The sequence below is a fragment of the Nocardioides sp. DN36 genome (assembly GCF_055380375.1).
This window is the reverse complement of record NZ_AP043823.1, coordinates 2,590,024-2,817,322: the sequence shown is the minus strand read 5'-3', so window position 1 is coordinate 2,817,322 and position 227,299 is coordinate 2,590,024. Positions and strand designations below refer to the sequence as shown.

General features: G+C 72.0%; 216 protein-coding genes (2 of these 216 running past the window's edge). 121 read left to right on the top strand and 95 right to left on the bottom strand.

Annotated elements, in window-relative coordinates; all coding sequences use genetic code 11:
- A protein-coding gene (locus ACZ43H_RS14400) for an exodeoxyribonuclease III (protein WP_464583878.1) crosses the window boundary here: on the bottom strand, positions 1–357 show its 5' portion. Its footprint begins 435 nt before the window's first position; only the first 357 of its 792 coding nucleotides appear in the window; the start codon lies at positions 355–357; its stop codon lies off the left edge, out of view.
- Between the two features lie 69 nt (positions 358–426).
- On the opposite strand from ACZ43H_RS14400, the gene ACZ43H_RS14395 reads away from it, so the two are divergent.
- Positions 427–1,335, top strand: coding sequence for a glutaminase (locus ACZ43H_RS14395; protein WP_464583876.1), 909 nt, complete (start codon positions 427–429; stop codon positions 1,333–1,335).
- Positions 1,336–1,354: 19 nt separating this feature from the next.
- On the opposite strand, the gene ACZ43H_RS14390 is transcribed toward ACZ43H_RS14395, so the two are convergent.
- Positions 1,355–2,539: a cysteine desulfurase-like protein gene (locus ACZ43H_RS14390; protein WP_464583874.1), complete on the bottom strand. Its 1,185-nt coding sequence runs from the start codon at positions 2,537–2,539 to the stop codon at positions 1,355–1,357.
- A gap of 295 nt (positions 2,540–2,834) precedes the next feature.
- Here ACZ43H_RS14390 and ACZ43H_RS14385 point away from each other — a divergent pair, with 295 nt between their 5' ends.
- The 4 genes from ACZ43H_RS14385 (at position 2,835) to ACZ43H_RS14370 (ending at position 6,737) form a co-directional block, all read left to right on the top strand.
- Positions 2,835–3,161 (top strand): TraR/DksA family transcriptional regulator, encoded by a 327-nt coding sequence (locus ACZ43H_RS14385; RefSeq protein ID WP_464583872.1) that lies wholly within the window; start codon positions 2,835–2,837, stop codon positions 3,159–3,161.
- Between the two features lie 222 nt (positions 3,162–3,383).
- A complete protein-coding gene (ychF, locus tag ACZ43H_RS14380) occupies positions 3,384–4,460 on the top strand; it encodes a redox-regulated ATPase YchF (RefSeq protein ID WP_464583870.1) in 1,077 nt (358 codons plus the stop codon).
- A gap of 401 nt (positions 4,461–4,861) precedes the next feature.
- Positions 4,862–5,875 (top strand): DUF4238 domain-containing protein, encoded by a 1,014-nt coding sequence (locus tag ACZ43H_RS14375; RefSeq protein ID WP_464583868.1) that lies wholly within the window; start codon positions 4,862–4,864, stop codon positions 5,873–5,875.
- A 196-nt stretch (positions 5,876–6,071) separates the two neighbouring features.
- Positions 6,072–6,737, top strand: coding sequence for a hypothetical protein (locus tag ACZ43H_RS14370; RefSeq protein WP_464583866.1), 666 nt, complete (start codon positions 6,072–6,074; stop codon positions 6,735–6,737).
- A 13-nt stretch (positions 6,738–6,750) separates the two neighbouring features.
- Here ACZ43H_RS14370 and ACZ43H_RS14365 read toward each other — a convergent pair whose 3' ends face one another.
- The 10 genes from ACZ43H_RS14365 to ACZ43H_RS14320 all read right to left on the bottom strand — a co-directional run bounded on the left by ACZ43H_RS14365 (position 6,751) and on the right by ACZ43H_RS14320 (position 21,605).
- Positions 6,751–7,248 carry a hypothetical protein gene (locus ACZ43H_RS14365; protein WP_464583864.1) on the bottom strand — a complete coding sequence of 166 codons (498 nt, stop codon included), beginning with the start codon at positions 7,246–7,248 and terminating at the stop codon, positions 6,751–6,753.
- A 56-nt stretch (positions 7,249–7,304) separates the two neighbouring features.
- Positions 7,305–8,651, bottom strand: a complete 1,347-nt coding sequence (locus ACZ43H_RS14360) for an AlbA family DNA-binding domain-containing protein (RefSeq protein ID WP_464583862.1) — start codon at positions 8,649–8,651, stop codon at positions 7,305–7,307.
- A gap of 121 nt (positions 8,652–8,772) precedes the next feature.
- Positions 8,773–9,891: a tyrosine-type recombinase/integrase gene (locus tag ACZ43H_RS14355; protein WP_464583860.1), complete on the bottom strand. Its 1,119-nt coding sequence runs from the start codon at positions 9,889–9,891 to the stop codon at positions 8,773–8,775.
- Positions 9,892–9,950: 59 nt separating this feature from the next.
- Complete coding sequence (locus ACZ43H_RS14350; protein ID WP_464583858.1) at positions 9,951–10,181, bottom strand: helix-turn-helix domain-containing protein; 231 nt, start codon at positions 10,179–10,181, stop codon at positions 9,951–9,953.
- A 511-nt stretch (positions 10,182–10,692) separates the two neighbouring features.
- Entirely contained in the window at positions 10,693–13,347 is a 2,655-nt protein-coding gene (gene mobF, locus ACZ43H_RS14345; RefSeq protein WP_464583856.1) for a MobF family relaxase, read from the bottom strand.
- Positions 13,348–13,546: 199 nt separating this feature from the next.
- Positions 13,547–15,028 (bottom strand): type I restriction-modification system subunit M, encoded by a 1,482-nt coding sequence (locus tag ACZ43H_RS14340; protein ID WP_464590828.1) that lies wholly within the window; start codon positions 15,026–15,028, stop codon positions 13,547–13,549.
- Between the two features lie 8 nt (positions 15,029–15,036).
- Positions 15,037–15,348 carry a hypothetical protein gene (locus tag ACZ43H_RS14335; protein WP_464583854.1) on the bottom strand — a complete coding sequence of 104 codons (312 nt, stop codon included), beginning with the start codon at positions 15,346–15,348 and terminating at the stop codon, positions 15,037–15,039.
- Positions 15,326–17,593 (bottom strand): GmrSD restriction endonuclease domain-containing protein, encoded by a 2,268-nt coding sequence (locus ACZ43H_RS14330; RefSeq protein ID WP_464583852.1) that lies wholly within the window; start codon positions 17,591–17,593, stop codon positions 15,326–15,328. Before ACZ43H_RS14330 ends, ACZ43H_RS14335 begins: the two co-directional genes overlap by 23 nt.
- Positions 17,590–18,852 (bottom strand): restriction endonuclease subunit S, encoded by a 1,263-nt coding sequence (locus ACZ43H_RS14325; RefSeq protein WP_464583850.1) that lies wholly within the window; start codon positions 18,850–18,852, stop codon positions 17,590–17,592. Before ACZ43H_RS14325 ends, ACZ43H_RS14330 begins: the two co-directional genes overlap by 4 nt.
- Entirely contained in the window at positions 18,849–21,605 is a 2,757-nt protein-coding gene (locus ACZ43H_RS14320) for a type I restriction endonuclease subunit R (protein WP_464583848.1), read from the bottom strand. Before ACZ43H_RS14320 ends, ACZ43H_RS14325 begins: the two co-directional genes overlap by 4 nt.
- Before the next feature lie 134 nt (positions 21,606–21,739).
- Between ACZ43H_RS14320 and ACZ43H_RS14315 the strand changes: the two genes are divergently transcribed.
- The 4 genes from ACZ43H_RS14315 to ACZ43H_RS14300 all read left to right on the top strand — a co-directional run bounded on the left by ACZ43H_RS14315 (position 21,740) and on the right by ACZ43H_RS14300 (position 24,457).
- Positions 21,740–21,916 (top strand): hypothetical protein, encoded by a 177-nt coding sequence (locus tag ACZ43H_RS14315; protein WP_464583846.1) that lies wholly within the window; start codon positions 21,740–21,742, stop codon positions 21,914–21,916.
- A 296-nt stretch (positions 21,917–22,212) separates the two neighbouring features.
- Complete coding sequence (locus ACZ43H_RS14310) at positions 22,213–23,499, top strand: helix-turn-helix domain-containing protein (RefSeq protein ID WP_464583844.1); 1,287 nt, start codon at positions 22,213–22,215, stop codon at positions 23,497–23,499.
- A gap of 11 nt (positions 23,500–23,510) precedes the next feature.
- Positions 23,511–23,642, top strand: a complete 132-nt coding sequence (locus tag ACZ43H_RS14305) for a hypothetical protein (RefSeq protein WP_464583842.1) — start codon at positions 23,511–23,513, stop codon at positions 23,640–23,642.
- Between the two features lie 35 nt (positions 23,643–23,677).
- The gene (locus tag ACZ43H_RS14300; protein ID WP_464583840.1) at positions 23,678–24,457 is read left to right on the top strand and encodes a hypothetical protein; all 780 of its coding nucleotides are present in this window, start codon (positions 23,678–23,680) and stop codon (positions 24,455–24,457) included.
- A 783-nt stretch (positions 24,458–25,240) separates the two neighbouring features.
- Here ACZ43H_RS14300 and ACZ43H_RS14295 read toward each other — a convergent pair.
- From ACZ43H_RS14295 to ACZ43H_RS14275, 5 genes are all read right to left on the bottom strand, one after another.
- A complete protein-coding gene (locus tag ACZ43H_RS14295) occupies positions 25,241–25,378 on the bottom strand; it encodes a hypothetical protein (protein ID WP_464583838.1) in 138 nt (45 codons plus the stop codon).
- A 57-nt stretch (positions 25,379–25,435) separates the two neighbouring features.
- Positions 25,436–25,570, bottom strand: coding sequence for a hypothetical protein (locus tag ACZ43H_RS14290; protein WP_464583836.1), 135 nt, complete (start codon positions 25,568–25,570; stop codon positions 25,436–25,438).
- Positions 25,571–25,734: 164 nt separating this feature from the next.
- Positions 25,735–27,963 carry a SpoIIE family protein phosphatase gene (locus tag ACZ43H_RS14285; protein WP_464583834.1) on the bottom strand — a complete coding sequence of 743 codons (2,229 nt, stop codon included), beginning with the start codon at positions 27,961–27,963 and terminating at the stop codon, positions 25,735–25,737.
- Positions 27,964–28,095: 132 nt separating this feature from the next.
- A complete protein-coding gene (locus tag ACZ43H_RS14280) occupies positions 28,096–29,148 on the bottom strand; it encodes a zinc-binding dehydrogenase (RefSeq protein WP_464583832.1) in 1,053 nt (350 codons plus the stop codon).
- A 153-nt stretch (positions 29,149–29,301) separates the two neighbouring features.
- Positions 29,302–30,084: a helix-turn-helix transcriptional regulator gene (locus ACZ43H_RS14275; protein ID WP_464583830.1), complete on the bottom strand. Its 783-nt coding sequence runs from the start codon at positions 30,082–30,084 to the stop codon at positions 29,302–29,304.
- Positions 30,085–30,220: 136 nt separating this feature from the next.
- Between ACZ43H_RS14275 and ACZ43H_RS14270 the strand changes: the two genes are divergently transcribed.
- Positions 30,221–30,673, top strand: a complete 453-nt coding sequence (locus tag ACZ43H_RS14270; RefSeq protein WP_464583828.1) for a group II truncated hemoglobin — start codon at positions 30,221–30,223, stop codon at positions 30,671–30,673.
- Here ACZ43H_RS14270 and ACZ43H_RS14265 read toward each other — a convergent pair.
- The 3 genes from ACZ43H_RS14265 to ACZ43H_RS14255 are packed head-to-tail and all read right to left on the bottom strand — an operon-like array spanning position 30,598 to position 32,143.
- On the bottom strand, positions 30,598–31,086 hold the full coding sequence (locus ACZ43H_RS14265; RefSeq protein WP_464583826.1) for an ester cyclase: 489 nt from the start codon (positions 31,084–31,086) through the stop codon (positions 30,598–30,600). The genes ACZ43H_RS14270 and ACZ43H_RS14265 overlap by 76 nt on opposite strands.
- A gap of 2 nt (positions 31,087–31,088) precedes the next feature.
- On the bottom strand, positions 31,089–31,412 hold the full coding sequence (locus tag ACZ43H_RS14260) for an AzlD domain-containing protein (protein WP_464583824.1): 324 nt from the start codon (positions 31,410–31,412) through the stop codon (positions 31,089–31,091).
- The gene (locus tag ACZ43H_RS14255) at positions 31,409–32,143 is read right to left on the bottom strand and encodes an AzlC family ABC transporter permease (RefSeq protein ID WP_464583822.1); all 735 of its coding nucleotides are present in this window, start codon (positions 32,141–32,143) and stop codon (positions 31,409–31,411) included. Before ACZ43H_RS14255 ends, ACZ43H_RS14260 begins: the two co-directional genes overlap by 4 nt.
- Positions 32,144–32,245: 102 nt before the next feature.
- Here ACZ43H_RS14255 and ACZ43H_RS14250 point away from each other — a divergent pair, with 102 nt between their 5' ends.
- Positions 32,246–33,829, top strand: coding sequence for an alpha/beta hydrolase (locus ACZ43H_RS14250; protein ID WP_464583820.1), 1,584 nt, complete (start codon positions 32,246–32,248; stop codon positions 33,827–33,829).
- 53 nt (positions 33,830–33,882) lie between these two features.
- On the opposite strand, the gene ACZ43H_RS14245 is transcribed toward ACZ43H_RS14250, so the two are convergent.
- The 7 genes from ACZ43H_RS14245 to ACZ43H_RS14215 all read right to left on the bottom strand — a co-directional run bounded on the left by ACZ43H_RS14245 (position 33,883) and on the right by ACZ43H_RS14215 (position 40,091).
- Positions 33,883–35,091 carry a cation:proton antiporter gene (locus tag ACZ43H_RS14245; RefSeq protein ID WP_464583818.1) on the bottom strand — a complete coding sequence of 403 codons (1,209 nt, stop codon included), beginning with the start codon at positions 35,089–35,091 and terminating at the stop codon, positions 33,883–33,885.
- An 8-nt stretch (positions 35,092–35,099) separates the two neighbouring features.
- The gene (locus ACZ43H_RS14240; RefSeq protein ID WP_464583816.1) at positions 35,100–35,582 is read right to left on the bottom strand and encodes a cation:proton antiporter regulatory subunit; all 483 of its coding nucleotides are present in this window, start codon (positions 35,580–35,582) and stop codon (positions 35,100–35,102) included.
- A 92-nt stretch (positions 35,583–35,674) separates the two neighbouring features.
- Positions 35,675–35,821: a hypothetical protein gene (locus tag ACZ43H_RS14235; RefSeq protein ID WP_464583814.1), complete on the bottom strand. Its 147-nt coding sequence runs from the start codon at positions 35,819–35,821 to the stop codon at positions 35,675–35,677.
- Between the two features lie 241 nt (positions 35,822–36,062).
- Positions 36,063–37,019, bottom strand: coding sequence for an acyl-ACP desaturase (locus tag ACZ43H_RS14230; RefSeq protein WP_464583812.1), 957 nt, complete (start codon positions 37,017–37,019; stop codon positions 36,063–36,065).
- A 100-nt stretch (positions 37,020–37,119) separates the two neighbouring features.
- On the bottom strand, positions 37,120–37,272 hold the full coding sequence (locus tag ACZ43H_RS14225; RefSeq protein ID WP_464583810.1) for a hypothetical protein: 153 nt from the start codon (positions 37,270–37,272) through the stop codon (positions 37,120–37,122).
- Positions 37,269–38,714: a hypothetical protein gene (locus ACZ43H_RS14220; protein ID WP_464583808.1), complete on the bottom strand. Its 1,446-nt coding sequence runs from the start codon at positions 38,712–38,714 to the stop codon at positions 37,269–37,271. Before ACZ43H_RS14220 ends, ACZ43H_RS14225 begins: the two co-directional genes overlap by 4 nt.
- A gap of 15 nt (positions 38,715–38,729) precedes the next feature.
- On the bottom strand, positions 38,730–40,091 hold the full coding sequence (locus ACZ43H_RS14215; protein WP_464583806.1) for an MmgE/PrpD family protein: 1,362 nt from the start codon (positions 40,089–40,091) through the stop codon (positions 38,730–38,732).
- Positions 40,092–40,300: 209 nt separating this feature from the next.
- On the opposite strand from ACZ43H_RS14215, the gene ACZ43H_RS14210 reads away from it, so the two are divergent.
- Genes ACZ43H_RS14210 through ACZ43H_RS14195 form a run of 4 tightly spaced genes read left to right on the top strand, consistent with a single transcriptional unit; the run spans position 40,301 to position 45,266 of the window.
- Positions 40,301–41,500 carry a CaiB/BaiF CoA transferase family protein gene (locus ACZ43H_RS14210; protein WP_464583804.1) on the top strand — a complete coding sequence of 400 codons (1,200 nt, stop codon included), beginning with the start codon at positions 40,301–40,303 and terminating at the stop codon, positions 41,498–41,500.
- Positions 41,497–42,309: a cyclase family protein gene (locus ACZ43H_RS14205; protein ID WP_464583802.1), complete on the top strand. Its 813-nt coding sequence runs from the start codon at positions 41,497–41,499 to the stop codon at positions 42,307–42,309. Before ACZ43H_RS14210 ends, ACZ43H_RS14205 begins: the two co-directional genes overlap by 4 nt.
- Positions 42,306–43,790 (top strand): MmgE/PrpD family protein, encoded by a 1,485-nt coding sequence (locus ACZ43H_RS14200; RefSeq protein WP_464583800.1) that lies wholly within the window; start codon positions 42,306–42,308, stop codon positions 43,788–43,790. Before ACZ43H_RS14205 ends, ACZ43H_RS14200 begins: the two co-directional genes overlap by 4 nt.
- Positions 43,791–43,796: 6 nt before the next feature.
- Positions 43,797–45,266, top strand: coding sequence for a dihydroorotase (locus ACZ43H_RS14195; RefSeq protein WP_464583798.1), 1,470 nt, complete (start codon positions 43,797–43,799; stop codon positions 45,264–45,266).
- Positions 45,267–45,348: 82 nt separating this feature from the next.
- Here ACZ43H_RS14195 and ACZ43H_RS14190 read toward each other — a convergent pair whose 3' ends face one another.
- Together ACZ43H_RS14190 and ACZ43H_RS14185 are read right to left on the bottom strand one after the other, a co-directional pair.
- A complete protein-coding gene (locus ACZ43H_RS14190; protein ID WP_464583796.1) occupies positions 45,349–46,197 on the bottom strand; it encodes an HpcH/HpaI aldolase/citrate lyase family protein in 849 nt (282 codons plus the stop codon).
- 8 nt (positions 46,198–46,205) lie between these two features.
- The gene (locus tag ACZ43H_RS14185) at positions 46,206–46,985 is read right to left on the bottom strand and encodes an IclR family transcriptional regulator (RefSeq protein WP_464583794.1); all 780 of its coding nucleotides are present in this window, start codon (positions 46,983–46,985) and stop codon (positions 46,206–46,208) included.
- 222 nt (positions 46,986–47,207) lie between these two features.
- Between ACZ43H_RS14185 and ACZ43H_RS14180 the strand changes: the two genes are divergently transcribed.
- The 14 genes from ACZ43H_RS14180 (at position 47,208) to ACZ43H_RS14115 (ending at position 60,514) form a co-directional block, all read left to right on the top strand.
- Positions 47,208–48,425: an ABC transporter substrate-binding protein gene (locus ACZ43H_RS14180; RefSeq protein WP_464583793.1), complete on the top strand. Its 1,218-nt coding sequence runs from the start codon at positions 47,208–47,210 to the stop codon at positions 48,423–48,425.
- A 41-nt stretch (positions 48,426–48,466) separates the two neighbouring features.
- The gene (locus ACZ43H_RS14175; RefSeq protein WP_464583791.1) at positions 48,467–49,480 is read left to right on the top strand and encodes a branched-chain amino acid ABC transporter permease; all 1,014 of its coding nucleotides are present in this window, start codon (positions 48,467–48,469) and stop codon (positions 49,478–49,480) included.
- Positions 49,477–50,526, top strand: a complete 1,050-nt coding sequence (locus ACZ43H_RS14170) for a branched-chain amino acid ABC transporter permease (protein ID WP_464583789.1) — start codon at positions 49,477–49,479, stop codon at positions 50,524–50,526. Before ACZ43H_RS14175 ends, ACZ43H_RS14170 begins: the two co-directional genes overlap by 4 nt.
- The gene (locus tag ACZ43H_RS14165) at positions 50,523–51,242 is read left to right on the top strand and encodes an ABC transporter ATP-binding protein (RefSeq protein ID WP_464583787.1); all 720 of its coding nucleotides are present in this window, start codon (positions 50,523–50,525) and stop codon (positions 51,240–51,242) included. Before ACZ43H_RS14170 ends, ACZ43H_RS14165 begins: the two co-directional genes overlap by 4 nt.
- Positions 51,239–51,943 (top strand): ABC transporter ATP-binding protein, encoded by a 705-nt coding sequence (locus ACZ43H_RS14160; protein ID WP_464583785.1) that lies wholly within the window; start codon positions 51,239–51,241, stop codon positions 51,941–51,943. The genes ACZ43H_RS14165 and ACZ43H_RS14160 overlap by 4 nt, the downstream gene beginning before the upstream one ends.
- Positions 51,943–52,272, top strand: a complete 330-nt coding sequence (locus ACZ43H_RS14155) for a muconolactone Delta-isomerase (protein WP_464583783.1) — start codon at positions 51,943–51,945, stop codon at positions 52,270–52,272. Before ACZ43H_RS14160 ends, ACZ43H_RS14155 begins: the two co-directional genes overlap by 1 nt.
- Positions 52,273–52,274: 2 nt before the next feature.
- On the top strand, positions 52,275–52,919 hold the full coding sequence (locus ACZ43H_RS14150) for a hypothetical protein (RefSeq protein ID WP_464583781.1): 645 nt from the start codon (positions 52,275–52,277) through the stop codon (positions 52,917–52,919).
- Positions 52,916–54,283, top strand: coding sequence for an FAD-dependent oxidoreductase (locus ACZ43H_RS14145; RefSeq protein ID WP_464583779.1), 1,368 nt, complete (start codon positions 52,916–52,918; stop codon positions 54,281–54,283). Before ACZ43H_RS14150 ends, ACZ43H_RS14145 begins: the two co-directional genes overlap by 4 nt.
- A gap of 109 nt (positions 54,284–54,392) precedes the next feature.
- Positions 54,393–57,056 carry a bifunctional acetaldehyde-CoA/alcohol dehydrogenase gene (gene adhE / locus ACZ43H_RS14140; RefSeq protein ID WP_464583777.1) on the top strand — a complete coding sequence of 888 codons (2,664 nt, stop codon included), beginning with the start codon at positions 54,393–54,395 and terminating at the stop codon, positions 57,054–57,056.
- Positions 57,046–57,498, top strand: coding sequence for an SRPBCC family protein (locus ACZ43H_RS14135; RefSeq protein ID WP_464583775.1), 453 nt, complete (start codon positions 57,046–57,048; stop codon positions 57,496–57,498). Before adhE ends, ACZ43H_RS14135 begins: the two co-directional genes overlap by 11 nt.
- 79 nt (positions 57,499–57,577) lie before the next feature.
- On the top strand, positions 57,578–58,723 hold the full coding sequence (locus ACZ43H_RS14130; protein WP_464583773.1) for an endonuclease/exonuclease/phosphatase family protein: 1,146 nt from the start codon (positions 57,578–57,580) through the stop codon (positions 58,721–58,723).
- Positions 58,724–58,816: 93 nt separating this feature from the next.
- Positions 58,817–59,062 carry a hypothetical protein gene (locus ACZ43H_RS14125; RefSeq protein ID WP_464583771.1) on the top strand — a complete coding sequence of 82 codons (246 nt, stop codon included), beginning with the start codon at positions 58,817–58,819 and terminating at the stop codon, positions 59,060–59,062.
- 126 nt (positions 59,063–59,188) lie between these two features.
- Positions 59,189–59,686, top strand: a complete 498-nt coding sequence (locus tag ACZ43H_RS14120; RefSeq protein ID WP_464583769.1) for a hypothetical protein — start codon at positions 59,189–59,191, stop codon at positions 59,684–59,686.
- A 102-nt stretch (positions 59,687–59,788) separates the two neighbouring features.
- Positions 59,789–60,514, top strand: coding sequence for a class I SAM-dependent methyltransferase (locus ACZ43H_RS14115; protein ID WP_464583767.1), 726 nt, complete (start codon positions 59,789–59,791; stop codon positions 60,512–60,514).
- Between the two features lie 23 nt (positions 60,515–60,537).
- Here the strand turns inward: ACZ43H_RS14115 and ACZ43H_RS14110 are convergent, their stop codons facing one another.
- From ACZ43H_RS14110 to ACZ43H_RS14085, 6 genes are all read right to left on the bottom strand, one after another.
- Entirely contained in the window at positions 60,538–61,275 is a 738-nt protein-coding gene (locus tag ACZ43H_RS14110; RefSeq protein WP_464583766.1) for a FliA/WhiG family RNA polymerase sigma factor, read from the bottom strand.
- Between the two features lie 67 nt (positions 61,276–61,342).
- Positions 61,343–63,364, bottom strand: a complete 2,022-nt coding sequence (locus ACZ43H_RS14105) for a peptidoglycan DD-metalloendopeptidase family protein (protein ID WP_464583764.1) — start codon at positions 63,362–63,364, stop codon at positions 61,343–61,345.
- Between the two features lie 38 nt (positions 63,365–63,402).
- Complete coding sequence (locus ACZ43H_RS14100; RefSeq protein ID WP_464583762.1) at positions 63,403–64,038, bottom strand: hypothetical protein; 636 nt, start codon at positions 64,036–64,038, stop codon at positions 63,403–63,405.
- Complete coding sequence (locus tag ACZ43H_RS14095; protein ID WP_464583760.1) at positions 64,035–64,469, bottom strand: hypothetical protein; 435 nt, start codon at positions 64,467–64,469, stop codon at positions 64,035–64,037. The genes ACZ43H_RS14100 and ACZ43H_RS14095 overlap by 4 nt, the downstream gene beginning before the upstream one ends.
- A 131-nt stretch (positions 64,470–64,600) precedes the next feature.
- Complete coding sequence (locus ACZ43H_RS14090) at positions 64,601–65,002, bottom strand: prepilin-type N-terminal cleavage/methylation domain-containing protein (RefSeq protein WP_464583758.1); 402 nt, start codon at positions 65,000–65,002, stop codon at positions 64,601–64,603.
- A 573-nt stretch (positions 65,003–65,575) separates the two neighbouring features.
- The gene (locus tag ACZ43H_RS14085) at positions 65,576–66,064 is read right to left on the bottom strand and encodes a prepilin-type N-terminal cleavage/methylation domain-containing protein (RefSeq protein ID WP_464583756.1); all 489 of its coding nucleotides are present in this window, start codon (positions 66,062–66,064) and stop codon (positions 65,576–65,578) included.
- A 263-nt stretch (positions 66,065–66,327) separates the two neighbouring features.
- On the opposite strand from ACZ43H_RS14085, the gene ACZ43H_RS14080 reads away from it, so the two are divergent.
- The 4 genes from ACZ43H_RS14080 to ACZ43H_RS14065 all read left to right on the top strand — a co-directional run bounded on the left by ACZ43H_RS14080 (position 66,328) and on the right by ACZ43H_RS14065 (position 70,635).
- On the top strand, positions 66,328–66,810 hold the full coding sequence (locus ACZ43H_RS14080) for a GspH/FimT family pseudopilin (protein ID WP_464583754.1): 483 nt from the start codon (positions 66,328–66,330) through the stop codon (positions 66,808–66,810).
- Positions 66,794–68,539, top strand: a complete 1,746-nt coding sequence (locus ACZ43H_RS14075; RefSeq protein ID WP_464583752.1) for a type II secretion system protein — start codon at positions 66,794–66,796, stop codon at positions 68,537–68,539. The genes ACZ43H_RS14080 and ACZ43H_RS14075 overlap by 17 nt, the downstream gene beginning before the upstream one ends.
- A complete protein-coding gene (locus ACZ43H_RS14070; protein WP_464583750.1) occupies positions 68,536–69,240 on the top strand; it encodes a PilW family protein in 705 nt (234 codons plus the stop codon). The genes ACZ43H_RS14075 and ACZ43H_RS14070 overlap by 4 nt, the downstream gene beginning before the upstream one ends.
- A 72-nt stretch (positions 69,241–69,312) precedes the next feature.
- Complete coding sequence (locus tag ACZ43H_RS14065) at positions 69,313–70,635, top strand: hypothetical protein (protein ID WP_464583748.1); 1,323 nt, start codon at positions 69,313–69,315, stop codon at positions 70,633–70,635.
- A gap of 220 nt (positions 70,636–70,855) precedes the next feature.
- Here the strand turns inward: ACZ43H_RS14065 and ACZ43H_RS14060 are convergent, their stop codons facing one another.
- The 6 genes from ACZ43H_RS14060 to ACZ43H_RS14035 all read right to left on the bottom strand — a co-directional run bounded on the left by ACZ43H_RS14060 (position 70,856) and on the right by ACZ43H_RS14035 (position 77,373).
- Complete coding sequence (locus ACZ43H_RS14060) at positions 70,856–72,079, bottom strand: type II secretion system F family protein (protein ID WP_464583746.1); 1,224 nt, start codon at positions 72,077–72,079, stop codon at positions 70,856–70,858.
- Between the two features lie 37 nt (positions 72,080–72,116).
- A complete protein-coding gene (locus ACZ43H_RS14055) occupies positions 72,117–73,436 on the bottom strand; it encodes a type IV pilus twitching motility protein PilT (RefSeq protein ID WP_464583744.1) in 1,320 nt (439 codons plus the stop codon).
- 97 nt (positions 73,437–73,533) lie between these two features.
- Positions 73,534–74,010, bottom strand: a complete 477-nt coding sequence (locus ACZ43H_RS14050) for a hypothetical protein (RefSeq protein ID WP_464583742.1) — start codon at positions 74,008–74,010, stop codon at positions 73,534–73,536.
- 53 nt (positions 74,011–74,063) lie between these two features.
- Complete coding sequence (locus ACZ43H_RS14045; protein WP_464583740.1) at positions 74,064–75,749, bottom strand: GspE/PulE family protein; 1,686 nt, start codon at positions 75,747–75,749, stop codon at positions 74,064–74,066.
- A gap of 2 nt (positions 75,750–75,751) precedes the next feature.
- Positions 75,752–76,267: an RsiG family protein gene (locus tag ACZ43H_RS14040; protein ID WP_464583738.1), complete on the bottom strand. Its 516-nt coding sequence runs from the start codon at positions 76,265–76,267 to the stop codon at positions 75,752–75,754.
- Positions 76,268–76,272: 5 nt separating this feature from the next.
- On the bottom strand, positions 76,273–77,373 hold the full coding sequence (locus tag ACZ43H_RS14035) for a type IV pilus twitching motility protein PilT (RefSeq protein WP_464583736.1): 1,101 nt from the start codon (positions 77,371–77,373) through the stop codon (positions 76,273–76,275).
- 196 nt (positions 77,374–77,569) lie between these two features.
- On the opposite strand from ACZ43H_RS14035, the gene pilM reads away from it, so the two are divergent.
- From pilM to ACZ43H_RS14000, 7 genes are read left to right on the top strand one after another with little or no spacing between them, the layout of a single operon-like run.
- On the top strand, positions 77,570–78,697 hold the full coding sequence (gene pilM, locus ACZ43H_RS14030) for a type IV pilus assembly protein PilM (protein ID WP_464583734.1): 1,128 nt from the start codon (positions 77,570–77,572) through the stop codon (positions 78,695–78,697).
- The gene (locus ACZ43H_RS14025) at positions 78,694–79,476 is read left to right on the top strand and encodes a hypothetical protein (RefSeq protein WP_464583732.1); all 783 of its coding nucleotides are present in this window, start codon (positions 78,694–78,696) and stop codon (positions 79,474–79,476) included. The genes pilM and ACZ43H_RS14025 overlap by 4 nt, the downstream gene beginning before the upstream one ends.
- Positions 79,476–80,114: a hypothetical protein gene (locus ACZ43H_RS14020; protein ID WP_464583730.1), complete on the top strand. Its 639-nt coding sequence runs from the start codon at positions 79,476–79,478 to the stop codon at positions 80,112–80,114. The genes ACZ43H_RS14025 and ACZ43H_RS14020 overlap by 1 nt, the downstream gene beginning before the upstream one ends.
- A 16-nt stretch (positions 80,115–80,130) precedes the next feature.
- Positions 80,131–81,315: a hypothetical protein gene (locus tag ACZ43H_RS14015; RefSeq protein ID WP_464583728.1), complete on the top strand. Its 1,185-nt coding sequence runs from the start codon at positions 80,131–80,133 to the stop codon at positions 81,313–81,315.
- Between the two features lie 22 nt (positions 81,316–81,337).
- The gene (locus ACZ43H_RS14010; protein WP_464583726.1) at positions 81,338–82,135 is read left to right on the top strand and encodes a hypothetical protein; all 798 of its coding nucleotides are present in this window, start codon (positions 81,338–81,340) and stop codon (positions 82,133–82,135) included.
- Positions 82,132–82,947 carry a prepilin peptidase gene (locus ACZ43H_RS14005; protein ID WP_464583724.1) on the top strand — a complete coding sequence of 272 codons (816 nt, stop codon included), beginning with the start codon at positions 82,132–82,134 and terminating at the stop codon, positions 82,945–82,947. Before ACZ43H_RS14010 ends, ACZ43H_RS14005 begins: the two co-directional genes overlap by 4 nt.
- A gap of 16 nt (positions 82,948–82,963) precedes the next feature.
- A complete protein-coding gene (locus ACZ43H_RS14000) occupies positions 82,964–84,406 on the top strand; it encodes a diguanylate cyclase domain-containing protein (protein WP_464583722.1) in 1,443 nt (480 codons plus the stop codon).
- A gap of 10 nt (positions 84,407–84,416) precedes the next feature.
- Here ACZ43H_RS14000 and ACZ43H_RS13995 read toward each other — a convergent pair whose 3' ends face one another.
- Entirely contained in the window at positions 84,417–86,963 is a 2,547-nt protein-coding gene (locus ACZ43H_RS13995; protein ID WP_464583720.1) for a sensor domain-containing protein, read from the bottom strand.
- Between the two features lie 226 nt (positions 86,964–87,189).
- Here ACZ43H_RS13995 and ACZ43H_RS13990 point away from each other — a divergent pair, with 226 nt between their 5' ends.
- On the top strand, positions 87,190–89,205 hold the full coding sequence (locus ACZ43H_RS13990; protein ID WP_464583718.1) for a sensor domain-containing protein: 2,016 nt from the start codon (positions 87,190–87,192) through the stop codon (positions 89,203–89,205).
- On the opposite strand, the gene ACZ43H_RS13985 is transcribed toward ACZ43H_RS13990, so the two are convergent.
- The gene (locus tag ACZ43H_RS13985) at positions 89,186–91,663 is read right to left on the bottom strand and encodes a sensor domain-containing protein (RefSeq protein ID WP_464583716.1); all 2,478 of its coding nucleotides are present in this window, start codon (positions 91,661–91,663) and stop codon (positions 89,186–89,188) included. The genes ACZ43H_RS13990 and ACZ43H_RS13985 overlap by 20 nt on opposite strands.
- A 165-nt stretch (positions 91,664–91,828) precedes the next feature.
- Between ACZ43H_RS13985 and ACZ43H_RS13980 the strand changes: the two genes are divergently transcribed.
- Entirely contained in the window at positions 91,829–92,611 is a 783-nt protein-coding gene (locus ACZ43H_RS13980; protein WP_464583714.1) for a GGDEF domain-containing protein, read from the top strand.
- Here ACZ43H_RS13980 and ACZ43H_RS13975 read toward each other — a convergent pair.
- The 4 genes from ACZ43H_RS13975 to ACZ43H_RS13960 form a co-directional block, all read right to left on the bottom strand.
- Positions 92,608–93,054 carry a nuclear transport factor 2 family protein gene (locus ACZ43H_RS13975; RefSeq protein ID WP_464583712.1) on the bottom strand — a complete coding sequence of 149 codons (447 nt, stop codon included), beginning with the start codon at positions 93,052–93,054 and terminating at the stop codon, positions 92,608–92,610. The two genes, ACZ43H_RS13980 and ACZ43H_RS13975, sit on opposite strands and share 4 nt — an antisense overlap.
- Positions 93,051–95,210, bottom strand: coding sequence for a putative bifunctional diguanylate cyclase/phosphodiesterase (locus tag ACZ43H_RS13970; RefSeq protein WP_464583710.1), 2,160 nt, complete (start codon positions 95,208–95,210; stop codon positions 93,051–93,053). The genes ACZ43H_RS13975 and ACZ43H_RS13970 overlap by 4 nt, the downstream gene beginning before the upstream one ends.
- A 149-nt stretch (positions 95,211–95,359) precedes the next feature.
- Positions 95,360–97,924: a hybrid sensor histidine kinase/response regulator gene (locus ACZ43H_RS13965; RefSeq protein WP_464583708.1), complete on the bottom strand. Its 2,565-nt coding sequence runs from the start codon at positions 97,922–97,924 to the stop codon at positions 95,360–95,362.
- A gap of 86 nt (positions 97,925–98,010) precedes the next feature.
- Complete coding sequence (locus tag ACZ43H_RS13960; RefSeq protein WP_464583706.1) at positions 98,011–99,129, bottom strand: RsbRD N-terminal domain-containing protein; 1,119 nt, start codon at positions 99,127–99,129, stop codon at positions 98,011–98,013.
- Between the two features lie 88 nt (positions 99,130–99,217).
- Between ACZ43H_RS13960 and ACZ43H_RS13955 the strand changes: the two genes are divergently transcribed.
- Entirely contained in the window at positions 99,218–100,888 is a 1,671-nt protein-coding gene (locus tag ACZ43H_RS13955; protein ID WP_464583704.1) for an FAD-binding dehydrogenase, read from the top strand.
- 212 nt (positions 100,889–101,100) lie between these two features.
- Here ACZ43H_RS13955 and ACZ43H_RS13950 read toward each other — a convergent pair whose 3' ends face one another.
- Entirely contained in the window at positions 101,101–101,436 is a 336-nt protein-coding gene (locus ACZ43H_RS13950; RefSeq protein WP_464583702.1) for a DMT family transporter, read from the bottom strand.
- A 67-nt stretch (positions 101,437–101,503) separates the two neighbouring features.
- On the opposite strand from ACZ43H_RS13950, the gene ACZ43H_RS13945 reads away from it, so the two are divergent.
- Positions 101,504–102,052: a TetR/AcrR family transcriptional regulator gene (locus ACZ43H_RS13945; protein ID WP_464583700.1), complete on the top strand. Its 549-nt coding sequence runs from the start codon at positions 101,504–101,506 to the stop codon at positions 102,050–102,052.
- Between the two features lie 57 nt (positions 102,053–102,109).
- Here ACZ43H_RS13945 and ACZ43H_RS13940 read toward each other — a convergent pair whose 3' ends face one another.
- From ACZ43H_RS13940 to ACZ43H_RS13925, 4 genes are read right to left on the bottom strand one after another with little or no spacing between them, the layout of a single operon-like run.
- Positions 102,110–102,454 (bottom strand): amino acid kinase family protein, encoded by a 345-nt coding sequence (locus tag ACZ43H_RS13940; RefSeq protein ID WP_464583698.1) that lies wholly within the window; start codon positions 102,452–102,454, stop codon positions 102,110–102,112.
- Positions 102,439–103,062: an amino acid kinase family protein gene (locus ACZ43H_RS13935; protein WP_464583696.1), complete on the bottom strand. Its 624-nt coding sequence runs from the start codon at positions 103,060–103,062 to the stop codon at positions 102,439–102,441. Before ACZ43H_RS13935 ends, ACZ43H_RS13940 begins: the two co-directional genes overlap by 16 nt.
- Before the next feature lies 1 nt (position 103,063).
- A complete protein-coding gene (gene argF / locus ACZ43H_RS13930; protein WP_464583694.1) occupies positions 103,064–104,065 on the bottom strand; it encodes an ornithine carbamoyltransferase in 1,002 nt (333 codons plus the stop codon).
- Between the two features lies 1 nt (position 104,066).
- Positions 104,067–105,290 (bottom strand): arginine deiminase, encoded by a 1,224-nt coding sequence (locus ACZ43H_RS13925; protein ID WP_464583692.1) that lies wholly within the window; start codon positions 105,288–105,290, stop codon positions 104,067–104,069.
- Positions 105,291–105,470: 180 nt separating this feature from the next.
- Between ACZ43H_RS13925 and ACZ43H_RS13920 the strand changes: the two genes are divergently transcribed.
- Together ACZ43H_RS13920 and ACZ43H_RS13915 are read left to right on the top strand one after the other, a co-directional pair.
- Positions 105,471–107,000, top strand: a complete 1,530-nt coding sequence (locus ACZ43H_RS13920) for a YfcC family protein (protein ID WP_464583690.1) — start codon at positions 105,471–105,473, stop codon at positions 106,998–107,000.
- Positions 107,001–107,100: 100 nt separating this feature from the next.
- Positions 107,101–107,262, top strand: a complete 162-nt coding sequence (locus ACZ43H_RS13915; RefSeq protein ID WP_379181586.1) for a hypothetical protein — start codon at positions 107,101–107,103, stop codon at positions 107,260–107,262.
- Positions 107,263–107,283: 21 nt separating this feature from the next.
- Here ACZ43H_RS13915 and ACZ43H_RS13910 read toward each other — a convergent pair whose 3' ends face one another.
- Both ACZ43H_RS13910 and ACZ43H_RS13905 read right to left on the bottom strand, forming a co-directional pair.
- Positions 107,284–107,826 carry a GrpB family protein gene (locus ACZ43H_RS13910; protein WP_464583688.1) on the bottom strand — a complete coding sequence of 181 codons (543 nt, stop codon included), beginning with the start codon at positions 107,824–107,826 and terminating at the stop codon, positions 107,284–107,286.
- A gap of 7 nt (positions 107,827–107,833) precedes the next feature.
- A complete protein-coding gene (locus tag ACZ43H_RS13905; RefSeq protein WP_464583687.1) occupies positions 107,834–108,652 on the bottom strand; it encodes a Type 1 glutamine amidotransferase-like domain-containing protein in 819 nt (272 codons plus the stop codon).
- A gap of 19 nt (positions 108,653–108,671) precedes the next feature.
- Here ACZ43H_RS13905 and ACZ43H_RS13900 point away from each other — a divergent pair, with 19 nt between their 5' ends.
- Positions 108,672–109,016: a hypothetical protein gene (locus tag ACZ43H_RS13900; protein WP_464583685.1), complete on the top strand. Its 345-nt coding sequence runs from the start codon at positions 108,672–108,674 to the stop codon at positions 109,014–109,016.
- Here the strand turns inward: ACZ43H_RS13900 and ACZ43H_RS13895 are convergent.
- Positions 109,008–109,523: a GNAT family N-acetyltransferase gene (locus tag ACZ43H_RS13895; RefSeq protein ID WP_464583683.1), complete on the bottom strand. Its 516-nt coding sequence runs from the start codon at positions 109,521–109,523 to the stop codon at positions 109,008–109,010. The two genes, ACZ43H_RS13900 and ACZ43H_RS13895, sit on opposite strands and share 9 nt — an antisense overlap.
- Positions 109,524–109,655: 132 nt before the next feature.
- Between ACZ43H_RS13895 and ACZ43H_RS13890 the strand changes: the two genes are divergently transcribed.
- On the top strand, positions 109,656–110,210 hold the full coding sequence (locus ACZ43H_RS13890) for a GNAT family N-acetyltransferase (protein WP_464583682.1): 555 nt from the start codon (positions 109,656–109,658) through the stop codon (positions 110,208–110,210).
- Here the strand turns inward: ACZ43H_RS13890 and ACZ43H_RS13885 are convergent.
- Positions 110,197–110,562 carry a YidH family protein gene (locus tag ACZ43H_RS13885; RefSeq protein WP_464583680.1) on the bottom strand — a complete coding sequence of 122 codons (366 nt, stop codon included), beginning with the start codon at positions 110,560–110,562 and terminating at the stop codon, positions 110,197–110,199. The genes ACZ43H_RS13890 and ACZ43H_RS13885 overlap by 14 nt on opposite strands.
- Positions 110,563–110,662: 100 nt before the next feature.
- On the opposite strand from ACZ43H_RS13885, the gene ACZ43H_RS13880 reads away from it, so the two are divergent.
- Positions 110,663–111,415 carry a DUF4118 domain-containing protein gene (locus tag ACZ43H_RS13880; protein ID WP_464583678.1) on the top strand — a complete coding sequence of 251 codons (753 nt, stop codon included), beginning with the start codon at positions 110,663–110,665 and terminating at the stop codon, positions 111,413–111,415.
- 19 nt (positions 111,416–111,434) lie between these two features.
- Here the strand turns inward: ACZ43H_RS13880 and ACZ43H_RS13875 are convergent, their stop codons facing one another.
- The gene (locus tag ACZ43H_RS13875; protein ID WP_464583676.1) at positions 111,435–111,980 is read right to left on the bottom strand and encodes a hypothetical protein; all 546 of its coding nucleotides are present in this window, start codon (positions 111,978–111,980) and stop codon (positions 111,435–111,437) included.
- A 56-nt stretch (positions 111,981–112,036) separates the two neighbouring features.
- Between ACZ43H_RS13875 and ACZ43H_RS13870 the strand changes: the two genes are divergently transcribed.
- Positions 112,037–112,852 (top strand): thioesterase family protein, encoded by an 816-nt coding sequence (locus ACZ43H_RS13870; RefSeq protein ID WP_464583674.1) that lies wholly within the window; start codon positions 112,037–112,039, stop codon positions 112,850–112,852.
- A 256-nt stretch (positions 112,853–113,108) separates the two neighbouring features.
- Here ACZ43H_RS13870 and ACZ43H_RS13865 read toward each other — a convergent pair whose 3' ends face one another.
- Positions 113,109–114,467, bottom strand: a complete 1,359-nt coding sequence (locus ACZ43H_RS13865; RefSeq protein ID WP_464583672.1) for a hypothetical protein — start codon at positions 114,465–114,467, stop codon at positions 113,109–113,111.
- A gap of 122 nt (positions 114,468–114,589) precedes the next feature.
- A complete protein-coding gene (locus tag ACZ43H_RS13860; RefSeq protein WP_464583670.1) occupies positions 114,590–115,858 on the bottom strand; it encodes a hypothetical protein in 1,269 nt (422 codons plus the stop codon).
- A gap of 587 nt (positions 115,859–116,445) precedes the next feature.
- Here ACZ43H_RS13860 and ACZ43H_RS13855 point away from each other — a divergent pair.
- Positions 116,446–118,968: a hypothetical protein gene (locus ACZ43H_RS13855; RefSeq protein WP_464583668.1), complete on the top strand. Its 2,523-nt coding sequence runs from the start codon at positions 116,446–116,448 to the stop codon at positions 118,966–118,968.
- Between the two features lie 266 nt (positions 118,969–119,234).
- On the opposite strand, the gene ACZ43H_RS13850 is transcribed toward ACZ43H_RS13855, so the two are convergent.
- The gene (locus tag ACZ43H_RS13850; protein WP_464583666.1) at positions 119,235–120,329 is read right to left on the bottom strand and encodes a hypothetical protein; all 1,095 of its coding nucleotides are present in this window, start codon (positions 120,327–120,329) and stop codon (positions 119,235–119,237) included.
- A gap of 39 nt (positions 120,330–120,368) precedes the next feature.
- Complete coding sequence (locus ACZ43H_RS13845; protein WP_464583665.1) at positions 120,369–122,027, bottom strand: hypothetical protein; 1,659 nt, start codon at positions 122,025–122,027, stop codon at positions 120,369–120,371.
- Between the two features lie 139 nt (positions 122,028–122,166).
- Between ACZ43H_RS13845 and ACZ43H_RS13840 the strand changes: the two genes are divergently transcribed.
- From ACZ43H_RS13840 to ACZ43H_RS13805, 8 genes are all read left to right on the top strand, one after another.
- Positions 122,167–122,526 carry a (deoxy)nucleoside triphosphate pyrophosphohydrolase gene (locus ACZ43H_RS13840; protein ID WP_464583663.1) on the top strand — a complete coding sequence of 120 codons (360 nt, stop codon included), beginning with the start codon at positions 122,167–122,169 and terminating at the stop codon, positions 122,524–122,526.
- Between the two features lie 324 nt (positions 122,527–122,850).
- The gene (locus tag ACZ43H_RS13835; protein WP_464583661.1) at positions 122,851–124,146 is read left to right on the top strand and encodes an HNH endonuclease signature motif containing protein; all 1,296 of its coding nucleotides are present in this window, start codon (positions 122,851–122,853) and stop codon (positions 124,144–124,146) included.
- A gap of 118 nt (positions 124,147–124,264) precedes the next feature.
- Complete coding sequence (locus ACZ43H_RS13830) at positions 124,265–124,438, top strand: hypothetical protein (protein ID WP_464583659.1); 174 nt, start codon at positions 124,265–124,267, stop codon at positions 124,436–124,438.
- An 86-nt stretch (positions 124,439–124,524) separates the two neighbouring features.
- Positions 124,525–125,280, top strand: coding sequence for an aminoglycoside adenylyltransferase domain-containing protein (locus ACZ43H_RS13825; RefSeq protein ID WP_464583657.1), 756 nt, complete (start codon positions 124,525–124,527; stop codon positions 125,278–125,280).
- Positions 125,281–125,309: 29 nt separating this feature from the next.
- Entirely contained in the window at positions 125,310–125,615 is a 306-nt protein-coding gene (locus ACZ43H_RS13820; protein WP_464583655.1) for a hypothetical protein, read from the top strand.
- A 9-nt stretch (positions 125,616–125,624) separates the two neighbouring features.
- The gene (gene mshB / locus ACZ43H_RS13815; protein ID WP_464583653.1) at positions 125,625–126,539 is read left to right on the top strand and encodes an N-acetyl-1-D-myo-inositol-2-amino-2-deoxy-alpha-D-glucopyranoside deacetylase; all 915 of its coding nucleotides are present in this window, start codon (positions 125,625–125,627) and stop codon (positions 126,537–126,539) included.
- A complete protein-coding gene (locus ACZ43H_RS13810; protein ID WP_464583651.1) occupies positions 126,539–126,934 on the top strand; it encodes a hypothetical protein in 396 nt (131 codons plus the stop codon). The genes mshB and ACZ43H_RS13810 overlap by 1 nt, the downstream gene beginning before the upstream one ends.
- Entirely contained in the window at positions 126,931–128,634 is a 1,704-nt protein-coding gene (locus ACZ43H_RS13805; protein ID WP_464583649.1) for a VanW family protein, read from the top strand. The genes ACZ43H_RS13810 and ACZ43H_RS13805 overlap by 4 nt, the downstream gene beginning before the upstream one ends.
- Position 128,635: 1 nt before the next feature.
- On the opposite strand, the gene ACZ43H_RS13800 is transcribed toward ACZ43H_RS13805, so the two are convergent.
- Entirely contained in the window at positions 128,636–129,778 is a 1,143-nt protein-coding gene (locus tag ACZ43H_RS13800; RefSeq protein ID WP_464583647.1) for a sulfite oxidase, read from the bottom strand.
- Positions 129,779–129,920: 142 nt separating this feature from the next.
- A complete protein-coding gene (gene aspS / locus ACZ43H_RS13795) occupies positions 129,921–131,216 on the bottom strand; it encodes an aspartate--tRNA(Asn) ligase (protein WP_464583645.1) in 1,296 nt (431 codons plus the stop codon).
- 248 nt (positions 131,217–131,464) lie between these two features.
- Here aspS and ACZ43H_RS13790 point away from each other — a divergent pair, with 248 nt between their 5' ends.
- The gene (locus ACZ43H_RS13790) at positions 131,465–132,466 is read left to right on the top strand and encodes a DUF389 domain-containing protein (RefSeq protein ID WP_464583644.1); all 1,002 of its coding nucleotides are present in this window, start codon (positions 131,465–131,467) and stop codon (positions 132,464–132,466) included.
- On the opposite strand, the gene ACZ43H_RS13785 is transcribed toward ACZ43H_RS13790, so the two are convergent.
- Complete coding sequence (locus ACZ43H_RS13785) at positions 132,448–133,362, bottom strand: GNAT family N-acetyltransferase (protein ID WP_464583642.1); 915 nt, start codon at positions 133,360–133,362, stop codon at positions 132,448–132,450. The genes ACZ43H_RS13790 and ACZ43H_RS13785 overlap by 19 nt on opposite strands.
- Before the next feature lie 66 nt (positions 133,363–133,428).
- Between ACZ43H_RS13785 and fdxA the strand changes: the two genes are divergently transcribed.
- Both fdxA and dapC read left to right on the top strand, forming a co-directional pair.
- Complete coding sequence (fdxA, locus tag ACZ43H_RS13780; protein WP_379181548.1) at positions 133,429–133,755, top strand: ferredoxin; 327 nt, start codon at positions 133,429–133,431, stop codon at positions 133,753–133,755.
- The gene (gene dapC / locus ACZ43H_RS13775; protein ID WP_464590826.1) at positions 133,752–134,927 is read left to right on the top strand and encodes a succinyldiaminopimelate transaminase; all 1,176 of its coding nucleotides are present in this window, start codon (positions 133,752–133,754) and stop codon (positions 134,925–134,927) included. Before fdxA ends, dapC begins: the two co-directional genes overlap by 4 nt.
- Before the next feature lie 46 nt (positions 134,928–134,973).
- Here the strand turns inward: dapC and ACZ43H_RS13770 are convergent, their stop codons facing one another.
- The 5 genes from ACZ43H_RS13770 to ACZ43H_RS13750 form a co-directional block, all read right to left on the bottom strand.
- Positions 134,974–136,206: a calcium-binding protein gene (locus ACZ43H_RS13770; protein WP_464583640.1), complete on the bottom strand. Its 1,233-nt coding sequence runs from the start codon at positions 136,204–136,206 to the stop codon at positions 134,974–134,976.
- A gap of 178 nt (positions 136,207–136,384) precedes the next feature.
- On the bottom strand, positions 136,385–137,887 hold the full coding sequence (locus tag ACZ43H_RS13765; RefSeq protein ID WP_464583638.1) for a hypothetical protein: 1,503 nt from the start codon (positions 137,885–137,887) through the stop codon (positions 136,385–136,387).
- Between the two features lie 31 nt (positions 137,888–137,918).
- Positions 137,919–138,881 carry a hypothetical protein gene (locus ACZ43H_RS13760; protein WP_464583636.1) on the bottom strand — a complete coding sequence of 321 codons (963 nt, stop codon included), beginning with the start codon at positions 138,879–138,881 and terminating at the stop codon, positions 137,919–137,921.
- 3 nt (positions 138,882–138,884) lie between these two features.
- On the bottom strand, positions 138,885–139,835 hold the full coding sequence (dapD, locus tag ACZ43H_RS13755; RefSeq protein WP_464583634.1) for a 2,3,4,5-tetrahydropyridine-2,6-dicarboxylate N-succinyltransferase: 951 nt from the start codon (positions 139,833–139,835) through the stop codon (positions 138,885–138,887).
- 34 nt (positions 139,836–139,869) lie between these two features.
- The gene (locus tag ACZ43H_RS13750; RefSeq protein ID WP_464583632.1) at positions 139,870–140,445 is read right to left on the bottom strand and encodes a DinB family protein; all 576 of its coding nucleotides are present in this window, start codon (positions 140,443–140,445) and stop codon (positions 139,870–139,872) included.
- Positions 140,446–140,788: 343 nt separating this feature from the next.
- Between ACZ43H_RS13750 and ileS the strand changes: the two genes are divergently transcribed.
- Positions 140,789–144,055: an isoleucine--tRNA ligase gene (gene ileS / locus ACZ43H_RS13745; RefSeq protein ID WP_464583630.1), complete on the top strand. Its 3,267-nt coding sequence runs from the start codon at positions 140,789–140,791 to the stop codon at positions 144,053–144,055.
- A 108-nt stretch (positions 144,056–144,163) separates the two neighbouring features.
- Here ileS and ACZ43H_RS13740 read toward each other — a convergent pair whose 3' ends face one another.
- On the bottom strand, positions 144,164–144,634 hold the full coding sequence (locus tag ACZ43H_RS13740) for a hypothetical protein (protein ID WP_464583628.1): 471 nt from the start codon (positions 144,632–144,634) through the stop codon (positions 144,164–144,166).
- A gap of 232 nt (positions 144,635–144,866) precedes the next feature.
- Here ACZ43H_RS13740 and dapE point away from each other — a divergent pair, with 232 nt between their 5' ends.
- Genes dapE through ACZ43H_RS13715 form a run of 5 tightly spaced genes read left to right on the top strand, consistent with a single transcriptional unit; the run spans position 144,867 to position 148,244 of the window.
- A complete protein-coding gene (gene dapE, locus ACZ43H_RS13735) occupies positions 144,867–145,946 on the top strand; it encodes a succinyl-diaminopimelate desuccinylase (protein WP_464583626.1) in 1,080 nt (359 codons plus the stop codon).
- Positions 145,943–146,677: an LOG family protein gene (locus ACZ43H_RS13730; RefSeq protein ID WP_464583624.1), complete on the top strand. Its 735-nt coding sequence runs from the start codon at positions 145,943–145,945 to the stop codon at positions 146,675–146,677. The genes dapE and ACZ43H_RS13730 overlap by 4 nt, the downstream gene beginning before the upstream one ends.
- Positions 146,678–146,709: 32 nt before the next feature.
- Positions 146,710–147,006, top strand: a complete 297-nt coding sequence (locus ACZ43H_RS13725) for a DivIVA domain-containing protein (protein ID WP_464590824.1) — start codon at positions 146,710–146,712, stop codon at positions 147,004–147,006.
- Between the two features lie 15 nt (positions 147,007–147,021).
- Entirely contained in the window at positions 147,022–147,447 is a 426-nt protein-coding gene (locus ACZ43H_RS13720; RefSeq protein WP_464583622.1) for a hypothetical protein, read from the top strand.
- A gap of 26 nt (positions 147,448–147,473) precedes the next feature.
- The gene (locus ACZ43H_RS13715; protein WP_464583620.1) at positions 147,474–148,244 is read left to right on the top strand and encodes a M14 family zinc carboxypeptidase; all 771 of its coding nucleotides are present in this window, start codon (positions 147,474–147,476) and stop codon (positions 148,242–148,244) included.
- A 24-nt stretch (positions 148,245–148,268) separates the two neighbouring features.
- Here ACZ43H_RS13715 and ACZ43H_RS13710 read toward each other — a convergent pair whose 3' ends face one another.
- Entirely contained in the window at positions 148,269–149,078 is an 810-nt protein-coding gene (locus tag ACZ43H_RS13710; RefSeq protein WP_464583618.1) for an enoyl-CoA hydratase/isomerase family protein, read from the bottom strand.
- A 134-nt stretch (positions 149,079–149,212) separates the two neighbouring features.
- On the opposite strand from ACZ43H_RS13710, the gene ACZ43H_RS13705 reads away from it, so the two are divergent.
- The 3 genes from ACZ43H_RS13705 to ACZ43H_RS13695 are packed head-to-tail and all read left to right on the top strand — an operon-like array spanning position 149,213 to position 151,290.
- Positions 149,213–149,380: a DUF3117 domain-containing protein gene (locus ACZ43H_RS13705; protein ID WP_082574674.1), complete on the top strand. Its 168-nt coding sequence runs from the start codon at positions 149,213–149,215 to the stop codon at positions 149,378–149,380.
- Between the two features lie 15 nt (positions 149,381–149,395).
- Positions 149,396–150,955, top strand: a complete 1,560-nt coding sequence (locus ACZ43H_RS13700) for a leucyl aminopeptidase family protein (RefSeq protein WP_464583616.1) — start codon at positions 149,396–149,398, stop codon at positions 150,953–150,955.
- The gene (locus ACZ43H_RS13695) at positions 150,952–151,290 is read left to right on the top strand and encodes a hypothetical protein (RefSeq protein WP_464583614.1); all 339 of its coding nucleotides are present in this window, start codon (positions 150,952–150,954) and stop codon (positions 151,288–151,290) included. Before ACZ43H_RS13700 ends, ACZ43H_RS13695 begins: the two co-directional genes overlap by 4 nt.
- A 142-nt stretch (positions 151,291–151,432) precedes the next feature.
- Here ACZ43H_RS13695 and ACZ43H_RS13690 read toward each other — a convergent pair whose 3' ends face one another.
- Complete coding sequence (locus tag ACZ43H_RS13690; RefSeq protein WP_379181722.1) at positions 151,433–152,071, bottom strand: O-methyltransferase; 639 nt, start codon at positions 152,069–152,071, stop codon at positions 151,433–151,435.
- 289 nt (positions 152,072–152,360) lie between these two features.
- On the opposite strand from ACZ43H_RS13690, the gene sigE reads away from it, so the two are divergent.
- Genes sigE through ACZ43H_RS13675 form a run of 3 tightly spaced genes read left to right on the top strand, consistent with a single transcriptional unit; the run spans position 152,361 to position 154,933 of the window.
- Positions 152,361–152,969: an RNA polymerase sigma factor SigE gene (sigE, locus tag ACZ43H_RS13685; protein WP_464583612.1), complete on the top strand. Its 609-nt coding sequence runs from the start codon at positions 152,361–152,363 to the stop codon at positions 152,967–152,969.
- Positions 152,966–153,508 (top strand): anti-sigma factor family protein, encoded by a 543-nt coding sequence (locus tag ACZ43H_RS13680; protein WP_464583610.1) that lies wholly within the window; start codon positions 152,966–152,968, stop codon positions 153,506–153,508. Before sigE ends, ACZ43H_RS13680 begins: the two co-directional genes overlap by 4 nt.
- Before the next feature lie 36 nt (positions 153,509–153,544).
- Positions 153,545–154,933 carry a S1C family serine protease gene (locus ACZ43H_RS13675; RefSeq protein WP_464583608.1) on the top strand — a complete coding sequence of 463 codons (1,389 nt, stop codon included), beginning with the start codon at positions 153,545–153,547 and terminating at the stop codon, positions 154,931–154,933.
- Between the two features lie 9 nt (positions 154,934–154,942).
- On the opposite strand, the gene ACZ43H_RS13670 is transcribed toward ACZ43H_RS13675, so the two are convergent.
- Positions 154,943–155,182: a helix-turn-helix domain-containing protein gene (locus ACZ43H_RS13670; RefSeq protein WP_379181510.1), complete on the bottom strand. Its 240-nt coding sequence runs from the start codon at positions 155,180–155,182 to the stop codon at positions 154,943–154,945.
- 101 nt (positions 155,183–155,283) lie between these two features.
- Here ACZ43H_RS13670 and ACZ43H_RS13665 point away from each other — a divergent pair, with 101 nt between their 5' ends.
- Entirely contained in the window at positions 155,284–155,952 is a 669-nt protein-coding gene (locus ACZ43H_RS13665) for a hypothetical protein (RefSeq protein ID WP_464583606.1), read from the top strand.
- Between the two features lie 2 nt (positions 155,953–155,954).
- Complete coding sequence (locus tag ACZ43H_RS13660; RefSeq protein ID WP_464583604.1) at positions 155,955–157,229, top strand: AAA family ATPase; 1,275 nt, start codon at positions 155,955–155,957, stop codon at positions 157,227–157,229.
- Here ACZ43H_RS13660 and ACZ43H_RS13655 read toward each other — a convergent pair.
- Positions 157,192–158,520, bottom strand: coding sequence for a hypothetical protein (locus ACZ43H_RS13655; protein WP_464583602.1), 1,329 nt, complete (start codon positions 158,518–158,520; stop codon positions 157,192–157,194). The two genes, ACZ43H_RS13660 and ACZ43H_RS13655, sit on opposite strands and share 38 nt — an antisense overlap.
- Position 158,521: 1 nt before the next feature.
- Positions 158,522–158,887: a hypothetical protein gene (locus ACZ43H_RS13650; RefSeq protein ID WP_464583600.1), complete on the bottom strand. Its 366-nt coding sequence runs from the start codon at positions 158,885–158,887 to the stop codon at positions 158,522–158,524.
- Between the two features lie 132 nt (positions 158,888–159,019).
- On the opposite strand from ACZ43H_RS13650, the gene ACZ43H_RS13645 reads away from it, so the two are divergent.
- The 4 genes from ACZ43H_RS13645 to ACZ43H_RS13630 all read left to right on the top strand — a co-directional run bounded on the left by ACZ43H_RS13645 (position 159,020) and on the right by ACZ43H_RS13630 (position 163,952).
- Positions 159,020–160,498: a WS/DGAT/MGAT family O-acyltransferase gene (locus ACZ43H_RS13645; protein WP_464583599.1), complete on the top strand. Its 1,479-nt coding sequence runs from the start codon at positions 159,020–159,022 to the stop codon at positions 160,496–160,498.
- Entirely contained in the window at positions 160,495–160,899 is a 405-nt protein-coding gene (locus tag ACZ43H_RS13640; protein WP_464583597.1) for a DUF6912 family protein, read from the top strand. The genes ACZ43H_RS13645 and ACZ43H_RS13640 overlap by 4 nt, the downstream gene beginning before the upstream one ends.
- Positions 160,900–160,999: 100 nt before the next feature.
- The gene (pruA, locus tag ACZ43H_RS13635) at positions 161,000–162,628 is read left to right on the top strand and encodes an L-glutamate gamma-semialdehyde dehydrogenase (RefSeq protein WP_464583595.1); all 1,629 of its coding nucleotides are present in this window, start codon (positions 161,000–161,002) and stop codon (positions 162,626–162,628) included.
- Positions 162,629–162,725: 97 nt separating this feature from the next.
- Positions 162,726–163,952, top strand: coding sequence for an IS30 family transposase (locus tag ACZ43H_RS13630; RefSeq protein WP_464590821.1), 1,227 nt, complete (start codon positions 162,726–162,728; stop codon positions 163,950–163,952).
- Positions 163,953–164,085: 133 nt separating this feature from the next.
- Here ACZ43H_RS13630 and ACZ43H_RS13625 read toward each other — a convergent pair whose 3' ends face one another.
- Entirely contained in the window at positions 164,086–165,159 is a 1,074-nt protein-coding gene (locus ACZ43H_RS13625; protein WP_464583593.1) for an alkene reductase, read from the bottom strand.
- Between the two features lie 120 nt (positions 165,160–165,279).
- Between ACZ43H_RS13625 and ACZ43H_RS13620 the strand changes: the two genes are divergently transcribed.
- Positions 165,280–165,495 (top strand): hypothetical protein, encoded by a 216-nt coding sequence (locus ACZ43H_RS13620; protein WP_464583592.1) that lies wholly within the window; start codon positions 165,280–165,282, stop codon positions 165,493–165,495.
- Here the strand turns inward: ACZ43H_RS13620 and ACZ43H_RS13615 are convergent.
- Together ACZ43H_RS13615 and ACZ43H_RS13610 are read right to left on the bottom strand one after the other, a co-directional pair.
- Entirely contained in the window at positions 165,480–165,962 is a 483-nt protein-coding gene (locus tag ACZ43H_RS13615; RefSeq protein ID WP_464583591.1) for a DUF2505 domain-containing protein, read from the bottom strand. The genes ACZ43H_RS13620 and ACZ43H_RS13615 overlap by 16 nt on opposite strands.
- Before the next feature lies 1 nt (position 165,963).
- Positions 165,964–166,446, bottom strand: coding sequence for a DUF2505 domain-containing protein (locus ACZ43H_RS13610; RefSeq protein WP_464583589.1), 483 nt, complete (start codon positions 166,444–166,446; stop codon positions 165,964–165,966).
- A 43-nt stretch (positions 166,447–166,489) separates the two neighbouring features.
- On the opposite strand from ACZ43H_RS13610, the gene ACZ43H_RS13605 reads away from it, so the two are divergent.
- The 11 genes from ACZ43H_RS13605 (at position 166,490) to ACZ43H_RS13555 (ending at position 181,305) form a co-directional block, all read left to right on the top strand.
- Positions 166,490–167,293, top strand: coding sequence for a tryptophan 2,3-dioxygenase family protein (locus ACZ43H_RS13605; RefSeq protein WP_464583587.1), 804 nt, complete (start codon positions 166,490–166,492; stop codon positions 167,291–167,293).
- A 124-nt stretch (positions 167,294–167,417) separates the two neighbouring features.
- The gene (locus ACZ43H_RS13600) at positions 167,418–172,310 is read left to right on the top strand and encodes an NAD-glutamate dehydrogenase (RefSeq protein WP_464583585.1); all 4,893 of its coding nucleotides are present in this window, start codon (positions 167,418–167,420) and stop codon (positions 172,308–172,310) included.
- Between the two features lie 83 nt (positions 172,311–172,393).
- Positions 172,394–172,954, top strand: coding sequence for a SigE family RNA polymerase sigma factor (locus ACZ43H_RS13595; protein ID WP_464583583.1), 561 nt, complete (start codon positions 172,394–172,396; stop codon positions 172,952–172,954).
- Positions 172,951–174,021: a hypothetical protein gene (locus ACZ43H_RS13590; protein ID WP_464583581.1), complete on the top strand. Its 1,071-nt coding sequence runs from the start codon at positions 172,951–172,953 to the stop codon at positions 174,019–174,021. Before ACZ43H_RS13595 ends, ACZ43H_RS13590 begins: the two co-directional genes overlap by 4 nt.
- A gap of 96 nt (positions 174,022–174,117) precedes the next feature.
- Positions 174,118–175,587 carry an amidase gene (locus tag ACZ43H_RS13585; RefSeq protein ID WP_464583579.1) on the top strand — a complete coding sequence of 490 codons (1,470 nt, stop codon included), beginning with the start codon at positions 174,118–174,120 and terminating at the stop codon, positions 175,585–175,587.
- Positions 175,588–175,597: 10 nt separating this feature from the next.
- Positions 175,598–176,497, top strand: a complete 900-nt coding sequence (locus ACZ43H_RS13580) for an ABC transporter ATP-binding protein (protein WP_464583577.1) — start codon at positions 175,598–175,600, stop codon at positions 176,495–176,497.
- Positions 176,494–177,573 (top strand): ABC transporter permease, encoded by a 1,080-nt coding sequence (locus tag ACZ43H_RS13575; protein ID WP_464583575.1) that lies wholly within the window; start codon positions 176,494–176,496, stop codon positions 177,571–177,573. Before ACZ43H_RS13580 ends, ACZ43H_RS13575 begins: the two co-directional genes overlap by 4 nt.
- Complete coding sequence (locus tag ACZ43H_RS13570; RefSeq protein WP_464583573.1) at positions 177,558–178,448, top strand: SDR family NAD(P)-dependent oxidoreductase; 891 nt, start codon at positions 177,558–177,560, stop codon at positions 178,446–178,448. Before ACZ43H_RS13575 ends, ACZ43H_RS13570 begins: the two co-directional genes overlap by 16 nt.
- Positions 178,449–178,613: 165 nt before the next feature.
- On the top strand, positions 178,614–179,378 hold the full coding sequence (locus ACZ43H_RS13565; protein ID WP_464583571.1) for a VOC family protein: 765 nt from the start codon (positions 178,614–178,616) through the stop codon (positions 179,376–179,378).
- 124 nt (positions 179,379–179,502) lie between these two features.
- A complete protein-coding gene (locus ACZ43H_RS13560; RefSeq protein WP_464583569.1) occupies positions 179,503–180,699 on the top strand; it encodes an FAD-dependent oxidoreductase in 1,197 nt (398 codons plus the stop codon).
- A 33-nt stretch (positions 180,700–180,732) separates the two neighbouring features.
- Positions 180,733–181,305 carry an OsmC family protein gene (locus ACZ43H_RS13555; RefSeq protein ID WP_464583567.1) on the top strand — a complete coding sequence of 191 codons (573 nt, stop codon included), beginning with the start codon at positions 180,733–180,735 and terminating at the stop codon, positions 181,303–181,305.
- A 96-nt stretch (positions 181,306–181,401) separates the two neighbouring features.
- Here the strand turns inward: ACZ43H_RS13555 and ku are convergent, their stop codons facing one another.
- Positions 181,402–182,319, bottom strand: coding sequence for a non-homologous end joining protein Ku (gene ku, locus ACZ43H_RS13550; RefSeq protein ID WP_464583565.1), 918 nt, complete (start codon positions 182,317–182,319; stop codon positions 181,402–181,404).
- 74 nt (positions 182,320–182,393) lie between these two features.
- On the opposite strand from ku, the gene ligD (ACZ43H_RS13545) reads away from it, so the two are divergent.
- Complete coding sequence (gene ligD, locus ACZ43H_RS13545; protein ID WP_464583563.1) at positions 182,394–183,323, top strand: non-homologous end-joining DNA ligase; 930 nt, start codon at positions 182,394–182,396, stop codon at positions 183,321–183,323.
- A gap of 5 nt (positions 183,324–183,328) precedes the next feature.
- Positions 183,329–184,036 (top strand): L,D-transpeptidase family protein, encoded by a 708-nt coding sequence (locus ACZ43H_RS13540; protein WP_464583561.1) that lies wholly within the window; start codon positions 183,329–183,331, stop codon positions 184,034–184,036.
- A gap of 36 nt (positions 184,037–184,072) precedes the next feature.
- Here the strand turns inward: ACZ43H_RS13540 and ACZ43H_RS13535 are convergent, their stop codons facing one another.
- From ACZ43H_RS13535 to ACZ43H_RS13520, 4 genes are read right to left on the bottom strand one after another with little or no spacing between them, the layout of a single operon-like run.
- A complete protein-coding gene (locus ACZ43H_RS13535; protein ID WP_464583560.1) occupies positions 184,073–187,207 on the bottom strand; it encodes an ATP-binding protein in 3,135 nt (1,044 codons plus the stop codon).
- A 45-nt stretch (positions 187,208–187,252) separates the two neighbouring features.
- On the bottom strand, positions 187,253–188,476 hold the full coding sequence (locus tag ACZ43H_RS13530; RefSeq protein WP_464583559.1) for an NAD(P)/FAD-dependent oxidoreductase: 1,224 nt from the start codon (positions 188,474–188,476) through the stop codon (positions 187,253–187,255).
- Complete coding sequence (locus ACZ43H_RS13525) at positions 188,473–189,738, bottom strand: flavin-containing monooxygenase (protein ID WP_464583557.1); 1,266 nt, start codon at positions 189,736–189,738, stop codon at positions 188,473–188,475. Before ACZ43H_RS13525 ends, ACZ43H_RS13530 begins: the two co-directional genes overlap by 4 nt.
- A gap of 57 nt (positions 189,739–189,795) precedes the next feature.
- A complete protein-coding gene (locus tag ACZ43H_RS13520) occupies positions 189,796–190,365 on the bottom strand; it encodes an OsmC family protein (protein ID WP_464583555.1) in 570 nt (189 codons plus the stop codon).
- A 129-nt stretch (positions 190,366–190,494) separates the two neighbouring features.
- On the opposite strand from ACZ43H_RS13520, the gene ligD (ACZ43H_RS13515) reads away from it, so the two are divergent.
- From ligD (ACZ43H_RS13515) to ACZ43H_RS13500, 4 genes are all read left to right on the top strand, one after another.
- On the top strand, positions 190,495–191,412 hold the full coding sequence (ligD, locus tag ACZ43H_RS13515; protein ID WP_464583553.1) for a non-homologous end-joining DNA ligase: 918 nt from the start codon (positions 190,495–190,497) through the stop codon (positions 191,410–191,412).
- Positions 191,413–191,768: 356 nt separating this feature from the next.
- Entirely contained in the window at positions 191,769–192,296 is a 528-nt protein-coding gene (locus tag ACZ43H_RS13510; protein ID WP_464583551.1) for a S26 family signal peptidase, read from the top strand.
- 56 nt (positions 192,297–192,352) lie between these two features.
- The gene (locus ACZ43H_RS13505; RefSeq protein ID WP_464583549.1) at positions 192,353–193,054 is read left to right on the top strand and encodes a response regulator transcription factor; all 702 of its coding nucleotides are present in this window, start codon (positions 192,353–192,355) and stop codon (positions 193,052–193,054) included.
- Positions 193,047–194,258 carry a histidine kinase dimerization/phospho-acceptor domain-containing protein gene (locus ACZ43H_RS13500; protein WP_464583547.1) on the top strand — a complete coding sequence of 404 codons (1,212 nt, stop codon included), beginning with the start codon at positions 193,047–193,049 and terminating at the stop codon, positions 194,256–194,258. Before ACZ43H_RS13505 ends, ACZ43H_RS13500 begins: the two co-directional genes overlap by 8 nt.
- Positions 194,259–194,307: 49 nt before the next feature.
- On the opposite strand, the gene ACZ43H_RS13495 is transcribed toward ACZ43H_RS13500, so the two are convergent.
- Both ACZ43H_RS13495 and ACZ43H_RS13490 read right to left on the bottom strand, forming a co-directional pair.
- Positions 194,308–194,991: a response regulator transcription factor gene (locus ACZ43H_RS13495; RefSeq protein ID WP_379181448.1), complete on the bottom strand. Its 684-nt coding sequence runs from the start codon at positions 194,989–194,991 to the stop codon at positions 194,308–194,310.
- The gene (locus ACZ43H_RS13490) at positions 194,988–196,460 is read right to left on the bottom strand and encodes a sensor histidine kinase (RefSeq protein WP_464583545.1); all 1,473 of its coding nucleotides are present in this window, start codon (positions 196,458–196,460) and stop codon (positions 194,988–194,990) included. Before ACZ43H_RS13490 ends, ACZ43H_RS13495 begins: the two co-directional genes overlap by 4 nt.
- A gap of 554 nt (positions 196,461–197,014) precedes the next feature.
- Here ACZ43H_RS13490 and ACZ43H_RS13485 point away from each other — a divergent pair.
- Together ACZ43H_RS13485 and ACZ43H_RS13480 are read left to right on the top strand one after the other, a co-directional pair.
- A complete protein-coding gene (locus ACZ43H_RS13485; protein ID WP_464583543.1) occupies positions 197,015–197,728 on the top strand; it encodes a helix-turn-helix transcriptional regulator in 714 nt (237 codons plus the stop codon).
- Positions 197,729–197,772: 44 nt separating this feature from the next.
- Positions 197,773–198,573, top strand: coding sequence for an HAD-IIA family hydrolase (locus ACZ43H_RS13480; protein WP_464583541.1), 801 nt, complete (start codon positions 197,773–197,775; stop codon positions 198,571–198,573).
- Here ACZ43H_RS13480 and ACZ43H_RS13475 read toward each other — a convergent pair.
- Positions 198,570–199,091: a 2'-5' RNA ligase family protein gene (locus ACZ43H_RS13475; protein WP_464583539.1), complete on the bottom strand. Its 522-nt coding sequence runs from the start codon at positions 199,089–199,091 to the stop codon at positions 198,570–198,572. The two genes, ACZ43H_RS13480 and ACZ43H_RS13475, sit on opposite strands and share 4 nt — an antisense overlap.
- 157 nt (positions 199,092–199,248) lie before the next feature.
- On the opposite strand from ACZ43H_RS13475, the gene ACZ43H_RS13470 reads away from it, so the two are divergent.
- From ACZ43H_RS13470 to ACZ43H_RS13455, 4 genes are all read left to right on the top strand, one after another.
- Positions 199,249–201,453, top strand: coding sequence for an MMPL family transporter (locus ACZ43H_RS13470; RefSeq protein WP_464583537.1), 2,205 nt, complete (start codon positions 199,249–199,251; stop codon positions 201,451–201,453).
- Complete coding sequence (locus ACZ43H_RS13465; RefSeq protein ID WP_464583535.1) at positions 201,450–202,592, top strand: DUF4185 domain-containing protein; 1,143 nt, start codon at positions 201,450–201,452, stop codon at positions 202,590–202,592. The genes ACZ43H_RS13470 and ACZ43H_RS13465 overlap by 4 nt, the downstream gene beginning before the upstream one ends.
- A 204-nt stretch (positions 202,593–202,796) precedes the next feature.
- The gene (locus ACZ43H_RS13460; protein WP_464583533.1) at positions 202,797–203,294 is read left to right on the top strand and encodes a hypothetical protein; all 498 of its coding nucleotides are present in this window, start codon (positions 202,797–202,799) and stop codon (positions 203,292–203,294) included.
- Between the two features lie 110 nt (positions 203,295–203,404).
- Positions 203,405–205,402 carry a YncE family protein gene (locus ACZ43H_RS13455; protein ID WP_464583531.1) on the top strand — a complete coding sequence of 666 codons (1,998 nt, stop codon included), beginning with the start codon at positions 203,405–203,407 and terminating at the stop codon, positions 205,400–205,402.
- A 12-nt stretch (positions 205,403–205,414) separates the two neighbouring features.
- Here the strand turns inward: ACZ43H_RS13455 and ACZ43H_RS13450 are convergent, their stop codons facing one another.
- The 5 genes from ACZ43H_RS13450 to ACZ43H_RS13430 all read right to left on the bottom strand — a co-directional run bounded on the left by ACZ43H_RS13450 (position 205,415) and on the right by ACZ43H_RS13430 (position 210,385).
- A complete protein-coding gene (locus ACZ43H_RS13450) occupies positions 205,415–206,131 on the bottom strand; it encodes a LamG domain-containing protein (protein WP_464583529.1) in 717 nt (238 codons plus the stop codon).
- Between the two features lie 184 nt (positions 206,132–206,315).
- Entirely contained in the window at positions 206,316–207,266 is a 951-nt protein-coding gene (locus ACZ43H_RS13445) for a hypothetical protein (protein ID WP_464583527.1), read from the bottom strand.
- 145 nt (positions 207,267–207,411) lie between these two features.
- Positions 207,412–208,482: an IS110 family RNA-guided transposase gene (locus tag ACZ43H_RS13440; RefSeq protein WP_464583525.1), complete on the bottom strand. Its 1,071-nt coding sequence runs from the start codon at positions 208,480–208,482 to the stop codon at positions 207,412–207,414.
- A 298-nt stretch (positions 208,483–208,780) separates the two neighbouring features.
- Positions 208,781–209,272, bottom strand: a complete 492-nt coding sequence (locus tag ACZ43H_RS13435; RefSeq protein ID WP_464583523.1) for a MaoC family dehydratase — start codon at positions 209,270–209,272, stop codon at positions 208,781–208,783.
- Between the two features lie 135 nt (positions 209,273–209,407).
- Positions 209,408–210,385, bottom strand: a complete 978-nt coding sequence (locus ACZ43H_RS13430; RefSeq protein WP_464583521.1) for a zinc-binding dehydrogenase — start codon at positions 210,383–210,385, stop codon at positions 209,408–209,410.
- 146 nt (positions 210,386–210,531) lie between these two features.
- Between ACZ43H_RS13430 and ACZ43H_RS13425 the strand changes: the two genes are divergently transcribed.
- From ACZ43H_RS13425 to ACZ43H_RS13380, 10 genes are all read left to right on the top strand, one after another.
- Positions 210,532–211,134: a TetR/AcrR family transcriptional regulator gene (locus ACZ43H_RS13425; RefSeq protein ID WP_464583519.1), complete on the top strand. Its 603-nt coding sequence runs from the start codon at positions 210,532–210,534 to the stop codon at positions 211,132–211,134.
- A gap of 121 nt (positions 211,135–211,255) precedes the next feature.
- Positions 211,256–212,509 carry a CpaF family protein gene (locus ACZ43H_RS13420; protein ID WP_464583517.1) on the top strand — a complete coding sequence of 418 codons (1,254 nt, stop codon included), beginning with the start codon at positions 211,256–211,258 and terminating at the stop codon, positions 212,507–212,509.
- Positions 212,509–213,363 (top strand): type II secretion system F family protein, encoded by an 855-nt coding sequence (locus ACZ43H_RS13415; protein WP_464583515.1) that lies wholly within the window; start codon positions 212,509–212,511, stop codon positions 213,361–213,363. Before ACZ43H_RS13420 ends, ACZ43H_RS13415 begins: the two co-directional genes overlap by 1 nt.
- Positions 213,360–214,301, top strand: a complete 942-nt coding sequence (locus ACZ43H_RS13410; RefSeq protein ID WP_464583513.1) for a type II secretion system F family protein — start codon at positions 213,360–213,362, stop codon at positions 214,299–214,301. Before ACZ43H_RS13415 ends, ACZ43H_RS13410 begins: the two co-directional genes overlap by 4 nt.
- A gap of 29 nt (positions 214,302–214,330) precedes the next feature.
- Positions 214,331–214,528, top strand: coding sequence for a hypothetical protein (locus ACZ43H_RS13405; protein ID WP_464583511.1), 198 nt, complete (start codon positions 214,331–214,333; stop codon positions 214,526–214,528).
- A 6-nt stretch (positions 214,529–214,534) separates the two neighbouring features.
- On the top strand, positions 214,535–214,933 hold the full coding sequence (locus ACZ43H_RS13400; RefSeq protein ID WP_464583509.1) for a TadE/TadG family type IV pilus assembly protein: 399 nt from the start codon (positions 214,535–214,537) through the stop codon (positions 214,931–214,933).
- Positions 214,930–215,367 (top strand): hypothetical protein, encoded by a 438-nt coding sequence (locus ACZ43H_RS13395; protein ID WP_464583507.1) that lies wholly within the window; start codon positions 214,930–214,932, stop codon positions 215,365–215,367. Before ACZ43H_RS13400 ends, ACZ43H_RS13395 begins: the two co-directional genes overlap by 4 nt.
- A complete protein-coding gene (locus tag ACZ43H_RS13390) occupies positions 215,364–215,813 on the top strand; it encodes a pilus assembly protein TadG-related protein (protein WP_464583505.1) in 450 nt (149 codons plus the stop codon). The genes ACZ43H_RS13395 and ACZ43H_RS13390 overlap by 4 nt, the downstream gene beginning before the upstream one ends.
- A gap of 32 nt (positions 215,814–215,845) precedes the next feature.
- Positions 215,846–216,082 (top strand): hypothetical protein, encoded by a 237-nt coding sequence (locus ACZ43H_RS13385; protein WP_464583503.1) that lies wholly within the window; start codon positions 215,846–215,848, stop codon positions 216,080–216,082.
- 10 nt (positions 216,083–216,092) lie between these two features.
- A complete protein-coding gene (locus ACZ43H_RS13380) occupies positions 216,093–216,476 on the top strand; it encodes a hypothetical protein (RefSeq protein ID WP_464583501.1) in 384 nt (127 codons plus the stop codon).
- A 134-nt stretch (positions 216,477–216,610) separates the two neighbouring features.
- On the opposite strand, the gene ACZ43H_RS13375 is transcribed toward ACZ43H_RS13380, so the two are convergent.
- Positions 216,611–217,228 (bottom strand): TolB family protein, encoded by a 618-nt coding sequence (locus ACZ43H_RS13375; protein ID WP_464583499.1) that lies wholly within the window; start codon positions 217,226–217,228, stop codon positions 216,611–216,613.
- A gap of 1,042 nt (positions 217,229–218,270) precedes the next feature.
- On the opposite strand from ACZ43H_RS13375, the gene ACZ43H_RS13370 reads away from it, so the two are divergent.
- The 3 genes from ACZ43H_RS13370 to prfB all read left to right on the top strand — a co-directional run bounded on the left by ACZ43H_RS13370 (position 218,271) and on the right by prfB (position 220,304).
- Positions 218,271–218,468 carry an RNA polymerase sigma factor gene (locus ACZ43H_RS13370; RefSeq protein WP_464583497.1) on the top strand — a complete coding sequence of 66 codons (198 nt, stop codon included), beginning with the start codon at positions 218,271–218,273 and terminating at the stop codon, positions 218,466–218,468.
- 155 nt (positions 218,469–218,623) lie between these two features.
- On the top strand, positions 218,624–219,079 hold the full coding sequence (locus ACZ43H_RS13365; protein WP_464583495.1) for a CAP domain-containing protein: 456 nt from the start codon (positions 218,624–218,626) through the stop codon (positions 219,077–219,079).
- A gap of 106 nt (positions 219,080–219,185) precedes the next feature.
- A complete protein-coding gene (gene prfB / locus ACZ43H_RS13360) occupies positions 219,186–220,304 on the top strand; it encodes a peptide chain release factor 2 (RefSeq protein WP_464583493.1) in 1,119 nt (372 codons plus the stop codon).
- A 74-nt stretch (positions 220,305–220,378) separates the two neighbouring features.
- Here prfB and ACZ43H_RS13355 read toward each other — a convergent pair whose 3' ends face one another.
- From ACZ43H_RS13355 to ACZ43H_RS13345, 3 genes are all read right to left on the bottom strand, one after another.
- Positions 220,379–220,555: a hypothetical protein gene (locus tag ACZ43H_RS13355; protein ID WP_464583491.1), complete on the bottom strand. Its 177-nt coding sequence runs from the start codon at positions 220,553–220,555 to the stop codon at positions 220,379–220,381.
- 88 nt (positions 220,556–220,643) lie between these two features.
- Positions 220,644–221,705: a calcium-binding protein gene (locus ACZ43H_RS13350; RefSeq protein ID WP_464583489.1), complete on the bottom strand. Its 1,062-nt coding sequence runs from the start codon at positions 221,703–221,705 to the stop codon at positions 220,644–220,646.
- Positions 221,706–221,740: 35 nt separating this feature from the next.
- A complete protein-coding gene (locus ACZ43H_RS13345; RefSeq protein WP_464583487.1) occupies positions 221,741–222,370 on the bottom strand; it encodes a hypothetical protein in 630 nt (209 codons plus the stop codon).
- Positions 222,371–222,411: 41 nt separating this feature from the next.
- Here ACZ43H_RS13345 and ACZ43H_RS13340 point away from each other — a divergent pair, with 41 nt between their 5' ends.
- From ACZ43H_RS13340 to ACZ43H_RS13325, 4 genes are all read left to right on the top strand, one after another.
- Entirely contained in the window at positions 222,412–224,316 is a 1,905-nt protein-coding gene (locus ACZ43H_RS13340) for an alpha-amylase family protein (RefSeq protein WP_464583485.1), read from the top strand.
- A gap of 75 nt (positions 224,317–224,391) precedes the next feature.
- A complete protein-coding gene (ftsE, locus tag ACZ43H_RS13335) occupies positions 224,392–225,081 on the top strand; it encodes a cell division ATP-binding protein FtsE (RefSeq protein ID WP_379181350.1) in 690 nt (229 codons plus the stop codon).
- Positions 225,082–225,135: 54 nt separating this feature from the next.
- Positions 225,136–226,047: a permease-like cell division protein FtsX gene (gene ftsX, locus ACZ43H_RS13330; RefSeq protein ID WP_464583483.1), complete on the top strand. Its 912-nt coding sequence runs from the start codon at positions 225,136–225,138 to the stop codon at positions 226,045–226,047.
- A gap of 54 nt (positions 226,048–226,101) precedes the next feature.
- Positions 226,102–227,299: the 5' portion of a M23 family metallopeptidase gene (locus ACZ43H_RS13325; protein ID WP_464583481.1), read on the top strand. It continues 56 nt past the right edge of the window; only the first 1,198 of its 1,254 coding nucleotides appear in the window; its start codon is at positions 226,102–226,104; the stop codon falls past the right edge of the window.

Below are 227,299 nucleotides of genomic sequence, written 5' to 3'. Positions count from 1 at the left end.
GCGCCCGTTCGGCACGTAGAGCGACCAGATCCGGACACCGCCGCAGACCGCCCCGATCGCGCGGGCCTCGGCGGTGACGGGGCTCTCCGCGTCCTTGGCGAAGCCGGGCATCCCCTCGAAGCCGACCTGCACGTCCTCGAGCCCGACCCGGCTGAGGATCGCCACCCCGTTCCACTGGCTGGTGCCCGCGGCGGCGACGTCGTACCCCAGCGACTGCAGGCCCATCAGCGGCAGCTGGTCCTCGCGGGCCTTGGTCTCCTGCAGGGCCAGCACGTCGACGTCGTGGCGCTGCAGGAACGCCTCGACCCGGTCGATGCGGGAGCGGAGGGAGTTGACGTTCCAGGTGGCGATGCGCACGCGTGCAACCTAACGGGCCGTCCGTGGGCCGGCGCCCCCGGCCGGGGCGGGGGCGGCACAATCGCCGCCATGGACATCGCTGGCGTGCTGGACGAGATCCGCGACGAGGTGGCGCCGCACGTCGGCGCGGGAGCCGTCGCCGACTACATCCCCGGCCTGGCGTCGGTCGACCCGGACCAGTTCGGGATGGCGGTGGCGATGAACGACGGCACCGTGCACGCGACCGGTGCCGGGGACGCGCCCTTCTCCGTGCAGAGCATCTCCAAGGTGTTCAGCCTCGCGCTGGTGATGGAGCGCGACGACCGGATCTGGGAGCGGGTGTGGCGCGAGCCCTCGGGCAACCCGTTCAACTCGCTGCTCCAGCTCGACCAGGAGCAGGGCCGGCCGCGCAACCCCTTCATCAACGCGGGCGCGCTGGTGGTCACCGACCGGCTGCACGGGCTGACCGGTGACGCGCGGGCGGCGACCGGTGCGCTGGTGCGCACCGAGAGCGGCAACGCGGAGATCGACGCAGATCCCGACGTGGCCCGCTCGGAGAGCGAGCGGGGCCACCGGATCGCGGCGATGGCGCACCTGCTGGCGAGCTACGACAACCTCGAGACGAGCGTCGAGGAGGTCCTCGAGCAGTACTTCTGGCAGTGCGCGCTGTCGATGACCTGCCGCGAGGTGGCGCTCGCCGCGTCCCTGCTGGCCCGCAACGGGGTCCGTGCCGACGGCACCCGGATGCTCACCCTCAGCCAGACCAAGCGGATCAACGCGGTGATGCTGACCTGTGGGACCTACGACGCGGCGGGGGAGTTCGCCTACCGCGTGGGGCTGCCGGCCAAGAGCGGCGTCGGCGGCGGCATCCTCGCGGTCGTCCCCGACCGCTGCACGATCTGCGTGTGGAGCCCGGCGCTGAGCCCGTCCGGGAACTCAGCCGCCGGGCTGGCCGCGCTCGACCTCTTCACGACCCGCACCGGCTGGTCGGTGTTCTGACCCTGCCCGCACTCCGGGGTCAGCCCAGCTCGGCGACGCCCGCCACCAGCCGGTCGACCTCGTCCTGCGTCGTGTACGGCGCGATGCCGGCGCGGACCGCCCCGTCGTCGCCCAGGCCGGCGTGCCGGGACGCCTCGATCGCGTAGAAGTGGCTGGCCGGCGCGTTCACGCCCAGCTTGGCCAGGTGCTCGTGGACCTCGCGCCCGGTGCGGCCGGCCACGGAGAACAGCACGGTCGGCGTACGCCGGGCCGGTCGCCCGTGGAGCGTCACGCCGTCGAGGGCGCCGAGCCCGTCGAGAAGCCGCGCGAGGAGCTGGTCCTCGTGCTCCTCCACCGAGGCCATCGACTCCAGGACGCGGGTGCGCCGGTCGGCCGCCCCGCTGTCGAGGCAGGCGATGAAGTCGACCGCTGCGGTCACGCCGGCGAGCAGCTCGTAGGGGAGGGTGCCGAGCTCGAATCGCTCCGGCACGGCGTTCGACGACGGCAGCAGCTTGTCCGGGTGCAGCGTCTCGAGCAGCGCCGGGGACGCGGCGAGGACGCCGTTGTGCGGGCCGAAGAACTTGTACGGCGAGCAGGCGATGACGTCGGCACCCAGGGCTGCCATGTCGACGGGTGCATGGGCGGCCAGGTGCACGGCGTCGACGTACACCAGCGCGCCGGCGTCGTGGGCCGCGCGGGCGATCGCGGGCACGTCGGGGCGGGTCCCGAACAGGTTCGACGCCGCGGTGACCGCGACCAGCCGGGTCCGGTCCGACAGCAGGGGCGTGACGTCGTCGAGCTCGGCGGTCTCCGGGTCGAAGCCGAGCCAGCGGACCGTCGCGCCGGCCCGCTCCGCGGCGATGACCCAGGGCCGGATGTTGGCGTCGTGGTCGAGCCGGGTGACGACGACCTCGTCGCCGGGACCCCAGCCCTGCGCGAGGGTCCGGGCCATGTCGAAGGTCAGCTGCGTCATCGACCGGCCGAACACGACGCCACCCGGGTCGGCGCCGAGCAGGTCCGCCATCGCCGCGCGGGCGGCCACGGTGACGTCCTCGGCCCGCCGCTCGGCATCGGTGACGGACCCCCGGTTGGCGAGCCCGGCGGTCAGCGTGGCCGCGACCGCCTGCGCGACCGGCGTCGGGGTCTGCGAGCCGCCGGGGCCGTCGAAGTGGGCGACCCCGTGCGCGAGGGCGGGGAACTGGGCGCGAATGCGTGCGGTGTCCACGCCCTGATCGTTGCATCCTCGCCCTGGGGCGTCCGGTCCTGCGTCCTGACCCGTGGTGGGCGGTGAGCCAGCCACCTTCTTGGTGGTGGGTTCGGTGGCCTGCTCACCGCCGGGGGGTGGGTCGGCTGGTGGGCGGTGGGTCAGCCACGGTTTGGGTGGTGGGTTCGGTGGTCTGCTCACCGCCGGGGGGTGGGTCGGCGGGTGGGCGGTGGGTCAGCCACGGTTTGGGTGGCCGGTTCGGTGGCTGGCTCACCGCCGGGGGACTGGCCTTGCAGGCGCGAGCGATGCTGGGCGGATGGACACGGTGCGCACGACGCTGCTCGAGAAGCTGGCCGAGCTGGACGAGCAGATGGCCCGGCTCGAGGAGCCGCCGGGTGAGCGCGGCGAGATCTCGTTCGGCAAGCGCGTCGGTGAGGGCACCGCGATGGCGGTCGACCGTCTCTCCCAGGTCGCGGTGCACGACAAGCTCCAGGTGACGAAGGCCGACGTGGAGCGGGCGCTGGCCAAGCTGGACGAGGGCAGCTACGGCACCTGTGACGCGTGTGGTGGCCCGATCGCCGAGGGGCGCCTGGAGGCGCTGCCGTGGGCCACCCTGTGCGTGGAGGACGCCGCCCGCCGCTGAGGCCGGCCCCGCAGACCCGCTGATTCGGGCGACCGCCGTACACCCTTCACGGGGCGACCTCACGACTCCACCCCGCTGCGCCCCGCCCATCACGCACGCTGGCCGCGTTGTCGTCGGTCGCCGGGACTCCGTCCCGCCTCTCTCCTCCGCCTTGCCAGCGCACGCGCTGGACGACGCTCGCGATGTCCGGAGTCGTGAGGTCGCCCCGTAGACTCGCCGCCCGTGGCACTCACCATCGGCATCGTCGGTCTCCCCAACGCGGGCAAGTCGACCCTCTTCAACGCCCTGACCAAGAACGACGTCCTCGCGGCGAACTACCCGTTCGCGACGATCGAGCCGAACGTCGGGGTCGTGGGCGTCCCGGACGACCGGCTGGCGAAGCTGGCGGAGGTCTTCGGGAGCGCGAAGGTGCTGCCCGCGACCGTCGAGTTCGTCGACATCGCCGGCATCGTGCGCGGCGCTTCGGAGGGTGAGGGCCTGGGCAACAAGTTCCTCTCCCACATCCGCGAGTCGGCCGCGATCTGCCAGGTGACGCGGGTGTTCCGCGACGAGGACGTCACCCACGTCGACGGCGAGGTCAACCCCGGCAACGACATCTCCACGATCCAGACCGAGCTGATCCTCGCCGACCTGCAGACGGTCGAGAAGGCGGTCCCGCGGCTGGAGAAGGAGGCCAAGGGCAAGAAGGAGCTGGCCCCGGTGGTCGCGGCGGCGAAGGAGGCCCTCGGCCACCTCGAGGCCGGTACGCCGATCATCGCCACGTCCGTGGACCGCTCGCTGATCCGCGAGCTCTCGCTGCTCACCGCGAAGCCGTTCATCTACGTCTTCAACTGCGACGCCGACGAGCTCGGCGACGAGGAGCTCAAGCAGAAGATGCGCGACCTGGTCGCGCCGTCGGAGGCGATCTTCCTCGACGCGAAGTTCGAGGCCGAGCTGGTCGAGCTCGGTGACGACGACGAGGCCCGCGAGATGCTCGCCGAGATGGGCGTCGAGGAGCCCGGCCTCGAGGTGCTGGCCCGGGTCGGCTTCGACACCCTGGGCCTGCAGACCTACCTCACCGCCGGTCCCAAGGAGACCCGCGCCTGGACCATCCCCAAGGGTGCGACCGCGCCCGAGGCCGCGGGCGTGATCCACACCGACTTCCAGCGCGGCTTCATCAAGGCCGAGATCGTGTCCTTCGACGACCTGATGGCCGCGGGCTCGATGCAGAAGGCCAAGGAGGCCGGCAAGGTCCGCATGGAGGGCAAGGACTACGTCATGGCCGACGGTGACGTGGTGGAGTTCCGCTTCAACGTGTGAATCGACGTAAAACCGCAGGTCAGAGGGGGTGTGACCCCTCCCAGTCCGCACAGAGTCCGCAAGAAATTTTGCGTCATGGGCTCGATCTGGCCGTTCGAAGGGCCCATACCCGGATCCCGGTGCCGCCAGTTGACCCGCCGTGACATGACTCCTTGGCGGAAGACTCATGGCGGCCGATCCGGACGTGCGAGCGCCAGCGTTGACGTTCACACGCCGTCCTCGAGGAGGACCTGGTCGAAAGGAGCCCAGCAGAAGGAACAGTGCGATCTCGGGCTTGGCCGCGAGCTGAGGCGTGCCGGGGCCGAAAGCCGCGCGGCAGCTACTGGCAAGAGCAGGGCGGGTGCGATTACCCATTTTGTCAGCCGCGCTGGCGCGCTGGACACTGGAAGGGAGGAGAACTGATGGCGACGACCAAGCTGAAGAAGCACCAGCATGTTGTGCCACGCGCCTACCTGCGCGGCTGGGCCGACACGGAGGACCATGTCGCGGTGCTCGATCGTGGGAGCGCGGGCCCGCAGCGGTTCTCGGTGTCGAACAGTGCGGTCCGGAACCGGTTCTACAACTTCGCCGGCGCCGACGGGGCGGAGACCGATGCGGTCGAGAACTGGCTCGACAAGCACATCGAGGCGCCGGTCGGCGAGACCTTGAAGGCTCTGCGGGCGGGCGCCGGCATCGGGGACGTAAACAAGGCGACTGTCATCAACTTCACCGTGGCGCAGCTGGTCCGCACCCCGACGGTCTTCGCGTTCATGGAGCACTTCGACGAGCACCTGGGCGCGATGTTGGTGTTGATGGAGGCGGCCAAGTCCGGCAGGTTCGATCTGCTCGCTCTTTCCGACGCCGATCGTGACCGCTATCTCGCCTTCGCCCGGCGAGCGTGGGCCGCGCGGCAGGACGAACGCGACACGCGGGCCTCGAAGCTGCGGACGATGGTCCGCAAGCTCGACGAGGTCTCAACTCAGGTGACGCCGTGGCACTGGAGCGTCCTGGCCTCGCCCGAACCGGTCCTCATCTCAGGCGACTCGCCGGTGGTGACGCTCAACCCGACCGGATACGACTGGTCGGGCCTCATCCCGGATGGTTCGCCGTTGTGGATGCCGTTGAGCCCGACCTTGCTCCTCGTCGCGGAACCGGTGAAGCCACTGCGGGCGCAATCGGGGTTGAACGGCGACCTGGCTGAGTTCGTGGCCCGTGCGCTGGCGCGGCAGGCGGATCGGGCTCTGTTCAACGTCCCAGGTCGGGCTTGGCCGCCGGAGTTAGTGTTCCCGGCTCAGAAGCCGACGCTGCCTGAGCCCACGGTCACCTGGAGCAGGTCGGACGGAACGACGACGTTCCCTGCAGCGTATCCGCCGGTGGCGTCAGCGGCGGTTGAGGCGCTGCTGAACGAGCTCGGTGCCGTCAACACCGTCGACTAACGGGCGCAAGCACGACTGGCGGGAACATGAGTCTCGGGCCGAACGTTGGTCGGACGTGACTGGTCCTCTCCGGCCGACGAACCCGCGGTCTCACGAGCGCCGCGGTCCGTGCGCGCTGTGCGGCACGGCGGCGAAGCTGACGGACACGCACGTGCCGCCGAAGGCGGCGTTCAACACGGGCGACGCGACTCGGTCGATGTACGACGCAGAGGGCAACTTGGTGATGTCGCGGCCGCGGATCGGCGGCATCCGGAGTTGGGGCCACTGTGAAGCGTGTCGTCGCATTTCCTCGCCGTGGGACGACGAGTACATCGGGTGGGCGCACATGTTGGCTGGCGGTCTCCTCGACTCCCCGCGAGCCGGCGCCCGCCCCGGAATCGCGGGCAAGCTGCCGAGGGCGCGTCCGGGCCGGTTCGCGCGAGCAGCGGTTGCGGGCCTGACGACCGGCGCCGAGGGCTTGTACTCAACGCACCACGGGTTCGTGGAGGACATCCTTGAGGGACGTCCGCTGACCTCTGACCCGGATCTGCGGTTCCTGGTGGGGGTGACGCCGGCGGTGGAGCAGACCTACGTCGGCGGTGGTCACCGCGGCATGGCCGCCACGATCTCGGTGGAGCCGTCGGGTGCGGCCGAGGTGGCTGAGACGAAGCCGACCCTGTCGGCTCTTATTCATTTCCCGCCGTTCAGTCTGCTCTTGGTCGACCCGGTCACCGCGCCGGAGTATCCGCACGTGGACTGCACAGCGTGGCTGGGGCTGGGCGTCGATGAGGCAGTCGCTGACTTCGAGTTCGCATTTCCAGGGGTGAAGATCGCGTCGTCGATGGTGGCGACCGCGGAGAGTTTCGAGGCGACGGTGGTCTGACGGGCTCGCGCGCCTACTTGTCGCCGTACGCGGTGGTGAGCTTGGAGAGCTTGTCGAGGAGGTCGTGTGCGTTCTGGTGATCCTCGTTGGCGGCGTCGCGTAGTCGGCCCTCGCGCAGCGGATCGCGGAGCATCCAGCCGGCGCTGTGGCCGGCGTTGTACAGCTCGGTCGCGAACTCCTTGGCGGTGTGTCGGACGGTGGCGTCCGGGTGGCCGGAGGCCATGACGTTGACCGCGGCGAGGTGCTGGTCCCGCTGGCCGAGGAGCTTCTCGTAGAGCGCCTGCGCGTCTTGGTCATTGACCGGGGCGTTGATGGCGAGCCGTTCGGGATTGATGGTGATCTCGAGGTACTCCCGGATCGGGCCGAGGGTCTCAGCGTCGCGGCGGAGCTGTTCGCGACGGTGGGTCTTGTCCTGGGTGCGAAAGTTGAAGAACGTGGTCACGCTGGCGCCAAGGAACCCACCGGCGCCGCCAGCAAGGGCGACGACGACCGCGGTGGTTGTTTCGTTCACGTATCTATTCTGCCCGGCCCCCTCGGCAACCCGCCGTCAGCGGCCGTCAGGGTCGGTCAGCCGGCGCGGCTGGACTTGTCGAGGGTGCTGTCCTGCCACTCCATGAGGGTCTTGTCGGGGACGTCGAGCCCGAACTTCCGAAAGATCTGCTGGGCCAGGTCGACGCCAATAGCCCGTGGCGTCGCAAGCAGCGCCGGCGCGGGGTGCACGACTCGCGCGGTGAGGACTTCGGCATGGGTGATGTACCGCCCGTGAAGTTCGCGGTCCCAGCTGCCGGAAATGAGTTCGCGTCCGGCGATGTTCTCCAGGCTTACGTCGATAGTCACGGTCTCCGCGCCGAGCGCGGTGGCGTACCGCGCCCCGAGCTCCGCGACCTCGACTAGGTAGAGGAGAATGTCCCACACGGCGACGGCACCGGTCGCTTCCGGCGCCTCGGCCTTGAGTTCGGCGGCGTCGCGAAGGTCGGTCGCGATGACGCGGCGCTGCACGAACTGGCCGCTGGTGAACAGTCGCCACGCTTCCAGGTGGGGAACGATTTCTGCCTGGAGGTCTTGGGCGATCCAATTCCCGTGGTGCGCTACGGGGTCGCGGTTGCTCAGCATCGGCACTGGCCATCCGCGCAGTCGTACGGCGTGGGTGCCGGCGAAGTCCTCGAGCTGGCTGGGGCTGATGCGGCCGGCGTCGTAGGGCGCGGGCCGTACGGTGACGTTGGTGAAGGCCGGCGTCACGATGCCAGGCGCGAGTACGTCGCCGACGGGGTTGTCGATCGAGGACGGTGCAGCCCACGCCTCAGCAGCCTCGGCGTCGAACGCGGCAGTGTCCTGCTGTTCGGGGGAGAGCGGTGTGGACACGGTGAATGGCACGCCCGCGTACTCGGAGCGGCGGAAGTACTCGCGGACGCCCTTGTCGATGGCCAGATTGTGCAAGTCGCGCATGTCCACCAGCGACGGCACCTGACTCGACTGGGGTTTGCCGCGGGGCCGGACGTACGTCTGCCCCGCTTGCAGGACACCCGGGTAGTCCTTCTTGCAAATGTGCAGATCGATGTCGAACTCCTCGACGTCGAGGACGACGACCTCGGCGTCGGAACTGAGCTTGAAATGGTGGAGGTGGAACGAGACCGGCGGGTCGCAGTACCGGGCGAGCTGGTCGCTGACGTTGTCGTAGTCAGTCCACTCGGCGACCTGGGCGGGGGACAGGCCGGGCTTCATGGTGGCCATCTGGTCGTCGTCGATTCCGAGGCAGACCTGACCCCCGTCGCGGAGGTTCCCCATCGCCATGACGGCCCGGACAACTCGTGCGACGTATTGCTTGTCGGTGATGCTCCCGGCCCCCTTGACCTCGAACGACCGAGATTCTCGGCCCAGGCGGAGGCTGTCCTCGACGTCCAGCTGGGTCACCACGACACGGAGTCTATGTTCGATCCCGGACCGAAGAGCGAGCGCGACGCGTCGTCTTGGGCTGCTGTGACGCGCCACCGCTCACGCCTCGAAAGTGCGTCTGCGACGCGAGGCAACGGCTCACTCAGCGGGGCTCACCCCCAACTTTGATCAGGTCCGCGGTTGGCTCGCCGAGCGACGCGGCCATGATCAACTCCGCAGCCTTACGTGTGCGGTCCTCAGCGGTCGGCCACAGGTGGGCGTAGGTGTTGAGGGTCGTCGTCGCTTTCGCGTGGCCGAGCGAGCGCTGCACGGTCACGACGTCGCACCCGGCCGCGATGAGCCCGGAGGCGTAGAAGTGCCGGAGGTCGTGGAGCTTGATGCCAGAAAGGCTGGCGTCGCGCAGCGTCTTGCGCCACCAGTATCCAATGGTGTTCTGGTGCGGTGGGTCGTCGCCCTCCCCGGCGAAGAGCCACCGACTCTTGCCGGTGGTGCCGTGAGCGGTGACGTGTTCGGCGAGCACGTTGATGAGACTGTCAGCGAGGTAGACGACGCGCTCCGAGCCGTACTTCGGCGCGCGTACGTCAATCGCCCCACCGTTGACGCGTTGCACCTGCCGGCAGACCTTGAGCGTCTTGCGGAGGAAGTCGACGTCGCCGAGCTGTACCCCGGCGGCCTCGCCGAGTCGCAGGCCGGCGAAGGCGCAGAGGGCGATGAACGGCTGGAACCGCTCGTCAGCCACAGCCATGAGCTGCCCAACCTCCTCGGGGGTGGGGATCGACATGGCCACGTCAGCGCGACGGCCGCGGGGGAGGCGGACGCCGTCGGTCGGGTCGGAGCCGATCACCCGGTCCTTTACCGCGGCGCGGAACACCGACCTGACGTTGACGTACCGCGTCTTGATCGTGCCGGGGGCGAGTCCGGCGGCGTTCATCTGCTTGATCCAAGTCTCGACGTCCGAGCGCCGAACCTGCTTCATGGGCTTCCCCGCAAACGGCACGGATCTGGCCGCCAGCGACATCGCGAGGACGGTGCCGGGTGCCCAGACCTGGCGGGCCGACCACTCGCCGAAGAACGCCGCGAACGTGATCCGTCCAGCCTTGGGATCGGCGTACGTGCCGGTGACCACCGCGGAGGTGACCTGGTCCAGCCACTGCTGGGCGTCGATCTTGCGGTCGAAGTGCCGCGAGTGCTCCTTGCCGGCCTCGTCGCGGTACCGCGCCCGCCACCGGCCGTTGGCTCGCTTGGCGATGTTTCCCGCCATGGTGATGCTCCTTCCAGGATCGCTCCATCGTCTCTCTGAGATCCGACGGTGGGGCAGGGTCAGCTGCGGTTCTGGGGACGGTTCGTCTGCTCGGTGAGCCAGAGGATGAGGTCGGCGCGCCAGTAGCGGACGTGGCGGCCGACCTTGAAGCTGCGGGGTCCGGTGCCGAGGTGGCGCCAGTAGCGCAGCGTCCCCTCCGGCACGCGGAGGTAGCGACACGCTTCCTGGAGGGTGAGCATGTCGTCGCCGGGGTTCTGGCGGGGTCGTGGGGCGTTGGGTTGTGCGGTCATGGCGGCCTCCTTGTGGCTGGGTTCCCGGCGTCGTTCGTCGCCGGTCGTGATGGGTGGGTGTCTGTCGTCGAGAGGTACGCGCCCTACGGTGCGCGCTGGGGGGCACCAATTCGCGCCCGTCCTGGCCCCGCCCGTCCTCGGGACGGGCGCCCCCGTCAGGTGGCGTTTTCGCAGGTCAGGCGGCGCCCGTCCGAAAGTTCAAGAACTCATCGGGTGCTCCTCGCTGGTTGTCGTCGCGAACGACTTGTACGTGTTGATCAGCATGGGGCGGCAGGTTCCCCGAAATCGGGGGAACCTGAGGGGGATACCTGCCAGGGGACCTGTGTTTCCGCAGGTCAACAGGTATCCCTAAGTCGTTTCCCCGCGGACTTGTGAAGGTCTTGATTCACGCCGATCAGCGTGGGCGAGGGGCGTTACCGGAAAGCGGTAACAACGGGGAGGGGAACGCGAGGGGGAACGCTGCGTTTGCGCAGGTCAACGGCTTCCCTAAGCCGTTGGTTGCCCCCGCTTGTCACAGGCCGATTCCGGAGGGCTGTGAGATGAGCGGCCGGTACTCCGGGGCGGGGACTCGTGGCGCTGGAGGCCGTACGGCGGCCGGGCCGTACCGGTCGATCGCGTCGATCGCGAGTTGTCGGGCGTGCGTGGGGCCGAGGTCCGCGCGGTCGCGGCTGAAGACATCGACCCACTGCCGGCGGGCGTCCTCGAGGGACTCGGCGACGAGGTGGGCGGTGTTGCTGTGGCGGCCGCGGGTCATGGCGACGTACGCCGCCGCGGCGCCGGTGGTCTCGCACAGGGCGACCTGGGCGGCCTCGACGGTCTCGCCCTGGGCTCCGTGGACTGTGGTGGCGTATGCGAGCTCGACGAACCCGGTGGCGTACTCCGCCGGGACCGCACGGTCGCGCCCGTGGCCGCGCAGGATCAGGCTGTCGTCCTTGCGGATGTCGGTGACGGTCCAGGTCTGGCGATTCGCGACCCCGAGATCGGGGTCGTTACGACGCGTCGCAACCCGGTCCCCGAGCCCGATCCGTTCGCCTCGAGCGGTCACGATCGAATCGGCCGAGTCGCCCGTGGCAAGGTCGGCCCGACGCTGGTCGCGAATCGCGGAGTTGAGGTTGGCCACGTGCTCGTGGGTGTCGGCGACGACCAGGTCGCCGGCCGCTCCGGCCTCGGCGAGGGCGGCGGTGCGCTCGCTGTCGCTGGGGTGGATGACGATCGACCCGCGGCGATGCAGCGCGTCGAAGACGGCGCCGGGGTCGTCGCCGGTGCGCATGCGCAGGGAGAGTGCGGCGTAGTCGGGGTCGGTGAATCTGTGCACCTTCTCCAACGACACGACTGCGGTCGGGTGCGCCCAGCCGAGGGCGTGGTCCAGGACGCCGCCGCGTCCGACCGCCGGGAGCTGGTGTCGGTCGCCGACGAGGGCGACCCGCGCCCCGGCCTCGTCGGCGACCGTCAGGAGCGCGCGGGCGGTGTCCTGGTCGAGCATGCCCGCCTCGTCGACCAGCAGCAGGTCCCCGGGTCGCAGCCGGGCAGCCGGGTGGGGCGTGGCGTCGGGGCGCCGCGCCCAGTGCCCCTCGTCGTCCCAGCGCCAGCCGTGCTGGTGGATCAGCCAGGCCGCCGAGTGCCCGTCGGCACCGGTCTCCGCGGCCGCAACCTCGGCCGCCTTCAACGTCGGCGTCACCACCACCAACCGGTGTCCCTGCCGTGCCAGCACGGTTTGTGCCGAGCGCAACGCGGTGGTCTTGCCTGCACCGGCCGCGCCCTCCACGACCACCAGCTGGCCGTCACCGGCCAAGGCGCCGACGACGGCGGCTTGAGTGGGGTCGACCCGCGTCAGCCCTCGCCCGTGCAGCCGGACCCGTCTGGCTGGCTGCTCCGCACGGCCGGCGAGGCGGCCGATGAGGTCCGCCTCGACCTCCATCACCTGCTGGGAGGTCAGTGAGCGGACGTGCTCAGGCACGTCGGGTGAGGCGAGCAGCCGGACACAGCGTGCGGCGGCGCGGGCCGTCACGTCCTCGGCGAGCTCGATGCGCGCGGCGCGCTCGGCGACCAGGTCGGTCTGTGCCAGCAGGACCTCGACCTGGCCCCGGATGTCGGCGGCGTTCCACGCCGACCGCTTCGCCCCGAGCTGGGAGATCACCCAGTCCGCCGCCCCGTCCCGGTCGATCCATCCCACCTGGGTCGCCTCGAGCGCGGCTGGAGCGGCGGGGTTGCGGAAGCCGAGGTCGCGGAACTCGGCGTTCCACCGCGCCACCAGGTCAGCGCCGTCGGTGGGGACGACCTTGTCCGGCCGCGCATCGGCCCACGCCCGCCGATCCCAGATCTCACGCAGCCGCGGCCCTGGCTCCTGGCCGGGATGCTCGCGCCGCCACTCGGCTTCGTACCGGTCGATGTTGCGGTGGATCTGACTGGTGCGAGCGCTGAACGCCCCGACGTACGGCGCGAGCTGCTCGATCTCCCCAGTCTCGGGGTCCAGGGTGAGACCGCGTGGGGCCAGGGCCGCCCGGAACTCCGGGTCGGTGGCGACCGCGGCGTGCCCGATCCCGTTGATCGCCTCGATCATGTCGCGCACACCCACCGAGTGCAGACCCCGCCAGGCGCCGGCGGCGAACACCCGGGCGTTGACCTGGAGGTGTAGATGCCGGTGAGGGTCGCCGGCCCGCGACGTGTAGTGCCGGATCACCGCGGCCTCGATCCGCTCCACCGGCACCTGCACCTGCCTGCCCCTCGGCCCGACGCGGGTGGTGGCGTGTTGGGCGACCCAGCCGACGATCTCGGCGGCGGCTTTGTCCTGAGCCCCGTCCAACGCGGCCGAGATCTCCGGATGCAGGGCAGCCGCCAGCGACCAGGTCTTCGGGCCGTTGACGGTGACCTCGACGAACCGCAGTGCGTTCGCGTCCGCGCGGACCCGACCCTTCTTGCACCCGGTGTCGACATCGAGCCCGGCGACCCACTGCTCGTAGGTCTCGCCGTTCATCGAGCCCGCGTGCTCCACACCGTCCGGGGTCGCTGTGAGCCGTGCCGCGACCCCGCTGCCCTCGCCGAGGTAGTAGTCATCCGCCCGCGAACGGTCGCGCTCGACGTAGATGCGCGCGGCCTTCGCCGCGCCGTTGTAGAACTTCACGCCTCCGTGCACGCCGATCACCGCCTCAACGACGTCCGTCGACAACCAACGGACCCCTAGAAATGCCGCGTGGGCCGCCCGATCACGGGCGACCCATCTACGAACCTTCGTAGCATGCGTGCCGCTGTGAATGAAGGTGGTGTGGCAGGCAGGTGAGCGGTGTCGTTGAGAGGATTCTGGGGACCGCGAAGAGCCAACGGTTGTAGATGAAGGCGAAGGTGGGAGGGTCGGGAAGAGCTAGAAATCAGGAGTCGGCGGAAGAGGCTTCGAGTGCGGCGGCGACGGCCTCGAACTCGACGAGCGCCGCGGTCAGATCCTCGACAATCTCGCGGGCGATGACCTCGGGTGCCGGCAGGTTGTCGGCGTCCTCGAGCGACTCGTCCCGCAGCCAGGTGATGTCGAGGTTGGCCTTGTCGCGCGCAACGAGCTCGTCGTACGCGAAGGCCTTCCACCGCTCGGACTCCACCCGCTCCGCGCGATCCTTGCCGGACAGGTACGACGTCACGAAGTCATCGAGGTCTGCCCGGCGCAGCGGGTTCTGCTTGAGCGTGAAGTGCATGTTGGTCCGGAAGTCGTAGACCCACAGCTTCTGGGTCCAAGGCTGCTCGGCCGCCGGCTTCTTGTCGAAGAAGAGCACGTTGGCCTTCACTCCGGGTGCGTACCAGATGCCGGTGGGGAGTCGGATCATCGTGTGCAGATCGAAGTCTGCGAGGAGCTTGCGACGCAGCGTCTCGCCGGCACCGCCTTCGAACAGCACGTTGTCGGGCAGGACGACGGCGGCGCGGCCGTTGATGTCGAGGATCGTCATGATGTGCTGCAGGAAGTTGAGCTGCTTGTTGGACGTCGTCACGACGAAGTCCTGACGCTCGATGTCGCGGTCTTCGCGCACGGCCCGTCCGTCCGCGCCGACCATGGTGAGAGATGACTTGCGGCCGAACGGCGGGTTCGTGAGCACCACGGACCAGCGCTGGCCGGGGTCGGCGATCAGGGAGTCGCGTACGTCGATAAGGGAGTCGCCGTTCGGTGTCCCGATGCCGTGCAGCAGCAGGTTCATCGCGGCCAGCCGTGCGGTGCCGTCGACCAGCTCGTAGCCGGAGACGAACTCGTCGCGAAGGTGCTCGCGCTCGGTCGGCGTGAGGCTGGCGGCGTCGCGGGCGGCGTGCTCGTGGGCGACAAGGAGGAAGCCACCGGTGCCGCAGGCGGGGTCGACGACCGTGTCAGTGGGCTTGGGGTCGACGACGTCGACGATCGCCCGGATCAACTCGCGGGGTGTGAAGTACTGACCGGCGCCGGAGCCCTTGTCAGAAGCGCCCTTCGACAGCAGCTCCTCGTAAGCGTCCCCCTTGAGGTCAGTGCCGGAGGCTGACCAGTTCTCCTGGTCGATGAGGTCGACGATGAGGCGCTTGAGCTTGGCTGGATCCTGGATCCGGTTCTGGGCCTTCCGGAAGATCGTGCCGAGCGTGCCCGGCTGCTGCGAGAGACCGACGAGGATCTGGGTGTAGGTGACCTCCAACTCGGTGCCTTCGGCATCGAGGAGCTTCTGCCACGAGTACTCGGGCGGCACGATCTGCTGCGGGTTCAGCCTCCGGGTAGCCCGCTCGTGCGCCATCTTGAGGAACAGCAGGTACGTCAGTTGCTCGGTGTACTCGATGACGCCCACGCCGTCGTCGCGCAGGACGTTGCAGTAGGACCAGAGCTTGTCGACGAGGCGGCGAGAGTCTGACATCGTCACGGTCACATCTTTCGGTGGAGCTCGTAGCGGGCCGAATGCCCGGGGTCCTTGGTCGCCCAGCCCAGAGCGGCCATTCGGATCTCCGCCTCTTTGCGGATGCGGTTGTTCACGGGATGCATCGTGTCGCGCACCGGGACATCGAAGAGGTCATGGAGAAGGCGCTTCACTGCGCGCACATCGTTGCTGTTGCCGTGGAAGACACGGATGCCACCCTCAACTACAGATTGCGCGTACATCGCTCGATAGAGCTCATCCAGGTCGATCGTGTACCCCTCCATGGCGAACGTCGTGTCATCCATCAGCTTCTCCGTCATCCTCTGCTCCGTCCCGCAGCGAGTCGCGCAGCATCTCTCGAAGCTCGGCGAGGGTCTTCCCGGTGGGGACATGCGTCCAATCAGTCCAGCCATTGCGCGAGCTGCCGACAAGCTTGGTCAGCGCAGATGACGGGGCACGGAAGTGGCCCGCCGAGGTGTCCAGACCGCCAGAGCCGGTCACTGTGGCATGGAACTCCGCGCCGGATCGCACCTTCTTATGGCGCAGCCGGTCTCCGGGGACCACGAGCCCGCGCACGATCAGCGGCATCAGATCGCCGTGCACAGGGTTTTCCGTTCGTGTACGTGTCCTGGCGACCCGGAGTGATTCCGCTACCTTGCTGGCCTCAGCGACCTTGCTGGCTTCCGCCACCTGGAAGACTTCCAAGTCGACGAAGTCGGCATCGGGCTCACTCGGCCGGGGCCAAGCAGCGAGCGCGCACCTGATCAGAGCCAACTCCCGGAGACCGATCCGGTCCTCGTCCCACGCCGAGACCCATTCGTCCTGGGTGAAGTTGCCGACACCTTCAGGGAAGGTCAGAATCGATCCGGTCGTCAAACGGGCAAGGCTGTGGGTCTGGAGCGTGTGCCGCTTCTTGCTCCAGGCCTGGTTGCTCAGCGATGAGTTGAGGCTCTGCGTGGCCAGGGTCAGGTTGCCGAGGCGGTGGATCGAGTTGTTGCGTCGCTCGATCGCCGACCCTGGCACGCCCTCCGGCAACGACCAGTTCTCTTCCCACTTCACCGGCATGACGTGCTCGATCGTGAGGGCCTTGCTCGCTGCTCGGTGAGGCAGGGTGGGTTCGGCCCGGCTCGTGATCAGGTGGTTCTCGAGTCCCACCAGCAGGGTGCGCAGACGGGCGCGCACGAGATCGTTGTAGAGGTCGCTGTTCATCAGCCCGCTGATGAACGCTGAGTCGTCCGGCCAGATCCGGCTCTCGGCTGTCTGGCTTGCCAGACCCGTGACGAGCAGGTCGCCAGACCGGGTGACATCGCCGGCCTTGATCGCGCCCAGGAGGGTGCCGAACAACCGGTTGTAGTCCTTGGTGGTCATGCGACAGATCGCCCGGCGCATGAGGAAGGAGTCGATCGCGAGCGTGCCGATGACGGCCTGATCCTCGGGGACCTCTGAGGAGGCGTGAAGGAACAGGATCAGCGGCCACGGCGTGGTGGTCTTTGTGGCGTCCAACCGGTCGAGAGCCTGTGCGACTGGGGAACTCATCGGAAGCCGCTGCAACCGGTCCATCGTGTCGGCGTAGACGCGGATATCCCGGATCACGTCAGCGGCTCTCGCGTGTGATGCACGCATCCAGCGCTTGAAGTCCTCGAAGAGGTGCTCGGCCGAGGATTCCTCGCCACGCTGCGCGCTCAGCCAGTAGGCCAGGAGGATGTCGACCCGCACTCGCTTGATGCGGCCCGTGGTCACCTCCTCGCGCCAATGCCCGCTATCGAGCACGCACCAGTGGTCGTTGAGCAGTTCATGCTCAAGGTGGTGGTCACCTTGGCGTTCGAGCATCTGGAAGAGCAGGTTCTTGACGAGGTCGGCAGCGTCCAGTCGTACGCCACGGTGGTTGAGGGCTTCGAAGATGACCTGCGGGTCGTCTCTCGCGTCGAGGAAGATGCTGACCACCTTGATGCGGTTCTCGACGGCGAAGTGGAGGAAGTCGAGCCGGTCGCTGGCCGAGGAAGATTCCTTGACCCAGTCGCGGACGGCGTCTTCGAACCAGAGAGATGCCCGAACGAGCTTGTGGCCAACGTTCGGGGGCGAAGAGACGTCGTCGGGCTCGCGTACGGCCCATTCGAAGCCGCGCAAGTCATGCGTGAGGGGTGCGACCTTGAGCCGGTCCTCTGGATGGTCGCTGTCGACGCTCACCCGGTTACGCACTAGGGCCGCGAAGCTGTCGGCGGCATGCAGTGCTCCGAACTCCAAGGCCACACGTCGAGCGGCGGCCAGGAACACCTGGAAGGTCGTCATCCGCTGCTGTCCGTCGATCACCATGGAGGTGGGCGTGCGCCGCGGGATCGGGCTGCGATGCTGGGTCACGAGGGCGCCAAGGAAGTACTCCTGAGCGTCCTCGTCGTCTCCCTCCTCCGACTGTGTCTCCGCGGACTCGGCGGCCTTGCGGATGTCGTCCCACAGGGGAATCCAGTTCTCCTCCTCGTCCCATACGTAAGGTCGCTGGAAGATCGGGATCACATAGCGGTGGTCCTTGTTGAAGACTGCTCCAAGCAGCTCGTCTCCGGCTCTCATGCGGTGATCATCTCCTCGGCCTGCGAGGGCTCTGACGCAGCGCCGGTGAGGCGCCCCGAGAATGCGGCTTCGAGTAATGCCCGGCGGAGAGCTCGCGAACGGCTCTGTGCCGATGCCAACTCGGCTCGCAGCACCGTCAGTGCTTCCGCCGCTTCTTCGATAATCGCCAGCATCTGCTGCTGTACGTCGACGGGCGGGAGCGGGATCGTAGTGTCCGCGATCGCGGCCTGATCGATTTTGGGCATAGACCCCGCAAGGCCCTTGGCCTTGCGCCGAAGTTGGTCGTGGCCGGGCTTGGACTGCAGCGCCGCTGCGAGGAATCTGCCGTCAATTTGGTCCTCGTCAGCGCGTAGTCGGATCAAGAGATCGGGGAAGATCGCCCATTCGCGCGGGCCGTCGTATCGGGCAGTGGTTCCAACCAGCGCAGGGGTGTTGGACCGCTGGACGAACACGTCTCCGGGCTCGAGCCACAGGTCACGCGCCCGGTCCGGAGCCGTGACAGTGACCTTCGTGTTCGCCTCTGTAAACGCGTTCTTGGTGACTGCAGTGAGCGTCAGTGACCTAACGCCAGCTTCGCCGCCGGTTGCAGCGCGATCCGACCGCCCATTCCGCATCGGCTCGCGCAGCAAGTTCCCGATCCGCGCGAGCGGGTAGTCGGCTGACCAGAGCGTGTTTGCGAGGAGTTGCTGATGCCATACCTGCGCCCGGCGGAGCCCAGACTTCAGGTAGCTCTCGGCGGCATCCAGGCGGGAGAGATGGTCTTCGAGCAGGTCGACGATGCGGCACTGCTCATCGAGCGGCGGAAGGGGGAGCATGATTCGCTTGAGCTTGGTGACGCTCAGTGTGTGGAGGCCACTCGTCGAGCTGGCGACTCGCGAGAGCTCGTCCCGAATCGTTGGGGAGTTCCAGAGCAGGCCGAGGTAGCGCTCATCGAGGTCGGGCGCTGGCCGTACACGGATGAGGTGGTTCTGGTGGACCGCATCCTTGATCGAGCCGTCCCAGACTGCGGCGCGGCCTATCTGACTCGCCGACCCATTGCCCTCGACGACCAGGAGATCGCCTCGCTGGAGGCGAAAGCGGTCGAGTTCACCGTCGAAGAGTTCCACCTCATGAACGTCCTCTAGGTCTAGGCCGGACGCCGTCACGTTCGCAACCCGAAGGAATGGAAAAGCGTTGTCCCGGGGTGCACGCTTGGGTTGCTTCTGGATACCGCCCTGGATCTCGGCTACGGCGTCCAGCGGAACTTCTGACCACGTCATGCCGTGAGTTCCGAGTTCAGTTCGTCGATGAGCTCGGCCGCGCGGTCGCCGAGGTCCCGGAGGGCGCCGTCGGTGCCGCCGCGCTCGGTGAAGGGGGCGTCGTCGAGGTCTTCGGTGCGGATGCCAGCTGAGTTGGCGATCACCTTGACCATGTTGTCGAGCCACCACCGCTCTGCGTCCGTGAACGTCACGCCGGCTTGCTCTTGCTGGGCCAGCCAAGCGGCGTATCGCTCCTTTACGCGTTCGACGTAGGGGATGAGCTTGTCGTCGACACCGACGGTGAATCGGACAAGCGAGACGAGGTCGGTCAACGTGCGGTGGTCGGACTTAGTGGCGAACTGTGGGTCGAGGGCGACGTAAGCGTTCCAGATGATGTCGGGCGTCCAGTTGTAGGGCGGGCGGGCGATGCGGTCGGCTAGCTCTTTGATGTCGCTGAAGGAGATCCGGCGTTCCTTGGCTTCGGTGAGGAGCTGGATCGCGGTGATCTCGGCGCGGTGCTCGTCGAGGTAGGCGCGCCAGGACTCGACGACGGATGTTGCCTGGCTGGGGTCGACCACGCCGTACGCGTCGAGCAGTACGTCGGCGGAGACCTCGTCGACCACTCGGTCGTGGGTGCGGCGGAGCTCGAGGATGCGGGCGCGCAGGTCAGGGTTGGATGCGAGTGGCTTCACGGCGTCGATGATCAGCTGCTGACGGACTGCGTCCGGGTCCTCGACACCCTCGATTGCTTCGGCCTGCCGGTCGGGGTCGACGGCATCGACGAGGTGCCGGACCACCTTCCGCACAGACCCTCCGGCAACCGAGTCGAGCTCGGTGCGCTCCTCGGGAGTCAGCTGGTGCTCGAGGGCGGCGAGTCGTGATGCGAGGGTTGCCGCCTCGTCCTCGGTGATGGTCAGGTTGGCTGCCTTCTCCAGCAGCTTCTGGAGGCTGACAGACTTCTCGCGGTTGAGCGGCGGCTCGACGAAGTCGTGCTCGGTGACCCCGATGGCGTCGATGAGCACGAAGCGGGTCTTCTGCTTGGCGTCGGGGGTGACTGCCTGGAAGTCGGCTGACGGGATGGTGCGGGCGCCACGGCCCTTCATCTGCTCGAAGTACTGCGGCGAGCGCACGTCGCGCATGAAGAACACGCACTCCAGCGGCTTCACGTCAGTTCCGGTGGCGATCATGTCGACGGTGACCGCGATCCGGAGTGCCGGGCTGGTGCGGAACGCGGCGAGCTGCTGATCGGCATTGCGGGCGGTGTAGGTGATCTTGGCGGCGAAGTCATTGCCCTTGCCGAACACTTCGCGTACCTGGGTGACGATCTCCTCGGCGTGGGCGTCGTCCTTGGCGAAGATGAGGGTCTTCGGCACGGTCGACCGTCCCGGGAAGATCTCGGTGAAGAGCTTGTCCCGGAAGGTCTCCAGCACGGTGCGGATCTGGTCGGTCGCGGTCACCGCACGGTCGAGCTGGCCACTGGTGTACTCGAGGTCCTCGTCCAACGCCTCGTAGCGCTGGGCGCGGGTGCGCCGGTCGACCTTCGGGACGACCGTCCCGGCCTCGATCGTCGAACCCTGGTCGCTGATCTGGGTCTTGATCCGGTAGATGTCGAAGTCGACGTTGACGTTGTCGGCCACCGACTGGGGATAGGTGTACTCCGAGACGAGGTTCTGCTTGAAGAACCCGAAGGTCTGCTTGCCGGGGGTCGCCGTGAGGCCGACGACATGGGCGTCGAAGTACTCCAGGACGCCGCGCCACTGGCCGTAGATCGAACGATGGGCCTCGTCGACGACGATCAGGTCGAACGTCTCCGGTGGGATGTCGGAGTTGTAGGCGACCGTGACCGGAGTGTCGGGCACCCAGCCGTCCAGCTCGGGGTCGTCGCTCTCACCGACCTCCTCGTTGCGCAGCGCCTTGAATACCTGCTGGATGGTGGAGATAGCGAGGGCCGTCGACTCCGGCATCGGGCCGCGGTTGAGACGGTTTACGTTGTAGAGCTCAGTGAAGCGGCGGCCGTCGTCGGGGGTGCGGTAGTTCTCGAACTCGGCCATCGTCTGCTTGGCCAGGTTGTTGCGGTCGACCAGGAACAGGATGCGGTCGAAGCCGCCGAACTTCAGCAGCCGGTAGGACAGCGTCACGGCCGCGTAGGTCTTGCCGGCGCCGGTCGCCATCTGAACGAGGCTCCGGTCGTAGCGCTGCTCGCGCAGGCTCTGCTCGACGCCGTTGATGGCCTCGATCTGTGCCGGCCGTAGGGGGATGGTGTCCAGCGGTGGCATCGCGGTGACCTTGCCCCGCCAGGTCGGGTGTTCCTCGTCCTTCGCTCGCAGGGTCTTGGCGAGGGTGGCTGCCTTGGGGAAGTTGAAGATTCGGCGAGCCCGCGGCTCGGGGTCGAAGCCGTTGGTGAAGTGGGTCTCGGTGCCACTGGCCTCGAAGACGAACGGGAGCCGGCCGTCCTTGGTCTGGGCCGCCAACCTGACGTCCGCCGGGAGCCCTTCCGCGTACATCGCGGACTGCCACTCGACACCACTCAGGGGAGTGCCTTCGGGCTTGGCCTCGATCACCCCGACGACCCTCTGGTCGACGTAGAGCAGGTAGTCGGCTCGACCGTGCCCGGTCGCCATGGTCGCCTCGCGCCGCGCGACGCCCTGCGCCGCGAACAGGTTGAGCGACCTGCTGTCCTGCACCGACCAGCCCGCGTCGGTGAGCTGTCGGTCGATGAGCACGCGGGCACGCGCCTCCGCGGCAAGGCGGTTGGCGTCATCCCCGAGGTTCATGATGCCTCGTAGGTTATCCGTGTGGTGTGCCTCGCAGAGGTGGAACGACTACTCGCGGCCGTGTACCCAAGCCCCCTCAAAGTCTCCTGCCGGTGGATGCTGGTTCTTTGTCCCCGACCAGGCTGGAAGGTGTGATGGCGCTTCCCGAGACTGATCTGATGCGTTGTGGTTGGTGGCGGACGTTGCCCGGACTTCGTCGCACCGACGTCGAAGTGGTCGCGCTCAGCGACCTCGACGGGCAGCCGGTCGTCGACGTGAGCTGGATGACCGCCGACGTGGCCACCGTGGCGCTGCGCGGCGATATGGGATAGCTGTGCCGCGCGCCCGTCGCTGGCAGCCTGGTGGCAGCACGAGGTCGGTAGGACCCTGCGCGCTGCGATGGCCGCTGAGTGGGCCGTCGACGTCGACGTCACCGGCAGGTACCGGTCTTACCGCTCCCGCAGCCGATGCGCGCAACGTGTACCCAATGGCCGTCGCTGCCTGAACATGCACCTCGTGGGTATGCCACACTCAAGGGGCACGCTGCCGCAGATCCCTGCAGATGTCTCTCTGACCTGCCAATATAAACAAATGTCAGAGAGGGTGACTTTTGCTTATATCGAGTGATGTGTGGATCGCGGCGCTGATCAGCGCAGGCGTCGCCGTGCGCCAACTCGGCCCGAACCAGGTCGAGCTCACCACGCACCCCGACGAGTCCACCGACGGTCCCATTGTCGGCGAGTCAGGGTCAGCCGATCTGAGGCCGGACCTTTCCGTGAGTCTGCCGTCGGGGGAGACGTGGACAGTGGAAGTCAAGGCATGGGATCGCACCCTGACGCCGAACATCATTCGCAAGGCCGCGCCGAGCCTCCGCTCGCGTCGGGTGCTCGCGATCGCGCCGAGCATCAGCGAGCAGGCGCGCGCGGTGGCGCGCGAGCATGGCTGGTCGGTCATCGCCACAAACCCCAACCGGGCCGACGGGCCGACCGGCGCGCTTGCCCTGCCCGACGGCCGCTGGCTGCTCCTCGGGGAGCCGGACGAACCTGAGCGCTCCCATGCCTCCGAACCGCCGGACCAGCCGCTGGGTTCGGGGGGATTGCATCTGGGAACCCGGCCGGCTGGGACGGGGAAGCGCAAGACCAGCAGAAAGGGACGCCCGGCGTACGGGGTCGGGCAGGTGATCCGCGCCCTGCTCACCGGGCAGCAGTTCACCCAGGCCGAGCTCGCCCAGTCGACCGGCCTCAGCCAGCCGCGGATCTCCCAGACGTTGCGGAAACTAAGATGGGAAGGTCTGGTCCGTCACCGCGGTGTGCAGCCCTATCGGTGGGAGGCGGCCGGCTGGGGTGACCTTCTCGACCACTGGCTGACCACGTACCGCGGTCCGGGCGGCACTCGCACCTACTGGTACGGCCTCGAGCAGGCCGCGCAGACCGCCGACCGGGTTCTCGATCTCCTCGACGCCACCGCCACCGCCGCTAGCGCCGCCGCCGCCGGTTCCAGTCAGCTGATGGCGAACCGGACCGCCCCGGCGCTGTCCGGGCTAGTTGCTGCGGACCGAATCGCGCCGTGGGCACGCGCGAACGTGGCAATTGTCTATACCCCGGTCGGTGCGGACCTCCAGCAGGTCGGCCTGACACCAGCCTCGCCGGAAGAGGCCACCATCCAACTCGTCGTCCCCGCAGACCCAGGCGTGTGGCTCGTGCCCCGAATGTGGCGGGCGCTGGACGGGCGGCGTCTGGCCGACCCTTTCCAGATCCTGTGGGACCTCACCCACCCGATCGGCGCCGCTGTCACTGATGCCGACCAGGCTGCACATCACCTGCGGAAGTACCTGCTTGACGAGGCCCTCGCCCAGCTCGGCCACGGTGACCGGGAGAGCGGTCAGGGTGACCGAGGGAGCGGTGGGCCCCTGTGACGAGGTGGAACATGGTCGAGAACCTGCGCGCGAACCGGTTCGTGAACAAGATGACGAGCATGATCGCGAGCAACACCACGAGCAGCAGCACCGTGAACAGGAGCACCAGCGCGAGCAGCAGCACGCGGTGGGGGATCTGGTGACGTCGCAACCCCCGGCGGACTGCGAGGAAGCAGACGTGATCCATCTCGACCTGCTGTCGACGTCCCGGTCAACCGATGCGGCGTACCTTGCGGCCGCCGACATCGCCTCCGTGACAGCCGAGCTCGACGTGCCGTACCGCCTCGTCGGCGGGAACTGCGTGACGCTGCTCGTCGCGGCGTACCAGGTCACCGGCATCCCGCCCCGAGACACCGCCGACGCCGACCTCGGGGTCGGGTACGAGGTCGTCGCCGACCCGCGATTGCCCGCAGCGCTCGAGGGCCGTGGATATCAGCGCACCCACGGGAACCGATTCGAGCGGCCCCTGCCCGACGAGCGCGGAACGCTGCAGTTGGTGGTCGACGTTCTCGCGCCCGCGTACGACGCAAAGATGCTAACCAACCAGGAGCACGGCGACCTTGTCGTCGACGAAGTGCCGGGTCTGGGGATCGCTCTGGCCCGCGAGCCGGTCGTCGTCGACATTGACGTGCAGTTGACGTCCGGTACGACGGTCACCGCTCAGCTGGCGCTTCCCGACCCCATCTCCGCGTTGTGCATGAAAGCCGCAGCGTGGGCGGGACGGTTCGCGGCCCGGGACGCCGTCGACATCTGGCGGCTCCTGGAGGTCGCTTACGCCGCCGGAGTGAAGGCCGAGAAATGGCCTCTGGGCGGGTCCGGTCTCGACGCATCCCGTGTCCTACACCGCAGCTTCGCCACCCCGGCCCGCAACCCGTACCGTGATGCTCAGGTGCCCAAGAACGTTGCAGCGAGAGTCCGGGCGCTCGTGGCGGAGGTAGTCGCGCGACCCGCACGTTGACGCCCGGTCACCACCGCCTCAACCCGCCCCGCACCGGTCCTGCCCGGCTGCCGAAGCACGGGTTGTTGCGGTCGGCGGCTGGAGGCAGTACAACGACCCACCAGCGGTGGAAGTTGGTGGCCGTAAGGACGGCTTCCGGGAAGGGAGCCGGCACATCATGCGGAGGTGGGAGCCCGCCCGCAGCAGACGGTCCGCGGCCGCCGGGTCCACTCGACCGATCAGGGTCGGTGAGCACGGAGGCAAACGTCTCGTTGTGGTCGGAGACGACCACGTGAGCCACCTCGCAGGTGCGGCGCCCGCGAGACTGGCGTAGGTGGCCGCTTTGCGGAAGCGGTCCGTACAGCCATCGACGCTGCCGTCGATGACCCCGCGGCGTGGGCGACGTGGCGTGGCTGGGAGCGCGAGCCGGTCGTGCGCTCGAAGGGCGTGACCGGCTTCCCCTATAGGGTCGTCTACTTCGTTGACCATGACGGCTGACCATCGTGGCCGTGGCTCACGCCAAGCGTCGACCCGTCTACTGGCGAGATCGAGCCCGCCTTGACGCGCCCCCAGCGTCCTCATTGGTCCGCAAATAGTCCGCAAGAAGTCCGGCCGAGACCGATTCTCGCCAACGACGTCCAACGGTCCCGCGAGCACGTTTCCGCAGGTCAGACCGCGTTTCCCAGTCTCAACCAACGGTGACCTTCAACACCCGACACCAGGGGTTGTCGTTCCGCTTCAACGTGTAGGTCGAACATCACCGCAGGTCCCGGGCAGCTCCGCTGGTCTGGTCCGCAGGGAGTGCTACGTCGTGGCCTTGAGGAAGCGGAACGTCAGGCCGACGGCGATGAGAGCCAGGACGATGAGAACGGCCATGACCGGATGCCGCCGTACCCAGTGACTCAGGGCGTCGTGCTCCGTGGACGTCTTGCTGCGACTCATGGGCCCAGACACTAGAGGCCACTCGCTCGCTGGTCAGGTCTCTGTGTCGGGAAGGCGTCACGCCTTGTCGAACAGGGCCGGGATGGGTGGGTGGGGCCGGAACAGGTGTGGGACCTCGCGCAGCAACGCGTGGGTGTCACGGTCGTGGACGGTGGCCGCCCAGTGCTGGGTGACGGGGGCATCGGGTGGCACGCGGAGGCGACACGACCACGACGTGCTCGTCGACGAGGTGTACGTCGGTCACGGCCACCTGGGCGACGCGAACCTCTGCGAGGTGGCGCGACGGTTCGCGTCCTGACGGGGGTGGCGGTTGGCGGCCGCTCGCGGCAGGCCAGCCTGTTTCGTCTCGTGCCCGCTCACCGGTCCCGGCGCAGCACCAGCACGGTGGCGTCGTCGTCCTGCTTCGGGTCCCGACACTCCTCGATCAGGCGGGTGCACAGCTGCGTGGCACCGAGCTGGCCACCGGACAGCGCGACCAGCCGCGCCAGGCCGCGGTCGACGTCCTCGTCACGGCGCTCGATCAGTCCGTCGGAGTACACCACCAGCATGCCCCCGGGCTCCACCAGCGTCATCGTCTCCTCGATCGCGTCGCCCGGGACGACCCCCAGGGGGGCGGACTGGCGGGTCGGCACCAGCCGGGCCTCGCCGGTGGGGGAGACCAGGCAGGCCGGCGGGTGCCCCGCGGAGGCGATGGACGCCAGACCTGTCTCCGGGTCGAGCAGCACGACCGTCGCGGTGGCGAGCACCTCCGGGAGCAGCTCGTCGGCCAGTCGCCCGAGCCGCTCCAGGACGCTGCCCGGGCTTCCCTGCTCCACGGCGTAGGCGCGCAGGGCGTTGCGCAGCTGCCCCATGCTGCCTGCTGCGGCGACGCCGTGCCCGGCCACGTCGCCGAGCGCGCACAGGACCTGGCCGGACGCCAGCACCAGGACGTCGTACCAGTCGCCGCCCACGTCGTCCCCGACCGACGGTCGGTAGTCGACCGCGAGGCTCCAGCCGGGCACCGGGGGCAGCTGCGCCGGCAGGAGGCTCCGCTGCAGGGTCGTGGCGGTCGACGCCAGCCGCCGGGAGCGGGCGTACAGGGCGTCGATCAGGTCGTGCCTGAGCTCGGCGGCCAGGGAGACGTCGACCGGCGCCCAGGGCTCGCTGCGACCGCGCACCTTCTCCTGCCAGACCTCGAAGGACTTGCGGGGGCTGAGCCGGACCTCGTCACCCTCGTTCCGGGCGATGGCCACGTTGGCCGGGTCGCCGCCCCACGAGACGGTCTGCACCAGCTCGGGCCGGAACCAGACGACGTACTGCATCTCCGAGGGTCGCATCACCAGCGCACCACACGCGACGGCCCGGTGCGCGGCCAGGTCCGGGAGGACCTCCGGAACCCGGTCCAGCGCGAGGACCTCGTGGCCACCCTCGGCGGCGAGGTCGACCAGGGCCCGGGTCGCGGACCGTGGCGGGGTGAGCCCGACCGTGGACTCCAGGCCGTCCACGAGGAGCGCACAACCCGTCGCCCTGGTGAGGTCCAGCAGGTCGTGAGGACGTCGGGTCAGGCATGTGAGCGCCGGCCGGCTCTCGTCGAGCGCTGCCGACATCAGGGACGCGAGGATCGTGTGAGCGCGGAAGGTCCGACGCTCCTCCTCCTGCTCGGCCGCCTGGGCCAGCCGGAGGGACAGCGTCTGGCCGAGGAGCTCGGCCGCAGCGCGGACCTCGAGGGGAGGACGGTGCGGACCCGAGTAGTGGTGGCAGGCGATGAGCCCCCACAGCCGGCCCCGATCGAGCAGGGAGACCGACATGGAGGCGGTCACGCCCATGTTGCGCAGGTACTCGACATGGATGGGGGAGACGCTGCGCAGGGTGGAGTCGCTGAGGTCGACCGGCTCACCGTCGACGGGGCTGATCGGCGGCACCAGCGGCACCGGTTCGTAGTCGACGTCCGCGATCAGCCGGAGCCAGTGCGTGCGGTAGAGCTCCCGGGCCTGAGCGGGGATGTCCGAGGCGGGGTACCTCAGCCCGAGGAAGCTGTTGAGCCCCTCGGCCCGGTCCTCGGCGACCACGTCACCGTTCCAGTCGTCGTCGAAGCGGTAGACCATCACCCGGTCGAACCCGGTGAGCCGACGCATCTCCTCGACCGCGACCCCGTAGAGCTCCTTGAGCCCTACGGCACGGTTGATGCGTGCCACTGCTGCCCGGGTGACCCGGTAGGACCGGTGCAGGGCGATGGGTCCGGGTGCAGGCTCGATCTCCACCAGGAGCAGGCCGTTCGAATGGTGGAACTCGGCGTCGACCGGGATGGCGTCCCCGTCCACCACCAGGGTCGTGAGCACGGGGTAGCGCTCGGACAGGTCCTCCGGTGGCGTGGACCGGATCAGGTCCTCGCGCACCAGGTCCCCGCGGATGACGTGGTCGATGCGGCGGCCGAGGACCTCCTCGGGCTCGCGCCCCACCAGGGACCTGCAGTTCGCCGACACGACGCGTACGACGAAGTCCGGTTGGGACAGGCCGAGCAGGACCCCGTGCGGCTGGATGGCGCCGGGGATGTGGATCGGCTCTCGATCGCAGCTGGACAGGTCCACGTCCGGGATGTCGGGCATGAGCACTCCTCATGCACGCCTGGCTGGCGTGCCGTCCCCCCGAGCATGGGTCGGGGCACGGCCCGGCGTACCGGGCCGGAGGTCCCGAGATTCCGCCTCCGGCGGCCGGTGCGGGGTCGGCGTGACCGGCTGCTACGGCAGCCGCGGGTCCAGGATCGTGATCCCGACGGGCGACGCGGTGTCGAGTGCCGGCAGCCTGGCCGCGGCCTCCTCCAGCCCGATGGTCCGCTCGAGGAGCCGCTGCGGCTGCAGGGAGCCCCGCTCGACGAGCTCGAGCAGCTGCGGGTAGTCGGTGCTCGCCATGCCGTGGCTCCCGAGCAGGTCGAGCTCCCAGCCGATCACCCGGTCCATGGGCACCGCGGGGTGGCCCTCGACGCCCGGCAGCAGGCCGACCTGGACGTGCCGTCCGCGCCGGCGCAGGCTCAGGACGGCGTCGGCACTGGTGGCCGGCGAGCCGACCGCGTCGAGCGCGACGTGGCTGCCGCCCCCCGTCAGGTCGTGGACCCGGGCGGGTACGTCGGACCCGTCGGCCAGCACGACGTGGTCGGCGCCGAGGCTCCTGGCCGCCTCGAGGGCCGCCGGAGTGCGGTCGACGGCGACCACCCGGGCGCCCGCGGCCACCGCGATCATCACGGCGCTCAGCCCGACCCCGCCGGCGCCGACCACGGTGACCCACTCGTCCGCGACGACGCGGGCCCGGGCCGTGAGGGCGCGGTAGGCGGTCGCGAACCGGCAACCGAGGCTGGCGGCCGCCGCGTCGCTGACCTGGTCGGGCACGGCGACGAGGTTGGTGTCGGCGGCGTGCAGCACGACCAGCTCGGCCCAGGAGCCCCAGTGCGTGAACCCCGGCTGGGTCTGGTCCGGGCAGACCTGGGCGTCGCCGCTGCGGCACCACGCGCACACGCCGCACCCGCACACGAACGGCACGGTGACGCGGTCGCCCACCGACCAGCGGCGCACGCCCTCGCCGACGGCGGCGACGGTGCCGGCGAGCTCGTGGCCGGGCACGTGGGGGAGGGGTACGTCGGGGTCGTGGCCGGCCCACCCGTGCCAGTCGCTGCGGCACAGCCCGGTGGCGTGGACGCGCACGACCACGCCACCGGCGGGAGGGACGGGGTCCGGCACGTCATGCACCGAGACGGCACCGCGGAACTGGTCGAAGACGACGGCACGCATGGCGGTCATGCTCGCACCCCGGTCGGGGAGACCGGCGCGAGCGACCCACGGACGCAGGCGCGCCGGTCGGCTCCCCCACGGTCGACCGACGCGCCGGCGGACATCAGACAGGGGGAGGGGGTCGGCTGTCACGCGGGTTGCAGGGTCCTGCAAGCCGCCGGGTCAGTCCTCCTGCGACAGCCACAGCTGCAGCCGGGCGCCGGCCGCGAACCGGGAGCGCACACCGAGCTTGGCGAGCAGGGCAGCGACGTCGGCGCGGACCGTGCGGACGCTCACCGCCAGGGTCTCCGCGATGGCCTCGTCGCCCACGCCGTTCATCATCAGGGCCACCACCTGCCGCTGCCGGGGCGTGAGCTCGCCGAGCGTGCCCACCCCCTCGATGGCGGGGAACGACGAGTCGAGGGAGGCGTGCCAGTAGCGCCAGGCGGCGTCGAGGCACGGCCCCGAGCTGACCGCCATCACGCTGGACTCACCGTCGACGACCGGCCCCTGGAGCAGCACGTAGCGACGGTCCACGATCTTCATCTGCACCGGAGCGACGCTGAACCGGTAGTCCCCGAGCGCCTCGTTGGCCAGCAGCAGGCGGGCGTCGAGCTCGAGCCCGTCGGCGTCGAAGATGCTGGTCATCCGGAGGCCGCCCTCCACCCTGGCCCGGTTGTTGGGCAGGCTGAGGCGCAGCTGGGTGGCCGTGGCCGCAGGACGCACCGAGAGCAGCTCGCGCCAGCCGCCGGAGGCATCGATCATCCAGCGGTTGACGTCCTCGGGGTTGCTCCCGACGAGCGAGACGCCGGGGACCGGTCCACGGCTCACCAGGGCGGCGGTCTCGCTGCGACGCACCTGGAGCATCGCCGCGGAGTCGAGGACCGATTGCCGGGCGGCTTCCGGGATGCGGTTGCGGGGGCCGAGGCCGACACCGATCCGCGGACCCGAGGCCCTGCTCCCCACGTGTGACACCTTCTCCCCGCGACATCAGAAGGGGGCCAGTGTCCGTCGGTCCCGGGCCGGCTGCAACTCCGACGCGCGGCAGCCTCCACGGGACCGACCCGTTGTGGTCGCCGGCGGCGTGGACGACCATCGAGGGATGAAGCGGACGATCTACGAGGCAGCAGGCGGGTACGACGCGCTGCTCCGGCTGGCGCACGCCTGGCACGAGCGCTGCCTGGCCGACCCGGTCGCGAGCCACCCGTTCGGGCACCCGGGCCAGCACCCGCAGCACCTCGAGCGGCTGGCGGCGTACTGGGCGGAGGCGCTCGGCGGGCCGCGCGACTACACCGCCACGATGGGCGACGAGAGCCACGTGCTGCGGCTGCACGCGGGCAACGGTGAGCACCGCGAGCTGGACGAGCTCGCGATCGGCTGCTTCGAGGCCGCGCTCGTCGACGCGGGGCTGGCCGACGACGAGCGGCTCAGGACGGCGCTGGCGGACTACTTCCGCTGGGGGACGGCGCGGATGGCGGCCTACCCGGACTCCCCGGACGACGTGCCGGCGGGGGAGACGCTGCCGCACTGGTCCTGGGACGGTCCGGTCGTCTGACCGCGTAGCGCGGGGAGGGCCCCGACCTGGGTCACCAGCCCGAGCTCGTCGACCACGACCGTGATGTCGCTGATCCGGCCGTCGGTGAACGTGAGCACGTCCATGCCGCGGACGGCCACCGCGCGGCCCGTGGCGGGGACCTCGCCGAGCGGGGTGGCCAGCCGGCCGCGGTGGAGCCCGTGGAGCACGAAGGCGAAGACGACCTTGTCACCCTGCTCGACGTGCTCGACGATCTCGTGCCGCATGTCGGCGAGGCCGCGTTGGAGGGCCTGGGCCCGCGCGACCAGGTCGGTGACGCGCACGGGTGTGCCGTTCACGCGCACCGGGTCGGCGTACCACCGGGCGAAGCCGGCGTGCATCGACTCCTCGCTGGCCGGCTCGGCCCACAGCCGCAGCAGTGCGGGCAGGTTCACGTTCACGAGAGCACCACCAGGTCGAGGAGGAGTACGGACACCGAGGCCAGCCCGATCGCCAGCGCGAGGCTGCCGGTCAGCCGGACCGCGACCGCCACGGCCGCGGCGACGAGGAGGACCAGCACCGACGTGCCGGCGTCGGAGCTTGACGTCATGCCCGTCAGCTCGACCGCCACGAGGGCGGCCATGACAGCGGGAGCGAGGTGGGTCAGCGCGTCCCTGACCCGCTGCGGGAGGCGCCCGGCCGGGACGAGGGCGATGAAGAGGATGCGGAAGACCCAGCACACCGCGCCGAGCACGACCATCGCGAGCATCGGTGTGCTCATGACCGGCTCCGACCACTGGCGAGCGTCGCGGCCACGACGCCGGCGGCGGTCCCGACCAGGATGCCCGCCTCGGGCAGCGCCCGGGCCGCCGCGATCGCGGTCAGGGCCGACACCGCAGCGCCGACGACCGCGGGCGTGCCCACCAGCCGCGGGACGAGCATGGCGATGAAGAGCGCGGTTCCGACCAGGGCCAGGTGCGGGAGCGGGGGCAACGCCGGGGCCACGAGCAGGCCGACGGCGACCGAGCCGGTCCACACGACCAGCAACGAGCCGCCCAGCCAGCCCCAGTACCGCCGGAACTCGGCGGGGGTCAGGCCCGGACGGCCGGTCGCCGACAGGTAGGTCTGGTCCTGGATGAACGCCGGGGCGAGCATCCGGAACCACCGTGGCTGGCCGCGAAAGCTGGGCTCGAGCGCGGCTCCGTAGAGCAGGATGCGGGCGTTCACGACGGCCCCGGACAGGACGGCGGCGAGGAGGCCCGCGCCGAGGTGCAGGACGGTGATCGTGGTCAGCTGGGCGCTGCCCCCGAACACCCACGCCGCACCGAACAGGGCCGCCGGCGAGCCGGTGCCGGTGCTGATGACGGTGATGCCCAGCATCAGGCCGAAGGGGACGACCCCCGGCGAGAGGGCTGCGATGTCGCGGACGGCGGCCGTCCGCAGCTGCGCGGCCCGCGACGGGGGCCGCGCGCGGTCGCGGCCGGCGACCCGGGTCAGTGAGGTGGTGGTCATGTCACCACCGTGGCCGGGCGGCTCGGGGAGTCCTTGGTGGTGGCCTGACGAGATCGTGAAGAGGCCGTGGAGAAGCGGATCGCCGCGTGTCACGATGGCCGGGTGTCCCTGCTGCTGGGTGGCGAGTTCGAGCTCGACACGACCCTGTTCGAGCTGCGCCGCCACGGGCACGCCGTACCCCTCGAGCCGCAGGCCTTCGACGTGCTGGTCCACCTCGTCGCGCACCGGGACCGGGTGGTGCCGAAGGAGGAGCTGATGGACACGGTCTGGGGCGGCCGGTTCGTCAGCGAGACGGCGGTGACCAGCCGCATCAAGCAGGTACGCCGGGCCCTGGGTGACGACGGTCAGGCCCAGCGCTTCGTGCGGACCCTGCACGGGCGCGGCTACCGCTTCGTCGCCGAGGTCACCGAGCCGACGGCAGAGTCCTCGACGAGCCCACCCCCTCCGGGATCGGCGGAGCCCCGGAAGGCGCGTCCGCCGGTGCACCACACGGTCAGCGACGGGCTGCACATCGCCTACCAGGTGACCGGCGGCGGTGACATCGACATCGTGCTGATCCCCGGCTTCATCTCCCACCTCGAGCTGGACTGGGACGATCCGCGGCACGCCCACTTCCTCGACAGCCTCGGCGAGATGGGCCGGCTGATCCGCTTCGACAAGCGCGGCACGGGCATGTCCGACCGGCCGGCCGGGGTGCCGGACCTCGAGACCCGCATGCACGACGTGCTGGCGGTGATGGACGCGGTGGGCTCCGAGCGGGCCGTGGTGATCGGCTACTCCGAGGGTGGCCCGATGGCCGTCCTGTTCTCGGCGATGCACCCGCAGCGGGTCTCCTCGCTGGTGCTCTACGCCAGCTACGCCCGACGGGCCTGGGCGCCGGACTACCCGTGGGGCCGGACCCCGGAGGAGCGCGAGCGGTACGTCGAGCGGCTGGTCACCGGGTGGGACTGGGAGACGGACATGCTCATGCGGGCACCGTCGGCCGACCGCGCGATGCAGGAGTGGTGGGGCCGGCGGATGCGGGCGGCAGCGACACCGGGCACGGTGCGCGCCCTGATCAACATGAACGACCTCGTCGACGTGCGCGAGGTGCTGCCCACCGTGCGGGTGCCCACCCTGGTCCTGCACCGCAGGGACGACGCGCTGGTCTCCTCCGAGGAGTCGGAGTACATCGCCCAGCGGATCCCCGGCGCCGCGGTCGAGGTCCTGGAGGGGGCCGACCACTTCGTGTCCGGCGACCCGCAGCAGCTGATCGACGCGATCGGCCCGTTCGTGGCCTCGCAGCGGGCCGGCGCCCACCACCGGGTGCTGGCCGCCGTCGCGGTCCCGCACGGCCCCGACGCAGCCCTGGTCCTCGAGGCCTTGGTGCGCGCCGGAGGGCGGTGCCGCACCGGACCGGGCGGCGAGGACGTCGTGCTTTTCGACGGTCCGGCCACGGCCGTCCGCGCGGCGAAGGCCGGTCTGGTCGACGGCGTCCGCGCCGCCGTCGGGGTGTCCGTCGCCGAGGTCTCGGCCGGGGGGATGGCGGCCACCGGGCCTGGGGTGGACCTGGCGGTCGAGGTCGCCCGGACGGCACCCACCGGCCGGGTGGTGGCCAGTGCCACCGTGGGGCTGCTGCTGCCGGGCTCGGGCATCGTGCTCGAGCCGCTGCCCGACGCGTCGACCTTCCTGGTGACCTCGGCCTGACCCCGGCCTGACCCCGGCCCGACCTCGGGCCGCCCGCTGCGGCGTCGGAGCGGTCAGGAGGCGAGGTCGGTGTCGGCCGTCCGCCGTCGCTCCGCCTCGCGCGCGGCCGCCCGCCGGCCGAGCCGTCGGGCGAGCGGGTCAGCCGCACGCGGCGCGAGCGGGCCGACCACGGCCATGATCAGGACGTACGCCGCGACGGTGGGCGCGAACGACGGCGCGACCGAGCTCCCGACCAGCCCGGCGATGATGATCGAGAACTCGCCGCGCGGGATCAGTGCCGCGCCGGCCCGCACCCGCCCGGAGGGACCGATGCCCGCACGCTTCGCGGCGAACCAGCCGGTGGCCACCTTGGTGGCGGTGCCCAGGACCGCCAGCACGATCGCGGGCACCAGTGCGGAGCCCAGCTCACCGGGGTCGGTGGAGAGGCCGAAGAACACGAAGAAGACCGCGGCGAAGATGTCGCGCAGCGGGCCCAGCAGCTCGACGATCCGCTCCGCGATCCGGCCCGACAGGGCTATGCCCAGCAGGAACGCGCCGATCGCCGCGGACACGTGCACCGCCTCGGCCGCGCCCGCGACCAGCAGAGCCAGCCCGAGGACCTTGAGCAGCAGCACCTCGTTGGACCGCGACATCACGACGCGGTTGACCAGCGCGCCGTGCCGCAGCGCGAGGGTCAGCACGACGGCGAGCGTGACCAGGGCGATCGTCACCGAGGTGACCATCGTGCCGACGGTCGACGCCGCGACGATCGAGGTCAGTACCGGCAGGTAGACGGCCATCGCGAGGTCCTCGATCACCAGGATGCCCAGGATCGTCGGGGTCTCGCGGTTGCCGAGCCGGCCGAGGTCGGTGAGGACCTTGGAGATGATCCCCGAGGAGCTGATCGCGGTGACGCCGAACATCGCGAACGCCGCCGTCGGCCCCCAGCCCAGGACCAGCGCCACCGCCAGGCCGGGCAGGCCGTTGAGCAGGAGGTCGAGCACCCCCACCGGCGCCTGCTGGCGCAGGCTGACGACGAGCTCGTCGGCGGTGTACTCCAGGCCGAGCATCAGGAGCAGCAGGACGACGCCGATCTCCGCGCCCGTGGTGAAGAACGCCGACGGCGCCTCGAGGGGGAGGATGCCACCGACGCCGAACGCCAGGCCGGCCAGCAGGTAGAGGGGGATCGGTGACATCCCGATCCGGCCGGCGAGCCGACCCACCACGCCCAGGCCGAACAGGACGGCGCCGAGCTCCAGCAGCAGGCGGGCTGTGTGGTCCAAACCGCGCCTCAGCCGGCGGTCAGCAGGGCCTCGACCGCGCTGACCCCGTCCTCGGTCCCGACGACGATGACCCGGTCACCGGCCCGGAAGACGAACGACGGGGTCGGCGACGGGGTGACGTCGTCGCCGCGGACCACGGCCACGACCGACGCCCCGGTCCGGGTCCGGATGGCGGCGTCGCCGAGGGTGCGGCCGTCGTACGGCGACTCGTCGCGGATCGGCAGCCCCGCGGTGGCCAGTCCCTCGACCTGCTCGCGCAGCCGAGCCAGCCGCTCCACGACCTTGGGGGCGCCCAGGAACTCGGCCAGCACCTGGCTCTCGTCGGGGGACAGCTCGATCTCGGCCGCCACCGAGTCGGGGTCGTGCGCGTCGTAGAGCGCCAGGTGACGTGCCCCGGTGCGCAACGACACGACGCCCACCCGACGGCCCTGCTCGGTCACGAAGTCGTGCCGCAGGCCGATCCCCGGCAGGCGCGTCTCCTCGACATCCACGGTTGCCTCTCCAGCCGCGCGGCGGTCGCCCGGCGTCGCGTGCAGGCTATCGGCGGCCCGGGACGCAACGGGTGTGCGGGTCGAGGGACCCGTCAGTCGGGGAGGTCGACGGCGACGCAGGTGTCGTAGACGTACTTCTTGAAGGCCTCGAAGTCGTCCCGGTCGCCTCCGTCCAGCTTCTCCTCCGACCCCGGCTGGGTGGGGCTGAGGAACTCGCCGTCGTCGGCGTGGTCGAGCACGACCTCGAGGCCGTTGCGCTCATCGTCGGAGGCGTCGTCGGGCGTCCCACGTCCGCCAGCCCGTCGTACTGCTTCTCCGCGTCGTCGGGGAAGCGCTGCAGGTTCCCGACAGCGGTGCAGAAGTCGTCGACCGAGGCGTCTTGCGTGCGGTGGGCGACATGCGGGGGCCCTACCCGTGGCGCGGTGCGGCGAAACGGCGGCGCGGCCGCCTGGCCGCGCGACCGGCAACGGGGTGCTGCCGTCAGGAGGCGATGTCGCTGTCGGGGGCGCCACCGTTGCGGGCGGCCTGGCGGGCGCGGTTCTCGGCGCGACGGTCGACGAACTTCGTGGCCTGTGCGTCCAGCGCCTCGAGGAACGACGCCAGCTCCTCACGGGCCTGCTCGCCCTCGGGGCCCAGCCCGGTCCGGTCGAAGAACTGCCAGTGCCGCAGCACCGGCATGATCACGTCGTCGTGGTGCAGGCGCAGGTCGTAGATGCCGGCCTTCGCGATGATCATCGAGCTGCGCCGGAAGCCCGCCATCGTGGCGCCGGGCATCTCGAAGCCGATGACCTCGTCGGCGATCGCCCGCATGGTCGCGTCGGGCGCGATCTCCAGGGCCGCGGCGACGATGTTGCGGTAGAAGACCATGTGGAGGTTCTCGTCCTTCGAGATCCTGGCGAGCAACCTGTCGGCGACCGGGTCGCCGGTCACCTTGCCGGTGTTGCGGTGCGAGACCCGGGTGGCCAGCTCCTGGAAGGACACGTAGGCCACCGCCTCCAGCGCGGTCTTGTCGCCGGAGTCGTAGCCGGAGGTCATGTAGTCCATCCGGGCCCGCTCGAGCTCGACGGGGTCCACCCCGCGGGTGACGACGAGGTAGTCGCGCATGGCGATGCCGTGCCGGTTCTCCTCCGCCGTCCAGCGCCCGACCCAGGTGCCCCACGCGCCGTCGCGGCCGAAGCGGGTCGCGATCTCGCGGTGGTAGGACGGCAGGTTGTCCTCGGTGAGCAGGTTGGTGAACATCGCGGCCTTGGCCGTCTCGGAGAGCTGGGACTGCTCGGGCGACCAGTCCTCACCGCCGAGGAACGCGAAGTCCCTGCCCTGGCTCCACGGGACGTAGTCGTGGGGGTGCCACTCCTGCGCCATCGACAGGTGCCGGTCGAGGTTCTCGGCCACGACCGGCTCCAGCTCTTCCAGCAGGTTGTGCGGTGCACTCGTCATGGGGGCTCCCTCGGTGTGGGCTCTTCGAGGAGCGTACGCCGAGCCGGCGACGAGGGGCTGCGACGAGGGGCTGCGACGCGGGGCTGCGACGCGGGGCCGGTCAGGCCGACCAGCACACCGCGTGCCGGAGCAGGTCGGCCATCCCGCTGACGCCCTCGAGGTCGGCGCGCCGACCGAGCAGCTCGTCGAGCTCCCGCTGGAGTCGGGCGACGTGGTCGTCCCGGTGCGTGCTCTCCAGGGTCTCCGCGGTCATGACGCCGGCACCATCGTGAGCCCGGCGACGTCACCCTGCAGCAGGCTGCCGTCCGGGAGGATCGTGCCGACCATCTGCAGCGTGTCGGCCTGCGGCCCGCTGCCCAGCGGCGTGGAGCTGAGGACGGCACCGGTGCGGGGCGAGATCCTGGCGAGCCGGTAGGTCGGCCCCGGATCGGTCCGGGTGACCGTGTAGAGCACGCCGGCCCGCGCCTCACCCCGGGCGAGGCGGGGGACCGCGGCCGAGCGGGTGCGGTTCCGCCAGACCGTGTGGCAGCCCTTGGGACCCACGTGCACCTTCTGCAGGCCGCCCACGAAGTCCGCGGTGGCCGGATCTGCCGGACCGGCGCCGTCCGGCGTGGCGGGGTAGGGATAGCCGTAGGTGCTGGCCACGTAGACGCTGCGGCGCCATCCGACCGGGGAGTTCTCCGTCCCGCTGTTGCGGCGTCCGAAGATCGGCAGCGAGCACACGCGGTCGCCGCTGCCGGACCGGTAGACGAGCAGGTGCTCGCGGGGCCGGGCGTTGTCGGTGACCGCGACGTACTCGAAGCCCGTCCGTGGCCCGAAGAACGTGGGGCTCGCCCCGCTGCCGTGGCTCAGCTGCCCGGGCTTGCGGGCCCGGCCGCGGTCGTAGGGACGGCGCCAGTCGAGACGGATCGCACCCTCGGTGTCCGCGCGCACCCGGTAGGTCGCGTGGTCGGTCACGACCGAGACCCCGTTCGGCGCCGTGGAGATGGAGTTCGCGACGATCTCGTGACGGCCGAGGAGACGGATCCGCACGCGGCCGGTCCCGGGGTCGGCGTAGCCCACGCGCCCGGCGGCGGTCGCGAACCACACCCGACCGTCGAAGCCGGGCGCGACCGTGCTGACGGCGTCGCAGCCCGGGCTCCCGCACGCCCGCGTGAACGCCGGGCCCAGCGGGACGCGGTCCTGCACGTCGAGGTGCCACCCGGTCGCGTCCTGGTGGTGGGCGATGAAGAGCAGGTCGCCGGAGCCGTCGGCCGTCACCATCCGCCCGCGGCGGTCGACGTAGGCGTACACGCCGCCCAGCAGGCTGCCCTTCTGCAGCGCCAGGTGCGCCAGCGGCAGTCCGGTCGCGGAGTCGAGCAGGTAGAGGGTCGGTGCCCGGTCCGCGTACCCGGTGCACAACGCCTGGGGCATCGCGTCGGCCCCAGCGAGGATCGTGGGGCAGACGGCGCCGAGCGGGACGTCGACGGGTGTCGAGGGGCCCGCGCCGGGGCCGGCGTACGGCGTGGTGTCGGACGAGTAGCTGTCGCCGTGCATCGAGGCGGTGCCGTCCGGGCCGGCGTACCGGTTGTGGGGCGGGACGCCGCGGCCGTCGCCCGCGGGAGAACCGGTCGCGACGCCGACACCGACGCTCATCAGCGTGAGCGCGGTCGACAGGGCCAGCCAGCCGGACCGACGGCGGAAGGAGAGACGCATGCAAAGACTATAAGATCACTCAACTTTGGTGGGAAGCGGAGGTGATGCGGGCCACCCGGCCGGCAGGGCGAGCGCCTCGATCGCGCCGACGACGTCGTCCGCGTGCTCGAGGTCGCGGACCGCGGTGAGGAGGTCGCCGCCCACCGACGGGCCGAGCAGCGCATCGAGCTTCGCGACCGCCTCGGCCTCCGAGAGTGGGAAGTGCGCGCTGTCACCGATCGGGTTGGGCTGGGCCAGCGCGAGGCTCTCACCGTCGACGAACGTCACCGTCACCTCGGTGATCCTGCGGTCGGGCAGGTGGGCGTCGAGCTCGCGCCTGATCTCGACCTCGACGCGCGAGGACAGTGCCTGCGCCCGCTCGAACGCCGCGGTCCCCGGCTCCATCGTCGCCGGGCTGACCTCGGCGCCGGTGGCGGCGAGGGCCACCACGAACGGCAGGGAGAACATGCCCGCGAGGCGGGAGGTGGGGTCCCTGCGCAGCAGCGGCTCGGCCAGCGAGTGCGTCGCCACGTGCACGTGCGCGACCTCGCCGGCCGACCAGGCCCGCTGGGTGCGCAGCGATTGCACGATGTCGACCGCGGCGTGGGTGTAGGAGCAGGCGGCGTGCCGCTTCAGGTAGCCCTCGGCGCACAGCCAGCGCCGCCCCAGCCCGCGCACGAGGACGCCGGGGTCGAGCTCGCCGAGCATCGCGAGCGAGGTGGCGGCGCCGCCCCGGTTGACGGCCAGGCCGGCAAGGGCGAGGCGTGCCGCGTTGAGCCCCGCGAGGTTGGCCTGCCCCATCCAGAGGTTCCGGGTGAAGTCACCCGCGAGCACCGTCTCCCAGGGCGTGACCGTCATCAGCCCGGTGGACGCGTCGATGGCGGCCGCCACCTGGGCGGGCGTCGCGCCGAGGACCATGGCCGCCGCGCACGCAGCGCCGGTCGCACCCCAGCTGCCGTGCGGGTGCCACCGGGAGTCCCGGCGCAGCGCCTGACCGAAGCGGGCGGCGACCTCGTAGCCCGCGGCCACGGCGGTCAGGAGCTCGCGACCGCTCACCGCCCGGCCCGAGAGCTGGGCCGCCGCCACGGCCGCGAAGACCACGTGGGCGGCCGGGTGGCCCGCGGCGTACTTGTTGCCCTCGTCGAGCTCCTGCGAGCAGGCGGCCACGGCGGCGAGCATCGCGGCCGTCTCGGCGGTGGTGCGCACGCCCGTGCCGAGCAGGGGACGAGGTCCCGGCTCCGGTCGCCAGGTGGTCACGAGTCGCCGCAGCTCCGGCGTCGCCATGCCGGCCGCGGTCACCCCCAGCAGGTCGGTGAGCACCAGGGGCAGTCGCTCGCGCACCGGCGGCGGCAGGTCGTCGTACGACAGTGCGCCTAGGGCGCGCCCGAGCTTCGTCACGGCATTCCGAGTGTGTTCCGATGAGCGAAACGATATGGGCAGGACCACGTCCAGCAAGGTAGGCAGTCCGGCGGTGCTGGTCAACCCGGCTTTTCGCCTGATCATTGTGTTCCGCAGGGTGTTTCCCGGTCACCCCTTCAATTGTGGCCGCCCGTCGCGTTACAGTGAGGTCACGGATTGATGTTTCTCCAAGCGGAACGGACGGTGCAGTGGCTCAGGACTCTCCACCCCTGGACGGCCTCCGGGTGCTCGACGTCTCCACGATCCTGGCCGGCCCCCTGTGCTGCCAGATCCTCGGCGACTACGGCGCCGACGTCGTGAAGATCGAGCACCCCAGGCACGGCGACAACATGCGCGGCCACGGCCGCAGCAAGGACGGTGTGCCGCTGTGGTGGAAGGAGATCAGCCGCAACAAGCGCGCCGTCGCCCTCGACCTCAAGGCGGAGAGCGGCGCCGAGGTCTTCCGCAGGCTGGCGGCCACCGCCGACGTCGTCGTCGAGAACTTCCGCCCCGGGACGCTGGAGCGGTGGGGCATCGGCCCCGACGTGCTGCTGGCCGAGAACCCCGGGCTCGTGCTCGTCCGCCTCACCGGCTTCGGCCAGACGGGCCCCTACTCCGCGCGCGCCGGCTTCGGCACCCTCGCCGAGGCGATGAGCGGGTTCGCCGCCTCGACCGGTGAGCCCGACGGTCCGCCGACGCTCCCGGCCTTCGGGCTCGCCGACAGCATCTGCGGCATCGCCGCCTCGTCCGCGGTGCTGATGGCCCTGCGGCACCGCGACCGGACCGGCCGCGGCCAGGTCGTGGACCTGAGCATCCTCGAGCCGATCATGACCGCGGTCGGGCCCGGCCCCACGATCTACCAGCAGCTCGGGGAGGTGCCCCAGCGGCACGGCAACCGCTCGGTCAACAACGCGCCGCGCAACACCTACGAGACCGCCGACGGGAAGTGGGTGGCGATCTCGACCAGCGCGCAGCGGATCGCCGAGCGGGTGCTCGAGCTGGTCGGCCACCCCGAGGTCATCGACGAGCCTTGGTTCCGGACCGGCGCCGGCCGCGCCGAGCACGTCGACCTGCTGGACACCTACGTCGGGGACTGGATCCGCAAGCGCGACCGGGAGGCCGTGCTGACGGCCTTCACCGAGGCCGGCGCGGCGATCGCCGCCGTCTACGACGCCCGCGACATCGTCGAGGACCCCCACATCCGGGAGACCGGGATGCTCGTCGAGGTCGACGACCCGGACCTGGGCCCGCTGCTGCAGCACAACGTGATGTGGCGGATGAGCGAGAGCCCCGGACGCATCCGCTTCACCGGTCGGGCCCTCGGGTCCGACACCGACCAGGTGCTCGAGGAGCTCGGCTACGACGCCGAGGAGATCGCCAAGCTCAAGGAAGACGAGGTCGTCCGATGACAGACTCGATGCTCGCGGCCGTGCAGTCCGGCCTGGACGTGGTCGACCTCGGTCGCCAGCTCCGGGTGGGCATGCCGCAGTCCCCGAACCACCCGCAGTTCTGGCACACCCTGCCGCGCCGGCACGGCGACATGGTCCGCGAGGACGGCAGCAGCGCCGCGAACGACATGATCACCACCGGCACCCACGTCGGCACCCACATCGACGCCCTGGCCCACGTGTCCTTCCAGGGACGGATGTACGGCGGCATCGACGCGGCGGACGCGGGCGTCGGCGGCAAGTACGACCAGCTGGGCGTGCACACGATCACCCCGATGCTGCGCCGCGGGGTCCTGCTCGACGTGGCCGGCCACCTCGGCGTCGACTGCTGCGAGGGCGGCTACGAGATCACCGTCGACGACCTCGAGGGCACCGCCAAGCGCCAGGACGTGAGCGTCGGCGAGGGTGACGTCGTGCTGATCCGCAGCGGCTGGGGGTCCAGGTTCGTCGAGGGCGCGCCGTACGTCGGCGGCGCCAGCGGCGTGCCCGGCATCGGCGAGGCCGGCGCCGAGTGGCTCGCGGAGCGCGCGGTGCACGCGGCCGGCGCCGACACGATCGCCTTCGAGCGGCTGGCCCCCGGTGGCGGCCACGCCCTGCTGCCGGCGCACCGGGTGCTGCTGGTCGAGCACGGGATCTACATCATCGAGGCGCTCGACCTGGAGGGCCTCGCGGAGGCCGGCTGGTCCGAGTTCACCTTCGTGCTGGTGCCGCTGAACATCTACGGCGCCACCGGCTCGCCGGTCCGCCCCCTCGCGGTGAGGTCCGCATGAGCGCCGAGCAGACCCTGGCCCAGGCCATCGGCCGCTTCGCCGCCACCACGTCGTACGACGACCTCCCGCAGGACGTCGTCGACAGCGTCCGCAAGCGGGTCCTCGACACCCTCGGCATCGCGGTGGCCGCGGCGCCCCTGGAGACCAGCCGGTCCGCGCGGGCCTGGGCGCGGTCGCAGGGCGGTGCGCCCACCGCCTCGGCGGTCGGCGTCGAGGAGCGGCTGCCGGCGAGCCTCGCGGCGTTCGTCAACGGGGTGCTGGCCCACTCGCTCGACTACGACGACACCCACCTGCCCTCGGTGCTGCACCCCAGCGCCACCGTCGTGCCGGCGGCGCTGGCCGCGGCCGAGCGCAGCGGCGCGGACGGCCGCGAGCTGGTGCGCGCGATCGCGCTGGGGCTCGAGACGTGCGTCCGGCTCGGGATGGCCGGCTACGACGAGGACGCGAAGAACTCCACGTTCTTCGAGCACGGCCAGCACGCGACCTCCATCTGCGGGGCCATGGGCGGCGCGGTCGCCGCGACCGTGCTCGCCGGCGGTGACGAGGAGGCAGTCGTGCACGCGCTCGGCGTCGCCGCGTCCATGGCGTCCGGGATCATCGAGGCGAACCGCACCGGCGGTACCGTCAAGCGCATCCACTGCGGCTGGGCCGCCCACGCAGCGGTCTCGGCCGCGGAGCTGGTGTCCTTCGGGCTCACCGGTCCGCCCACGGTGCTGGAGGGGCGCTTCGGCTTCTTCCAGGCCTGGCTGCACGGCCGGTTCGACCCAGACGCCGTGACCGACGGCCTCGGCACGAAGTGGTCGGTGCCCGACATCTTCTTCAAGCCCTACCCGGCCAACCACTTCACCCACGCCGCCGTGGACGCGGCCGCGCGGCTCCGCGAGGCCGGGGTCACGCCCGACCGCGTCGAGCGGCTCACGCTCGGCGTGCCCGCCCCGAACCTGCGGACCATCGGCGAGCCGATCGAGGTCAAGCGCACTCCCACCACCGGCTACATGGCGCAGTTCAGCGGGCCGTACGCCGTCGCCGTCGGCCTGCTGGGCGGCTCCGGCCTCGGCGCCGGGGTGGACGACTACACCGACGAGCTCGCGCAGGACCCCCAGCGCCGTGCCGTGATGGCCAAGGTCGACGTGGTCGCCGACGACCGCTGCACCGAGATCTTCCCGCGGCAGTTCCCGGCGGTGCTGACCGCGCGCCTCGACGACGGCCGCGAGATCGTGGAGGAGGTCCTCACCACCCGGGGCGGACCCGAGCGGCCGCTGTCCTTCGACGAGCTCGCCGCGAAGTTCCACGCCAACGCGGCGCGCACCCTGTCGGCCGAGCAGGCCGACGCGCTGGCGCGCGCGTGCGCGGAGCTCGAGAGCTGCGCCGACCTCGGGGCCGTGCTCGCGCCGCTGACCACCGTCGACACCGACCGACCCGCCGAACCGACCGACCAACCGCAGACGTCCACCGCCGGTGCGACGACGACCGAAGGGTGAAACACCATGGCTGACTACGACCTCGTGATCCAGAACGCCCGGGTGGTCCGACCCGGCCGGGACGCCCCGGAGCGGCTCGACGTCGCCGTCAAGGACGGCACCTTCGCGGCCTTCGAGGAGTCGATCGACGCATCCCGGGCAACCACGGTCGTCGACGCGGCCGGCAAGCACCTCTTCCCGGGCGTCGTCGACGTCCACCAGCACTGGGGCATCTACAACGAGCTCGGCGAGGACGCCGAGTCCGAGAGCAAGGCGTCCGCCCAGGGCGGCGTCACCTCGGGCATCACCTACATGCGCACCGGCGCCTACTACATGAACCGCACCGGCCCCTACCGCGAGGTGTTCCCCGACGTGCTCGCCGCCACCGAGGGACGGGCGTTCGTCGACTACGCCTTCCACGTGGCGCCGATCCTCGCCGAGCACATCGACGAGATCCCGATGATGATCGAGGAGTACGGCGTGCCGTCCTTCAAGATCTTCATGTTCTACGGCAGCCACGGCCTGCACGGGCGCTCCGCCGACCAGGGCTCGTTCCTGATGATCCCCGAGGACCAGTCCTACGACCTCGCGCACTTCGAGTTCATCATGCGCGGCATCCAGAAGGCCCGCGAGGACGAGCGGTTCGCCGCCGACCGCGACCACATCTCGCTGTCGCTGCACTGCGAGACCGCCGAGATCATGCGGGCCTACACCAAGCTGGTCGAGCAGGAGGGCAAGCTGACCGGCCTGGAGGCCTACAGCGCCTCGCGGCCGCCGCACTCGGAGGGGCTGGCGATCACGATCGCCTCCTACCTCGCGCACGAGACCGACCTGCCCAACATCAACCTGCTGCACCTGTCCTCGCGCAAGGCGATCGAGGCCGCGATGATGATGCAGCAGACCTTCCCCCACATCGACTTCCGTCGTGAGGTGACCGTCGGCCACCTGGTCGCCAACTACAACACCGCCAACCTCGGCGGGAAGGTGAACCCGCCGCTGCGCTCCCCGGAGGACGTCGACGCGCTGTGGGAGCACGTGCTCGCCGGCAACTTCTCGTGGGTGACCTCCGACCACGCCTGCTGCCGTGAGGAGACCAAGTTCGGCGAGCCGCGCGACGACGTCTTCCTCGCCAAGTCCGGCTTCGGCGGCACGGAGTACCTCCTGTCCGGCATGGTGACCGAGGGCCGCAAGCGGGGGCTGTCGTACAACCGGATCGCCGAGCTCGTCTCGCTCAACCCGGCCCGCCGGTTCGGCCTCGACCGCAAGGGCGACCTCGCGGTCGGCCTCGACGCCGACTTCTGCCTGCTCGACGACGACGTCGAGTACGCCGTGCACGCCGGCGACTCGCTCTCCACTCAGGAGTACACGCCGTTCGAGGGCTTCGAGCTGACCGCCCAGGTCACCGACACCTTCCTGCGCGGCGAGGCCGTGCTGGAGGACGGCAAGGTCGTGGGCGAGCCCCGCGGGCAGTTCGTGCGGCGCTCGGGCAAGCGGTGACCTACTGACGCGTCTGACGCGGCAACCCCTGACGGAGAAGGCCCTCCCGGAGCTGCACCGGGAGGGCCTTCTCGCGCGCCGGTCAGGACCGCCGGCGCTGCAGCGTCTCCCGGGCCTCGCGCACCACCGCCGCGTCGATCAGCCGCCCGGCCGCGTCGGTCGTGACGCCCCCGCCGGCGGCGTCGAAGCGCGCGAGCACGTCCTGCGCCGCGTCCACCTGCTCGGTGGAGGGCCGGAGTGCGTCGTGGATGACCGGCACCTGCGCGGGGTGGATCGCCGTGCGCGAGCGGAAGCCGAGGTCCAGCAGCGCACGGGTGCTCCCCGCGAAGGCGGCCAGGTCCCGGAAGTCGGTCGAGGTGGGCGCGACGGGCGGCTCGAGGCCGGCGGCCGCGCAGTGCACGACGACCTGGGTCCGCAGCTGCGCCACGGCGGTGTCGGTGTGGGGGGAGCGGGTCACCCGCAGGTCGCCGAGCAGGTCGACCTCGCCGATGCCGAACGTCGTGAGCCGGGGGTGGGCGGCCATCTCGCCGAGGGCGACCAGGCCCGCCGCGCTCTCGACCAGGCCGACCACGCGCACCGACCCCGGCGGCAGCCCGCGGTCGGCCTCGAGGCCGGAGACGACGCCGTCGAGCTCGGCGAGCGCCGCGGGGGTGCAGGTGGCGAGCAGGACCCCGTCCAGACCGGGATGGACCACGGCCTCCAGGTCGGTGCGGATGTTGTGGGCGTCGACGCGGACCCATTGCTCGGCACGACCCCGGGCGGCAGGGTCGTCGGTGAGCCACTGTCCGACGTCGGCCCGCGCCCGCTCCTTCTCGTGGAGGGGCACGGCGTCCTCGAGGTCCAGGACGACGGCGTCGGCGGGTCCCGCGGTGGCCTTGGCGAAGAGCGGCGGCCGGTTGCCGGGGACGTAGAGGAAGGAGCGGGGGAGCACGGCTCTCCTCAGCCGCGCAGGCGCGCGGTGATGGCGTGGGCGGCCTCCACGACCAGGCGGGCCTGCTGCTCGTCGGCCTCCTCGGCGTACCGGAAGACCGGCCCCGAGGAGCTCACCGAGCCCAGGACATTGCCGGCGGCGTCGAAGAACGGCGCGGCGATGGAGGCCGCGCCGGTGTTCCTCTCGTTGAGGGACACCGCGTACCCCCGGCTCCGGACCTGCTCGAGCGCCGCGAGGTAGGCGTCGACGTCGAGGTCGGGCTTCAGCGCGGAGAGCTGGCGGACGGCCTCGTCGATGAACGGCTGGGGGAGGTGGGCCAGGATCGCGCGGCTCGAGGCGCCCGAGTGCAGCGGGAAGCGGGGGCCGATCTCGACGACCATCTTCACCTCCTGCGGGCTCTCGTACTGGTCGAGGTAGATCCGCTGGTTGCCGACCAGCACCGACAGGGTGGTGGTCTCGCGGGTGCTGTCGCGCAGCCGGCGCAGGACGGGGGAGGCCACCGACCGCACGTCGAGCTGGCTCCACGCCCGCGCGGCGAGGCCCGCGGCCGCCGGGCCGAGGACGTACGTCGAGTCGCCGGGGACCAGCTGCACCAGGGAGCGCGAGGCGAGCGACTGCAGGATCCGGTGGACCACCGCCTTGCTCAGCGAGAGCGAGCGGGCGATCTTCGAGACGCCCAGCGCGTCGTCGGAGCGCGCGAACAGCAGGAGCACGTCCGCCACCCGGTCCGCGGCCTCCGTCCCGCCCGGCGTCTCGCGGGAGGCGCCCTCCCCGGTCATCGTGCTCATAGGACCCTCACTCTCGCAGCGACGTTTCGCTTAGCGGAACTATAACCCAGCAAATTCTGGAAGCCGAGCCTAGAAATGCCGCGGAAAGCCATGTAATACTCCCAAAAGTAGCCCTCGCAGGGTGGTTCACCCGCTCCGCTGAGCGGAACGGCTCATATCGACCACTGTTCCCGCTAGGGGAACACACACTGTGCCGCAGGCACGGAAGGTAGGTCCAGCACCATGAAGAAGCTCTCCCTCGCCGCGGCCCTGACCGCGGCCACGATGGGTCTGGCGGCGTGTGGCGGATCGGGTGCGTCGGGAGGGACGGGCGACGAGATCATGATCGGTTCCGTGCACCCGCTGACCGGGGCGCTCGCCGGAGTCGGCGCACTGATGAACGACGGCGCGAAGATGGCCGTGGACGACGTCAACGCCGACGGCGGCATCAAGTCGCTGGACGGTCGCAAGCTCACCCTCGGCGAGGGGGACAGCAAGGGCGCTGCCGACACCGGTCAGAGCGAGGCGCAGCGGCTGGTCAGCGACGGCGCGGTGGCGCTGGTCGGCACCTACCAGAGCGACGTCACCGCGAACGTCTCCGCGGTGGCCGAGCGCTCGCGGGTCCCGCTGGTCATCGACGTCGCCGTCGACGACTCGATCCTCGAGCAGGGCTACAAGAACACCTTCCGCATCCAGCCGAACGCGACCAGCATGGGCACCGACGGCGCGGACGACCTGATCGACCTCTCCGAGGCCAACGGCAAGCCGGTCAAGTCGGTGTCCTACATCCACATCGAGGGCGCCTTCGGCCAGAGCGTGTTCGACGCCTTCAAGAAGGAGGCGGAGAGCAAGGGCGTGAAGGTGCTCAAGGAGGTCACCTACCCGGCGACCAACTTCACCGACGCCACCACGCAGGTCAAGGAGGCCGCCTCGGCCGACCCCGACGTCATCGTGGCCACCGGCTACTACCCCGACGAGCTGCTGGTCGCGCAGGCCGTGCAGGCGCTGGACCCCGACATCGACGCGCTCTACGGCGTGGCCAACGGCGCCTTCGACGACGGCTCCTTCCCCGGTGACGCGGGCGCGGCCGGGGAGAACGTGCTCTCGGCCAACTACCACTACGCGGCCACCAACCCCGACGTCGCCGACATCCGCAAGCGGTTCGAGCAGAAGTACGGCAAGCCGATGGAGACCGCCTCGGTGCTCTCCTACCAGGCCGTCATGGTGATCGCCCAGGCGCTGGAGGAGGCCGGCTCCGACGACCCGGAGGACGTCCGCAACGCCATCGCCGACATCGAGGTCGACAAGCCGCTGCTGGCCTTCGACGGCCCGATCAAGTTCGACGAGACCGGTCAGAACGAGAACGCCACGGTCATCGTGATGCAGACCCAGGGCGGCAAGGTCGAGCAGGTCTTCCCCGACCAGTTCGCCACCAGCAAGCCGTCCTACCCGGTCAAGTGACCGGGGCGCACCAGCCGCACCCCGCCACGGAACGGACACCCATGACCGACACCACCACCTCCCCACCGGTGCTCCAGCCGGAGCACGAGAAGGAGCCTCGCGCGCGCCGCGACGTACCCCTGCTGCCGCTCGGCATCGCGGCCGCGGTCGTGGTCGGGCTGGTGCTCGTCTACACGCTGGGCGGCAAGGAGTCCGGGCTGGTCACGCAGTCGATCGCCACCGGCCTGCTGCTCGGCGGTGTCTACGCGCTGGTCTCCGTGGGGCTCACCCTGATCTTCGGGGTGCTGGGCATCGTCAACTTCGCCCAGGGCGCCATGCTCACCCTGTCCATGTACCTCGTCTACGAGCTGGTCACCGGCGCCGGGATCCCGGTGTACGTCGCCACGCTGCTGGCGATCCCGGTGATGTTCCTCTTCGGTGTGGTCGTCCAGGCCGCGCTGCTGAACAAGCTGACGATGGCCGGCAACGAGGAGGGGCCGCTGCTGGTGACCCTGGGCCTCGCGCTGCTGATCGTCAACGTGCTGCTGATGGTCTTCGGCGGCCGGCCCAAGCGGGTGCCGAGCTCGGTCGACGGGTCCTTCCACGTCCTCGACGCGATCGTCTCTTGGGAGCGTCTGATCGCCTTCGTGGGTGCGTTGCTGGTCGCCGGCGCGCTGACCCTGATCCTGCGCGGCACGTCCTTCGGCCTCTCGATCCGGGCGGTCTCGGCCAACACCCAGGGCGCGTCCCTGGTCGGCATCGACGTGCGCCGGATCTACGCGATGACCTTCGGCATCGGCTCGGCCTGCGTGGCCGTGGCCGGCGGGCTCATGGTGCCCTTCCTGAGCCTGACCCCGACGGTCGGTGAGCAGTTCACGATCCTCGCGTTCGTGATCGTCGTGCTCGGCGGTCTCGGCAGCGTCACCGGCGCCGTGGTCGGCGGCCTGGTGATCGGGCTGGTGCAGACCGTGGGCGCGCTCTACCTGCCGGGGACCGGCTCGCTGATCCTGGTCTTCGCGGTCTTCGTGCTCGTCCTGTTCCTCCGCCCGCAAGGCATGTTCGGAGTCAAGCAATGACCGCACTCACCACCGAGCGCCCCCAGCCGGTCCGCACCGACGACCCGCGGCTCGAGGACCGGTCCACGGCGCGCACGTACCTGGCGCTGGTCGTGCTGCTCGCCGTTGCGGCCGTGCTGCCGCTCGTGATCGACGAGCAGACCGAGACGGTCGCGGTCCGGACCCTGATCTTCGCGATCATGGCCGTGGGCTGGAACCTGATGAGCGGCTACGGCGGCATGTTCAGCTTCGGCCACGCCGCGTTCTTCGGCATCGGTGCCTACACCGACGCCTACCTGCTGGTCGAGCACGGCACCTCGCCGTGGATCGCGATGCTGGTCGGCGCGGCCATCTCCGCGGCGGCCGGCACGATCATCGCGTTCCTCTGCCTGCGGTACCGGCTCGCGGGCGCCTACTTCGCGCTCGCGACCTTCGCCTTCGCCGAGGTGTTCCTGCTGGCCGTGCAGAACCTCGACTTCCTGCGGCGCACCGAGGGGTTCAACGTCCCGCTGCTCACCGAGAACTCCTGGTGGATGATGCAGTTCGAGCAGGGCAGCCACAACTACTACTGGATCCCGCTGGCGATCCTGGCCGTCGGCCTGTTCGGCACCGTCGCGTTCGTCTCGTCCCGCACCGGGCAGTACGTCCAGGCCGTCCGCGACGACGAGGTCGCCGCCGCCTCGCTGGGCATCAAGGTGATGCAGGTGCGGCTGGTCACGGTCGCGCTCAGCTGTGCGTTCACCTCGCTGGCCGGCTCCTTCTACACGCAGTACTACTTCTTCGTCGGCCCTGAGCAGGCCTTCGGCTCCGCGGTCTCGGTGAACGCGATCGTGCCGGCGGTGATCGGCGGCATCGGCACAGTCTTCGGGCCGGTCGTCGGCGCGCTGGTGGTCGGCCCGCTCTCGGAGTGGATCGCCAACGTGCTGCGCGAGCCCCCGGCGTTCCTGTCCTTCCTGCAGGGCGTGACCGGGCTCGACGTCGCGGTGTACGCCGTCCTGCTCATCCTCATCGTGCTGTTCATGCCGAAGGGCATCTACGGCACCCTGCGTGATCGGTTCCGCCCATGAGCCTGCTCCAGGTCGAAGACCTCACCAAGTCCTTCGCCGGCCTGACGGCCGTGAGCTCCGTCGACGTCGACGTGCCGGAGCACGAGTTCCTCGGGATCATCGGGCCCAACGGCGCCGGCAAGACCACGCTGTTCTCGCTGCTGGCCGGACAGCTCCCGCCCACCCGCGGCCGGGTCGTGCTCGACGGCAAGGACATCACCGGCTGGTCGCCGGCGAGGATCGCCGACGCCGGGCTGGTGCGCACCTTCCAGCTCATGCGGCCCTTCGAGTCGATGAGCGTGCTGGACAACGTCGCCATCGCGGCGCACCACCGGCGCCGCTCCCGCAAGGCCGCGCGCCGGCACGCGCTGGAGGTCATCGACCGGGTCCAGCTCGACCGCTACGTGCACGCCCCCTCCGGCAGCCTGCCGACCGCGGGGCTCAAGCGGCTCGAGCTGGCCCGCGCGCTGGCGCTGGAGCCGCGGCTGCTGCTGCTCGACGAGGTGCTGGCCGGCCTGGTCCCGGCCGAGCGGGCGCCGATCATCGAGCTGCTGCGCGAGATCCACGCCGACGGCGTGACCGTCATGTTCGTCGAGCACATCATGGCCGCGGTCATGGCGCTGTCCCAGCGACTGCTGGTGATGGCGGAGGGACGCGAGCTCGCGCTCGGCGACCCGCGCGAGGTCGTCGCCGACCCGCGCGTGGTCGAGGCCTACCTCGGAGAGGACTACGCATGATCCTCGAGCTGCAGGACCTGCACGCCGGCTACCGCCGGCTCGAGATCCTCCACGGGCTCTCCCTGCACGTGGACAAGGGCGAGATCGTCTCGCTGATCGGTGCCAACGGTGCCGGCAAGACCACGACGCTGCGCGCGATCCACGGCCTGGTCAGCACCACCGGCGGGCGGATCGTCTTCGACGGCAAGGACGTCCACCGGATGCGGGCCCACCAGATCGTGCGCTCCGGGCTGGTCCACGTCGCCCAGGACCGGGCGCTCTTCGGCGACCTGCAGGTCTCGGAGAACCTCGAGATGGGCGCCTACACCCAGCCCCGGTCCACGGTCCGCGCCTCCCTCGACGAGGTCTTCGACCTGTTCCCGATCCTGGCCACCCGACGCACCCAGCGCGCCAACACGATGTCCGGCGGCCAGCAGCAGATGCTGGCGATCGGCCGGGCGCTGATGGCGCGACCCACGTGCCTGACCCTGGACGAACCGTCGATCGGGCTGGCGCCCAACCTCGTCTCCCAGGTGCTCGAGGCCATCACCCGGATCCGCGACACCGGCGTGACCGTGCTGATCGTGGAGCAGAACGCCTCGCAGGCGCTGGCGATCTCCGACCGTGCCTACGTCGTCGAGAGCGGGTCGATCGTGCTCGAGGGGACCGGCGCCGAGCTCGCCGACGACCCCCGGGTGCGCGAGGCCTACCTGGGGGTCTGATGGCGGAGTTCCTGGTCCACATCGAGATCGTGTGGCCGCCCGAGGCACCCGAGGAGCAGCGCGCGGAGGTCTTCGCCCGCGAGCTCGAGCAGGGGCAACGGCTCGCGCACGCCGGTCAGCTGCGCCGGCTCTGGCGGATCCCGGGACGGTGGGCCAACTGGAGCCTGTACGACGTCGCCGACGCGACCGAGCTGCACGCCGCGCTGAGCTCGTTGCCGCTGTACCCGTGGATGGACATCGAGGTGCACGCCATGGCCGAGCACCCGAACGACCCCCGCGCCCTGGGCAATGAGCCGGGGGCGGGACCGACGACTGGAGGGGACGAGTGACCATGCGCCTGCTGGCGATCACGCCGATCTCGGTGAGCGAGGAGGAGCTCGCCCGACGGCAGCGCCGCTACGACGACCTGTCCCCGGCCGGGGTCACCGTCGTGCTGGAGAACCTCGGGCCGGCGGCCGGCGTCCCGACCGCCCTCGAGACCGACCACGACATCCGTGTCAGCGAGGAGGCGCTCCTCGCGCGCTACCGCGAGGTCGACCCCGCCGGGTGGGACGGCTACCTCCCCGACTGCGTGCTCGACCCGGTCAGCGGGCTCGACCACGGGCTGCCGCGGCCGGTCTTCGGGCTGGGGCGGCTGGCCTCGGCGTTCGTCGCCGGGCAGGGCGCGCGGCTCGGCGCGGTGGCCCGCAACAAGGCCATCGCGGCCGAGCTCGACCGCAAGCTGGGGGAGTACGCCGTGCCGCAGGTCGCCCCGACCGCGGTGCTCGACCTCACGGTCGACGACATCGCCGACGACGCCACCTGGGCCGCCGCCGTCGAGGAGCACGTGCGCGACCTCGAGTGCGACTTCGTGCTCAACGCCTGCTCGGCGGTGGAGGTCGCCGACCAGCACCACGCGCCGTACCTCCTGGACCCGACGCGGACCGCCCTGGCCCTGCTCGGGCTGCGCGGTGAGGCGACGGGAGCGTCGCGGTGAGCGCCGAGTCGGAGGGTCCGGACCTGGTCGTCGCCGGTGCCGGCGGCGGACTGGTGGGGGCGCTGCGGGCGGCCTCGTTGGGGCTCTCGGTGCTGGTCGTGGAGCGCAACGAGCACTTCGCCCGCGGCAACAACACCGCCATGTCGACCGCGATGGTGCCGGGTGCCGGCACGCGGTGGCAGCGCGAGGCCGGGATCGAGGACTCACCCGAGACCTTCGTCGCCGACATCCGCGCCAAGACCCACGGGGAGGTCGACGAGCGGCTGGCCGCGGCGCTCGCCGGGGTGAGCGCCCGTCTGGTCGAGTGGCTTGCCGACGACGTCGGCCTGCCGCTGTCGCTGGTCACCGACTTCCCCTACCCCGGGCACTCGCGCTTCCGGTGCCACACCGTCCCCGGCCGGGCGGGGGAGGCGATGCTGCGCGACATCGTGCGGGCGGTGCGCGAGAGCGACCTGGTCGACCTGATGGTGCCGGCCCGGCTGACCGACGTCGTCGTCGGCGAGGGCGGCGTCGAGGAGGTCGTCGTCGAGTCCCCCCACGGGGAGGAGCGGATCCCCACCCGGGCGGTGGTGCTGGCGACCAACGGCTTCGGCGCCGACACCGATCTCGTGGCGCAGCACCTGCCCGAGATCGCCGGTGCGACGTACCACGGCAGCGAGGGGTCGACCGGCGACGCGCTCGCGATCGGGGCACGGCTGGGGGCGGGGACTGCCTTCCTCGACGCCTACCAGGGTCACGCCGCCCTCACCCCGGCGGCGACGCTCGCGGGCTGGGCCACGGTGATGCACGGCGGCTTCCTGGTGGACCGGGACGGCCGCCGCTTCGGTGACGAGACCACCGGCTACTCCGAGTACGCCGCGCGGCTGGCCGCCCAGCCCGGCGGCAAGGGCTGGATCGTCCTCGACGAGCGCGTCCACGAGGCGTGCCTGGCCTTCGAGGACTACCGGGCCACGGTCGACTCGGGCGTCGTGCGCACCGCCGGGACCGTCGAGGACCTGGCCGCGGCGACGGGAGTCGACGCCGGTGAGCTCGGACGCACCGTCGAGCACGCGCGGGACTGCGCCGAGGGGCGGGCCTCCGACCCCTTCGGCCGGACCGCGTGGGAGGCGCCGCTGCGGGCGCCGTACCGCGCGATCCCGGTGGCCCCCGCCCTGTTCCACACCCAGGGCGGGCTGGTCGTCGACGAGCACGCCCGCGTGATGACCGGGGGCGGGGAGCCGGTGCCGGGCCTCTACGCCTCGGGCGGGGCGGCCGCCGGCATCTCCGGGCACGGCGCCAGCGGCTACCTCGCCGGCAACGGCCTGCTGCCGGCCCTGGGGCTGGCGTTCCTCGCCGCCGAGCACGTGGCGGCCGGGCAGCGGTGACGGAGAAGCGGTGAGCGAGGGGTGATGGACCCGGGCGGCTGGTGACCATCGTCCCTGTCACCGGCCGGTCCCGGTGCACAGGGTGGAGGTGACCCCCGGGAGAGCCTCCATGACCCAGACCGACGTGCCCGCCACGACGTCCGCCACCACCACGTCCGCCACCGCGACGGCCCCTCATCCGCCGCCGCCCGATGACGCCCGCCTCTCCGAGGTGGACGCGCTGGTGGCCACCGCCGAGCACGCGGCCGAGCTGTTCCGCGAGCTCGACCAGGAGCAGGTCGACGCGATCGTCGACGCGATGGTCCGCGCCGGCGTGCGCGCCGCCGCCGAGCTGGCGCAGGTGGCCATCGAGGAGACCGGGTTCGGGGTCTTCGAGGACAAGGTCGTCAAGAACTACGTGGCCACCGAGTTCCTCTCCGACTACCTGCGCGACAAGCGGTCGGTGGGGGTGATCGACGAGGACGTCGAGCGCAACATCGTCCGGGTCGCGGAGCCGATCGGGGTGGTGCTGGCGATCACGCCGGTGACCAACCCGACCTCGACCGTGCTCTACAAGGCGATCGTCGCCGCCAAGACCCGCAACGCGATCGTGTTCCGGCCCTCGCCGTACGCGATCCGCTGCTGCGAGCGGGCGGTCGAGATCCTGCGCGAGGCAGCCGAGGCGGCGGGCCTGCCGCCGGGCGCGCTCCAGGTCATCCCGGACGCCGCGCACGAGGTCACCCACCACCTCTTCAAACACCCGGGCATCGACTTCATCTGGGTGACCGGCGGCCCGAAGATCGTGGCGCTGGCCAACGCCGCGGGGAAGCCGGCGCTCAGCGTCGGCCCCGGCAACGCCCCGATCTACCTGCACCGCACCGCCGACGTCCGCGGCGCGGTCGTCGACATCCTGATCTCCAAGACGTTCGACGCCTCGGTGATCTGCCCGGCCGAGCAGACCTGCATCGTCGACGAGGCGGTGTACGACGACGTGCTGGCCGAGTTCCGCCGGATGGGCGCGCACCTGCTCACCGACGCCGAGGCGGACGCGCTGGTGCAGTTCGCGTTCGGCTGCGAGACCGGCATCGGCGACAAGGTCAACATGGCCGCGCTCGGCCAGCTCGCCCCGTCCCTCGCGGCCCGCGCCGGCCTGCACGTGCCCCCCGAGACCAAGATCCTGCTGGCGCCGCTGCCCTCCGACCTCGAGCAGCTCGCCGCGCACCCGCTGGTGCAGGAGAAGCTGATGCCGGTGCTCGGCCTGGTCAGCTCCCCGAGCGTCGAGCACGGCATCGCGGCCGCGGTGCTGGTCACCGAGCACGGCGGCCTCGGCCACACCTCCGCGGTCTACGCCAACGACGAGTCGGTCGTGGACGCCTACGCGAAGGCCGTGCGCACGGGCCGGATCCTGGTCAACGCCCCGACGGCGGTGGGAGCGCTGGGCGGGGTCTACAACAACCTGACCCCGACGTTCTCCCTCGGCTGCGGCACCTGGGGCGGCTCGACGACGACCGAGAACGTCAACTACCTCCAGCTGCTCAACATCAAGACCGTCTCCCACCGGCGCACGCCGCCGCAGTGGTTCCGGGTCCCCGCCAACACCTACTTCAACGCCGGTGCGCTGGAGAACCTGCGCGACCTCGAGTGCGAGACGGCGGTCATCGTCACCGACGCGGACAGCGAGCGCCGCGGCGTGGTGGACCTGCTGCGCGGCAAGCTGCGCACCCAGCACGTGCAGGTGTTCAGCGAGGTCGAGCCCGAGCCCACCGAGGCGATCATCCGGGCCGGCGTCGCCCTGCTCGACCGGGCCCGGCCCGACCTCCTGGTCGCGGTCGGCGGCGGCTCGGTGATGGACGCGGCGAAGGCGATGCGGCTGTTCTATGAGCACCCCGAGAAGACGCTGGACGACCTCACCCTGCCCTTCCTCGACCCGCGCAAGCGGGTGGCCGACTACCCGCGCGACGCGCACACGGTGCAGCTGGTGGCGATCCCCACCACGTCCGGCACCGGCTCGGAGGTCTCACCGGCCGCGGTGATCACGGTGGGGGAGCACAAGGAGACGCTCGTCGACTACTGCCTGGTGCCGGACATCGCGATCGTCGACCCGCTGCTCACCCTGAGCATGCCGATGTCGGTCACGGTCGACAGCGGCATCGACGCGCTCACCCACGCCCTCGAGGCGGCGGTCTCGATCTTCGCCTCGCCGTACACCGACGCCTTCTGCGTGCAGGCCGCCCGGCTGATCTTCGACGCCCTGCCCCGGGTGCACGACGACCCGAGTGACCTCGCGGCCCGCACCGACATGGCGAACGCGGCGACCCTGGCGGGGCTGGCGTTCTCCAACGCGTTCGTCGGCACCAACCACGCCCTCGCGCACGCGGTCGGGGCGCGATTCGGGATCGCGCACGGCCGCGCCAACGGGCTCTTCCTGCCGCACGTGCTGCGCTACAACGCCGGCCTGCCCAGCAAGTTCATGCCCGCCCCGGGCTACTCGGCGTACGTCGCCCCGGAGAAGTACGCCCAGCTCGGCCGGGTGGTCTTCGGCGGGCGGGAGCCCGAGGAGAGCAGGCGGCGGCTCTTCCAGGGGGTGGAGGACCTGCTGGAGGAGCTCGAGATGCCGCGCTCGATGCGGGCGCTCGGGATCCCCGAGGACGAGTTCGAGGCCGCGCTGCCGGACCTGGTGATGACCGCCTTCTCCGACCTGAGCAACCGCACCAACCCGCGGATGCCGCTGCTGGAGGAGCTGACCACACTGCTGCGGCTCGGGTACGACGGCGGTGAGCGTCGTGCCGACTGACTCCGCCACCCGGTCGGTGGTGGTGAAGGCGCCGTTCGCGGAGGTGCTCGCCACGATCCGCGACGTCGAGTCGCAGGCCGACTGGATCCCCGAGATCCTGGAGGCCGATCTGCTCGAGGTCTACGAGGACGACGAGCTGCCGGCGACGGCCCGGTTCAAGGCGTCGGCCACGGTCGGCACCGACGAGTACACGCTGAGCTACGAGCACACCGACACCACGATGAGCTGGACGATGGTCGAGGGGAAGATGCAGACGGGGCAGGAGGGCTGCTACACCCTCGACGAGCTCGACACCGGCCGCACCTCGGTGACCTACGAGCTGACGATCCACCACAACCTGCCGCTGCCCGGCTTCCTGCGTCGCCGTGTCATCAACGGGCTGGTGGAGAGCACCCTCGGCGGGCTGCAGCGCTACCTCGAGGCGACCCCGCACGGGTCCTGACTCCCCGAAAGGGGCGATGTGCCCGCCCCGGAGATCTGCACAGGGTGGAGACGCCCCCCCCGACCCAGGAGATGAAGCCATGACCTTCCGCTACCGGGCGCGCCTGGCGGTCGCCACGCTGCTCACGCTCGTCGTCGCCGGCGCCGGCCTCGGCTCCGCCGGGAGCGCCGGGGCCCAGCCGGCGCACCACCGCCACCACCACCGCCAGCTCACGGTCATGACCCAGAACCTCTACCTCGGCTCGCCGCTCGACCCGGCGCTGACCGCGACCACGCCGACGGAGTTCGTGACCGCCGTGGCGCAGATCTACGGCACCGCGGTCGCCACGAACTTCCCGAAGCGGGCGCAGGCGATCGCCGACACCGTGGCCACCGAGGAGCCCGACCTGGTCGGGCTGCAGGAGGTCACCAAGTGGATCGCGCAGCCGCTGGTCGCCGGGGCGAACCCGCCGAGCTACGACTTCCTGAAGATCCTGCGCGCGGCGCTGGCCGAGCGGGGCCTGCACTACCGCGTCGCCGCGGTGACGAAGAACGCCGACATCGGGCCGGCGCCGCTGGTGTCCCCGACCTTCGGGTGCGGCGTGCCGACCTCGCCGACCACCCCGCAGTGCGTGGTGACGCTGCAGGACCGCGACCTGATCCTGGTGAACCGGGACACCCGGCACCTGTACGTGCGGCACTCGCGCAGCGGTGACTACAAGACGCAGCAGGAGTTCACCCCGCCGGAGTCGGTGCCGGTGTCCTTCGCGCGCGGGTGGGCCGCGATCGACGCGTCGTACTTCGGCACCCGCTTCCGGTTCCTCACCACGCACCTGGAGATCGAGCAGTTCGCCCCCGTGCAGGAGGCGCAGGCCAGGGAGTTCCTGCGGGGGCCGGCGCACGTGTGGCGCCCGGTCATCGCCGTCGGCGACTTCAACTCGGCGGCCGACCCGGCCACGACCAGCACGCCGACCGCGACGTACTCGCTGCTGACCAAGCGGTGGTTCCACGACGCCTGGAACGTCAACGGCGACGACCCGGGGCTGACCTGCTGCCAGAACGGCACGCTGAGCAACCCCACGTCCCAGCTGAAGACGCGGATCGACCTGGTGCTCGCCCACGGGTGGGTGCGGTCGCTGTCCGCACACGTCGTGGACGACGAGGCGATCGACACGACGCCGCCGCTGTGGCCCTCCGACCACGCGGGCGTGGTGGCCACGCTGCGGCTCCCGCGGCCGCACCACTGACTTGATGCTGGTCACACAGCGCGCAACATCGGATCAATCCCGAGGAAACATGTGTTGGGGAGAGTGGAAGCCCCCACTCTCCCGAGGAGACACATGACCCGCCTGATCGATGACCTGAACACCCTGCACGCCTCGTACGTCGACGCGATCAACGCCGCCGTCGCCGAGAACGACCTGACCCGCGCCGACGAGCTCGCGGCCGGCTACGACACCGACGCCATCCGGATGATCGCCGAGCGCGAGGGTCGCACCGACCTGCTGCCGATCCGTCGCCCGGAGCGCCCGGACACCCCGCTGCGCCGCCTGGTGGCGAAGCTGGGTGCGCTGCGCGCCGCCTGAGGCCGCTTCGCACTGTTACCTGAAACACGTGCTGCGGGCTAGGGCCGTGTCCGCAAAACGCCTCGTGGCCTCTGGCGCCGCCCCTAGGGTCTGGCTGGCAATCAGCCATCCGAGACAAGGGAACGCGTGTTCAAGAACACCCTGCCCGCATTCGCTGCGGGCGCCGTCTTCGCCGTCGCCGTGGCCGGTGGCGGCGCAGTCGCCTTCGCCACGAACCACGACGACACCGCGGCCCGCAGCGGCAGCACACCCCGGACCGGCGCGTACGACGCCACCGGGACCGCGCTCGACATGGACGGGAACGGCCTGACCGACGCCATCGCCGTCATGCTCAAGTGCCCGAAGGGCACCCAGATGACCGGTGGTGGTGGCGGTGACCTCACCAGCACGGGCTACCAGCTGATCAACGCGCCCGACAAGGGCGAGAAGTGGATCTACGCCGTCGGTGTCTCCGAGGACGTCGACGAGGACCCCGACAACGTCTTCGGGTCGATCGTCTGCTTCAGCAAGGACGGCACGCACCTCGGCGGCTCGTACCGCACGTCCACGACCGTGCCCAGCCAGGCGGTCACCGGCGAGACCCTGGCGCTGCTGCGCGAGGCCGTCGCCCGCAACGCTCGCTGACGCACGGCGTCGAACATGATCGTGGAGGCCTTGGCGCACCGGGTGCGCCAAGGCCTCCACGATCTTCGGCCCCGGTCGACGGGAGGGGCTACGGTCACGCCCGTGCCCGACCCGATCTTCAGCGACCGCCGCCTGGCGGAGGTCTACGACCCGTTGGACCCCGACCGCAGCGACCTCGAGGTGTACGCCGCGATCGCCGACGAGCTCGGTGCCGAGCGGGTCCTCGACGTCGGCTGCGGGACCGGCACGTTCGCGTGCCTGCTCGCGGGGCGCGGTCTCGAGGTGACCGGCGTCGACCCGGCCGGCGCCTCGCTCGAGGTGGCCCGCCGCAAGCCGCACGCGGAGCGGGTCACCTGGCTCCACGGCGACGCCACCATCCTCCCGTCGCTGCAGGTCGACCTGGCGACCATGACCGCCAACGTCGCACAGGTGTTCCTGACCGACGACGACCTCGCGGCCACCCTCGCCGGCGTACGCACCGCGCTCCGGCCCGGCGGTCACCTGGTCCTGGAGACCCGCGTGCCCGAGCGCCGAGCCTGGGAGGAGTGGACGCCCGAGCTGACCCGGTCCCGCGCCGACGTCCCGGGCGTGGGTGGCGTCGAGACCTGGTGCGAGGTCACCGACGTGAGCGGCGACCTGGTGTCGTTCCGCTGGACCACCGTGTTCGACTCCGACGGCGCCGTCCTGACCTCGGACTCGACGCTACGCTTCCGCAGCCGGGACGAGATGGCGGACGCCTTGCGCGGCGCCGGGTTCGCGGTCGTCGACGTGCGCGACGCCCCGGACCGGCCGGGACGCGAGCTGGTGTTCGTCGCCCGCCGGGACTGACCCGCCGGGACTGGCCCTTGCCGTCAGTGCGCGGCTTCGAGCAGCTTGCGTCGCAGCGTCATCGTGGCGCGGCTGTGCAGCTGGCTGACCCGGGACTCCGTCACCCCGAGCACCTGCCCGATCTCGGCGAGGGTCAGCCGGTCCCAGTAGTAGAGCGCCACCACGATCTGGTCGCGCTGCGGCAGCTCGCGCACGGCCGCGAGGAAGCCGGGCGGGATGTCGTCGTCGGCGCCGGGCAGGTCGACCGCGGCGGCGCGGGGTGTGTCCTCGTCGTCGAGCGTGGCGGCCTCGTAGCTCACGACGCTGGTGTTGGCGGTCTGGGCGTACATCGCCCGCAGCTCGGCGACCGTGATGTCGAGCTCGGCGGCCACCTCGGGGTCCTTGGGGGCGCGGCCGAGCCGGCGCTCCAGCCGGGCCTGGGCCGCGTCGATGTCGCGGATCTTCTCGCGCACCGAGCGGGGGACCCAGTCGCCGGCGCGGAGCCCGTCGACGATCGCGCCGCGGATGCGGGAGACGGCGTACGTCTGGAACTGCAGGCCGCGGGCCGGGTCGAACTTGTCGATCGCGTCCATCAGCCCGATGACCCCGTCGGAGACCAGGTCGTTCTGGTCGACCGAGGAGGGCAGGCCCGAGCGGACGCGACCGGCGACGTACTTCACCAGGGGGGAGTACTGCAGGACCAGGCGGTCGCGCGCGTCCTTGTCTCCGGAGTCCTTGAAGCGCTGCCAGAGCAGGTCGACCGAGTTGTCCGCGGTGTCCACGTCGTCCTCCCCCGAGGGTCGCGACCGCCGGTCGGCCGGTTGCCCCGGGGTCAGGCTAACCGAACGATCAGCCCTCGTACTCGAAGTGCCACGGCTCCGGCCGGCTGCCGCCCGGCTCGGCCCAGGACGGGTGGCGCCACCCGAAGGCCGGCCCGTGCGCCAGCATCCACGCGTGCTCGGCGCTGTCGAAGCTCTCGATGCCGCCGCACAGGTCGACCGCGAGACCCCAGCCGTGCACCGACGTGCCGGGGGTGGCGGTGAGGTTCGGCTTGAGCACGTGCACGCGTTCCTGGCCGTCGCGGGAGCGGTAGGAGTCGGTGATGCACAGGTCCGCGCCGTTGTCCTCCGCGAACGCCGCACCCATCAGCCGGAAGGCGACCGCCGCGTCGCAGCGCAGCAGCTGGCCGCCGTCGGAGGTCGCGGCGCACAGCGCGCTGTCGGGGACCTCGCCGTTGGGGTACGTCGCTCGCGGCGCCTCGGGCAGCTCGAGCACCTGGGCCGGGTCGACCGCGATGCCGTCGAGGCGGACCTCGAGGTGCAGGTGCGGGCCGGTGGTGTTGCCCAGCGAGCCCACGAGGCCGACCGGATCGCCGGCGTGCAGGGTCTGGCCGTCGGTCACGTCGACGCGGGACAGGTGGGCGTAGAGCGTCTCGACGCCGCCGCCGTGGTCGATGCGGACCAGGTTGCCTGCCCAGTCCGGGTGCTCGATCGTCACCGTGCCGGAGCCGGCGGCGACGACCGGGGTGCCGGTGGGCGCCGCGAAGTCCTGGCCGGTGTGCTCACCCGACGACCACAGCCCGCCGGCGTCGCCGAACCCTGCGGAGAGCCGGTAGGAACCGGCGGTCATCGGGATCCGCAGCGGGCCGGAGCCGTCGACCGCGGGGGAGGGGGCGGCCGGCCCGCACACCCCGCCGGAGGGCGGTGCCGGGTTGTCGCCGGACTGGTGGAGGGTGGCGCGGCGCACGCCGAGCACGCGCGCCGGCAGCGGCTGGACCGCGGCGGTGCCGGTAGCGGGGTCGGCGACGATCATGCGGCCGGTGCCCACGTAGACACCGGTCTGCTCCAGCCCGTCCTGCCGGCCGCCGAGGACGACCACGTCGCCCACCTGGATCGAGGCGCGCGGGACCGCGCGCAGGTCCTGCCACTGGCCGGTGACGTCGGCGGGCAGGGTGACCGAGGTGCCCCAGGCGTTGGCGAGCAGGCCGCCGCACGCGTACGTCATGGCGTCGACGCCGTCGGGCACGGTCGGCAGCCCGACGCGGTGGAAGGCCTCCGACACCGCCCGGACGGTCTCGGCGGGCACGACCGTGACCGGGCGACCGTCAGGCGTGCGCGCCTGCGCGATCCCCGGGACGGGGTGGTGGCTGGTGACCCGGACCGGCTCGAGCGGGGCGGCCAGGTGCCCGGCGTCGGCCAGCTCGTCGGCCGGGGGCGGGACCACCGCGGCGGAGCCGACGCTGCGCAAGTAGCGCTCCCACGTCCTGAGGGCGAGCCGGTTGCGCCGGTCCTGCGCGCGGTCGGTGACGTCGTACGTCGCCTGGAACTGCGAGCGACGGATCGCGGCGTCCACCACCTGGCGGGCCGACCACGTCGCCTCGATGCGCTCCTGTCGGCGCTGGGCCTTCTCCCAGGCCAGCCGGTCCTGCTCAGCCGTGGTGATCGCGTCGTCGAGCGCTCCCTGCACCATCTCGGCCAGCTGGCGGGCCGACTCTGCGTCGGCCGCGGCCTCGGTGGCGCGGTCCACGTCGGACTCGCCGGGGTCGATCAGGTTGCCCACTGCGTGCAGCACGCCGCCCTGCTCGTTGGCGACCTTCGCGCGCAGCTCGGTCGCGACGGCGGCGGCCTGCTCGGCGTTCGCGGAGAGCCGCTCGGCCTGGGCGCTGAGCGCGGAGACCCGCTCGCGGGCCGCGGCGTACGCGGCGTAGGTGTCCTGCACCTTCTGCTGGACCTCGACGGTGCGCGCGGGTGCGGACACCTCGGAGGCGCTTCCCGTGGCTGCGTTCGAGGGGGAGGGAAGGAGCGCCAGGGCCAGGGCGGCGAGCAGCGTCGACCGGTGCGAGAGCGGTGCGCGGGCGCGGCCGAGGGCCATGGTGTCCTTCCTTGGGGTGGTGCGGTGGGTGGTGCCGGTCAGTCGTCGAGGAACGCGATCTCCTGCAGCAGCGCGTTGCGTCGCTCGTGGGAGAGGGCGGTGACATCGGGGGCGGTGGGGTCCACCGCGAGCGGCGTCGGCGCGATGGTCGCGGGCTCGACGACGAGCGGCGCGGCGACCGCCACGGCCTGCGCCTCCGCGGGCACCTCGGGCAGCGGGATGCTCGGGACGGCCAGGCCGGCCACGGGGATCGTGCCGGCCGGCACGCCGGCGACGGGTACCTCGGGCACAGGGGCCTCGGCGACCGGGGCGTGCGGGACCGGGGCTTGCGGGACCGGGAGGCCGGTGACCGGCAGACCTTCCACCGGGATGCGCGCAGCGGGGATTCCGGTCATCGGGACCTCGACCACCGGGACCTCGGCCACGGGGGCGGAGGTGGGCGGCACCGGGACGCTCGGGACGGGGACCTGGTGCGGCTCCGCCGGCACGGCCGCAACGGGGGCGGCGGGGGCGGCGTCGAGCTCGGGGGCGGCCGCGGCCGCCGCAGCGGCCTGGCGGGACGCCTGGAGGCCGACGCCGAAGACGGTGCGGATCACCGCGGCCATCTCGCGCAGGGTGTCCTGGGCGGCGTCCGGGGCGAGGACCTGAGTGGGGCGTTCGGCGGCGATCGTCATGCGGACCAGCTCCTCGAGAAAGCGGTGGGGGTGTGCAGGGAGTAGGGGAGCGGCTCCACCGTCACGGTGGTCTTCACCTCGGCGAAGTCGCTGAGGAACGAGAGTCGGTGGAGCAGGAAGGTGCGTGCCGTCTTGGTGCCGGTCAGGGTGACCCGGCCGTCGGGATAGATCGTGAACGTCTGGCCGGACACGGTGATCCCGTGGACGGTGGCGTCCTGCCGGGCCGCCGCGAGCGCAGTCACCGCGGTCTCGCGGGTGGTCGGTCCCTTCGCGGCGACGGCCGCCGCGGCGTAGCCGGCGGTGCGTACGTCGTCGGGCTCCGAGACCTTCGTCAGGAACACCGAACCCGCGTCGACCGCGAGCACGCCTACAACGAGTGCGACCAGGAATGCCAGGCCGCGAAAGCTGAAGAGCTGCAGTGGTCCACGCATGATCTCGTTCCTTGGCGTGAAGATCTTCTGATGAAGCGGGGCGGCACTCGGTTGAGTGCCGCCCCGCCGGCTCGTGAGCTGACGATCGAGCCTGCCTAGAAGCACCGTCGGCTCACGTCAGTTCACTCGGATCAGGAGCAGGCCGCGCCCTTCGTGGACTGCAGGCCGCCGCTTCCCTCCATGTACTTCCACTCGGTGCCAGAAGCATTGGCGCTGGCTGCCGTGTTGTAGCCAGAGATGCAGAAGTTTCCTGCTGCGGGAGTGCCCTTGATGGTGAAGGTCGTAGCGCTGTCGTGCTTCCAGCCTGCGGTCTCGAGGGCAGTCTGGTCGTAGACGGTCGTGCTGGTGGGGTTGTCGGTGGCGATGGTGGCAGCCACCGTGGCAGCGTTCTTGAGGTCGGACTTGATCGACGCGTCTACGCCCTTCTGACGCTGGTTCAGGAACACTGGAATGGCGATGGCGGCGAGGATGCCGATGATGATGATGACAACGAGGAGCTCGATCAGGGTGAAGCCCTGGTCCTTCTCCTTCATGGACTTCTGAAGTCGAGCGAGCATCGTGTTCTCCTGAAGACAGGTTCCGAGGGGTGTCGCGGCGAGCCCCCCGGGGGTGGAGAGCTCGACGCTCTTGTCGAAGTGATCGTCGGTCGTGAGACGAATGGGCTTTAGGCTCGCTGAGAGAAATCTGCTGTCGCGACGGGGGAGCGCTAGTCCACAAAGCGGGTCGCGGTCCGAGCACCACCGGCTCAGCCAGTGGCTCGGCCTGGATTGTCAACCAGGAACATTTTCAATCCCGCACTTGCATGGCTCGTGCCAACTCCGGTTGACGCAATGGGATGGCCGTACGTAGCCGAACATTCCGGAATGTCTAGCCCTTGAGGCTGCGCGTCGATGAACGGAAGGAGCCGACCAAGCGCACTCAGCTCGCATCCGGCTTCTCCCGCTGTGCCCGCGGGAGCCTGACGCTCGATGCCGGAGCCGACCTGGAGATGGCGCACCAGGTCGGCTCCGGCTTCGTTGTTGTGACGAGTCGCGGTGAGGCGGTCTGGCAAGAGACGTGCCCCGACAGTGGACTCGCGTTGGTTTCCTAGCGGACCCAGGGATCGATCAGTTGATCTGTGTCCACGTAGGGCTCGAGAGTGCACAGGTTCCACTTGCCGAGAACCCGGACTGAACGCCGCCAGCGCTGCTGTCGTACGAGAGGTACTTGTCCTTATCGCTCGAACCGGCATTCTTCGCGCGCACACAGAAGCCGCCCGCAGGGCCGCCAGCGACCTCGACGGTGTTGCCCGAGGAGGGCTTGAAGCCAGCTGCGACGAGGTTCGTCTTGGTGGCCCCGATGGTCTCAGGCGTGGATGCGGCGGTGTTGAAGAATCCGGCCATGGTCGGGTAGTCCGTGGCGTACGTCTCGGCGGCCGTCGCGGCGTTGCGAAGGTCCGACTTCATTGACGCGTCGACGCCCTTCTTGCGCTGGTTGAGGAAGACGGGGATCGCGATGGCGGCGAGGATGCCGATGATGATGATGACGACCAGGAGCTCGATCAGGGTGAAGCCCTGGTCCTTCTCCTTCATCGACTTCTGCAGTCGAGCAAGCATGTTTCTCCCCCTGGAAGACAGGTAAGGACTGGTTGCGCGGTTCCGCACCGGCCTGCCGGGGGTCCTGACGCTTCTGACGGACTGAACTTCGGTCGCCCGCCGACCCCGCTTTAGGGCCCGGCCGAAGAATCTCCGCGGACCTCTTCGGAGGTTAGAGCGCACGATCGCCGCGAGCCTCAAGTCCACCCCCACCGGTGCCGATGACAACCGAGTAAGGGACCTGCCCGATCGGGCGTCCGGCATCGACGATTCGGAGGGGACCGATGTCGCAGCCTCCTCGGGACAGCGGCTTCACGCTGCTCGAGCTCATGGTCGTGATCGGTCTCGTGGGCCTGCTCGCTGCGCTCGGCGTCGGCGCCTGGAAGAGCTGGACGGTGGCCGAGGCGCAGAAGGGCGCCGCGACGGACCTGCAGACGCTCATGCGCCAGACCCAGGTCCGCGCCGTCACCGAGGGCCAGAACTTCTGCGTCAAGTTCGACACCACCGCCAACACCTACACGGTCTACCGCTACGCCTGCGCCCCGACCGGAAACGTGAAGGTCAACGGTCCGTTCGACCTCGGCGACTCGCGGCTGCAGCTGACCGCGGTGAGCTTCACCGCGGTGGCGCCGGCGACCAGCACCGAAGTCACCTTCAAGGCTTCCGGCACGGCGACCCCCGGGGGGCTGAAGATCACCAGGACCGGCTCCAGCAAGTCCTACACCCTCGACGTGGAAGGGTTGACCGGCCGTGTCTCCGTCTCCTGAGCCTGAAGCGCGCGACTCGCGCGCCGATGGCTTCACGCTCGTGGAGGTGATCGTCGCCCTCGGCATCTTCATGGTCCTGGCGGCGGCTGTCGCGCCGCTGCTCGTCGGCGGGCTCCGCAGCACCGCGGTGGCCCGTGACATCAGCCAGTCCAAGGGTGTCGCGCAGGCGCAGCTCGAGAAGATGCGCGACATGCCGTTCTACGTCGGACGTGCGGCCGGCGACTACAAGGACGTCCTGGACACCTACTACCGCGACCGTTGTCCCCCGGGGGTGACCGCGCCCTGCGCTGCGGGTGCGACCGCGACCGTCATCCCCAGCTGCGCCACGACCACGCTCACCGCGTTGCCGCCGACCAACTGGACGGGGTACGTCGGGGCCTCCGGGACCCACTGCGTCTGGGAGCCCGCCGGCCAGCTCTACCGCGTCGTCATCAACCCCGTCGTCGCGCCGGGCCTGGGCGTCTTCTCGACGGTGATCTCGACCCAGTTCCTCTCAGCCGGCGACTCGCCGACGGCGGTGGCGCCCGCCAGCGACTACACCTCGCAGACCGCGGTGAAGGACACCCCGCCCTCGACACAGATCGGTGTCACGGTTGCCGTGTTCTACAAGTCGGCGTCCGGGGTCCACTACACGGTGACCTACAGTCAGGTCGAGCAGGCGAACCCGATCGCCCCGCTGCTCACGTCCGAGGCCAGGAGCAGCACGGTGCGGGTCTCCTCCGCGCTCGACGCCGACACGACCCTGCTCGAGCAGCTCGGTGTGGTCAACCTGTCGGGGGAGCTCTACACCGGCTCGCGCGTGGTGACCACCGCCTCGGCGGCCACGGCGGGGAACTCCCTCGGTCAGCAGATCAACGGCGCCCAGGTGAACTTCGTGGCGCCCGTCGACCAGGCGGCGGCATCCGCGAACGCCGGAAACGTCAGCTTCCCCACCAGCGGCTGCAACTACCAGTGCTTCGGCGACACCTCGGTCGACCAGGCCTCGGCCCTGGCCTCCAACGGCTTGCCCCGCGCGGGGACGGCCGCGGCGCCCGTGCGGGCGATGATCCCGACCGGCGCCAACAGCGACGGCTTCCGCTTCTCGAACGCAACCACGACGATTCCGGCACTCAAGCTCGACGCGTCGAAGCCCATGGTCTCCCTCGACACGACCACCCCCGGGAGCATGCTGCCGATCAGCAACTGCGCGACCACGGCCGGCTCCGTCCCGGCGTACCTGACCGGCACCGGCTTCCTCGACGCCACCTCGTCTGCGGTGTCCGCCTGTGCCACGGCACAGTCCAACGCGGTGCGGCTGTTCCCGACGACGTTCGCCCCCAAGGGGGTCGTCCGGATCACCCTCGACAATGCCCGGGCGTCCTGCTCGGTCACCAAGCCCGGACCAGGCATCGCCGATGCGGCCTACACCGCCTCGATCTCGTACTGGAACGGGTCCTCCTACACGACGCTGACGCCTGCCCTGAGCAGCAGCAACACTGTCGACCCGCTCGCGGGACTTCCCCTCGGCACGAGTGTCGACGCCTCGGGACTCACGCTCGGTGACTACATCTCCTCGTGGCGGTCGCTGACCCTCAGCGGGGTGCGGAAGACAACCGGCACCACAACGGCCCAGGCGACCCTCCCGGGCGCCATTTCGATCACCACCCGGCCGACCCGGGACTCGGACCCCACCTCGACGATCTCGATCGACGTGGGCACGGTCTCCTGCGACGTGGGGGACAGCCGATGACCAGCGCCACGGACGACGAGCCCACGCCCGACGCCGGCTTCACGCTGGTCGAGCTCCTGGTGGCAATGGGCCTCTTCTTCCTGCTCATGAGCATGGTCATGCTGATGGTCACCTCGGTCAGTCGTGCCGCCAAGGACACCCGCCAGTTCACGAACATCAACGAGCAGGCACGGATCGCCACCGAGCGCCTCACCCGGGAGCTTCGGCAGGCCAAGGAGCTGCGCGCGGTGAGCCTGCCGGCAGCGGCGGGCGGGGACGTGACCTTCACCTTCGGCGTCGACTTCAGCGGCAACGGGACGGTCGACGACGTCGCGGCAGACCCCGAGGTGCTGACCTACCGCTACGACTCGACCAACCAGAAGCTGACCCTGACAGCCAACGACGAGAGCGGCGTCGCCGTCACCCGGCCGATCCTCTCGGAGGAGGTCAGCGCCTTCCAACTCGACTTCCGCTCGTCCCTGTGGAAGTACGACGGCTGCAAGACCACCGACGCGGCGGGTGCACCCACGGGCACGCCCGACGGGATCACCTCCTGGACCGAGCTGGACACGGTCTGCGGGGGCGGCAACCACAACAGCGTCCTCGACTCGGGCGAGATCGACCGGATCGACCTGGTCGCCGTCACGCTCAGCGTCCTCGAGGGCGCCCACAAGCAGACCTACCAGACGCAGGTCAGCCTGCGGAACCTTGCCCTGAGCTGAGCTGAGGTGACCGTGAACCGCCTTCTCCACCGACTCCGTCCTCGTCAGCGCGACGAGCGAGGCGTCGCCCTGATGACCGTCATGCTGGTGATGGCGCTGGTGAGTGCGCTCACCCTCACCATCTGCGTGATCGCCACCAACAACCTGGTCTCGGCCCGGCTCGCCCAGCAGGCCGGTGCGGCGGTGAACGCCTCGGATGCGGGTGTCGCCCAGGCCGTGACCTACCTGCGACGCAAGGGCGTGAGCAAGATCAACGCCTGCTGGAACTCCGACGGCACCCAAGCGGCCGCGTGCGCCACGAGCTGGGGGAAGTCGGCCAGCCCGACGACGGTCACGATCGGCGGCAAGGCGGCCCAGTCGTACAACGTCTGGATCAAGCCGATCGCACCCTTCCCGGCCAACAAGCCGGGCGTCTACCGGGTCACCGCGACCGGCGTGGCCGGCGGGCCGGCAGGCCGCACCGTGACGACGGACGTGTACGTGAACCCGTTGCCGTTTGTCTTCGGCATCGTGGCCGCCTCGGTCGACGGAGGCGGAAACGCGGGAGTCCACCACGAGTCGATCTTCTCCACCGGCTGCGTGACCGGGCGCTCCAAGATCGCCTTCGACGGGCTCGACGTCGCCTACGGCATCCCCGCCGCGGTGCACACCTCCGGTCTGATCTCGACCAAGAACGGCAACGGCTCCTGCTCGGGCCAGCTCATCCACGACTCGGATCCCTGCAACACGACCTACCCCTACGACCAGGACAGCCTCGGGGCGACGTTGCCCACCACCTCGACCTGCTACAACAAGGCTCGCTCCGTCTACGGCAACCTCGCTCAGTTCAACGACACCAACAGCGTCGCCTACAACTACCCGAGGACGTCGTACATCGACGAGGCCACGATGGCCTCGAAGTTCATGGCCAAGCGTCGACCGTTCACCGACGCCCAGCTCGCCCAGCTGAAGGCGACGGCGCAGAGCGACGGCACCTACTACACGTCCACCACCTTCACGGTGCCTTCCGGTCCGGACGCGTTGCTGTACTTCGACCTGACCTCGACGAACCCCGGGGGGACGGTCGACCTCAACGACCTCGCGGTCTCCCCGTGGAACCGTGACCACGACCCGGCGACCTGCCCCTCGCAGTCGCTGATGGTCATCATCGAGGGCGGCAACGCCAGGATGAACTCCAACAGCAAGCTGTCCGCAGCCGTGTTCCTGGTCTCCGGCGACCCGTACGGCAACGTCTCCAAGGCCAACGGCACTGCGACGTTCACCGGGACCCTCTACGCCAACAACGTCGACCTCACCGGCACGGCGGACATGTGGATGGACCAGTGCTTCATGAACAACATCCCTCCGGCGCTCACGTCGATGGAGACTCGCAACTACCGCGAGGTCGATCGCTGATCCGTCGGGGACGACGGACCGGCCAGCAGCAGAGGCGAGTAGTCAGAGCGGCGTCAGTCACAGGTGTCTCGACGACGCCCGCCTGCGCTCGCTGCTCGACCTGCGGGACCGGGAATGCCGCCTCCGTGAGTGGTCTCGACGACGCTCGCTGCTCGACCACCGGAGCGTGGGGCATGCCCGACCACCGGAGGGGGCCGCCCTTGCGTGACGAGCAGGAAGCTCAGCCGATCATGTCGAAGACCTTGAAGATCGGCATGTAGAGCGCCACGATCATCGACCCGACGACACCGCCCAGGAAGGCGATCATCAGCGGCTCGATGAGGGCGGTGAGGGACTCGGTCATCGCCTCGACCTCCTCGTCGTAGAACTCCGCGATCTTGTTGAGCATCTGGTCGATGGCGCCGGCCTCTTCGCCGGAGGCGATCATCTGGACGACCATCGGCGGGAAGACCTCGTGCTCGGCCAGCGGGCCGGCGACGCTCTCGCCGCGGCGTACGGACTCCTGGACCTGCTTGAGTGCCCGCGAGATGACGATCGAGCCGGTGGTCTCCGAGACGATGTCGATCGACTGCAGGATCGGGACTCCCGAGGAGAGCAGGGTGCCGAGGTTGCGGGAGAAGCGGGTGAGCGCGAGCTTCTGGAAGAGCTTGCCGAAGACCGGCAGCCGCAGCTTCAGGGGGTCGACGACGTTGCGCACCCGCTCGCTGCGGCCGAACTTGCGCCACCAGGCCACCAACGCGATGAACGAGACCACACCGATCGGCAGCAGGAACTTCATCGCCCCCGACAACATCACCAGGATCTTGGTCGGCAGCGGGAGCTCGCCGCCGAGGTCCTCGAACATCTTCGAGAAGACGGGGACCACGAAGATCAGCATCGCGATGCACATCAGGATCGCGAGGATGAAGACCACGACCGGGTAGGTGAGCGCGGCCTTGATCTTGCCGCGCAGCTTGACCTCGGCCTCGAAGTTGTCGGCGATCTGGCGCATCGCGCCGTCCAGGAAGCCGCCGGCCTCGCCGGCCTTGGTCATGTTGATCATCAGCGGCGGGAAGGACTCGGGGAACTTCGCGAACGACGCCGACAGGCTCAGACCGGCCTCGACGTCCTGCTTGACCGCGCGCAGGATGCGGCGCAGCTCGGGGTTGTCCGACTGGTCGGCCATGATCGTCAGCGCCCGGATCATCGTCAGGCCGGCGTTGATCATCGTCGAGAACTGCCGCGAGAAGACCGCGAGATCCTTGGTCTTGACCCGCTTCTTGCGTCCGAGGCTGATCTCGCGCTGCATGCCGACGTTCGCCGGCTTCACCTCGAGCGGGACGTAGCCCATCGCCCGGAGCTTGTCGGCGACCGCCGCCTCGGAGGCGGCCTCGACCTTGCCCTCGGCGAACTTCCCCGAGGCGTCGCGGACCTTGTAGGCGTACTGCGTCGCGGTCGTGCTCACGGGTGTCTCCTGGGGCGGTGGTCGAGCGAGCGGGCGGTCACTGCCAGCTCGGGGTGGCGCGCTGGGCGGTCGAGCCGGCCAGGGTCTCGAAGTCGGCGCGGTTCGTGCAGGCCTCGAGGCCCGCGGCGTGGGTGATCCGGCCCGCGCGCACCAGCGCCGCGAGGTGGGCGTTCAGCGTCTGCATCCCGTCCTTGGCGCCGGCCTGCAGCGCGCCCTGGATCTGCTGCAGCTTGTCGTCGCGGATCATCGCCCGGATGCCGGTGTTGCAGACCATCACCTCGACGGCGGCGGCCCGGCCCAGGCCGTCCGCGGTCTTCACCAGGGTCTGGCAGACGACGCCCTGCAGCGTCGCGGCCAGCTGGGTGCGGACCTGCTGCTGCTGGTCGGAGGGGAACACGTCGACCACGCGGGTGATGGTGTCCTGGGCCGACTGCGTGTGCAGCGTCGCCAGGACGAGGTGGCCGGTCTCGGCCGCGGTCAGGGCGACCGAGATCGTCTCGAGGTCGCGGAGCTCGCCGACGAGGATCACGTCGGGGTCCTGGCGCAGCGCGTGCTTGAGGGCCGCGCGGAACCCGTGGGTGTCGCCGCCGACCTCGCGCTGGTTGACCAGGCAGCCGCGGTGCTCGTGGAGGAACTCGATCGGGTCCTCGATGGTCATGATGTGGCCGCGACGGGAGCGGTTGATCTTGTCGATGATGGCCGCGAGGGTCGTCGACTTGCCCGAGCCGGTGGGGCCGGTGACCAGGACCAGGCCGCGGGGGAGACCGGCGAAGGTGCCGAGGACCTCGGGCATGCCCAGGTCCTCCAGCGGCACGATCTCCCACGGGATCACGCGCATCACCGCACCGAGCGCCTCGCGCTGCTGGAAGACGTTCACGCGGAAGCGCGCGTGGCCCGGCACGGCGTACGCGAAGTCGAGCTCGAGCTCCTCCTCGAACACCTTGCGCTGGCGCTCGGTCATCACGCCGTACATCACGCTGCGCAGCTGCTCGGCGTCGAGCGCGGGGAAGCCGGGGATCGGCTCCATCTCGCCGCGCACGCGCACGGTCGGCGGCGCGTTCGAGGTCAGGTGCAGGTCGGAGCCCTTCATGCGCAGCACCTGGATCAGCAGCTCGTCGAGCACCAGGCCGCGCTGGCCGAGACCGCCGTCCGGGGAAGGGTGCGTCGGTTGGGCGGTCGGCGCCGGGGGTGCGTACGCCGGCTGCGAGGGCTGGACCGGCTGCGGCGCGGTCTGTACCGGCGCAGCGACCGGCGCCGCCACGGGGGGTGCGGCCGGTGTGGCAGGGGCAGCCGGGGCGGTCGGCGCGGACGTGCCGGCGAACGAGAGGCCGAAGCCGTTCTTGAGTACTTCGTTCACGGGGGTGCTCCTCCGAGCGGGCGCAGGTCGAGGGTGTGGCCACCCTGTTCATCGGCTGCGCGGCGCCCGGACTTGAGCCAGGGCCCGTGGGTCGCGGTCAGGAGCCGACGAACTCGACGAAGTCGTCCGCCGTCGTCTCCGCACACCACCCGGCGACCTCGCCGGGATCGCGCAGCCCGCCGCCGTCCGAGGAGAAGATGAAACCCTTCTCGGGGGTGTCCACCTCCCCGACCCGCGACCAGGCCCGGATGCAGTAGCGTTCCCCGGCCCCGTCGACGGACACCGCCAGCTCGGTCGCCTTGGCGAACCGCAGCTGGCCGCTTCCCGCCAGGGCGGCACCGTCGTCGGTGTAGCTCAGGTGGTCGACGTAGTAGGTCTCCTCGAGCGTCGCCATGTTCTTCGCGGCGGACTTCAGCTCGGCGTTGATCTTCAGCTGCCGGTGTGAGGTCGGAGCCTGCTTCGCGTGCTCGGCGCCGTCGTCGCTGCCGCAGGCGGTCAGGGTCGCCGCCGCCGCGAGCACGGCGGCAGCCGCGGACAGGCGACGAACCCGGGGTCGGGCAGGGTGAAGGGGCATCGGTACAGGCACCTCGTGTGGTGGGGCGGCAGTGGAAGGGGGATCGGGTGGAGCTAGGCGACGACGCGCAGGACTTCCTCGATGGAGGTCCGCCCCTGGGCGACCTTCAGCCAGCCGTCGTGCTTGAGCTCCGACATGCCCTGCGCCATGGCGGCCCGGGTGATGTCGTCGGTGGACGCACGGGCGACGGTGAGCCGGGAGATCTCCTCGGTCACGCTCATCACCTCGTGCAGGGCCAGCCGCCCGCGGTAGCCGGTCTTCGAGCACGCGGAGCATCCGACGGGCCGGTGCAGCGTCGGCAGCGGCTCGCCCTCCTGCCACGGGTAGCCGACCCGGAGCAGGTCGGCCGGCTCCGGGGTGTAGGCGACCTTGCACCGGCTGCACAGCGACCGGCACAGGCGCTGGGCGAGCACCACGTCGAGCGCGGAGCCGACGAGGAACGGCTCGATCCCCATCTCCACGAGCCGGGTGACCGCCGAGGGTGCGTCGTTGGTGTGCAGGGTCGAGAGCACGAGGTGGCCGGTGAGCGCGGCCTCCACGGCGATCTGGGCGGTCTCGTGGTCGCGGATCTCACCGATCAGCACGATGTCGGGGTCGGACCGCAGGATCGAGCGCAGCGCCGAGGCGAAGGTCAGGCCGGCCTTGGTGTTGGTCTGCACCTGGTTGATGCCGGCGAGGCGGTACTCCACCGGGTCCTCGACGGTGATCACGTTGACGTCGGGCCGGTTCAGCTGGTTCAGCGTCGCGTAGAGAGTGGTCGACTTGCCCGACCCGGTCGGGCCGGTGGCCAGGATCATCCCGTAGGGCTTGGAGTAGGACTCCGAGAAGCGCCGGAAGTTGTCCTCGCTGAAGCCGAGGTCCTGCAGCGCGAGCTGGGTGTTGGTGTTGTCGAGGATTCGCGCGACGACCTTCTCGCCCCACACGGTCGGCAGCGTCGCGACGCGCAGGTCGATGCGGCGACCCTGGTGGTTGACGGACATGCGGCCGTCCTGGGGGACCCGCCGCTCGGCGATGTTCATGTCCGCCATGATCTTGAGCCGCGAGATCACGCCGTTCTGGATGTTCTTCGGCGACCGGTGGGCGTCCTTGAGCACGCCGTCGATCCGGTAGCGCACCCGCAGGTCCCGCTCGGTCGGCTCGATGTGGATGTCGGAGGCCCGGTCGGAGATCGCCTGGGTGATGAGCAGGTTCACGAACCGGACGACGGGTGCCTCGTCGGACACCTCGGTGAAGTTCGCGAGGTCCTCGGTCTCCTCGTCGGCGGTCAGGTCGGAGGTGAGGTCGTGCAGCTCGCCCTCGGCCCGGTAGACCTGGTTGATCTTGGTCTCGATCTCCGCGCGGTTGGCGATGGCGAAGCGCACCCGGCGCCCGGTGACCCGGCCGAGGTCGTCCTTGAGCTCGATGTTGCCCGCCTGCCGCAGGCCCACGGCCACGACCAGCTCGCCGTGCTCCATCCGCAGCGGCAGCACGCTGGCCCGGCGCGCGAACTCACCGGGCAGCAGCGCCGCCGCGCCCATGTCCACGGTGTACTCGGTGAGCTCGACGTACTCCAGCCCCGCCTTGGCCGCTGCCGTGCGCACCACGTCGGTGCGGTCGACGGTGCCGTCCTCGAGCAGCACCTCGAGGACGCTGCGGGCGCGCTGCGGCGCCACGAGGGCGGCCGCGTCGACCTGCTCGGTGGTGAGGAGCCCCGCGTCGAGCAGGGCGTTGACGGTCTCGCGGGAGGCTTGGGCTTGCACGGTCACTCCTGGGGGATCACGGACAGCGCGGCGACCGGGTTGTCGCGGTAGCGCAGGATGAGCTCCCGAGTGGCCTCGTCGATGCGTTCGTGGAGGGCGCGGCGGTACGCCGTGAGCTGCTGCTCGGCGGTGCGCAGCCGCTGCTGGGCGTCCGCGACCTGGTCCTCGTCGTGCGGGTCGACCTCGGTCACCCACATCTCGCTGAGCACCGGCAGGTCCGGCAGCGGGTCGGCCGCGCGGAAGCTGACGAGGGCGCGCCGGGTCTGCCCCGACCCGGTGTCGCCGAGCACCCGCACCAGGTCGTCCACGCTGAGCGGGACGGCGGTCCCGGACTCCGCGTCCAGGACATCGATGCGGGCGTGCACCAGGCGGCGCCAGTAGGACACCTTCTCCTCCTCGGCCTCGAGCCGGTGCCGGTAGCCCCGGAGCTGCTCGAGATCGAGCGAGGCGAGCTCGGCGGAGGGCACCGTGGAGGTGACCGAGCGGCGACGGCCGTCGCCCGAGATCTGCGGACTCATCTTCATCACACCCGTTCGTCGACGAGCAGGGGGTCGACCCCTGCACGCTTCAGCATGACGGAGATGTCGTGGGTGTTGGAGCTCACGAGCTTCGCGTCGCGCACCGAAACGGTCCCGTCGAGCACCAGCCGGACCAGGTGCTGGTCGAAGGTCTGGGTCCCGGAGTAGCCGCCGGCGGCGATGATGTCGTCGATCGTGTCGGTCTTGTCCGGCTCGGCGATCGCCTCGGCCAGCCGCGGACCGTTGACCGCGATCTCCATCGCGACCGCCCGGCCGACGCCGTCGGCGCGGGGGACCAGCCGCTGGCAGACGATGCCGCGCAGCGACGTCGCCAGCCCGAGGCGTACCTGCTTCTGCTCGTGCGGCGGGAAGAAGTCGATCACCCGGTTGACCGTCTCCTTGGCGTCGGTGGTGTGCAGCGTCGACATCACGAAGTGACCGGTCTCCGCGGCCGACAGGGCCGCCTTGACGGTGTCGACGTCGCGCATCTCGCCGATGAGGATGACGTCGGGGTCCTGACGCATCGCGGCCCGCATGGCCACCGACCAGTCGGCGGTGTCCGTGCCGAGCTCGCGCTGGGTGACGCTGGCGAGCTTGTCGCTGTGCACCACCTCGATCGGGTCCTCGATGGTGAGGATGTGCACGGCCCGGGACTCGTTGATCTCGTCGACCATCGCCGAGAGGGTCGTGGTCTTGCCCGAGCCGGTGGGGCCGGTCACCAGGACCAGTCCGCGCGGCTCGAGGGCCAGCTGGCGGATCACGTCGGGGAGCTCGAGCTCGGCGAGCGACATGGGGTTGTGGCGCACCAGCCGGAGCACGCAGCCGGCGGTGCCGCGCGAGCGGAAGGCGTTGACGCGGAAGCGTCCGATCCCCGGCACGGACAGCGCGTAGTCGGCCTCGTTGGTCGCGGCGAACTGCGCGGCCACGTCCGGGGGCATGGTCTCGCGGATCAGTGCCTCGGCGCTGTCGGCGGTCAGGGGGTCGGCCTGCAGAGGGACCAGGGTGCCGGAGATCCGAACGCGCGGCGGCCCGCCCACCTTGATGTGCAGGTCCGAGCCGTGGTTGACCACGACGGCCTGCAGGAACGGAGCGATCTGGAGCGTCAACGGGGGGCCTCTCGGTCGGCGGTCGACGGTGCGGCGGGGGATCTCGGTCCTCCTCTGTATCGGTCGGGGAGGCCCCCTTCTGTAGACCGCGGCCCGAGAACCTCGTGACGGGAAATCCGGGGCCGCCCGTCAAGTGACGGGCCCCGGTCGCCGATGACCAGTTCGACCCGTCCACCACCACCACTCCGAGGATTCGATGGCACGCACCCTGGTCGGACTGGACATCGGCAGCACCGGTGTCCGCGCAGCCGAGCTCGTCCCCGGACGACGCCGGTCGACCCTGCGCCGCTTCGCCTCGGTCCCGCTGGCTCCCGGCGTCGTGCGCTCGGGCATCGTCGTCGACGGCGAGGCCCTGACCGCGGCGCTCAAGGAGCTGTGGTCCAAGGGCCGGTTCGGCTCCAAGGAGGTGAGCCTGGCGATCGCCAACTCCGGGGTGATGGTCCGGCAGATGGTGCTGGACTGGATGCCGCCCGCGGACTTCCGGCAGGCGCTGCGCTACCAGGTGCAGGACGCGCTGCCGATGCCGGTCGACGACGCCAACCTCGACTACCACCTGCTCGACGAGCTGGAGCTGGCCGAGGGCAACGAGGACCCGCGTCGCGTGGCCCGGATCCTGCTGGTCGCCGCGGCCCGCGAGGTCGTGGACCCCTTCGTGGACGCGGTCCGCGGGGCGGGCCTGCGCACCCGGGGCGTCGACCTGCTGCCCTTCGCGCTGGTCCGGGCCCGGACGCCCGGTGGCCTCGACCCGGCCGGCGAGGCCGAGGCGATCGTCGACATCGGCTCCGACGTGGTCTCGGTCGTCGTGCACGCCGGCGGCGTGCCGCGCTACGTGCGCATCATCCCGGGCGTGGGGGGCGACTCGATCACCCAGGCGGTGGCCCAGCGCTACCAGTGGACCTGGGACGACGCCGAGCGCACCAAGGTCTTCGTCGGCCTCCCCGGCCACGCCCGTCTCGACGAGTCCCAGCGCGCCACGGTCGCGCCCCGCCACGACGGCCTCGACCACCCCGCCCAGCAGGTCGTGGTCCGGGCCGCGACCGACCTGGTCGGCGAGATCGGCACCACGCTCGACTTCTACCGCGCCTCGGCCATCGAGGCCGCCGGCGAGGCCGCCGCGCCGACCGAGGTGGCCCGGGTGGTGCTGGCCGGGTCCGGCGCCCGCCTGGCCGGCCTCCGCGAGCTGCTCGAGGAGAAGGTCGGTGTTCCTGTGGAGCGCTACGACGTGATGGCCCACGTGAAGGCGGCGCACGGCGCGCGCTTCGACGCCGACGACGAGGGCGCCCTGGCCGTGGCGGCCGGGCTCTGCGCGGGAGCGGCGCGATGAAGCTGCGCGGCGCGGCCCACCACCCCGCACCGGGGCTGCCGCGGGTCAACCTGCTGTCCCAGTCGGAGTTCGACCGGATGGCGGTGCGTCGGATGCGCCGGCGCTTCGTCGCCGGAGGCGTCGTCATGGTGCTGCTCGCCGGGGCGGCCTGGTTCCTCCAGCACCAGCGGGTCGCCGAGGCCGAGAAGCTGGTCGCGGTCGAGCAGGCCGAGACCAACCGGCTCAGCTCGCAGACCCAGACCCTGACCACCATCCGCACCTTCGTCACCGGCGTCGCCGCGCAGAAGCAGACCGTCGCCACGACCATGGCGCGGGAGATCTACTTCTCCAAGGTGCTCGCCGGGATCCGGGAGGCCAGCCCGTCCGGCACGACGCTCCAGTCGATCGCCGTGACGCTCGCGGCTGCGGCGGGCACGGCCCCCGCACCCGCCGCCGGTACGACGCCCGTCGGCTCCTCGGTATGCCCGGGACCCGACCCGTTCAAGACCGAGACGATCATCGGCTGCGTGACGCTGTCCGGCACCGCCGTCAGCCGCGCCGAGGTGGGGGAGCTGGTGACCAACCTGGGCAGCATGGGCCTGTTCGTGGAGCCCTTCATCTCGACCACGACCGCCGGGGACACCTCGACCGTGACCTTCAGCGGCTCGGTGGGGCTGTCCGAGAAGCTCTTCAGCAACCGCTACGCGCCGGCCGACACCACCGCTTCGACCGACCCGGCCGCCCCTGCCGATCCGGCTGCCCCGGCCGCCCCCGCGACGACGGACGGGGGTGCGTCCTGATGGACCTCAGCACCCCCAACGCGACCAAGGCTGTCGGCGCCCTCGCGCTCCTGGCGCTCGGTGCGGTCAGCTGGGTCGCGGTCATCGGCCCCGAGACCAGCACGCTCGCCGACACCCGCCTCCAGGTCGACTCGGCGCGCCAGCAGAACGCCGTGCTGACCCAGCAGCTGTCCCAGCTGGAACAGCAGCGGGGCGAGGTCGCCGCGACGCGGCGTACCGCCCGCGCGCTGGCCACGAAGTTCCCGCCCACCGCTGACCAGCCGGGCCTGTTCCGGGAGGTCACGGCCGCGGCCGTGGACGCCGGCATCGGCCCCAACGGCGTGACCACCCTGGCGCCCACCCCGCCGGTGATCGGTGCGGGCGCCGGCGCCGGCGTCACCGCCACGCCGACCCCGGGATCCGGGCAGCTGGCCAGCCAGACCGTCTCGGTCTCGGTCACCGGCAGCTACGACCAGACGCTGCAGCTGCTGGAGAACCTCGAACAGATGCCACGCGCCTACCTGATCGACTCGGTCAGCCTCTCCGGGGGCGGGACCGACGGTGGGTTCACCACCACCATCGCGGGCCAGATGTTCGTCATGCCGCCGGTCGTCGACCCCGGCAAGACGATCAACATGAACGCGACGACCCAGAACTGACCGGGGGAAACACATCATGGAGCCGACCACCCAAGCACTCATCGTCTCGCCTCTGCTCGTCCTGCTCGTCCTCCTCCTCGTGGTCTCGTCGCGACGCCGGCGCCGCGAGGCAGCCGCGGCGACCCCGGCCCAGCCGGTCCAGACGCAGCCGGTCCCGACGCCTGAGGTGCACGCCGCTGCCGCGCCCGAGCCGGAGGCCCCTGAGTCGGCGCTGGACACCGACACCACGGTCGAGAAGGACACCCTGACCCAGGCGGACGCCCTGGTCGAGACGGACACCGCGCCCGGGGTGGACGCCCTGACCGAGGCGGAGACCGTGGTCGACGCGGAGGAGGGCGCCGCCCCGCGCGGCCGGAGCCGGCGCCGGTGGCGCGGCCGGCGCGGCCGGCGCGACCAGGTGGACACGACCGACCCGGCCGACGGCGAGCCGCAGGCGGACGCGGACCTGCCGCTCCAGGACACCGACGACTGGGTCGAGTTCGACGCGGCCGAGGCGTCCTCGGCTCTCGAGGCCGCCCTGCGCGAGCAGCTGCCCGAGGCCGGCGTGCTGGCCCCCGTGGAGGGTGCCACCGCCGAGCAGGCCGCCGCCTACCTCCGCCAGGTGTCCCTCGTCGTCCGGGGCCTGGCCGAGCACACCAGCGAGGACGAGCACCCGCACCGCACCCTGGCCCGGGTGGCCGCGGCCGTCGAGCGCCTCGGGGCTCCGGAGGGCATCGCCCGACCGCACCTGCCGCTGCCCAGCGACCCGCTGCCCGGCGCGCTGGGTCGCGGCCCGCGCCGCCCCAGCCACCTGCGCGAGCTCGCCGAGCCGGCCCCGGCCGCGACCGTGCACGACACCTCGTTCCTGACGCTGTCCGCGCCGGACGCGGACCCGTTGCCCGACGCGATGCCCGATTCGATGCCCGACTCGGTGCCTGACGCTGCCGCGCCGACCGCGCAGCTGCCGGTGGTCGAGATGCGTGACGAGTCCCCGGTCCACGAGCCGCTCCTGGCCGAGGCCCCGGCGTACGAGCCGCAGGCGTACGAGCCGCAGGCGTTCGAGGCGCCAGCCTTCGAGGGGCCAGCCTTCGAGACGCAGGTCTTCGAGGCACCGCTCGACCCGCAGCCGACCGCCCCGGCGCACGACGACGAGGTCGTGCTGCCCGTTCCCCCGCCCGCGTCGAGCGCACCCCCGGCCCGCCGTCGCCGGTGGGGTCGCTAGTCATCCCGCAAGGAGCAGGACCATGACGATCGTCTTCGAGGATGAGGAGCCCGCCGCCCCCCAGCGGCTCTCCGTCCCCGACCAGCTGGCGCGCCTGGCGACCAGGTACGCCGCAGGCGGGGACCTGCGCCGCGCCCAGCTGGCGTCGTGGGCGGCCGACGTGCACCTCCTCGAGGAGCTGCTGTGGGAGAACGGCCTCGCCGAGGCCGACGACCCCGTCGCGCAGCTGGCCGCGGTGGGGGAGGCCGTCGCCTCCGCGCTGGAGGCAGCGGCCGACGCCGCCACCGGCGAGCTCACCGCCCGCCAGGTGGTGGAGGCGGCCCGTCAGGCCATGGTCTCGACGTTCGACGAGTCCGTGCACGAGGTGCTGATGGAGCAGTTCGGGCAGCTGGACCATCTCGACGCGTGCGACCCCCTGGAGCGCGCGCCGGAGGAGGACGGCCCGGCGGCCCGACGTCTCGAGGGCCGCTCGCCCGAGGAGCTCGTCGCCGAGCTGCGCGCCGCCGCCTTCGACTGCCTCGCCGTCGCCGAGGTGATGGACCGGGAGGGCGAGCAGGACGCGGCGTACCGCTTCGTCCACCAGGCCGACGTCGCGGCCTTCGAGGCCTACCTGGTCGCGGCCGCCGTGCACGCGGGCGACCACCAGCTCGCCACGGTCGACCTGCGCTGGGACCTCGCCGGCGACCTCGACCCGGTCGCCTGGGCATCCCGGACGGACGACGCCTTCGCGACCCTGCGGCGCGAGCTGATCTCGCTGGTCGGCTCCGCCGAGATGGAGGCGCTGTGGCGGACCATCGAGACCAGCGGGGAGCCGTCATGACCACCGCGACCCTGGCCGGCCCGCTCCCGGCGGCGCTGCTGCCCACCGCCCTGGGGGTGCTCGGCCTGCTCATCGGCTCGTTCCTCAACGTCGTCATCCACCGGGTGCCGGCCGGCATCTCCCTGGTGTCACCCGGCTCGGCCTGCCCGGCCTGCGCGCACCCGGTGCGGCCCCGCGACAACGTGCCGGTCGTCTCGTGGCTGGTGCTGCGTGGCCGGTGCCGGGACTGCCGGACGCCGATCTCGGCGCGCTACCCGATGGTCGAGCTCGCCACCGGGCTGCTCTTCGCCATGACCGGCTGGCGGTTCGGCCCGTCGCCGTACACCGCGGCCGCGCTGGTGGTCATGGCGGCCGGCGTCGCGCTCTTCCTCATCGACCTCGACCACCGTCGGCTGCCCTTCGCCGTCACCGGCGCCGCGGCGACCGGCACGGTCCTGGCCCTCGCGATCGACGTCGTGGTCCGCGGCCCGGAGACGCTGCCGACGGCGCTGCTCTCCACCGCGCTGTGGCTCGCGGTGTACGGCGGGATCTGGCTGCTGACACTGGGCCGCGGCATGGGCCTCGGCGACGTCGCGCTCGCGCCGGTCCTCGGGCTGGCCCTGGGCTGGCTCGGCTGGGGGACCAGCATCGTCGGCCTCGCCCTCGGCTTCGCGATCGGTGCCGTGGTGGGCGTGCTGCTGATCGCGACGGGCCGCAGCCGGGTCGGGATGCGCGTGCCGCACGGCCCGTTCCTGCTCAGCGGTGCGGCGATCGGCATCTTCGCCGGCGGCTCCCTGTGGGACGCCTATCTCGGCGCCGTCGGCCTGGGCTGAACGGAGGCTTCTCGGGATGGATGACCTGGCGATCGGGCGGCTGCGCCGCGCCCTTGCCGCTGACCGGGCCACCGCTGCCGAGCGGCCCACCGTGGCCGACCTGGCCGCGGGCTCCGGACCTGCCCTCGCGCTGGACCCGGACGGCACCGACGTGTGGGCAGCGCCGGCGCCGCGGGACGGAACCGGGCGGTGGCCGGAAGCCGGCAGCGATCCGGACGACGCCGTCGTCGTGACCGGCGCCGACCTCACCATCCGCTGGGCCGCGCGCGCGGTCACCGAGATGCTCGGGTACGCCGCCGGGCACCTCGACGCTCGCGACGTCCGCGAGCTGGTCCACCCGGCCGACCACGCCGCCGTCACCGAGGCGGTCGAGCGGCTGCTCGCGGACCCGCTGCGCAGCGAACGGCTGGTGGCCCGGCTGCGCGACCACCAGCAGCGCTGGCGCTGGGTCGAGGGGACCGTGCTCAACCGGCTCGACGACCCCGGGGTTCGGGGCCTGGTCGCCCACCTGCGCGACGTCACCGACCAGGTGCGGGCCGAGGACGAGGAACGGCTCTCTCGGGCCCTGCACGAGGCCGTGGTGGAGACCGCGCAGGAGGGCATCGTGGTGACCGCGCCCGACGGCACCGCGTCGTACGCCAACGCCGCGATGGCGCAGCTGCTCGGCCGGCCCCTCGAGCACCTCTACGGCAGCGACGTGCTCGGCGGACTGCTGCCGGAGCAGGCCGAGGTCGGCACCGACCCCGGCGTGGAGCCCGGGTCCTGGCGTCGCGAGGTCGGCTACCGCCACCCGGAGGGGTCCGAGCGGATCTTCGAGATCGCCCACACCCCCCTCAGCAGGGAGGGCACCCGGGCCCTGGGGTCGCTGGTCACGGTCGCCGACATCACCGAGACCCGCCGGGCCGAGAGCGCATTGCGCCGGCGGGCGCTGTACGACGCCCTCACCGGGCTCCCCAACCGCTACCTGCTGCTCGACCGGATGGAGATGGCGGCAGCGCGGCAGTCCCGGAACGAGGGCGCCGGCATCGCGGTCCTCTTCCTCGACGTCGACGGGCTGAAGCCGATCAACGACAGCTACGGCCACGACGCCGGGGACCAGTTGCTGCGGGAGGTCGCCGCCCGACTGGCCCGCTCAGTCCGGGCGAGCGACACCGTGGGCCGGCACGGCGGGGACGAGTTCGTCATCGTCTGCGAGGACATCGACGAGGCGGGTGCGCTCTCGGTCGCGGCGCGCGTCCAGGCGGCCATGCGCCCTCCGGTCGAGCTCGACGTGGTGCGCACCCTGGTGGGCGTCAGCATCGGGGTCGCGCTGTCGCCGCCGTGCGACCCGGCCGACATCCTGCGGTCGGCGGACGCGGCGATGTACCACGCCAAGAAGCACGGCGGCGGTCGCGTCGCCCTGGCCGTCGAGCACGGCGACGGGTCGCCGACGCCGCGGCTCGTGCCGCCGCCCGAGTGACAGAAGTCGGCTACGCCCCGGGGACGTCGTAGGCGCGGGTGAGGGCGCCCGTCTGCCGGGCCGTCGCGGAGGCCACGGCCGGGCTCCACAGCCATCCCTGGGCGGCGTCGCAGCCCAGCTCCTGCAGCGCTCGCGCGTCCTCGGGGGTCTCCACGCCCTCCGCCACGACGACCAGCCTCAGAGCCCGCGCGAGCTCGACGATGGACGCGGCGATCGCCTGCGCCTCGGGGTCGGTGGCGATCCCGGCGACGAAGCTGCGGTCGATCTTCAGCATCGTCAGCGGCAGGGTGCGCAGGTAGGCCAGCGAGCTGTGACCGGTGCCGAAGTCGTCCACGGCTATGAGGAAGCCGCGCTCCCTGAGCCGGGACAGCACGGCGACGGCCGTGGTGGCGTCGGCCATGACCGCGCCCTCGGTCACCTCGACCAGCACGTGCTGCGGCGCGAAGCCCGCGGCGCGGGCCTCGTAGGCGATGTAGACGTCCAGGCCCGGGTCGCTCAGCGTGTGCGGGGAGAAGTTGACGGCCACGTAGCTGTCCGCAGCCATAGCGCCGGCCGCACGCAGCCGCCGCGCGTCGCCGAGCGCGCGGCGCAGCGCCCAGCGGTCGAGCTCGGAGGCGAGGCCCAGCTCCTCGGCGACGGACACGAAGCGGTCCGGCGGCACGGAGCCGTGCACGGGGTGGTGCCAGCGGGCCAGTGCCTCGGTCCCCACGACGCGGCCGGTGGAGAGATCGATGACCGGCTGGTGGTGCAGCACGAGCTCGTCGGCCTCGAGCGCCCGGCGCAGGTCGCTGCCGAGCTCGGACCGCTCCTCGGTGTGGGCGGCGAGCTCCGCGTCGTACAGGCGGACGCGGTGCCGGCCCGAGACCTTGGCGGCGTACATCGCGGCGTCGGCCCGGCTGATCAACGCCCCCGGCGAGGGGGACGGCGACACGGCCACCCCGACGGAGGCGGTGAGCCGCACCTCGCCCTCGGACATCCGGAACGGCGCGTCCAGGGCCGCGACCAGGTCGTCGGCCAGCAGGTGGGCAGCGGCCTCGTCCACGTCCTCGCAGACGACGAGGAACTCGTCGCCCCCGAACCGCGCCACGGTGTCGGTGGGACGCGCCGAGTCCTTGAGCCGGGCGGCCACCCGGACGAGCAGCTCGTCGCCGACCACGTGCCCGCGGACGTCGTTGACGAACTTGAACCTGTCGAGGTCGACGAAGAGCACCGCGGTCGACTTCGTCTCCCGGGCGAGGGCCTGCTGCAGCCGGTCGAAGAGCAGCGCCCGGTTGGGGAGCCCGGTGAGGGAGTCGTGCAGGGCCGCGCGGCGCAGCTCGTGCTCGAGGCGCCGGGCGTCGGTGACGTCGGAGACCATGGCCAGGGAGCCCTCGACCGCACCGTGCGCATCGTCGAGGGGAGCGGAGGAGACGACGAGGGTGCGGGGGCGACCGTCCGGGTGCCGGTAGCCGATCTCGGACCGACCCGGCCGGACCGGCGGCCGACCTGACGCGAGGTGCGGACGCAGGAGCCCCTCGGAGCCCACCACCTCGTCCAGCCGCCGGCCCAGGATCCGCTCGCGGCGGACGCCGAGGATCTCGACGAGCCGGTCGTTGACGTAGACGGCGCGGCCGTCGGCCGCGCAGACCCACAGGCCCTCGTCGGCGTTGTCGGCCATGGTGCGGTAGCGGGACTCCGAGGCCCGCAGGGCCGCCTCGGCGCGGACCCGGTCGTCGACGTCGCGGAGGTTCCACAGCGTGCCCCCGACCGCGGTGTCGACCAAGTTGCTCACGGTCGCCTCCATCCAGTGCCACCCGCCGTCGGCGTCGTGCAGCCGGAAGACCAGCGACTCGCTGCCACCGCGGGCCCGGACCCGAGCGGAGAGGGCCCGCACGGCTGCGGCGTCCTCCTCGTGGACGAACTCGGTGGTCCAGACCGCGGCCAGGTGCTCCGTCGGGTGGTCGAGCAGCTCGCCGAGCGCGGGGGAGACGTAGACGACCTGGCCGTCCGCGTCGCAGACCAGCGCCAGGTCGCCGGCCCGCTGGGCCAGGGCGAGGAAGAAGCTCTCCTGCCTCTCGCGGCGGCGCTCGACCCGGCGCAGCGGCCGCAGGTCCTGGATGGCGGCGAGGACGAGCGGACGGTCGACGGTGGCGTCGCGCAGCGTGGTCGTGCTGACGAGTGCGGGCACCGGTCGGCCGTCGGGTCCGGTGAGCACCCGCTCGGACCCGTGGCCACGCCGGCCACGCCGGAGACCCCACCGCAGGCCCCTGCCCGGCCGCGTGTCGGAGGCGTGGAGCAGCTCGCGCACGGGTCGACCCACCATCTCGTCGGCGGACCGCCCGACCAGCCGGCAGAACGCCAGGTTGACGTCGACCAGCCGACCGCGGGCGTCGTACAGGACCTGCGGCACCGGGGACTGCTCGAACAGGGCGCGCGCGGTCGCCATGGGGCCACCGGACGGGGTGACGGCAGGCTCGCCGGGGTCGATGGAGAGGCGGGTGGTGGGCAGCGTGGTCCTGACCGGTCTGGACACGTCGCCGTGTCCGCCGATTCCCTCGAACCCCACTGGTGCCCTCATGTCCCCCCCTGAACTCGAGTACCAGCACGGTAGGTCGACCTGTGGACTTCCGTCCCCGAAATCGATGAAACGCCGTAGCGTGCGCGCTCGCGTCAGGACTTCGCCGGGCCCGACACTCAAGTGGGCAGGACCGGGGACCGATCATCTGAGCACCTGATCGCGTGGGGGCGAGGTCGGCGGTATCCGTCAGCGGTGGTCCGTCGACGGGTGGGGAAGGGGGGGACACGTGCTGCAGATCGACCAGGGCCGGCTGCTGGCCAGCATCGCGGCGACCTCGCACGACTGCATCCTCTCGGTCGACGTCCGGGGCATCGTGTGGTGGGCGAGCCCGGCCACCGAGACGGTGCTCGGCTGGCGACCGGAGGACCTCGCCGGCAGCGAGCTGTCGCTCGTGGTGCCGCGCGAGGGAGGCGACGTGCACGCCGCCTACCTGCGCCAGGTGCTCGAGGGCGAGCGGGTGCAGCCCTTCATCGACACCGCCGTCCGTCGTGACGGCAGCTCCTTCAAGGCATCGGTCGTCCTCGGGCCTGTGCACGGCGCCGACGGTGACGTCATCGGCGTCACCGTCATCATGCGCGACGTCACCGCCGAGCTCTTCGGGCAGCGCGAGCTGGTGCACGCCACGGACGCCTCGGGCGCGCAGCTGGCCGAGGTCGCGACGCCCCTGGCCCTGCTGGACCTCGACGGCCGCTTCGGCTCGGTCAACGGCGCGTGGTGCGAGCTGCTCGGTCACCCCGAGGACCACTTCACCGACCGCGACCTGCTCTCGTTCGTGCACCCGATGGACGCACCCAACACGGCCGAGCGGCTGGCCGCCCTGCGCAGAGGAGAGCACGACCGGGTGAGCTTCGCCGGCATCTTCCGGCACGCGGGGACCACGAGCCTCTCGCTGCTGCTCGACACCACGCTCCTGCGCGACGCCGGCGGCACGGCGTACGCCGTCGCGGTGGCGGCCCGTGACCTCGGCGAGGTCGACGACGTACGACGCGCAGCGGCGGTCCAGGAGAGCCTCTACGAGGTGCTCGGCCGGCGTTCGTGGGACACCGCCATCGTCGTCGACGAGGACCTGACGATCACCTACGTCACCCCGTCGGTGGTGCAGCTGCTCGGCTACGACCCGGCGGACGTGCTGAGCACGGCCGGCTGGGAGTACGTCCACCCCGCGGACGCCCCGCGCGTCGCCGAGGTGCTGGGCCAGGTGCTGGCCGAGCCGCGGCGCACCGAGCGCTTCGTGCTGCGGCTGCGCGACCACGAGGGACGGTGGCGCTGGACGGAGGAGACCGTCACGAACTGCCTCGACGACCCCGAGATCCGCGGGCTGGTCGCCAACCTGCGCGACATCACCGAGCAGGTGCAGACCGAGGAGGCGCTGCGGCTCTCCGAAGCGCTGCACCGGGCCATGGTGGAGACCGCGCAGGAGGGCATCATCGCGATGGGTCCCGACGGCACCACCACGTTCGCGAACGAGACCGCCGCGACCATCCTGGGCCGCCCGCTGGAGGAGCTGCACGGCTCCGACACCCTCGTCCTGCTGCAGCTCGACCGCTGGGGACCCGACGCGGGGAGGGTCGAGGTCGTCTACCGCCACCCGCAGGGCGGCGAGCGCACGCTCGAGGTGTCCCGGACCCTGCTCAGCAGCGCGGTGCCCCAGCCGCTCGGCTCCTTGGTGATGGTCTCCGACGTCACCGAGGCGCGCAGGGTCGAGCGCGCGCTGCGTCGCCAGGCGCTGCACGACCCGTTGACCGGCCTGCCCAACCGCTACCTCTTCCTGGACCGGCTGGAGACCGCCGCGGCGCGCCAGCACCGCTCCGAGGGGCGGGGCACCGCGGTGCTCTTCCTCGACCTCGACGGGTTCAAGCCGGTCAACGACGGCCACGGGCACGAGGCGGGCGACGTCCTGCTCAAGGAGGTCGCGGCGCGGCTGACCGCTGCCGTCCGGGCCACCGACACGGTGGGCCGGCTCGGCGGCGACGAGTTCGCCATCATCTGCGAGGACACCGACGAGGCCGCCGCGGTGCTGGTCGGCGCGAAGATCCTCGGCGCGCTGCGCCGGCCGATCCAGGACCACGCGATCGGGGTGAGCATCGGCATCGCGCTCTGCCCGCCGCACGCGTTCGACGACCTCGTACGCCGCGCCGACGGGGCGATGTACCGCGCGAAGCAGCTCGGCGGCGGGCGCATCGCCGTGGCCCGTCCCGACGGCACGCCCAACGTGGACGAGGTCAGCGAGGGGATCCGCTGACCTCGTAGCGGCGGTTGAGGGTGCCGGCGGCGAGCGCCTCGGCGGGCGGCACCGCCCTGCTCCACAGCCAGCCCTGCGCGGCCTCGCAGCCCAGGCCGCGCAGCAGCTCGGCGTCCTCGGTGGTCTCGACGCCCTCGGCGACGACCGTGACACCGATGGTGCGGGCGAGGTCGATGATCGAGCCGGCGATGGCCAGCGCGCTGGCGTCGCTGGACAGCTCGGCCACGAAGCTGCGGTCGATCTTCAGCACCGACAGGGGCAGCCGACGCAGGTAGGCCAGCGAGCTGTGCCCGGTGCCGAAGTCGTCGACGGCGACCCCGAACCCGCGCTCGCGCAGCCGGGTGAGCAGCGCGACGGCGCGGGAGGCGTCCTCCATGACGGCGCTCTCGGTGACCTCCAGCAGCACGTCCGCCGGGGTCAGGCCCTCGGCGTCGATGCTCCAGGTGATCCAGTCCTCGAGGCCGGGGTCGCTGAGGGTCCGGGCGGAGACGTTGACCGCGACGTAGGCGCTGTCCGACAGGGCGCCGGCCGCCCGCAGCTCGGTGGCCTCGCGTGCCGCGCGGCGCAGCGCCCAGCGGTCCAGGCCGGCGGCCAGCCCGATGTCCTCGGCCACGGGGACGAAGCGGCTGGGCGGCACGTCACCGAGCAACGGGTGGTCCCAGCGCGCGAGGGCCTCGGCCCCGAGCACCAGCCCCGTCGAGAGGTCGATCACCGGCTGGTAGTGCAGCTGCATCTGGTTGCTCACCATGGCGCGCCGCAGGTCGCTGCCGAGCTCGAACCGCTCCTCGGTCTGGGCCGCGAGGGCCGCGTCGAAGACCCGGATCTGGTTGCGGCCGGCGACCTTCGCGGCGTACATCGCGGTGTCGGCGTGGCGCAGCAGCGCGGCCGCCGACGTCGTGGGGGAGAGCGCGACGCCGATCGAGGTGGTGAGCACCGCCTCGCCGCCGGTCAGCCGGAACGGCACCTCGATCGAGGCGAGCATGCGTTCGGCAACCTGGCGGGCCGCCTCCTCGTCGACGTCCTCGCACACCACGAGGAACTCGTCGCCGCCGAAGCGGGCCACGGTGTCGGCGGGGCGGGCGGCGCCGCGCAACCTGTCGGCCACCGCCCTGAGCAGGTCGTCGCCGACGGCGTGGCCGCGCGCGTCGTTGATGAACTTGAAGCGGTCGAGGTCGACGAACAGCACCGCGGTGCGGCTGGTCTCCCGGGTCAGGGCGTGCTCGAGCCGGTCGATCAGCAGCACCCGGTTGGGCAGCTTGGTGAGGTCGTCCTCGAGAGCCGCGCGGCGCAGCTGGTCCTCGAGCCGGCGGGACTCGGTGACGTCGGAGACCATCGCCAGCGAGCCGTCGAGCGAGCCGCCGGCCTCGTCCAGCGGGGCCCGCGAGACGGACAGGACGCGCGGCCCGCCGTCGGGGTGCTCGTAGCGGACCTCGTAGCGCTTCGAGGCGCGGGGCGCGGCCGTCCCGTCCGGCACGTCGAGCGCCTGCACGTCGTCGAACACGTCGAGGAACCGGCGCTCGAGCACCTCGGCCTCCGGGAGCCCGAGGATCTCGAGCATCCTGCTGTTCACGTACAGGGTGTCGCCATCGGGTGCCATCACCCACAGGCCCTCGTCGGCGTTGTCCGCGATGGCGCGGTAGCGCGACTCCGACGCGCGCAGCCTGGCCTCGGCGTGCACCCGGTCGGTGATGTCCCGCAGGTTGCACACGACGCCGCCGACCGCGGTGTCCAGCAGGTTGCTCGTGGTCTGCTCCATCCAGTGCCACGCGCCGTCGGCGTCACGGATCCGCACGGTCGTCGTCTCCGTGCCACCGTCGGCGACGACCCGGACGAAGGCCTCCCGCGCGCCGGCGACGTCGTCGTCGTGCACGAAGTCGGAGGCGCGCGTCCAGAGGATCTCCGCGGACTCGAACCCCAGCATGCCGGTCAGGGCAGGGGAGGCGTAGAGCAGCCGGCCGTCGGCGTCGGCCACGATCGCGAGGTCGCTGGCGCGCTGGGCGAGCGCGAGGAAGAAGTCCTCCTGCTGCTGGCGTCGTCGCTCCAGACCGCGCAGGGTCGTCAGGTCCTGGACGAACGCAGCGGCCCCGGCGGGTCCGCCCCGGTCATCGAGCAACAGCGAGGCGTCGACGAGGGCGGGGACGGGACGGCCGTCGTCGCGGCGCAGGATGCGCTCGGTCTGGACGCTGCTCTGCTCGCCGCGCAGCAGCGCGGCGAGGAGCGCGTCGGCCTCCCCGCTGTCGGACCGGTGGCTCAGGTCGCGCACGGGCACGCCGACCAGCTGGGACGCGTCGCGTCCGAGCAGCCGGCAGAACGCGTCGTTCACCTCGATCAGCACGCCGTGCGGGTCGCAGAACGCCTGGGGCACGGTCGAGCGCTCGAAGCACTCGCGGAACCTGTCCGCGGGCAGCCTCGGGAGCGATGCTGACCCGGAGCCGGAGGGCCCGTCGTGCGGCGTCATGCCACGCCTCCCTGGAGCCGGAGGTCCGAGCGACACCGGCGGCCCGGACTCTACCGCCGTGGCGTGCCCGGGGAGGGCAGGAAGGGAAAACATCGGTCGTTCTGTCGGACTCGCGACCGGGCTGCTGTCACAGTGGGATCAGCACGACACCGGGAGGGGGGCCGCGTGGACGACGACGTGGTGGCGGGGGCCGTCGCCCTGGCCGCTGCCCGCGCCCTGCTGCGGGTGGACACCAGGACCGAGGCGGCCGCGGTGCTGCACGCCGCGGTGCGCGACCTCGGGGGTCGGGTCGTCCCGGCGTCGGGTGACGAGGCCGACGCCGTCGACGTCTCCCTCGGCCTCGACGAGGCCTGCGTCGCGGTGCCCGCCGACTCCTCGGCGGCCACGGCGCGACGGCTGCGCCAGCTCCCGACGCTGGTGCAGGACGCCGAGGCGGCCGCGACCCGCTGCGACCGCTACCAGCACCAGGCGAACCGGGCCCGCACCGACGCCCTGACCGGCCTCGCCGGCCGCCGCGAGATCGACGCCCGCCTGACCGAGGCGGTCAGCGGTGACGTGGTCTGCTTGCTGGACCTCGACGAGTTCAAGGCGCTCAACGACACCCGCGGGCACGCGGAGGGTGATCGGGCGCTGCGCCGCTTCGGCCAGCTGCTGCGCTCGAGCGTGCGGGACGTCGACTTCGTCGGGCGGTACGGCGGCGACGAGTTCCTGATCGTGTTCGCGGGCGCTCCGCTCCCGGTCGCCGTCGACCGGATGACCGAGCTGACCCGCGCCTGGGTCGACGACGACCCGGGTGGGTCGGTGTCGATCGGGCTGGCCGTGGTCGACGGACGCGGGGTGGCGTCCGCGACGGCCGCGGCGGACCGCGCGCTCTACCGCGCCAAGCACGCCGGAGGCGGCGTGGTGCTGATGGCCACCGAGGGCGACTTCGCGGCGCCGACGGGCTAGGTGTCGACCGTCAGGCCCGCACGCTCGTCGTCCCAGGCGGCGGCGCTGATCCGCCAGCCGGCGTCGGTCCGGACGAGCTGCATCGTCTTCATGCCGCGGCCGGTGAACGGCGTACCGTCCTGCACCCCTGCCTTCTCGTAGCTGCAGAAGTGGTGGGCGATGTCGCCGAAGACCTCGGTGCGCCCCGCCAGCTCCCACTCGCTGAAGTCGACCAGGCTGCCGCCGGACAGCAGCGCCTGCCGCGGAGCGATGAAGCCGTCGACGTCGTAGACGGCGGGCGTGAGGCCGCAGGTGCGGACGATCACGGCCTCGGGCAGGAAGACCCCGCGGAGCGCGTCGAGCCGGGCCGCACTGTCCGGGCCGGAGGTGAAGGCGGCGAAGAACGTGCGCACGACCGCGGCGATCGCCGCCCGGTCCGCGGCGGTGTCGGGACGGGCGGTCACGAGGCCGGGGCGGTGGGGTTGCGCCGGCGCGAGCGCGGCCACCGCAGGCCGGGCGCACGGTCCGTGGTGCCGGACCGCATCGGCAGGGTGGACAGCTCGGGGTGGGCGGCGTGACCGTCGTGGGCCGTGAGCAGGTCGATCGGCACGGCAGGGCTCCACAGGTGCCCCTGCGCGCTCGCACAGCCCAGGCGCTGCAGCAGGGCGAGCTGGACCTCGGTCTCGACGCCCTCGGCCACCGTCTCGAGGCCCAGGCCCCGGGCCAGGTTGATGATCGACTGGGTGATGAGCAGGTCCTCGCCGTTGCCCGCGATGTTGGTGATGAACGAACGGTCGATCTTCACCTGCGTCACGGGGAGGTCGCGCAGGAAGCTCAGCGAGGAGTAGCCGGTGCCGAAGTCGTCGAGGGCGATGCCGACGCCGAGCTCGCGCAGGTCGCCCAGGCAGCGGCGCGCGGCCGTGATGTCGTGCATCAGCGCCGTCTCGGTGATCTCCAGCACGAGCCACGAGGCCGGCAGCTCCTCGCTCTCCAGGGTCTGGGCCACCAGGTGCGCGAGACCGGGGTCGCCGATCGACCGCGCGGACAGGTTGATCGCGACGCGGGCGTCCGACGGCAGGCGGCCGGTGGCCCGGGCCCGGTGGGCGTCGCGGCAGGCGCGGCGCAGGACCCACTGGTCGAGCTCGGCGACGAAGCCGCTGTTCTCGGCGACCGTCACGAACGTCTCCGGCGAGACGGCTCCTCGGGTGGGGTGGTCCCAGCGCGCCAGGGCCTCGACCCCCACCAGGCGGTGGTCGGCCAGGTCGAGCACCGGCTGGTAGTGCAGCTCCAGCAGGTCGCCGGCCAGGGCCTCGCGCAGCTCCTCGCCGAGCTGCAGCTGCTCGCGGGACCGCTCGGCGAAGGAGACGTCGAAGATCTGGCTGCGGGAGCGGCCGCGGGACTTCGCCTCGTACATCGCGGCGTCGGCGTGCCGCAGCAGCGCCTCCGCGTCGGCGTCGAGCGGCGGACAGACGGCGATCCCGATGCTCGCGCTGATGTGCACGGCGCGCCCCTCCACCCGCATCGGGCTGCGGAGCGCGTCGATCAGGCGCTGGGCGACCTCCGCGGCACCCTCCATGTCGGTCTCGGGGCAGACCAGGACGAACTCGTCGCCGCCCAGCCGGGCCAGCGTGTCGTCCGGGCCGGCCACCCGGGCCAGCCGGGTCGCGACCTCGCCGAGCACCCGGTCGCCGGCGAAGTGGCCCTGGGCCTCGTTGATGCGCTTGAAGCGGTCGAGGTCGAGGAACAGCACCGCGACCGGGACCCGGTCCGTCGCGGCGCGGGCCAGCAGCTGGGAGAGCCGGTCGACCAGGAACGCGCGGTTGGGCAGGCCGGTGAGGCCGTCGTGCATGAACGCCCGCACCAGCTCGGTCTCCAGCTCGCGTCGGTCGCTGATGTTGCGGGCCACGACCGAGGCGCCCGCGAGCTCGCCGCGGTCGTCGAGCACGGGACAGACCGTGAGCGCGACGTCGAGCAGCCGGCCGTCCTTGGTCCGGCGCACGGTCTCCAGCGCGCGGACCGACTCGCCGCGTCGCAGCATCGCCATGATGGGGGTGTACTCCTCGACGCCGGGCGGGTGCAGCACGGTGACGTGCTGGCCGACGATCTCCTCGGCGGTCCAGCCGTAGAGCTGCTGCGCGCCGCGGTTCCACGACGTGATCGTGCCGTCCGCGGACTTGGAGAACACGGCGTCGGGGCTGGCGTCGACGATCGCTGAAAGCACGCGCGCCGAGGCCTCCGCCCGCTGCAGCGCCGTGGAGACGCGGACGTGCCGGACCGTGCGCGCGAGTGTGCGGTGCAGGTCGCGGGCGACGAGCTCGGTGCGGACCACGAGGTCGTCGGCGAGCTCGCGACCGAGGTGGTCGGGGTGGTGGTCGTGGTCGTCGGCCAGCGCCAGCAGCGCGGCCTCGCCCGCGTGGCGTCGCAGCTGGTGCCAGGTCTCGGCCCGGTCCACGCCGGGAAGGTCGAGGTCCACCACGACGCAGTCGAACGATCGGGCCGTGAGGACGTCGTACGCACGGCGGAGGGTCGGGGCGTGCAGGAGCGACCAGGAGCCCGACGGCTCCTGGGTGACTGCGTTCAGCCCGCTGGTCCCTCCGAGATCGGCGTCCACGAACAGCACGGACGTCGATGCGGCGGAAGACGGCTGAACGGCGCCGTTCAGCATGTCCCTCCAACCCTCCCAAGTGTGGGCGACCAGTCTGGCGGCTCCTGCCCGCGCGCGTGGCGTTTTCGACGGAGTCGTGGGAGGCGCCGCCCGGAAGGCATCCCTCAGGCCGAGTTCGCCGGGACCCAGCGCTGCAGCGCCGTCTCGAGCTCGGTGGGGTGCACGGGCTTGGAGACGTAGTCGTCCATGCCGGCCTCGAGACAGCGCTCGCGGTCGCCCTGGACGACCCCCGCGGTCATCGCGATCACGGGGGTGTGGCTGCCCGGGCCCTCGCGGCGACGCAGCTCCCGGGTCGCCTCGTAGCCGTCCATCTCGGGCATCTGGCAGTCCATCAGCACGGCCGCGAAGCGAGTACGCCGCATCGCCGCCAGCGCCTCGAGCCCGTTGCCGGCGACCTCGGTGCTGAAGCCGAGGTGCTCGAGCATGCCCACCGCCACCAGCTGGTTGGTCTGGCTGTCCTCGACCACGAGCACGTGCCCGCGGGTGGCCCGCGATCCGGTCGCCGGTGCGGTGTCGGTGTGGGCGGCGCGGGCCTCCTGCGTGACGTCGAGCAGGGTGTCGTGCAGCTGCGCGTGGTGCACCGGCTTGGTCAGCCGGGCCCGGATCCCGGCCCGGCGCGCGGTGTCGGCGTCCACGTCGGGACCGGACGTCAGCAGCACCAGCGGCGTGGCCGCCAGCCGCGGGTCGGCGGACACGAGCCGGGCCAGCTCGAGGCCGTCCATCCCGGGCATGCACAGGTCCAGCACGGCCACGGCGTACGGCGTGCCGCGGGTGGCCGCATCCCCGAGGAGCCGCAGCGCGGAGGCACCGTCAGGCGCGAGGTCGGGGAGCATGCCCCACGCGGTCAGCTGCTGGTCGAGGATGAGCCGGTTGGTGGCGTTGTCGTCGACGACCAGCACCCGCAGGTCGGCGAGGCGGTCACCGTTGCGCACGGGCGTGGCGACCGGCACGAGCGCGAGCTGCAGGGGCAGCGTGAACCAGAACGTGCTGCCCGCGCCGGGCCGGCTCTCGACGCCGATGCGGCCGCCCATCGCGGTGACCAGCCGGCGGCAGATCGCGAGCCCCAGACCGGTGCCGCCGAAGCGTCGCGTCGTGGAGGAGTCGGCCTGGGAGAACGGGTCGAAGAGGCGCTCCCGGTCGGCGTCCTGGACGCCGATGCCGGTGTCGGTGACGGTGAAGCGGACCAGCAGGGCGTCGCCGGTGAGGTCGTCGAGCTCGGCCCGGATGACCACCTCGCCCTGCTCGGTGAACTTCACGGCGTTGGAGGCGAGGTTGAGCAGGACCTGGCGCAGCCGCGAGGGGTCGCCGCGCAGGTCCAGCGGCAGCTCCGGGGAGCAGTAGGCGAGCAGCTCGAGCTGTTTGCGGCGGGCCTGCTCGGCGACCAGCTCCGCGGCCTCCTCGACCACCTGGAGCAGGTTGAAGTCGATGACCTCGATCTCCAGCTTGCCGGCCTCGACCTTGGAGAAGTCCAGGATGTCGTTGATGATCGCGAGCAGCGCCTCGCCCGCGCCGTGCACGCCCTCGGCGTACTGCTTCTGACGCTCGTCGAGGTCGGTGGTGAGGAGCAGCCCGGTCAGGCCGATGACGCCGTTCATCGGGGTGCGGATCTCGTGGCTCATGGTGGCGACGAACGCCGACTTGGCGCGGGACGCCTCGAGGGCGTCGTCACGCGCCCGGGCGAGCTCCGCGCGGGCCTCGGCCTCCGAGCGGAGCAGCCGTGCGGTGCGGACGAACGCCAGCGCCAGCAGGACGGTCATGCCGGTGACCGACTCGACCGGGTCGGCGCCCTCCCCGCGCAGCTCGGCGCTGAGCTGGATCAGCGGCGGCACCAGCAGCGGCAGGATCGCGATGGCGACCTTGCCGGCGTACCCGCGTCCGACGACCAGCCCGTGCTCCTCGGCGGCCGGTGCCACCGGTCGCTGCCAGGCGGCGGTCGCGATGAGGATGCCGCCGACCATCCAGCCCGCGTCCAGCCAGGCGCTGACGTCGCCGGTCACGACGAGGACGAGGTAGCCCAGGTCGGAGAGGAGCCAGCAGCCGATGCCGACCGCGAAGCCGGTCCCGAGCGCCTCGCGGGAGCGGCGGTCGGCGAAGGCGCGCAGGGCCAGCGCAAGGAGGACGGCGTCAGCGACCGGGTAGCAGGCCCACACGATCCGCACCGCGGCCGACACCGACGTGTCGCCGACGATGTCCTGGATGGAGAGGTTCCAGAGGATCAGCAGGCTCACGACCAGGACCGTGAGGGCGTCGATGACGGCGTCGGGGTCGATCCGGCCGTGGTGGTGGGCCCGCTGCGCCCGGGCGAGGACGACGGCGAGCGCGGCGCCGAGGCCGACGTAGGAGCTCATGTAGAACAGGTCGGCGACCGAGACGTCGGGCTCGCGGCCCGACCACACGAAGGCCTGCCAGATCAGGTCGCCGAGGGCCGAGGAGGCCAGACCCGCCGTGACCAGGACCGGCACCAGCCGCTCGCCCGCCGCGGCGCGGAGGGCGCCGAGACCCGCCAGGGCCGGCGCCGCCCACACGGCCACGAGGTAGGTGGTGTCGCCGAGCGGACCGGTGGGTCGCCAGAAGTGCAGGGCGAGCATGACCAGGAGGGACGCCGCGACCAGCGGCACGGCAGGCCCGGGCAGCCCGGGGAGGACCCGTCCGACGCGTCGAGCCCGCATTCCACACCTCCGACACTCGCCCCGTCGGCGAACAGTCTGGCGGCAGCCGAGGCGGATCCCGGGGTGGCACGCGGGACGTGGACGCCTCAGGTCGTGGGTCGGACCGTGCGGGCGACCTCCAGGACGAGGCGGTCCCAGGGGTCGTGCGGGTCCCGGCCGGTGAGCTGGACCAGCCGGCGCAGGCGCTGCCGCTGGGTCTGGGGGTGCACGTCGAGCCGCGCGGCCGCCGCGGTGGCGGTGCCGGTGTCGAGGAAGGCGTCGAGGCCGGCGACCAGGTGCGGCCGGCCGGTGATCCGGTCGAGGACGAGGGAGGCCAGGCGGCCGGGGTCGGCGTCCCGGTGCGCGGCGAGCAGGGCGACCACCTGGGCGTCGGACTCGTCGAGGAGCCCGCGTCGTGCGAAGGCTCGGTCGGGTGCGGTCGTGGACGCGAGCTCGGCGAGCCGGTGCGCGCGCGGCACGTCGCCGGCGTCCGCGGCCACGACGAGGCAGCCCCTGTCGGTCAGGGTCGTGTGCCTGAGAGCGCGCTCTGGCGCGTCCTCAGGCACACGACTCGTCTCCTCGAGGACCGCGACGGTCGTCCCGTCCCGCTCGCGCGCGAGCACCGCCCCGTCCGGTGCCGGCCCGGTGGTCACCAGCACCACCGGCCGGGCGGGGAGCGCGACGCCGAGCTCGCGGCAGCGGTCGGCCAGCGCGGTGCGGGTCGCCTGCCGGCCGGCGAGCAGGTCGTCGAGCAGGTCGGCCAGCGCCCGCTCGCGATCGCTGCCGAGCCGGTCGCTGGCGGCCGAGTGGCCGGCGTACAGGGCCTCCGAGAGCGTGTCGATGCTGGCCATCCACAGCCGGGCCAGGGCGAGCGCGTCGTCGACGGTGAGCCGGTCACCGCCGATCTCGGCCACCAGGTCGGTGATCCGGGTGCCGGCGACCCGGTAGGCCCGCAGGACCACGGGGAGCGGACGGCCGTCGAGCGCCCGGGCCGCACCGATGCCGCGGAACCGCTGCACGTCGGCCGGGGCGAGCTCGCCGCCCTCGACCCACAGCTGGAGGATCCGCGAGGTCGCCCAGCCGGCGATCGCGGACACCTCCTCGACCTGGTCGGGGGAGAGCGTGGCGTAGGCCGGGATCTGCTCGCGGATCGTCGCCACCACGTCGGGGACCACCCGCGCCAGGTCGCGGCGGATCGCCCGCTCGACGCGCTCGCGCTCGCTCATGGCGACATTGTCACCGCATGACAGGCGTGGGTGTCATCTGGTGAGCGAAACCCTTGACCCCCGCCAAGGGGCTCCGCACGATGCCGCCATGGAGACGCGCGCGCCGCTGGAGACCGATGTGATCGTCGTGGGTGCGGGGCTGGCCGGCCTCGCCGCCGCCGCGGAGGTGGCCGACGGCGGACGCCGGGTGGTGCTGGTCGACCAGGAGGGCGAGCAGTCGCTGGGCGGACAGGCGTTCTGGTCCCTGGGCGGGCTCTTCCTCGTCGACAGCCCCGAGCAGCGCCGGATGGGCATCAGGGACTCCCACGAGCTGGCCCTGCAGGACTGGCTGGGCAGTGCGCAGTTCGACCGCGAGGAGGACCACTGGCCGCGGCAGTGGGCGGAGGCGTACGTCGACTTCGCGGCCGGCGAGAAGCGCTCGTGGCTGCGCGCGATGGGGCACCGGGTCTTCCCGGTGGTCGGGTGGGCCGAGCGCGGCGACGGCCGCGCGGACGGCCACGGCAACTCGGTGCCGCGGTTCCACATCACGTGGGGGACCGGCCCGGGAGTGGTCGCACCCTTCGAGCGACGGGTGCGCGAGCACGTCTCGGCGGGGCTGGTGCGCCTGGCGTTCCGGCACCGGGTCGACGGGCTGGTCGTCGAGGACGGCACGGTGGTCGGCGTGCGCGGCGCCACCCTCGAGCCGACCTCGGTCGAGCGGGGCCGACCGAGCAGCCGGGTCGAGACCGGTGAGTTCGAGCTGCGGGCGCAGGCGGTGGTGGTCACCTCGGGAGGGATCGGCGGCAACCACGACCTGGTCCGCAGTTCCTGGCCCGAGCGGCTCGGCACGCCGCCGCGGACGATGGTCAGCGGGGTCCCCGCCCACGTCGACGGGCGGATGCTCGGCATCACCGAGGCGGCCGGCGCGCGGGTGATCAACCCCGACCGGATGTGGCACTACGTCGAGGGGCTGCGCAACTGGGACCCGATCTGGGAGAACCACGGGATCCGGATCCTCCCCGGGCCGTCGTCGCTGTGGCTCGACGCGACGGGCCGACGACTGCCCGCGCCGTACTTCCCGGGCTTCGACACCCTCGGCACGCTGCGCCACCTGCGCACCACCGGCCACGACTACTCGTGGTTCGTGCTGACCCAGAAGATCATCGAGAAGGAGTTCGCGCTCTCGGGCTCGGAGCAGAACCCGGACCTGACCGGCAAGGACATCAAGCTGCTGCTCTCCCGGGTCAAGGCCGGTGCGCCCGGCCCGGTCGAGGCGTTCAAGCAGCACGGTGCGGACTTCGTGGTCGCCTCGTCGCTGTCCGAGCTGGTCGCCGGGATGAACCGGGTGGGCGACCCCGGGGTCGTCGTCGACGAGGCTTCGGTGCGCCGGATCGTGGAGCAGCGCGACCGGGAGATGGACAACGCCTACTCCAAGGACGCCCAGGTCACTGCCATCCGGGGGGCGCGCAACTACCGAGGCGACAGGCTGATCCGGGTGGCGACCCCGCACAAGCTGCTCGACCCCAAGGCCGGCCCGCTGATCGCGGTGCGCCTGAACATCCTGACCCGCAAGACGCTCGGCGGCCTCGAGACCGACCTGTCCGGCCGCTGCCTCACCGCCTCCGGCGAGCCACTGCCCGGCCTGTACGCCGCCGGCGAGGTCAACGGGTTCGGGGGCGGTGGCATGCACGGCTACAACGCGCTCGAGGGCACGTTCCTCGGTGGCTGCCTGTTCTCGGGGCGCACCGCCGGTCGCGCCGCAGCCGCCGCCTGCCTGTAGAGAAGTCGAGTCGGCGCAAGCTCGGCGCGAAAGGTGGTCGAGTCGGCGCAAGCTCGGCGCGAAAAGTGGTCGAGTCGGCGCAAACTCGTTGAAGCCTTCGAAGGATCGACGTCTTCTACGCCGAGTTTGCGCCGACTCGAGGTGTTTCTACGCCGAGTTTGCGCCGACTCGACGTGTTGTTCAGACGAGTTTGCGCCGACTCGACGAGGGGATCAGTGGGCGCCGGCGAGGTTCAGGCCGACGACGCCGACCACGATCAGGGCCAGCGAGAGCGCCTTGAACCAGCCCAGCGACTCCCCGAGGAACGCGTAGCCCACCATCGCGACGAGGGCGGTGCCGACGCCGGACCACACGGCGTACGCCACCGAGACCGGCATCGTCTTCACGACGACCGCGAGCAGCCAGATCGAGATGGCGTAGCCGCCGACGACCAGAGCGCTCCAGCCGGGGTCGGTGAAGCCGGCCGCCCGGGGGAGCAGGGCGGTCGCGCCCACCTCGATCCCGATCGCCGCCATCAGCAGCATCGACGCGCTCAGCACCTGCACCACGTCCTTCGGATCCTATGTAGCACTCGCTACAACATCGACCAAATGTAGCACTCGCTACGCTTGCCGCGTGAACCGCCGAGAGGACCTGCTCGACCAGGTGACCGACCACGTGCTCGGGCACGGGCTGATCGGGCTGACGCTGCGCCCGGTCGCCGCCGCGATCGGCACCAGCGACCGGATGCTGATCTACCACTTCGAGAGCCGCGACGCGCTGGTCTCCGAGGTGGTGGCCCGGGCGACCGAGCGCGCGATCGCGTACGTCGAGGCACTGCCGGCCGCGCCGAGCGTCAGGTCGGCGGTGAACCGGCTCTGGGCGGCCTACCAGCAGGAGCCCCTCAACGGCTGCCTCGACATCTACTGCCAGGCGGCCGCGACCGGCCTGATCGGCCACGAGCCCTACCTGAGCGTGGTGCGGGCCAGCAACGAGCACTGGTCGAGGGCGCTGCGCGACTACTTCGTCCGCTCCGGGGCGCCGCCGCGGCGGGTGGTCCGGGTCGTGACGCTCGTCGACTCCGCGCTCTACGGCTTCCATCTCGACCTGACCACCGATCGTCCCGAGGAGCTCGCCCGTGGCGTGGACGACCTGGCCTGCGCGGCGCAGACGATCGCCGGCTGAGCGACGCCCAGCTGGCCGACGCCTGGCCTGACCGGCGCACCCCGCCGGCCGAGATGGTCAGGCGCCGGACCTGCCCCGGGGTGACGCGGCGGGCGGCCAGGTGCCCGTCGGGGTGACGATCGTGCCGGCCTGGCCCTCGAGGATCAGCTGCGCGTCCTCGAGCCGCCCGATCGCGGCCGTCCCGCCGGTGAGCTCGACGAACCGGCAGACCGCGTCCACCTTCGGGCCCATCGAGCCGGCCGGGAACTGCTCGCGCGCCAGCGTGTACGGCGTGGCCCGGCGGATCGGCGCCGCGTCCGGGGTGCCGAAGCCGCTGACCACCTCGGGCACGTCGGTGAGCACCATGAGCAGGTCGGCGTCGAGCGCCTCGGCCAGCACGGCTGCGGTCAGGTCCTTGTCCACGACCGCCTCCACCCCTCGAGCCGGCCGGCCTCGTTCCGGATGACGGGCACGCCGCCGCCCCCGGCGCAGACCACGACCGCCCCGCTCTCGAGGAGCAGCCGGATCAGCCGGGTCTCGACGACGCGCTGCGGTCGGGGCGACCCGACCACGCGCCGCCACGCGGTCCCGTCCTGCTTGACGGTCCAGCCGCGGGCCGCCGCGAGCGCGCGCGCCTCCTGCTCGTCGTACACCTCGCCCACGAACTTGGACGGGTCCGCGAACGCGGGGTCGTTCGCCGCGACCAGCGTCTGGTTGATGATGGCCGCGACCTGCCGGTCCGGGAGCGAGTTCTGCATCGCCTGCAGCAGCCAGTAGCCGATCATCCCCTGGGTCTGCGCGCCCAGCACGTCGAAGGGGTACGGCGTGGTCAGGTGCGGGTCCGAGGCGCTCTGCAGGGCCAGCACCCCGACCTGGGGCCCGTTGCCGTGCGTGACGACGAGCTCGTGGGTGGTGGCGATCGGGGCGAGTGCGGTCACCGCGGTGGCGACGTTGTGCTCCTGGACGTCGTTGTCGGGGCGCTCGCCCCGCTTCAGCAGCGCGTTGCCGCCGAGCGCGGCGACGATGCGCACGTCAGTCGCCCAGGGTGGCGACCATGATCGCCTTGATCGTGTGCACCCGGTTCTCGGCCTGGTCGAAGACGATGGACGCCGGTCCCTCGAAGACCTCGTCGGTCACCTCGAGGGCGTCGAGACCGGTCTTCTCGAAGATCTCCTCGCCGACCGTGGTGTGCCGGTCGTGGAAGGCCGGCAGGCAGTGCATGAACTTCACGTCCGGGTTGCCGGTGCGCCCGAGCAGCTCCGCGTTGACCTGGTAGGGCCGCAGCAGCTCGATCCGCTGGTCCCACACCGACGCGGGCTCGCCCATGGACACCCACACGTCGGTGTAGACGAAGTCCACGTCCTCCACGCCGGAGGCGACGTCCTCGGTCTGCACCAGCCGGGCGCCGGTGCCCTGGGCGATCGCGGCGGCCTTCTTGACCACGTCGTCGGCGGGCCACAGGTCGTGGGGCGCGACGATCCGCACGTCCATGCCCATCATGGCGCCGCTGACGAGCAGCGAGTTCCCGACGTTGTTGCGGGCGTCGCCGAGGTAGGCGAAGGAGATCTCGTGGTCGGGCTTGGGGCAGTGCTCGCGCATCGTGAGCATGTCGCAGAGCGTCTGGGTGGGGTGCCACTCGTCGGTCAGGCCGTTCCACACCGGCACCCCGGCGTACGCCGCCAGCGTCTCGACGTTCTCCTGCGCGGAGCCGCGGTACTCGATCGCGTCGTACATCCGGCCCAGCACCCGGGCGGTGTCCTTCATCGACTCCTTCTTGCCGATGTGCGCGCCCGAGGGGTCGAGGTAGGTCACGTGGGCGCCCTGGTCGAACGCCGCGACCTCGAAGGCGCACCGGGTGCGGGTGGAGGCCTTCTCGAAGATCAGCGCCACGGTCTTGCCGGTCAGCCGCGGCCGCTCGGAGCCGGCGTACTTCGAGCGCTTCAGCTCCTCGGCGAGGCCGAGCAGGAACGTCCACTCCTGCGGGGTGAAGTCCAGCTCCTTGAGGAAGCTGCGGTTGCGCAGGTTGAAGGCCATCTCAGATCCCCTCGCGCTCGATCGGGCAGGTCATGCAGCGGGGGCCGCCGCGGCCCCGGCCGAGCTCGTTGCCCTGGATGGTGATGACCTCGACGCCGTCCTTGCGCAGGTGGGTGTTGGTGGTGACGTTGCGTTCGTAGGCGACGACCACGCCGGGCCGCACGGTCAGCACGTTGCAGCCGTCGTCCCACTGCTCGCGCTCGGCGGACTTCACGTCCTGGGTCGGGGTGAGCACCCGGATCGAGTCGAGCCCGAGGGCGGCTGCGATCGCGCCGTGCATCTGCTCCGGGGGGTGGGCGGTGACCTTGAGCTCCTTCTCGGTGTCGCCCGGCTCGATCGTGTACGACGGCAGCTCGCCGAGCCCGGCGTACTTGGTGAAGGTCTCGCCGTCGACCATCGTCATCACGGTGTCGAGGTGCATGAACGCCCGCCGCTGCGGCAGCGCAAGCGCGACGATCCGGGTGGCCGCGCCCTGGGTGAACAGGCTCCTCGCCAGCCGCTCGACGCCCTGCGGGGTGGTCCGCTCGCTCATGCCGATCAGCACGGCGCCGCGGCCGATGACGAGCATGTCCCCGCCCTCGGCGGTGGCCGGTCCGCTCGCCGACCCCGGCGTCCACACGTCGAAGACCTCGTCGGCGAAGAGCGGGTGCCACTGGTAGATCGCCTCGTAGTGGATGGTCTCGCGCATCCGCGCCTTCATCCGCATCGAGTTGATCGCGACGCCGCCGTAGATCCACGCGGAGGTGTCGCGGGTGAAGAGGTGGTTGGGCAGCGGCGGCAGGAACAGGTCGTCGAGGTCGAGCGCCTGCACGACCACCGAGCGCGGCTCCTCGACGTGCTCGAGCAGCTCGCGCTTGGTCATCCCGCCGATCAGGTGCCGCACCAGCGTCTCGTCGTCGAACGCGGCGAAGGTGTTGTGCAGGGCGTCGGTCGCCATCGGCCCGTAGAGCCGCTCGTCGAAGGAGCGGTCCAGGATGTGGCGGCGCGCCTCGGGGATCGCGACGGTCTCGCGGAGCAGCTCGTCGAGCAGGTGGACCCTCACCCCGGCGTCGCGCAGGGTCTCGGCGAAGCCGTCGTGCTCCTGCTTCGCACGCTTGACCCAGAGCACGTCGTCGAAGAGGTAGTCGTCCTTGTTGGTCGGGGTGAGGCGTTTCAGCTCCAGGTCGGGCCGGTGCAGGATCGCCTGCCGCAGCCGGCCGACCTCGGAGTCCACGTGCAGGGTCATGGGGCGCTCTCCACTCGTCGGTCCCGCTCGCCGGGACGACTAAACTCTCGCCGCGCCGACGCCCGGGGGAGAGGGCCGAAGGTCATCCCGATCGGGGACCACGGCCGCAGGCACGTCACCCCCTTTCTCTGCAACCCTCAGACACCGGGCCTCTCATCGCCCGGGGAGAGGACGTGCTCCATGGCCACCCAGGACGAGGCGGCACCGAGGTCCGCCCCGGAGCAGAAGAAGCACCGCTTCACCTTCCCCAGTGCGTTCACCGTCCTCTTCGGGGTCACCGTCGCCGTCTGGCTGCTGGCGTTCATCGTCCCGACCGGGTCCTACGACGTCGACAAGAAGACCGGCGGTCCGGTCCCGGGCAGCTACCACCACGTCGACGCGGGGCTCTCGTTCACCGACCGGCTGATGGAGCTGTTCCTGGCGCCGGTCAACGGCCTGTACGGCGTGAAGTCGGCCGCCACCGGGTTCATCGGGCCCTATGAGTCCGGCGAGCTGTTCGGCGCGGCCGGGGTGTTCTTCTTCGTGATCGCGATCGGCATCTTCATCACGATGTCGATGCGCACCGGCGCGATCGACAACGGCATCGCGCACGTCGCGCAGCGGTTCAGCAGCCGCGGCGCGATGGTCATCGTGATCCTGATGGTGCTGCTGTCGATCGGCGGCACCACCGAGGGGATGGCGGAGGAGACGCTCGGCTTCTACGCGCTGATCGTGCCGTTGATGCTGAGCCTCGGCTACGACCGGATGGTGGCCGCGGCGACGATCCTGATCGGCGCCGGCATCGGCGTGCTCGCCTCGACGGTCAACCCGTTCGCCACCGGCGTCGCCTCCGACGCGGCCGGCATCTCGATCGGCGACGGGATCGGCTACCGGTTCCTCATGTACATCGTGCTGGTGCCGGTCGGTATCTGGTTCGTGCTGCGCTACGCGAAGAAGGTCAAGGCCGACCCCGGTCACTCGCGGGTCGGGAAGCAGGAGGGCGACGCCGAGATCGCGGCCGCCGGGATCGGCGAGCTGGAGCCGCTGACCGGCCGGCAGAAGGCCGTGCTGGCGGTGGTGGCGTTCACCTTCGCGTTCATGATCTTCACGATCGTGCCGTGGGCGCAGGTCATCGAGGGACCGGACGCCGCGAGCTACACCTGGCAGTTCGACTGGTACTTCCCCGAGCTCGGGGCCCTCTTCATCGTGATGTCGATCGTGGTCGGGCTGATCGGCGGGCTGGGGGAGAAGGGGCTGACCGACACCCTGGTCCGCGGTGCCGGCGACTTCATCGGGGTCGGCCTGATCATCGTGCTGGCCCGTGGCGTCACCGTGATCATGAACAACTCGGTCATCACCGACACGGTGCTGCACTCGATGGAGAACGCCGTCAGCGACACCTCGGCGGGAGTCTTCGGTGCCCTGATGTTCCTGCTGAACATCCCACTGGCGTTCCTGGTGCCGTCCACCTCGGGGCACGCCGCGCTGGCGATGCCGATCCTGGCGCCGCTCGCCGACTTCGCCGGGGTGTCCCGGGCGATGGTGGTCACGGCGTACCAATCGGCCTCCGGCGTGGTCAACCTGATCACCCCGACCTCCGCGGTGGTCATGGGTGGCCTGGCGCTGGCCAAGGTGCGCTACGACCACTACCTCCGGTTCATCGGGCCGCTGCTGGCGATCCTGTTCGTCGCGTGCCTGCTGTTCTGTGCGGTGGGGGCGGCGCTGTCGTAGGGGCCGTCGCGGCTGCCAGCCGGTCTGGCCCGGTCGGGGGATGACCTCCGACGTCGGACCGACCGACACTGGTGAGGACAGTGACCGGAGGGAGACGGCCGTGAACTGGAGACGCTGGACGTTGTGCATCGTGGCTCCCGGAGGCCACAAGTGGACGAACCTGCCGTACTCGCAGGGGGAGGACACCGGGTTCTTCCAGCGGTGCCTGCGGTGCGGGCACGAGAACCATTCCGGCGCGTCGGTGCGTCCGACCGCCCTCTGACCGAGACGTCGGCGCGCGGGCTCAGGCCGTCGGGTTGTGACCGGCGACCTGGTCGAGCTCGTCCGGGGAGAGCCCGGCCGCGGCCAGGACCCGCTGGAGGACGGCGTTCTTGCCCGCGACGTACGCCTCCATGTCCGGCAGGTCGCGCGCGGCCAGGCCGGCCTTCACCTCGGCGTACGCCTGGCGCAGCGATGCGTCCGCCCGCAGCGCGTCACGGACGAGCAGGTGGTTGCGCAGCGCCACGCAGCCGTCGACGCACACGTAGACGTGGCGGGCGGTCCCGTCGTCCGGCGCCCGGAACGCGTGCCGCCCCTCGACGCCCTTCTCGCCCTCGTAGGCGTAGCCCGCGCCCGCCACCGCGTCGAGCGCTGCCGGCAGCGCCTGGTCGGGGACCACCACGTCGACGTCGATCACCGGCTTCGCCGGGAGGCCGGGTACGGCGGTGCTGCCGACGTGCTCGACGGCCAGCACGTCCACGCCGTCCAGCGCGGCCAGCAGCTCAGCCCGGATGCGTTCGAAGTCCGCTGCCCAGCGGGGGTCGTAGTCGGTCACCGTCACGCGCACGCGCACATCATCCCGCGCGGTCGCCCACGGGGAAGTCCTGGCCCGCAACGAACCTGCGCAGCAGCACCTCTTCGCCGTCACGCCGCCGGACGTCCCACACGAATCCGCGTCCGCGGACCTGTCCAGTCGCCCTGCTCGTGCGCTCCTGGTGGACGGTCAGGCAGGTCCCCTCGTCGATGCCCACGGCGCGGTCGACGCCGCTCAGCTGCAGCAGCGATGTGGTGCGACCCAGGAGGCCTGCCTGCGAGGTGTGTACGTCGACGGTGAACGGGACCAGCCCGAGGCCCGGCCGGACCTCCAGCTCACCGAGCTCCTCGGACCAGTCCTCGTCGCACACGGCCCGATCTCCCAGGCGCCAACCGCCGGCGAGCGCGGTCGATGCCGCCACCATCGCACCCGCGGAGAACCCCAGGTACGGGACGCCCCCGGTGACCGCGTCCCGGAGTGTGGGCGCCGCCGAGGCCAGCGCGTCGATGTACACGGTCGCGGGCCCACCTCCGACGACCACGGCGTCGACGTCACGCAGCACGTGGAGGTCAAGCGGCGCCCTCCCACCGACGAACGTGTCCACGAAGTCGAACCGCCCGGGAGCGAGCGCTTCCAGCGCGGCGACGTACTCGGGTCGGAACCTGGCCGCCAGGCCGGTGTCGTCGGCCAGGACCAGCGCGACTCGAGCGCGAGGGGCACGAGCCCGTGCGACGACGGCCTCCACGAACGGGGTCAGCAGGGTCGGTGTCCCGATGGTGTCGACTCCGCCCCCCACGAGATGGATGTGCGTCGTCCCGTCCGGCATGGCGCTCATCGTGCCCGATGCGCGGGGGTCCATGGCGGACTATCGTCGGTCCATGACCCGCGTGGTGTGCCTGCTCCTGGCTGTCGCCGCGGGCCTGTGCGCGGCGCTGCTGCTGGCGTCGGCACCGACGGTGAGCTACGCGGGACAGTCGGGCTCGTGCGAGGCGCTGCTCGTCAGCGCCGAGAACGACGACGTCGCCAACCCCCGCCCGCAGCCGGCGAACGCCGTCGAGGCGGCTCACCAGCGGGCCTGCGACGCGAAGCAGCGGGAGTGGTCGGTGCTGGCCGGTCTCGCCGCACTCGTGTGCGTCTCGGCCGGGGCGGTCGCGCTCCTGTCCCGCGGTGAGACAGCGGCGCCGTCGGGTGGCCCAGGTCGATGGCGGTCCGTGTCAGCGTGACGCGGGCAGCGCCTTGCGCATGAACAGCTCGTCCCGGCCGTCGCGCACGTGCTCCCGCTCTCCGGTGAAGTCGTAGCCGAGCCGGGCGTACGCGCGCCGACCGCGGGGGTTGTCCTCCATCACGCCGAGCGCGACGGTGGTCGCACCCGCGTCCTGCGCCACGGACTCGCACGCACGGACGAGGGCCTCGACGACACCCGTGCCCCGCGCGGCGGGGGTGAGCCACATGCCCATGACCGACCAGCCGTCGTCGAACTCGTACACGCCGGCCATGCCGACATCGAGGCCGTCCCGGGATGCGAGGAACGTGGCCGGGCGTGCGGCCCGTCGGCGCCACTCCACCTCGTCGAACTCCTGCTCCTTCGCCAGGTTCGAGCCGAACATCTCGGGTGAGTCCGCCAGCGCCGCCAGGCGCACGTCGCGCAAGCGCTGCCAGTCGTCGGGCGCGGCCCGGGTGACGACGACCGTGTCGGGCCGGCTCTCGGCGCGGGGGACAGGGGAGCTCATGGCCGGCAGTGTGCCGGGGGAACGACGACGCGGGGAAATCGTTTCTCGACCACGCCGTCCCTGGGCAGACTGGCGTCCTTCTCGGCGGGGTCCTTACAGGCTGCGCCACGGCCGACCGACGAAAGGGACGACATGTCCTCGCTCAGCTGGCCGCAGGCCACCCCGACGCTCACCGACGGGTCCGTCACCCTGCGCGCCTGGGAGCCGTCGGACGTCGACGCCGTCGTCGCGGCCTGCCAGGACCCCGTCATGCAAGGCTCGATCGCGATCCCGGTGCCCTACCTCCACGAGCACGCGCGGGGCTTCATCGAGGACTTCGCCCCACAGCAGTGGTTGAGCTGCCAGGGTGCGCCGTTCGCGGCCGTCGACGCCCTGACGGGTCGGCTCCTGGCGGCCCCGTCCCTCAAGGAGATCGATCACGAGCGCAAGATCGCCGAGGTGGGCTACTGGGTGGCTCCGTGGGCACGCGGGCAGAAGGTCGCCCAGCGCGCCGTGCGGTTGATGCGTGACTGGGCGTTCGGGGAGGTCGGCCTCCAGCGGCTCGAGCTCTTCATCGAGCCGGCGAACGCGGCCTCCTGTGCCGTGGCCGAGCGCGTGGGCGCCGTGCGGGAGGAGCTGTTCCGCGACCACGAGGTCATCCGCGGCACCAGCCGCGACATCGCCCGCTACGCACTCAGCTCGGGCTGATCGCGAGCGCGACGGCCAGCAGCACCGCGACCAGCACGATCGCGAGCGTCACCCACAGGCCCAGCCCGAACGACGGCAGCGGAGCCCGCAGCCGCATCGCCCGCTCCACCCGCGCCCAGCGCAGGTAGGACAGCGCCGACATCACGCCGGCGAACAGCACGAGCACGACCACGACCGACGTACGCAGCAGCTCCGAGCCCGGCACGCCCAGCGTGTGCAGGGCGACGGCACCCGCGAGCACGGCCAGGGCGGTGCGCACCCAGGCGAGGAAGGTGCGCTCGTTCGCGAGGCTGAAGCGCGGGTCGGGCTCGTCGCCCGCGTCGTACACCCAGTGCGGACGGCGTTCGGTCATGCCGCCATCGTGCCGCACTCCGGCGCCGGGGTGGGCTGCGAGGTGGATGACGGTGCTTCACTGGACGGTGGGGGCCATCTCGTGACAGGAGCACGGGCACGTGGACGAGGGCGACCAGAGGTCATTCGGGGAGCGGTGGCGGGTCCCGTCGCGCGCCCTGGCCGTGGCGCTGCCGTTCCTGACCTGCGCGTTGCTCTCGACCGTCCGGGACAGCATCACCGCCGCCACCGCCGTTCTGCTCCTGGTGCTGTGGGTGGTCGCGGCCGCCGCCACCGGCGACCGGGTCGCCGGGCTGCTGGCCGCCGTCTCCGGCGGCGTGTGGTTCGACTTCTTCCTGACCGCGCCCTACCACCGGCTCACGATCTCCGACTCCGACGACGCCGAGGCCACGATCCTGCTTGTGCTGATCGGCCTGGCGGTCACGGAGATCGCGCTGTGGGGCCACCGGCAGCAGGCGCGGGCCGCGCGTCGATCCGGCTACCTCGACGGTGTCCTCGGCGCGGCGAGGCTCGTGTCCGAGGGGGACATGCCCGCGTCGGCGCTGGTCGAGGTGGTGGCCCGCGAGATCACCGACGTGCTGGGCGCCGACGAGTGCCGGTACGTCGGCGGCCGGGTCTGCGACGCACGCGTGGCCGTGCTGGACCACGACGGGGTGGTCACCAGGGGAGAGCACCCCGTGGATGTCGACCGCGTGGGCCTGCCGTCGAACGAGTACGTCGCCATCCCGGTGCGGCGTGGCTCGCAGGTCGTCGGCCACTTCCTGGTGACCGCCACCTCGCGCGTCGCCTACCCGTCCCACGAGCAGCGCCGGGTCGCGGTGCTCCTGGCCGACCAGGTCGCGGCCGCCGGGTGAGCCGGGTCAGGGACCGTCCTCAGCAGTGCTTCGTGAGCTGCACGACCGTGTCGTTGGTCAACGTGCCGCTGTCGCCGTCGGACTCGTAGGCGAGCTTGAAGCCGCCGAGCTCGTTAGGCAGCGCGCCGAGGTCGGGGTGGATCCGCACCACCACGCGGTAGGTCTTTCCTGCCTCGAGCGAGGCGTTGTCGACCGGCATCCGGTGGGCCCAGTCGAGCCCTTCGCGGTAGACGGAGGAGCGCCACAGCGCGAGGTTGCCGGAGGCGTGCTCGGCCTCGACGACCCATGCCTGCGCGACCCGGTCGGCGCCCGAGTCCGGGGCGAAGTCCACGACGGAGGCGTCGGCGTCGGCGTGGATCCGCATGCCCGTCCACGCGAGGTCGCCGTCCTTCGCGGTCACCGGCAGGCAGAGGCTGAACTGGCCCCCGTCGTCCTTCGTCCGCAGGGCCGCAGTGCTCGGCGACGGGGTGGGGTAGGCCTCGGCGGAGTCGTCGTCGTCGGAGCTGCAGCCGCCCAGCGCTGCAAGGGAGATCGTGAGGGTCGCTGCCAGGAGGCCGGTTCGCATGGGCACATCCTTGCCCTGCAGTGCGCCGCGTCAAACCGCCGCCCTAGGGTCAGGGCATGGGTCATGAGTTCGACAGCAACATCGAGGTCACGCGGCAGTCCGAGGGCGAGTTCTCCGCCGATCTGCCCCCCGGGTGGGTCGTCGGTGGCGGGGTCAACGGCGGCTACCTGCTCGCCGTCGTCGGCAACGCCCTGCGGGCCAGCCTGCCCGGCAAGCCGGACCCGATCGCGGTCAGCGCCTACTACCTCTCGGCGTCGGTGGCCGGTCCCGCGACGGTGAGCGTCGACGTACGCCGTGACGGCGGCAGCGTCGCGACCGCGGCCGCCGACCTGCGGCAGGGCGACGACGCCCGGATCACGGCGCTCGCGACCTACGGCGACCTCGGCCGGCTCGGCGACGACGTGCGGACCACCGCGGAGGAGCCGGCGTTGCCGCCGCCGGACGAGTGCGTGCCGAACACGATGGCGCCGGAGGAGGTACGCCGCGCGGCGCCGCTGCTGGAGCGCTTCGACATGCGCTTCCACCCCGAGCACGTCGGCTGGGCGGTGGGGCAGCCGAGCGGCAACGGTGTGCTGAGCGCGTGGTTCCGGCTGGCCGACGGCCGCGAGCCGGACCCGATCTCGCTGCTGATGGTGGTCGACGCGCTGCCGCCGGTCACCTTCGACCTGGGCATGCCCGGCTGGGCGCCGACCCTCGAGCTGACCGCGCACGTGCGGGCGAAGCCGGCGCCGGGCTGGCTCAAGGTGCGGCACGCGACCCGCAACATGGCGGGCGGCATGTTCGAGGAGGACTGCGAGGTCTGGGACTCCACCGGCCGCCTGGTCGCCCAGAGCCGGCAGCTCGCCCGCCAGCCACGCCCCCTCGCCGGTTGAGGTGCGAGGAGCGCCAGGTGCGCTGAGCCCACCCGCTGGTTGAGGTGCGGGGAGCGCCAGATGCACTGAGCCCACCCGCTGGTTGAGGTGCTAGGAGCGCCAGGTGCGCTGAGCCCACCCGCTGGTTGAGGTGCGAGGAGCGCCAGGTGCGCTGAGCCCGCCCGCTGGTTGAGGTGCGAGGAGCGCCAGCGACGAGCCTCGAAACCCGGTGCGACGAAGGAGGCCCGAACCCTTGCGGGTCCGGGCCTCTCGTCGATCAGTACGCCGTGCCGCGGTGCGACGGCGGCGGGGGCTCGGTCGGCGGCGGCGGGTCGTCCGGCGGCGGGGGCGGGTCGGTGTCGCCACCCCCTCCACCACCGGAGCTGCGCGGCGCGGTGACCTTGAGCTTCATCTGATTCGAGTGGTTGCCGAGGTTGCCGCCACCGTTGGTGGCCACCACGCGCCAGAAGCTCGTGCCCGTCGAGCTCGCCACGAGCGAGATCCGGTACCTGCCGGTGCTGCCCGCGTGGCCCGCTTTGATGGTGCGCCACTTCTTGTGGACGTAGCGCTGCAGCAGGACCTTGCCGCTGCGCCCCGGCAGGATGCGGCCGGCGGCGGTGAAGGTCTTGCCCTTGGTCACGGTCGGGTCCACCAGGCCGGCCCTGACCTTCGACTTCACCAGCACCTGCAGCGTCCTGGGCTCGCTCGCGCGGTACTTCTCGTTGCCGGCGAAGACGGAGCGGTACGTCGTGTTGCGGGCCGGCGACACCTTGAACCCACCGCCGGAGGCGACACGGTCGTACTTGCGCCACTTCGCTCCGGCCGGCTTCGCCTGGATGTTCAGCGCACCCGACATCGTGGAGTAGTCGTACTTCTCCCGCAGCCGCCCCGTCAGCCCGAGTCGCTGACCGAAGGTGATGGTGATCTTCTTCCTGATCGCCGAGCCCCAGACGATGTCGCTGACGGTCCGGTAGCCACCAAGGTCGTAGGTGCGGTCCACCTTCCGGCTCGAGACCTCGAGGTCATCGAGGTAGAAGGTCTCGCCGGTGCAGCCGAACAGGACTCCGATCTCGGCGCCACGGCCGTTGCCGCCGTGCCGGGCCGCGAGGTCCTGCAGCGTCATGGCCGAGTCCTGGCCGTTCTGGGTGTTGCCGCTGTAGTACCTCCACGCGAACTCCACCTTGCTGACGTTGACCCGGTGCCACCCCGAGGTCGAGTCCAGCGGCAGGGCCGCGACGCCCTTCCACACTCCCGGATCATTGGGCGCGTGGTAGACGGCGTAGGCGGACCCCTGACCGGATCCGCCGACGAAGAAGGCCTTGATGCCGGCCTTCTTGAGCTTCTTCGGGTCCGGCACGTGCGCGAGCACCCCGGCGCCGTACGTCGTCTGGTCCTGCATGTCCCACCCGAGCGACTGCTTGCCGAGCGGCGGCTGCTTCGGCCCGCGAGCGATGAGCACCTTGGGCTCCACGGGCGGGTCGATCGTGTAGTCGCTGCACTGGTGGCTCACGAAGGTGAGACGCGCGCGGCTGAAGTGGTCGCCGTCGACAGGGACCGGCGCGGCCGCTGCGGCCGCGGCGAGAGAGCTGGACAGGAGCGCGACAGCGCTCACCGCCCCCAACAGGGTTGTGCGCATGGGTTCCTCACCGAGAGCTGGATGGTCGTTGTCCCCCGAACCGTCCTCCAAGGGTGGCGAGAAACTACCACCGTGGGGGAGGCATCAAACCCGTTCTGGGAAGCCAGTACGACGGGGCCGGGTCAGGCGGTCCGAGGCATCAGGTCCGGATCGTGGCGGGCCGGGCCCTGCTCGATCCACCAGCGTGCACTGCGGCCCGGCCAGTCCGACTCGTCCTTGGCCAGGTCGGCCAGCTGGGCTGCGCCGCCCATGCCGAGCGCGAACATCGTGGCCTGCCGCTCGACCGGCTTCGCCCCGTCCTCGAGACGCTTGAGCAGCGCTTCGGCCTCCGCGTCAGTGAGCGGACCTGCCGAGAGTCCGACGTTGACCAGGGCGCGGGAGCGGATGGGGAGACGGGTCTCCTGCAGGGCTCGCTTCAGGACCAGGTCGCGGTCCTCTCGTTGCCCGACCCGCATGAGCACCGTCCAGGCACGCGCGGCGAGCAGGTCGTTCTCGTGTGCTGCCAACTCGTGGCAGTGCCGCGAGACGGCGGCGGCGTAGGGGCTGGCCGCGAGGAGCAGCGCAGCGTGGTGGCGGCGCGCCTTGTGGGCATGCAGCAGCGACTCGCGCAGGAGTCGGTGGAGCATCAGGTCGGGCTCGGCGGGGTGGAAGGCAGGAGTCTCGACCTGGATGCGCTTGGCCATGTCGTTGACGATCGCCGACGTCTGGCCCCACGGCACCAGCTCGCCCCCCTCACGGGAGCGCTTGACCAGGTCGTAGGCACGCCGGGTGCGCAGCGCACCCTGGATGCGTTCCCAGCACTCGTCGGGCAGCTGCACCGCCAGGTCGAAGGAGTCCAGGCGGCCGTCGAGGGACTCACCACGGCGCAGGCTGCCGACGACGCTGGACTCGAGGTGCTTGAACGCCTCCTCGTTGAAGTGCCCACGCGTCACCTTCACCGCTGCGACGGAGGAGGCAGCGCGCCGCAGGTCGCGGTGCTCGGAGTGGAGCATGCGAAGCACGAGATCGCCGGCCGCCTCGTCGCGGATCTCGGCGAGCAGGTTGAGGACCGGAGCGACCACCTGGGTGTCGGGATGGGTCACGAATCCGCCCAGGGCCCGGGTGAGGTGCCGCTGCGCGGCCGGATAACGCATCAGAGCCGCAGCGGCCTCGTAGCGGCGCACGTAGCCGAGGCCCACAGAGGCCGCCAGCTCGTTGACCAGTCGGCTCGAGAGCGACTGCCACTCCCGCTTGCGCAGGTAGACCCGGTCGAAGCGGGTGAGCTGCTCGGTGAGACGCAACCAGTCACCTCCGTGCGCCTGGCCGTCGTCGACCAGGTCGAGAAGCTGGTCGACGTCGCCGTCGCTCAGCTCGGTGTCGCGCAGCGAGCCGTCCTTTCGGGGCAGTCTCACCACCGAACGCACGACGCAGACCGGCGACGACGGCGACCAGCGATCCCTCGGTCTGGCCGAGGACGCTCTCGTAGGTCGCGGCCACCCGGATCGGGAGCGGCTGCAGGCCGGACTCCCAGCGGGACACGCGCGAGCTGTCGACGTGGACGCCGCGTTCCTTGAGTGCCTTGATGAAGCCGTCACGACGGGCGAGCTCCGGGTCGCGTCCGAGCACGCGCGAGGTCGTCAGCAACCAGGCGATCCGCTGGTCGCACCCGATGGTGCGCGAGCTCATGGGTGAGCGGTCCTCGGGAAGCCGTTGCGGCCGTCCCCGTCGGCGTCCAGACGCGTCTGAACTGCCCTTGCTGGTCATGCGTGGTCCCCGCCATCCCCCCGTGTTGCATGCCGGTAATTCAACATGCGGGCTCATTTATTGCAGAAAGTTTTCCGGCCAGCAACAAGAACGACCCAACTGCTCCTGCGTCACTAGCGTCCACGGCGTCACTCGGAATCTGTGTACGGGCGATGCAAGACCTGGGCCTTCCAACTGGCCCGATGCTCGGGCGGGGGAGTGCCTCGGCCGAATCTTCACTCCGGAAGGAACACGCATGAACAGCAGCGGCATCAAGCGGGGTCTGGCGGCTGGCGCCATCTCCGCTCTGGCGGTGACGGGTCTCCCGCTCCTCGCCTCGTCGGCCAACGCGGCCGTCGGTGACGTCCTCAAGGTCGCCTCGGTCGGCCCCGCCCTCAACGGTGGTGGCCCCGGCGCCCAGATCCTCGTCCAGGCGACCCACGGCTCCGTGGCGTCCCCGGCCAACCTCAAGGTGATCGGCAGCGACCTCTCGTCGAACCCGAACACCCCCAGCCAGACCGTCGTCGAGGGCACCCCGGTGGCCGCCACGACCGACAGCAACCCGAACGACAACCTCGACGAGTACATCGTGCCCGTCAAGGTCACCACCCCGGCGCCCGGCGACACCGCCAAGTTCGCCATCTTCAACGACGCTGACAACGGCGGCGACGTGGACGCGGCCGAGTCCCGCACGCAGGTCTCCGTGACCACCTCGGGCCCGGTCACCACGCTCGACGTCACGCCGGCCAGCCAGTCGGTCGTCGAGGGCATGAGCTCGGACGACTACACCGTGACCATCAAGGACGCGGCCGGTCGCCTGACCCAGCTCGACAACGCCGAGACCGTCGCCCTCGCCGGTGACGCCCAGGTGAGCCCCTCGGTGGCCTCGATGGACGCGGACGCGCTCAAGAACGGCACCGACACCTTCACGGCCGACGCCGCTGCTGGTGCCACCCCCGGCGCCCACACCATCAACCTGGACGGCCCGGGCACCGCAGACGCGAAGGTGACCGCCAACGTCATCCGCGCGGCGGTCGTGACGGCCCCCGAGGTCGACGTCGTCACCGGCGCCGACTCGTGGGACGGCTTCGGCGACGGCACCGACGGCGGCACCACCGCTGTCCGCGTCGACCAGTCGAGCATCCGCATCGACTTCAAGGGTGACGACAAGAACAGCAACGTCACGCTGAACGTCGCGGGCACCGGTGTCACCTTCGGTGGCAAGTCCTCGACCACCGTCTCCACGGTGCTCGACAGCAACGGCGTGGGCTCGATCACGATCACTCCCGACGCCGGCAGCATCCAGCAGAACGACCGGATCACCATCAGCGGCTCGTTCGACCAGACCTTCGAGTTCCAGCGCGCCGAGGTCTCGGCCATCGCGCCGACGGCCGACCCGTTCTTCTCCGCGCTCAAGGGCTCGGTCGACGTGGTCGCCAAGGTCACCGACCAGTTCGGTCTGCCCGTCACCACCGGGTTCGTCGAGGCGCGCCGCACCGGCCTCAACCTCGACGCCACCCCGCAGCGCAAGGCTGTCGGCAACGACGGCACGGTGACGTTCACCTTCACCGACACCAAGGCGACCAACGGCTACACCGAGACCGTCGCCCTGGGCTACTTCCCGGACCAGTTCGCGGCCAACCCGACCAAGTCCAGCACCGCCCACATCAAGTACACGACCGACGGCATGGGCAGTGACTACAAGATCAGCCTCGGTGGCGAGGACACGGAGGCCGCCGACTACAAGGCGTCCGACGTGACCGTCGTCCCGCTGGCCGACGCGTACGACGACGGCGGCATCGACTCCGCCGCCCTCGACGTCGCCAACGGCGAGAACGGCTCGGAGATCACCGTGTCGGTCGACAACGGTGCCCTGATCCTGGAGCCGGGCGAGAAGAAGCTGTCGGAGGGGTCGTCCTCGATCACCGACACCGTCGCCGGTGGCATGCTGCAGGGTGACTACCGCATCGTCGGCACCAAGTCCGGTGTCGTCACCGTGACCGTCGAGTCGGCGCACCGCACCGAGACGGCGGACATGACGGTCGCCCGTGAGACCGACTTCTCGACCGCGCGCAACGTCTCGGTCAGCGGCCCGGCCTCCGTCGAGCACGGCGCGTCGCAGATCACCTACACCGCGGTGATCACCGACGCGTTCGGCAACCCGATCGCCGACTTCCCGCGTCAGAACGTCAACCCGCTGATCAACGTCCAGGTCTCCGGTCCCGGCCAGTTCAAGGACGGCGACGCCAAGACCAACGCTGCTGGCGAGATGAAGCTCAACGTCGCGCTGGACGCGGACGCCGCTGGCGACGTGACCATCCGGGTCGAGGGCCTGGACGACGGCTTCTTCGGTGGCACCCAGTTCGGTGCGGCTGCGGACCACGTCTACCCCGGCTCGAACACCAAGGACGGCGAGGGCCTCTCGGCGTCGTCGAACGTCGCCACCGCCACGACCACGGTCGCGGACGGTACGGGTCCCGTGGACCCGGGCACTGACCCCAAGGACATCGACCTGCAGCTGAACGGTGTCGACAACGGGGCCAAGGACGACGTCCTGCGGGCCAACGCCAAGAAGGACGCCTCCGGCCTGGTGGCCCAGCTCTTCAAGACCACCAAGAAGGGCGTCATGAAGCTGGTCGACTCGGCTGCGCTGAACAGCAACGGCAACCACAAGTTCAAGGTGGCCGACAAGAACGGCAAGGGCTACACGAAGTACACCGTGAAGGTCGCCAAGAGCGACACCACGATGAAGGACCAGGCCCCGAAGCGCGTTCGCTGATCCAGCCTGACAAGTGAGTGAGTCCCGGGGCGTGAAAGCGCCCCGGGGCGAGCTCTCCGGGGGCACTGCTCCCGCGAGCCCCCAGCTCCACCAGAACTGAAAAGTCGGGACACACAGACGCGGTCCGGGCCATTCTCTGTTTGCCGCTGCGCGAGAATGGTCCGGACCGCCTGTCCCACACTAGGGCATGCGATCCGAGAAGCCCGGTAGCAGGCGCCACCCGAACGGGTGGCGCCTTCGCCATTTGGGGGCGGATCGCGGGCGGTTCAGGCGAGTCGTGAGCGCCGCATCGCGAACACCCAGCGCCGGCGCGGGTGCTCCGTGACCGACCAGAGCAGGTCCGTCGAAGGCCAGTAGGCGATGTCCTCGGGCCCCATCGGAGTCGCGAACCGCCGCCGCCGGAACGCGCCCGGGCGCCCGACGTACACCGAACCAGGCTTCCGGGTGCCGTGCGAGACGGTCATGAAGTAGTCGCCCCGCGCCACCGTCGCGCCCTGGGTGCCGCCCACGCCGCGCTCGTCGAGGTCGAGCGGCCGCGAGCGGCCGTCCTCGCCGTCGACCAGGAGCATGCTCGCCGGGTCCAGCGCGAAGCGCGCCAGCCGCCGGGTCTGCCCGCCGCGGCCGTACTCACCCACGACCAGCTCCGGCGGGTCCGCCCCACGATCCAGCGAGAGGCAGGAGTAGCGCAGCCTCTCGTGGCCCTTCTCGGCCCCCGCGCGGTAGGCGAAGCGCATCGGCAGCAGGTAGCGGTAGCCGTACGACGACACCCGGCCGCCGTCCACTCCGATCCGCGACGCGTCACCGACGAGCTCGTCCGGGACGCGCAGGAGGTCGTCGAGCCGGCAGGTCACGAACCCGCGCGCGGTGGCGGCGACGTGGAGCCACTGCCCGGCCCACACGATGCCGCCCGCGTGCACCTGCAGCGGCTCGAACGACACCGAGCCGTCGGTGGTCGTCGTCGGCGTCACCAGCAGCACGTGCCGGTAGCGCCGGGTGTCCAGGTCGATGAACGAGATCCGTGAGCCGTGGTTGTCCTGGCCAGCGGCCGCCTTGGCGTACCAGCTGACCGCCACGACCCGTCGGCCACCGATCTCCTCGGTGTCGGTCGCGTCCGCGGAGGTCGAGATGCCCTGCGGCCACCACTGCGGCGTACGCCGGTCCGTCGCGTCCCACGTGAACGCCTGCCGCGCCGCGAGCCCGGGCGCGAACCCACGGCGGCCCCGCCGGTCCAGGTCGTCCAGCACGGCATCGAGCCCGGCGCGCCCGCCGAGCAGGCGCGCCAGGGCGTCGATCTCCTCGGCGTTCTCGTCCGTGCGGGCGAGGTGCACGCCGTACGTCGAGCTGTCCGTGGCCTCAGGCATGTCCCCGAGGCTACGGGTGGGTCAACGCGTGCGGCCTGCTCACTTGTGCAGCGGGTTCGTGCCGCGCCGGATCTCGACGTTGTCGTTGACCCCGTCGCCGTCGGTGTCCTTCTTGCGCGGGTTGGTCTTGTACTTCCGGACCTCCACGCCGTCCTTGAGGTGGTCGCGGTCAGTGTCCGGCTTGCGCGGCTTGGTGCGGTACTTCTTGACCTCCAGGCCGTCGATGAGCCGGTCCCGGTCGGTGTCCTTCCTGAGCGGGTTCGTGCGGTACTTGTAGTGCTCCTTGCCGTCCCCGAGCCGGTCGTGGTCGGTGTCCTTCACGCCCTTGTTGGTGCCGAGCTTGTCCTCGAGGGCGTCGCTGAGGCCGTCGCCGTCGGTGTCCGGCGCGGGGCACTCCACCCCGCCGCCGGGAGCCTTGGCCTCCACGGTCATCGGCATGAGGTCGGTGTCGAGGGCGACCGCGTCGCCGTTGCGGACCACCGCGTGCAGGACGGACGTCGCTGCGCGGGCCACCAGTCCGTCACCGTTCACGGTCTGCGTGAGCTGCCCCGCGGAGAGGCTGACGGTCACGTCCTTGTTCCTGCTCCACGGCACGACGACCGGGTTGCCGCTGGTCGGCAGGGCGTACGTCGTCCCGCCCGCGGTCACCGTGACCGTCGGCGCCGTCCAGTCGACGACACTGGCGTGCACGCCGTCGGCGAACGCGGTCAGTCGCGCGACGCCGTTGACCCGGACCTCGACCTCGTCGCCGAAGAACGTCATCGCCGGCGCCGAGGCGTCCTTGACGCTGCCGATCGCCTGGGCGCGTACGCCGCGGTCGTCACCCGAGGCACCGTTGCGTACGGGCAGGTCCACCCGCTGCTGCACCGACCCGGGGTGGACGCTGGCCATCACGACGTCGGCCGCCGCGCCCTGCGCCATGGCGGTGCCGCGCCTCGGGAAGGTCGGGACGCTGATCGTCGGGACAGGCGGCAGAGTGAGCGTGGGCAGCCCCGTGGTCGGCAGGTCGGAGGGCAGCTCGGTCGGGATGATGGTCGGGCCGTCCGTGGTGGTCGGCAGCCCGGTGGGCAGGCTGGTCGGCAGCCCCGTGGCCGTCGACGACGGCAGCGCCGTGGGGATCTCGGTGGGGATGTCGTCGGGCAGCAGGATGATCCCACCGGAGGACCCGGTCGGGATCCGCGCCGAGGCGAGGCTCGCGCCGGCACCCGAGGCGGAGCCGTCGGTGAGCCCGTCGGCGGTGGTCAGGCAGCCCTTGTCGCCGACCCAGCGGCCGCCCGCGCCGAGAGTCGCCTGACCGAGGTCGAGGGTGTCCGCGACCGCACCACCGGGCGCGATGCCCGTGGCCGGTGCGCCGGTGTCCGTCGTACGCGTCGCCTCCGACGTGACGCCCCGACGGGCGTCCGCGGCCTCGCCGGCGGTGCCGGAGAGGTTGTAGGAACCGGCGCGTGCCCGCGGGTTCGTCGTCGAGGACATCGTCCCGTCGACGCTGAAGACGGAGAGGTCTGTGGGTACGGCGGCCTGGGCGTCGGTGAGATCCCGGTCCAGCGCGTTCACGCGCCACAGGTCAGCGCTGACCTTCGCGGAGTAGTCCGTCGGCAGCGGCGCCGCGCCACCGGGATCCGCGAGCATGACGCTCACGCCACCGAGGGCGAGCGAGGTGGACAGCAGGGCGGGGAGGACGAGACGAGATCGGGACATGGGAGAGACATCCTTGGCTCCGGGTGCGGCGGCGAGCAGATCGTCTCCCCGGAACGGCCGCAGCACACCCAGGTATGAACCACTCTCGGCTACGGTCGCGTTCGTGTCCGGCGCCCGTGCTTCTGTGGTAGGTGCCGCCGTGGTCCGCGACGGACGGGTGCTCGCCGCGCGGCGTACCCGCCCCGCCGCCACCGCCGGCCGGTGGGAGTTCCCGGGCGGCAAGGTCGAGGACGGCGAGTCTCCCGCTGGCGCCCTGGTGCGGGAGATCCGCGAGGAGCTCGGCTGCACCGTCGAGGTCTTGCAGTGGCTGCCCGGGGCGGTGCCGATCGGCGAGCGGCACGAGCTGACCGTGGCGGTCGTGCGGTTGGTCGCGGGGGAGCCGGTGCCGCACGAGCATGACCTGGTGCGGTGGCTGTCCGCGGACGAGCTCTCGGACGTGGACTGGTTGGAGCCGGATCGTCCGTTCCTCGAGGAGCTCGCGGTCCTGCTCGGAGGGTGAGCCTCGGCCGTTTGTACGCCGCGGGTTCCTTCTGGTTGAGGTGGCTTGCCGGCTTTCCGGCCGGCTGTGGTTTGGGTCTTTGGCTGGTTACGGCGAGGTCGGCCCGGGGGTGCGGCCGCTTCCGGCTTGCGGGTCGGCGCGGCGGTGCCCTACCTCCGGCTTCCGTGCCGCCTCGGCGGTTGAGGTGCGAGGAGCGCCAGCGACGAAGCCTCGAAACCCCGCACGACCGAGCCGGCTCAGAGGGGCTCGCCCGCATCTTCACGCGGCCTCTCTACAGCCAAAGATTTTACTCGAAGACATGCTCGGATAGTTGTAGAATGAGGCATGGCAGTCAACCCGACCCCGATGACGCACCCCCTGGTGCGCGGCGCCGGCGACCTGACCGCCCTGGTCACCGACCTGGCCGGCTACGACCCCGGCTACCTCGACCCGGCCGAGAAGGAGACCGCTCTGGCCGCGCTGGGTCGGGCGGCCGACCAGCTGGCCGCCCTGTACGGCCGGGTGCTGGCCAACGCCGAGGACCTCGTGACCGAGACGGGTGACCGGAACATCGCCGCCTGGGCCGAGCGCACCCAGCACGCCGACTACTCGGCGGTGGCGCGGGCGGTCCGGCACGGGGAGGCGCTGGACCGCCGCTGGCCCCAGCTGCAGGCGGCCTGCCTGGACGGTCGGGTCAACCAGGCCCAGGCGCACGTGATCGTGAAATCGTTGGACGGGCTGCCGGACCGGCTCGGCCCCGCGTTGAGGGCGAAGGCGGAGGTCCACCTGGTCGAGCAGGCCGCCCACTTCAGCCCCCGGGCACTGAAACGCCTCGGCGAGCACCTGCTCGAGGTGCTGGCCCCCGAGATCGCCGACAAAGAGGAGCAGCGGAAGCTCGAGGCCGAGGAACGCGCCGCCCGCCGCACCACCCGGCTGACCATGCGCGTACGCGGGGACGGGTCCACCGACATCGCGATCCGGGTCCCCGACCACGTCGCCTCCCGGCTCAAGGTCTACCTCGAGGCCATCTCCGCACCCCGCCGCTCCCACCTCGACCCCGACTCTGGCTCCGACCCCGCGGGCGGTGCGTTCGGGGAGCCGGGCGGGGGCAGCGAGGTGGAGCGGCTGCCCTACCCCCGCCGACTGGGCGAGGCGTTCTGCACCCTCCTCGAGCAGCTGCCGGCCCAAGCGCTGCCGCAGCACGGCGGCACCGCCACCACCGTGATGGTCACCATCGACCTCGACCAGCTCAACGCCGGCCTCGGCGCCGCGGGGCTGGCCACCGGCGACCGGATCACCGCCGCCGAGGCCCGCCGGCTGGCCTGCACCGCCCAGATCATCCCCGTCGTCCTCGGCGGCGACTCCGAGATCCTCGACCTCGGCCGCTCGCGAAGACTGTTCTCACCCGCGCAACGCAAGGCCCTGGTCATCCGCGACCGACGCTGCCGCGCCCAGGGCTGCGAGATCCCCGCCGCCTGGTGCGAAGCCCACCACGCCGAGACCCCCTGGGCCAGTGGCGGGAAGACCGACCTCAAGGACGGCGTACTCCTCTGCTCCTGGCACCACCACCGGGCGCATGACCCCCGCTTCGGCACCGACCGGTTGGCCAACGGAGACGTCAGGTTCACCAGACGCACGTAGGCCGACCGCCGACCAGCGCAGACACAGATCCGACGGACCCGCAGCCGTGGCCCGCCATACCCGCGCGCACTGCGCAGGCGGGGGCATACTGGCAGGACCGAACGCGGGGAGGACGACCATGGTCGACGAGTCACGCCCGGAGGCGACGCCCACCGAGCCGAATCCGTACGCGAAGCTGCCGCCGGCCATCCCGCTCGAGCGGATGGTCGCCACCCACGAGACGGAGGACGCCCCCGACCCTGAGGGCGGGCGCGACACCGACAAGGACTTCCTCCTGCGCTACTTCGCCTGACGCGGTCTGCGCAACCGTCGGCCGCGGCCGCCGGCCCGTTCCTGAATCGCCTTGCCAGGGCGCTCACCGCCGGGAAGAGTGCCGCGGTGCCCACCGTGATCGAACGCCTGACCTCCCATCTCGACGAGCACGACCCCGGCGGCGTCCTCGGGTTCTACCTCTACGGCTCCTCGGTGGCGGGTGGCCTGCGGCCGGACAGCGACGTCGACCTCCTCGTCGTCACCGAGAGGTCGCTCAATCACGATGAGCGCGCCGGGCTGCTCGGGCTCCTGCTGCAGTTCTCCGGCCGTCGGGCCACGGTCGAGCCCGGCCGGCCGGTCGAGCTGACCTCGGTGGTCCGCGACGACCTGGTCCCGTGGACCTACCCGCCACCGTGCGACTTCCTCTACGGCGAATGGCTCCGGACGGAGTTCGTGGATGGTCGCCTGCCCGAGCCGCACGCTCACCCCGATCTCGCCGTGCTTCTCACGACCCTCGGGCAAGACGCGCAGGTCCTGCGAGGCCGGGAGCCCACCGACCTCCTGCCCGCGGTCCCGGACGTCGACCTGCGTCGCGCGCTCCACGACAGCCTGCCGTCGCTGCTGGACAACCTGGTCGGCGACGAGCGCAACGTCCTGCTCACCCTGGCGCGCATGGTCGTGACGCTGGAGTCCGGCGAGATCGTCTCGAAGGACGAGGCCGTACGCCGGATCCGGGACGGCGTCCCCGAGCCGCACCGTGCGGTCCTGGCCCTCGCGGCGGCCGGCTACGTCGGAGAGTGCGAGGAAGACTGGACGCTCCGTCAGGATGCGTGCCGCGCGACCGCCGTGCACCTCGCCGACCGGATCCGCCCCGTGCGTTGAGCCGTCGGCGCATCGGGGAGACTGTCCCCGTGCGCGGCATCTTCTTCGACGAGGACGACGCCCGGGCGGTGCAGGCCCGGCTCACCGGCGACGGCTACGACGCGACCCTGGTGCGCGAGCGGCTGGCGGGGGAGGACGACGACGAGGACCATCCCTGGGCGATCCTCACGGACGCGCCCTCGATCGTGCTGGAGCTGCTCGTCGACGAGTACGAGGGGTGGCTCGACGAGGACGACGCCGACGAGCGAGGTGACCACCGGCCGGTCGCGCCGCCGCTGGACCTCCCGGCAGCGCCCAGGCGGATCAAGCGCGCCGAATTGCGAGACGGGCCCTAGGCTCGGGGCATGACCGCGGCCCACCGTCTCCTGCTCGTGCACGCCCACCCCGACGACGAGTCGATCGGGCAGGGCGCCACCATGGCGAAGTACGTCGCCGAGGGCCGCGACGTCACCCTCGTGACCTGCACCGCCGGCGAGCTCGGCGAGATCCTGGTCCCCGAGCTGGAGCACCTGAGCCCCGAGGAGCTGGCCGAGCACCGTCGCGGCGAGCTCGAGGACGCCATGAAGGCGCTCGGCGTCACCGACCACCGCTTCCTCGGCGGGTTCGGCACCTACCGCGACTCCGGCATGCAGTGGCACGAGGACGGCCACGCCGTCGCCGTCGACGCCCCCTCTGATGGGACTGGTCACGAGAACGCCTTCTGGCACGCCGACCTCACCGCGGCCGCCGACCACCTCGTCCGGATCATCCGCGAGGTCCGCCCGCAGGTGATGGTCACCTACGACCAGTTCGGCGGCTACGGCCACCCCGACCACATCCAGGCCCACCGAGTCGCGATGTACTCCGCGCAGCTCGCCGCGGTGCCGTCGTACCGCAAGGACCTCGGCGAGTCCTGGGACATCGCCAAGATCTACTGGGGCGCGATGTCCGAGAGCCGGATGCGCGAGGGCCTGCGCAAGCTGCGCGAGGCCGGCGACCACACCAGCTTCGAGGGCATGGACCCCGACGGGGACCTGCCGTTCTTCGCCGTCAAGGACGAGGACCTCACCGCGGCCATCGACGGGCAGGACCACCTCGAGCAGAAGATGGACGCGCTGCGCGCCCACGCCACCCAGATCACCACCGACGGGCCGTTCTTCGCGCTCTCCAACAACGTCGGCAGCACCGCCTGGGGCATCGAGTACTTCCGCATCGCCAAGGGCCGACCCGGCCCGGTCGGCGAGGACGGCCTTGAGACGGACCTCTTCGCCGGGCTCTGATGCGGACGCTCGGCCGGGCGGCGGTCGCCCTCGGGCTGCTCCTGCTCGGCATCGGCACCGGCATCGCCTCCGTCGCGGTGCACGAGCTCACGTGGGGCCTGCCCCTGGTCGTGGGGACCACCGCCGTCACCCTCGTGGCGCTGCCACCGGGATGGTGGCTACGGCTGCCGTTCGCGCTCGGCTGGACCGGGCTGGTCGGCCTGCTGGTCGACCCGCGGCCCGAGGGTGACTACGTGATCAGCTCCGACTGGCGCGGCTACGCGCTGGTGGGCCTGGCCCTGCTGGTCCTCGTCGTCGGCATCGCGACGCTGCCCCGCCCCGCCCGCCGGACCCGTCCGGCACCGGCGCGTACGCCCGAGACGGCCGCGCCCGCCTCCCTAGACTCGGCGCCGTGAGCGAACGGGAGAAGGCCGGCGGACGTGTCGTCGCCGTGGTCGTCCTGGTGCTCGCCCTGCTCGTCGGAGGCGGGTACGCCGCGGCGTACGTCGCCGCCGGTGACGAGATCGCCCGCGGCACCACCGTCGCCGGGGTCGACGTGGGTGGCCGCACCGAGGCCGAGGCGGTGGCCCTGCTCCGCCGCGAGCTCGGCCCGCGCGCGGACGCCCCCATCACCCTGGTCGTCGACGGCCGGTCGCGGAGCATCGCGCCGAGCGACGCCGGCCTGGCCGTCGACCACGACGCCTCGGTCGCGCAGGCGGTCGGCGCGCGGAGCTGGCGCCCGGGCCACCTGTGGGACCACTACACCGGCGGCCGGGACCTCGAGCCCGTCGTCACCGTCGACGAGTCGAAGCTGGACGGGCTGGTGACCCGGCTCGACCGGGCATTCGGGACCACCGCCACCGACGGCGCGATCGAGCTGCGTCCGGGCCGGATCCGGGTCACCCGGCCGGAGGTGGGGGAGCGCCTCGACGCCGACGAGGTCCGCGCGGCCCTCGAGTCGGCGTACCTCCAGGACGACCCGACCGCCGAGGTCGACCTCCACGACCAGCAGCCCGACATCGACGCGGGCGACGTGCAGGAGGCGATGGACGGCTTCGCCAACCCGGCGATGTCCGGGTCGGTGCGGCTGGTGTTCGGCAGGACGCCGGTCCGGCTGCAGCCCCGCCAGTTCGCGCCGGCGCTGGCGCTGCTTCCCCAGGACGGGGAGCTGGCGCCGCAGCTCGACGAGAAGGCGCTGGCCGACCTGGTCGGCGACGCGGTCGGCGAGGACGGCGCCCCGGAGGACGCCACCGTCGCGCTGGTCGGCGGGCGTCCCCGCGTCGTGCCGGCCAAGCCCGGCGTGACCTACGACCAGTCCGACGTCAACGAGGCGTTCCTGACCCTGGTCACCAGCGAGCACGGCGAGCGCTCGATGAAGGTGAAGGCCTCGGTGGCCGAGCCCGACTTCACCACCAAGGACGCCCGGAAGCTGCGGATCCGCGAGAAGGTCTCGAGCTTCACGACGTACTACCCCTACGCGGAGTACCGGAACACCAACATCGGCCGCGCGGCCGACATCGTCGACGGCACCGTGCTGAAGCCGGGGGAGACCTTCTCGCTCAACGACACCGTCGGCGAGCGCACCCGCGAGAACGGCTTCACCGAGGGCTTCATCATCAGCGACGGGATCTTCAAGGAGGACCTCGGCGGCGGCGTCTCGCAGATGGCGACCACGCTGTTCAACGCGATGTTCTTCGCCGGGCTCGAGGACGTCGAGCACAAGCCGCACTCGTTCTACATCGACCGCTACCCGGTCGGTCGCGAGGCCACTGTTGCGTGGGGCGCGGTCGACCTGCGCTTCCGCAACGACACGCCGTACGGCGTGCTGATCGACGCCCGCGTCACCCCGAGCACGCCGTCCAGCCAGGGCGTGGTGACCGTGTCCATGTGGTCCACGAAGTACTGGGACATCACGTCCAGCACCTCCGACCGCTACCGGTTCGTGCCGCCGGAGACGCGGAAGCTGAAGACCGACGACTGCTACCCCAACACCGGGTACGACGGCTTCGACGTCGACGTCACGCGGCACTTCCGCAAGCACGGCGAGTCCGCGCTCGACCACGACGAGGTGTTCCACACCCGCTACATCCCGTCGGACACGGTCATCTGCAAGTGACCTAGGCGGTCGTGCCCCCCAGGGTGCGCTCCAGCGCACGCCCAGCCGCACGACCGGAGCCGCGACCGGAGCCGGGGGCCACGGTCACCGGGTGGCGCACCGCGGCGGTGAACAGGTAGCCGTCGTCGTTGGGCAGCGCGAGCTCGGGCTGGGTGCGCCCGAGGCTGTCGGTCGCGCGGGTCACCAGCACGTGCTCGCCCGGCGTGCCGGGGGTCCACGGGTGCTCCCACTCGACCCAGCTCGACGGCTCGTTGGTGCCGGTCAGCGAGGCCTCGTCCCAGGTCTCCCCGCCGTCGGTGCTGACCTCGACCATCCGCACCGTCGCCTCGCCGGACCAGGCGCGTCCGCGCAGCACGGTGAGCCGGCCGGCCTCGAGCCGGCCGGTGACGTCGATGACGCTCTTGGGCGGCATCCGGTCCAGGACGGCGGCGTCGCCGGACCAGCCCGGGCCGTGCATGCGGTACCACCGGGTGTTCCAGGGCGAGTCGACGACCGTGGTCGTGACCCGCAGCTCACCGAGCCACTTGATGCTCGCGATGCCGACCCACCCGGGGACGATCAGCCGGACCGGGAAGCCGTGGTCGGGCGGCAGCGGCTCGCCGTTCATCTCCCAGGCGACGAGCACGTCGTCGAGCGCCTTGCCGATCGGCAGCGGGCGACGCACGCGGCCCCAGTCGACCCCGTCCTCGACGTACGCCGCGTCGAGCCCCACCGGCATCACCTGCACGGCCTCGGGCCGCAGGCCGGCGTGGCGCAGCACGGTCGACAGCGGCACCCCCGTCCAGCGGGCGACGCCGATGGCGCCGAGGTCCCACTGGGTGCCGGGGCGGAACGAGCTCTGCTGGGCCTCGAAGAGCCGGCGCCCGTTGCCGGTGCACTCCAGCGCGCGCTCGTAGGTCGTGGTCGGGAACTCCTGCAGGTCGGCCAGCGAGTAGGTCCGCTCGCTGAGCAGGCCGTCGCCGGTCACCAGCAGCCGCCAGGTGGCGACGTCGACCTGAGGCGCCTCGGTGTGGTTGCGGACGAAGAACCGGTCGTTCGGGGTCAGGTGCGGGACGTCGGCGTCCCAGCGGGTCTCGACGTCGGTGCCGTGGTGGATGAACCAGTCGCCGTGGTCGACGGGTCGTCCGGAAGAGTCACGCAGCATGTTGTAACCATACAAAGAAACTGGAGTTAGGCGCATTGCCGCGCCGTTCGGTCCCCTCAAGCATGCGGCACGCCGGGCGGGACGTCGTACGAATTGGCTGTCCGGGTCACCGATTCGTATGACGTCCCGACCCGCACCGGGCTCAGGGAGCCAGGCGGTTGAGGTCGCGCGGGAAGAGCGTCACCTCGCGGATGTTCGCCGCCTCCACCAGCCGGGCCGTCCAGCGCTCCAGGCCGATGGCGAAGCCACCGTGCGGCGGCATGCCGTGCTCGAACGCCTGGAGGTACGCCGCGTACGCCGCCGGGTCCTCGCCGCGCCCGCGGATCGCGGCGTCGTACGCCGAGGGCCGGTGCAGGCGCTGTCCGCCGGTGACCAGCTCCAGCCCGCGGAAGAGCAGGTCGAAGCTGTTGGACCAGCGGCCCTCCTCGCCCGCGACGACCTCGCCGGTCCACGGGTGGGTGTAGAACGGCCGCTTGGCCATCGGGTAGCCCTCGACCGCGACGAAGTCGCTGCCGTGCTCCGCGCGCGCCCAGGCGCCCAGCGCCCGCTCGTGCTCGGGCGCGAGGTCGGGCTCGTCGGCGGGGGCACCCACCATCTTCAGCGCGTCCCGGAAGTGCACCACCGGGATCTCCTCGGGCACCACCGGCACGTCCGCCCCGGAGAGCGCGAGCGCAGCCGGGGCGTGCTCGTGGATCCCTCCGACCATGCCGGCCAGCACGCCGCGGAGCACCCGCAGCACGTCGCGGTGGTCCTCGACGAAGCCGAGCTCGACGTCCAGCGAGACGTACTCCGCCAGGTGCCGGACGGTGTCGTGCGGCTCGGCCCGGAAGACCGGTCCGACCTCGTAGACCCGCTCGAAGACGCCCACCATCTGCTGCTTGTAGAACTGCGGGCTCTGGGCGAGGTACGCCGGCCGGCCGAAGTAGTCGACCTCGAAGACGTTCGCGCCGGACTCGGTCGCCGAGGCCACGAACTTGGGCGTGTGGATCTCGGTGAACCCCGACCGGTCCAGGGTCTCGCGGAAGCCGCGCAGCGAGGCCGCAGCGAGCTCCCACTTCACCTTCTGGGCGGGGTGCCGCCAGGTGACCGGAGCGTGGTCGAGCAGGGTGGGCAGCGAGGCGTTCATCGCCGGTCGCCACAGCTCGACCGGCGGGGTGGCGGCCGGCTCGGTCAGCGCGGTGATGACCGGGTCGGTCACCTCGATGCCGCCGGGCGCCTGCGGGTTGGCGGTCGCCGTGCCCACGACCTCGACGGTCGTCTCCTCGGGTGGGACCACCACGTCGGGGGACTTCACCACGACCTGGGCCAGGCCGGTGCGGTCACGCACGACGAGGAAGGTCAGGGCCGCGAGCTCGCGGCGCCGGTGGACCCAGCCCTGCAGCCGGACGGTCTGTCCGGGCTTGGCGTGGGGGAGCTCTGTGCAGAGCGTGCGTTGCATGTCGTTCACCTCCAGTAGCTACGGGAGCCCTGGAGGTGTGGGCGGGGGCAAGGTCGCGGTGCCACCACACCTTCGCCAATGAGTCATTGGCCTCTCGTCGGTACGCCGAGACGCGCGGGCCGTGCTTCCCTGGCGGACAGGGGGAGGGTCGTCAGTCCTCGCACGCGCCACCCAGATCGTAGGACTCCGGCGCGCGTCGGCAAAGTCCGTTCCGGCTGCGCCCGCGGATCCGCCGTACGCTGTGCGCCGTGCTCGTCCACTTCCGGCTCACCGTGCCCGGCGACCTCTCGCAGCCGGTGCAGCGGCTGCTCCTCGACGCCGAGTGCGTCACCAACGTGACCGTCCATGCCGGGGCGTCGCTCCAGCCCGAGGGTGACCTCGTCGAGGCCGACGTCGCGCGGGAGCAGGCGGGGATGATGCTGCACGACCTCAACGAGCTCGGCCTCGACGAGCGCGGCGGCATCCTGATCAGCAGGCCCTCGGGCACGCCGTTCGCGGAGGCCTCCCGGATCGAGTCGCTCGCCCCGGGCCACCCGGACGACGCGGTGATCTGGGAGCAGGTCGAGGCCGAGGCCGACGACGGCGCCCAGCCCACGGTGTCCTACGTCGTCTTCCTCGTGCTCGCGGTGATCCTCGCCGCCATCGCGGTGATCACCGACTCCGCGATCCTGGTCGTGGGGGCGATGGTCGTGGGCCCGGAGTTCAGCGCGATCGCGGCGGCCTGCGTCGGGATCGTCTTCGCCCGGTGGGGCCTGGTGTGGCGGAGCCTGCGGCTGCTGGTGCTCAGCTTCGCGTTCGCGGTGGCGGTCGTCGCGGTCCTGGCCTGGCTGGTCAGCCTGACCGGCGCGCTGGACTCGGAGATGGTCACCCGCCCGCGACCGAACACCGGCTTCATCTGGCACCCCGACATGTGGTCGTTCGTGGTGGCGCTGGTCGCCGGCGCCGCGGGCGTGCTCGCGCTGGCGATCCAGAAGACCGCCACCATGGTCGGCGTCTTCATCAGCGTGACCACGGTCCCGGCCGCGGGCAACCTGGCCCTCGGGCTGGCGCTGTGGGAGCGCGGCGAGATCGTCGGGTCGCTGGAGCAGCTCGGCGCCAACGTCGCGGGCATGCTGCTGTCCGGGGTGCTGGTGCTCGCGTTCATGCGCGGCTGCTGGACCTGGGTGACGGCACAGGCCGAGCGGCTCTTCGGCCGGCGACTCCCGCGCCGGCAGTTCCACGAGCAGGCCCGTCAGGGTGGCGTCAGGTAGCGGCAGGTGTGGTGTGGCCGGAAGTCCAGCCGCTCGTAGACCGCCAGCGCCGGCGCGTTGTCCACCTCGACGTGCAGCCAGGCCGTCGTGGCGCCGTGCTCCGCGCCCCACTCCAGCAGCGCCGCGACCACGGCCGTGCCCAGGCCCTGCCGGCGGTGACCCTCCTCGACGGTCAGCGAGTGCAGCCCCAGCCAGTCGCCGTCGAGCGTGGCCCGGCCGGAGGCGACCTCGCCCAGCTCGGCCAGCACCTGGTCCCCCTCCTCGGTGACCTCCGCGTCGGGATGCTCGCCGCCGGTCGCGGCCCGCGCGGCGCGCAGCGCCCGGGAGAGGGACGCGATCAGGAAGTCGGCGTCACCACCCGGCACGGGTGTCCAACCGGCCGCGACCAGCGCGTCGTCGACCTCGGACCCGCGCTCGACCTGCGCCAGCACCTGCCGGTCCCGGGCCTCGTAGAACGAGCGGACCCGGGCGACCGCTGCGGCCAGGCCGATCCCGGGGTCGCCCATCGCCAGGCACGAGTTGGCCCGCTTGCGCAGCCGCCCGACCGGCGCGGGGTCGCTGCGCAGCACCCACTCGCCGAGCGGCTCGGTCTCGAGGTGCGGCCACAGGGCGACGGTGTGCTGCTCGGCCGCGCGGGTGCCGACCCGGTGCCTGACCGAGGGGCGGGGCGGCACCGGCTTGCCGGACACGATGTCGGAGAGCCGGATCTCCACCGGGTCACCGGACTCGGGCGCGATCACGCACCTGCCGTCGCCCCACGCCGTGCAGATCCCCAGCAGGTCGGTCATCGCGGGACCGCCCGACGGGCCGGTCTCACCGGGCAGGACCCGGCGTACGACGACCCGCTGGCCGACGACGTGGGGGCCCAAGCGGTGGGCTTCCGAGGCTGGCGGCACGACGGGATACTAGGCTGTGCCACGTCCGAACAGTTGTGCTGTCCCGTGCTCCCTCAGGAGGATCTGGTGACCTACGTCATCGCCCAGCCGTGCGTCGATCTCAAGGACCGGGCGTGCGTCGACGAATGTCCCGTCGACTGCATCTACGAGGGCAAGCGGATGCTCTACATCCACCCCGACGAGTGCGTCGACTGCGGCGCCTGCGAGCCGGTCTGCCCGGTCGAGGCGATCTTCTACGAGGACGACACCCCGGAGGAGTGGAAGGAGTACTACACGGCCAACGTGGGCTTCTTCGACGACCTCGGCTCGCCCGGTGGCGCTGCCAAGATGGGTGAGATCGACAAGGACCACCCGTTCGTCGCGGCCCTGCCGCCGCAGAACCAGGACCACTGAGTCCTCGACCGGGCCCTCGGCCGGTCCGGGAGCAGGTCTCGCGCCGGCTCCCGGACTTCCCCTGGGACCACCTCACGGCCCACGCCGCCACGGCGCGCGCCCACCCGGACGGCATCGTCGACCTCTCGGTCGGCACGCCCGTCGACCCGACGCCCGGGGTCGTGCAGCGTGCGCTCTGCGCCGCGGCCGACGCGCCGGGCTACCCGACGACGATCGGGCGGGTCGAGACGAGGCAGGCCGTGCTGGACTGGCTCTCGCGCCGGCACGGCGTGGCCGGTCCGGACGAGGGCGGCCTCGGCCTGGACGGCGTGCTGCCGGTGGTCGGCTCCAAGGAGCTGATCGCCTCCCTCGCCCTGCACCTGGGCATCGGCCCCGGTGACCTGGTCGCCTACCCCGAGCTGGCCTACCCGACGTACGAGGTCGGCGCCGCGCTCGCCGGGGCGCGGGCGGTGGCCTCCGACTCGCTGACGTCGTTCGGCCCGGAGGTCCCGGCCCTGATGTGGCTGAACTCCCCGTCGAACCCCACGGGCCGGGTGCTACCGGTCGACCACCTGCGCAAGGTCGTCGACTGGTGCCGCGAGCGCGGCACGATCCTGGTCTCCGACGAGTGCTACATCGAGTGCGCGTGGGAGACCGGCACCGACGGGAAGGGGCCGGTCTCGGTCCTGCACCCGTCCGTGTGCGGAGGGTCGTACGACGGCATCCTGACCGTCCACTCGCTCTCGAAGCGGTCGAACCTCGCCGGCTACCGGTGCGCGTTCGTGGCCGGTGACCCCGCGCTGGTCGGCGAGCTGCTCGCGGTGCGCAAGAACCTCGGGCTGCAGATGCCCGCGCCCCAGCAGGCGGCGATGATCGCGGCGCTGGGCGACGACGAGCACGTGCTCGAGCAGCACGCCCGCTACGCCGCCCGCCGCGCCAAGCTGCGCGAGGCGCTCGAGTCCGCGGGCTTCCGGATCGACCACTCGGAGGCGTCGCTCTACCTGTGGGCCAGCCGGCAGGTCGAGGGCCGCGACGAGGACTGCTGGGACACCGTCTCCTGGCTGGCCGACCGCGGCATCCTCGCCGCGCCCGGGGTGTTCTACGGCCGCGCCGGCGCCCGCCACGTGCGGGTCGCGTTCACCGCCACCGACGAGCGCGTCGACGCCGCGGTCGCCCGGCTCGCGGCCGGCTGAGCACCGTCCGGCTGAGCACCGGCCGGCTGAGCACCGGACGGACGGGCTAGCGGTAGATCCGCTCGATCGAGCGGATCGTGTCGTGGCCGACGTAGCCGCTGCCGTCGTCGTGGCCGGGGCCGCCGTCGAGGACATCGTCCTTGAAGGAGCCGAAGAGACTGTCGTCGCCCGCGAGGCCGTAGAAGCGGACCGCCGTGTGGGACTCGGCCAGGATCCGGTTGGGGCCGAGGGTGCCGCGGACGGTCCACCGCTTCGCCCGGGGTGGCTCGACGTCCTCGATGCCGGTCGTCGGCATCGCGATCGTGGCGTCGACGAAGCGCGCGCGGGTCACGCCCCGGCGCAGGTCGGTCAGCCCACTCAGCGGCCGGAGCTCACGTCCCCGGGAGTCGGCGTACCCGAGGGCGAAGAGGCCGTCGCGGCCACGGCCACCGTGGATGGCCTGGCCGCCCCCGGGCAGCACGAGGTCGGAGAAGCTGTCGTTGCCGGCGCCGCCCCAGGCCCGGTCGCGGCCGCCGCCCTCGTCCTGGACGGAGTCGTTGCCGGGTCCGCCGCGAACCACGTCGTCGCCCTTCGACCCGTGCAGCTCGTCGTGGCCCGGCCCGCCGCGCAACAGGTTGCCGACCCGGTCCTCGCGGCCGGTGCCCCAGGAGCCGCCGGCGAGCAGGTCAGCGCCCCCGCGCCCCACGAGCACGTCGTGACCGCCGCTGCCGACCAGGGTGTCGGGACCGTCAGCGCCGCGCATCACGTCGTCGTGCGCCGAGCCGACCACCGTGGCGAACGGTCCCGCGAGGCTGTCGGCCCCGTCGCCGGTGACGGTGCCGGCCGCCACGTCGGCGGTGATGCCCCGAGTGGCGCGCGCGAAGGTGACGGTGTCCACGGAGCCGTCGTGCCGGGGGTCGGTGCCCGGGTCGAGCACGTCGTCGCCCGGGCCGCCGTCGAGGACGTCGCCGAAGTAGAGGTAGTAGTCGGTGTCCTCGGCCTCCTTGGCGTCGCTGCCGCCGCGCAGGGTGTCGTTGCCGGGGCCGCCGCGCAGCCGGTCCTTGCCCCCGCCGCCGCAGAGCACGTCGTCGCCGCCGAGCCCGAGGACCAGGTCGTTGCCGCCGCGGCCGTCGATGACGTCGTCGCCCTCGGTGCCGCGCAACGTGTCGTCGCCGGCGGTGCCGACGATCGTGGCGCCCGGGCACTCGGAGGGGGCGGCGCCCGCCGGGCCCTCCGCGACCAGGGTGGTCGTGCCGACGACGAGCAGCAGTGCGGTGAGGATCCCCCGAGTGACGCGCATGCGGTCAGGGTACGACGGACCGTTCGGTGGTTGTTCCACTTTGCGGCAGGGGTGCAACAACGCGGTCGACGACTTCCGACCTGGCCTAACCTGCAGCCGGCCGAGCCTCGCTCTCGGGGCCGGGCTCAGCAGGGCGGGCTGCCTGCGTGGGGGACAGGCAGGCCGTCCTGCGGTCGCGTCAGACCTCGATCCGCGCGCCCTGCTCCAGCCACCACCGGGCGCCACCGCGCACGGATGCGGGCCGTGAGCGGTCCGCCTCGATCTCCCGCACCCGGGGGTCCCCGGTCATGCCGAGGGCGTACAACGTGCGCCGCTCGGACATCTCACCGCCGGTCAGGCCCCGCGCCAGCGCCGGGCCCGGCAACGGTCGCCCACCACGGCTGACGAAGGTGAGTCCGTGCAGGAACTCCTGCTCGTCGGGTGACTCCAGCAGCCGCGCGACGCCGGGCAGGTGCTCGCCGGTGCTGCAGTACGCCGCCACCCGGGTGGCCGCCACCCGGCTCGCCTCGTCGGGGCACCTGTCCCGCTCCTCGAGGAGCGGGCGGACCACCGCCGCGCCGAACGGCGAGGCCGCGAGGAGCAGGGTCGCCGCCGACATGCGGACGCCGCGCGGGTCGAACATCGCCTCGAAGAGCAGCCGCGTCAGCATCGGCTCGTCGGCCATTCCGCGGGCAGCGCACGCCGCCCGCGCGAGCGACTCGGCGTACACGTAGTGCGGGTTCTGCCGGGTCCGGACCCAGACCGTGGGCCCCGACGCGGGGGCCGACTCGGGACGGCAGGAGCCGGCGTACCGCTCCAGCAGGGGCGGGGGGAGGGCCGCCCAGAGCTGCGTCAGCACGCCCGTGCGCTCGGCGTCGTCGCCGGCGTCGTGCCAGGCCGCCTCGATCTGCGGCACCACCGTCGACCAGTCCTCGAGGCCGAGGCCACCCACGACGAGCATGTTCTGCAGGGCGTACGACGCCCCGCGCATCCGGTAGATCGAGGGGTCGCTGAGCAGGCCGCCCGCCCACGCCAGCAGCGACGGGGTCGGCCGGTAGGTCAGCGCGTCCATGACGTCCCAGAAGTTGCGGCTGTGCGGCTCGTCCACGACGCCGCGGACGACCTCCTCGACGAGGTCGTCGTAGGCGCTCAGGCGCAGGGTCACCAGGGCCTCGACGCGGCTGAACCGCGCTGCGTGGACCGAGCGCGCGGTCTCCAGGCAGAGCCGGTGGACCAGCGGTGCCATCAGCGTCCGGGGCAGCCCGAAGCCGCCGTCCTCGGCGTGCTGCCGGGCCAGCTCCAGCCAGGCGCCGCCGGTCGGTCCCGCCACGTCCACGGCCTCGAAGGCGCGGCTGAAGCGGTCCAGCGACCGGCTGGCCGGCGGCGGCGGCGCGGCCGGCGCGTAGGGGAAGGTGCGGCACACGGTGTCGACGGGCGCCCGCAACGAGGCCTCGGGCAGGCCCAGCACCCGGGCGTAGCCGTCGAGGGCGGCCGGCGAGCGCTGCCCCTCGCTCTCGACGCGGCTCAGCGTGGCCGCCGACAGCGACACCCCGTGCTCCTTGAGCGCCGCCGACATCTCGCGCAGGGACAGACCACCGACGGTGCGGTGGATGCGCAGCAGCCAGCCGATCCGCGCGGCCACGTCGATCCGGGACGCGGTCAGGGGCGTCTTGTCGTCGACGGGTTCCGAGAGGCGGGGCACAGGGCCATCATCGGCCGTGCGGGGCAGAAACTCAGTCGAACACGTCGACGTGGACGTGGTCCCGGTGCTCGAGGACGGCCCGGTCGCCCGACCGCTCCGGCGGGTCGTAGTCGCGCCAGCCGTCGCCGGAGCGCGAGCCGGCCTGCCAGATGCGGTCGTCGAAGATCACCGTCCGGATCGAGAGCCGGTCCGCCTGCGCGACGAGGTACTGCGCGATCGCCCAGCCCTTGATCTTGTTGGCGGCGTTGATCGGGCGCACGAAGATGTCGACGGCGCGGCCGTCGTAGTGGGCAGAGCCCTCCATGTGACCGTCCCTGACGCCGCCCGGGGCGAACCCGCCGAGGGACTGCTCACCGAAGACGGTCTCGACCTCGCGGCGCACGACGTCGGCGCGGTGCGTGAGACCCACGGCGTTGAGCCGGTCCCGTTCGGGCTCGGCCTCGTCCTTCACCACGCAGCTGAACGCGTGCGGCGAGTTGCCGGTCAGCGCGGAGGCGAGGACACGGGCGTCCGGCTCGTGGTCGGCGTACGCCTCGGGGTAGCCGGAGCGCTGGACCTTCTGGGCGGCCTCGGTGATCCGCATCGTGTCGTAGCCGTCCACCTTCGCCAGCGCGTCGTAGAAGGCGCTGGTCGAGTAGTAGGGGTTGAGGATCTGCGACCGGCTGCCCCAGCCCTGCGAGGGGCGCTGCTGGAAGAGCCCGACCGAGTCCCGGTCCCCTTCCTCGAGGTTGTAGAGCTTGGACTCCTGGTACGCCGTGGCCAGCGCGATCGACGCCGCCCGCGCCGGCATGCCGCGCTGGACCGAGACCGCGGCGATGAGTGCGGCGTTCTCGGCCTGCTCGGTGCTCAGCGTGACGGTCCGGCCGCCGACGGTGGCCGTGCACTCCTCGGACTGCAGCAGCGGGCCGACGTGGTGCAGCACCGCGTAGCCGGTCGCGCCGACGACGCCGAGCACCGCCACCCCGACCAGCGCCGAGGCGGTCCGTCGTCGCATGCGCTAGTTGGCGTGGAGGGCGGCGTTGAGCTCGACGCCCTCGCTCTTCCACGGCACGGCCTCGACGGTGCCGGTCACCGAGTTGCGGCGGAACAGCACGTTGCTGGCGCCGGAGAGCTCGAGGGCCTTGACGACCTTCGGCTTGCCGTCCATGTCCGTGACGGTCACCTTGGTGCCGGCTGTGACGTAGCAGCCGGCCTCCACCACACAGTCGTCGCCGAGCGAGATGCCCAGCCCGGCGTTGGCGCCGAGCAGGCAGCGCTGCCCCACAGAGATGACGGCCTTGCCGCCTCCCGACAGCGTGCCCATGATCGACGCGCCGCCGCCGACGTCGGAGCCGTCGCCCACCAGGACGCCCGCGGAGATGCGGCCCTCGACCATGGAGGCGCCGAGCGTGCCGGCGTTGAAGTTCACGAAGCCCTCGTGCATCACCGTGGTGCCCTCGGCCAGGTGCGCACCGAGGCGGACCCGGTCGGCGTCGGCCACCCGGACGCCGGTGGGCAGGACGTAGTCGACCATGCGGGGGAACTTGTCCACGCCGAAGACGGTGACGTGCTGGCCGGCGCCGCGCAGCCGGGCGCGGGTGGACTCGAAGCCCTCGACCGCGCACGGGCCGGCGGAGGTCCACACGACGTTGGTCAGCAGCCCGAAGACGCCGTCCATGCTGATCGAGTGGGGGACCGCCAGCCGGCTCGAGAGCAGGTGCAGCCGCAGCCAGACGTCCTCGGTGCTCGCCGGCGCGGCCTGCAGGTCGGGGATCTCGACCAGGCGGACCTCGCGGGTCACCCCGCGCACGTCGTCGGTGCCCTCGAGCGCCGTCAGGTCCGCCGGAGCGGTGGCGTCCTCCGGCTTCGCGCCCGTCGCGGGCGCGGGGAACCAGACGTCGAGGACGGTGCCGTCGGCGTCGAGGGTGGCGAGGCCGAAGCCCCAGGCGTTCGTCGGTGTCGCAGTCACGGGAACACAGCCTAGGGGGCGGTGGGTCCCACTCTCACTGGCCGGTCCGGCCGTCGATGCGCTCACGCAGCAGGTCCGCGTGCCCGGCGTGCCGGGCGTACTCCTCGATCAGGTGCACGACGACGTCACGGACCTCGTACGGCCCGTCGAACTTCGCGCCGAGGTCGTCGTACCCCTCGTAGACCTCGCGGCCGTGCGCCACCTCGCGCCGCCACGACTCCCACGCCTCGGCGACGCACTCCTCGGTGGCCATCGCGCCGTTGAAGTCGAGATCGGGGTCCTCCTCGGTGCGGTAGAGGCGGGGGAGGTCCTGCTGTCCCTCCAGCACCCGGCGGAACCAGTGGTGCTCGACCCTGGCGAGGTGCCGCACCAGCCCGAGCAGGCTCATCGTGCTCGGCGCGACCGACCGGGTCGCCAGCTGCTCCGGCGTGAGGCCCTCGCACTTCATCTCCAGCGTCATCCGGTAGCGGTCGAGGTACTGACGCAGGATCACCTTCTCGCCCACGGGCGGCTCGTCGGTGTCGCGTGGGTCGTGCGCGGGATCGACCCACATGCCGTCGACGCCCGGCTGGGTCTGCGGCTGGGTCTGCTGCTCGGTCTGCTCGGTCACGGCTGCAGCCAACCGGCTCGTCCGGGTGCCCGGCAACCCCATGACCTGCGCGCTCCGGCTGACTCCCGCAGCCCACGCTGTATCTGATTCGCGCCTCCGCGCGGGAGCGCCGTACCCTGTCCCCACAGGCGTTCGAGCCGTCATCAGCGGCGAGCCTCCGGAAGAACAGCCCCCGCGGGCCCAGTAGAACCGGACGGGTAGGCCCGTCACAGCCGTGAACGAGTGGTCGCTCTCGTCGGTCGAGCCCGTCGAGACCAGCGGAGCGGCAAGCGAGGTGGTACCGCGGCAGTCGTCGTCCTCGTGTTTCGACACGAGCAGGACCGACCGCAGGAGAGAGCCACCGATGACCTACCCGAAGGTCTCCACCGCCGCCGACGGCAGCGCCGTCCCGTCCTCGCCGAGGTTCCCCGAGATCGAGGAGCGGGTGCTCGACTACTGGGAGAAGGACGGCACCTTCCAGGCCAGCGTCGAGGCGCGCGACGCCGGCGAGAACGGCTCCAACGAGTTCGTCTTCTACGACGGCCCGCCGTTCGCCAACGGGCTGCCTCACTACGGCCACCTGCTCACCGGCTACGTCAAGGACCTGATCCCGCGCTACCAGACGATGCGCGGCAAGCGGGTCGAGCGCCGGTTCGGCTGGGACACCCACGGCCTGCCCGCCGAGCTCGAGGCGATGCGCCAGCTCGGCATCAAGACCACCGACGAGATCGTCGACATGGGCATCGAGACCTTCAACGCGGCCTGCCGCGAGTCGGTCATGAAGTACACCGGCGACTGGCGCGAGTACGTCACCCGCCAGGCGCGCTGGGTCGACTTCGACAACGACTACCGGACCATGAACCCCGACTACATGGAGTCGGTGATCTGGGCCTTCAAGCAGCTCTTCGACAAGGGCCTGGTCTACGAGGGCTTCCGGGTCCTGCCGTACTGCTGGAACGACGAGACCCCGCTGTCGAACCACGAGCTGCGGATGGACGACGACGTCTACCAGATGGTCAAGGACCCGGCGGTCACCGTCGGCTACCGCCTCGACGGCGACGACGACCTCGGCGGCGCGCTGGTCCTGGTGTGGACGACCACGCCGTGGACGCTGCCGTCGAACCTCGCGGTGATGGTGGGCGAGGACATCGACTACGTCGTCGTGGAGTCCGACGTCACCGGCGTCACCGAACGCTACGTCCTGGCCGAGGCGCGGCTGGAGTCCTACGCGCGCGAGCTGCGCAACGAGGACGTGGAGGACGTCGACCTGCAGGTCGTCCGGCGGCTCAAGGGCAGCGACCTCGTCGGTCGCACCTACACCCCGCCGTTCTCCTACTACCTCGGCCACGCCCAGGCGTTCCGGGTCGTGGCCGCCAACGACGCGGTGACGACCACGGACGGTACGGGCCTCGTGCACACCGCCGGCGCCTTCGGTGAGGTCGACAAGGAGGTGACCGACCGCGAGGGCATCGAGGCCGTGATGCCGGTCGGCAAGGACGGCCGGTTCACCTTCCCGGTCACCGACTACGAGGGCATGCTCGTCTTCGACGCCAACCTCCACGTCATCGACCACCTCAAGGCCGCCACGAAGCGGTCGGGGGAGACGGGTTCGGTCACCGACGGGACCGTGCTGCTGCGTCGCGAGAGCTACGAGCACTCCTACCCGCACTGCTGGCGCTGCCGCGAGCCCCTGATCTACAAGGGCGTCTCGTCGTGGTTCGTCGAGGTGACGGCCGTCAAGGAGCGGATGCTCGAGCTCAACGAGCAGATCCGCTGGGTGCCCGACCACATCAAGCACGGCCAGTTCGGCAAGTGGCTGGAGAACGCCCGGGACTGGTCGATCACCCGCAACCGGTTCTGGGGCTCGCCCGTGCCGGTCTGGAAGAGCGACGACCCGACGTACCCCCGCATCGACGTCTACGGCTCCTTCGAGGAGATCGAGCGCGACTTCGGGACGCTGCCGCGTGACAAGGAGGGCAACCCCGACCTGCACCGGCCGTACGTCGACGACCTGGTCCGGCCGAACCCCGACGACCCGACGGGGAAGTCGATGATGCGGCGCGTCGCCGACGTGCTCGACGTGTGGTTCGACTCGGGCTCGATGAGCTTCGCCCAGGTGCACGTGCCGTTCGAGAACGACGAGTGGTTCACGCACCACTTCCCGGCGGACTTCATCGTCGAGTACATCGGCCAGACCCGCGGCTGGTTCTACACGCTGCACATCCTGGCCACGGCGATCTTCGACCGGCCGGCGTTCGAGACCTGCGTCAGCCACGGGATCGTGCTCGGCTCCGACGGGAACAAGATGTCGAAGTCGCTGCGCAACTACCCCGACGTGCGCGAGGTGTTCGACCGCGACGGCGCGGATGCCATGCGCTGGTTCCTGATGTCCTCGCCGATCCTGCGCGGCGGCAACCTGGTCGTCACCGAGCAGGGCATCCGCGACTCCGTGCGCCAGGTGCTGATCCCGCTGTGGAACAGCTGGTACTTCTTCCAGCTCTACGCCAACGCGGCGAACGACGGCGCCGGGTACGACGCGCAGTGGTCGACGTCGTCGACCGACCCGCTGGACCGCTACCTGCTGGCCAAGTGCCGTCAGTACGTCGAGGCGATGACCCACCAGCTCGACAATTACGAGGTGGCGAACGCGTGCGACTCGACGCGCTCCTTCCTCGACGTGCTCACCAACTGGTACATCCGCCGCTCGCGGGACCGGTTCTGGGGCGACAGCAGCCATGCCTTCGACACGCTCTACACGGTGCTGGAGGTCGTCTGCCGGGTGACCGCGCCGCTGATGCCGCTGGCGACCGAGGAGGTCTGGCGCGGCCTGACCGGCGGCCGCTCGGTGCACCTGACCGACTGGCCCGCGGCCGAGGACCTGCCGGCCGACGAGGCCCTGGTCGCGGCGATGGACCAGGTCCGCGACGTCTGCTCGGCCACGTCGGCGCTGCGCAAGGCCGGCAACCTGCGCAACCGGCTGCCGCTCTCGCAGCTCACGGTCGTGGTCGCCGACGCGGCCGCGCTCGAGGGCTTCGAGTCGATCGTCGCCGACGAGGTGAACGTGAAGGCGGTGCGGCTGCTGGACGCGGAGGCGCCCGAGGCGGCGTCGTACGGCGTCTCCCAGAAGCTGACCGTCAACGCCCGCGCGGCCGGCCCGCGCCTGGGCCGCGACGTGCAGACCGCGATCAAGGGCTCGAAGTCCGGCGACTGGTCGGTGGCCGAGGACGGCACCGTCACGTCGGGCGGCCTGGTGCTGGAGGAGGGGGAGTACACCCTCGAGACCGTCGCCGGCTCCGCCGACGGCGGCTCCGCGACCGGCATGCTGCCCCGCGGCGGCTTCGTCGTGCTGGACACCGAGGTGACGCCCGAGCTGGCCGCCGAGGGTCTCGCTCGCGACCTGGTCCGCGCGGTCCAGCAGGCCCGCCGCGACGCCGGCCTCGACGTCTCCGACCGCATCTCGCTGACGATCGGTGGGTCGGCCGCGGTGCAGGACGCCGCCCGCACCCACGAGGAGCTGATCACCGGCGAGACCCTCGCGACGTCGTACTCCGTCCGGGACGCCGACGGCGAGGGCACCCCGGTCACGGTGGGCGACAACGAGAAGGCGACCGTCGCCCTCACCCGCGCCTGACGTCGAGTCGGCGCAAGCTCGGCGCGAAAGAGGGTCGAGTCGGCGCAAGCTCGGCGCGCAAGAGGGTCGAGTCGGCGCAAGCTCGTCGAGCCTGCGCCGACTCGAGGGTCAGGCGGTGCGCGCGCCCGCGGCGGGCAGGACGGTGCGCCAGGGCTCGATGTTGCCCTTCATGCTCGCCCAGCTGAACGCGGCACCGAGGGCAGCCGAGACGTCAGCCCCGGCCCCACCGGCGCCGGCGGCGTACGCGCTCTGTGCACTGGCCGAGGGGCCGGCGACGCGGGCCTGTGCGGCCCGCAGGTGGTCGAGCTGCTCGCGGCTGAAGCTCGGGGAGAGGTTGGCGCCGATCCCGACGACGTCGAAGCGGTCCGAGCCGTGCTGCAGGGTCATCGTGTGCAGGCGGCTGAACGAGACAGCCACCTCGGTGACCGGCGCGTCCAGGACGACCCCGCTGCGGTCGGTCATGGTCAGCCGGCCGTCGACGAGCTCGAGGACGACCGGGACGCAGGCCCGGCCGTTCCAGCGGCTGCGCCGCCAGTAGAGCCCGCCCGCGAGCTGGTGCGAGACGTACGACGACGACATCCGAGACCCCCTGAGTGCGAACCTGTCGGGCCATCCTCTCAGGCCCGCACGCCGGGCCGACCGTCCAGCACCAGCCGCCCGAACGACGAGCTTGCGCCGACTCGAGCTGTTTTCGCGGCGAGCTTGCGCCGACTCGAGCTGTTTTCGCGGCGAGCTTGCGCCGACTCGACGTTCTCCTGGCGTTCCGACGAGTGGGGCCGGGCGTTCGACCGCCGGGTGGTTGGATGGGCGCATGCCACGCCTGGACCTCGACGCGGACGCCGTCACCCTCACCGAGCAGCTGGTGAACATCGAGTCAGTCAGCCACCACGAGCAGGAGATCGCCGATGCGGTCGAGGAGGCGCTGCGCACCCTCGGGCACCTCGAGGTGACCCGGCGCGGCAACACCGTGGTCGCCCGCACCGACCTCGGACGCGGTGAGCGGGTCGTGATCGCGGGGCACATCGACACCGTGCCCCTCAACGACAACCTGCCGGCCCGGCGCGACGGTGGCATCCTGCACGGCCTGGGCACCTGCGACATGAAGGGCGGCGACGCGGTGATGCTGCGGCTCGCCGCCCACCTGCCCGAGCCGAGCCGAGACATCACCTTCATCTTCTACGAGGCCGAGGAGGTCGAGGCGGAGTTCAACGGCCTCCGGCTGCTGGCGCAGAGCGACCCCGACCTGATGACGGCGGACTTCGCGATCCTGATGGAGCCGTCCAACGCGGTCGTCGAGGCCGGCTGCCAGGGCACCCTGCGCGTCGACGTGCGCACCTCCGGCGAGCGGGCGCACAGCGCACGCAGCTGGATGGGCTCGAACGCGATCCACAAGGCGGCCGGCATCCTCGCCCGCCTCGAGGCGTACGACGCCCGCACGCCGGTCATTGACGGGCTGGAGTACCACGAGGGCCTCAACGCGGTGTTCGTCCGCGGCGGCGTCGCCGGCAACGTGATCCCCGACGAGTGTGTCGTGGAGGTCAACTTCCGGTACGCCCCCGACCGCAGCGAGGCCGACGCCGAGGCGTTCGTCCGCGACTTCTTCGAGGGGTACGACGTCACCGTCACCGACAGCGCTCCGGGCGCCCTCCCGGGCCTCGACGTCCCGGCCGCCAAGGCGTTCCTCGACGCGGTCGGTGGTGAGGCGAACCCGAAGTTCGGCTGGACCGACGTCGCCCGCTTCACCGGCCTCGGGGTCCCGGCGGTCAACTTCGGACCGGGCGACCCGCTGTTCGCCCACAAGAAGGACGAGCACGTGCCGGTCGACCAGATCGAGCGCTGCGAGCAGCTCCTGCGCACCTGGCTGGGCGCCGGCGAGGAGGTGCGGCCGTGAAGGACCGTTTCACCGGCCCGGTCCTCAAGCGCCGTCGCCAGGCCGAGGAGGGCAGCACCACCGACCAGCGGCTGCTCGACTCCCGCGGTCCCAGCGACTGGGTGCACACCGACCCGTGGCGGGTGCTGCGGATCCAGGCCGAGTTCATCGAGGGCTTCGGCGCCCTCGCCGAGCTCGGTCCCGCGATCTCCGTCTTCGGCTCCGCGCGGGCCAAGGAGGACGACCCGACGTACGCCCTCGCCGAGGAGGTCGGCCGCAAGCTCGCGAAGGCCGGCTTCGCGGTGATCACCGGCGGCGGCCCGGGCACCATGGAGGCCGCCAACAAGGGGGCTTCGCAGGCCGGCGGGATCAGCGTGGGCCTCGGCATCGAGCTGCCCTTCGAGTCCGGTCTGAACCAGTGGGTCGACAAGGGCATCAACTTCCGTTACTTCTTCGCCCGCAAGACGATGTTCGTGAAGTACTCCCAGGGCTTCGTCGTGCTCCCCGGCGGCATCGGCACCCTCGACGAGCTGTTCGAGGCGCTCACGCTCGCGCAGACCAACAAGGTCACCCGGTTCCCGGTCGTGCTGCTCGGCACGGCGTACTGGCGGGGCCTGCTCGACTGGCTGCGCGACACCGCGCTGGCCGAGGGCAAGATCGTGCAGCACGACCTCGACATGATGCGGCTCACCGACGACGTCGACGAGGCGGTGCGGCTCATGGTCGCGGCCCGGAACGGCGAGCACGCGTGACCTGGTTCTTCGCCGTCCTGATCGTGCTCGCGATGGGGGGCGTGGCCGTGCTCGCCGCCGGGCGCGGGGCGCCGCTCGCGGAGGTGTACGACGACCGCCCGGACGCGATCGTGCCCGAGGGGGGCGGCCTGAGCGGGGACGACCTGCGCCGGGTGCGGTTCTCGATCGCGCTGCGCGGCTACCGGATGTCCGAGGTGGACGCGCTGCTGGACCGGCTGGCCGCGCAGCTCGAGGCCCAGCCGCTGGACCAGCCGCTGGACCAGCCGCTGAATCAGCCGCTGGACCGGCCTCGCGACCCGGAGGGTCGTGGCGACGAACCCACGCCGTAGGGCACACTTCCCAGCGTGTCGACCCAGGTGATCGTCTACATCCTCACCGCCCTCGCGGCGGTCGTCGTCGTCCTGACCCGCCTCCGGCTGCGTCGGGAGACCGGGGGTGCCGGACGCTTCCAGGTGGGCCAGCGGCTCGTCGACGTGCACACCACGGCCGGTGTCCTCGCGCTGGTGACCTGGCTGCTGTTCCTCGTCGGTGACCCCGACTCCGCGATCGGCAGCGCCGTCATGGGCATCGTCGCGCTGGCCTTCTGGTGGGTGGTGGTCTTCGCCGGGCTGCTGATCCTCGTGCGCTGGCTGCCCAGCCGCGGGCGGCACGCGTCCTCGGGCACCGAGGACACCTGGTCCGACGGTCCCGGCCTGTCGGTGCTGGCCCACGTCGGCATGCTGGTCGGCGTCGGCGTCTTCACCTGGGCCTACCTGACCTCCGCTGTCTGACCATCCCTCTGTGTGATGCTGTCGGGATGCTCCGACGACTCGGGACCACCGCCGCCGCACTCGCCCTGCTCATCGCCGGGAGCCCCGGCTCACCGGCCTCCGCGCGGCTGCCCGAGTCCGACGGCGGGGCCGTCATCGGCAAGCGCCTGCTCGGCACATCGGTCCAGGGCCGCAGGATCAGGGCCTGGCACCTCGGCGAGCCGGGCCGGCCGAAGGTCGTCCTGATCGCCAGCATGCACGGCAACGAGACGGCTCCCCGCAAGATCCTGCAGGTGCTGCGCGACGGCAAGCAGATCAACGGGATCGACCTGTGGGTGGTCCCGACGTACAACCCCGACGGGGCCGCGGCGGGCACCCGCAAGAACGCCCACGGGGTCGACCTGAACCGCAACTACCCCTACCGCTGGGCCGACCTCGACGGGAACTACGAGTCAGGGTCGAAGCCCGCCTCGGAGCCGGAGACCCGGGCGATGATGAAGTTCCTGAGAGACGTCGACCCGGACTGGATCCTGAGCTTCCACCAGCCGCTGCACGGCGTCGACACCGACACCAAGCGCCCGGGGTTCGCCCGCAAGGTGGGCCGCCACCTCGACCTGCCCGCCAAGGCGTTCACCTGCGGCGGGGTGTGCCACGGGACCATGACCATGTGGTTCAACCACAGGTTCGACGGCACGGCACTGACCGTGGAGTACGGCGACGCGCCGCCGCGTCGGCTGATGCGCAAGAAGGCCCCCCGGCAGGTGCTGTCGATCTGGGGCGCCTGGCGCGGGCAGCTCGGCTTCGGCCACGTCGGCTGAGGCAGCTCCCCTCAGGACGACGGGTCAGCGACCCTCGAAGACCGGCTTCTCCTTGGCCACGAACGCAGCGACAGCGGCAGCGTGGTCGGCGGTGGCTCCGGTCTTCGTCATCATCGCGCTCTCGAACGCCAGCGCCTCCTCGAAGGAGTGCCCCGCGGCGTACGCCACGGACTGGCGCATCGCGCCGAGCGCGATGGTGGGCCCGGCCGCGAGCTGCAGGGCGAGCGCACGGACCTCGGCCTCGAGGTCAGCGGCCGGGACGACCCGCGTGGCCAGGCCGAGCGCCTCGGACTCCTCGGCCCGGACCGTCCGCGGGAAGTAGAGCAGCTCGAGCGCCTTGGCCCGCCCGACGAGTCGCTGCAGGTGGTAGCTGGCGCCGGTGTCGCACGAGAGCGCCACGTTGGCGAACGCGAGGTTGAAGCCGGCCGTGTCGGCCAGGATCCGCAGGTCACACGCGAACGCGAGGCTCGCGCCGGCGCCCGCCGCCACCCCGTTGACCGCGGCGATCACGGGCTTGGCCATGCCGGCGAGCGCGGTGACGATCGGGTTGTAGTGCTCGTCGACGGTGCGGAAGAGCGCGTCGCTCGACTCGCTGCGCAGGATCTCGATGTGCTCCTTGAGGTCCTGTCCGGTGCAGAACGCCCGGCCGGTGCCGGTCAGCACGACACACCGGGCGGCGGGGTCGTCGGCAACCTTGCGCACCGTCTCGAGGAGCAGCTCCTTGGTCGCCACGTCGAGGCTGTTCATGGCGCCGGGGCGGTTGAGGGTGATGGTGGCGACCCCGTCGGCGAGGTCGAGGAGCACCGGCTGGCCGGTCGGAGAGGAGTCGGTCATGGCACGCAGTCTGCCCGAAACGGGGCTGTGGTCCGCCTCACGGGTCCGATGAGGGATAATGGAGACGCGTACGGCGTGACGGGGTCGCCAGGACCCTTGTCTGCTCGAGAACAGCAACAGGAAGAGGTGCGCGGATGGCGGCGATGAAGCCGCGGACGGGCGACGGTCCGCTGGAGGTCACCAAGGAGGGGCGCGGCATCGTGATGCGCGTTCCGCTCGAGGGTGGTGGCCGCCTCGTTGTCGAGCTCAACGCCGAAGAGGCCGGTGCCCTGGGCGATGCCCTCAAGGACGTTGTCGGCTGACGCCGGCTGCCTCCCGTGAGCACGTCTGACACCCTGATCACCCTTCCCGAACAGGTCACACCGCCGGAGTTCGCCCTCAGCGCGCTGCCGCCGCACGCCGTCCTCGACGTCGAGGTCGTGGCGTTGCCGGTGCTGCCCGCCGAGGGCGAGGACGGCGGCGTCCTGCTCGGGCCCGGTGCCGACGAGGTCGGTGATCGGCTCGGCGCCGACCTGTTGGCCCTGCTCGAGATGAGCAGGGCGACCGGCAAGGCCGGCGAGGTCGTCTCGTTGCCGGTGCCCTCGGGCATCTCCGACAACGAGTCCCTGCGCTGGGTGCTCCTGGTCGGCGTCGGCCAGGCGCGTCCGGTCGACCTCCGTCGCGCTGGCGCCGCGCTGGCCCGTGCGGTCAAGGACCGTGCCGGTGTGGCCACCTCGATCCCCGCGATGGCGGGGCCCGGTGGTCTGGAGGCCTTCGTGGTCGGCGCGACCCTCGGGTCGTTCGCCTTCCACTGGCGCTCGCGCCCGCCGGAGCACCGGCCTGCCGGTCGGATCGTGCTGGCCGGGCTGCCGGAGACCGACGACCTGGACGGCGAGCTGGGCCGCGGCGTCGCCCTCGGGCGAGCCGGCTGGCGCTCGCGGATGCTGGCCACGGTGCCCTCCAACCTGAAGAACCCCGCCTGGCTGGCCGAGCAGGCCCGCGAGCTCGCCGACGAGTGCTCGCTCGACGTCATGGTGTGGGACGAGGCGCAGCTCGCCGACGACGGGTTCGGCGGCATCGCCGCGGTGGGCCAGGCCTCGGCCACGCCGCCGCGCCTGATCCGCCTCGACTACACCCCGGCCAAGGTCAACCGGAAGACCCCGACCGTGGTCCTGGTCGGCAAGGGCATCACCTTCGACACCGGTGGCCTGTCGATCAAGCCCGGCGAGGCCATGGTCAACATGAAGCGCGACATGACCGGCGGCGCCGTCGTCATCGCGGTCATGGGTGCGCTGGAGGCCATGGGCTGCCCGGTGCGGGTCGTCGGCCTGGTGGCCGCGGCCGAGAACGCCGTCAGTGGCAACGCCCTGCGACCCGGCGACGTCATCCGCCACTACGGCGGCCGGACCAGCGAGGTCACCAACACCGACGCCGAGGGCCGCCTCGTGCTCGCCGACGCGCTCGCGTACGCCGTCGACAAGCTCGACCCCGCCGCGATCGTCGACGTCGCCACCCTCACGGGGGCCATCAAGGTCGCCGTCGGCCAGCGGGTGGGGGGCTTCTTCGCCAACCACGACGGGCTCGCCGGCACGGTCTCCGCGGCCGCCGAGACGGCGGGCGAGCCGCTGTGGCGCTTCCCGCTCGCCGACGTCTACGAGGAGAAGCTGACCTCGACCGTGGCCGACGCCGACAACGCTCCCGGCGGACCGGGGTCGATCATCGCGGCCCTGTTCCTCCAGCACTTCGTCGGTGACGTCCCGTGGGCCCACCTCGACGTGGCGTCCGTGGGCGACTCGCCCTCGGAGTACCACGAGTGGACCACCGGGCCGACCGGCTTCGGCGCCCGCGCCCTCCTGCAGTGGCTCGGCAGCGACGACCCGCTCGAGGCGCTGGGATGAAGGGCCTGACCGTCCGCTGGTCCCTGGCCGACGCCCCCGAGGGCGTCGAGGCCGAGCTGGCGTCGTACGTCGAGGGCACCTCGCACGCGAAGTTCACCGGGATGGCCGGGCTGCGGTTCAAGACCTGGCGGATGCGTGCGGGTGAGTGGTTCGAGGGCTGCTACGTCTTCGCCACCGACGAGGCGCGCGCGGCGTTCCAGGAGACGTTCACCGCCGGCGCCGCCGACGCACCGGGATCGCGGATCGTCGGCAGCGCGCCGATCCTCATCGAGGAGTGCGACGTCGTCGCGGTCGCCGAGGGCTGGGAAGGGTTCCAGGCCGCCGCTCGCTACTGACCCCGGTCGGTCCGGGCCCGCTGCAGCGTCATACGAGGTCGCTGCGCCGGCGACCGATTCGTACGACGTCCCGGAGGACGTCATCCGAGCGGGTCGTCCGCGCGCCCGGTTCGTACGACGTCCCGGGCGGTGCCGCGGAGGCTCAGGCCTCCGGCGACCACTCCTTCTTCGCCACCAGCAGTCCGTCGCCGACCGGCAGCAGGACCGAGACCAGGTCGTCGTGCTCGACGATCGCCCGCCCGAGGTCGCGGATCGCGACCGTCTCCTCGTCGCGCTGCGCGGGGTCGGCCACCCGGTCGTGCCACAGGGCGTTGTCGAACGCCACCACGCCGCCGGGGCGCAGCAGCCGCAGCGCCTCCTTGAGGTAGGCGGAGTACTCGCGCTTGTCGCCGTCGCAGAAGACCAGGTCGTAGTGGCCGTCGGTCAGCCGGGGGAGGACGTCGAGCGCCGCCCCGGAGATGGTGCGGGCGCGCTGGGGCGGGATGCCGGCGTCGGTGAACGACTGGCGCGCCAGGCGCTGGTGCTCGGCCTCGATGTCGACCGTGGTGAGCACGCCGTCGGCGCGCATGCCCCGCAGCAGCCACAGCCCGGACACGCCGGTGCCGGTGCCGATCTCCACGACGGCCCGCGCGTCGAGCACCGAGGCGAGGAAGCGCAGGGCGGCGCCGCCGCCGGAGCCGATCGGGGCGACCCCGACCTCCTCGGCGCGGGCGCGGGCGGAGGCCAGCGCCTCGTCCTCCGAGACGAACCCCTCGGCGTAGGACCAACTCGCGGGCTTGATCGGGGTGGTGATGGTGGCCTCCTGGGTGGGACGCCGCCCGCGGAGGGGCGGACGGCGTGGACGAGCGGCACCACCGTATCGCGAACGCCGGACCCGGCCCGGGAACACCGGCGGCCCCCGGCTCGTTCACCCCACGAGGACCCCCGAAGGGCCCCCCGACTGGGCTCAGCGGAAGGTCTTCTCTCACAGCCTTCTCTCAGAGAGCTCTCCTACGCTGGAAAGGGTCAGGACACTGTTCTCGAAGCAGGTCGGATCGACGGCGCGCGCGGCGCGCGGCAAGGAGTGCCCGGTGGACGCTGAGGTCGAGGGCCTGCCCGGGGGCCAGCAGGACGGGGTGCCCACCTGGGACGAGATCGTCGAGCGGCACTCCGACCGCGTCTACCGACTGGCCTACCGGCTCACCGGCAACCGGCCCGACGCCGAGGACCTCACCCAGGAGGTCTTCGTCCGGGTCTTCCGTTCCCTGTCGACCTACACCCCCGGCACCTTCGAGGGCTGGCTGCACCGCATCACCACCAACCTCTTCCTCGACCAGGCCCGCCGCAAGCAGCGGATCCGCTTCGACGCGCTCTCCGACGAGCGCGCCGACCGGCTGACCAGCGCGTCGCCGAGCCCGGACGCGGCGTATGCCGACCAGACCTTCGACGACGACGTCGAGCAGGCGCTGGCCACCCTGCCTCCGGACTTCCGCGCCGCGGTCGTCCTCTGCGACGTCGAGGGGCTGTCCTACGAGGAGATCTCCGAGATCCTCGGGGCCAAGCTCGGCACGGTCCGGTCCCGCATCCACCGCGGCCGGGCGATGCTGCGCTCCGCCCTGGCCCACCGTGCCCCGGGCGCCGGCCGGGCCCGCTACTCGGGTCCCGCCCCGCTGCTGTCCGGGCGGGGGAGGACGACGTGATCGGTCACCTCGGCTCGCGCGTGAGCGCGCTGCTCGACGGTCAGTTGGCGCCGGAAGAGGCGGAGCGGGCGTGGGCGCACGTCCACACCTGCCACGCCTGCCGCGACCTCGTCGAGCGGGAGGGGTGGGTCAAGACCCGCCTCGCCGGCCTCTCCTTCGGGGAAGCGCCGGCTCCCGACCACCTCAAGGGCTCGCTGCTGAGCGGGTCGGGTTCGCTGTCGCCGCGCGACAGGAGCCCGCTCTCCTCCCGCGACCTGAGCCCGCTCTCGCCCGGAGACGTCTACCTGGCCGGCCACCACGACGAGCACATGTCCCGTCGGACCGCCGGTCTGGTGGCGATCGGGGGCGGCGCCGTGGGCGCCGCGGTCGTGGGCGTCATCGCGCTGGGCATCGCCCCGGCCGACGCGCCCAGCATCGACCGGCGCGCGCCGGTGACCCACCTGGTCACGCCCAGCGAGAGCGTGCGCAGCCCGGCCCCCTCGATGGGGCCGACGCTGACCTCGTTCGCCGGACCGTCGCGGCCCGGCCACACCCCCTGACGGCCCTGATTTCGCCGTACCGGTCAAGATAGGCACGTGAACGAGGACGACGCGGGCCGCGCGCCCGGGCAGCCGGACCGTCCGGTCGAGGGCGCGGACACCGAGGCGACCCGACCGATCTCCTTCGGCCGCCCGCCCGAGCCCACGCCGGAGCAAACGCCGAGGCCCCCGGCCGAGCCCCCGACAGGGCCGTCGAGCGGGTCCCCGACGGCTTCCTCCTGGGTGCCGCCCACGACCCAGCCGGCGCCCGGCCAGTGGGCCGCCTTCCCGCCGCCCGGCACCCAGCCGATGCCCGCGCAGCCGAGGCACGCGGTGCAGCGCGGCCGGGTCCCGGGCTGGATCTGGCCCGTGGTCTGCACCCTCGCGCTGGTCATCGGCGTCGTCGGCGGCGCGCTCGGCAGCGCCGTCTACGAGCGCATCGTCGACGACCGCGGCCCCGGTGCGGTCCGCAATGGTCTCGCGGGCGTCGACACCGTCTCCACCCCGCCGCTGGCCAAGGGCAAGGGCTCGGTCGCGGCGGTGGCGCAGCAGCTGCTGCCCAGCACCGTGCAGATCTCCGCCGAGTACGACGGCCAGGACGGCGGCGCGACCGGGTCCGGCTTCGTGCTGGACCGGCAGGGACACGTCGTCACCAACAACCACGTCGTGGCCGACGCGGCCTCCGACGACGGGCTGATCGAGATCGTCGACCAGGACGGCAACCGTTACGAGGCGACGCTGGTCGGGCGCAGCCCGGTCTACGACCTCGCCGTCCTGTACGCCGAGGAGGTCAAGGACCTCGCCCCCGCCCCGCTCGGGGCGTCCCAGGCGTTGCGCGTGGGGGAGGGCGTGGTCGCCTTCGGCTCTCCGCTGGGCCTCAGCTCCACGGTCACCGCCGGCATCGTGAGCGCGCTGCACCGCCCGGTGACCACGGGCGACAGCTCCAACGACTCGTCGTACATCAACGCGGTGCAGACCGACGCGGCGATCAACCCCGGCAACTCCGGCGGGCCGCTGGTCAACCTGCGCGGCCAGGTCGTGGGCGTCAACTCCGCCATCGCCACCACCGGCACGGCCGCCGGCGAGGAGGCGGGCAACATCGGTGTCGGCTTCGCGATCCCGATCGAGCAGGTCGAGATCACCGCCGACCAGATCCTGCGCACCGGTGAGGCGCGCTACCCGGTGATCGGTGCGAAGGTGAAGACCGGCCAGGACGACGGCAGCGGTGCCGAGATCGACGAGGTCATGGACGGCACGCCCGCGGACAGGAGCGGGCTGCAGCAGGGCGACGTCATCACCGAGGTCGACGGCCAGCGGGTGAGCGACGGGATCGCGCTGATCGTCGCGATCCGGGCGCACCAGCCGGGCGAGACCGTGGAGTTCACGGTGCAGCGCGACGGCGACGAGCGCACCGTCGAGGTGAAGCTCGACTCCGAGGTCGGCTGACCGGCGGGCTCACTCGGGCCGGGGCTCGGCCTCCACGTAGGGGTGCTCGTCGACGAACGTGCGCGTCTCGGCGTACATCCGCTGGATGAACTCCTCCAGCTGGGCCGACTCCACCCGCCACTGTCCCCGGCCGCCGATCTTGATCGCGGGCAGCTCGCCGCGCCGGACCAGGGCGTAGACCTGGGCGCTGGAGGTGTTCAGGACCTCCGCCACGTCGGCGAGGGTGAGGAAGCGGGGCGTGCCGGACATGCGCACATCGTCGCACCCTCCACCCACGCGCGCGGTCCAGACCGCCCGCGGGGTGTGGAGAACGGGGTTTCCGCGAGCGTCGCGAGCGGCATCATGGGGCCGTGGCCACAGATCTCGGGACGACCGCGCAGCCGACCGCTCCGCCCGCGACCCGCGCCGGCGCGCCCGGGTGGCGCGACCCGCGGTTGTGGGTCGGGGTGCTCATCGTGGCGGTCTCGGTCGTCGCCGGCGCCCGGCTGCTGAGCTCGGCCGACGACACCGTGCAGGTCTGGTCGGCGGCCTCCGACCTCGGCGCGGGCGACACGGTCGGGGCCGACGACCTGGTCGCCACCCGGGTCCGGTTCGCCGACGAGGCGGCGCTCGACGGCTACTTCGCCGTCGACGACGAGCTGCCCGCCGACCTCGAGCTGGTCCGTGGCGTGGGCAGCGGCGAGCTGCTCCCGCGGGCCGCCGTCGGCTCGGCCGGGGAGAGCGACCTCGTGCAGGTGCCGGTCGCGGTCGACGCCGAGCTGGTCCCGGGCTCGGTGCGCACCGGCTCGGTCGTCGACGTCTACCTGGTCGCCGCGGGGCAGTCACCCGCGGACGTCGGGGACGGTCGCCCCGCCCTCACCGAGGTGAGCGTGGCCGACGCGCCGCCTGTCGAGGACGGCTTCGCGGCCTCGGGCAAGCGCCAGCTGGTGCTCGCCGTCGCCGAGCCGGACGCGCGCCGCTTCTTCCGGATGCTCGGGGCCGCCGAGAGCCCGGTCCTCACCGTCGTACGCCGGGGCTGAGCATGATCGTGGTGCTCGTGGTCGCCGCCGGCGCGGCGTGGGAGTCCCGGGCGGTGCAGCTGCTCAACGAGCAGACCGGGATCGTCGTGCTCAAGCGGTGCGTCGACGTCGACGACCTGCTCGCCGCGGCCACCGCCGGGCAGGCCAGCGCCGCGGTCCTGGGGCTGGACGCGCCGGGCCTGGACCTGACCGCCACCGACCACCTGCGCCGGCACGGCGTCCGCCCGGTCGCCGTCGTACCGTCCGGCGCCTCGCCGGAGGCGGCCCGGCTGCGCGCCACCCGGATCGGGCTGCCGGCCCTGGTCGACGAGGCGGACCTCGCGACCCTGCCCGCCGTCCTGGCCGCGCCCGACCAGGTGCAGGACCCGCTCGGGCTGGCCGTCGACGAGCCGACGCCGTCGCCGGACGCGGCACCGGAGCCCCCGGCCCCCGCCGGGCGGATCATCGCGGTGTGGGGTCCGGCCGGGGCGCCGGGCCGCACCACCCTGGCCACCGGCCTCGCGGCCGAGCTGGGCCGCCGCCGGCTGTGCACGCTGCTGGTCGACGCCGATCCGTACGGCGGTGCGGTCGCCCAGCAGCTCGGCGTCCTCGACGAGGTGTCCGGCCTGCTGTCCGCGGCCCGGCTGGCAGCGTCCGGCCAGCTCGCCGAGCGCTTCGCGTCCGTGCAGCGCGGGATCGACGCCCACCTGTCGGTGATCACCGGGCTCCCGCGTCCGGACCGATGGCCGGAGATCCGGGTCGGCGCGCTCGAGCACACCCTCGAGATCGCGCGCGAGCACGGCCTCGTCGTGGTCGACACCGGCTTCAGCCTCGAGGAGGAGCCCGCGCCGGAGTTCGGCTCCCGGCCGGGCCGCAACCAGATGACGCTGGCGGCGCTCGAGGTCGCGGACGAGGTCGTGGTGGTCGGCAGTGCCGACCCGGTCGGGCTGTCCCGGCTCGCCCGTGGCCTCGTCGAGCTGCGCGACCTCACCGGCGGCGCGCCGGTCCGGGTGGTGGTGAACCGGATGCGGCCCACGCTCGGCTGGTCGGAGAACGACATCGCCGGCATGGTCACCGGGTTCGCCCGGGTCTCCGGCCTGCACTTCCTGCCCGACGACCGCGCCACCGTCGACCGGGCGCTCGTGGCCGGCCGCACGCTCACCGAGGTGGGCGACTCACCACTGGGCCGGGCGGTGGCCGCGGTGGCCGACGCGCTGGCGCCGGGCACCGCCGCGCCCGCCGCCGCGGGCACCGGCCGGGTCAGGCGGCGAACAGCAGGTAGAGCCCGCCCACGGTGAAGGCCACCATCGCGAAGAGCAGCGGCAGCTGACCGGTCAGCTGGTGCCGCTTCGGGAGGATCTTCATCGCGCGGTCGTGGGCCGCGATCACGCCCACCACGTGGCCCAGCACCACTGCCAGCACCTTCGTGGTGGCCAGCCCGGTCGGGTGGTAGGTCAGCCAGTAGCTGACCGTCAGGTTGCCGGTGCCGAGGATGTCGCTGCCGTTGCCGAGCGGGTCGCTGGCCAGGATCAGCGTCTGCTGGCCCACCTCGACGAGGTAGGTGAGGTAGTGGGCGAAGACGTAGCCCACGATGATCGGCACCACCGAGTGCGCGAACAGGTTCGGCAGCTCGCGGTGCCGCAGGTCGTCGCCGAGACCGGTCAGCATGCAGCCGGTGGTGAACACGACGCCCACGGCGACGCAGAACCCCAGCAGGGCGAGGTTGTTCAGGACGAACGCCGGCACGTCGCTGGACTGCACGAGCTTCACCCAGGGCGTGGAGTCCTTGAACGAGTCGAACGCGGTGCTGCCGAACAGCACCGAGACCACGGCCACCAGCCCCGGCCGGACCGGCACGGTGTCGAGGTTCGCCAGCGGGCTGCGCACGACCAGCACGTCACCGCGCCGCCCCCACACCGACAGCTTGGCCACGAGGCTGGAGTAGACCTCGAACGGATCAGCGCGCTCGTAGAACGTCGAGCCGAACAGGGCACCGCCCAGCAGCATCGCCGCCACGTAGACCGCGCACCACAGCCGCACCGGCCCGAGCTCGGTGGAGTAGGGGTAGACCAGCTCCATCCAGACGAACGCGAACAGGCCGAACGCCGCCGGCCAGTAGCCGAGCCGCTCCGGCCACTCGTAGAGCCCGTGGTCCGGGTCGCTGCCCGAGAGCCTCGCGAAGAGCCGGTTGACGGTGCGGACCGGGCTGATGGCCTTCCAGACCGGACCGAGGAGCAGTGAAAGCGGGACCAGCCCGACCCACCACCACACGTAGAAGATGCCGAAGACCGGGTTGGTCAGCAGGTCCTTGCCGAACACCGCGGCGACCGCGGCGTACAGGAAGACGACCATCCCGAGCACGCGCAGGGCCACCCGGAAGGCACCTGCGTCGACCACGGACGCCAGCCACGCGGGCGCCGGGCGGCCGCTGGTGGCCTCGTCGTACCGCGGCGTCCGCCAGGCCAGGGCGAGCACGGTGAAGGAAACGGTGAGCGCCGCCACCGCACCGGCGATGGCGAGCTCGGGGGAGACCGGCAGGTCCTTCGCCCCGCCGATCCCGTGCGCGAGGGGGATCCCGTCGGGGGACACCTCAGCGGACTTCGAGGGAGAAGATCGTCTTCTCGAGCGAGTGGGACTCGACCTCGACGATCCCCGGCTTGTCGATGGGGTCCATCTTCACCGTGGAGGTGCCCTTGGTGTACTCCAGCTCCTGCTCGGGCGAGGAGTGGACGTGGATCTCTCCGGGCGCGTCCGCGGTCACCTCGAGCTCGATCGGCTGCCCGACCGACACCTCGACGCGGTCGCCGTTCGGGGTGACCGTGTCGCCCTCGAACGTGACCTCGATGACCTTCGGCCCGTCGCTGGACGAGGAGGAGGGCGTCGAGTCGCCGCCGCAGGCGGTGGCAGTGGCGAGGGTGCACGTCAGGACGGCGAGGATCGCCATGATCCGGCGCATGTGGTGAGATCCTTACTAGTCGGTAGCCAAGGTGGGACATGCCCGGAACGGGGCGTCACCTCTGCCAGAATCCCACGTTGAGCAACCCGTCCAGCCCGCCACCCCCGGGCAGACGTGACGAAAGGGCACCAGATGAGCGAGCGGCTGCGGCCGCGGGACCTGGCCTTCCTGGCCGCCGAGTCCCCGTCGACGCCCCTGCACAACGCCACCGTCGAGATCTTCGAGCCGGGGGACTCCGGGTTCGACCACGAGCGGCTGCTGGAGCTGATCGAGGACCGGATCTCGTTCGTGCCGCGCTACCGCCAGCGGCTGCAGTCGGTCCCCGGCCGGCTGGCCAACCCGGTGTGGGTCGACGACGAGCACTTCGACCTCGCCTACCACGTACGCCGCTCCGCGCTGCCGCGCCCGGGCAGCATCGACCAGCTCCGCGAGCTCGTCGCCCGGATCGTGTCGCGGCCGCTGGACCGCAGCCGCCCGCTGTGGGAGATGTACTTCGTCGAGGGGCTCGAGAGCGGCCGGGTGGCGCTGCTGACCAAGTCGCACATGGCGCTGGTCAACGGCGTCGACACCGTCGACCTCGGCCAGGTCCTGCTCGACGTGGGCGATCGCCCCAAGACCCTCGGCGGCGACGAGTGGCGGCCGGTCCGCCGGGTCTCGACCGCCGGCCTGCTGGTGGACGCGGTCCGCGACTCGGTCGCCCACCCCTCGACCGTGGTCGACACGCTGCGCAGCCGCGGCGGCGCCGTGCTGCGGGGCGCCGACGGCGCCCGGCGGCGCACCACCCGCGTCGTCAACGGGCTCACCGGTCGCGACCCGGAGCGGGAGACCCCCATCACCGGGCCGCTGTCCCAGCAGCGTCGGGTGGTCGCGGTGCGCACCGACCTCGCCGACTACCGCACGGTGCGCCAGGTCCACGGCGGCACCGTCAACGACGTCATCCTGGCCACCGTCACCGGCGCCCTCCGGGCGTGGCTGATGGCGCGCTCGGAGTCGCTGCGCGGCCTGCGCCAGATCCGCGCGGTGGTCCCGATCTCGGTGATCGACGCGGAGCTCGAGGCCACCTCGCTGGGCAGCCAGATCGCTGCGCACGTCGTCGACCTGCCGGTCGGCGAGCCCAGCCCGGTCGTCCGCCTGCACCAGGTGTCGTACTCCTTCCTCGCCCACAAGGAGACCGGCCGCGGGGTCGCGGCCAACCGGCTGGCGGGCATCGCCGGCTTCGCACCGACGACCTTCCACGCGATCGGGTCGCGGGTCGCGGCCGCCGAGCTGCGCCGCGGCTTCCAGCTCAGCGTGACCAACGTGCCGGGGCCGCAGTCGCCGCTGTACGCCGCCGGCGCCCGGATGGTGGCGACCTACCCCGTCCACCCGCTGCTGCCCGGCCACGCGCTGAACATCGGCGTGACGTCGTACGACGGCAGTGTGTTCTACGGCATCACCGCCGACCGGGACCTCCTGCCCGACGCCGACCTGCTGGGCACCTGCCTGCGGGAGGCGCTCGACGAGCTGGTCGACACCGCCACCGGGGTCCGGCCCCGGGTGCCGCGCGGGCGGAAGCGCGCGCCCCGCAAGGCCGCACCGAAGGCCTCCACGCAGACGGTGACCGAGCCGTGAGCGTCCGCGTCTACGTGCCCGCCACGTCCTCGACGCTGGCCACGCTGCTCGCCGAGGGCCGCCTCGCCGGCCCGCTGCGCGCGCACGCGGTCACCGAGGCGCTGCGCGTCGACTGGCCCGACGGGGACGAGGAGGGCTGGGAGTACGCCGCGCTGATGGCCGCCGCTTCTGACTCGGTGGGCCTGCGGGGGGACGGCGACGCACCGCGCCGCTTCGTGGTTGCCGCCGACGTGCCCGCCTGCGAGCCCGTGCCGGGGGAGGACCCCACCCTGGTCGACGTGGCCGCCGACGTGGTCTGGAAGAACGTCGCCTCGGCCCACGTCGACGAGGTCGACGACGCCGACGAGGACGACGACCTGGCCTGGTTCGCCACCCAGGAGATCCAGTACCTCGTGCGGTGAGCACGCCGAGCCGGCGCTCGTTGACGGTGCTGACGGCGCCCCGGGCGGTCGACCTGCGCCGACTCGGCGTGTCCCCGGTCGTCTCGCTACGCTCGGTCCCATGGACGCGATTTCTTTCCCGCCGGCTCCCATCAACGAGCCGAACCTGACCTACGCGCCGGGCAGCCCCGAACGGGAGGCCCTGCTCGCGGAGATCGAGACCCTCCAGGGCACCCAGCACGACCTCCAGGCCCACATCGGCGGCAGCTGGCGCGCCGGCGGCGGCGCCGAGATCGAGGTCGTGCAGCCGCACGACCACCAGCACGTGCTGGGCGTCCTGCGGAACTCCACGACCGCCGACGCCAAGGACGCCGTCCAGGCGGCCACCGAGGCGGCGCCGGCCTGGCGGGCGATGCCGTTCGACGAGCGCTGCGCGATCCTGCTCAAGGCCGCCGACCTGCTCGCCGGCCCGTGGCGCCAGCGGCTCAACGCCGCGACCGTGCTGGGCCAGTCGAAGACGGCCTTCCAGGCCGAGATCGACAGCGCCTGCGAGCTGATCGACTTCTGGCGTTTCAACGTCCACTACGCCAAGCAGATCCTCACCGACCAGCCGATCGCGAACAGCCCCGGCATCTGGAACCGCACCGACCACCGCCCGCTCGAGGGCTTCGTCTACGCGATCACGCCGTTCAACTTCACCGCGATCGCCGGCAACCTGCCCACCGCCCCGGCGCTGATGGGCAACACGGTCATCTGGAAGCCCTCGCCGACCCAGCAGCTCGCCGCGCACCTGACCATGCAGCTGCTGGAGGAGGCCGGGATGCCCCCGGGCGTCATCAACATGCTGCCCGGTGACGGCCTCGACGTCTCCGAGGTCGCGCTCGCGCACCCGGACCTCGCCGGCATCCACTTCACCGGCTCGACCCCGACCTTCCAGCACCTGTGGCGCACGGTCGGCAACAACATCACCTCCTACCGCTCCTACCCGCGCATCGTGGGCGAGACCGGCGGCAAGGACTTCATCGTCGCGCACCCCTCGGCCGACCCCGACGTGCTGGTGACCGCGATGATCCGCGGCGCCTTCGAGTTCCAGGGCCAGAAGTGCTCGGCCGCCTCGCGTGCGTACGTCGCCCGCTCGGTGTGGGACAGGATCAAGGACCGCCTGGTCGCCGAGACCGAGGCGATCGCCATGGGCGACGTGCGGGACCTCTCGAACTTCATGGGCGCGGTCATCGACCGGCGCGCGTTCGACAAGCACCGGGCCGCGATCACCCGCGCCCACGAGTCCTCGAGCCTCGAGGTCATCGCGGGCGGCACGGTCGACGACTCCGAGGGCTTCTTCGTGCGCCCGACCATCGTCGAGACCTCCGACCCGACCGACGAGATGTTCAAGACCGAGTACTTCGGCCCGATCCTCGCCGTGCACGTCTACGACGACGCCGACTTCGAGAAGGTCGTCGCGCAGATGGAGTCGTTCGCGCCGTACGCCCTGACCGGCGCGATCATCGCCCAGGACCGCTCCGCGATCGCCTGGGCGCGCAAGGAGCTGCGCTTCGCGGCCGGCAACTTCTACATCAACGACAAGCCGACCGGCGCCGTCGTCGGCCAGCAGCCCTTCGGTGGCGGCCGCGCCAGCGGCACCAACGACAAGGCCGGCGCCGCGGTCAACCTGCTGCGCTGGACCAGCCCGCGCTCCATCAAGGAGACGTTCGTCCCGCCGACGGACTACCGCTACCCCTACATGGGCTGATCGCGGGCTGTCGGAGTCACCGGGGAACCGGCGATTCCTGACGTTCTCAGCCGCTTGATGTCTAGCGGTGAGTGCGACACCTGAGGAGGTGTCGTTCATGGCCGGTGGTCGCCCGCCGTTCCCACGAGAGGTTCGTCGTCGGTTCTGGCTCGGGATCGCGGCCGGGCTGGGGCGGTACGACGCGGCCCTGGCCGCGGGCGTGTCGCGGGCCTCGGCGGATCTGTGGTTCAGCCAGCGTGGCGGGGTGATCCCAGCCAATGCCCGGTCCTACGGCTCACCGGCGAGGTCGCCCGCCCCGCAGGGTCGGCGATTGTCGATGTCAGATCGGGAAGAGATCGCCCACTTGCATGCCGCCGGGCTGACGCCCGCCCAGATCGCGGAGGAGATCGGGTTCGACCGCTCCACGGTCTACCGCGAGCTGAACCGTGGACGTACGCCGTCGGCCCGATACCGTGCCAGTGTTGCCCAGGCCCGGGCCGACGAGCGGGCCCAGCGCCCCAAGCCGGCCAAGCTGGCGACCAACCTGCGGTTGCGGCGTGAGGTTCAAGACCGGTTGGCCCGCAACCACAGTCCCCGGCAGATCGCCCGGCGGCTGCGGGTGGACCTTCCCGACGATCCGGAGATGTGGGTGTCGCACGAGACGATCTACCAGGCGCTCTACGTGCAGTCCCGGGGCGGGCTGAGGCGCGAGCTGGCCAAGCACCTGCGCACCGGCCGGACGCTGCGCAAGCCGCAACGCCACCGCGAGGGACAGCAGCAACGGGCGCCCCGATTCCCGGGCATGGTGATGATCAGCGAACGACCCCCCGAGGTCGCCGACCGGGCGGTGCCCGGCCACTGGGAGGGCGACTTGATCATGGGCAAGGACAACGCCTCCGCGATCGGCACCCTGGTGGAACGAACGACCCGGTTCGCGATGCTGCTGCACCTGCCGACCGGCTGGGACGCCGAGGTTGTCGCCGAGGCCATGATCGCGAAGATGCTCACCCTGCCCGAGCAGCTGCGCCGCTCGCTGACCTGGGACCAGGGCAAGGAGATGGCCAGCCACGCCCGGATCGCCCTCGCGACCGGCCTGGACATCTACTTCTGCGACCCCCACTCACCCTGGCAGCGAGGCTCCAACGAGAACACCAACGGGCTCCTGCGCCAGTACTTCCCCAAGGGCACCGACCTGTCCTTCTGGGGGCCCGGCTACCTCGACACCGTCGCCGCCGAGCTCAATGGCCGTCCCCGCGAGACCCTGAGCTGGGCCACCCCGGCCGAAGCGCTCGACCGGCTACTCTCAGACCCCAACAAACCAGGTGGTGTCGCACTCACCGGTTGAAATCACCCCGTTGCAACACCCGAGAACGTCAGGAGTCACCGGTGAACCGGTGACTCAGCCAGTGGCACCTACGACGAAGCCCCGCCGGTGAACCGGCGGGGCTTCGTCGTACATAGGGTCCGGTCGGCCGGACTCAGCCGTCCAGCGACGGGTAGTCGGTGTAGCCCTCGGCGCCGCCACCGTAGAAGGTGTCGGGGTTCGGCTCGTTGAGCTCCGCGCCGGTCTCCCAGCGGCGGGGCAGGTCGGGGTTGGCCAGGAACAGCCGGCCCACGGCCACAGCGTCGGCGAGGTCCTCGTCGAGGATCGCCTGCGCCGACTCGCGGGTGGTGATCTCCCCGAAGCCGTCGTTGGCGATGACGACGCCGCCGAAGTCCTTGCGTAGCCGCTGCACGAGGTCCTCGCGCGGGTCGGCGAGGATCGAGAGGTAGGCCAGGCCCAGCGGGGCGATGGCCTCGATCAGGGTGGAGTACGTCGCCGCGACGTCGGCCGGGTCGGTCTCGGTCGCGCCCTGGATGTTGTGGGCGGGGGAGATCCGGATGCCGACCCGCTCGGGGCCGATGGCCTCGGCGACGGCGCGGGTGACCTCGATGGCGAACCGGGCCCGGTGGGCGGGGGAGCCGCCGTACTCGTCGTCGCGCTGGTTCGAGCCCGGCGCGAGGAACTGGTGGATGAGGTAGCCGTTCGCGGCGTGCACCTCGACGCCGTCCAGGCCGGCCTCGACGGCGTTCCGGGCCGCCTGGACGTACTCCTCGACGACGCCCGGGATCTCGTCGAGCTCCAGCGCGCGCGGGACCGGGTGCGGCTTCATGCCGTCCGCGGTGAACATCTCGTTCGGCGCGGCCAGCGCGCTCGGGGCGACGGTCTCGAGGCCGTGCTTGTTGTCGGGGTGGGCGACCCGGCCGGCGTGCATGAGCTGGGCGACGATGCGGCCACCGCGCTCGTGGACCGCGTCGGCGACGCGGCGCCAGCCGGCGACCTGCTCGACGCTGTGCAGGCCGGGGGTGTTCAGGTAGCCCTGGCCCACGGCGCTGGGCTGGGTGCCCTCGGTGATGATCAGGCCGGCGGTCGCGCGCTGCGCGTAGTACTCCACGGCCAGGTCGCCGGGCACGCCCTCGCCGTCCGCGCGGTTGCGGGTCAGCGGCGCCATCACGAGGCGGTTGGGGAGGGTCCAGCTCTTGACGGTCAGGCTGTCGAAAAGGTCAGGCATGGGGCAACAGGCTCCTCGTACGTCCGGGGATCGTTGAACTCTTGATCAACACCTACCCCGGACGTGCCATTCCGGAACCCGGCGGTGAGGAGTCTCACCGTGGCGCGCGAGAATGGTCCGGTGACTCCTCCCGTGACGGCCCTGCACATGGGGGCGCTGCACCCCGTCGAGCAGCTGCTCACGGTGCTGCTGGCGTTCGGGCCGTTCCTGGTCCTGGCTGCCGTCGTCGTCGTACGCCGCCGCCAGGACGGCGTCGAGAGCGCGCGCGAGCAGGATGCGGCCGGGCCGGACCCGGCCGGGCAGACCCGGGACGAGCGGGTTCAGCGCGACAGGTAGTCGCGCCCCACCTTGTTCTCGGCCTTCAGCGCCTTGAGCAGCAGCTCGGAGATCAGCCCCTCGATCTTGCCGCCGACCAACGGGATGCCGACCTTGATGTCGAGGTTCACCGCGTGCACCGTCGGGCCACCGGAGTCGTCGAGGCGTCCGGTGCCCGCCATCTCCCCGGGCTTGCCGGGGATGGTGACGTGGATCCGGCTGGCGTCCATCGTGGCCCAGGTCTCGCGCTGGACGATGTTGATCTCGTCGCCCACGAACTTGCTGGCGAACGACGGGATCCCCCGCGCGGCCTGGACCTGGTCGATGACGACCTCCATGCCGCCTCCGGACCGCTCGACCGTGACCGTGCGGCGCAGCACCCGCTGGTAGTCGCACACCTCCTCGCGGAAGGCCGGGTCGGCCAGCATCGCCGCGACCGCGTCGGCCGGGGCGTCGTAGACGAGCTCGTGGGTCAGTCGCTTCGCCATCTCAGTGCTCTCCCTTCAACCACGGCACACCGACGCCGTGCTCGGCGTCCATGCCCGCGCGGATCTTCTCGGCCATCAGCTTCTCCAGCTCGCCGCCGACGATCGGGACCTTGACCTTCACGTCCAGCTCCACGATCTCGCGGGTGCCCGAGCCCTCGGGACGCAGGGTGATGGTCCCGGAGACCTCGGTGGGCTTGCCCGGCGCCTCGATGCGCAGCGTGCCGCCCGTCGAGTCGGCCCACTCCTCGCGCTGGATCGCGCGGGTGGAGTCCCCGGCGAAGGTCCGGGCGAACGACGGCAGGTCGTCGGTGCGCTGGAGCTGGTCGACGACGAGCGAGAAGCCGTTGCCGGTCCGGTCGAGGCGCACCTCGGCGGAGATCACGTCCTGCGCGTCGCAGGCGGCCTCGCGGAACTTGGGGTCGGCCAGCATCGCGAACACCTGGTCGGGGCCGGCGTCGTAGACGAGCTCGTGTCGGAACAGCATGCCGCACATCATGGCCCACCCGGGAGGACTAGCGTGCACGCCCATGAGTGAATCGTTCGTCTCCTTCGGGGAGCAGGGTGCGCAGCTGACCTACGGCAGCTACCTGCGACTGCCCCAGCTCCTGGACTCCCAGCACCTGGAGTCCGACCCGCCCGCGCACGACGAGCTGCTCTTCATCACCATCCACCAGGTCTACGAGCTGTGGTTCAAGCAGCTGCTGCACGAGGTCGTCGCCGCGCGGGACGCGATGGCCGGCGGTGTGGACGGTGGCCGGCTGTGGTGGGCCCAGCACCTGCTGGCCCGCGTGCACGTCATCGAGCGGGTGCTGGTCCAGCAGGTCGACGTGCTGGAGACGATGACCCCGCAGGACTTCCTGGAGTTCCGGCAGCGGCTGGCCCCGGCGAGCGGGTTCCAGTCCGTGCAGTTCCGCGAGCTCGAGTTCCTGTCCGGCGCCAAGGACCCGTCGTACGTCCGCCGCTTCCGCGGCCTGACCGACGCCGAGGAGGAGCGCCTCGCCGCCCGGCTCGAGGAGCCCTCGCTCTGGGACGCGTTCCTGGAGGTGCTGCGGTCGTTCGGTCTCGCCGCCGGCACGGACGAGGAGGTCTCCGCGTCGCTGCGCACCGCCGCCCACGACCGGGACCGGTACGCCGTCGTCTGGGCGCTCGCGGAGGCGCTGTTGCAGCACGACGAGCTCGCGGCGAGCTGGCGCGCACGCCACGTCGTGATGGTCGAGCGGATGATCGGCAGCAAGTCGGGGACCGGCGGGTCCAGCGGCGCCGGCTACCTGCGCTCGCGCATCCCGCTGCGCTACTTCCCGCTGCTGTGGGACCTGCGTTCGGAGCTCTGAACGCACCCGGGGCACACCCGGGGCACACCCGGGGCACACCCGGGGGCACCCGCCGGGCAGACCCGCGGGCAACACGCTCCACCCCGTGTTGGCGAGGTCACAGCGCGAGTCCTAGGGTCGGGGTGTGTCAACGACGACGCTGGATCACGACAAGTCCGCGCTCCTCGCGAAGGCCATCGACCTGGCCCTCGCCCGCAAGGGCTCGGGGGGCCCGCCGCACGACCAGGTGAAGAGCCTGCTCAAGGCCTACTACCGCCACGTCGCCCCCGAGGACGTCCTCGAGCGCACCGACGTCGACATCTACGGCGCGCTGGCCTCGCACTGGAAGCTCGCCGCGAACCGGCCGCAGGGCACCGCGCAGGTGCGGGTGTTCACCCCGACCCTCGGCGAGCACGGCTGGTCCTCGGGCGGCCACTCGGTCGTCGAGGTCGTCATCGACGACATGCCCTTCCTGGTCGACTCGCTGACGATGGAGCTCTCGCGCCAGCTGCGCGACGTCCACGTCGTCATCCACCCGCACTTCGACGTGGTGCGCGACATCACCGGCGCGCTGCAGAGCGTGACGCCGGTCGCCGACGGCTCGCTCGAGCCACCGAGCGGCGCGGTCCGCGAGTCGTGGATGCACATCGAGATCGACCGGATCCGCGAGGGCGAGGACACCAGCGCGATCGAGGACGACGTGCAGCGCGTGCTGCGCGACGTCCGCGAGTCGGTCGAGGACTGGGAGAAGATGCACCTGCAGGTCATGGCGATCGTCGACGAGCTCGACACCGACCCGCCGCCGCTGGACCCCGAGGAGGTCCGTCAGGGCCGAGAGCTGCTGCAGTGGCTCGCCTCCGACCACTTCACCTTCCTCGGCTACCGCGAGTACAAGCTCGAGCGCGAGGGCGACGACGAGCTGCTGCGCGCCGTTCCCGGCACCGGCTACGGCATCCTGCGCGCCGACCAGGACATGTCGGCCTCGTTCGGCAAGCTGCCGGCGATGGTCAAGGCCAAGGCCCGCGAGAAGACCCTGCTGGTGCTGGCCAAGGCCAACTCCCGGGCGACGGTGCACCGGCCGGCCTACCTCGACTACGTCGGCGTCAAGAAGTTCGACGCCAACGGCGAGGTCGTCGGCGAGCGCCGCTTCCTCGGCCTCTACTCCAGCGCCGCCTACACCGAGTCCCTGACCCGGATCCCGCTGCTGCGCGAGAAGGCCGCGGCCGTGCTGAAGCGGATCGGCTTCGACCCGCGCAGCCACGCCGGCAAGGCGCTGATGGACACCCTCGAGACCTACCCGCGCGACGAGCTCTTCCACACCACGGTCGACGAGCTGGCGCCGATGGCCGAGGCCGCGATGCACGCGCGCGAGCGCCGCCAGGTGCGGATGTTCATCCGCCGCGACACCTACGGCCGCTACGTCTCGGTGCTGGTCTACCTGCCCCGCGACCGCTACAACACCAACGTCCGCGAGAAGTTCTCCCAGATCCTCAAGGACCGCCTCGGCGGCGAGTCGGTCGAGTTCAACGTCAGCGTCAACGAGTCCACGACCGCCCGGGTCCACTTCGTGGTGCACCCGCCCAAGGGCGGCACCATCGCCGACGTCGACACCGACGACCTCGAGAAGCGGCTGACCGACGCGTCGCGCTCCTGGCGCGACGACTTCACGACCGCGGTGATCGCGGAGTACGGCGAGGAGGTCGGCGCCGTCCTCGGCCGCCGCTACGTCGACTCCTTCCCCGAGGCCTACAAGGAGGACTTCGCGGCCCGCACCGGCTCGGTGGACCTCGGCCGGCTCGAGGCGATCCAGGGCGACGTCGGGATCGACCTGTCCCTCTACGAGCAGCTGGACGCCGGCCGCGGCGAGGCCCGGCTCAAGGTGTTCCGGATCGGGCCCGCCCTGTCGCTGTCGCAGATCCTGCCGATGCTGTCCTCGATGGGCGTCGAGGTCGTCGACGAGCGGCCCTACGAGCTCGAGGGCCTCCCGCGGCCGACGTACATCTATGAGTTCGGCCTGCGCTACGGCCGGGCCCTGCCCGCGCACTCGCGCGAGCTGTTCCAGGACGCGCTGCGCGCGGTGTGGGACGGCTTCAACGAGATCGACGGGTTCAACGCGCTGGTCCTCGGCGCCGGGCTGACCTGGCGCCAGGCGACGGTGCTGCGCGCGTACGCGAAGTACATGCGCCAGGGCAACTCGCCCTTCGCCCTCGACTACATCGAGGGCGCGCTGCGCAACAACGTCGACATCACCCGGCTACTCGTGCAGCTGTTCGAGGCGAGGTTCGAGCCCGGCCACAACGGGCTGGGTGCCGACGCCGAGGCGCGCACCGCGCGGATCGAGGCGATCGAGGAGAAGATCAACCGCGCCCTCACCGACGTGGCCAGCCTCGACCACGACCGGATCCTGCGCTCCTACCTGACCCACATCGGGGCGACGCTGCGCACCAACTACTTCCAGCCGCTCGACGACCACGACGGCGGCGGGGTGCGCTCCTACATCTCGTTCAAGCTCGAGCCGTCGGCGATCCCGGACCTGCCCGAGCCGCGCCCGAGGTTCGAGATCTTCGTCTACTCGCCGCGAGTCGAGGGCGTGCACCTTCGGTTCGGCTCCGTCGCCCGCGGCGGCCTGCGCTGGTCCGACCGCCGCGACGACTTCCGCACCGAGGTGCTGGGGCTGGTCAAGGCGCAGATGGTGAAGAACACCGTGATCGTGCCGGTGGGCGCCAAGGGCGGCTTCTTCTGCAAGCAGCTGCCCGACTCGAGCGACCGGGACGCGTGGCTGGCCGAGGGCATCGCCTGCTACAAGACCTTCATCTGCGGGCTGCTCGACATCACCGACAACCTCGTCGACGGCGAGACGGTGCCGCCGCGTGCGGTGGTGCGCCACGACGGCGACGACACCTACCTGGTGGTCGCGGCCGACAAGGGCACGGCGACCTTCTCCGACATCGCCAACGGGGTGGCCAAGGACTACGGCTTCTGGCTGGGCGACGCGTTCGCCAGCGGCGGCTCGGTCGGCTACGACCACAAGGCGATGGGCATCACCGCCCGGGGCGCCTGGGTCTCGGTCCAGCGCCACTTCCGGGAGCGCGGCATCGACTGCCAGGCCGAGGACTTCACCGCGGTCGGCATCGGTGACATGTCCGGCGACGTGTTCGGCAACGGACTGCTGTGCTCGGAGCACACCCGCCTGGTCGCGGCGTTCGACCACCGCGACATCTTCGTCGACCCGACCCCGGACGCGGCGACGTCGTTCGCCGAGCGGCGGCGACTCTTCGACCTGCCCCGGTCGAGCTGGCAGGACTACGACCGGTCGCTGATCTCCGCCGGTGGCGGCGTCTGGCCGCGATCGCTGAAGTCGATCCCGATCGGCAAGGAGATCCGGACTGCGCTCGGCCTGGAGGACGGCGTCACGGCGATGACGCCCGCCGAGCTGATGAAGGCGATCCTCAAGGCGCCGGTGGACCTGCTGTGGAACGGCGGCATCGGCACCTACGTCAAGGGCGCCGACGAGTCCCACGCCGATGCAGGGGACAAGGCCAACGACCCGATCCGCATCAACGGCCGCGAGCTGCGTGCCAAGTGCGTCGGTGAGGGCGGCAACCTCGGCTTCACCCAGCTCGGCCGCATCGAGTACGCCCTGCTCGGCGCGGAGCGCCAGGGCGGGCGGATGAACACCGACTTCATCGACAACTCGGCGGGCGTGGACACCTCCGACCACGAGGTCAACATCAAGATCCTGCTCGACCGGGTGGTCAAGGACGGCGACCTGACCGAGAAGCAGCGCAACAAGCTGCTGGCCGACATGACCGACGAGGTCGGGCAGCTGGTGCTGCGCGACAACTACGAGCAGAACCTCGCGCTCGCCAACGCGGCCGCGCACGCCCCCTCGCTGCTGCACGTGCACGAGGACTGGATGCGCCGCCTCGAGCGCGCCGGTGTGCTGAACCGCGAGCTCGAGGGGCTGCCCAGCACCCGCGCCGTACGACGCCGGCTCGAGCGCGGCGAGGGGCTCACCGTCCCGGAGCTCTCGGTGCTGCTCGCCTGGACGAAGATCGTGCTGGCCGAGGAGCTCGTGTCCTCCGACCTGCCCGACGACCCCTACCTCGACATCGACCTGCGGGCCTACTTCCCGACGCTCATGCGCGAGCGCTTCGAGACCCAGATCGAGGCGCACCCGCTGCGCCGCGAGATCATCGTGACCCAGGTGGTCAACGACCTGGTCAACGGTGCCGGCATGACCTTCTGGCCGCGGCTGGAGGGGGAGACCGGTGCTACCGCGGCGGAGCTCACCCGCGCGAACTTCGTGGCCCGCGAGATCTTCGCGTCGCTGCCGCTGCGCCAGGAGCTCAGCACCCACGACAACGTGCTCGACGCCGGGGTCCAGACCCGGATGCGCCTGGAGATGCGCACCCTGGTCGAGCGGGCCTCGCGCTGGCTGGTGTCGAACCGGCGCCCGCCGCTGGACAGCCACGGCACCGTCGAGTTCTTCGCCGGACCGGTCCAGCGGGTGATGGAGCAGCTGCCCGACCTGATGATCGGGCGCGAGCAGACGGCGTACCAGAACCGGCGCGACCGGCTGGAGAAGTCCGGCGTCCCGCAGGAGCTGGCGTCGCGGGTCGCGGTGCTGCCGCCGGCCTACATGCTCCTCGGCATCGTCGAGATCGCCGTGCGCGAGGACCTCGAGCCGGCCGAGGTGGCGCGGCTGCACTTCGCCCTGGGCGAGCGGCTGGGCCTGCCCGCCCTGGTGCAGCGGATCCTCTCGCTGCCGCGCGAGGACCGCTGGCAGACGATGGCCCGGGCGGCGCTGCGCGACGACCTGCACGCCGTCCACGCCCAGCTCACCGCCCAGGTGCTGTCGGTGACCTCGGCGGACGACTCCGCGCCGGCGCGGGTCGCGACCTGGGAGGACCTCGACAGCGTGGTCGTGCCGCGGGCGGCGTCGACGCTGGAGGAGATCTGCGCCGACGAGTCGGCCGACCTTGCCCGGCTCTCGGTGGGGCTGCGCGTCGTGCGCGGGCTGCTGGCGACCGGCTGAGCCGGCGCCCGTCGGAGGAAGTCCGTCGGCGAAAGGCAGGGCGCCGGGACAACCCGTCGCCCTGCTCGGCACATCTGGAGGGCATGAGAGCACTGACCGTGTCGTCGCCGAGCGGCGCCGCACCGACGGGGGAGGGCCGGATGGCCGCCGACGAGGAGTTCGCGGAGTTCTTCACCGCGACCTGGCCTCGGCTGTTCCGGACCGCGGTCGCCATCACCGGTGACGCCGCGGCCGCCGAGGACGCGCTGCAGACCGCGTACGCCAAGGCGTTCGCGTCGTGGCGGCGGGTCGCGTCCGCGGACCACCCCGAGGCCTACGTCCGCAGGATGGTCGTCAACGAGATCCTGGCCGGCCGCCGGCACGGGTGGGGGCGCCGGGAGCGCCCCTCGGAGTCCGTGGAGCCGGCGACGCCCGTCGCCTCGCCGGAGCACCAGGTGGTGGTCCACGGGGCACTGTGGCCGGCGGTCCGGCAGCTGCCCGTCCGGCAGCGGGCGGTCATCGTGCTGCGCTACTACGAGGACCTCTCCGAGCGGGAGATCGCGGCGGTGCTCGGCTGCAGCCAGGGGACCGTGAAGTCCCAGGCCTCCGCCGCCCTCGCCAACCTCCGGCGCCACGGCGCCCTCCAGGACGGAGCCGACGCATGAGCACCACCGACCTTCGCCGCGCCCTCGATGCGGACCTGTCCGCCGTCGTGCCCCCTCCGGGGGACCTCGCCCGTGCCGTCCGGGAGGGCGGCCGGATCCGGCGCCGCCGCCGGGCCACCGCACTCGCCGGCGGGGTCGCGTCCGTGGCCGCCGTCGCGGTCCTGACGGCTCAGCTGACGGGCGGCCAGCCGCTGGTCGGCCCGCAGCCGGTCGCCCCGCTCGGCCGGCTTGACTTCTCCGAGGGCCTGCGGGCCTACGCCGCCCCGGGGGCGGAGATCCACCTCGGCGGTCGCACGTTCCCCGGCGCCCGGCTGCGGTTCCTGGACACCGACGCGACGGCGACGCCGTACGGCGTGGTGTTCTACGACGCCGGCGTGCCTCGGCTGCTCGACGAGTCCGGGAAGGTCACCGACCTCGAGAGCGACGCCGACACCGGGACCTTCCACCCCACCGCGAAGGTGGACGCCCAGGGGCCGCTGGTCGCCTACGGGGCGGTGCTCGGCGGTCAGCTGACCGTGACCGTCCGGGACCTCGCCACCGACCGGGTGGTCGCCCGCCACGACGTGGGGAGCGGCACGGTCATCGACGGTCTCGACGGCGGCGTCGTGCTCCTGCGCACCTCCGACGGCACGACGGCCTGGGACACGCGCACCGACGAGGTCCGCCCGCTGGCGGGGCCGCGGACCCGCGTGGCCGACGTGCGCAACGGCGTGCTGCTCTACACCGGGCCGGCACCCGACGCCGAGGCGGCCGCGGACTACCGCCTGGTCCCGGGCGCCATCGATGCGCAGCTCACCTACGACGGCCGCCACGTCCTCTACTGGTCGAGTCGGCTCGCGCCCACCGACGGCGGCCGGCCGGTCGTGCTCGACCGCGGCGACACCGGGAAGGGGCCGGCCTACGGCTGGTGGGCGATCGACACCGACGGCTCGGTGCTGACCGCGGTGCCGGGGCGTGGCTCGAGGAGCACGGTCTACGACTGCGAGGTGCCCTCCGGGCACTGCGTCGAGCTCGGTCCGCTGAGGACCCTGCACGGGGACCCGATGTTCATCGGGGTCGACATGTAGCGCAGTCCCCGCCGAGACGTCATGCGGATCGTGGCCCCAAGGCCTCATTCCGTACGACGTTGCCCGGATGACGTTGTTCGGCCCTAGGGTGCACACGTGACCGACCTGAGCAGGACCGACAGCAGGATCGACGTGGCCGAGACCGTGCGCCGCACCACCGCGGGGGAGCTCACCGCCCGGAGCGCGGTCGACGAGGCCCTGGCCCGGATCGCGGCACAGGACCCGCCGCTGAACGCCTTCTCCGTGGTGCTGGCCGACGAGGCTCGGGCGGAGGCCGACGCGCGCGACGCGCTGCTCGCCGGGGGCGGCACGCCGGGCCCGCTGCACGGCGTGCCTATCGCCATCAAGGAGGAGGTCGACGTCGCCGGCACGGTGACGACGTTCGGCGGCGACGCCAACGCGACCCCGGTCGCTGCCGACGCCGAGATCGTGCGCCGTCTGCGCGCCGCCGGCGCCGTCGTCGTGGGCAAGACGACGATGCCGGAGTTCGGGGCGTTCCCCTACACCGAGTCCGCCTCCCGGGGCGTCACCCGCAACCCGTGGGACCGCACCCGGACACCGGGCGGCTCCAGCGGCGGCACCGCCGTCGCCGTCTCGTCCGGCATGGTCCCCGTGGGCATCGGCGGCGACGGGGGCGGGTCCATCCGGATCCCCAGCGCCTGCTGCGGACTCTTCGGTCTCAAGCCCCAGCGCGGCCGGGTGACGACGGCGCCGCACCCACACCTGTGGTGGGCGCTCGGCACCGCCGGACCCCTCACCCGCACGGTGCGCGACAGCGCGCTGGTCTACGACGTGATCCGCGGCAACGTCGAGGGCGACCTCTACCGGGCGGGCGGGGACGCGTCGTTCGTCGAGGCCGCCGGCCGCGAGCCGGGACGGCTGCGGATCGGCTGGACGACCAGGCCGGTCACCCTGGGCGTGCGCCCCGACCCGGTCCACGTCCGGGCGGTCGAGGCGACCGCCCGGCTCCTCTCCGACCTCGGGCACGACGTGCGCGAGGTCGACCCGCGCTACCCCGACCCGACCTCCGCGTTCGTCCCGCAGTTCTTCGCCGGCATCCGGTCCGAGGCCGAGCTCGTCGAGCACCGCGACCGGCTCGAGCGCCGGACCCGGGAGACCTGTCGCCTCGGCGGATGGGTGACGCCGAGGGTCCGCGACTGGGCGCTCCGCGAGACCGAGAAGGTGTCGGCGAAGGCCAACCGGGTCTTCGACGACGTGGACGTCCTGCTCACCCCCACCATCGCGCACCGACCGCCGCGCGTGGGGCGTCTCGACGGTGTCGGGACCGTGCGCGCCTCGCTGCGGGCGATGCCCGCGATCGCCTACGCGGCGCTCTGGAACGTCGCGGGCAACCCGGCCGCGGCCGTGCCGTGCGGCACCGGGCCGGACGGGCTGCCGACCTCCGTCCAGCTGGTGGGCCGCACGGACGACGAGGCCACGCTCTTCTCGCTCTCCGCGCAGCTCGAGGCGGCCCGCCCCTGGCCGCTGCTGGCGGGGGAGCGGCTACCAAAGACGGGGTCCCCGGCACCGGAAAGTCTGTCGAGGCCGGGGTTCCGACTGCCCTAGGGTCCGGCGGGTGGGAGCGATCGAAGTTGTCGAGCTGGCGCTGGCCTACGGCGAGCTGAGGGCCGTCGACGGGGTGAGCCTCGACGTGGGCGAGGGCGAGTTCGTCGGGATCCTGGGGCCGAACGGCGCCGGCAAGACGACGACGTTGGAGATGATCGAGGGATTGCGCCGGCCGGACTCGGGAACGGTGCGGGTGCTGGGGGAGAGCCCCTGGCCGCGCAACCCCGCGCTGCTCCCGCGGATCGGCGTCCAGCTGCAGGCCTCGTCGTTCTTCGAGCGACTCACCGCGCGCGAGCAGCTGCACACCTTCGCGGCGTTGTACGGCGTCGACGCCCGGCGTGCCGACGACTGGCTCGAGCGGGTCGGGCTGGTCGAGAAGGCCGACACCCGGGTGGAGAACCTGTCCGGGGGCCAGGCCCAGCGCCTGTCCATCGCCTGCGCCCTGGTGCACGACCCCGAGGTCGTCTTCCTCGACGAGCCCACCGCCGCGCTGGACCCCCAGGCTCGCCGCAACCTGTGGGACCTGCTCGCGGGCCTCAACGACTCCGGTCGCACCGTCGTGCTCACCACCCACTACATGGACGAGGCCGAGGTGCTCTGCGACCGGGTCGCGATCATGGACCACGGGAGGGTGCTGCGCTTCGACACGCCCGCGGCCCTGGTGCGCGGGCTGGACGCGCCGGTCCGGATCACCGTGGCGGCCGGCCAGCTCGGCGAGCAGGAGGGCAGGGCGCTGCCCGCCGTGAGCGACGCACAGGCCACCCCCGACGGCCTGGTGCTCACCACGCGCGAGCCGGCGACCGTGGTGTCGCGCCTGGCCGCGCTCGACCGGCTCGACGGTGTCCAGGTGCACACCGGCACGCTCGAGGACGTCTTCCTCGACCTGACCGGCCGGGAGTACCGCGCATGAGCCCCGTGACGACCAACCGGCCCGCGGTCGCCCTGTCCGCCGCGATCCTGCGCGGCTTCTACCGCGACAAGGCCTCGGTCTTCTTCGCGCTGATCTTCCCCCTGATGTTCCTGGTGCTCTTCGGCGGCATCTTCGCCAACCAGACGCAGTCCAAGGTCGACCTGGTGCAGGTCGGTGACGTCGCCCTCGTCGACCAGCTCTCGGACGGCGCGAAGGAGGCGTGGGACGACACCTTCGACGTGACCCGCACCGACGACGCCGCCGCCGCGCTCCGCGAGGTCCGCAGGGGTGACGCCGACGTCGCCATCGAGATGCAGGGCAACACCCTGGTCGCGCACTACACGCAGACCGACCAGGTGAAGGCGGCCATCACCCAGGGCGCGCTCCAGGCGTTCGTGGACGGCACCAACGTCGCCCTGAGCGGCAACCCGCCGACGTACGCCCTGGAGACCGAGGCGGTCGAGGACGACTCGCTCGACACGATCCAGTTCGTGACGCCGGGCCTGCTCGGCTGGGCGATCGCGATGAGCGCGAGCTTCGGCGCGGCGGCGACGTTGCAGGGATGGCGGCAGAGCAAGCTGCTGCGTCGCCTCCAGCTGGCACCGGTGCCGACGCGCACCGTGGTCGGCGCCCGGATCGCGGTGACGGTCCTGATCGCCCTGGTCCAGATGGCGATCTTCCTGGGCCTCGGGAGCGCCGCGTTCGGGCTGCGACTCACCGGGTCGTGGTGGATGGCGCTGCCCTTGCTGGTGGTCGGCACGCTCTGCTTCATGTCGGTCGGGCTGCTCGCGGGCGCGCTCACCAAGACCCAGGAGGGGGCGGTCAACATGGCCAACTTCCTGGTCCTGCCGATGGCGTTCCTGAGCGGGTCCTTCTTCCCGCTCGACGGCGCTCCGGGCTGGCTGCAGACCGTGTCGCAGCTGATGCCGCTGCGACACCTCAACGACGGCATGCTGGACGTCATGGTGCGAGGCCAGGGACCCGCGGCAGCGCTGGTGCCGATGCTGGTCCTGGCCGCCTTCGCGACGGTGATCACCCTGGTCGCGGCGAGGCTCTTCAGGTGGGACACCGCGTAGTGGGTCTGCTGCTCCAGACACCGCGAGCCCGGGTGCGTCGCCTGCTGCGACGCATCACCGGTGACGCGGGCAGCCCGCTCGCGGGCCGGACCGTGCTCGTCACCGGCGCCTCGTCCGGCATCGGCGAGGCCACTGCGCTTGCCGTGGCCCGGACCGGCGCGACGGTGCTGCTGGTGGCCCGCCGGTCCGACGAGCTCGACCGGGTGCGGCGGCAGATCGAGGCGGGCGGCGGCCGCGCTGCGGCGTACTCCTGCGACCTGACCGACGGGGCTGCGGTCGATGCGTTGGTGCAGCGGGTGCTCGCCGAGCACGGTGCGGTCGACCACCTCGTCAACAACGCCGGGCGATCGATCCGGCGCTCGCTGCACCTGAGCCACGACCGCTTCCACGACTTCGAGCGGACCATGGCGGTCAACTACTTCGGCCCGGTGCGGCTCACCATGGGCCTGCTGCCGGCCATGCGCGCCCAGCGCTTCGGCCACGTCGTCAACATCGGCACCTGGGGCGTGCAGATGAAGGCGCCGAAGTTCGCGGCGTACATCGCCTCCAAGGCCGCGCTCGACACCTGGAGCCGGGTGGCGTCACGCGAGACCTACCGGGACGAGGTCACGTTCACGAACATGCGGTTCGCCCTGGTCCGCACCCCGATGGTGGCGCCGACCGAGGCGTACGCCGGCCGCCGCGCGCTCACGCCCGAGCAGGCCGCCGCGAAGGTGGTGCGCGCCCTGGAGGACCGCCCGATCACCGTGAACACCGCCGCCGGCAACGTCGGAGAGGTCCTCAACCTGGTTGCCCCGCGGCTCAGCGACGCCCTCTTCAGCAGGTTCGACCGGGCCTGGCCGGACTCCCGGGCCGCGCGCGGCGCCCGGGACTGACCCACCCCGGCGGACCCCTGCGGTAGGAGCATCGCGATCGCCGCCGTGACGTCGGCGAGGACGATCACCACGCGCAACAGCGTCGGGGGAGGTGGTCGCCCGGCACCGATGAGTCCCGGGCGCCCGCGAGGTCCACATGAGCAGGAGCCACGAGAGGAGATCCCCATGACCACGTTGCCCGGTGAGCCCTGCTGGATCGAGCTGTTCACCCCCGACACCGACGCCGCGGCCGACTTCTACGGAGGGCTGTTCGGCTGGACGGCCACCGAGCCCGACGAGGAGCACGGCGGCTACCGCATCTTCGAGCGTGACGGCGTCCCGGTGGCCGGGCTGATGCGCAACGACGGGTCGATGGGCGGACCGAGCACCTGGACGGTCTACCTGGCCACGACCGACGCGACCGCGCTGCTGGACCGGGCCCGGGCGGCCGGGGCGGAAGTGATCGCGGGCCCGATGCAGGTCGGCGACCTCGGCACCATGGGGGTCCTGGTCGACCCTGCGGGGGCGGCCGTCGGTGCCTGGCAGGCGCAGTCGTTCGCGGGCACCGGGGTCACGGCCCAGGACGGCGCACCGGCCTGGTACGAGACACTCAGCAAGGACTACGACGCCTCGGTGCGCTTCTACGCCGACGTCTTCGGCTGGGACGTGCACACGATGAGCGACACCCCCGAGTTCCGGTACACGACGCTGGGCGCGGACGAGCAGGCACGCGCGGGGATCATGGACGCCACCGCGATGCTCGGCGAGGACCCCTCCCGCTGGCAGTTCTACCTCCAGGTCGCGGACGCCGACGCGACCGCCGAGCGGGCCGATGCCGCCGGAGCCACCGTCGTGGTGCCGCCCGAGGACACGCCGTACGGCCGGCTCGCGGTGCTGCGCGACCCGGCCGGCGTCCAGTTCTGCCTGATGGGAGCGACCTCGCAGGGCTGAGGAGCCTGCCGACTCTCTCGAGGGTGCCGGCCGGTGAGCTCGCCGCATCCGCGGCACGGAACCGCCACGGCTCCTCCACACGGTCTCCAAGCCCGGTGGCGGCCGACGTTGGATCGTCGGAGCCATGGCACTCCACACCACCCGTCACGACGTCGTCGTCATCGGCGCCCGCTGCGCCGGCGCGAGCACCGCCCGGCTGCTCGCCGCGAGGGGGTACGACGTCGTCCTCCTCGAGCGGGCCGGCCTGCCCAGCGACACCCTGTCCACGCACGCCATCGCCCGGGGCGGGGTGGTCCAGCTGGCCCGCTGGGGGCTGCTGGACAAGGTGCTCGCCAGCGGTGCGCCGCCCGTCCGCCACGTGAGCTTCGCGTCCGAGGGGCAGGAACGCCGGGTGCAGGTGAAGGACCGCGCCGGCGTCGACCTCCTGCTCGCCCCCCGACGCACCGTGCTCGACGCGCTGCTCGCCGAGGAGGCGGTCGCCGCCGGGGCGGAGCTGCACACGGGGACCGCGGCCACGGGACTGCTGCGTGACGACCGCGGCCGGGTCTGCGGGGTGCTCGCCCGCGGCAGGACCGGTGCAGAGCACGCCTACCGCGCCCGACTGGTCGTGGGGGCGGACGGGCTGCGGTCGACCACCGCCCGCTGGGTGGATGCGCCGACCCGGCAGTACGTCGAGCCGCGGACGTCGACCTGGTACGCCCACGTCGGCGGGGTGGCCTGGGACGGCTTCGAGTTCCACATCGCCCCACGCGCCTTCGCCGGCGTCTTCCCCACCCACGACGGCCGGGCCTGCGTCTGGCTCTCGCGGCCGAGCCCGCTCCTCGAGCCCGTGCGGACCGCCGGGCCCGGACGGGGCCGTGCCCTCGTCGACGCCCTGCAGGAGATCGCTCCCACGGTCGCGGAACGTGTGCGCGGGGGGTGCGTGGACGGCCCGGTCCGGGGCGGCGTGGACCTGCCGGACCTGGTGCGGGTGCCGCACGGTCCGGGCTGGGCGCTGGTGGGGGACGCCGGCTACCACCGCGACCCCGTCACCGGGCACGGGATCACCGACGCGTTCCGGGACGCCGAGCTCCTCGCGGACGCCGCCGACGCGGTCCTGGTGGGGGACTCCTCCGAGAAGGAGGCGATGTGCGGCTACGCCCGCGCCCGCGACGCCGCCCTGGCGGAGACCTTCCGGCTGACCCGGGACCTGAAGGCCTACCCCCACCCCACCCGCTTCGTGGCGCTGCAGAAGCAGCTGAGCGAGGCCCTCGAACGTGAGGCGAGCGTGCTCGCCTCACGCCCGGCACCCGCCGGGCTGCAGGCGGCTCCCGCCGCCTGAGACATCCCCGTCACCACCACCTGGAGAGACACCATGACCATCACCGACAGCCACCACCTCAACGGCGTCGACACCGGCGGCCTGTTCGCCACCATCGGCGCGGTCCGGGGGCAGCCCGACCTGGGCCGCTTCCAGTTCCGCGCCATCACGGAGTGGGTCGACGGCACCTTCAACCGCACCACGATCGACGACTTCCACGGCGCCGGCACCGAGCATCGGCGGGCCGAGCCCTTCACCGTGGAGGCCGACCACCCGGCCGTGCTCGTCGGGCAGGACCGTGCCCCCACGCCGGCCGAGCACCTGCTGCAGGCCCTGGGTGCCTGCCTGATGAGCGGCCTGGCCAACATCGCCGCGGCCCGCGGCATCGAGCTGGGCGAGGTCACCGCCCGCGTCGAGGGCGACATCGACCTGCTGGGCATCCTCGGGCTGGACGAGACGGTCCGCAACGGGTTCGAGCAGGTGCGGGTCACCTTCCACGTGAGCGGCGACGCGGAGGCCGAGCAGCTGCGCGGACTCGTGCAGCAGGCCCGCGCCCGCTCCGCGGTGTACGACGTGATGACCCACGGAGTCCCCGTCGCCATCGACGTCGCCACCAGCCGGAGCTGATGGACGTGGTCGCGGGCGGCCGCCTCGTCACCGGGGCGGCCGCCACCAGCCACGTCGAGCCGTCCGACGCGACCGGCTTAGCCCCGGTGCTCGCGGTCAGCTGGCCTTCTTGGCCGCCTTCTTCGCGGGTGCCTTCTTGGCGGTCTTCTTGGCGGGCGCCTTCTTCGCGGCCGTCTTCTTGGCCGGAGCCTTCCTGGGGGCCGACTTCTTCGCGGCGGCCGGCTCCTCGTCGGTGGTCTCGCCCCGCGCCGTCTTGGCCGCGTCCACCGAGCGCTGCAGCGCCGCGAGCAGGTCGACCACCTCGCCGGACGACTTGGTCGAGGTGGCGGTCCGCTTGACCTCGCCGCCCTCGATCTTGGCCTTGACCAACGACTCCACCGCCTCGGCGTAGTCGTCCTCGAACTCGCTGGGGTCGAAGTCACCGGCCAGCGTCTCGACGAGCATGTTGGCCATCTTGACCTCGGCGTCCTTGACCTCGCCGGTCTCGACCGAGAAGTCCGGCGTCCGGATCTCGTCGGGCCACATCATGGTCTGCAGCACGATCACGTCGTCACGCACGCGCAGCACCGCGACGGTCGTGCGCTGGCGCAGCGCGACCGTCACCACGGCCATCCGGTCGGCGTCCTTGAGCGCCTGCCGCAGCAGGGCGTACGGCTTGGCCCCGGACTTCTCCGGCTCGAGGTAGTAGGACTTCTCGAAGAGCATCGGGTCGATCTGGTCGCTCGGGACGAACTTCTCGACCGCGATCTCCCGCGAGGACGTCGACGGCAGCTCGGCCATGTCGTCGTCGCTGAGGATGACCATCTCGCCGTCCTCGGTCTCGTACCCCTTGGCGATGTCGGCGTAGGCCACCTCCTCGCCGTCGATCGAGCAGACGCGTTGGTACTTGATCCGGCCGCCGTCCTTGGCGTGCACCTGGCGGAAGGACACGTCGTGCGACTCGGTGGCGGAGTAGAGCTTCACGGGCACGCTGACCAGCCCGAAGGACACCGCGCCCTTCCAGATCGCACGCATCTCCCACGTCCCTTCCCCGTTGCGGCCGGGTCGCCCGACCACCGACTTGCTCCAGTATCGGTCAGGATGGCCCCATGCGTCCCATGCTCGCCACCCGTGGCCGACACGTACCCACGGGTGAGGGATGGACGCACGAGGTCAAGTGGGACGGGGTGCGGATCCTCGCGGACACCACCGGCGACGGCACCCGGCTCTGGAGCCGCAACGGCAACGACGCCACGATCGCGTGGCCCGAGGTCAGTGCCGCGCCTCTCGGTGACCGCGACCTGCTCGTCGACGGCGAGGTCATCGGCCTCAACGACGAGGGGCTGCCGGACTTCCGGGTGCTGCAGGACAGGATGCACGTGCGGAAGGTGACGACCGCGGCCCGGCTGGCCCGCGAGGTCCCGGCGGTCTACATGGTCTTCGACCTGCTCCGGCTCGACGGCCGGGACCTGGCGGACCAGCCGCTCGAGCGGCGCCGCGAGCTGTTGCAGGGCCTCGAGCTGGCCGAGTCCACCTGGCAGGTGCCGGCGGCGTACGACGACGGGGCGATGCTGTTCGACGCCACGCTGCAGCAGGGGCTGGAGGGCATCGTCAGCAAGCGGGTCTCCTCGCGCTACGAGTTCGACGCGCGCAGCCCGAGCTGGCTCAAGTTCGCCCACCGGCACCGCCACTCGTACGTCGTCGGGGGCTGGCGGCCGCAGGAGGGGAGCACGGACCGGCTCGCGGCCCTGCTGGTCGGTGAGCCGACGCCCGACGGGCTCGCCTACCGGGGCCGGGTCGGCAGCGGGATCGGACCGAAGGCCGGGCGGCTGCTCGGCGAGCTGCTGGCCCCGCTGGCCAGCGCCGCGAGCCCCTTCGCCGACGAGGTGCCGCGGGAGGACTCGCGCGGCACCCACTGGGTCGAGCCCGTCGTCGTCGTGGACGTCGACACCCACCACGTCTCGCGGCGACAGCGGCTGCGGCAGCCGTCGTACCAGGGCGTGCGCACCGACCTCACCCCGGCGGATCTGGAACAGTGACGCCCGTGCGCACCGTCCTCGCCGCCCTCCTGCTCGCCGCGACCCTCGCGGTCGCCGCGGGACCACTCGGGGCCGCACCCGCGTCGGCCGCCGGCGACGTCCGCCTCGACGGCGTCACCGTGCACCTGCGGCCCGGCACCCGCCAGGTCGTCACCGTGAACCACACCCGCGGTCACCACGCGCGAGTGACGTTCTGGGCGAAGAGGGACGGCACGTTGGTGCAGCGGCTCCGGGCCCGCGACGGGCGGATCGGGTACGGCGGCCTGGTGCGCGCCGACCGGCGGCGTCAGGGCACCGGGACCACCCCGCTCGGCACGTTCCGGCTGCCGTGGGTCTTCGGCACCCATCGCCGGCAGGACTCGTGGGACCTGGACTACCGCCGGATCCGGCGTGGTGACTACTGGGTCCAGGACAACGCCTCGCGCTACTACAACCGCTACCGCAACCGGAGCCAGGGCGGGTTCCGCTGGCGGCTCCCGGCCAGCGACGAGAACAGCTCGGAACGCCTGACGGACTACCCGGTGCAGTACGAGTGGTCGATCGTCACCTCGTTCAACGCCCGGCAGGTCCGCCACCGGGGCGCCGGGATCTTCCTGCACGTCAACGGGGACGGCGCGACCGCGGGGTGCGTCAGCGCGCCACGCGTCTTCATCCGCGCGCTGGTGCGGCGCCTCGACCCCGACCGCAACCCGGTCATCGCGATCGGTCGGTGACCCCGCCGCCCGCGGGTGGGGGCGGGCGAGAAACGGTCAGACCCGCACGCCCAGCGCGGCGCAGCGGGCGGCGTCGAGCGGCTGCCCGGCCAGGGTGAAGAGCTGCACCGCCTCGCCCGCGAGCCGCTCGAACCCCGCGTCGTCCTGCTGTGCGGCTGCGAGGTGCGCCGACGCCTCGGCGACCGCGGCGTCCCTGGAGGTGCTGACCAGGAACGCCGCCGACTGCCGGGCCAGCGCCAGGTGCCTCTCCGCGTCGTCGAGCAGCCCGGCGTCGGCGCACGCGATCGCGGCCGGCGCCTCGAGCATCAGGTCGCAGAAGCCGCAGCGGTCGGTCTGGCCGATGGCGAGGTCGGCCTGCTCGACGATCGCCACGGCCGTCTCCGGGTCCGGCGCCGCCGCGATCATCGACCCGTAGACCCGCTGGACCAGGTGCGAGCTGATCACCGACCAGCGAGCCAGCGGGAGCGCACGCCGGAGCAGGCCGGTCGCGCCGGGCCGGTCGCCCCTGGCCACGTGGACGTCGGCGAGGCGCTGCAGCGAGTGGGCCTGACCGGCCGTGGCGTCCACGTCGCGGTGCAGCTCGACGGCCTCGGTCAGCTCCCGCTCGGCGCGGTCGAGGTCGCCCATGAGCAGCGCCGCCTCCCCGATCAGTCCCGCCGCGAACGCCGCTCCGCGCAGCGCCCCGTGCTGCTCCGCGCGCCGCCGCAGCTGCTCGGCGAGCCCGATCACCTCGGTGAAGGGGATCGGTCCGTAGAGCATCGACTCGGCCACGCACAGGTGGGCGTCGAACACCGCGGTCGCCAGGCCCGGGTCGTCCAGCGTGCGGCGCAGCTCGAGCCGGAACCGCTCGAAGAGCTCGCCGCGCTGGTGCGCGATGAAGCCCTGGAGGCCGACCAGGTCGAGCAGCTGCCAGGTGTCGTCGGGCCGCAGCACGGCCCGCGCGGCGTCGGCGGCCTCGTGGGCGGACTCGAGGTCCCCGGTGAAGTAGGCGAGGTTGCCGCGTGCGAGCAGCAGCGGCCCGTCGGCGGAGTCGCCCTCGAGCTCGAGCCCGGCCACCAGGGTGGCGGCGGTGTCGAGGTCGCCCTGGAACGTGAGCGCCCGGGCCAGCCGGACCCGGACCAGCCGGTGCTCGGTGCCGGTGGTCATCGCCAGCGCAGCGCGGTACGCCGGCACCGCCGCCGGGTCCGCCAGCGCCAGCAGCAGGTCGCCGCGCCGGGCCAGCAGGTGCGCCCGGTCGGCTCCGGAGGCGTGGTCGATCACCGCGTCGACCAGGGCCAGGCCGTCCCGGTAGGCACCCAGTGCCCCCGCGGTCTCGACCGCCTGGCGGGCGTACGGGATCGCCTGGACCGGGTGCCCGGAGGCGACGAAGAGGCGGGCGACCCGGGTGGCCGGGGCGCCGAGGGCGGCCATCTGCTCGGCGACGTCGCCGCCGGCTCGGGATCGCTCGTGCGCGGGGAAGGTCGCGAGCACCGACTCTCGGACCAGGGCGTGCCGGAACCGGTAGCCGGTGTCCGTCGGCTCCACCACGGCGGTGTCCAGCCCGGCCGCCAGCGCGGCGTACGTCGCGTCCTCGCCGACCCCGCTGACCGCGAGCAGCTCGTCGGTGGTGAACGCCGTCCCCAGCAGGGCGACCCGTCGGAGCACGGCGACCGCCGGCTCGGCGAGCCCGGAGACGGCGAGGTCGCCGCTGCCGTCCGCCGCGGCGCGCGCGGTCTCGAGGAGCCTGAACGGCAGGCCGCCGGAGACCGCGCAGACCTCGGCGACGGTCGCCTCGTCGAGGTCCGGGTGGTGCAGCGCGACCAGCCGACGGCTCGCAGCCTCGTCGAGCGGCTGCAGGTCGAGGACCGACCCCACGCCACGGGCGACCAGGCTCGTCTCCAGCTCCCGGAGCGTCGCGTGCGGCCGGGTGGCGAGCGCGACCAGCACCCGCTCGGTGACGGCGGTCCGGGCGAGGTAGTGCAGGAGCCGCAGGGAGGCCTCGTCGGCCTCGTGCACGTCGTCGACGACGAGCAGCAGGCCCCGGTCGCTCGCCGCGAGCCGGAGCAGCTCGGCCGCCGCGACGAACAGCCGCTGGTGGGCGCTCTCCCCGCTCCACCCCGCCTGCTCGCCGGCCAGCGCGCGGTCCAGCTCGAGCCGGAGGCTGTCGTCGAGCCCGTCGAGCAGCGAGGGGTGTTGCCGGCAGAGGTCGCCGAACGCCTCGAGCACCGGCGCGTACGGCCATGCGCCCTCCATGACCGACGCCGCGCCACGGGCCGTGCGCCAGCCGCGGCGCCTCGCGAGCGTCGTCGCCAGGTCGAGCACGGCCGACTTCCCGACCCCCGGCGGCCCGGTCAGCAGCACCGTGGTGCCGCGGCCCAGGTCGGCGCGCTCGAGCCGGTCGCGCACCAGGTCGCCGGTGGCCTTGCGCCCCACCAGCCGCACGGACTGCTCCGGGGCGGGCTCAGCCGCTGTGGCCGTGGCGCCGGACCGGGCGGCGACCTCGGCCCGCAGCCGTTGCGCCTCGCCGCTGGGCACCGTGCCCAGCTCACGGCGCAGGGCCTGCTCCATCCGCTCCAGCTGGCGCTCCGCGGCCCGCAGGTCACCGCGCTCCGCCAGGTCACGCGCCAGCGCCACGTGGGCCGCCTCGTCGGTCGGGTCCTCGCGCACCAGGTCCGACCAGCGCCGGGCGAGCCGGAGCAGGTCGCGGTGCAGGACGCCGAGGGCGTCGCGCCACTCGGCGGCCCAGGGCTCGTAGAGGTCCTCGGGCAGCAACACCCCGCCATACGCCGTCAGCGCGGCCTCGGCAGCAGGGACGGACCCGTCGGCCAGTGCCTCCTGTGCCCGGCGCCGGAACTCGACCGCGTCGATCTCGACGGCCGCCTCGGGCAGCAGCAGCACCTGGTCGTGGCGCAGCACGACGGTCGGCGGCTCCGTGCCCGGTCCGCCCGCCGCATCGGCGAGGGCTCGCCGCGCGTAGTGCGCGGCCTTGTGCAGGCGTGGCAGCGCGGCGTCCACGGGCACCGTGGGCCAGAGGGCGTCGATGACCTGCTCGCGGTGGAGCGCGCGGCCCTCGGCGAGCGCCAGCAGCTTGACCACGGAGGCGGCGCCGCGTCGCGACCACGCGCCGGCGGGGACCGGAGAGCGTGCGACAGTGACCGAGAACCCCCCGAGCATCGCGATCTCGACCTGCATGTCCGCGCCTCGACTGACCATGGTCCGTCCGGGTCGATCCCAAGGCTAGCCGACGAGGCCGTCCGCGACCTCGCGCCGCGGAGCCGTCGGAAGGGAGGCGAGCAGCTCGACCTCGTCGGTCATCGCCGCGCTCATCCGGCGCAGCAGCGGCTGCACGTCGGCACCGTCCCAGTCGTAGGAGGCGATCTCGTCGGCGACCTCGAAGAGCCGGTGGGAGACCGCGTCGCGGCACCGGTGGTAGTCCCCGAGGGCCGCCCGCTCCGTGCGGGTGCCGCCGAGGACCTCGAGCAGGGCGCCGGCCACGAGTTCGGCGTCCCGCAAGGCGTCGGTCATCCCGTGCGTGCTGATCGGGTCCTTGAAGTACCCCGCGTCGCCCACGAGGGCCCAGCCGGGGCCCCACGGCTGCCGCAGGTGCCCGGGCGCGCCCGCCCAGCCGTGGAACCGTCCGACGCGCCGGGCGTCACCGAGCCGCTCGACCTGGTCGGGCGCGGCCAGCCGGAACGTCGCCAGGAAGCCGGCGTCCTCGCGCTCGCCCAGGCGCAGGGTCCGCAGGCGCTCGGGGGTGGTGGCGGCGAACACGCAGTGCAGCCCGTCGTCGGTCGGGATGAAGCCCGCCCCGGCGCCGTCCCCGTAGGCCCACTCGTAGCCGGCCGCGTCGAGTCCCTCGACATAGGCGTAGCGCACCGCGCTCGCGTGCCGGCCCCGGCGCAGCACGGCAGAGCCGGCCGCGTCCGCGACGACCGATCGGATGCCGTCGGCGCCGACCACGTGGCGTGCACGCACCGTCGACTCCCGACCGTCGCCGGCGTCGGTGCGGACGCCGGCGACCCGGCCGGAGCCGTCGCGCAGCAGGCCGGTCACCCGCACGCCGTACCGGATCTCGGCGCCGCTCTCGAGGGCGGCGTCGGCCAGGACGCGGTCGAGCAGGTGGCGGCGCGGTGCGTACAGCGCCTCCACCCCCTCGCTCGGCCGGATCGTGACGTGCACCGGCTCGAGCCCGGCGGAGCGGAAGGTGGTGCTCCGCACGGCCGGGGTGCCCGCCTCGACGATCCGGTCCAGCAGCCGCCAGCGGGACAGCTGCAGGACACCGGCCCGCATCAGTCCATGGGTGGAGAGCGTGTCCGAGCCGTACGCCGACCGGTCGAGCACCAAAACCCGGGCGCCGGCCCGGGCCAGCAGCATCGCCGTCGAGGCACCGGCCACCCGGGCGCCGACCACGACCACGTCGTACGCCGGGTCGCGCCCCGCGCCGTGCCGCGGGGCGCTCACCGGAGCTCCAGGGCCCGCAGGGCGGCCGTGTCGTCGGCGCACAGGTGGGAGACCACGTCACGAGCGTCGTGTCGGGCGCCGTCGACGGTGGCCGAGTCGCGACGGTGCTGGAAGCGCTGGCCGACCACGTAGAGGCCCGGCGCCGGAGTGACCCCGCGGTTCTGCCGGATGGTGCCGCCGGGCCCGGTCACCGGCACGCGCAGCCAGGGGTGGTGGGGCGCGTAGCCGGTGGCCAGCACCACGCTGCCGATGCCCTCGGCGCGCAGGTCGAGCGCGGTCCGGGCGTGGTCGACGCGGGTCGGCCCGGGCCGGTCCGGGGCGTCGAGCTCCGCCGTCAGGTGGTGCAGTGCGGCGTGGTGGTCCACCAGGTCGAGGAAGCGCGTCAGCCGCGCGTCCGAGTCCCGGGCGGTGGTGCCGAGGTCGTCGGCGAAGGTGACCCGCGAGCCCTCGACGGCCAGCAGCCGGCCGATCACCTCGACCCCCGCGTCCTGCAGGGTGTCGAGGTCGACGTCGGTGCCGCGCGGGTCCCGGGGTTCGCGTCCGGCGAGCTGGAACGACGGCTCGTGGTGGGCGGCAGCGGGCAGGGTGTCGGCGGTGCGCGCGAGGCGCCCGGTCCGCTCCAGCCACCAGTGGACGTCCATCCCGCGGTAGCGGCGGGGCATCCGGGTGTGCCGGCCGACGGCCAGCACCACCCGGCGCCCGGCCCGGGCCAGCTCGTCGGCGATCTGGGTGCCGGACGCGGAGGCTCCGACGACCAGGACGCCGCCGTCGGGCAGGAGGCCGGGGTTGCGGTACTGCAGCGGGGTCAGGACCTCCAGGTCCCGGGGCAGCGCGGCGGCCGCCGCGGGGAGATGGGGGCGCCCGGTCGGTCCGGTGGCGACCACGACGTGACGCGCCTGCCAGGCCGCGCCGTCGCAGGCCACCCGGTAGCCGTCGTCGCGCACCGAGACCTCGAGCACCTCCCGGCCGAGCTCGAGCGGGGCGGCGGACTCCGCGGCGTACCGCTCGAGGTGGCCGACCAGCTCGGAGACCGGCATGAAGCCCTCCTGCCCCGGCCCGCGGTAGCTCCAGCCGGGGAGGCGGGTCATCCACCGCGGGGTCAGCAGGTGCAGGGAGTCCCAGCGCTCGCTGCGCCAGGCCTCGGCGACGCGACCGCGGTCCACGACCACGTGGTCGCGACCGGCGCGGCCGAGCAGGTGGCTCACGGCCAGTCCGGCGTGGCCGGCGCCGATGACGACGGTGTCGACGTTTCGGGTGCTCATGGTTCTTCCTTCCGGGGGGTCGGCCCGGCGCAGGGCGGGCGCCGGGCCGACGGACGCTCAGCCGGTGACGACCTCGACGTGGACGGGGGTGGGGTTGGTCAGCGCGTCGTAGACGGCCGACCGGCGGCGCGACTGCTCGACGATCTCGCGGAGCGTCGCGTCGTCGGCCTCACCCTCGACGTGGAAGGTGACCTTGATCTGCTCGTAGCCGTTGCGCACCGAGTCCGACAGCCCGAGAATCCCGAGCAGGTCGATGTCGCCCTCGACCCGTGAGCTCACGTGGGTGAGGGTCACGCCCCGGGCGGCGGCCACGTTGGCGATGCCGGAGGTGAGGCAGCCCGCGATCGCGTGCAGCAGGTACTCCACGGGGGTGGGGGCGTGGTCGGTGCCCACGAGCACCTGCGGGTGGTCGCTCTCGACGACGGTGACCTGCCGGTGCTCCATCTCCTGCATCGCGCCGAAGAAGTCGGAGTACTCCGAACGGCTGTGCGTGCCGCCCTGCCAGCTGTTGCGGGCCCGGAACTGGAAGCGGGCGATGGCCGGGTTCTCCTTCACCGCGTCGAGCGTCGCGAACAGGGTGGCGACGTCGACTCCGTTGCGAGACTGGGGCGAGGTGGTGACGGTCATGGGGGTTCTCCTCGGTCGTGGCGCCGGACTGTCCGGCGCCGGTTCGGTACGACCATGCGCGGCCGGCCTTCCCCCGGCCTTCCGCCGGCCTTCCCCGTCGCGGCAGGCCCGGGCGGCTAGGTTGTGCGCATGCCGGGTGAGGTCCTCGTCGACGTCGAGGGGCGCACGCTGCGGATCAGCAACCTCGACAAGGTGCTCTATCCCCACACCGGCACCACCAAGGGCGAGGTGCTCGACTACTACGCCCGGATCGCGCCGACCCTGCTGCCGCACCTGCGGGACCGGGCGGTGACCCGGATCCGCTGGCCGCACGGGGTCGAGGGCTCGAGCTTCTTCGAGAAGAACGTGCCGGCCGGCACCCCCTCGTGGGTGCGCACCGCCACGGTGCCCACCACGGGGTCGCGGCGGGCCGCGTCGAGCAGCCGCGCGGGAGGTGACGACACCATCACCTTCCCGATCGTCGACGACCTCGCCACCCTCACCTGGCTGGTGAACCTGGCCGCGCTCGAGCTGCACGTGCACCAGTGGACGGTCGGTCGCAACGGGCGCCCCCGCAACGCGGACCGGCTCGTGATCGACCTGGACCCGGGCGAGCCCGCGGGGCTGCACGAGTGCTGCACCGTCGCCCTGCTGGTGCGCGACAAGCTCGCCGAGCGCGACCTCCACGCCCGTCCCGTCACCAGCGGGAGCAAGGGCCTGCACCTGTACGCCGACCTGCCGCGGCGGCTGCCCCCGGACGAGTCGACGGCGCTCGCGAAGGAGGTGGCCGAGGAGCTGCAGGGGGAGCAGCCGCGCCTGGTCACCGCCACGATGACCAAGTCCCGACGGTCCGGGAAGGTCTTCCTCGACTGGTCGCAGAACGCCGGCTCCAAGACCACGATCGCGCCGTACTCCCTGCGCGGCCGGGATCGGCCGCTGGTCGCGACCCCCGTGTCGTGGGAGGAGGTCGAGGCGGGCGCCGAGGACCCACTCGGCATCGAGCAGCTCCGCTACGACGAGGTGCTCGACCGCGTACAGGATCTGGGAGATCTCTTCAGCGAGGCCTGAGCCTGCCGATCGGGTCTGGGTGTTACCAAAAGGTGGACGTCCCGTGGGTGTCGCGTTGATCTCGCGTGGGACGGTGACTCCTATCTTGGGGGAGGGCCACGGGTCCGGCCGGGTGGGGACCGGGCCGGGGCCCGCACCGCAACGACAGCAGCAGCACGAACACCGTGGGGGGGCATCGGGAGCACGGGGGGAGTGAGCACGGGGGGACTGCATGGGGGGAATGGACGACACCGGAGGCAGCGGGGAGGGAGTGCCTCCGGTTCGTCCCCCACGGGGAGGTTGAGCCCGTCCGGCGCCCGGGGGGAGCGTCGGACGGGCCGCCCCGCCCAGGAAGCGTTCTCGGGAAAGAGGCTCGGATGGAGATCGTCACCTCTCCGTGGCAGCCGGCCCCCTCACGGTGGAGCCGGCTCCTCGTCGTGCTCGGCATCTTCGCGCCGGTCACGCTGCTCGCCCTGCTGCCGATAGGCCTGGGACTGGAGCGGTACGTCGTGTCCGGCGACGAGATGGCGCCGACGATCGGGCGGGGCGCCGTCCTGATCGAGCGCGACGTGCCCGTCAGCGACCTGCGGGCCGGGGACGTGATCACCTTCCAGCCGCCCGGCCATGCGGGGCTCGAGGGACCGGTGACCCGCAGGATCGTCTCGATCGAGGCCGGCCGGGCCCGCACCCGGGCGGACTCGCGCCCCGCGACGGATCCCTGGACGGTGTCCCTGGACCGGCCGACGCAGCAGCGCGTCGTGGTCGCGGTGCCGTACGTCGGCTACGTCTACCTGGCGCTCGTGACCCCGGGACCGGTGGCCGTGGCGGTGGCGGCGCTGCTCGGCGCAGGCGGGTTCGCGGTGGCCGCGGTCCTCGGCCGGCGGCGCCGAGCAGCGCGACCATGACCCTGGCCACCCGTGTTGCCCTCGATCCAGGTGCCGCTGGCCCTATGCTCCTGCCCATGGCACAACGGGTTCTGGTCGTGGAGGACGAGGAGGACATCGCTTTTCCCCTCGTCCGCACGCTGGAGCGTGAGGGGTACGACGTCACCTGGGTCGACAGCGGCCAGCGGGCGCTGGACGACCTGTTGTCGTCCCCGACCGACGTGATGATCCTCGACCTCGGGCTGCCCGACATCGACGGGCTCGAGGTCTGCCGTCGTGCCCGGGACGCCGGCTACGGCGGCGCGATCATGATCGTGACCGCGCGGGCCGGTGAGCTGGACCGCGTCGTGGGCCTCGACTACGGCGCCGACGACTACCTGGCCAAGCCGTTCGGCCTGGCCGAGCTGCAGGCGCGGGTGCGTGCGCTGCTGCGTCGTACCGCCTCGAACCCCGGCGCCGCGGCCGCGGTCGGCCCACCGGACAGCGGCCTGCGCATCGACGTGGCGGGCCGGCGGGTCTATGCCGGCGAGGACGAGGTCTCGTTGACCGGCAAGGAGTTCGAGGTCCTCAACATCCTGGCCGCCAACCGCGACAAGGTGGTCTCCCGCGGCCGGTTGATGGCCGACGTGTGGGACGAGAACTGGTACGGCTCGACGAAGACGCTCGACGTGACGATAGGTCGGCTGCGCCAGAAGCTCGAGGGCGTCGGGGTGACGGAGCGGGTGGTGGCTGTTCGGGGCGTGGGTTTCCGCCTCGAGGGCGGCCCCTCCGATGCGTAACCGCCTCACCGCCTCGTTCATCGTCCTCTCCGTCCTGCTGCTCCTCGGCGCGGGCGTGGTGCGCGCCTTCGTGCTCCGCGACCTGGTCCGGGAGCAGGAGAGCGCCCACCTGCAACAGCAGGCGGTGCTGGTCTCGCGGGTGGTCGAGGCCCGGCAGACCGGTGGCGGCACGATCGACCGGGACTTCCTCTCCGGCCTGGTCGCCCCCGACGCGCGGCTGGAGTACGTACCCGCGTACGGCGAGCCGGTGGTCGTGCAGGGGGATCGGTACGACGGCTCCGACGGCACGGACGGGGACCTCGCCGCCAGCACCACCCTCGACCAGGGGACCGTGACCGTCCGGCAGTCCGCCGAGGTCGTCCGGGACGTCCTGGGCCGCGATCTCGGATCCGTGCTCGTGCTCTTCCTGATGATCGCGGTGGTGGCGGGCGCGATCGGGTACGTCGTCTCCCGCATCGTCTCGGCGCCGTTCCAGCAGCTCGCCGCCGCGGCGGCGGCGCTGGGCCGGGGCCGCTTCGACGTCGACGTGCCCCGCACCCGGATCCCCGAGGCGCGGGCCATCGGCCAGGCGCTGCGCACCAGTGCCGCGCAGCTGGAGGACCGGCTGCGCCGGGAGCGCGACTTCGCCGAGCACGCCTCCCACGTGCTGCGCACGCCGCTGACGGGCCTGCGCCTGGAGCTGGAGGAGCTCAGCCTCCGCGACGACGTGCCCGAGGACGTGCGGGCCTCCGCGGTCCGGGGGCTCGCCGGCGTCGACGAGATGAACGCGGTGGCGGGCGAGCTGGTCGAGCTCTCGCGCAGCGGCAGTCTGGTCGCGGGCGCCGAGATGCCGCTGGTCGACCTGGCCACCCAGCTCGCGCAGCGCTGGGCCGACCGGCTGGCCGCCCGGGACCGGGTCCTGACCGCCTCGGCGGACGGCGACCTGTCGCTGACCTACACCCCGGGCCCGGTCGAGCACGTCCTCGACCTGGTGCTCACCGACGTCGTGCGCCGCGGCACCGGCGCCGTCCGCATCGTCTTCTGGGGCCTGGAGGGCGGCCACCTCCGGGTCAAGGTGTCCTCCGAGGGGCGGGTGGCGGACGGCGAGGGCGGGGCCGCCGGCCCGCGGCTCGACCAGGCCCGCGCCGTGGTCGAGGCGCTGGGCGGTCGGCTCAGCGGTGACGACCCGGCGGCGGGCCTCGAGGTGCTGCTGCCCCGCCGCTGACCGGCGCCGGCCGCCCCACGGGCACCGGCACCGGTGGAGCGGATCCTCCTCAGGAGTCCGAGGGGCGCCAGCCCGCCTCGTGGGCCAGGCCCACGGCGGCCAGCTGCGAGGAGACCTCGAGCTTGGCCAGGATCGACTTCACCTGGGTGCGCACCGTGGCCTCCGAGACCACGTTCAGGCGGGCGATCTCGCGCACCTGGTGGCCCTGCATCAGCTGGCGCAGGACCTCGCGCTCCCGCGGCGTGAGGTCCTCGAGACGGCGCCGCGCCTCGTGGTTCTCCACGCGGTTCTGGTGCCACTCGGCGATCAGCTCCTCGCGCTCGAGGCGGTCCATCACGGGGAAGCCGTCGTTGAGCCGGCGCACCGTGGCGAGGATGTCGTTGAGCGGTGAGGTCTTGGTCAGCACCGTGCGGGCGCCGTACCGCAGGCACTCACCCCAGCGGGTGCGCTCCACCGATCCGGTCACGACCACGACCGCGATGCCGGCCTTGGCGAGCGGCTCGATCAGGCGTACGCCGTTGCCGTGCGGTCCGAGGTCGAGGTCGAGCAGCACGATCCGCGGCTGGGCCCGGAGCACGGCTGCGAGCACGGCCCCCAGCGAGCTGGGCCGGTCCGGCAGGGGGACCCGGCGGACCTGGTAGCCCTCCATGCCCAACGCGATCTCCAGCGACTCCGCGAACAGCAGGTGGTCCTCGACCAGGGCCACGCGGGTGGTGCCTCGGGGATTTCTCATGGCATTCCCGGGGAGCTCGTGGGAATGGTGAGGACGAAGGTCGCGCCCCCCAGGCGGCCCTCGTTCTCGAGTCTCAGGTTGCCGCCCTGCTCCAGCATCAGCCGCTTGGCGAGCTGCAGGCCGATGCCCTGTCCGGGCGAGCTGGCGCTGCGCGCGCCCCAGGCGAAGAGCGAGTCGCGCAGGGTGTCGGGGACCCCGGGCCCGTCGTCGGACACCTGGACCTCGACGGCGTTGCCGCGGCGGGCGGAGGTGAGCTCGACGTGCGACTCCGGCGCGTGGCGCGCGGCGTTGCTGAGCAGGATGTGGACGACCTCGGCGAGGTCGTCGGACCGGCCGAGCACCCGCAGGTCCGACGGGCGCAGGACCACGTCGACCCCGAGCGTCTGCTGGGTCTCGACCAGCGGCTGCAGCACCTCGTCCAGGCAGAAGTCCTCGACGGGCTGCTGGCCGCGCTTGGTGAGCATCCGCTCGAGCCGGGTCATCTCAGAGTCCAGCAGGGACTCCAGCCGCTGACGCTGGCTGCCGGTCGGCCCGCCGTTCTGGATCAGCAGCCGGGAGGCCATCGCGACCCCGGCGACGGTGGCGTGCAGCTCGTGGAGCTTCTCCTGCCCGTGGCGCACGCTCACCTCCGCGGTCGCGGCGCGGTGGGCGAGGCTCACCAGCCGGCGCGAGTTGTCCCCGATCGTCTGGCGCAGCATCGCGGCGGCGGCCCCGCACAGCAGCACGGTGCCGAACAGTGCCCACCCGACGGCCAGCGGCGACGGCGAGCCGTGCTCCTGACCGGAGGAGACCACCCGGCTGGCCAGCAGGCACAGCAGGCCGGCGACGACCCGGGTCCGGACCCAGCCGGGCAGTGCCTCGACGCGGGCCACGACGGCGGCGACGGCCACCGTGAGGACGACGCCCGTCGCGACCACCGCGGCCGTGGCGGGCGCGGACAGGCTCAGGGTGGGGTCGGTCCCGGTGTCGATGAGGACCAGGCGTGCGGTGGCGGCGAGGCCGCCGAGCATCAGGCCCACCACGAGCGGGTTCCAGGCCGGCAGCGGTGCACCCCGGGCAGCCAGGGCGGCCAGGGTCAGCAGCACGAGCGCGGACGGCAGCTGCGTCACGCCGACGACGTACCCGTAGTGGCCCACGTCCGAACCCGCGACGGCGAGGAGCGCGAACGGAAGGTTCTGGGCGGCGACGTAGGACAGCGCCATCGCCATCCAGCCGGTGGCCGTGCGCCGGCTGATCCGCCAGTCGTACTGCAGGACGACCGCGCTGGCGAGGACGGCGAGCTGCATGAGCAGCAGGCTCATCACGCTGGCGGTCCGCAGTCGCAAGGACGCCGAGCCCTCCAGGGCCAGCACCAGGAGGTAGGGCTGCAGCAGCACCACCGTGAGCAGGGCCGAGCTCCGCCACGTCCAGCCGCCGGACGTGGGCAGGCCCCAGGGCACCTGGGAGAGCTTGGTCTTGATGCGTGTCACAGGTCGCTGCTCGGTCCCCCCCGCCCGCACGCTTGTCGCCTCCCGAGCGACGAATCCCACCTGCGGCGGTCGCGTTTCAAACGTGATTCCCGCCATGTGCATCACGCTACGATGCGATTTCGGTAGCCGTCCCTCGTTTTGGCGACGGATACCGGGAATTGATGAAGTGTTGCGTGTCCCTTGAAGAACCTGCAGAAAGTGCTCCTAGTGAGCGGCCCACCAGCTGTTCCGCGATCTCGCCCCCACGGATCGCACGGCGATCCCGTGGAAGTGCGTCCCGACGACTCCGTGACCGTCAAGACCGAGCCGAGAGCAGCGCTGGTGAGCCACTCGATCGAGTGGGGGGACTCGACCTCTCTACTGTCCGCCCAGGGTCCGGATTCAACCATCCCCAAATGTGGGGGACTACCCCGAGCGAGGCGTCGGGCCGCCGGGACGGCACGCCAGCATGAGGTATTCGTTTCGGACAAGGGGACAGCTTGTGCCAGCACCAACACCACGTGCTCGCCCTCTCACGTGGGCAGTCTCGGTGGACCGAGTCCCAGGGGCCCCTGATGACGGCCGTGCCGAGTTCCGGGCCTGAGCCGCGGCGGACCCCGGTCGGGCTGTTCGCAGACCAGTACCTCGTCGGCCAGGCCGTCCGCACCGCGCTCTCCACCCGGGGGTTCCCGGTCGCCAACTACCGCTGGCCGGCCGGCCCGCGGCAGGTCCGCGAAGCCGCCCACCACATGCTCCAGATCGAGGCCGTCGTCGGCGTCCTCCTCTGCGACCTCGACCGCCCCGAGCGGCTGGTCGAGGTCGGCGCCCTGGTGGGCTCGGCCCCCTCGGTGCGCTGGCTGCTGCTCACCAACGCCCCCGAGAGCCCGCGCTGGGGCGCGGTGCTGACCCGGGGCATCATCGCGGTGATGCCGACCTCTACGGGGCTCGACGACCTCGTCGTCGCCGTCACCGCGGCGGCCGCAGGCGGCTCGGTGATGGACGAGACCGTGCGGCGCCGGCTGGTGCGTGAGTGGCGCCTGGTCGAGGACGAGGAGCGCCGCCTCGTGGCGCGGATGGAGTCGTTGACCGCCCGGGAGATGAACGTGCTCTCCCTGCTGTACGACGGTCGGTCCGTGCGCGGCATCGCCGAGCTCGCGGGGGTGTCGGAGGCGACGGTGCGCAGCCAGGTCAAGGCGGTGCTGCGCAAGCTCGAGGTCAACTCGCAGCTGGCCGCCGTCGCGGCCTACCGGCGGGCGAAGGACGTGACCCGGATCCGGCACGGCGCCTGACCCTGGACCGCCCGACGTGGGCGCGCCTCCACCACAATGGGGGCATGACGACGACCCGCGAGGTCCACACCTGGCTCACCGACATGGACGGCGTGCTCGTGCACGAGGACGTGCCGATCCCGGGCGCCCAGGAGTTCATCGAGGCGCTCAAGGAGTCCGGGCTGCGATTCCTGGTGCTCACCAACAACTCGATCTTCACCCCGCGGGACCTGCGCGCCCGGCTGCTCGGGAGCGGGATCGACGTGCCGGAGGAGGCGATCTGGACGTCGGCCCTGGCCACCGCCCAGTTCCTGGCCGAGCAGCGGCCGCACGGCACGGCGTACGTCGTGGGGGAGGCGGGGCTCACGACGGCGTTGCACGACATCGGCTACGTGATGACCGACCGCGAGCCCGACTACGTGGTGCTCGGGGAGACCCGGACCTACTCCTTCGAGGCGATCACCCGGGCGATCCGGCTCATCGAGGGCGGGGCGCGCTTCATCGCCACCAACCCGGACCCGAGCGGGCCCAGCATCCAGGGCACGCTGCCCGCGACCGGCTCGGTGGCGGCGCTGATCTCCACCGCGACCGGGCGCAAGCCGTACTTCATCGGCAAGCCGAACCCGCTGATGATGCGCAGCGCCCTCAACCAGCTCGACGCGCACTCGGAGACCACCGTGATGGTGGGCGACCGGATGGACACCGACATCATCAGCGGCCTCGAGGCGGGGCTGCGGACCGTGCTGGTCACGACGGGCTCGACCCGGCCCGACCAGGTGGAGACGTTCCCCTACCGGCCGACGCGCGTCGTCGACTCGATCGCCGACCTCGTCGAGCTGGTGGGCGCCGACCCGCGCGACGACTAGGGCATCGGGTCGAGCGGCCAGGTCCGCCCGGTGGCGCTGTCGACGAGGGCGGCCCGGTCGGCCTGCAGCGCCAGGGGCAGGGTGTCGGCGATCATCCGCACCACCGTCGCCATCGCGGCGCCCTGTGCCCGGGTCGCGACCGAGACGTGCGGGACCCACCAGCCGGGCCGGTAGTTGTGGTGCAGGTCGCCGCGGCCGGCCACAGCCTCCACGACCCGCTGCTGACGGCAGGCGAGATCGGCGGTGACCGCCGGCGCCAGGGCCGCCCGGCCGCGCGGGAAGGTCAGCGTCCCGTGGCAGTGCAGCGTCACCGGCCCGCCGTCGGGCAGGGCGGCCAGCGCCGCCTGCACCGGCACGAGGTCCCAGGATCGGAGCACGGCGTACGACAGGTGCGGCAGGTGCCGGCCGTGCGTGTGCGACGCCAGGGTGCGGACGCCCTGCTCCTCCAGACGCGCCCACAGGTCGCGCACCAGACGGTCCGAGCGACGGTCGAGGAGCAGGCAGACGGCGAGGGCCACGCACCCAGCGTCCCGAACTCGGGGAGGTCCGTCGAGGGGTCGACGCGGACCAGGAGCGCCCGCGGTCCGCCCTCCAATTTGGGCATGCAGCCGCTCGCCGGACCGACCTACGGTGAGAAGCGACGCCGGTCGGGGGACGACCCGGAGGTACCTCGACATGAACGCGCTGCTGGAGAGGCTGGGCAGGTTCGCGAGCAGGCACCGGTGGTGGGTCGTGGGGGTGTGGCTGCTCCTGCTGGTGGGGCTGACCCTCGCCAACCGCGCGGCGGCCGGCAACTTCGTCAACGACTACTCGGTCCCGGGAAGCCAGTCCTCCACCGGCCTCGACGTGCTGAGGAAGGACTTCTCCTCGGCCAGCGGCTACTCCGGCCAGATCGTCTTCCACGCCGAGAAGGGGACGGTCGAGGACCAGTCGAAGGCCGTCTCGACGACGATGAAGGACGTCGGCGGCCTCGACCACGTGATCAGCGCGACCGACCCGTTGAAGACGCAGGGCACGCCCGCGGTGTCCAAGGACGGCACCATCGCCTACGGCACGGTCTCGTGGGACGTCGTCCCGGCATCCCTCGACCAGGACTACCTCGACGAGCTCGACAAGGCCGTCGAGCCGGCGCGCTCCGCGGGGCTGGTCGTCGACTACGGCGGGGGCGCCGGACAGATCGGGCAGGCCCCCGACGACACGGTCTCCGAGCTGATCGGCCTGGGCTCGGCGCTGGTGCTGCTGCTGATCATGTTCGGCTCGATCGTCGCGGCCCTGGTGCCGCTGGTGGGTGCGGTCTTCAGCGTCGGCACCGGGTTGGCCCTGGTCGGGCTGGTGGCGGCGGTCATCAACCTGCCGACCACGGCGCCGACCGTGGCGACGCTGCTCGGCCTCGGCGTCGCCGTCGACTACGGGCTCTTCCTCGTCGCCCGGCACCGCGAGCAGCTCGACCGCGGCATGGACCTCGACGAGTCCATCGGCAGGACCACCGCCACGTCCGGTGCCGCGGTGGTCGTCGCGGGCAGCACCGTGGTGGTCGCGATCCTCGGGCTCTACGTCTCCTCGGTCCCGTTCGTGGGCGCGCTGGGCCTGGCCTCGGCCATCGTCGTGGCGGTCACCATGCTCTCCGCGCTCACCCTGGTGCCCGCGTTCCTGGCGCTGGCCCGCAACCGGGTCCGGTCGCGGAGCGACCGCGCCGAGCCGCGGGCGGATGCCGCCACCGCCGACCACAGCCACGAGAACAGTGCGTTCGCCCGCTGGGGCCGCAAGGTCAGCGACAAGCCGTGGCCGTGGGCGGTGGGCAGCGTGCTGCTCCTGCTGGTGCTGGCGATCCCCGTGCTGTCGCTGCGCCTCGGCCAGCTCGACGCCGGCTCCGACCCGACGTCGCAGAGCGACCGGCGCGCCTACGACCTGATCTCGCAGGGGTTCGGGGACGGCGCCAACGGCCCGCTGACGGTCGTGCTGAAGCTCCCCCAGGGATCGCAGCAGCAGACGCAGGACTTCCTGAGCTCGGCGCAGAAGAAGCTCGCCAAGACCTCGGGAGTCGCCTCCGCGGGCGCACCCACCACCAACCCCGCAGGCACCGTGGCGGTGATCAACCTGGTGCCGACGACCGCTCCCGACGACGCGAGGACGAGCGACCTGGTCGACGACCTCAAGGACACCGTGCTGCCGGGGCTCGGCGCGGACGCGGCGTACGTCGTGGGCACCACCGCGGGCTACGTGGACTTCACCGAGAAGGTCGGGCAGCGGATGATCTGGCTGATCCTCGCCGTGGTGCTGCTGTCCCTGGTGCTGCTGACCATCGCCTTCCGGTCGCTGGTGATCTCGGTGAAGGCGGCGGTGCTCAACCTGCTCTCGGTCGGTGCGGCGTACGGCGTCGTGGTCGCGGTGTTCCAGTGGGGCTGGGGCTCCCAGCTGCTGGGCATCGACCAGGACCTGCCGATCCCGGCGTTCGTGCCGATGCTGATGTTCGCGATCGTCTTCGGCCTCTCGATGGACTACGAGGTGTTCCTGCTCTCCCGGGTGCGGGAGGCCTGGCACCAGACCGGCGACGCGCACCGGGCGGTGGCGATCGGCATCGGCAGCACCGCGCGGGTGATCACGACGGCCGCCGCGATCATGGTCGTGGTGTTCACCAGCTTCGTCCTCGACACCGACCCGACCATCAAGATGCTGGCGGTCGGCATGGCGGTCGCCGTGCTCATCGACGCCAGTGTGGTGCGGATGGTGCTGGTGCCGGCCTTGATGTCGATCCTGGGGGCGCACGCGTGGTGGCTGCCGCGCTGGCTGGACCGGGTCATCCCCGACCTCCAGCTCGAGGGGAGCGTCGAGCCCGTCGTACCCGCGCCCGAGCCACAAGTATCGTCCCGGCGCCCGTGAGCAGGCGCGGGCGTCGGGCCCTCGGGGCGGTCGCCGGCCTGCTGCTGGTGACCGCGTGCACGGGCTCCGGCGGCGGGCCGGCCCCCGGCACCGCCGCCGCGGTCCGCCTCGCTCCGGCCTGCCCGGCGCCTCCGGCGCAGGTGAAGGAGCCGACCGTGGACGAGCTCAACAGGATCGGCCGGACGCTGGACCTGCCGGCCTGGCAGGCCGGCGACATCGGCGCCACGGGCATGCTGCACGACCACCGGCTGGTGTGGCTCTTCGGCGACACCGTGCGCGCCGACCCGCTGGAGCCACCGATCGTGGCCAACTCGATGCTGGTGACCTCGGGGCGCTGCGTCTCCCAGCTCCTCGACCTGCACCGAGGCCCGGCGATCCCCGACGTGGCGCCGAACGTCGTGCGCTGGCCGATGTCGGTCGCGGTCGCCCGCAAGGAGGGCCACGACGTCGTGGTGGTGCTGTGCTCGCGCATCGACCGCGGGCACGGCGGCTCCTTCGACTTCACGTTCCTCGGGACGGACGCTGCGGTCTTCACCGTCGCGGACGGCGGCGTGCCGGCGCTGCGCAAGATCGTCCGGATCACCCCGGACTCGCGCGACGAGCAGCAGGTCAACTGGGGAGCTGCGGCGGACGTGCACGGTGGCTGGTACTACGTCTACGGCACCCGCCTGACCGGCCGCCCCTACGACTTCGGCCGGGAGCTGTACGCCGCCCGCGCCCCGGTCGACGACCCCGGCGACCGGAGCCGGTGGGAGTTCTGGGACGGGCGCCGGTGGCAGCCCCGTCGGCAGCACGCCGCGGCCGTGCTGCCGAGCCGGGGCGGTGTCTCCCAGACGCTCTCGGTCGACAGCGTCGGGGACCACTTCGTGGCGGTCTCCAAGCGCGACGGCGACATCAGCGACTTCGTCTACAAGTGGACCGCACCCCACGCGTGGGGTCCGTGGACGCCGGTCAAGGAGCTGGAGGCACCGGGCGGGTTCGACACCGGGAACCTCGAGTACGCCCCGCTCGCGCACCCCGAGATCCCGTTGCGGTCGGGGCGGCTGCTGGTCTCCATCTCGCGCAACACCACCGACCTCCAGCGGTTGTTCGAGCACCCGCAGGTCGGTCGCCCCGAGTTCGTCGAGCTGCCCCGTTGAGGCGCGCAGAAGGCCCCCTCCTGATGCTCAAGGATCCGCTCGGAATGCGTGCCCAGCAGCCCCGAATTTGGCGATTACTGCCCGTTCTGGGGGCCCCTACGGTGACACGGCCAGCTCGGCGCGGGGACCGAGACCAGGATCCGTGCCGGTCCTCGCCCTCGGGCGTCCCCGGTGCGGCTCGTCGCCTCACAGGAGGAGCGCTCCATGAAAGTTCAGTCCAGGTCGAGGAAGGCACAGGTCGCGGTGCTCGCGGCGTGCGGGACCCTCCTCACCACCGGTGTCGCCGCCGTCACCACCGACGCGGCCGTGGCCGCCCCGGGCAACAACGGCGTCGTCAAGATCGACGGCATCCCGTTCGACTCCTATCCCGACAACGAGCCGCACGTCGGCTGTACCTTCCAGGTGGACTTCTACAACTACGAGCAGGGCAACCTGAACGCGTCGGTCAGGTTCACCGCACAGCCGCCGACGGGCAAGTCGGTCCTGCTCGTCGCCGACAACATCTTCATCGGTGAGGACGCGGCCGGAGGAGGCACCGACGTCGACGCCCAGGAGACCTACGACCTCTCCACCGCTCTCAAGCTCTACATGGCCCACCCGAACCAGGGCTACCACGTGAAGCTGAAGGTGAACGCGCCCAGCTCGATCGGCAAGGACACCAAGTACAAGACGTTCTGGGTGACCGGCTGCGCCGGCTACTGACCCGTTCGTCCGTCATCCGCCCACCGGGCTGACGACGGCGCCCCGTCCGGCGGATCCCCCTCCCGCCGGCCGGGGCGTCCCGTCGGCCCCGCACCACCCCGGAGAGCCCCGTGTCCCCATCCCCGCGCCGGTCCCGCCACCTCGGGAGCGCCCTCGTCCTCGGTCTCTCCCTGGTGGCCGCCGTCCTCGTGCCGCCGGCCGTGGCCCAGCAGCCCGCCCAGTCGCAGGTCGTCAGCGACGACCCTGTCGACTGGACCCCGAACGTGCTCGACGGCTGGGTGAACGCCGTGGTCCAGGTCGGTGACACCGCCATCGTCGGAGGCACGTTCACCCAGGTGCAGGCCGCCGGGTCCGGGACCACCCTCGCCCGCAGCTACCTCGTCGCCGTGGACACAACGACCGGGGCGATCGACCCCGACTTCGACGTGACGGTCAACAGCGAGGTCGAGGCCATCGCGGTCGCGCCGGACGGCAGGTCGGTCTACATCGGTGGCGCGTTCGGGACGGTCAACGGCGTGGCGAGGAAGAAGATCGCGAAGATCGACGTCGCCACCGGGGCCGTGGACAAGACCTTCACCGCGAACGCGAGCGCGCTCGTGCAGGAGCTGGTCGTGCGCGGAGGCTGGCTCTACGTGGGCGGGAAGTTCACGACGATCAGGTCCACGGCCCGCTCCGGGCTGGCCCGGCTGGACCTCGCGACCGGTGCCGTCGACGCCAACCTGGACCTGCCCTTCACCGACCCGCCCCGCGGCTCCATGGGCGTGCCCGAGCTGGACGTCAGCCCGGACGCGTCGAAGCTCGTCGCGGTGGGCAACTTCAGCAAGGTCGGCGGCCAGCCGCGGATCCAGATCGCGATGCTCGACCTGACGACCACGCCGGTGTCGGTGGCCAACTGGGAGACCGACGTCTTCCCCGTGTACAACCCGACGGTCGCGAACGCCACCTGGTGCTCGACGACCTTCCCGTCGTACATGCGGGACGTGGACTTCGCCCCCGACGGCAGCTACTTCGTGGTCGCCACGACGGGAGCGAACCGGGCCGAGCGGCTGTGCGACAGCGTGTCGCGCTGGGAGTCCTCGGCCCGGGGGAGCGCGCTCCAGCCGAGCTGGGTGGACTGGAGCGGTGGCGACTCGTTCACCGCGCTCTCGGTGACCGGCACGGCGGTCTACGTCGGCGGGCACCAGCAGTGGATGAACAACCCCTACATCGCGCTGGCCTGCGGCACCTGCCCGGGACCCGGTCCCGGGGGAGTGCCGCGCGAGGGCATCGCCGCCCTCGACCCGGTGAACGGGCTGCCGTTCAGCTGGAACCCCGGCCGGCAGCGGGGGTACGGCGTCTACGCCTTCCTCGCCACCGCCGACGGGCTCTGGGTCGGCAGCGACACCGATGTGCTCGGTGGGGAGACCCACCGCAAGCTCGGCTTCTTCCCCCTGGCCGGCGGCACCACAGTGCCGGCGAACAACCCGTACCCGATCACCGCGGACCTGTTCAACATGCAGTCCTCGACCGGGAACCTGCTGCGCCGGCCGTACTCCACGTCGGGCCTCGCGGCCGGCACGGTCGTGCCCACCGGGGTGGACTGGCGCCAGGCCCGCGGCTCCTTCGCGTTGAACGGCAGGCTCTACACCGGCTGGAGCGACGGCACCCTCACCGTGCGTGACTTCAACGGCACGTCGGTCGGAGCCCCCACCACCATCGACCTGCACGGCCTCGAGGTCGCGCCGCCCACGTCGTTCAAGATCCCGGGCACGAAGACGGCGGTCCCGAGCTTCGCGACGCAGCTCGCCTCGATGACCGGCATGTTCTTCGCGAACGGCCGCATCTACTACACGGTCTCGAACGACTCGCGGCTCTACTACCGGTACTTCACCCCGGAGAGCCGGGTCGTGGGCGCGAACCTGTTCGTGGCCAGCACCGGTGACGGGGTGATGTGGTCGAAGGTGCGCGGCATGACGATGAGCTCGGGCCAGCTGGTGTTCGCGACCTCCGAGGGCAAGCTGTGGCGGGTCGCCTTCGACGCCCGGCCGACCGGGGCGGTGACCCAGATCGGTGGCCAGGGCATCGACGGGGTCGACTGGTCGTCGAACGGGTTCTTCTCCTACCAGTGAGCGCCGGTGTCGTCAGCCCGACAGCGCCACCCGCTGCTCCACGATGGCGCGGGCGTCGGGGTCGATGACCCAGGTGGCGTAGTCGTCGCGGCCGAAGTGCTGGTCCGAGGCGTCGGCGTTGATCCCCTTGTTGCCCAACAGCACGTACCTGTCGTTGGTGACCGAGCCGGGGTCCCAGGTCTGGGCCGTCACGACGCCGTCGACCGTGAGGCCCACGACGGGGCCAGAGCGCCAGCAGACGGCCGTGTGCCACGCGCCGTCGTCGACGTTGACGGTCGACGTCATGATCCTGGCGCCGAGTGTGCCCTTGACGCGGCAGTTGACGGTGCCCCCGGACGAGGGGGCGAGCTGCAGCTTGACCTGGCCGGGGTCGGCGAACAGGCCCTTCTGCATGAGGTTGCCGGAGTAATGCTTGTCCGGGATGGGCCGCGAGGTGAAGACGAGGCCCATCGCGAAGTTCTGGGTGCCGGGATTGTCGTGGCTGCTGTTGGCCACCGTCCCGAACGAGGGGGCCTGCGTGAGCTCCACGGCACCACCGACGCGGCCGGTGGCGGGCAGCACGCCTCCGCCGCTGAAGCTGATCGGTTGGCTGCCGTTGGCGTCCTGCACGACGCCGGCGACGAGGTCCATGCCCCAGCTGTTGCCGGGAGAGACCGCGAGAGCTGGAGGCGCGATGACCAGCAGCGCGCCGAGGGAGGCGGCCGCAGCCGCCTGGTGGAGGTGGAACATGGTCTGGCCTCGGGTGAGAGTGGCAGAGCAACGTCGCTCGGACTCGGCGTACCCACCCCGGGGGCGCCGTCACGCCACGCCGTCCCGCGAGTGGGCTCGAGCCCACCCATCGGCCGGTCCGGACAACCACGACCCCGTCGCGTGAGGGGTCCTGGCTCCGGACTACACCCGCGCTCCCCGCCGGTCAATAGCCCGACGACCGGGCGGCGCGCGGCCTAAGGCGTCTGGTCGGAGACCACGTCCGACCAGGCCTGCCGGGACGGCTCGTCGAGCAGCCGGTAGTCCGACTTCCCGTCACCGTTGGTGTCGAAGTAGCTCGCGAACAGCGCGCCCTCGTCCTTAAGTAGCGCGAGACCTTGAGCAGCCACGCTGCCCGGCCGGCGCCGGTGGTGTCGCCGGCTGCCAGCAGGCTGCCGAACTCGGCCATGCCCCACGGCAGCCCGGCGTTCCGGGAGGTGGCGATGGCCCGGGAGTACAGGGTGGTCGGCTCGCCGTAGACCCCGCGCTTCTCGCCGTGGTTGTAGCAGTCCCACGCCAGCACGTCGATGTCGCCGGGGGAGTAGTAGTTGGTCCAGGTGCGGCCCGACTCCGGGTTGACGGTGTAGCACATCAGGATCAGCGTGGCGCGCAGCTGCGGATTGTTCGCCTGGCGGGCCAGGCCCGCGATCCGGGCCCACGCAGCGCGGTAGTTCGCCATGGTGAATGCCCCGCGCTGGATGTCGTCCTCGGGCTCGTGCATGTAGGACCAGTAGGTGACCCGGTCCGTCGGCGCGTTGCGGAACCAGCTCAGCAGCTGGCTGTCGGCGCTGCCGCTGAGCACGGTGGTCGGTGAGATCCGGAACGAGATGATCCCGACGTGGTCGGTGAGCTTGGCGTTGAACGTGGACCAGGAGTCGGGGGCGTTGCCGTCGAAGTACCGGATCACGCCGAGGTGGCCGCCGTACCTCGACTCCGAGATCGCCAGCGCCTGCGGGAAGGTCTGCGTCCCCTGCGGCTTGACCACGTTGCCGAACGCGGTCGGGGCCGGCTCGAGAGCCGCGCCGGGGCTCGTGCTCGTGGCGAGGAGCGCGGCCACCAGCCCGGCGGCCGCGGCGAGCGTCGTACGCCGGGGTCGGGGCATCGTGCGAACGCTCATGGGCCTCCCCTGACATGGTCGTCGGCGCCACCGCGGCGCCGGCACCCAGTCCAGCGGACGCCGAGACGCCATGTCCTCGCCGAATTCGGTGGAAACGTGCCGGTGCACCGGCCACCCCCGCTCCCGGGGGAGGCCTGCGACGCTCCTATGCTTCGTCAAGCATTAGCGGCCCACTTTCAAGCAGGCGGTAGAGGTCTCGGGCGACGTAGCGAGCGAGGCAGCGTTTGATCTCGCGGCTGGTCTTTCCCTCGGCGGTGCGACGGGCGACGTAGTCGCGAGTGGATTGCTGGTACTGGATCCTGATCTGGACCACGGTGTGCAATGCCGTGTTGAGGCTCCGGTCGCCGTAACGGTTGAGCCGATACCGGGTCGTGACCTGACCACTGTTGGCCGGTATCGGTGCCACGCCGGCGAGCATCGCGAACGCCGCTTCCGAGTGGATGCGGCCGGGGTGGGACCACGCGCACAACACCGTCGCGGCGACGATCGGTCCGACGCCGAACTCCTCGAGGAGGTCTGGGCGCCAGCTGCGGATGATGGTCAGGATCGCCTTCTGCAGCTCGCGTGCCTCCTTCAACATCGCGTGCGCCCGGCGAGCCAGGGTGCGCAGCGCGACGACGGTGCTGGTCGTCTCGACATCCCACGACGACTGGACCCGCAGCTTGGCGGCGGTGTTGAGCATCGCAGCGAGCTTCTGACCACGAAACCGGACCCTGATCGGTTCGGGAGCCGCGATCACCAGGCTGAAGACCTGCTGCTGGGCCTCGGTGGAGGCATTGATCGCCGAGCGGCGAGCAGCCAAGAGCACCGAGAGTGCTTGGCGTTCGCCTCCGCTGCGGGGAGTTCCCAACCGCGGTCGAGCCATCGCTTCACGAGCGGCGCGGATCGCATCGAGGGGATCGGACTTCGCACCGTGGCGGCGCGCTGCCCGCTTGGGGCGGTCCAGCTCGATGACGATCTCCGAGGACTCCAGCAGGTGACGGCTCAACCCAGCGCCGTGGCCGCCGGTTCCCTCGATCGCCCAGGCCCGCAAGGTCGCGTGGTTGTTGGCGAACTCCACAAGTTCGGCATAGCCCTGGGCTGTCGCCTCGACGGTGATCTCGTCGAGGACACCACCGGTCGCGGTGTCGACCACGGCCGCGGAGTGGGTATGGACGTGGGTGTCCACGCCGATGACGACATCGACCACCTCACGTAGTTCGGTCAGACTGGTCATGCGTTCTCTCCTTCGCCGGACGGGACGTGGTTCCGGTCCGGAACGGAGGCTCGGCAGGACTGTGATGAGACACGCCTGGCGGGGCTAACGCCTGGTGGTCAAGCTCCTGATCAGGCCAGCTCCTCCAACCGGGCCGGGGCCGGCGACCACGAGCGGACAAGTCGCACCAAGGCACGAAGCCAGTCATTCCGGGGGTCACACCCGCAGTCACCCAGCCCACAGCCCAGCACCATCAGGCTGCGTACGCGATCCTCACAGTCATTCCGCGAGCTTTCAGCCGTGCCGTCGCATCGCCGAGTCAGTCGGGCGCGACGAGGTGGTAGAGCCGCCAGACAGCCCGGGCGGCGCACGCGGGACGGTCATGGTGCTCGGCCTCGACCCGGGTGTCGACGGTCACCTCCTCACCGCCTGCGACGTCATCGACCCGGACGACCTGGCCGACCATGCGCAGTCGGGTGCCGACAGGCACGGCCAGTGGGAACCGCACGCGGTCGTAGCCGTAGAACAGGCACTCGCCCTCCGTGAACGCCAAGGTCTGGTGGAGGAAGAACGGGATCAGGGACAGGGTCAGGTGGGCATGCACGATCGGGGCCCCGAACGGGCCGCGGGCAGCGCGTTCGGGATCGTTGTGCGCCCAGTGCCGGTCCTCGGCCACGCCGGCGAAGGCGTCGACGCGACTCTGGTCCACGGGCAGCCAGCTCGACGGGCCGAGCTGGCTGCCCGTCAGCGCGAGGACTTGATCCCGGGGGCCGACGACGAGGGCTGGTCGCGCCGTGTCGATCTCGCTCATGGGGACCTCCCGGGTCTCACCGGTGCTCGGACCTCCATGGTGGTCATGAGGCGTGAGGTCACGCATCGACCGAATGGCCTACGTCCGGTACTCAAGGAGGCGGTCGATCGCAGGGCCTGACGGGGCCGGGATCGGTCAGGGCACGAGCTGGATCTTGCCCACGCGTCCGGGCTGGTCCTGCGCCTCGAGGGCGGCGTCGACCTCGTCGAAGCCGAAGGTGCCGCCGACGGGCAGCACGACCTCGCCGGAAGCCACGCGCTCGACCACCTCGCGCAGGAGTGCGTTGCGGTGTTCCGGGTCCATCGCCTTGGAGACCGCGGAGCCCCAGAAGCCCTTGACGGTGGCCTGCTTGAAGATCACCGCGCCCGAGGGCACGAGCATGGTGCCGTCGTCCATCGCGCCGAAGGAGATGAGGGTGCCACCCTCGGCGATCACCGAGAGCAGGTCGGCGCTCGCGCTGCCGCCGACCGAGTCGACCGCGACCCGGATCGGGGCGTCGCCGGTGAGGGCGGTGACCCTCTCGCGCCAGTCGTCGCGGTCGGTCGAGACGACGTCGTCGATGCCGGCCTCGGCCAGCTCGGCCTCGCCCGCCGTACGACGAACGAGGGAGACCACCCGGATCCCGCGGGCCCTGGCGAACTGCGCCACGAGGCGGCCGACCGCGCCGTTGGAGGCGTTCTGGATCAGCCAGTCGCCGGTCTCGAGACCGGCGAAGTCGAGCAGGGAGACGGCGCTGAAGGGCATCGCCACGAGCTGCGCGGCGGCCTCGTCGGCGATCGCGTCGGGCACCGGAAGCAGGCCGGCCGCGGGGGCGGCGACCTTCTCGGCCCAGGCGCCGAAGACGCCGCCGACGACCACGCGCTGGCCGACCTCGAGGTGCGTCACTCCCTCGCCGAGCTCCTCGACGACACCGAGGGCCTCGGTGCCCGACCCGGCAGGCAGCTCCGGCTTGAAGCCGTAGCTGCCGCGGATCGTCCACAGGTCGTGGTTGTGGATCGTCGCGCGGACCACTCGGACGAGCGCCTCACCGGCGCCGGGGGTGGGGGTGGGGACCTCGGTGACCTCCAGGACGGTGGCCGGGTCGCCGAAGGTGGCGTGCGTCAGGGCGCGCATCTCGCTCCTCCTGCTGGTAGATTATGGAATGATCGTTCCACAATAACCGTCGGCACGGTCCGACCAAACCCCGCGCACCGCGGGCCCGGCATGAGACCGGTCACGCCGACGATGAGACCCCGACGATGCGAGCCTGAGGAGGAGACATGGCCCGACCCCGCGCGTTCGACACCGACCGGGCGGTCCGAGCCGCCCGCGAGGTCTTCTGGCGCCAGGGGTACGCCGAGACGTCCGTGCCCGATCTCGAGCGCGTCACCGGCCTCCGGCGCTCCAGCCTGTACGCCGCCTTCGGGTCCAAGCGCGGCCTCTTCGACGCAGCGGTGAGCAGCTACCTCGCCGACGTCGTGCGGCCTCGACTGGCCGGCCTGCTGGCCGACCCGGTCGCGCCCGGCGCGCTCGCCGACTACCTCGGCGGGCTCCACGACGCGATCGCGACGTCCCGGTCCGGCGATGACGCCCGGCTGGGCTGCCTGCTGGTCAACACCGCAGGCGCCGACCTGGTCCACGACGACTCGGTGCGTGCCGTGATCGCGGGCTACCACCACGACCTGCTCGCTGCGGTCGCGCGCGGGGTCGCCGCGGCCGCTCCCGGGCTGCCCGAGGACGGCGTACGCGCCCTGGCGACGGAGGTCGCCGGGCTGGTCGTCGCGTCGATGCTGATGAGCCGCGTCGACCACGCGGCCGCGCTCGACCTGCTCGACCTGGCGCGCTCGCGCGCGGCCGGTGCGGAGGCAGCGCCGGCGCACTGATCGCGCGGCCCGCAGCGGACGCCATTTCTTTGCCTTGTCCACAGATTCGTGAGTGACCCTCGCGGGTAGGAGCCCGTTGTCCCTAGGGTCGGGACAGCCTCACTCGGGACGGGGGTCGGCGATGGCGGTGACGGCGGCGGACGCGCACGGCGAGCTGGTCGAGATGCTCGACCAGCACGTGCGCGAGCTGGTGCGGCGCGAGGGCGTGGACCCGCAGCGCGACGCCCCCGTCGTGCGCCGTATCGCCGAGAGCGTCGTACGCGCGCACGACGAGCGCAGCCTGACCGGGGTCGTGGCACCGGTCCCCGACGTCGACGCCGTCATCGGTGAGCTGGTCGCCCGGGTCTCGGGGTTCGGCCCGCTGCAGCCGTTCCTCGACGACCCGTCGGTCGAGGAGATCTGGATCAACGATCCGAGCCGGGTCTTCGTGGCCCGCCACGGACGCCACGAGCTCACCAACCTGATGCTCACCACCGCGCAGGTCCAGGAGCTGGTCGAGCGGATGCTCAAGTCGAGCGGCCGCCGCATCGACATCAGCCAGCCGTTCGTCGACGCCATGCTGCCGCAGGGGCACCGGCTGCACGTCGTGCTGGAGGGGATCAGCCGCGGGTTCTCGGCGGTCAACATCCGCAAGTTCGTGCTGCGCGCCGCCCGGCTGCAGGACCTGGTCGAGCTCGGCAGCCTGTCGGCCCGGGCGGCGACCTTCCTCGAGGCCTCGGTGCGCGCGGGACTCAACATCCTCGTCGCCGGTGGCACCCAGGCCGGCAAGACCACGATGCTGAACTGCCTGGCCGCGGCGATCCCGGGCGGTGAGCGGGTGATCTCCGCTGAGGAGGTCTTCGAGCTGCGCTTCCCGCACCCGGACTGGGTGCCCCTGCAGACCCGGCAGTCCGGTCTCGAGGGCACCGGTGAGATCAGGCTCCGCGACCTGGTGAAGGAGAGCCTGCGAATGCGGCCGAGCCGGATCATCGTGGGGGAGGTGCGCTCCGAGGAGTGCCTCGACCTGCTGCTGGCGCTGAACGCGGGCCTGCCGGGCATGTGCACGATCCACGCGAACAGCGCCCGGGAGGCGCTGGTCAAGATGTGCACGCTGCCACTGCTGGCCGGCGAGAACATCTCGGCCCGGTTCGTGGTGCCGACGGTCGCGTCGTCGGTCGACCTGGTGGTCCATCTCGGCATCGACCACCACGGCGTCCGCCGTGTCCACGAGATCGTCGGTGTCTCCGGCCGTGCGGAGAACGACGTCATCGAGACCGAGCCGGTCTTCCGTCGCGACGGTGGCGAGCTGCGCTGGACCAACGGCATGCCTCCTCGCCCGGAGCTCTACGAGAGGGTCGGGATCGACGTGCACCGGATCCTGCGGGGGGCCGACTGATGGGTGCGCTGGTCGGGCTCGGCGTCGGGATCGGGCTGATGCTGGTGTGGTCGGCGTTCTTCGTGCCGACCCGACCCCGGACCGCGCGTCGCGCGACCGGCCGGGTCACCGAGATGCTCGCGCGGGCCGGTCTCGGACAGGTCACGGCGACCGGCTTCGTGGCGCTCTGCCTGGTCCTGGGCATCGTCTCGGCCCTGGTCATCGAGGTGGTCTCCGGGACGCCGCCGGTCGCCATCGCGTTCGGGGTCATGGGTGGCTGGTTGCCGGCGGCCGTGGTGTCCGGCCGGGCCCGACGGCGGCAGCGCGAGTTCGCCGAGGTCTGGCCCGAGGCGGTCGACAACCTCGCGTCCGCCGTACGCGCCGGCATGTCGCTCCCCGACGCGCTGGCCGCGCTCGGCACGCGCGGACCCGAGCCGTTGCGCGCGGCGTTCGACGAGTTCGCGCTCGACTACCAGGTCACGGGCCGGTTCGGCGAGTGCCTCGACCGGCTGAAGGAGCGACTGGCCGACCCGGTCGGGGACCGGGTGGTCGAGGGGCTCCGGATCGCCCGCGAGGTCGGCGGCGGCGAGCTCGGCCGGCTGCTGCGCAACCTCTCGGGCTACCTCCGCGACGAGGCGCGCACCCGCTCGGAGATGGAGTCGCGGCAGGCCTGGACGGTCAACGGCGCCCGGCTCGCCGTCGCCTCGCCGTGGCTGGTGCTGCTGTTCATGTCGTTCCAGTCCGAGGTCATCCGGCGGTACGCCTCGCCCGGCGGCGTCGCCGTCCTCGTGTTCGGGGCAGCCGCCTGTCTCGTGGCCTACCGGCTGATGATGCGTCTCGGACGGCTCCCGACCGAACGGCGGATCCTGTCGTGACGCCGGCTGCTTGGGGCGCAGTCCTCGGTGCCGTCCTGGGTGCGGGCGTGCTGCTGGTCGCGGCCCGGGTGCTCGAGCTGCGCCGGACCCAGCTCTCGGTGCGCGTGCTGCCCTACGTCCGTGACCTGCCGCAGGTCGGTCACAGCCCCGGCCTGAAGGTCGTCTCCTCCTCGCCCACCTCCGCGGCCGCGGGAGTCTTCGGGCCGGTGCTGCGCTCGGCGGCCGACACCGTGGAGAGGGTGCTCGGCGGGGCCGCGTCGGTCCGCCGGCGCCTGGAGCGCGCCGACATCGACAAGACCGTCCACGAGTTCCGTGTCGAGCAGGTGCTGTGGGGGCTCGCGGGCTTCGCGCTCGCGGCGGCGTACGGCCTGGTCAAGGCGCTCGCCGACCCGCGCGGTGCCGTGGCCTCCCTGGTGCTGTGCCTGATCGCGTTCGTCGGGGGCGTGCTCGCCCGCGACACCTACCTCTCCAGCCAGGTCAAGGAGCGGGAGCGCCGGATCCTCGCGGAGTTCCCCACCGTCGCCGAGCTGCTCGCGCTCGCGGTGGCCGCCGGCGAGAGCCCGGTCGGGGCGCTGGACCGCGTCGTACGACGCAGCGGCGGCGCGCTCTCCTCCGACCTGGCGCGGGTGCTGGCCGCGGTCCGCACCGGGGAGCCCGTCGGGGCCGCCTTCGACCGGATGGCGGCGGCGAGCGGCCTGCCGCTGGTCGCGCGGTTCGCCCAGGGCATCGCCGTCGCGGTCGAGCGGGGCACGCCGCTGGCCGAGGTGCTGCACGCCCAGGCCGCGGACGTGCGCGAGGCCGGCCGGCGCGAGCTGATCGAGGTCGCCGCCCGCAAGGAGGTCGCGATGATGGTGCCCGTCGTGTTCCTGGTGCTCCCCGTCACCGTGCTCTTCGCCTTCTGGCCCGGCGTCATCGGCCTCCACCTGACCACTCCCTGATGACTGGCCTCCTCGGAAAGGACGGATCGATGGAACACCTCTCGCTGGTGCTGACCAGGCTCTACCTCGAGGTCACCGCGCCACGCTCGCGCGACGACCGTGGCGACGTGCCCGGTTGGGTGCTGATCACGGTGATGACCGCCGGCCTCGTCATGACGATCTGGGGCGTCGCCAAGGGCCAGCTCGGCTCGATGCTGCGCGAGGCGCTCAGCTCCGTCCACAACTGACCGGTCGTGTCCGTGTCAGGCGACGGCGCGCGGACCCAGCGCGGCTCCGCGGTGGTGGACTTCGTGCTGGTCCTGGTCGTGCTGGTGCCGTTGTTCCTCGGCATCCTGCAGGTCGGGCTGGTGCTGCTCGTCCGCAACACCCTCGCCGCCGCGGCGTCCGAGGGCGCCCGGTACGCCGCCACCCAGGACCGCGGCCCGGCGGACGGAGCGGCCCGCACCCGGGAGCAGATCGGCGCCGCGGTCTCGGGCCGCTTCGCCCGCGACGTCGACGTACGCCGCGTCCTCGTCGACGGTGCGCCGGGCATCGAGGTGGTCGTGCACGCGCGCGTGCCGGCGCTGGGGATCGGCGGGCCGGCCGTCGAGCTGACGGTCTCCGGGCACGCGGTGGAGGAGGACCCGTCGTGAGGCGCCGGGGCGATGAGGGGAGCGCGCTGGTCGAGCTGACCTGGCTGGGCCTGCTGCTGCTGGTGCCGATGCTGTGGATCGTGCTCTCGGCGTTCGAGGTGCAGCGCGGTGCGTTCGCGGTCAGCGCCGCCGCCCGCGCGGCCGGGCGTGCCTACGCGCTCGCCCCGACCGACGGCGAGGGCCGCGCCCGCGCCCAGGCGGCCGCCCGGCAGGCGCTCCGCGACCAGGGCCTCGAGGGCGCTCCACTGGCGGTCGACGTGACCTGCCGGCCGTTCCCGCACGACTGCCACAACGGCACCTCCGTGATCACGGTGCGCATCCGCTCCCGCGTCGACCTCCCGCTGATCCCGAGCGCGCTGGGCGGGGGCTCACCGACGTTCGCCCTGGACGCCAGTCACACGGTCCCCATCGGTCAGTTCCAGGAGGTGCGGTGACCGGGCGGGGGGACGAGCAGGGTCAGGCCACGCTGATGATCATCGGCTTCGCGGTCGTGCTGGCGATGGTGGTGGCCCTGGTCGTCGACGCCTCCGCGGCGTACCTCCAGCGCCAGGGGCTCGACACGATCGCGGACGGTGCCGCGCTGCGCGGTGCGGACCTCGGGGCGACGGGGGAGGAGACCTACACGACCGGGGTACCCGACCAGGAGCTGCGCCTCACGCCCGCCGCGGTGCGCGCGGCGGTGCACACGTACCTCGCCGACATCGGCGCCTACGCGAAGTACCCCGGCCTCACCTTCGACGTGGGCGTTGACGGGGTACGCCGCCGGGTGACCGTGAACATCCACGCGCCGATAGACCTGCCGTTGACCGTGCCCGGCGCCCCCAGCACGGCGTCGATCGGGTCCACCGGCTCGGCCGTGGTGCAGGTGGACCAGCCGTGAGACCCTGCCCGCCCGAGGAACTGGAGGACGACGTGCCGAAGTGGCGGCCCCGGACGTGGTGGTACGTCTACATGTACGTCTGGCTCGGGCTCATGGTGTCGTGGATGCTGTGGCTGCTCCCGGGCCTGGACGGCTGGAAGCTGGCCGTGAGCGTGGCTCTCACGGCGGTCAACCTGCTGTGCATGGTCCAGATCGAGCGGGACCGCCGCCGCCGGAGCAGGGCGGAGACGGGGGCCGAGACCGGCTCGCGGCCAGGGGTGAGCCGATGAGGAGGAGCCGGTGACCGGCACCGGGATCTCCATCGCCTGGATGGCGGCCGAGTCGAACACGCTGGCCCAGGGCGTCTTCCGCCGGACGTGGTCGTGGCTGCGGTCCACCCCCGCTTGGCGGGCCTGGCTGTCCGCGAACGTCGACGACGACCTCTTCGTCGTCGTCTACGTCGAGGACCGGGCCAAGGTCATGAGCCTGCTGCGCGGGGACACCCTCAGCCACCACGTGCCCGCGGCCCACGTGCGGGCGGCACACGAGTCGCGCCACCTCACGAGCTTCGCCGCGGAGACCTACCGCGACGTGTACGCCGCCCTGGCCAGGCGACGGGGCCGGCCGGCGCCACCGCAGATCGACGAGGACGAGCTGCGGGCCGTGCCGTCCCGGCTGCCCTGATCCGAGCGCGCAGACGCTGCGGATGGTCGTCTGGATCACCCGGGGGAATGTGCAACGGGTCAACGGGGGAGCGGCGGCGGAGGCGGTCGGTGGCTGGTACGTCGACCGAGCCGGGGATGAACTTCCCGCGATCCTCAGGGTCGCCAGTCCGGCTGGTGGTCGAAGGTCGGGCTCGTGGTGACCCAGCGGACGTGGGAGCCGTTGGCGGCGGCGGTGGCGAGGCCCTCCCGGTACGTGCCGTCAGGCTTCGGCGTGGCGAGCAGGAAGACGAGCCGCTTGCCGTTCGGCGACCAAGAGAAGTCCCCAGCGCCGTATCCCTTGACCGTGTCGAGCCGGACCTTGTGCACGGGGGCGCCATCGGGATACGCGAAGTAGAGCGAGCCGCGGTGCTCGAAGGCGATCCGTCCGCCATGCGGGGACCAGTCGGCTTCACCGTCGGAGAATCCCCAGGGAGTGATCCGGTGTGCCTTGCCGCGCGTCAGGTTCTTGACGAACAGCGCACTGTTGGTGGCCTCCGGCCGGCCCGACTCCGTCCGGGTGAAGAGCAGCCGGCTCCCGTCGCCGGAGTAGTCGGTGGGGTTGTCGTCGTCCCCCGGGTTCCACGTGACCCTCCGGAGATCGCCGCCGTCGACACTGATCGTGTAGACGCCGGAAAGGCCGGGATCGGACTCTCCGAGCCCCTCGCACGCGAGCCGGTTGCCGTCGGGCCGCCAGACGAGGCAGCCGGTGAAGAGCCGGGCGGGCGCGGGCATCGGCAGGACCGTGACCCGGCCACTGTCCGGGTCCACGAGCACAGCCGCGGTCTGGCACGCAGGAGGGTCGGCGCAGGCACCGATCGCGACACGGTCGCCGTCCGGCGACCAGTGTGGGGACGTCGATGCTCCGGGGAACAGTCGACGCAGCGTGCCATCGGGCCGCCTGAGGACGGTGACGTCGTCCCCGATCCTCGGATCGAAGCGAGCGAAGACGAACCGGCCCCCGTGCGACCCGCTGGACGAGGCTCCTGCCTCAGGCGCTCCGACGATGACGAGCGAGAGGAGGACTGACAGCACGACGGCCCCGACGGCGACCAGTCGTGAAGCGGATGATGCCCGACGACTGGTAGCTCTCGGGGCGAACCCGTCTCGTCCGGCACGGACGTCGTGCCCCCGCCGGTCTGCTCCCGGGGTGGTCGTTCCGTCGGGGGTGCGGATCGTGCTGCGGTCGAGGATGTCTCCTGGTGCAGGGGTCGTGGACCCGAACACCGCGCCGGCGACCGACGCGACCCAGGTGGGAGTTCTCATGGCAGCGCGCCTTCCGCGCCGCTGACCCCCGATGCGATGAGGTTCAGTCGTGTGGCTGAGACAGCCTCGTCGGGCCATCGGCACTCGGTTCCTACCAGTCACCGCTCTCGTCGATCTGCTGTCAAGAGCTCGGGCAACACCGGTGCGCGGTGTCCTGCAGGTGCCAGCCGCGGGACCGAGGCTGCCCCCCCGGGGCACAGCCAACGGCTGCGGGCGGGCGTCCACGAACCGAGCCGCCCGTATGTGGCGATGTCCCCCCGGGTGGCGCTCCCTACGGTGGCAGGTGGGAGCCCGGGGTGAGCACGGCTGCGCCTGGAGGCGGGCATGACACGGACGGAGGAGTTCGAGAGCCTCTTCGCCGTCGAGTTCCCCGCCGTCGCCAGGACCGTCTTCCTCATCTGCCACGACCAGCAACGCGCCCAGGACGCGCTCCCTGCGGCGCGACGCGCGCCGACGTCGCGCCGAGAGCGCGCTCGAGCCCCAGGCGCCGGTCGAGCCCGGAGACCTCGACGTGCTCGCCGCCGTCCGGTCCCTGCCGGTGCGGCAGTGGGCCGCCGTGGTGCTCTTCTACTTCGAACGACGCCCGCTCGCCGAGCTGATGGGCTGCGCGCGCTCGACCGTGGGGGTGCTCCTGCACCGGGCCCGCGCGACCCTCGGCCGGCTGCTGGAGGAGGTGAGCACCGGTGGACTCCGACACGCGGATCGCTGAGGCGCTGCGCCGCGCGGGGGACGCGTTCGACGTCCGGGCCGTGACGCACAGTCCCGCTGACGAGCCGACGCGGACTGGGCGAGCGTTCTGCGCTCCTGACGACACCGGACGCTCTACGATCGTCCCCCCAGGACTCTCGGACCCAGGGAGGACACATGGTCAGCCGGACCTCGCTCGCGGCCATCCTCATCGCCCTCGCGACCACCCTCGCGCTCGCGCCCCCGGCACAGGCGGTCACCGCGGCGTCGTACTCCGCGGCGGCCGTGAAGGCCACCAACCACCACCGCGCCGAGCACGACCGGGTGCGGCTCAGGCACAGCGACTGCCTGCAGGGGTTCGCCCGCAGGCAGGCGAAGCGGATGGCCCGGCAGGAGCGGATCTACCACCAGGACCTCGGCGCGATCCTCGAGCGGTGCCGGCTGAGCATCACCGGGGAGAACGTCGCCGTCGGGTTCCCCACCGGCAAGGCCGTCGTGAACCAGGGCTGGATGAAGTCCCCGGACCACCGCGCCAACATCCTCGAGCGCCGCTACCGCCGGATCGCGGTCGCCGCGCGCCTGGGTGATGACGGCCGGTGGTACGTCTCCCAGGTCTTCGGCCGCCGCGCCTGATCGGGTCGTGTGCCCGAGAGCGCGCCAGGGCGCCTGATCGGGCACACGACCTCTCGTCACAGCCGCGTTTCGGGGAGCGTGGCCGCCTGCCGTAGGCTCGTGCCTTGTGGCAGGCCCCGACTTCGACTCCGAGATCAAGCAGCTCCAGGCGACCATGCGCACCATCGAGCAGGTGCTGGACGTGGACGCGATGCGCAAGGAGATCGCCGACCTCGGCGAGCAGGTGGCGGCGCCCGACCTGTGGGACGACCAGGACAACGCGACCCGCGTGACCGGGCGCCTCTCGGCGCTGCAGGGCGAGCTGGACCGCTTCACGGCCCTCCAGAACCGCGTCGAGGACCTCGGCATCATGGTCGAGCTCGGCCAGGAGGAGGGCGACGCGGACGCGATCGCCGAGGCAGAGTCCGAGCTGGGCAAGATCAAGAAGGCCGTCGAGGCGCTCGAGGTCCGCACCCTGCTCTCCGGCGAGTACGACGCCCGCGAGGCGCTGGTGACCATCCGCGCCGGCGCCGGTGGGGTGGACGCCGCCGACTTCGCCGAGATGCTGATGCGGATGTACGTCCGCTGGGCCGAGCAGCACAAGTACCCCGTCGAGGTGTTCGACACCTCCTACGCCGAGGAGGCGGGCCTGAAGTCCGCCACCTTCGCCATCCACGCGCCCTACGCCTACGGCACGCTGAGCGTCGAGGCCGGCACCCACCGCCTGGTCCGGATCAGCCCCTTCGACAACCAGGGCCGCCGCCAGACCAGCTTCGCCGCGGTCGAGGTCGTGCCGGTCCTCGAGCAGACCGACGAGATCGACGTTCCCGACGAGGAGATCCGCGTCGACGTCTACCGCTCCGGTGGCCCCGGGGGCCAGTCCGTCAACACCACCGACTCCGCGGTGCGCCTGACCCACATCCCCACCGGCGTGGTCGTCAGCTGCCAGAACGAGAAGAGCCAGCTGCAGAACAAGGCCAGCGCGATGGTGGTGCTCAAGGCCAAGCTGCTCGCGCTCAAGAAGGCCGAGGAGAAGGCGCACCTCGACGAGATGCGTGGCGACGTGGCCGCCAGCTGGGGCGACCAGATGCGCAACTACGTCCTCAACCCCTACCAGATCGTCAAGGACCTGCGGACCGGCTACGAGGTCGGCAACCCCAGCTCGGTCTTCGACGGCGAGCTCGACGGGTTCCTCGAGGCCGGGATCCGCTGGCGTCGTGGCGCCGAGAAGGCCGACGCCAACTAGGGGTCGCACCCGCTCTCGCTGAGGGTGGACGCGCCGAGCTCGGCTCAGCCGTCCAGCCGGCGCCGGGCGTCAGGTCAGCCCAGGAAGACCGCCGGGCAGGCAGTGGCCTCGACGCCTGCGTAGTCGGCGGCGTCCCGGTCCGGGCTGTCGTCCTCGAGCTGCTCGTCGCGGTCGGCGTCCTCGAGCACCGTCGTCGGGAGCTGGCCGGGCTCGGACCGGCGCTGGGCGCGGAACCTGGGGGAGAGGTGCATGAGCGCTCCTTGTCTCTACTGTCAGTCGTAATCCTACTGACTTAGTTGACAAATGAGCGAGTCGCGGTCGGCGTGGCCCGGGTCGCCGCTAGCAGCCCACGACGACCTCGGCGGTGCAGGCATCGCGCCCCGGACCGCCGTTCACCCGGTCCGTGCCGTCGCCGCCGTCGAGCACGTCCGGCCCGCGCCGACCCCCGAGCCGGTCCGCGCCGCCACCCCCGAGCAGCCGGTTGGGGTTGTCGTCGCCGCGCAGCTCGTCGTCGTACGCCGTGCCGGTGACGTCCTCGACCTCGATCACCGCGAACGTGCCGGCCACCGGGCTCCCCGCCGTCCCGGCAGCGAGGTCCACGGTCATCCCCTCGGTTCCGAACCAACCGCCGAAGGTGTCCCGCCCGGTGCCGCCGCGCACCGAGGGCGTCGACAGGTTCGCCTGCAGCACGTCGGCGCCCCGGCCGCCCAGCAGCCGGGGCGAGCCGAGGACCGACTCGAGGAAGTCCTGCCCCGCGCCACCCACGGCCACGCTGCGCTCCTGCACGACCAGGTGGTCGCGGCCCGCGCCACCGTCGACGCGGGAGCCGGCCATCACCTGGGCCTGGTCGGCGCCGCCGCCGAGTGCCACGTCGTCGTCGCCGCCGTTGCCGCCGAACGCGTCGGGTCCGCTCGTGCCGACGACCTGGTCGGCCCCGGGTGTTCCGTAGAACGCCTCGACGTCGGCGAAGGCGTCGCGGCCGCTGCCGCGCTCGTGGCCCGAGCCGATGTCGAGCCGCAGCCCCTCGCCGTCGAAGGAGAGGCCGTCGAAGCCGGCCCCGCCGCGGAAGGTGTCGGTGCCCGGCCCGTCGGTCACGTCGTCGTCCCCCGGTCCGCCGAGCACGAGGTCGGTGCCGCTGCCCGGCCGGATGTCGTCGGAGCCGCCACCCCCGCACACGACGTCGTCGCCGCCGGGGTCGTCGTAGTAGTCACGGCCGCCGCCGAGGGCGACGACGTCGTCGCCGGCGGTGCCGTGCACGACGTCGTCGCCGTCACCGCGCACGATGGTCGCCGTGAGGCCCCCGCAGGTGACCGCGGTCCCGGCGTGCGCCGCCGGGCCGGGCACCAGGAGCGCCGTCGAGATCGTCACGACCGCCAGTGCCGTCGCCATCGTCTGGTGCATCGGGTCCCCTCTCCCTGGTGCGACGACGGTAGGGGTCAGGAGGCCGCCGCGAGCGCCACCGCGCCGCACCAGTCGTCGGCGCGCTCGGTGAGGTCCTCCGACTCGGGCTTCGGGTCGGCCAGCGTGCAGCTGAGCCACGCGTCGCCGAAGAGCCCGTAGTAGCCCTCCTCGACGCTCTTCCTCGTCCCGCACCTGGTGGTGACCGAGAGGGACCCGAACTCCACGCGCCGGGCGGCGGCGCAGCCGGGCCGCAGTGCGTCCCGCCGCAGCTGGCGCGCCTGCTGGCGGGTGGTCGGGGGAGCGAAGACCCAGGCCCGGGCCACCCGGCCGTCGGCGCTCTCCCAGGTGCAGCCGTACTCGTGGGCTACGTCCTTGACGTCCGGGGTCAGCTGGGCGGTGTCGCCGTTCTCGTAGGACGTGTTGCTGTAGTCGGAGCTGCCCAGTGCGGCCTCGACCGCGTCGGTGCCCAGCTTCGGGCAGATCTCCTCGCGGCGTACGACAAGGGCCGTGGTGTCGATGGCGCTGAGCGGTGTCGCGGTCGGCGAGGGCGTCCCCGAGGGCTTCGGCTCGTCGTCCCCCGAGCAGGAGGTGAGGGCGACCAGGGCGAGCACGGCGACCAGCGCGGCGGGCACGAGACGGCGTACGTCGGACGCGGGCGTGGACATGGGCCTCAACATACGGCGTCGGGTGCGCTTGAATGCATCCGATGACCCTGCGCGACGACCTCCTCGCGGCTGCGACGCCCGGCCTCACCGGCCTGGGTGCGGAGCGCCGCGACGAGTTCGCCCTCCGGGTGGACCGCTGGGCCGACGACCTCGTCGACGCGCTCGCCGAGGTCTATCCCGAGCCGGAGGCGGTCGCGGCCCGCCTGGTCGGGATCGCGGCCCGCGGGTACGCCGCCCGCCCGGCCGAGCTGCACCGCCTCGACCAGCGCCGGCTGCTGCGCCCCGACTGGCTCCAGCAGCCCGGGATGTTCGGCTACGCCTGCTACGCCGAGCGGTTCGCGGGCGACCTCGCCGGCATCGGGGAGCGGCTCGACTACCTCTCCGACCTCGGGGTGACCTACCTCCACCTGATGCCGCTGCTGCAGCCGCGCGAGGGCGACAACGACGGTGGCTACGCCGTGGCCGACTACCGCACCGTCCGGCCCGACCTCGGCACCACCGAGGACCTCCGCACGCTCGCCGGCACGGTGCGCGAGCGCGGCATCAGCCTGGTCGTGGACCTGGTGCTCAACCACGTCGCCCGGGAGCACGAGTGGGCCGCGAAGGCGCGGGCGGGGGAGCCGGCCTACCGGGACTACTTCCACATCCACCCCGACCGCACCCTCCCCGACGCCTACGAGGCGACCCTGCCGGAGGTCTTCCCCGACTTCGCGCCCGGCAGCTTCACCTGGGACGACGAGGTCCAGGGCTGGGTCTGGACCACGTTCAACGAGTGGCAGTGGGACCTCGACTGGGGCAACCCCGAGGTGATGGTGGAGTTCGCCGACATCATCCTGTTCCTCGCCAACCTCGGGGTGGAGGTGCTGCGCCTGGACGCCGTGGCCTTCGTCTGGAAGCGGCTCGGCACCAGCTGCCAGAACCAGCCCGAGGTGCACGCGGTCGTGCAGGCGCTGCGCACCGTGGCGCGGATCGCGGCCCCGGCGCTGGCCTTCAAGGCCGAGGCGATCGTCGGCCCCCGCGACCTCGTGCAGTACCTCGGCCTCGGTCGGCACGCCGGGCGCACCAGCGACCTCGCGTACCACAACAGCCTGATGGTGCAGGTGTGGTCGATGCTGGCGACGGGCGAGACCGTGCTCGCCCGGCACGCCCTGGCCGCGCTGCCGCCCACCCCCGCGACCGGGACCTGGATCACCTACGTCCGCTGCCACGACGACATCGGCTGGGCGATCGACGACGGCGACGCCGCCGGGGTGGGGCTGAGCGGCGGCGGCCACCGGCGGTTCCTCGCGGACTGGTACTCCGGCGAGTTCCCGGGCTCCTGGGCCGACGGGCTGGTCTTCCAGCACAACCCGGAGACGGGGGACAAGCGGATCAGCGGCACCGCCGCCTCCCTGGTCGGGCTGGGCGCCGACCCGACCGCGGGGCTGGCCCGGATCTTCCTCGCCCACGCGGTCGTGGCCGGCTGGGGCGGGGTCCCGGTGATCTGGAGCGGCGACGAGCTCGGCCAGCCCAACGATCCCCACTGGGCCGACGAGCCCGGCCACGAGGACGACAACCGGTGGGCCCACCGGCCCCGCCTCGACTGGGAGCGCGCCGAGCGGCGCCACGACCTGCGCAGCGTGCCCGGCCGGGTCTTCGGCGGTGTGGCCCACCTCGCGCGGGTGCGGGCGTCGCTGCCGCAGCTGCACGCCTCCGCCCCGCTGCAGGTGCTCACCGACACCGACGACGGCATCCTGGCGGTCGTCCGCCACCACCCGAGCGGACCGATGGTCGGCCTCTACAACGTGACGGCCACGCCGCGGCCGTTCCCGATGCACCGGCTGGAGCAGGCCGGCCTCACCCGCCCGTACGACGCCCTCGGCGCCCACGCGGTGACGGCCGGGGCCGACGGCGTGGTGTGGCTGCCGCCGTACGCCGCATGGTGGGTCGTCGACAGCCCGTCGTGACCGGGACGTGACCCCGGCCACGCCTGCCCGCGGGCATCCCTGCACTCTCAGGAATCTCGACTACCCTCGATCCACGTGATTCGTTTCGAGAAGGTCACCAAGACCTATCCCGGCATGGGAAGCCCTGCCCTCGACCAGGTGACGGTCGACGTGGAGAAGGGCGAGTTCGTCTTCCTCGTCGGGGCCTCGGGGTCCGGCAAGTCCACGTTCCTGCGCCTGATCCTCCGCGAGTACCGCCCCACCTCGGGTCGCGTGTACGTCGCCGGCAAGGAGATCAACCGGCTCGCCGCGTGGAAGGTGCCGCGCCTGCGCCGCTCGATCGGCACCGTCTTCCAGGACTTCCGGCTGCTGCCCAACAAGACCGTGAGCGAGAACGTCGCGTTCGCGCTGCAGGTCATCGGCCGGACGAAGTCCGAGATCGCGGACCTGGTCCCCGAGACGCTCGAGCTGGTCGGGCTCGAGGGCAAGGGTGACCGGATGCCCGACGAGCTCTCGGGCGGCGAGCAGCAGCGGGTCGCGATCGCGCGGGCCTTCGTCAACCGCCCGCAGATCCTCATCTGCGACGAGCCCACCGGAAACCTGGACCCTACGACGTCGGTGGGCATCATGAAGCTCCTCGACCGGATCAACCGCACCGGCACCACTGTGCTGATGGCGACCCACGACGCCGGGATCGTCGACCAGATGCGCAAGCGCGTCATCGAGCTCGACGACGGCCGCGTCATCCGCGACCAGGCGCAGGGCGTCTACGGCTTCCAGCACTGATCGACCGACTCCCAGTCCACCTCCCCAGAGCACTGAAGAGAGCCAGAGACCTTCATGCAGCTGCGTTACGTCTTCTCCGAGCTCGGCCAGGGTCTGCGCCGCAACCTGTCGATGCACATCGCGGTCGTCCTCACCCTGTTCGTCTCCCTCACCCTCGTCGGCCTCGGCGTCCTGTTGAACCAGCAGGCCGACAAGGCGGCCGAGCACTGGGGCAACCAGCTCCAGATCACGGTCTGGCTGTGCAAGGAGAAGGACGACAACCCGGCCTGCACCGGTGAGGTGACCGACGCCCAGAAGTCGGCGATCGAGAAGGTCGTGGACGAGAACCCCGAGGTCTCGGACTACCACTTCGAGTCCAAGGAGGAGGCCTTCGACAAGGTCAAGGAGCTCCTCGGCGCGGACAAGTTCGAGGGCCCCAACCCGGCCGCCACGGCCGCGGACATGCCCGAGTCGGTGTGGATCACGCTGAAGGACCCCGAGCAGTACAAGGGCATCACCAGCGCCGTCGTCGGCCTCGACGGCGTCTCGGGCATCCGCGACATGCGCAACGTGCTCAAGCCGATCTACGGCTCGATCAACGCCCTGCAGTGGGGCGCCCTCGGCACCGCGGCGTTCCTCGTGCTCGCGGCGCTGCTGCTGGTCGGCAACACCATCCGGCTCGCGGCGTTCGCCCGGCGCAAGGAGATCGGCATCATGCGGCTGGTCGGCGCCTCGACGCTCTACATCGCGCTGCCGTTCCTCCTCGAGGCACTGGTCACCGCGCTGATCGGTGTCGCCCTCGCCGGCGGGGCGCTCGCGGCGTTCATGTACTTCGGCATCGACCAGCGTGCGGCGACCGGTCTGAAGTTCATGCCGTGGATCGGGATCAACGAGTACACCACCGCCCTGATCGCGATCGCGGTGCTCGGTCCGATCCTGACGCTGCTCCCGACACTCGTGCTGACCCGCAAATACCTCAAAGTCTGAGTCGCGCGGGTTACGGTCGAGCCGTTCACTTCCCCGGACAACGAAGGCAGAACGGTGCGCTCCTTCCCCCGTACCGCACGCCGTCGTCTCGCTGCAGCCTCCCTGGCCTGCGCGGTGGCGGCAGGCGCGCTGGCCGCTCCCCAGGCGAATGCCGACGACCTCAAGGACAAGCAGAAGCACGTCCAGGGCCAGATCCACTCGGCCACCCACGACCTCGGTGAGTCCAGCAAGCGGCTGCGTCGGGCCACGGTGGCCCTCGACCGGGCCCGGTCCGCGCTCGCCGACGCCCGGGACGAGCTGCACGCCGCGCGGCACAAGCGCGACGCCGCGAAGCTGCGCGACGAGGAGATGAAGAAGCGGCTCGCCGAGGCCGAGGATCGGCTCGCGAACGCGCAGGCCGACCTGGCCACCGGCCAGCAGGCGCTCGACGACCAGCACGCACAGGTCACCGACACCATCACCTCGATCTACGAGGAGGGCGACCCCGAGCTGATCGCCTTCTCCTCGCTGCTCGACGCCCAGAGCCCGGCCGACCTGACCCGCCGGATGGAGGCGCGCAACGTCATCGTCGGCCGGGAGACGCGCGCCTACGACGACCTGCACGCCGCCGAGGTGCTGCTGGGCGTCCGCAAGGACGAGGTGCAGAAGGCCACCGACGAGGTGGAGGTGCAGCGCCGGGCGGCCGCCGAGCACCTGGTCACGATGCGCCAGCTGGTCGACGAGACCCGCGCGGCCAGCGAGAAGGTGCACGAGCTGGTCGACTCCCGCAGGAGCGCCCGGCAGGCGGCGAGCCGCGCCCACGCCCACGACCGGGCGGCGCTGGCCCGGCTGCGCAAGCAGGAGCAGCGCATCAGGCAGCAGATCCTCGCGCAGGCTCGGCACGCGCACGGTGGCTACCGCGGGAGCACCGGCGGCTTCCTCGAGCGGCCGGTCGCCAACAGCTACGTCACCTCGCCGTTCGGCTACCGCGAGCACCCGATCTACCACTACTGGGGCCTGCACGACGGCGACGACTTCCACGCCCCCTGCGGCACCCCACTGCGGGCCGCCGGCTCGGGCACCGTGATGTCGGAGTACTACTCGTCGGTCTGGGGCAACCGCCTCTACCTGAACCTCGGCACGGTCAACGGCAAGAACGTCACCGTGATCTACAACCACCTGTCCCGCTACCGGGTCGGCGGCGGCTCTCACGTCTCCCGGGGCGAGATCGTCGGGTACGCCGGCACCACCGGCTGGTCCACCGCCTGCCACC

Coding starts and splice junctions, on each gene's coding strand:
- ACZ43H_RS14395 (WP_464583876.1), top strand. CDS start 427: ATGGACATCGCTGGCGTGCTGGACGAGATCCGCGACGAGGTGGCGCCG.
- ACZ43H_RS14385 (WP_464583872.1), top strand. CDS start 2,835: ATGGACACGGTGCGCACGACGCTGCTCGAGAAGCTGGCCGAGCTGGAC.
- ACZ43H_RS14375 (WP_464583868.1), top strand. CDS start 4,862: ATGGCGACGACCAAGCTGAAGAAGCACCAGCATGTTGTGCCACGCGCC.
- ACZ43H_RS14370 (WP_464583866.1), top strand. CDS start 6,072: ATGTACGACGCAGAGGGCAACTTGGTGATGTCGCGGCCGCGGATCGGC.
- ACZ43H_RS14355 (WP_464583860.1), bottom strand. CDS start 9,891: ATGGCGGGAAACATCGCCAAGCGAGCCAACGGCCGGTGGCGGGCGCGG.
- ACZ43H_RS14350 (WP_464583858.1), bottom strand. CDS start 10,181: ATGACCGCACAACCCAACGCCCCACGACCCCGCCAGAACCCCGGCGAC.
- ACZ43H_RS14340 (WP_464590828.1), bottom strand. CDS start 15,028: ATGTCAGACTCTCGCCGCCTCGTCGACAAGCTCTGGTCCTACTGCAAC.
- ACZ43H_RS14335 (WP_464583854.1), bottom strand. CDS start 15,348: ATGACGGAGAAGCTGATGGATGACACGACGTTCGCCATGGAGGGGTAC.
- ACZ43H_RS14330 (WP_464583852.1), bottom strand. CDS start 17,593: ATGAGAGCCGGAGACGAGCTGCTTGGAGCAGTCTTCAACAAGGACCAC.
- ACZ43H_RS14325 (WP_464583850.1), bottom strand. CDS start 18,852: ATGACGTGGTCAGAAGTTCCGCTGGACGCCGTAGCCGAGATCCAGGGC.
- ACZ43H_RS14320 (WP_464583848.1), bottom strand. CDS start 21,605: ATGAACCTCGGGGATGACGCCAACCGCCTTGCCGCGGAGGCGCGTGCC.
- ACZ43H_RS14315 (WP_464583846.1), top strand. CDS start 21,740: ATGGCGCTTCCCGAGACTGATCTGATGCGTTGTGGTTGGTGGCGGACG.
- ACZ43H_RS14305 (WP_464583842.1), top strand. CDS start 23,511: ATGGTCGAGAACCTGCGCGCGAACCGGTTCGTGAACAAGATGACGAGC.
- ACZ43H_RS14295 (WP_464583838.1), bottom strand. CDS start 25,378: ATGAGTCGCAGCAAGACGTCCACGGAGCACGACGCCCTGAGTCACTGG.
- ACZ43H_RS14285 (WP_464583834.1), bottom strand. CDS start 27,963: ATGCCCGACATCCCGGACGTGGACCTGTCCAGCTGCGATCGAGAGCCG.
- ACZ43H_RS14280 (WP_464583832.1), bottom strand. CDS start 29,148: ATGACCGCCATGCGTGCCGTCGTCTTCGACCAGTTCCGCGGTGCCGTC.
- ACZ43H_RS14270 (WP_464583828.1), top strand. CDS start 30,221: ATGAAGCGGACGATCTACGAGGCAGCAGGCGGGTACGACGCGCTGCTC.
- ACZ43H_RS14260 (WP_464583824.1), bottom strand. CDS start 31,412: ATGAGCACACCGATGCTCGCGATGGTCGTGCTCGGCGCGGTGTGCTGG.
- ACZ43H_RS14255 (WP_464583822.1), bottom strand. CDS start 32,143: ATGACCACCACCTCACTGACCCGGGTCGCCGGCCGCGACCGCGCGCGG.
- ACZ43H_RS14230 (WP_464583812.1), bottom strand. CDS start 37,019: ATGACGAGTGCACCGCACAACCTGCTGGAAGAGCTGGAGCCGGTCGTG.
- ACZ43H_RS14225 (WP_464583810.1), bottom strand. CDS start 37,272: ATGACCGCGGAGACCCTGGAGAGCACGCACCGGGACGACCACGTCGCC.
- ACZ43H_RS14220 (WP_464583808.1), bottom strand. CDS start 38,714: ATGCGTCTCTCCTTCCGCCGTCGGTCCGGCTGGCTGGCCCTGTCGACC.
- ACZ43H_RS14205 (WP_464583802.1), top strand. CDS start 41,497: ATGACAGACTCGATGCTCGCGGCCGTGCAGTCCGGCCTGGACGTGGTC.
- ACZ43H_RS14200 (WP_464583800.1), top strand. CDS start 42,306: ATGAGCGCCGAGCAGACCCTGGCCCAGGCCATCGGCCGCTTCGCCGCC.
- ACZ43H_RS14195 (WP_464583798.1), top strand. CDS start 43,797: ATGGCTGACTACGACCTCGTGATCCAGAACGCCCGGGTGGTCCGACCC.
- ACZ43H_RS14185 (WP_464583794.1), bottom strand. CDS start 46,985: ATGAGCACGATGACCGGGGAGGGCGCCTCCCGCGAGACGCCGGGCGGG.
- ACZ43H_RS14180 (WP_464583793.1), top strand. CDS start 47,208: ATGAAGAAGCTCTCCCTCGCCGCGGCCCTGACCGCGGCCACGATGGGT.
- ACZ43H_RS14175 (WP_464583791.1), top strand. CDS start 48,467: ATGACCGACACCACCACCTCCCCACCGGTGCTCCAGCCGGAGCACGAG.
- ACZ43H_RS14170 (WP_464583789.1), top strand. CDS start 49,477: ATGACCGCACTCACCACCGAGCGCCCCCAGCCGGTCCGCACCGACGAC.
- ACZ43H_RS14165 (WP_464583787.1), top strand. CDS start 50,523: ATGAGCCTGCTCCAGGTCGAAGACCTCACCAAGTCCTTCGCCGGCCTG.
- ACZ43H_RS14160 (WP_464583785.1), top strand. CDS start 51,239: ATGATCCTCGAGCTGCAGGACCTGCACGCCGGCTACCGCCGGCTCGAG.
- ACZ43H_RS14155 (WP_464583783.1), top strand. CDS start 51,943: ATGGCGGAGTTCCTGGTCCACATCGAGATCGTGTGGCCGCCCGAGGCA.
- ACZ43H_RS14150 (WP_464583781.1), top strand. CDS start 52,275: ATGCGCCTGCTGGCGATCACGCCGATCTCGGTGAGCGAGGAGGAGCTC.
- adhE (WP_464583777.1), top strand. CDS start 54,393: ATGACCCAGACCGACGTGCCCGCCACGACGTCCGCCACCACCACGTCC.
- ACZ43H_RS14130 (WP_464583773.1), top strand. CDS start 57,578: ATGACCTTCCGCTACCGGGCGCGCCTGGCGGTCGCCACGCTGCTCACG.
- ACZ43H_RS14125 (WP_464583771.1), top strand. CDS start 58,817: ATGACCCGCCTGATCGATGACCTGAACACCCTGCACGCCTCGTACGTC.
- ACZ43H_RS14105 (WP_464583764.1), bottom strand. CDS start 63,364: ATGGCCCTCGGCCGCGCCCGCGCACCGCTCTCGCACCGGTCGACGCTG.
- ACZ43H_RS14100 (WP_464583762.1), bottom strand. CDS start 64,038: ATGACGATCGCCGCCGAACGCCCCACTCAGGTCCTCGCCCCGGACGCC.
- ACZ43H_RS14095 (WP_464583760.1), bottom strand. CDS start 64,469: ATGCGTGGACCACTGCAGCTCTTCAGCTTTCGCGGCCTGGCATTCCTG.
- ACZ43H_RS14090 (WP_464583758.1), bottom strand. CDS start 65,002: ATGAAGGAGAAGGACCAGGGCTTCACCCTGATCGAGCTCCTCGTTGTC.
- ACZ43H_RS14085 (WP_464583756.1), bottom strand. CDS start 66,064: ATGCTTGCTCGACTGCAGAAGTCGATGAAGGAGAAGGACCAGGGCTTC.
- ACZ43H_RS14080 (WP_464583754.1), top strand. CDS start 66,328: ATGTCGCAGCCTCCTCGGGACAGCGGCTTCACGCTGCTCGAGCTCATG.
- ACZ43H_RS14070 (WP_464583750.1), top strand. CDS start 68,536: ATGACCAGCGCCACGGACGACGAGCCCACGCCCGACGCCGGCTTCACG.
- ACZ43H_RS14065 (WP_464583748.1), top strand. CDS start 69,313: ATGACCGTCATGCTGGTGATGGCGCTGGTGAGTGCGCTCACCCTCACC.
- ACZ43H_RS14050 (WP_464583742.1), bottom strand. CDS start 74,010: ATGCCCCTTCACCCTGCCCGACCCCGGGTTCGTCGCCTGTCCGCGGCT.
- ACZ43H_RS14040 (WP_464583738.1), bottom strand. CDS start 76,267: ATGAGTCCGCAGATCTCGGGCGACGGCCGTCGCCGCTCGGTCACCTCC.
- pilM (WP_464583734.1), top strand. CDS start 77,570: ATGGCACGCACCCTGGTCGGACTGGACATCGGCAGCACCGGTGTCCGC.
- ACZ43H_RS14025 (WP_464583732.1), top strand. CDS start 78,694: ATGAAGCTGCGCGGCGCGGCCCACCACCCCGCACCGGGGCTGCCGCGG.
- ACZ43H_RS14020 (WP_464583730.1), top strand. CDS start 79,476: ATGGACCTCAGCACCCCCAACGCGACCAAGGCTGTCGGCGCCCTCGCG.
- ACZ43H_RS14015 (WP_464583728.1), top strand. CDS start 80,131: ATGGAGCCGACCACCCAAGCACTCATCGTCTCGCCTCTGCTCGTCCTG.
- ACZ43H_RS14010 (WP_464583726.1), top strand. CDS start 81,338: ATGACGATCGTCTTCGAGGATGAGGAGCCCGCCGCCCCCCAGCGGCTC.
- ACZ43H_RS14005 (WP_464583724.1), top strand. CDS start 82,132: ATGACCACCGCGACCCTGGCCGGCCCGCTCCCGGCGGCGCTGCTGCCC.
- ACZ43H_RS14000 (WP_464583722.1), top strand. CDS start 82,964: ATGGATGACCTGGCGATCGGGCGGCTGCGCCGCGCCCTTGCCGCTGAC.
- ACZ43H_RS13995 (WP_464583720.1), bottom strand. CDS start 86,963: ATGAGGGCACCAGTGGGGTTCGAGGGAATCGGCGGACACGGCGACGTG.
- ACZ43H_RS13985 (WP_464583716.1), bottom strand. CDS start 91,663: ATGACGCCGCACGACGGGCCCTCCGGCTCCGGGTCAGCATCGCTCCCG.
- ACZ43H_RS13965 (WP_464583708.1), bottom strand. CDS start 97,924: ATGCGGGCTCGACGCGTCGGACGGGTCCTCCCCGGGCTGCCCGGGCCT.
- ACZ43H_RS13960 (WP_464583706.1), bottom strand. CDS start 99,129: ATGAGCGAGCGCGAGCGCGTCGAGCGGGCGATCCGCCGCGACCTGGCG.
- ACZ43H_RS13955 (WP_464583704.1), top strand. CDS start 99,218: ATGGAGACGCGCGCGCCGCTGGAGACCGATGTGATCGTCGTGGGTGCG.
- argF (WP_464583694.1), bottom strand. CDS start 104,065: ATGGCCTTCAACCTGCGCAACCGCAGCTTCCTCAAGGAGCTGGACTTC.
- ACZ43H_RS13925 (WP_464583692.1), bottom strand. CDS start 105,290: ATGACCCTGCACGTGGACTCCGAGGTCGGCCGGCTGCGGCAGGCGATC.
- ACZ43H_RS13920 (WP_464583690.1), top strand. CDS start 105,471: ATGGCCACCCAGGACGAGGCGGCACCGAGGTCCGCCCCGGAGCAGAAG.
- ACZ43H_RS13905 (WP_464583687.1), bottom strand. CDS start 108,652: ATGGACCCCCGCGCATCGGGCACGATGAGCGCCATGCCGGACGGGACG.
- ACZ43H_RS13900 (WP_464583685.1), top strand. CDS start 108,672: ATGACCCGCGTGGTGTGCCTGCTCCTGGCTGTCGCCGCGGGCCTGTGC.
- ACZ43H_RS13895 (WP_464583683.1), bottom strand. CDS start 109,523: ATGAGCTCCCCTGTCCCCCGCGCCGAGAGCCGGCCCGACACGGTCGTC.
- ACZ43H_RS13890 (WP_464583682.1), top strand. CDS start 109,656: ATGTCCTCGCTCAGCTGGCCGCAGGCCACCCCGACGCTCACCGACGGG.
- ACZ43H_RS13885 (WP_464583680.1), bottom strand. CDS start 110,562: ATGACCGAACGCCGTCCGCACTGGGTGTACGACGCGGGCGACGAGCCC.
- ACZ43H_RS13875 (WP_464583676.1), bottom strand. CDS start 111,980: ATGCGAACCGGCCTCCTGGCAGCGACCCTCACGATCTCCCTTGCAGCG.
- ACZ43H_RS13870 (WP_464583674.1), top strand. CDS start 112,037: ATGGGTCATGAGTTCGACAGCAACATCGAGGTCACGCGGCAGTCCGAG.
- ACZ43H_RS13865 (WP_464583672.1), bottom strand. CDS start 114,467: ATGCGCACAACCCTGTTGGGGGCGGTGAGCGCTGTCGCGCTCCTGTCC.
- ACZ43H_RS13855 (WP_464583668.1), top strand. CDS start 116,446: ATGAACAGCAGCGGCATCAAGCGGGGTCTGGCGGCTGGCGCCATCTCC.
- ACZ43H_RS13850 (WP_464583666.1), bottom strand. CDS start 120,329: ATGCCTGAGGCCACGGACAGCTCGACGTACGGCGTGCACCTCGCCCGC.
- ACZ43H_RS13845 (WP_464583665.1), bottom strand. CDS start 122,027: ATGTCCCGATCTCGTCTCGTCCTCCCCGCCCTGCTGTCCACCTCGCTC.
- ACZ43H_RS13835 (WP_464583661.1), top strand. CDS start 122,851: ATGGCAGTCAACCCGACCCCGATGACGCACCCCCTGGTGCGCGGCGCC.
- ACZ43H_RS13830 (WP_464583659.1), top strand. CDS start 124,265: ATGGTCGACGAGTCACGCCCGGAGGCGACGCCCACCGAGCCGAATCCG.
- mshB (WP_464583653.1), top strand. CDS start 125,625: ATGACCGCGGCCCACCGTCTCCTGCTCGTGCACGCCCACCCCGACGAC.
- ACZ43H_RS13810 (WP_464583651.1), top strand. CDS start 126,539: ATGCGGACGCTCGGCCGGGCGGCGGTCGCCCTCGGGCTGCTCCTGCTC.
- ACZ43H_RS13800 (WP_464583647.1), bottom strand. CDS start 129,778: ATGCTGCGTGACTCTTCCGGACGACCCGTCGACCACGGCGACTGGTTC.
- aspS (WP_464583645.1), bottom strand. CDS start 131,216: ATGCAACGCACGCTCTGCACAGAGCTCCCCCACGCCAAGCCCGGACAG.
- ACZ43H_RS13770 (WP_464583640.1), bottom strand. CDS start 136,206: ATGCGCGTCACTCGGGGGATCCTCACCGCACTGCTGCTCGTCGTCGGC.
- ACZ43H_RS13760 (WP_464583636.1), bottom strand. CDS start 138,881: ATGCGACGACGGACCGCCTCGGCGCTGGTCGGGGTGGCGGTGCTCGGC.
- ileS (WP_464583630.1), top strand. CDS start 140,789: ATGACCTACCCGAAGGTCTCCACCGCCGCCGACGGCAGCGCCGTCCCG.
- ACZ43H_RS13740 (WP_464583628.1), bottom strand. CDS start 144,634: ATGTCGTCGTCGTACGTCTCGCACCAGCTCGCGGGCGGGCTCTACTGG.
- dapE (WP_464583626.1), top strand. CDS start 144,867: ATGCCACGCCTGGACCTCGACGCGGACGCCGTCACCCTCACCGAGCAG.
- ACZ43H_RS13725 (WP_464590824.1), top strand. CDS start 146,710: ATGGGGGGCGTGGCCGTGCTCGCCGCCGGGCGCGGGGCGCCGCTCGCG.
- ACZ43H_RS13715 (WP_464583620.1), top strand. CDS start 147,474: ATGCTCCGACGACTCGGGACCACCGCCGCCGCACTCGCCCTGCTCATC.
- ACZ43H_RS13710 (WP_464583618.1), bottom strand. CDS start 149,078: ATGACCGACTCCTCTCCGACCGGCCAGCCGGTGCTCCTCGACCTCGCC.
- ACZ43H_RS13705 (WP_082574674.1), top strand. CDS start 149,213: ATGGCGGCGATGAAGCCGCGGACGGGCGACGGTCCGCTGGAGGTCACC.
- ACZ43H_RS13695 (WP_464583614.1), top strand. CDS start 150,952: ATGAAGGGCCTGACCGTCCGCTGGTCCCTGGCCGACGCCCCCGAGGGC.
- ACZ43H_RS13670 (WP_379181510.1), bottom strand. CDS start 155,182: ATGTCCGGCACGCCCCGCTTCCTCACCCTCGCCGACGTGGCGGAGGTC.
- ACZ43H_RS13660 (WP_464583604.1), top strand. CDS start 155,955: ATGATCGTGGTGCTCGTGGTCGCCGCCGGCGCGGCGTGGGAGTCCCGG.
- ACZ43H_RS13650 (WP_464583600.1), bottom strand. CDS start 158,887: ATGCGCCGGATCATGGCGATCCTCGCCGTCCTGACGTGCACCCTCGCC.
- ACZ43H_RS13645 (WP_464583599.1), top strand. CDS start 159,020: ATGAGCGAGCGGCTGCGGCCGCGGGACCTGGCCTTCCTGGCCGCCGAG.
- pruA (WP_464583595.1), top strand. CDS start 161,000: ATGGACGCGATTTCTTTCCCGCCGGCTCCCATCAACGAGCCGAACCTG.
- ACZ43H_RS13630 (WP_464590821.1), top strand. CDS start 162,726: ATGGCCGGTGGTCGCCCGCCGTTCCCACGAGAGGTTCGTCGTCGGTTC.
- ACZ43H_RS13625 (WP_464583593.1), bottom strand. CDS start 165,159: ATGCCTGACCTTTTCGACAGCCTGACCGTCAAGAGCTGGACCCTCCCC.
- ACZ43H_RS13615 (WP_464583591.1), bottom strand. CDS start 165,962: ATGGCGAAGCGACTGACCCACGAGCTCGTCTACGACGCCCCGGCCGAC.
- ACZ43H_RS13610 (WP_464583589.1), bottom strand. CDS start 166,446: ATGCTGTTCCGACACGAGCTCGTCTACGACGCCGGCCCCGACCAGGTG.
- ACZ43H_RS13605 (WP_464583587.1), top strand. CDS start 166,490: ATGAGTGAATCGTTCGTCTCCTTCGGGGAGCAGGGTGCGCAGCTGACC.
- ACZ43H_RS13595 (WP_464583583.1), top strand. CDS start 172,394: ATGAGAGCACTGACCGTGTCGTCGCCGAGCGGCGCCGCACCGACGGGG.
- ACZ43H_RS13590 (WP_464583581.1), top strand. CDS start 172,951: ATGAGCACCACCGACCTTCGCCGCGCCCTCGATGCGGACCTGTCCGCC.
- ACZ43H_RS13575 (WP_464583575.1), top strand. CDS start 176,494: ATGAGCCCCGTGACGACCAACCGGCCCGCGGTCGCCCTGTCCGCCGCG.
- ACZ43H_RS13565 (WP_464583571.1), top strand. CDS start 178,614: ATGACCACGTTGCCCGGTGAGCCCTGCTGGATCGAGCTGTTCACCCCC.
- ACZ43H_RS13560 (WP_464583569.1), top strand. CDS start 179,503: ATGGCACTCCACACCACCCGTCACGACGTCGTCGTCATCGGCGCCCGC.
- ACZ43H_RS13555 (WP_464583567.1), top strand. CDS start 180,733: ATGACCATCACCGACAGCCACCACCTCAACGGCGTCGACACCGGCGGC.
- ku (WP_464583565.1), bottom strand. CDS start 182,319: ATGCGTGCGATCTGGAAGGGCGCGGTGTCCTTCGGGCTGGTCAGCGTG.
- ligD (WP_464583563.1), top strand. CDS start 182,394: ATGCGTCCCATGCTCGCCACCCGTGGCCGACACGTACCCACGGGTGAG.
- ACZ43H_RS13535 (WP_464583560.1), bottom strand. CDS start 187,207: ATGCAGGTCGAGATCGCGATGCTCGGGGGGTTCTCGGTCACTGTCGCA.
- ACZ43H_RS13525 (WP_464583557.1), bottom strand. CDS start 189,738: ATGAGCACCCGAAACGTCGACACCGTCGTCATCGGCGCCGGCCACGCC.
- ACZ43H_RS13520 (WP_464583555.1), bottom strand. CDS start 190,365: ATGACCGTCACCACCTCGCCCCAGTCTCGCAACGGAGTCGACGTCGCC.
- ligD (WP_464583553.1), top strand. CDS start 190,495: ATGCCGGGTGAGGTCCTCGTCGACGTCGAGGGGCGCACGCTGCGGATC.
- ACZ43H_RS13510 (WP_464583551.1), top strand. CDS start 191,769: ATGGAGATCGTCACCTCTCCGTGGCAGCCGGCCCCCTCACGGTGGAGC.
- ACZ43H_RS13505 (WP_464583549.1), top strand. CDS start 192,353: ATGGCACAACGGGTTCTGGTCGTGGAGGACGAGGAGGACATCGCTTTT.
- ACZ43H_RS13500 (WP_464583547.1), top strand. CDS start 193,047: ATGCGTAACCGCCTCACCGCCTCGTTCATCGTCCTCTCCGTCCTGCTG.
- ACZ43H_RS13495 (WP_379181448.1), bottom strand. CDS start 194,991: ATGAGAAATCCCCGAGGCACCACCCGCGTGGCCCTGGTCGAGGACCAC.
- ACZ43H_RS13485 (WP_464583543.1), top strand. CDS start 197,015: ATGACGGCCGTGCCGAGTTCCGGGCCTGAGCCGCGGCGGACCCCGGTC.
- ACZ43H_RS13480 (WP_464583541.1), top strand. CDS start 197,773: ATGACGACGACCCGCGAGGTCCACACCTGGCTCACCGACATGGACGGC.
- ACZ43H_RS13470 (WP_464583537.1), top strand. CDS start 199,249: ATGAACGCGCTGCTGGAGAGGCTGGGCAGGTTCGCGAGCAGGCACCGG.
- ACZ43H_RS13460 (WP_464583533.1), top strand. CDS start 202,797: ATGAAAGTTCAGTCCAGGTCGAGGAAGGCACAGGTCGCGGTGCTCGCG.
- ACZ43H_RS13450 (WP_464583529.1), bottom strand. CDS start 206,131: ATGTTCCACCTCCACCAGGCGGCTGCGGCCGCCTCCCTCGGCGCGCTG.
- ACZ43H_RS13445 (WP_464583527.1), bottom strand. CDS start 207,266: ATGAGCGTTCGCACGATGCCCCGACCCCGGCGTACGACGCTCGCCGCG.
- ACZ43H_RS13440 (WP_464583525.1), bottom strand. CDS start 208,482: ATGACCAGTCTGACCGAACTACGTGAGGTGGTCGATGTCGTCATCGGC.
- ACZ43H_RS13435 (WP_464583523.1), bottom strand. CDS start 209,272: ATGAGCGAGATCGACACGGCGCGACCAGCCCTCGTCGTCGGCCCCCGG.
- ACZ43H_RS13430 (WP_464583521.1), bottom strand. CDS start 210,385: ATGCGCGCCCTGACGCACGCCACCTTCGGCGACCCGGCCACCGTCCTG.
- ACZ43H_RS13425 (WP_464583519.1), top strand. CDS start 210,532: ATGGCCCGACCCCGCGCGTTCGACACCGACCGGGCGGTCCGAGCCGCC.
- ACZ43H_RS13420 (WP_464583517.1), top strand. CDS start 211,256: ATGGCGGTGACGGCGGCGGACGCGCACGGCGAGCTGGTCGAGATGCTC.
- ACZ43H_RS13415 (WP_464583515.1), top strand. CDS start 212,509: ATGGGTGCGCTGGTCGGGCTCGGCGTCGGGATCGGGCTGATGCTGGTG.
- ACZ43H_RS13405 (WP_464583511.1), top strand. CDS start 214,331: ATGGAACACCTCTCGCTGGTGCTGACCAGGCTCTACCTCGAGGTCACC.
- ACZ43H_RS13375 (WP_464583499.1), bottom strand. CDS start 217,228: ATGCCCGCGCCCGCCCGGCTCTTCACCGGCTGCCTCGTCTGGCGGCCC.
- ACZ43H_RS13365 (WP_464583495.1), top strand. CDS start 218,624: ATGGTCAGCCGGACCTCGCTCGCGGCCATCCTCATCGCCCTCGCGACC.
- ACZ43H_RS13355 (WP_464583491.1), bottom strand. CDS start 220,555: ATGCACCTCTCCCCCAGGTTCCGCGCCCAGCGCCGGTCCGAGCCCGGC.
- ACZ43H_RS13350 (WP_464583489.1), bottom strand. CDS start 221,705: ATGCACCAGACGATGGCGACGGCACTGGCGGTCGTGACGATCTCGACG.
- ACZ43H_RS13345 (WP_464583487.1), bottom strand. CDS start 222,370: ATGTCCACGCCCGCGTCCGACGTACGCCGTCTCGTGCCCGCCGCGCTG.
- ACZ43H_RS13340 (WP_464583485.1), top strand. CDS start 222,412: ATGACCCTGCGCGACGACCTCCTCGCGGCTGCGACGCCCGGCCTCACC.
- ftsX (WP_464583483.1), top strand. CDS start 225,136: ATGCAGCTGCGTTACGTCTTCTCCGAGCTCGGCCAGGGTCTGCGCCGC.